192 protein-coding genes and 2 tRNA genes (1 of these 194 cut by a window edge) are annotated in these 197460 nt (G+C 65.9%); 118 read left to right on the top strand and 76 right to left on the bottom strand.

Translation table 11 applies throughout. The annotated features are described in order from the left end of the window. The 16 genes from BLW05_RS16140 to BLW05_RS16065 all read left to right on the top strand — a co-directional run. Positions 1-198 (top strand): arginine deiminase family protein (locus BLW05_RS16140; RefSeq protein ID WP_256330330.1); only part of this gene is annotated, 198 nt, incomplete at its 5' end. Between the two features lie 36 nt (positions 199-234). Continuing rightward, entirely contained in the window at positions 235-1347 is a 1113-nt protein-coding gene (locus BLW05_RS16135) for an efflux RND transporter periplasmic adaptor subunit (RefSeq protein WP_093164101.1), read from the top strand. Beyond that, complete coding sequence (locus BLW05_RS16130) at positions 1344-4424, top strand: efflux RND transporter permease subunit (RefSeq protein WP_093164023.1); 3081 nt, start codon at positions 1344-1346, stop codon at positions 4422-4424. The genes BLW05_RS16135 and BLW05_RS16130 overlap by 4 nt, the downstream gene beginning before the upstream one ends. Positions 4425-4443: 19 nt before the next feature. Continuing rightward, the gene (locus BLW05_RS16125; RefSeq protein WP_143044836.1) at positions 4444-5001 is read left to right on the top strand and encodes a hypothetical protein; all 558 of its coding nucleotides are present in this window, start codon (positions 4444-4446) and stop codon (positions 4999-5001) included. Continuing rightward, complete coding sequence (locus BLW05_RS16120) at positions 4998-5510, top strand: Na+/H+ antiporter subunit E (protein WP_093164020.1); 513 nt, start codon at positions 4998-5000, stop codon at positions 5508-5510. The genes BLW05_RS16125 and BLW05_RS16120 overlap by 4 nt, the downstream gene beginning before the upstream one ends. Beyond that, entirely contained in the window at positions 5503-5793 is a 291-nt protein-coding gene (locus BLW05_RS16115) for a monovalent cation/H+ antiporter complex subunit F (RefSeq protein ID WP_177142669.1), read from the top strand. The genes BLW05_RS16120 and BLW05_RS16115 overlap by 8 nt, the downstream gene beginning before the upstream one ends. Further along, positions 5790-6122 (top strand): cation:proton antiporter, encoded by a 333-nt coding sequence (locus BLW05_RS16110; RefSeq protein WP_218135174.1) that lies wholly within the window; start codon positions 5790-5792, stop codon positions 6120-6122. Before BLW05_RS16115 ends, BLW05_RS16110 begins: the two co-directional genes overlap by 4 nt. Continuing rightward, on the top strand, positions 6119-7060 hold the full coding sequence (locus tag BLW05_RS16105; protein ID WP_093164017.1) for a hydrogenase subunit MbhD domain-containing protein: 942 nt from the start codon (positions 6119-6121) through the stop codon (positions 7058-7060). Before BLW05_RS16110 ends, BLW05_RS16105 begins: the two co-directional genes overlap by 4 nt. Continuing rightward, on the top strand, positions 7057-7383 hold the full coding sequence (locus BLW05_RS16100; RefSeq protein WP_218135173.1) for an NADH-quinone oxidoreductase subunit K: 327 nt from the start codon (positions 7057-7059) through the stop codon (positions 7381-7383). The genes BLW05_RS16105 and BLW05_RS16100 overlap by 4 nt, the downstream gene beginning before the upstream one ends. Before the next feature lie 18 nt (positions 7384-7401). Then, the gene (locus BLW05_RS16095) at positions 7402-8913 is read left to right on the top strand and encodes a complex I subunit 5 family protein (protein WP_093164096.1); all 1512 of its coding nucleotides are present in this window, start codon (positions 7402-7404) and stop codon (positions 8911-8913) included. Next, positions 8910-10562 (top strand): proton-conducting transporter transmembrane domain-containing protein, encoded by a 1653-nt coding sequence (locus BLW05_RS16090; RefSeq protein ID WP_093164016.1) that lies wholly within the window; start codon positions 8910-8912, stop codon positions 10560-10562. The genes BLW05_RS16095 and BLW05_RS16090 overlap by 4 nt, the downstream gene beginning before the upstream one ends. Positions 10563-10573: 11 nt before the next feature. Then, a complete protein-coding gene (locus tag BLW05_RS16085; protein ID WP_093164014.1) occupies positions 10574-12046 on the top strand; it encodes an efflux transporter outer membrane subunit in 1473 nt (490 codons plus the stop codon). Between the two features lie 98 nt (positions 12047-12144). Continuing rightward, complete coding sequence (locus tag BLW05_RS16080; RefSeq protein ID WP_093164013.1) at positions 12145-12765, top strand: hypothetical protein; 621 nt, start codon at positions 12145-12147, stop codon at positions 12763-12765. Positions 12766-12899: 134 nt separating this feature from the next. Continuing rightward, entirely contained in the window at positions 12900-14345 is a 1446-nt protein-coding gene (locus BLW05_RS16075; RefSeq protein ID WP_093164011.1) for an NAD-dependent succinate-semialdehyde dehydrogenase, read from the top strand. 106 nt (positions 14346-14451) lie between these two features. Further along, positions 14452-15342 (top strand): hypothetical protein, encoded by an 891-nt coding sequence (locus BLW05_RS16070; RefSeq protein WP_093164010.1) that lies wholly within the window; start codon positions 14452-14454, stop codon positions 15340-15342. Between the two features lie 96 nt (positions 15343-15438). Beyond that, positions 15439-15774 carry a hypothetical protein gene (locus BLW05_RS16065; RefSeq protein ID WP_093164008.1) on the top strand — a complete coding sequence of 112 codons (336 nt, stop codon included), beginning with the start codon at positions 15439-15441 and terminating at the stop codon, positions 15772-15774. A gap of 11 nt (positions 15775-15785) precedes the next feature. On the opposite strand, the gene BLW05_RS16060 is transcribed toward BLW05_RS16065, so the two are convergent. Then, positions 15786-16172 carry a hypothetical protein gene (locus BLW05_RS16060; RefSeq protein WP_093164007.1) on the bottom strand — a complete coding sequence of 129 codons (387 nt, stop codon included), beginning with the start codon at positions 16170-16172 and terminating at the stop codon, positions 15786-15788. A gap of 389 nt (positions 16173-16561) precedes the next feature. On the opposite strand from BLW05_RS16060, the gene BLW05_RS35405 reads away from it, so the two are divergent. From BLW05_RS35405 to BLW05_RS16045, 3 genes are read left to right on the top strand one after another with little or no spacing between them, the layout of a single operon-like run. Continuing rightward, positions 16562-16927: a hypothetical protein gene (locus tag BLW05_RS35405; protein WP_143044835.1), complete on the top strand. Its 366-nt coding sequence runs from the start codon at positions 16562-16564 to the stop codon at positions 16925-16927. Between the two features lie 49 nt (positions 16928-16976). Beyond that, positions 16977-17606 (top strand): hypothetical protein, encoded by a 630-nt coding sequence (locus tag BLW05_RS16050; RefSeq protein ID WP_093164003.1) that lies wholly within the window; start codon positions 16977-16979, stop codon positions 17604-17606. A gap of 40 nt (positions 17607-17646) precedes the next feature. Then, positions 17647-18201, top strand: a complete 555-nt coding sequence (locus BLW05_RS16045) for a hypothetical protein (protein ID WP_093164001.1) — start codon at positions 17647-17649, stop codon at positions 18199-18201. On the opposite strand, the gene BLW05_RS16040 is transcribed toward BLW05_RS16045, so the two are convergent. The 3 genes from BLW05_RS16040 to BLW05_RS16030 form a co-directional block, all read right to left on the bottom strand. Continuing rightward, positions 18198-19130: a formylglycine-generating enzyme family protein gene (locus BLW05_RS16040; protein WP_256330329.1), complete on the bottom strand. Its 933-nt coding sequence runs from the start codon at positions 19128-19130 to the stop codon at positions 18198-18200. The two genes, BLW05_RS16045 and BLW05_RS16040, sit on opposite strands and share 4 nt — an antisense overlap. Beyond that, positions 19123-19767, bottom strand: coding sequence for a response regulator transcription factor (locus tag BLW05_RS16035; protein WP_218135171.1), 645 nt, complete (start codon positions 19765-19767; stop codon positions 19123-19125). Before BLW05_RS16035 ends, BLW05_RS16040 begins: the two co-directional genes overlap by 8 nt. A gap of 164 nt (positions 19768-19931) precedes the next feature. Then, positions 19932-20888: a LysR family transcriptional regulator gene (locus BLW05_RS16030; RefSeq protein ID WP_093163998.1), complete on the bottom strand. Its 957-nt coding sequence runs from the start codon at positions 20886-20888 to the stop codon at positions 19932-19934. 88 nt (positions 20889-20976) lie between these two features. Here BLW05_RS16030 and BLW05_RS16025 point away from each other — a divergent pair, with 88 nt between their 5' ends. The 9 genes from BLW05_RS16025 to BLW05_RS15985 all read left to right on the top strand — a co-directional run bounded on the left by BLW05_RS16025 (position 20977) and on the right by BLW05_RS15985 (position 33178). Next, positions 20977-22428 carry an aldehyde dehydrogenase family protein gene (locus BLW05_RS16025; RefSeq protein ID WP_093163997.1) on the top strand — a complete coding sequence of 484 codons (1452 nt, stop codon included), beginning with the start codon at positions 20977-20979 and terminating at the stop codon, positions 22426-22428. 61 nt (positions 22429-22489) lie between these two features. Further along, on the top strand, positions 22490-23455 hold the full coding sequence (locus BLW05_RS16020) for an ABC transporter substrate-binding protein (RefSeq protein ID WP_093163995.1): 966 nt from the start codon (positions 22490-22492) through the stop codon (positions 23453-23455). A 164-nt stretch (positions 23456-23619) separates the two neighbouring features. Continuing rightward, positions 23620-24693 (top strand): multiple monosaccharide ABC transporter substrate-binding protein, encoded by a 1074-nt coding sequence (chvE, locus tag BLW05_RS16015; protein ID WP_093163993.1) that lies wholly within the window; start codon positions 23620-23622, stop codon positions 24691-24693. Positions 24694-24779: 86 nt separating this feature from the next. Then, entirely contained in the window at positions 24780-26303 is a 1524-nt protein-coding gene (gene mmsA / locus BLW05_RS16010; protein ID WP_305516680.1) for a multiple monosaccharide ABC transporter ATP-binding protein, read from the top strand. Then, positions 26293-27513, top strand: a complete 1221-nt coding sequence (gene mmsB / locus BLW05_RS16005) for a multiple monosaccharide ABC transporter permease (RefSeq protein ID WP_093163990.1) — start codon at positions 26293-26295, stop codon at positions 27511-27513. Before mmsA ends, mmsB begins: the two co-directional genes overlap by 11 nt. Then, a complete protein-coding gene (locus tag BLW05_RS16000; RefSeq protein ID WP_093163989.1) occupies positions 27510-29027 on the top strand; it encodes a sugar ABC transporter ATP-binding protein in 1518 nt (505 codons plus the stop codon). The genes mmsB and BLW05_RS16000 overlap by 4 nt, the downstream gene beginning before the upstream one ends. A 133-nt stretch (positions 29028-29160) precedes the next feature. After that, positions 29161-30204 carry an ABC transporter permease gene (locus BLW05_RS15995; protein ID WP_093163987.1) on the top strand — a complete coding sequence of 348 codons (1044 nt, stop codon included), beginning with the start codon at positions 29161-29163 and terminating at the stop codon, positions 30202-30204. Positions 30205-30286: 82 nt separating this feature from the next. Beyond that, a complete protein-coding gene (yjfF, locus tag BLW05_RS15990) occupies positions 30287-31312 on the top strand; it encodes a galactofuranose ABC transporter, permease protein YjfF (RefSeq protein WP_093163986.1) in 1026 nt (341 codons plus the stop codon). Between the two features lie 132 nt (positions 31313-31444). Further along, the gene (locus tag BLW05_RS15985) at positions 31445-33178 is read left to right on the top strand and encodes an IlvD/Edd family dehydratase (RefSeq protein ID WP_093163984.1); all 1734 of its coding nucleotides are present in this window, start codon (positions 31445-31447) and stop codon (positions 33176-33178) included. Positions 33179-33301: 123 nt separating this feature from the next. Here BLW05_RS15985 and BLW05_RS15980 read toward each other — a convergent pair whose 3' ends face one another. The 5 genes from BLW05_RS15980 to cphA (BLW05_RS15960) all read right to left on the bottom strand — a co-directional run bounded on the left by BLW05_RS15980 (position 33302) and on the right by cphA (BLW05_RS15960) (position 40690). Further along, positions 33302-34813: a CYTH and CHAD domain-containing protein gene (locus BLW05_RS15980; RefSeq protein ID WP_256330328.1), complete on the bottom strand. Its 1512-nt coding sequence runs from the start codon at positions 34811-34813 to the stop codon at positions 33302-33304. 30 nt (positions 34814-34843) lie between these two features. After that, positions 34844-35095, bottom strand: coding sequence for a hypothetical protein (locus BLW05_RS15975; RefSeq protein ID WP_093163981.1), 252 nt, complete (start codon positions 35093-35095; stop codon positions 34844-34846). A gap of 105 nt (positions 35096-35200) precedes the next feature. Continuing rightward, positions 35201-35665, bottom strand: a complete 465-nt coding sequence (locus BLW05_RS15970; protein ID WP_093163980.1) for a hypothetical protein — start codon at positions 35663-35665, stop codon at positions 35201-35203. A 155-nt stretch (positions 35666-35820) separates the two neighbouring features. Next, a complete protein-coding gene (gene cphA / locus BLW05_RS15965; RefSeq protein WP_093163978.1) occupies positions 35821-38391 on the bottom strand; it encodes a cyanophycin synthetase in 2571 nt (856 codons plus the stop codon). Between the two features lie 4 nt (positions 38392-38395). After that, entirely contained in the window at positions 38396-40690 is a 2295-nt protein-coding gene (cphA, locus tag BLW05_RS15960) for a cyanophycin synthetase (RefSeq protein WP_093163977.1), read from the bottom strand. A 73-nt stretch (positions 40691-40763) separates the two neighbouring features. Here cphA (BLW05_RS15960) and BLW05_RS15955 point away from each other — a divergent pair, with 73 nt between their 5' ends. From BLW05_RS15955 to queC, 3 genes are all read left to right on the top strand, one after another. Further along, on the top strand, positions 40764-43040 hold the full coding sequence (locus BLW05_RS15955; RefSeq protein WP_093163975.1) for a cyanophycin metabolism-associated ABC transporter: 2277 nt from the start codon (positions 40764-40766) through the stop codon (positions 43038-43040). Next, complete coding sequence (locus BLW05_RS15950) at positions 43037-43501, top strand: cyanophycin metabolism-associated DUF1854 family protein (RefSeq protein WP_093163974.1); 465 nt, start codon at positions 43037-43039, stop codon at positions 43499-43501. The genes BLW05_RS15955 and BLW05_RS15950 overlap by 4 nt, the downstream gene beginning before the upstream one ends. A gap of 189 nt (positions 43502-43690) precedes the next feature. Next, positions 43691-44392: a 7-cyano-7-deazaguanine synthase QueC gene (gene queC / locus BLW05_RS15945; protein WP_177142668.1), complete on the top strand. Its 702-nt coding sequence runs from the start codon at positions 43691-43693 to the stop codon at positions 44390-44392. Here queC and BLW05_RS15940 read toward each other — a convergent pair. The 6 genes from BLW05_RS15940 to gspF all read right to left on the bottom strand — a co-directional run bounded on the left by BLW05_RS15940 (position 44371) and on the right by gspF (position 52250). Further along, complete coding sequence (locus BLW05_RS15940) at positions 44371-46137, bottom strand: ABC transporter ATP-binding protein/permease (RefSeq protein WP_093163971.1); 1767 nt, start codon at positions 46135-46137, stop codon at positions 44371-44373. The genes queC and BLW05_RS15940 overlap by 22 nt on opposite strands. Before the next feature lie 93 nt (positions 46138-46230). Further along, entirely contained in the window at positions 46231-47649 is a 1419-nt protein-coding gene (locus tag BLW05_RS15935; RefSeq protein ID WP_093163969.1) for an 8-oxoguanine deaminase, read from the bottom strand. A 1-nt stretch (position 47650) separates the two neighbouring features. Continuing rightward, positions 47651-49066 carry a nucleobase:cation symporter-2 family protein gene (locus BLW05_RS15930; protein ID WP_093163968.1) on the bottom strand — a complete coding sequence of 472 codons (1416 nt, stop codon included), beginning with the start codon at positions 49064-49066 and terminating at the stop codon, positions 47651-47653. 128 nt (positions 49067-49194) lie between these two features. Continuing rightward, positions 49195-50097 (bottom strand): LysR family transcriptional regulator, encoded by a 903-nt coding sequence (locus BLW05_RS15925; RefSeq protein ID WP_093163966.1) that lies wholly within the window; start codon positions 50095-50097, stop codon positions 49195-49197. Positions 50098-50114: 17 nt separating this feature from the next. Next, positions 50115-51014 (bottom strand): 5'-nucleotidase, encoded by a 900-nt coding sequence (locus BLW05_RS15920; protein ID WP_093163965.1) that lies wholly within the window; start codon positions 51012-51014, stop codon positions 50115-50117. 3 nt (positions 51015-51017) lie between these two features. Next, complete coding sequence (gene gspF, locus BLW05_RS15915; protein ID WP_093163963.1) at positions 51018-52250, bottom strand: type II secretion system inner membrane protein GspF; 1233 nt, start codon at positions 52248-52250, stop codon at positions 51018-51020. Between the two features lie 65 nt (positions 52251-52315). Here gspF and BLW05_RS15910 point away from each other — a divergent pair, with 65 nt between their 5' ends. Then, positions 52316-52885, top strand: coding sequence for a hypothetical protein (locus tag BLW05_RS15910; protein ID WP_093164093.1), 570 nt, complete (start codon positions 52316-52318; stop codon positions 52883-52885). A gap of 1 nt (position 52886) precedes the next feature. On the opposite strand, the gene gspE is transcribed toward BLW05_RS15910, so the two are convergent. The 10 genes from gspE to gspG all read right to left on the bottom strand — a co-directional run bounded on the left by gspE (position 52887) and on the right by gspG (position 62323). Then, positions 52887-54308 carry a type II secretion system ATPase GspE gene (gene gspE / locus BLW05_RS15905; protein WP_093163961.1) on the bottom strand — a complete coding sequence of 474 codons (1422 nt, stop codon included), beginning with the start codon at positions 54306-54308 and terminating at the stop codon, positions 52887-52889. A 17-nt stretch (positions 54309-54325) separates the two neighbouring features. Then, on the bottom strand, positions 54326-56605 hold the full coding sequence (gspD, locus tag BLW05_RS15900) for a type II secretion system secretin GspD (protein ID WP_093164092.1): 2280 nt from the start codon (positions 56603-56605) through the stop codon (positions 54326-54328). Positions 56606-56607: 2 nt separating this feature from the next. Then, positions 56608-57411, bottom strand: a complete 804-nt coding sequence (gene gspN / locus BLW05_RS15895; RefSeq protein ID WP_093163959.1) for a type II secretion system protein N — start codon at positions 57409-57411, stop codon at positions 56608-56610. A gap of 2 nt (positions 57412-57413) precedes the next feature. Further along, positions 57414-57968 carry a type II secretion system protein GspM gene (gene gspM / locus BLW05_RS15890; RefSeq protein WP_093163957.1) on the bottom strand — a complete coding sequence of 185 codons (555 nt, stop codon included), beginning with the start codon at positions 57966-57968 and terminating at the stop codon, positions 57414-57416. Next, positions 57965-59173 (bottom strand): type II secretion system protein GspL, encoded by a 1209-nt coding sequence (gene gspL / locus BLW05_RS15885; RefSeq protein WP_093164090.1) that lies wholly within the window; start codon positions 59171-59173, stop codon positions 57965-57967. The genes gspM and gspL overlap by 4 nt, the downstream gene beginning before the upstream one ends. 131 nt (positions 59174-59304) lie before the next feature. After that, positions 59305-60399 (bottom strand): type II secretion system minor pseudopilin GspK, encoded by a 1095-nt coding sequence (gene gspK / locus BLW05_RS15880; protein WP_093163955.1) that lies wholly within the window; start codon positions 60397-60399, stop codon positions 59305-59307. Continuing rightward, a complete protein-coding gene (locus tag BLW05_RS15875) occupies positions 60396-61043 on the bottom strand; it encodes a PulJ/GspJ family protein (RefSeq protein WP_093163953.1) in 648 nt (215 codons plus the stop codon). Before BLW05_RS15875 ends, gspK begins: the two co-directional genes overlap by 4 nt. Further along, positions 61043-61408 carry a type II secretion system minor pseudopilin GspI gene (gene gspI / locus BLW05_RS15870; protein ID WP_093163951.1) on the bottom strand — a complete coding sequence of 122 codons (366 nt, stop codon included), beginning with the start codon at positions 61406-61408 and terminating at the stop codon, positions 61043-61045. The genes BLW05_RS15875 and gspI overlap by 1 nt, the downstream gene beginning before the upstream one ends. After that, on the bottom strand, positions 61405-61908 hold the full coding sequence (locus BLW05_RS15865) for a pilus assembly FimT family protein (RefSeq protein ID WP_093163949.1): 504 nt from the start codon (positions 61906-61908) through the stop codon (positions 61405-61407). Before BLW05_RS15865 ends, gspI begins: the two co-directional genes overlap by 4 nt. Continuing rightward, positions 61883-62323: a type II secretion system major pseudopilin GspG gene (gene gspG, locus BLW05_RS15860; RefSeq protein WP_093163947.1), complete on the bottom strand. Its 441-nt coding sequence runs from the start codon at positions 62321-62323 to the stop codon at positions 61883-61885. Before gspG ends, BLW05_RS15865 begins: the two co-directional genes overlap by 26 nt. A 68-nt stretch (positions 62324-62391) precedes the next feature. On the opposite strand from gspG, the gene BLW05_RS15855 reads away from it, so the two are divergent. After that, positions 62392-63054 (top strand): type II secretion system protein N, encoded by a 663-nt coding sequence (locus BLW05_RS15855; RefSeq protein ID WP_093163945.1) that lies wholly within the window; start codon positions 62392-62394, stop codon positions 63052-63054. A gap of 10 nt (positions 63055-63064) precedes the next feature. On the opposite strand, the gene ilvA is transcribed toward BLW05_RS15855, so the two are convergent. Continuing rightward, positions 63065-64630, bottom strand: a complete 1566-nt coding sequence (gene ilvA / locus BLW05_RS15850; protein ID WP_093163943.1) for a threonine ammonia-lyase, biosynthetic — start codon at positions 64628-64630, stop codon at positions 63065-63067. Between the two features lie 261 nt (positions 64631-64891). Here ilvA and BLW05_RS15845 point away from each other — a divergent pair, with 261 nt between their 5' ends. After that, on the top strand, positions 64892-65341 hold the full coding sequence (locus BLW05_RS15845) for an OsmC family protein (protein ID WP_093163941.1): 450 nt from the start codon (positions 64892-64894) through the stop codon (positions 65339-65341). Between the two features lie 33 nt (positions 65342-65374). On the opposite strand, the gene coq7 is transcribed toward BLW05_RS15845, so the two are convergent. Beyond that, entirely contained in the window at positions 65375-66004 is a 630-nt protein-coding gene (coq7, locus tag BLW05_RS15840; RefSeq protein WP_093163939.1) for a 2-polyprenyl-3-methyl-6-methoxy-1,4-benzoquinone monooxygenase, read from the bottom strand. A 282-nt stretch (positions 66005-66286) separates the two neighbouring features. Here coq7 and BLW05_RS15835 point away from each other — a divergent pair, with 282 nt between their 5' ends. The 7 genes from BLW05_RS15835 to BLW05_RS15805 all read left to right on the top strand — a co-directional run bounded on the left by BLW05_RS15835 (position 66287) and on the right by BLW05_RS15805 (position 74673). After that, positions 66287-67591 (top strand): porin, encoded by a 1305-nt coding sequence (locus BLW05_RS15835; RefSeq protein WP_093163938.1) that lies wholly within the window; start codon positions 66287-66289, stop codon positions 67589-67591. 172 nt (positions 67592-67763) lie between these two features. Beyond that, complete coding sequence (locus BLW05_RS15830) at positions 67764-68744, top strand: ABC transporter permease (protein WP_093163936.1); 981 nt, start codon at positions 67764-67766, stop codon at positions 68742-68744. Further along, positions 68744-69997 carry a M20 aminoacylase family protein gene (locus tag BLW05_RS15825; RefSeq protein WP_093163934.1) on the top strand — a complete coding sequence of 418 codons (1254 nt, stop codon included), beginning with the start codon at positions 68744-68746 and terminating at the stop codon, positions 69995-69997. Before BLW05_RS15830 ends, BLW05_RS15825 begins: the two co-directional genes overlap by 1 nt. Before the next feature lie 28 nt (positions 69998-70025). After that, the gene (locus BLW05_RS15820) at positions 70026-71618 is read left to right on the top strand and encodes an ABC transporter substrate-binding protein (RefSeq protein ID WP_093163932.1); all 1593 of its coding nucleotides are present in this window, start codon (positions 70026-70028) and stop codon (positions 71616-71618) included. 154 nt (positions 71619-71772) lie between these two features. Continuing rightward, positions 71773-72684: an ABC transporter permease gene (locus tag BLW05_RS15815; RefSeq protein WP_093163930.1), complete on the top strand. Its 912-nt coding sequence runs from the start codon at positions 71773-71775 to the stop codon at positions 72682-72684. A gap of 16 nt (positions 72685-72700) precedes the next feature. Next, positions 72701-73684, top strand: a complete 984-nt coding sequence (locus BLW05_RS15810; protein ID WP_093163928.1) for an ABC transporter ATP-binding protein — start codon at positions 72701-72703, stop codon at positions 73682-73684. Continuing rightward, on the top strand, positions 73681-74673 hold the full coding sequence (locus tag BLW05_RS15805; protein WP_093163926.1) for an ABC transporter ATP-binding protein: 993 nt from the start codon (positions 73681-73683) through the stop codon (positions 74671-74673). The genes BLW05_RS15810 and BLW05_RS15805 overlap by 4 nt, the downstream gene beginning before the upstream one ends. Before the next feature lies 1 nt (position 74674). Here the strand turns inward: BLW05_RS15805 and zwf are convergent, their stop codons facing one another. Then, positions 74675-76144: a glucose-6-phosphate dehydrogenase gene (zwf, locus tag BLW05_RS15800; protein ID WP_093163925.1), complete on the bottom strand. Its 1470-nt coding sequence runs from the start codon at positions 76142-76144 to the stop codon at positions 74675-74677. 137 nt (positions 76145-76281) lie between these two features. Here zwf and BLW05_RS15795 point away from each other — a divergent pair, with 137 nt between their 5' ends. The 4 genes from BLW05_RS15795 to BLW05_RS15780 are packed head-to-tail and all read left to right on the top strand — an operon-like array spanning position 76282 to position 81259. Next, positions 76282-77313: an ABC transporter substrate-binding protein gene (locus BLW05_RS15795; protein ID WP_093163923.1), complete on the top strand. Its 1032-nt coding sequence runs from the start codon at positions 76282-76284 to the stop codon at positions 77311-77313. A gap of 10 nt (positions 77314-77323) precedes the next feature. Beyond that, on the top strand, positions 77324-79540 hold the full coding sequence (locus tag BLW05_RS15790) for an ABC transporter permease (protein WP_371126945.1): 2217 nt from the start codon (positions 77324-77326) through the stop codon (positions 79538-79540). Between the two features lie 13 nt (positions 79541-79553). After that, positions 79554-80600: an ABC transporter ATP-binding protein gene (locus tag BLW05_RS15785; protein ID WP_093163920.1), complete on the top strand. Its 1047-nt coding sequence runs from the start codon at positions 79554-79556 to the stop codon at positions 80598-80600. Continuing rightward, positions 80597-81259, top strand: a complete 663-nt coding sequence (locus BLW05_RS15780; protein WP_093163918.1) for an HAD family hydrolase — start codon at positions 80597-80599, stop codon at positions 81257-81259. The genes BLW05_RS15785 and BLW05_RS15780 overlap by 4 nt, the downstream gene beginning before the upstream one ends. On the opposite strand, the gene BLW05_RS15775 is transcribed toward BLW05_RS15780, so the two are convergent. Then, a complete protein-coding gene (locus BLW05_RS15775; RefSeq protein WP_093163916.1) occupies positions 81205-81876 on the bottom strand; it encodes a lipocalin family protein in 672 nt (223 codons plus the stop codon). The two genes, BLW05_RS15780 and BLW05_RS15775, sit on opposite strands and share 55 nt — an antisense overlap. A 114-nt stretch (positions 81877-81990) precedes the next feature. Here BLW05_RS15775 and tal point away from each other — a divergent pair, with 114 nt between their 5' ends. From tal to BLW05_RS15760, 3 genes are all read left to right on the top strand, one after another. Beyond that, positions 81991-82938 carry a transaldolase gene (tal, locus tag BLW05_RS15770; protein WP_093163914.1) on the top strand — a complete coding sequence of 316 codons (948 nt, stop codon included), beginning with the start codon at positions 81991-81993 and terminating at the stop codon, positions 82936-82938. A gap of 2 nt (positions 82939-82940) precedes the next feature. Beyond that, positions 82941-84515, top strand: coding sequence for a glucose-6-phosphate isomerase (pgi, locus tag BLW05_RS15765; protein WP_093164089.1), 1575 nt, complete (start codon positions 82941-82943; stop codon positions 84513-84515). Between the two features lie 81 nt (positions 84516-84596). Further along, complete coding sequence (locus BLW05_RS15760; protein ID WP_093163913.1) at positions 84597-84953, top strand: DUF805 domain-containing protein; 357 nt, start codon at positions 84597-84599, stop codon at positions 84951-84953. Positions 84954-84956: 3 nt separating this feature from the next. On the opposite strand, the gene msrA is transcribed toward BLW05_RS15760, so the two are convergent. The 11 genes from msrA to BLW05_RS15710 form a co-directional block, all read right to left on the bottom strand. Then, positions 84957-85694 carry a peptide-methionine (S)-S-oxide reductase MsrA gene (msrA, locus tag BLW05_RS15755; protein ID WP_093163911.1) on the bottom strand — a complete coding sequence of 246 codons (738 nt, stop codon included), beginning with the start codon at positions 85692-85694 and terminating at the stop codon, positions 84957-84959. Positions 85695-85805: 111 nt separating this feature from the next. Beyond that, complete coding sequence (groL, locus tag BLW05_RS15750) at positions 85806-87455, bottom strand: chaperonin GroEL (protein WP_093163910.1); 1650 nt, start codon at positions 87453-87455, stop codon at positions 85806-85808. 48 nt (positions 87456-87503) lie between these two features. Then, positions 87504-87794 carry a co-chaperone GroES gene (gene groES, locus BLW05_RS15745; RefSeq protein ID WP_093163908.1) on the bottom strand — a complete coding sequence of 97 codons (291 nt, stop codon included), beginning with the start codon at positions 87792-87794 and terminating at the stop codon, positions 87504-87506. A 175-nt stretch (positions 87795-87969) separates the two neighbouring features. Beyond that, complete coding sequence (locus BLW05_RS15740) at positions 87970-88380, bottom strand: FHA domain-containing protein (RefSeq protein WP_093163907.1); 411 nt, start codon at positions 88378-88380, stop codon at positions 87970-87972. 125 nt (positions 88381-88505) lie between these two features. Next, entirely contained in the window at positions 88506-88901 is a 396-nt protein-coding gene (locus tag BLW05_RS15735; RefSeq protein WP_143044834.1) for a hypothetical protein, read from the bottom strand. Between the two features lie 14 nt (positions 88902-88915). Continuing rightward, positions 88916-89080 (bottom strand): hypothetical protein, encoded by a 165-nt coding sequence (locus tag BLW05_RS35950; RefSeq protein WP_177142667.1) that lies wholly within the window; start codon positions 89078-89080, stop codon positions 88916-88918. Positions 89081-89196: 116 nt separating this feature from the next. Further along, positions 89197-89586, bottom strand: coding sequence for a hypothetical protein (locus BLW05_RS15730; protein ID WP_093163904.1), 390 nt, complete (start codon positions 89584-89586; stop codon positions 89197-89199). An 85-nt stretch (positions 89587-89671) separates the two neighbouring features. Further along, the gene (locus BLW05_RS15725; RefSeq protein WP_093163902.1) at positions 89672-90304 is read right to left on the bottom strand and encodes a response regulator; all 633 of its coding nucleotides are present in this window, start codon (positions 90302-90304) and stop codon (positions 89672-89674) included. A 106-nt stretch (positions 90305-90410) separates the two neighbouring features. Further along, positions 90411-92066 (bottom strand): phosphoglucomutase (alpha-D-glucose-1,6-bisphosphate-dependent), encoded by a 1656-nt coding sequence (pgm, locus tag BLW05_RS15720; RefSeq protein WP_093163900.1) that lies wholly within the window; start codon positions 92064-92066, stop codon positions 90411-90413. 22 nt (positions 92067-92088) lie between these two features. After that, positions 92089-93120, bottom strand: coding sequence for a phosphogluconate dehydrogenase (NAD(+)-dependent, decarboxylating) (gnd, locus tag BLW05_RS15715; RefSeq protein WP_093163899.1), 1032 nt, complete (start codon positions 93118-93120; stop codon positions 92089-92091). Between the two features lie 86 nt (positions 93121-93206). Continuing rightward, on the bottom strand, positions 93207-94805 hold the full coding sequence (locus tag BLW05_RS15710; RefSeq protein ID WP_093163898.1) for a phospholipase D family protein: 1599 nt from the start codon (positions 94803-94805) through the stop codon (positions 93207-93209). 182 nt (positions 94806-94987) lie between these two features. On the opposite strand from BLW05_RS15710, the gene BLW05_RS15705 reads away from it, so the two are divergent. After that, a complete protein-coding gene (locus BLW05_RS15705) occupies positions 94988-97099 on the top strand; it encodes a TonB-dependent receptor (protein ID WP_093163897.1) in 2112 nt (703 codons plus the stop codon). A 22-nt stretch (positions 97100-97121) separates the two neighbouring features. After that, positions 97122-97754 (top strand): phosphoribosyltransferase, encoded by a 633-nt coding sequence (locus tag BLW05_RS15700; protein ID WP_093163895.1) that lies wholly within the window; start codon positions 97122-97124, stop codon positions 97752-97754. Between the two features lie 82 nt (positions 97755-97836). On the opposite strand, the gene metK is transcribed toward BLW05_RS15700, so the two are convergent. Further along, entirely contained in the window at positions 97837-99018 is a 1182-nt protein-coding gene (gene metK / locus BLW05_RS15695; RefSeq protein WP_093163893.1) for a methionine adenosyltransferase, read from the bottom strand. A gap of 181 nt (positions 99019-99199) precedes the next feature. On the opposite strand from metK, the gene BLW05_RS15690 reads away from it, so the two are divergent. Then, the gene (locus BLW05_RS15690) at positions 99200-100090 is read left to right on the top strand and encodes a lysophospholipid acyltransferase family protein (RefSeq protein WP_093163892.1); all 891 of its coding nucleotides are present in this window, start codon (positions 99200-99202) and stop codon (positions 100088-100090) included. Beyond that, positions 100087-100971, top strand: a complete 885-nt coding sequence (locus BLW05_RS15685; RefSeq protein WP_093163890.1) for an LpxL/LpxP family acyltransferase — start codon at positions 100087-100089, stop codon at positions 100969-100971. Before BLW05_RS15690 ends, BLW05_RS15685 begins: the two co-directional genes overlap by 4 nt. A gap of 108 nt (positions 100972-101079) precedes the next feature. Here the strand turns inward: BLW05_RS15685 and BLW05_RS15680 are convergent, their stop codons facing one another. After that, positions 101080-101991, bottom strand: coding sequence for an alpha/beta fold hydrolase (locus BLW05_RS15680; RefSeq protein ID WP_093163889.1), 912 nt, complete (start codon positions 101989-101991; stop codon positions 101080-101082). A 72-nt stretch (positions 101992-102063) separates the two neighbouring features. Further along, entirely contained in the window at positions 102064-102801 is a 738-nt protein-coding gene (gene yihA / locus BLW05_RS15675) for a ribosome biogenesis GTP-binding protein YihA/YsxC (protein ID WP_093163887.1), read from the bottom strand. A gap of 70 nt (positions 102802-102871) precedes the next feature. On the opposite strand from yihA, the gene BLW05_RS15670 reads away from it, so the two are divergent. The 5 genes from BLW05_RS15670 (at position 102872) to BLW05_RS15650 (ending at position 108946) form a co-directional block, all read left to right on the top strand. After that, the gene (locus BLW05_RS15670; RefSeq protein WP_093163886.1) at positions 102872-103540 is read left to right on the top strand and encodes a c-type cytochrome; all 669 of its coding nucleotides are present in this window, start codon (positions 102872-102874) and stop codon (positions 103538-103540) included. Positions 103541-103644: 104 nt separating this feature from the next. Continuing rightward, on the top strand, positions 103645-105786 hold the full coding sequence (locus BLW05_RS15665) for a cytochrome c biogenesis protein ResB (protein ID WP_093164087.1): 2142 nt from the start codon (positions 103645-103647) through the stop codon (positions 105784-105786). After that, positions 105783-107180, top strand: a complete 1398-nt coding sequence (gene ccsB, locus BLW05_RS15660) for a c-type cytochrome biogenesis protein CcsB (RefSeq protein ID WP_093163884.1) — start codon at positions 105783-105785, stop codon at positions 107178-107180. The genes BLW05_RS15665 and ccsB overlap by 4 nt, the downstream gene beginning before the upstream one ends. Positions 107181-107286: 106 nt before the next feature. Next, positions 107287-108285: a protein-methionine-sulfoxide reductase catalytic subunit MsrP gene (gene msrP / locus BLW05_RS15655; RefSeq protein ID WP_093163883.1), complete on the top strand. Its 999-nt coding sequence runs from the start codon at positions 107287-107289 to the stop codon at positions 108283-108285. Positions 108286-108298: 13 nt separating this feature from the next. Next, entirely contained in the window at positions 108299-108946 is a 648-nt protein-coding gene (locus BLW05_RS15650) for a protein-methionine-sulfoxide reductase heme-binding subunit MsrQ (RefSeq protein ID WP_093163881.1), read from the top strand. 22 nt (positions 108947-108968) lie between these two features. Here the strand turns inward: BLW05_RS15650 and lysA are convergent, their stop codons facing one another. Both lysA and BLW05_RS15640 read right to left on the bottom strand, forming a co-directional pair. Beyond that, positions 108969-110252, bottom strand: a complete 1284-nt coding sequence (gene lysA, locus BLW05_RS15645; RefSeq protein ID WP_093163880.1) for a diaminopimelate decarboxylase — start codon at positions 110250-110252, stop codon at positions 108969-108971. Then, positions 110249-110491, bottom strand: a complete 243-nt coding sequence (locus BLW05_RS15640; protein ID WP_093163878.1) for an LPS translocon maturation chaperone LptM — start codon at positions 110489-110491, stop codon at positions 110249-110251. The genes lysA and BLW05_RS15640 overlap by 4 nt, the downstream gene beginning before the upstream one ends. Before the next feature lie 15 nt (positions 110492-110506). On the opposite strand from BLW05_RS15640, the gene cyaY reads away from it, so the two are divergent. Further along, positions 110507-110839: an iron donor protein CyaY gene (gene cyaY / locus BLW05_RS15635; protein WP_093163877.1), complete on the top strand. Its 333-nt coding sequence runs from the start codon at positions 110507-110509 to the stop codon at positions 110837-110839. On the opposite strand, the gene BLW05_RS15630 is transcribed toward cyaY, so the two are convergent. Beyond that, on the bottom strand, positions 110840-113242 hold the full coding sequence (locus tag BLW05_RS15630; protein WP_093163875.1) for a penicillin-binding protein 1A: 2403 nt from the start codon (positions 113240-113242) through the stop codon (positions 110840-110842). A 241-nt stretch (positions 113243-113483) separates the two neighbouring features. On the opposite strand from BLW05_RS15630, the gene BLW05_RS15625 reads away from it, so the two are divergent. The 31 genes from BLW05_RS15625 to hisA all read left to right on the top strand — a co-directional run bounded on the left by BLW05_RS15625 (position 113484) and on the right by hisA (position 144339). Further along, complete coding sequence (locus BLW05_RS15625) at positions 113484-114563, top strand: pilus assembly protein PilM (RefSeq protein ID WP_093163874.1); 1080 nt, start codon at positions 113484-113486, stop codon at positions 114561-114563. Beyond that, positions 114560-115168 carry a PilN domain-containing protein gene (locus BLW05_RS15620; protein WP_093163872.1) on the top strand — a complete coding sequence of 203 codons (609 nt, stop codon included), beginning with the start codon at positions 114560-114562 and terminating at the stop codon, positions 115166-115168. The genes BLW05_RS15625 and BLW05_RS15620 overlap by 4 nt, the downstream gene beginning before the upstream one ends. A gap of 8 nt (positions 115169-115176) precedes the next feature. Next, positions 115177-115851 carry a type IV pilus inner membrane component PilO gene (locus BLW05_RS15615; protein ID WP_093163871.1) on the top strand — a complete coding sequence of 225 codons (675 nt, stop codon included), beginning with the start codon at positions 115177-115179 and terminating at the stop codon, positions 115849-115851. Next, positions 115848-116387, top strand: coding sequence for a pilus assembly protein PilP (locus tag BLW05_RS15610; RefSeq protein ID WP_093163869.1), 540 nt, complete (start codon positions 115848-115850; stop codon positions 116385-116387). The genes BLW05_RS15615 and BLW05_RS15610 overlap by 4 nt, the downstream gene beginning before the upstream one ends. Then, positions 116384-118558 carry a type IV pilus secretin PilQ gene (gene pilQ / locus BLW05_RS15605; RefSeq protein ID WP_093163867.1) on the top strand — a complete coding sequence of 725 codons (2175 nt, stop codon included), beginning with the start codon at positions 116384-116386 and terminating at the stop codon, positions 118556-118558. Before BLW05_RS15610 ends, pilQ begins: the two co-directional genes overlap by 4 nt. Positions 118559-118580: 22 nt before the next feature. Next, entirely contained in the window at positions 118581-119126 is a 546-nt protein-coding gene (locus tag BLW05_RS15600) for a shikimate kinase (RefSeq protein WP_093163866.1), read from the top strand. Positions 119127-119161: 35 nt separating this feature from the next. Then, a complete protein-coding gene (aroB, locus tag BLW05_RS15595; RefSeq protein WP_093163864.1) occupies positions 119162-120265 on the top strand; it encodes a 3-dehydroquinate synthase in 1104 nt (367 codons plus the stop codon). A 9-nt stretch (positions 120266-120274) separates the two neighbouring features. After that, complete coding sequence (locus BLW05_RS15590; RefSeq protein WP_093163863.1) at positions 120275-121405, top strand: deoxyguanosinetriphosphate triphosphohydrolase; 1131 nt, start codon at positions 120275-120277, stop codon at positions 121403-121405. Beyond that, on the top strand, positions 121402-122664 hold the full coding sequence (locus BLW05_RS15585) for an MFS transporter (RefSeq protein ID WP_093163861.1): 1263 nt from the start codon (positions 121402-121404) through the stop codon (positions 122662-122664). Before BLW05_RS15590 ends, BLW05_RS15585 begins: the two co-directional genes overlap by 4 nt. After that, positions 122661-123233 carry a DUF1415 domain-containing protein gene (locus BLW05_RS15580; protein WP_093163859.1) on the top strand — a complete coding sequence of 191 codons (573 nt, stop codon included), beginning with the start codon at positions 122661-122663 and terminating at the stop codon, positions 123231-123233. The genes BLW05_RS15585 and BLW05_RS15580 overlap by 4 nt, the downstream gene beginning before the upstream one ends. Beyond that, positions 123230-124099, top strand: a complete 870-nt coding sequence (locus BLW05_RS15575) for a class I SAM-dependent methyltransferase (RefSeq protein WP_093163857.1) — start codon at positions 123230-123232, stop codon at positions 124097-124099. The genes BLW05_RS15580 and BLW05_RS15575 overlap by 4 nt, the downstream gene beginning before the upstream one ends. A gap of 21 nt (positions 124100-124120) precedes the next feature. Further along, positions 124121-124822 (top strand): transposase, encoded by a 702-nt coding sequence (locus tag BLW05_RS15570; RefSeq protein WP_093163855.1) that lies wholly within the window; start codon positions 124121-124123, stop codon positions 124820-124822. A gap of 176 nt (positions 124823-124998) precedes the next feature. Next, entirely contained in the window at positions 124999-129741 is a 4743-nt protein-coding gene (locus BLW05_RS15565; protein ID WP_093163853.1) for a glutamate synthase-related protein, read from the top strand. A 33-nt stretch (positions 129742-129774) separates the two neighbouring features. Beyond that, positions 129775-131253, top strand: coding sequence for a glutamate synthase subunit beta (locus BLW05_RS15560; RefSeq protein WP_093163851.1), 1479 nt, complete (start codon positions 129775-129777; stop codon positions 131251-131253). 108 nt (positions 131254-131361) lie between these two features. Further along, positions 131362-132219, top strand: a complete 858-nt coding sequence (locus BLW05_RS15555) for an ABC transporter ATP-binding protein (RefSeq protein ID WP_093163850.1) — start codon at positions 131362-131364, stop codon at positions 132217-132219. Next, positions 132216-132998, top strand: coding sequence for a lipid asymmetry maintenance ABC transporter permease subunit MlaE (gene mlaE / locus BLW05_RS15550; RefSeq protein ID WP_093163848.1), 783 nt, complete (start codon positions 132216-132218; stop codon positions 132996-132998). Before BLW05_RS15555 ends, mlaE begins: the two co-directional genes overlap by 4 nt. A gap of 26 nt (positions 132999-133024) precedes the next feature. Beyond that, positions 133025-133513, top strand: coding sequence for an outer membrane lipid asymmetry maintenance protein MlaD (gene mlaD, locus BLW05_RS15545; protein ID WP_093163846.1), 489 nt, complete (start codon positions 133025-133027; stop codon positions 133511-133513). Further along, positions 133510-134247, top strand: coding sequence for an MlaA family lipoprotein (locus BLW05_RS15540; RefSeq protein ID WP_093163844.1), 738 nt, complete (start codon positions 133510-133512; stop codon positions 134245-134247). The genes mlaD and BLW05_RS15540 overlap by 4 nt, the downstream gene beginning before the upstream one ends. Before the next feature lie 119 nt (positions 134248-134366). Beyond that, positions 134367-135029: an MlaC/ttg2D family ABC transporter substrate-binding protein gene (locus tag BLW05_RS15535; RefSeq protein WP_093163842.1), complete on the top strand. Its 663-nt coding sequence runs from the start codon at positions 134367-134369 to the stop codon at positions 135027-135029. A gap of 7 nt (positions 135030-135036) precedes the next feature. Next, positions 135037-135309: an STAS domain-containing protein gene (locus tag BLW05_RS15530; protein ID WP_093163840.1), complete on the top strand. Its 273-nt coding sequence runs from the start codon at positions 135037-135039 to the stop codon at positions 135307-135309. A 138-nt stretch (positions 135310-135447) separates the two neighbouring features. Then, on the top strand, positions 135448-136395 hold the full coding sequence (locus BLW05_RS15525) for an ABC transporter ATP-binding protein (protein ID WP_093163838.1): 948 nt from the start codon (positions 135448-135450) through the stop codon (positions 136393-136395). Further along, positions 136395-137159 carry an ABC transporter permease gene (locus BLW05_RS15520; RefSeq protein ID WP_093164086.1) on the top strand — a complete coding sequence of 255 codons (765 nt, stop codon included), beginning with the start codon at positions 136395-136397 and terminating at the stop codon, positions 137157-137159. The genes BLW05_RS15525 and BLW05_RS15520 overlap by 1 nt, the downstream gene beginning before the upstream one ends. Before the next feature lie 24 nt (positions 137160-137183). Further along, positions 137184-137438, top strand: a complete 255-nt coding sequence (locus BLW05_RS15515) for a BolA family protein (RefSeq protein WP_093163836.1) — start codon at positions 137184-137186, stop codon at positions 137436-137438. A gap of 18 nt (positions 137439-137456) precedes the next feature. Next, positions 137457-138743, top strand: coding sequence for a UDP-N-acetylglucosamine 1-carboxyvinyltransferase (gene murA, locus BLW05_RS15510; protein WP_093163834.1), 1287 nt, complete (start codon positions 137457-137459; stop codon positions 138741-138743). Beyond that, positions 138740-139381 carry an ATP phosphoribosyltransferase gene (gene hisG / locus BLW05_RS15505; RefSeq protein ID WP_093163833.1) on the top strand — a complete coding sequence of 214 codons (642 nt, stop codon included), beginning with the start codon at positions 138740-138742 and terminating at the stop codon, positions 139379-139381. Before murA ends, hisG begins: the two co-directional genes overlap by 4 nt. 7 nt (positions 139382-139388) lie before the next feature. Then, positions 139389-140705: a histidinol dehydrogenase gene (gene hisD, locus BLW05_RS15500; RefSeq protein WP_093163831.1), complete on the top strand. Its 1317-nt coding sequence runs from the start codon at positions 139389-139391 to the stop codon at positions 140703-140705. Beyond that, a complete protein-coding gene (locus tag BLW05_RS15495; protein ID WP_093163830.1) occupies positions 140705-141055 on the top strand; it encodes a hypothetical protein in 351 nt (116 codons plus the stop codon). The genes hisD and BLW05_RS15495 overlap by 1 nt, the downstream gene beginning before the upstream one ends. Positions 141056-141060: 5 nt before the next feature. Then, positions 141061-142152 carry a histidinol-phosphate transaminase gene (gene hisC, locus BLW05_RS15490; protein WP_093163828.1) on the top strand — a complete coding sequence of 364 codons (1092 nt, stop codon included), beginning with the start codon at positions 141061-141063 and terminating at the stop codon, positions 142150-142152. After that, entirely contained in the window at positions 142149-142778 is a 630-nt protein-coding gene (hisB, locus tag BLW05_RS15485; protein ID WP_093163827.1) for an imidazoleglycerol-phosphate dehydratase HisB, read from the top strand. The genes hisC and hisB overlap by 4 nt, the downstream gene beginning before the upstream one ends. Before the next feature lie 31 nt (positions 142779-142809). After that, positions 142810-143460: an imidazole glycerol phosphate synthase subunit HisH gene (gene hisH, locus BLW05_RS15480; RefSeq protein WP_093163825.1), complete on the top strand. Its 651-nt coding sequence runs from the start codon at positions 142810-142812 to the stop codon at positions 143458-143460. Positions 143461-143595: 135 nt separating this feature from the next. Beyond that, positions 143596-144339 carry a 1-(5-phosphoribosyl)-5-[(5-phosphoribosylamino)methylideneamino]imidazole-4-carboxamide isomerase gene (gene hisA, locus BLW05_RS15475; RefSeq protein WP_093163823.1) on the top strand — a complete coding sequence of 248 codons (744 nt, stop codon included), beginning with the start codon at positions 143596-143598 and terminating at the stop codon, positions 144337-144339. A 124-nt stretch (positions 144340-144463) separates the two neighbouring features. Here the strand turns inward: hisA and BLW05_RS15470 are convergent, their stop codons facing one another. Beyond that, positions 144464-145402, bottom strand: a complete 939-nt coding sequence (locus tag BLW05_RS15470; RefSeq protein WP_371126942.1) for an amino acid ABC transporter substrate-binding protein — start codon at positions 145400-145402, stop codon at positions 144464-144466. A gap of 8 nt (positions 145403-145410) precedes the next feature. Continuing rightward, complete coding sequence (locus BLW05_RS15465; protein ID WP_093163822.1) at positions 145411-146718, bottom strand: dicarboxylate/amino acid:cation symporter; 1308 nt, start codon at positions 146716-146718, stop codon at positions 145411-145413. A 134-nt stretch (positions 146719-146852) separates the two neighbouring features. Here BLW05_RS15465 and BLW05_RS15460 point away from each other — a divergent pair, with 134 nt between their 5' ends. The 9 genes from BLW05_RS15460 to tatC all read left to right on the top strand — a co-directional run bounded on the left by BLW05_RS15460 (position 146853) and on the right by tatC (position 151708). Beyond that, on the top strand, positions 146853-147695 hold the full coding sequence (locus BLW05_RS15460) for a D-hexose-6-phosphate mutarotase (RefSeq protein WP_093163821.1): 843 nt from the start codon (positions 146853-146855) through the stop codon (positions 147693-147695). A 21-nt stretch (positions 147696-147716) separates the two neighbouring features. Continuing rightward, positions 147717-148496, top strand: coding sequence for an imidazole glycerol phosphate synthase subunit HisF (gene hisF / locus BLW05_RS15455; RefSeq protein ID WP_093163819.1), 780 nt, complete (start codon positions 147717-147719; stop codon positions 148494-148496). 44 nt (positions 148497-148540) lie between these two features. Next, a complete protein-coding gene (hisI, locus tag BLW05_RS15450; RefSeq protein WP_093163818.1) occupies positions 148541-148942 on the top strand; it encodes a phosphoribosyl-AMP cyclohydrolase in 402 nt (133 codons plus the stop codon). Continuing rightward, positions 148939-149328, top strand: coding sequence for a phosphoribosyl-ATP diphosphatase (locus tag BLW05_RS15445; RefSeq protein ID WP_093163816.1), 390 nt, complete (start codon positions 148939-148941; stop codon positions 149326-149328). The genes hisI and BLW05_RS15445 overlap by 4 nt, the downstream gene beginning before the upstream one ends. Before the next feature lie 9 nt (positions 149329-149337). After that, on the top strand, positions 149338-149727 hold the full coding sequence (locus tag BLW05_RS15440; RefSeq protein ID WP_093163815.1) for a DUF4870 family protein: 390 nt from the start codon (positions 149338-149340) through the stop codon (positions 149725-149727). Next, a complete protein-coding gene (locus BLW05_RS15435) occupies positions 149717-150076 on the top strand; it encodes a histidine triad nucleotide-binding protein (RefSeq protein ID WP_093163813.1) in 360 nt (119 codons plus the stop codon). Before BLW05_RS15440 ends, BLW05_RS15435 begins: the two co-directional genes overlap by 11 nt. A 65-nt stretch (positions 150077-150141) precedes the next feature. After that, on the top strand, positions 150142-150381 hold the full coding sequence (gene tatA, locus BLW05_RS15430; RefSeq protein ID WP_093163812.1) for a Sec-independent protein translocase subunit TatA: 240 nt from the start codon (positions 150142-150144) through the stop codon (positions 150379-150381). A 13-nt stretch (positions 150382-150394) separates the two neighbouring features. After that, positions 150395-150853: a Sec-independent protein translocase protein TatB gene (gene tatB / locus BLW05_RS15425; RefSeq protein ID WP_093163810.1), complete on the top strand. Its 459-nt coding sequence runs from the start codon at positions 150395-150397 to the stop codon at positions 150851-150853. A 57-nt stretch (positions 150854-150910) separates the two neighbouring features. Next, positions 150911-151708 carry a twin-arginine translocase subunit TatC gene (tatC, locus tag BLW05_RS15420; RefSeq protein ID WP_093163809.1) on the top strand — a complete coding sequence of 266 codons (798 nt, stop codon included), beginning with the start codon at positions 150911-150913 and terminating at the stop codon, positions 151706-151708. 16 nt (positions 151709-151724) lie between these two features. Here the strand turns inward: tatC and BLW05_RS15415 are convergent, their stop codons facing one another. Then, the gene (locus BLW05_RS15415) at positions 151725-152888 is read right to left on the bottom strand and encodes a S1C family serine protease (protein ID WP_093163807.1); all 1164 of its coding nucleotides are present in this window, start codon (positions 152886-152888) and stop codon (positions 151725-151727) included. Positions 152889-153173: 285 nt separating this feature from the next. Between BLW05_RS15415 and BLW05_RS15410 the strand changes: the two genes are divergently transcribed. The 3 genes from BLW05_RS15410 to pdxA are packed head-to-tail and all read left to right on the top strand — an operon-like array spanning position 153174 to position 156339. Continuing rightward, complete coding sequence (locus BLW05_RS15410) at positions 153174-154526, top strand: MFS transporter (RefSeq protein ID WP_093163806.1); 1353 nt, start codon at positions 153174-153176, stop codon at positions 154524-154526. Continuing rightward, positions 154523-155296 (top strand): Nif3-like dinuclear metal center hexameric protein, encoded by a 774-nt coding sequence (locus BLW05_RS15405; protein ID WP_093163804.1) that lies wholly within the window; start codon positions 154523-154525, stop codon positions 155294-155296. The genes BLW05_RS15410 and BLW05_RS15405 overlap by 4 nt, the downstream gene beginning before the upstream one ends. A gap of 5 nt (positions 155297-155301) precedes the next feature. Continuing rightward, positions 155302-156339, top strand: a complete 1038-nt coding sequence (gene pdxA / locus BLW05_RS15400) for a 4-hydroxythreonine-4-phosphate dehydrogenase PdxA (protein ID WP_093163803.1) — start codon at positions 155302-155304, stop codon at positions 156337-156339. Positions 156340-156360: 21 nt separating this feature from the next. Here the strand turns inward: pdxA and mscL are convergent, their stop codons facing one another. After that, entirely contained in the window at positions 156361-156783 is a 423-nt protein-coding gene (gene mscL, locus BLW05_RS15395; protein WP_093163801.1) for a large conductance mechanosensitive channel protein MscL, read from the bottom strand. Positions 156784-156964: 181 nt separating this feature from the next. Here mscL and petA point away from each other — a divergent pair, with 181 nt between their 5' ends. The 6 genes from petA (at position 156965) to BLW05_RS15365 (ending at position 161175) form a co-directional block, all read left to right on the top strand. Next, a complete protein-coding gene (gene petA / locus BLW05_RS15390) occupies positions 156965-157579 on the top strand; it encodes a ubiquinol-cytochrome c reductase iron-sulfur subunit (protein WP_093163800.1) in 615 nt (204 codons plus the stop codon). Positions 157580-157589: 10 nt separating this feature from the next. Next, positions 157590-158990 carry a cytochrome b gene (locus BLW05_RS15385; RefSeq protein WP_093163798.1) on the top strand — a complete coding sequence of 467 codons (1401 nt, stop codon included), beginning with the start codon at positions 157590-157592 and terminating at the stop codon, positions 158988-158990. 16 nt (positions 158991-159006) lie between these two features. After that, positions 159007-159762: a cytochrome c1 gene (locus BLW05_RS15380; RefSeq protein ID WP_093163797.1), complete on the top strand. Its 756-nt coding sequence runs from the start codon at positions 159007-159009 to the stop codon at positions 159760-159762. A 91-nt stretch (positions 159763-159853) separates the two neighbouring features. Next, the gene (locus tag BLW05_RS15375) at positions 159854-160465 is read left to right on the top strand and encodes a glutathione S-transferase N-terminal domain-containing protein (RefSeq protein ID WP_088955903.1); all 612 of its coding nucleotides are present in this window, start codon (positions 159854-159856) and stop codon (positions 160463-160465) included. A 19-nt stretch (positions 160466-160484) separates the two neighbouring features. Continuing rightward, the gene (locus tag BLW05_RS15370; protein WP_093163795.1) at positions 160485-161060 is read left to right on the top strand and encodes a ClpXP protease specificity-enhancing factor; all 576 of its coding nucleotides are present in this window, start codon (positions 160485-160487) and stop codon (positions 161058-161060) included. Positions 161061-161099: 39 nt separating this feature from the next. Beyond that, positions 161100-161175: transfer RNA gene (locus BLW05_RS15365), tRNA-Thr, on the top strand. A 67-nt stretch (positions 161176-161242) separates the two neighbouring features. On the opposite strand, the gene BLW05_RS15360 is transcribed toward BLW05_RS15365, so the two are convergent. After that, a complete protein-coding gene (locus tag BLW05_RS15360) occupies positions 161243-161548 on the bottom strand; it encodes a DciA family protein (protein WP_093163794.1) in 306 nt (101 codons plus the stop codon). A 175-nt stretch (positions 161549-161723) separates the two neighbouring features. Here BLW05_RS15360 and secA point away from each other — a divergent pair, with 175 nt between their 5' ends. The 4 genes from secA to BLW05_RS15340 all read left to right on the top strand — a co-directional run bounded on the left by secA (position 161724) and on the right by BLW05_RS15340 (position 167138). Next, on the top strand, positions 161724-164501 hold the full coding sequence (secA, locus tag BLW05_RS15355) for a preprotein translocase subunit SecA (RefSeq protein ID WP_093163792.1): 2778 nt from the start codon (positions 161724-161726) through the stop codon (positions 164499-164501). A gap of 22 nt (positions 164502-164523) precedes the next feature. Beyond that, positions 164524-165753, top strand: coding sequence for a bifunctional glutamate N-acetyltransferase/amino-acid acetyltransferase ArgJ (gene argJ / locus BLW05_RS15350; protein WP_093163791.1), 1230 nt, complete (start codon positions 164524-164526; stop codon positions 165751-165753). A gap of 76 nt (positions 165754-165829) precedes the next feature. Next, entirely contained in the window at positions 165830-166699 is an 870-nt protein-coding gene (locus tag BLW05_RS15345; RefSeq protein WP_093163789.1) for an ATP-binding protein, read from the top strand. A gap of 4 nt (positions 166700-166703) precedes the next feature. Then, positions 166704-167138 (top strand): NUDIX domain-containing protein, encoded by a 435-nt coding sequence (locus tag BLW05_RS15340; protein ID WP_093163788.1) that lies wholly within the window; start codon positions 166704-166706, stop codon positions 167136-167138. A 19-nt stretch (positions 167139-167157) separates the two neighbouring features. Here BLW05_RS15340 and BLW05_RS15335 read toward each other — a convergent pair whose 3' ends face one another. The 10 genes from BLW05_RS15335 to BLW05_RS15290 all read right to left on the bottom strand — a co-directional run bounded on the left by BLW05_RS15335 (position 167158) and on the right by BLW05_RS15290 (position 176787). Continuing rightward, positions 167158-167373 (bottom strand): DNA gyrase inhibitor YacG, encoded by a 216-nt coding sequence (locus tag BLW05_RS15335; RefSeq protein WP_093163786.1) that lies wholly within the window; start codon positions 167371-167373, stop codon positions 167158-167160. Positions 167374-167494: 121 nt separating this feature from the next. Further along, complete coding sequence (gene zapD / locus BLW05_RS15330; protein ID WP_093163785.1) at positions 167495-168250, bottom strand: cell division protein ZapD; 756 nt, start codon at positions 168248-168250, stop codon at positions 167495-167497. Positions 168251-168280: 30 nt separating this feature from the next. Continuing rightward, complete coding sequence (locus tag BLW05_RS15325; RefSeq protein ID WP_093163783.1) at positions 168281-169294, bottom strand: hypothetical protein; 1014 nt, start codon at positions 169292-169294, stop codon at positions 168281-168283. Between the two features lies 1 nt (position 169295). Continuing rightward, positions 169296-170789 carry an MBOAT family O-acyltransferase gene (locus tag BLW05_RS15320; protein ID WP_093163782.1) on the bottom strand — a complete coding sequence of 498 codons (1494 nt, stop codon included), beginning with the start codon at positions 170787-170789 and terminating at the stop codon, positions 169296-169298. A 78-nt stretch (positions 170790-170867) separates the two neighbouring features. After that, complete coding sequence (gene coaE / locus BLW05_RS15315) at positions 170868-171470, bottom strand: dephospho-CoA kinase (protein WP_093163780.1); 603 nt, start codon at positions 171468-171470, stop codon at positions 170868-170870. A gap of 13 nt (positions 171471-171483) precedes the next feature. Then, positions 171484-172326 (bottom strand): prepilin peptidase, encoded by an 843-nt coding sequence (locus tag BLW05_RS15310; protein WP_093163779.1) that lies wholly within the window; start codon positions 172324-172326, stop codon positions 171484-171486. Further along, positions 172326-173549, bottom strand: a complete 1224-nt coding sequence (locus tag BLW05_RS15305; protein ID WP_093163777.1) for a type II secretion system F family protein — start codon at positions 173547-173549, stop codon at positions 172326-172328. The genes BLW05_RS15310 and BLW05_RS15305 overlap by 1 nt, the downstream gene beginning before the upstream one ends. Positions 173550-173569: 20 nt before the next feature. Beyond that, positions 173570-175303, bottom strand: a complete 1734-nt coding sequence (gene pilB / locus BLW05_RS15300) for a type IV-A pilus assembly ATPase PilB (RefSeq protein WP_093163776.1) — start codon at positions 175301-175303, stop codon at positions 173570-173572. A 377-nt stretch (positions 175304-175680) separates the two neighbouring features. Continuing rightward, positions 175681-175757: transfer RNA gene (locus BLW05_RS15295), tRNA-Pro, on the bottom strand. 37 nt (positions 175758-175794) lie between these two features. Further along, positions 175795-176787 carry a polyprenyl synthetase family protein gene (locus BLW05_RS15290; RefSeq protein WP_093163774.1) on the bottom strand — a complete coding sequence of 331 codons (993 nt, stop codon included), beginning with the start codon at positions 176785-176787 and terminating at the stop codon, positions 175795-175797. A 187-nt stretch (positions 176788-176974) separates the two neighbouring features. On the opposite strand from BLW05_RS15290, the gene rplU reads away from it, so the two are divergent. The 4 genes from rplU (at position 176975) to proB (ending at position 179885) form a co-directional block, all read left to right on the top strand. After that, positions 176975-177286: a 50S ribosomal protein L21 gene (rplU, locus tag BLW05_RS15285; protein ID WP_093163773.1), complete on the top strand. Its 312-nt coding sequence runs from the start codon at positions 176975-176977 to the stop codon at positions 177284-177286. Between the two features lie 12 nt (positions 177287-177298). Next, positions 177299-177556 carry a 50S ribosomal protein L27 gene (gene rpmA, locus BLW05_RS15280; RefSeq protein ID WP_093163771.1) on the top strand — a complete coding sequence of 86 codons (258 nt, stop codon included), beginning with the start codon at positions 177299-177301 and terminating at the stop codon, positions 177554-177556. 67 nt (positions 177557-177623) lie between these two features. After that, a complete protein-coding gene (cgtA, locus tag BLW05_RS15275) occupies positions 177624-178679 on the top strand; it encodes an Obg family GTPase CgtA (RefSeq protein ID WP_093163770.1) in 1056 nt (351 codons plus the stop codon). A 66-nt stretch (positions 178680-178745) separates the two neighbouring features. Then, on the top strand, positions 178746-179885 hold the full coding sequence (proB, locus tag BLW05_RS15270) for a glutamate 5-kinase (protein WP_093164083.1): 1140 nt from the start codon (positions 178746-178748) through the stop codon (positions 179883-179885). A 4-nt stretch (positions 179886-179889) separates the two neighbouring features. On the opposite strand, the gene BLW05_RS15265 is transcribed toward proB, so the two are convergent. Further along, on the bottom strand, positions 179890-180390 hold the full coding sequence (locus BLW05_RS15265) for a CNP1-like family protein (protein WP_093163768.1): 501 nt from the start codon (positions 180388-180390) through the stop codon (positions 179890-179892). Next, the gene (locus BLW05_RS15260) at positions 180377-181033 is read right to left on the bottom strand and encodes an RNA pyrophosphohydrolase (protein ID WP_093163767.1); all 657 of its coding nucleotides are present in this window, start codon (positions 181031-181033) and stop codon (positions 180377-180379) included. Before BLW05_RS15260 ends, BLW05_RS15265 begins: the two co-directional genes overlap by 14 nt. A 122-nt stretch (positions 181034-181155) precedes the next feature. Between BLW05_RS15260 and BLW05_RS15255 the strand changes: the two genes are divergently transcribed. Together BLW05_RS15255 and BLW05_RS15250 are read left to right on the top strand one after the other, a co-directional pair. Continuing rightward, the gene (locus BLW05_RS15255) at positions 181156-182904 is read left to right on the top strand and encodes a proline--tRNA ligase (protein ID WP_093163765.1); all 1749 of its coding nucleotides are present in this window, start codon (positions 181156-181158) and stop codon (positions 182902-182904) included. A 58-nt stretch (positions 182905-182962) separates the two neighbouring features. Further along, positions 182963-183622, top strand: a complete 660-nt coding sequence (locus tag BLW05_RS15250; RefSeq protein ID WP_256330325.1) for a lytic transglycosylase domain-containing protein — start codon at positions 182963-182965, stop codon at positions 183620-183622. Here BLW05_RS15250 and BLW05_RS15245 read toward each other — a convergent pair. The 7 genes from BLW05_RS15245 to hemA all read right to left on the bottom strand — a co-directional run bounded on the left by BLW05_RS15245 (position 183600) and on the right by hemA (position 190341). After that, positions 183600-184946 carry a polyamine export protein PaeA gene (locus tag BLW05_RS15245; RefSeq protein WP_093163764.1) on the bottom strand — a complete coding sequence of 449 codons (1347 nt, stop codon included), beginning with the start codon at positions 184944-184946 and terminating at the stop codon, positions 183600-183602. The two genes, BLW05_RS15250 and BLW05_RS15245, sit on opposite strands and share 23 nt — an antisense overlap. A 73-nt stretch (positions 184947-185019) precedes the next feature. Then, positions 185020-186012, bottom strand: a complete 993-nt coding sequence (locus BLW05_RS15240; RefSeq protein ID WP_093163762.1) for an AAA family ATPase — start codon at positions 186010-186012, stop codon at positions 185020-185022. 98 nt (positions 186013-186110) lie between these two features. Continuing rightward, positions 186111-186611 (bottom strand): cupin domain-containing protein, encoded by a 501-nt coding sequence (locus tag BLW05_RS15235; RefSeq protein ID WP_093163761.1) that lies wholly within the window; start codon positions 186609-186611, stop codon positions 186111-186113. A 60-nt stretch (positions 186612-186671) separates the two neighbouring features. Then, the gene (grxD, locus tag BLW05_RS15230; RefSeq protein WP_093163759.1) at positions 186672-186995 is read right to left on the bottom strand and encodes a Grx4 family monothiol glutaredoxin; all 324 of its coding nucleotides are present in this window, start codon (positions 186993-186995) and stop codon (positions 186672-186674) included. A 29-nt stretch (positions 186996-187024) separates the two neighbouring features. Continuing rightward, the gene (gene prmC / locus BLW05_RS15225; RefSeq protein ID WP_093163757.1) at positions 187025-187879 is read right to left on the bottom strand and encodes a peptide chain release factor N(5)-glutamine methyltransferase; all 855 of its coding nucleotides are present in this window, start codon (positions 187877-187879) and stop codon (positions 187025-187027) included. Continuing rightward, a complete protein-coding gene (gene prfA, locus BLW05_RS15220; RefSeq protein ID WP_093164080.1) occupies positions 187876-188964 on the bottom strand; it encodes a peptide chain release factor 1 in 1089 nt (362 codons plus the stop codon). Before prfA ends, prmC begins: the two co-directional genes overlap by 4 nt. Before the next feature lie 90 nt (positions 188965-189054). After that, on the bottom strand, positions 189055-190341 hold the full coding sequence (gene hemA / locus BLW05_RS15215) for a glutamyl-tRNA reductase (protein WP_093163756.1): 1287 nt from the start codon (positions 190339-190341) through the stop codon (positions 189055-189057). A gap of 71 nt (positions 190342-190412) precedes the next feature. On the opposite strand from hemA, the gene BLW05_RS15210 reads away from it, so the two are divergent. Continuing rightward, positions 190413-190691: a hypothetical protein gene (locus BLW05_RS15210; protein ID WP_093163754.1), complete on the top strand. Its 279-nt coding sequence runs from the start codon at positions 190413-190415 to the stop codon at positions 190689-190691. A 4-nt stretch (positions 190692-190695) separates the two neighbouring features. Here the strand turns inward: BLW05_RS15210 and BLW05_RS15205 are convergent, their stop codons facing one another. From BLW05_RS15205 to ugpB, 6 genes are all read right to left on the bottom strand, one after another. Then, complete coding sequence (locus BLW05_RS15205; protein ID WP_093163752.1) at positions 190696-193116, bottom strand: DUF3772 domain-containing protein; 2421 nt, start codon at positions 193114-193116, stop codon at positions 190696-190698. 39 nt (positions 193117-193155) lie between these two features. Next, complete coding sequence (gene ugpQ / locus BLW05_RS15200; protein ID WP_093163751.1) at positions 193156-193902, bottom strand: glycerophosphodiester phosphodiesterase; 747 nt, start codon at positions 193900-193902, stop codon at positions 193156-193158. A gap of 124 nt (positions 193903-194026) precedes the next feature. Further along, a complete protein-coding gene (ugpC, locus tag BLW05_RS15195; protein ID WP_093163749.1) occupies positions 194027-195034 on the bottom strand; it encodes a sn-glycerol-3-phosphate ABC transporter ATP-binding protein UgpC in 1008 nt (335 codons plus the stop codon). A 120-nt stretch (positions 195035-195154) separates the two neighbouring features. Then, positions 195155-196006: a sn-glycerol-3-phosphate ABC transporter permease UgpE gene (gene ugpE, locus BLW05_RS15190; protein ID WP_093163747.1), complete on the bottom strand. Its 852-nt coding sequence runs from the start codon at positions 196004-196006 to the stop codon at positions 195155-195157. A gap of 1 nt (position 196007) precedes the next feature. Further along, positions 196008-196889: a sn-glycerol-3-phosphate ABC transporter permease UgpA gene (ugpA, locus tag BLW05_RS15185; RefSeq protein WP_093163745.1), complete on the bottom strand. Its 882-nt coding sequence runs from the start codon at positions 196887-196889 to the stop codon at positions 196008-196010. Between the two features lie 67 nt (positions 196890-196956). After that, positions 196957-197460, bottom strand: partial view of a sn-glycerol-3-phosphate ABC transporter substrate-binding protein UgpB gene (ugpB, locus tag BLW05_RS15180; RefSeq protein WP_093163743.1) — the final stretch only. Its footprint extends 807 nt past the window's final position; the window shows 504 of its 1311 coding nt (coding positions 808-1311); its start codon lies beyond the right edge, outside the window; it ends in the stop codon at positions 196957-196959.

Below are 197460 nucleotides of genomic sequence, written 5' to 3'. Positions count from 1 at the left end.
CAGTGGGACAGCGGCGCGAACCTGGTGTGCGCGTCGCCGGGCGTGGTTTATGCGTATGACCGCAACACGTACACGAACACGCTGCTGCGCAAGCAAGGCATCGAGGTGATCACCATCGTGGGCGCCGAGCTCGGCCGCGGCCGCGGGGGTGGCCATTGCATGACCTGCCCGATCATCCGGGACCCCGTGGACTATTGAGTCGTCAAACCAACCAACGAGAGAGGACGAGTGCCCGTGCCCGAAAAACCTGTCAGCCAGCATCCCGGGGTTCTGCCAAGGGCCACGGTGCTCGTCGCGCTTGCCGCAGTCGTTTCGTTGTCGGCCTGCAGGCGCGCCGAAGAGGCGCCGGCCGCCGAGATCCGGCCCGTGCGCGTGATGAAGATCGAGACGCGCGCCATCGGAGACACGGTCACATTGACCGGCAACGTGCAGGCGCAGACCGAGGTCAACCAGTCCTTCCGCATCGACGGCCGGTTGATCGAGCGCAATGTCGAGATCGGCGATCGCGTGAAGCAGGGCCAGTTGCTGGCCCGGCTCGATCCGCTGAACGAGGAGACGGCGCTGCAATCGGCGCGTGCCCAACTTGCCGCGGCGCAGGCGCAGAACGTCGAGGCCCGCACCAACCACACGCGCCTGCGCGATCTGCTGGCGGAAAACGCGGTGTCGCGTGCCTCCTTCGATCAGGCCGACGCGCTGCTGAAGGTCACGCAGTCGCAAGTCGAGACCGCACAGTCGCAGGTCACGCTGGCGCAGAACCGGGTGAACTACACGCGGCTCTATGCGGACGTGAACGGCGTGGTGACCGCGCGCGGCCCGGAGGCCGGCGAGGTGGTGCAGGCCGGCCGCATGGTGGTGCAGGTGGCGCGCGAAGGCGCGCGCGACGCGGTGTTCGACGTGCCGGCGCAGGTCAAGAACAGCGCGCCGGCCGATGCCGACATCACGGTCGCGCTCACCGACGATCCGAAGACCACCGCGAGAGGCAAGGTGCGCGAGGTGTCGCCGCGTGCCGATCCGGTGACCGGGACCTTCAGCGTGCGGGTGCGGCTCATCGACGCGCCCGCCGCGATGCGGCTGGGCTCCACCGTGACCGGGCGCATGAAGCTCGACAGCACGCCCGCCATCGACATTCCGGCCGCGGCGCTCAACCGCGCGGGCAACAGCGCCTCGGTGTGGGTGGTCGATGCGAAGACCGGCGTCATCGCCGCGCGCCCGATCGAGGTGCGCGCCTTCGACGCTGCGCGCGTGCAGGTCACGTCGGGCCTGTCGCCAGGTGATCTTGTCGTGACGGCGGGCGTGCAGGCGCTGCGCCCCGGCCAGAAGGTCCGCATCCTCGAGGCCGCGCAGTGATCGGGCCGAACCTGTCGGAATGGGCGCTTTCCAAGCGCTCGCTGGTGCTGTTCCTCATGATCCTCTCGGTGATTGCGGGGGCGCTGTCGTTCCTGCGCCTGGGGCGTGCGGAAGATCCGGCTTTCACCTTCCGGACCATGGTCGTCGCGGCCGGCTGGCCCGGCGCGACGGTCGACGAAACGCTGGAGCAGGTCACCGAGCGCCTCGAGCGCACGCTGCAGGAGACGCGCCATCTCGACCGCGTGCGCAGCTACACGGTCGCGGGGCAGACCACGATCTTCGTCGACCTCAAGCAGTCCACGCCGCCGGGCGAAATCCCCGACATCTGGTACCAGGTGCGCAAGAACATCGGTGACATGCGGCAGACGCTGCCGCAGGGCGTGGTCGGTCCGTTCTTCAACGACGACTTCGGCGACACCTTCGGGATCATCTACGCCTTCACCGCCGACGGCTTCAACTTCCGCGAACTGCGCGACTACGTCGAGGCGGCGCGCTCGCGGCTGCTGCAGGTGCCGGACGTCTCGAAGATCGAGGTGCTCGGCGCGCAGGACGAGCAGATCTACATCGAGTTCTCCACCGAGCGTCTCGCGGGTCTGCGGCTGGACTACCCGAGCATCATCAACGCGCTGCGGGCGCAGAACGTGATCCGGCCGGCGGGCACGATCCAGACCGCGCAGGAGCGCGTGTTCATGCGCGTGAGCGGCGCGTTCGATTCCGAGCGCGACATCGAGGCGGTCACGCTGGTGGTGGGCAACCGCATGATCCGGCTCGGCGACATCGCGAGCGTGCGGCGCGGGTTCGTCGATCCGCCGCAGCCGATGTTCCGCGTCAACGGCAAGCCGGCCATTGGCCTGGCGATCGCGATGCGCGATGCGGGCGACATCCTCGCGCTCGGCGCCAACATCAAGAAGGAGATGGCCGACTTCACCGCGAACCTGCCGCACGGCATCGAGCCCACGCTGGTGGCCGACCAGGCGGTGACGGTGGACGTCGCGATCAACGACTTCATGTCCTCGCTGTGGCAGGCGATCATCATCATCCTGGTGTGCAGCTTCGTGAGCCTGGGCGTGCGGCCCGGCATGGTGGTGGCGCTGTCGATCCCGCTCACGCTGGCGATCGTGTTCGCGCTGATGGACATGCTGCACATCGACCTGCACCGCATCTCGCTCGGCGCGCTCATCATCGCGCTCACGCTGCTGGTGGACGACGCGATGACCACGGTCGACGCGATGATCAACCGGCTAGCCGCCGGCGACACCAAGGACCAGGCCGCGACCTTCGCCTACAAGACGCTTGCCGCGCCGATGCTGATCGGCACGCTGGTCACCATCTCCAGCTTCGTTCCGATCGGCTTCGCGCGCAGCTCGGCGGGCGAGTACACCTTCTCGATCTTCAGCGTGGTGGCGTTGGCGCTGCTGGTGTCGTGGCTCGGTGCGGTGATCTTCTCGCCGCTGGTTGGCAAGGCGATCCTGAAGGCGCCGAAGGCGGACGCGCCGGCCGCCAAGCCGAGCAAGGTGACGGCGGTCTACGGCCGCTTTCTCGAAGCTGCGATCCGCGCGAAGTGGATCACCTTCGCGGTCACCATCGCGGCCTTCGTGGCGACGCTGTTCCTGGTGCGCTTCGTGCCGCAGCAGTTCTTCCCGGCCTCCGACCGGCCCGAGCTCACGGTTGACATGACGCTGCGCCAGAACGCATCGATCCACGCGACCGAGGCGCAGGCCCAGCGGCTGGAGCAGTTCCTCAAGAGCGATCCGGACGTGGACCACTTCAGCACCTACGTGGGCCGTGGCGCGATCCGCTTCATCCTCACGCTGAACGTGCAGCTCGCGAATCCGTTCTTCACCCAGTTCGTCATCGTCGCCAAGGACGTCGATGCGCGCGAGCGGCTGCAGCTCAAGCTCGAGAAGGTGCTCGCCGAGCAGTTCCCCGATGTGGTCGCGCGCGTGTCGCCGCTCGAACTCGGCCCGCCGGTCGGATGGCCGCTGCAGTACCGCGTGAGCGGCCCCGATGCGAACGAGGTGCGCAAGTACTCGCTGGACCTGGCCGGCGTGCTCGGTTCGGATTCGCGCGTGCGGCACGTCAACTTCGACTGGATGGAGCCCGCGCGGCAGGTCAAGATCCGCATCAACCAGGAAGAGGCTCGGCAACTCGGCGTGAGCTCCGCCGCGCTCGCGGGCATCCTCAACTCCGCGATCACCGGATCGGTGGTGACGCAGGTGCGCGACGACATCTACCTGATCAACGTGGTCGCCCGCGCCACCGACCAGCAGCGCGTGTCGTTCCAGACTCTGAGTTCGCTGCAGGTGCCCACGCCCACCGGCCGCATGGTGCCGCTGAGCCAGTTCGCCAGCTTCGACGAGGCGCAGGAGTTGCCCCTGATCTGGCGCCGCAACCGGGTGCCGACCCTGACGGTGCGCGCGGACGTGATCCACGGTGTGCTGCCCGACGCCGTGGTGGTGGCGCTGGCCGACCGCATCAAGGAATTCAACGCCAAGCTGCCCAAGGGCTACAAGGTCGAGACCGGCGGGCTGTTCGAGGAAAGTGCGGTGTCGAGCGACTCGGTGTTTGCCGTGGTGCCGCTGATGGTCGTGCTGATGCTGCTGTGCGTGATGCTGCTGCTCGTGAGCTTCAGGCGGCTGGCGATGGTGGTGGTGATGCTGCCGCTGGGGCTGATCGGCGTGGTGTTGTCGCTGCTGATCTTCAACCGGCCGCTGGGCTTCGTCGCGATCCTCGGCATCCTGGCGCTGATCGGGATGATCGCGAAGAACGCGGTGATCCTCGTGGTGCAGATCGAGACCTACCGCGGCGAGGGCCACAGCGTGCTCGACGCGGTGATGATGTCCGGCACCTCGCGGTTGCGGCCGATGATGCTGACTTCGATCTCCACCGTGCTGGGCCTGATCCCGATCGCGCCCACCGTGTTCTGGGGTTCGATGGCCTTCGCGATCATGGGCGGCCTGCTGGTGGCGACGCTGCTGACGCTGGTGCTGCTGCCCACGATGTACGTCGCGGTGTTCGGCAAGGAAGACCAGGTGCCGCCGGTGGACGGCGCGCGGCCGGCGATCGATCCCGCCTGAGCGCATGGGAGGCATCGCCTTGACCACGCACGAGGTTCTCGAACTGCATGTCGCGGAGCTGCGGCAGCTCTTCAACTCGATGGACCCGGCGCCGTTTCGCGAGCGCGATCTCGACCCCGCGGCCGAGGCCTACATCGTGGACTGGGCGCGCGAGATCAAGGGCTCCCGTCCGCTGGCGTTGCGCGTGCACGTCGACAACGGCGCCGCGCGGCCCGAGGACGCGGCGATGCTGCGCGAAGCCGTCGACCAGTACTTCCGGCAGCGCGAGAAGGCGACGCGGCGGCGCCTTTCACAGCTGTTCCGCGTCGGTCGCATCAGCCTGCTCATCGGACTCGTGTTCCTCGGTGCCGCGCTTGCGGTCAGCGAGGCAGCGGGTGTGCTGTTCCACAAGGAGCGCTACGCGAAGCTCGTGCAGGAAAGCCTCGTGATCGGTGGCTGGGTGGCGCTGTGGCGGCCGATGGAAATCTTCCTCTACGACTGGTGGCCGATCCGCAGCGAGGTGCGACTCTACGAGCGCCTCGGCAGCATCGACGTGAGCCTGTTGCCCAGGGTGGCGGAAGGGCGCACCGTCCCATGAGAGCGCCTGCCGCCACCCTCGCTCGCACCGTCCTCAGCCGGGGTGCGCTGTTCTTCGGTCTCTGGCTGGTGCTGCTGCCGAGCCTCAAGCCCGCCGACCTCGCGGTCGGGCTGATCGCGACCGTCGCCGCGACCTGGACCAGCGTGCACTTGATGCCCCCCGAAGTGGGCTACGTGCGCCTGTTGCCGTTGCTGGCCTTCGTGCCGCATTTCCTCTGGCAATCGGTGCTGGCCGGCGTGGACGTGGCGCGCCGCGCAATGCGGCCGCACATGCGGCTCAAGCCAGGTTTCATCGCATCGCCGGTCAAGCTGCCGCCGGGCCTCGCGCGCAACGATTTCGTCTCGATCATGAGCCTCATGCCGGGTTCGGTGCCGGTGGACGAAACGGAGCACTCGGTGATCTTTCACTGCCTGGATACCGACCAGCCGCTGGCGGAGCAGATGGCGAAGGAAGAGCGGCTGCTCACGAATGCGCTGGTCGTGGTGGCGGAGGAGGACTCCCGTGGATGACTTCCTGCTCGGTGCCTGTGCCTTCGTTCTCCTGATGGTCGCGGTCAGTCTCGTCGCGGTGCTGCGCGGTCCGGGCAGCGTGGAGCGCATGATGGCGGCGATGCTCTTCGGAACGGGCGGCATCGCGAGCCTGTTGCTGCTGGGCACGCTGCACGGCATGGAGATCGTCATCAACGTGGTGCTCACCCTCGCGGTGCTGGCGCCCTTCGCGACCATCGCGTTCGTGCGGGCCGGGTCGGTGCTGGTGCGCGACGAGGCCGATGCCGACGGAGGTCCGACATGATGCGCACGATTGCGGACCTCTTCACCATCGCGGCCGTCTGCGCGGGTGCGTTCTTCTTTGTTGCGGGCACGGTAGGGCTGCTTCGATTTCCGGATTCGTACACGCGGCTGCATGCGCTGACCAAGGCCGACAACCTCGGGCTCGGTCTGATCGTGCTCGGGCTTCTGCCGCAGGTCGGCAGCGTGAGCCTCGGGCTCAAGCTGATCGCGATCTGGTTCATCGTGCTGCTCGCTTCTGCCACCGCGTCGCAGATGATCGCGCGCGCGATCCGCGAGAGCGAGCAAAAGGGCAATGCGGCCACTTCGCGACCGGAGGAGGCCCCGCGATGAGCCTGCTGCTGAACGCCTCGCTCGTGCTGCTGTTCATCGGGCTCGCGGGCTGGACCGTCTTTGCGCGCGACACCTTCGCGTCGGTTGCCGGGTTCATCCCCTATGGCCTGCTGTTGACCGTGGTGTGGTTGCGACTGGCCGCGGTGGACGTGGCGATCACCGAGGCCGCGATCGGCGCCGGGCTGACCGGTGCGCTGCTGGTGGGTGCGGCCGCGCGCCTGCGCGCCAGCGAAGCCAGGACGAATCACGCGCGACCCGGCGCACTGATCCGCATGCTCGCCGCCATCACTTCGATCGTGGTTGCGGGCATCATCGCGGCCTGCGTGCTGCTGCTGCCCGAGGCCACGCCGACGCTGGCGCCGGCCGTGATGGAGAACATCCACACCACCGGAGTCGGCAATCCGATCACGGCGGTGCTGCTGTCGTTCCGCGCGATGGACACCCTGCTCGAAGCGATCGTGCTGGCCTTCGGGCTGCTGGGGGTCTGGTCGCTCGCGCCTGATCGCGCCTGGGGCGGCCGTCCGAGCCTGCAGCCGATCGCCGAGCCCAACAGCATCCTTGCCCACTTCGCGCGCATGCTGCCGCCGATCGGCATCGTGATCGGCATCTACATCCTCTGGTACGGCGCGGACGATCCGGGCGGCAAGTTCCAGGGCGCCACGATCCTCGCAGCGATGTGGCTGCTCGCGATGATGGCGGGGCTCGCCGACGTGCCGCGGGTGGGGCGCACCGCGCTTCGCTTCTGGCTTGTCGCCGGGCCGTTGGTGTTCATCGCCGTCGGCTTCGGGGGGGCGGCCATGGCCGACGCATTTCTCGGCTATCCGGAAGGCCGCGCCAAGCTGTGGATCGTCGCGGTCGAGTTTGCGTTGATGCCTTCGCTCGCGCTCACGCTCGGCCTGCTGCTCGCGGGTGCCCCGCACAGGGCTTTGCAGAAATGATCGACGCGACCACGTTGTTCGGGCTCTGCGCGGCGGTGCTGATCGGGCTCGGCCTCTATGGCTTCATCGTCAATCCGCAGCCGCTGCGCAAGATCCTCGCGTTCAACCTGATCGGCAACGGCGTGTTCCTCGTCTGCGCGGTCATTGCAAGGCGGGGCACCGCGGCGGGGCTGGGCGGCGATCCGGTGCCGCAGGCCTTGCTGATCACCGCGATCGTGGTGGCTTTCGCCGCGTCGGCGCTGGCGGTGGCACTCCTGCTGCGCCTGTACGAAGAAACGGGCGATGCTGCATTGACGACCGAGTCGTCCGCGGGAGATCACTAGGTGCCGGTGGCCAATGCGATGAATGCAACCACGCCCGGCGGCCTGCTGCTGGTGTTGTCCGTGCTGCTGCCGTTCGTCGGAACGATGCTGGGCTTCGTGCTCGGCGGGCGACACGCGCAGCGCGTCGCGCTGGTCACGTTGCTGATCGGGCTTTGCATCGCGCTCGGCATCGCCGATGCGGTCGTGGGTTCCGGCCAGCCTGTGGTGTATCTGCTGGGCGGCTGGGTGCCGCCGCTCGGCGTGGCGCTGCGCGCCGATGGTTTGTCGGTCGTGATGATCATCGCGATCGCAGTGGTGATCGGCGTCATCGGCATCTATGCCTGCGGCGACTTCGGCACGCCCGACGGCGTGAAGGAAGCGCGTGCGCCATACACCTTCTGGCTGCTGCTGCTCGCGGTGTGGGGCTCGCTCAACCTGGTGTTCGTGAGCGGCGATGTGTTCACGCTGTATGTCGCGCTCGAGCTGCTCACCTTCGCGGGCGTGCCGCTGGTGAGCCTCGACGGGCGCGGCGAGACGCTGCAGGCGGCGCTGCGCTATCTGCTGTTCGCGCTGCTCGGGTCGATGTTCTACCTGCTCGGCGTCTTCCTGCTGTACGGCGCCTACGGCACGCTCGACATCGCGCTGCTCGCCCAGGGCATTCGTGCCGAGCCGATCACCTGGACCGCCGCGGTGCTGATGACGGTCGGCCTGCTCGCGAAGACCGCGCTCTTCCCGCTGCACCTGTGGCTGCCGCCCGCGCACGCCGGCGCACCGGCTGCCGCGAGCGCGGTGCTGTCGGCGCTGGTCATCAAGGGCGGATGGTTCCTGGTCGTGCGGCTGTGGCTCGATGTGTTTGCCGATGTGGTCACCCTGCCTTCGGCGCAATTGCTCGCGGCGCTCGGTGCCGCGGCGATCCTTGTCGGCAACGTGGTCGCGCTGCGACAGGTGCGGCTGAAGCTCCTGATCGCCTACTCGACGGTGGCGCAGATCGGCTACCTGTTCCTCATGTTCCCGCTGATCGCCGGCCTGGAGGCCGCGCAGATCGACAGCGCGCCGGCGATCAACGGTGGCATGCTGCAGGCCATCTCGCACGCCACCGCGAAGGCCGCGATGTTCATGGCCGCCGGGCTGATCTATTCGACGCTCGGGCACGACCGGGTGGCCGATCTTCGCGGCGCGGGGCGTGCGTTGCCGATGACGCTGGTCGCCTTCGCGCTTGGCGGTGCGTCGCTGATCGGGCTGCCGCCTTCCGGGGGCTTTCTCGCGAAGTGGCTGCTGCTGTCGTCCGCCATCGCGAGCGCGCAGTGGTGGTGGGCGCTCGTGATGCTCGTCGGCGGCCTGCTCACCAGTGCCTACGTCTTCATCGTGGTGGTGCGTGCGATGGAACCGGCCGAAGCCGGGTGGACGCCGAAGAAGGCGGTGCCGCGCTACCAGCAGGTCGCGGTGCTGGTGCTGGCGCTGTGCTCGTTCCTGCTGGGCGTTGCCGCGCTGTGCCCGATCGACGTGGCGATGATCGGCCGGCCGCTGCTCGTGTGGGTGGAGGGACCATGATCGCCGCGACCGCCCTGTTCGCGATCCTGCTCGGCGTGGGGGTGATGGTGCCGCTTGCGCTCGGACTGCCGTTGCTGCTGCTTGTCGCCTGCGCCTCGAAGCGGTTGCGCCGTGGCATGCCGCGCCTTTTCGTGATCGCGCCGGTGCCCGCCTTGCTCGCCGCACTGTTCGACGCCGACGCGGGCAGCTTCGAACTGGGCAACGATCTGTTCTCGCTCAGCTTCTCGCTCGACGCGCCCGGTGCGATGCTGCTGGGCGCGGCCGCGCTCCTGTGGATCCTGTCGGGTGTCTACGCGGCGCGCTTCCTGCGCGACCGGCCCGAGCCCGACGGCTTCATCGTCTGCTGGCTGATGACGCTGACCGGCTGCGTCGGCGTGTTCCTGGCGGCGGACCTGATCGGCTTCTACTTCCTGCTCGCGGTGCTGAGCGTCGGCGCGAGCGGCCTCGTGCTGCAGGGCCAGGGGCCGGACGCGCTGCGTGCCGGCGCGCTGTACCTCGCGCTGGCGCTGCTGGCGGAGGCCTTCCTGCTCGCGGGCCTGATCCTCATGGCAAACGCGACACCCGACGGCAGCCTGCTGATCCGCGATGCGGCGGCGGCATTGCCCGATTCGCCGACGCGCGATCTCACCGTGACCTTGCTGCTCATCGGGCTCGGCATGAAGGCGGGTCTCGTGCCGCTGCATTTCTGGATGCCGCTGGCCTACAGCGCCGCGCCGATTCCTGCGGCGGCGGTGATGAGCGGCGCGGTGGTCAAGGCGAGCGTGATCGCGCTGGTGCGCTTCCTGCCGCTCGATGTCGCGATGCCAGGCTTCGGCCACGCGCTCGCGGTGGTTGGTCTCTTCGGTGCGCTCTACGGCGTGCTGATCGGCATCAGCCAGCTCAACCCGAAGACGGTGCTCGCGTACTCGAGCGTGAGCCAGATGGGGTTCGTGGTTGCGGTGATCGGTATGGGGCTCGCGGCGGGCGACGCCACGACCCCGATGGCTGCCGCGTTCTATGCGACGCATCACCTGCTGGTGAAGGGTTCGCTCTTCCTCGCGGTGGGCGTCGTCGCGCTCACCGGTCGGCGGCACCTGTGGCCGATGCTCATCCCGGCCGCAGTCATCGCTCTCGGGCTCGGTGGGTTGCCGCTGACCGGTGGCTCGCTCGCCAAGTACGCGGCGAAGGACCTGCTCGGCAGCGGGCTCGCGGGCACGGTGGCCGTGGTGTCGTCGATCGCGTCGACGCTGCTGATGATCCACTTCACCCGCCGCCTTGGCGAGAACACCGCGAGCGTTGTCGAGGCGCGCGCGCCCGGCGCGCTCGTCTTCGCCTGGATCGCGATGGCGCTGGCATCGCTGGTCATTCCGTGGCTTCTCTACGTGGACTTCCCGATCGAAGCGCTGCCGAAGGCGATCGCGCCGGCGGCGCTGTGGGATGCGCTCTGGCCGGTGCTGGCCGGCGCGGTGCTGGCCTTCCTGCTCGATCGCCTCCGCAGCCTGCCGCGCATTCCTGCCGGCGATGTCGGCATCGCGCTCGGCGGGCTCAAGGGCGTGGCCCTTGCGGCGGGTGCGGCGCTCGAGCACACCGACACCTTCCTGCGGCGTTGGGCAGTGGCCTGCGTCGTGATGCTCGTGGTCTCGCTGCTTTTCGTCTGGGCCCTTCTCTGATGTCTGATCCGATGTCCCACTCCATACACATCCCGGCGCGAAAGCGCATCTGGACGACCACGGCGGCCGCGCTGGCCGCAGTCGCCGTCGCACTCGGCGGCTGCACCGTCGGCCCCGACTACAAGCGCCCCGAGGTCCAGGCACCGGCCGCATGGCGCATCGACTATCCGACGGCCGCCGATGTGGCGAACACCAAATGGTGGGAGCAGTTCGGCGACCCGGTGCTCAACGACCTCGTCGAAACCGCGCTGCAGGGCAACCTCGATGTGCGCGTGGCCGCGGCGCGGATCGACCAGTTCATCGGCACGCTGGGCACGGTGCGCTCGCAGTTCTATCCGCAGCTCGCGTACAGCGGCGCGGCGAGCCGCAGCCGCGCGAGCCGCGTCGGGCAGCCGCCGGTTCCGGAGCCGGCGGATCCCTACTTCACGCTCTACCAGGCGGCGCTTGGCGCGAGCTGGCAGATCGACCTCTTCGGCCGCGTGCGGCGCCTGAGCGAAGCCGCGCAGTCGCAGGTCTACGCGAGCGAGCAGGCGCAGCGGGGCGTGGTGCTCACGCTGGTGTCGGGCGTTGCGACGAGCTACATCACGCTGCGCGGCCTCGACCGGCAGCGCGAGATCGCGGTGGCGACCGCCGGCAATTTCGGCGAAACGGCGCGCATCTTCGACCTGCGCTTCAAGTCCGGCATCGTCTCCAAGACCGAGGTCACGCAGGTGCGCTCGCAATGGCAGCAGGCGCTGGCGTCGATCCCGGCGATCGAGCAGCAGATCGCCGCGGTGGAAGGGCGCATCTCGATCCTGCTCGGGCGCGACCCGGGGCCGATCCCGCGCGGCAAGACCATCGACCAGCTCGTCGCGCCGCTGATCCCGGCGGACCTGCCGTCGAGCCTGCTCGAACGCCGCCCCGACATCCTGCAGGCCGAACAGAACCTCGTCGCCGCCAATGCCAGCATCGGCGCGGCGCGCGCGCTGTACTACCCGAGCATCTCGCTGACGGGGCTCTACGGTTCCGCCAGCACCGCGGCGGGCAGCTTCCTCACTGGCCCCGCGACCGCCTGGCAGGCCGCCGCGAGCCTGACCGGGCCGATCTTCACCTTCGGTGCGATCGAGGGGCAGGTCCGGTCCGCCGAGGCGCAGAAGGCGCAGGCGGAACTGGTCTACCAGTCGACCATCCTCAATGCCTTCCGCGACACCAACGATGCCCTGATCGGCACCCAGAAGACCATTGAAGGCGTTGCGCTCCAGCGGGAGCGAGTGATCGCTTTGCGCGAATTCGCGCGGCTGTCGCGCCTGAAGTTCGAAAGCGGCCTGATCGGCTACCTCGAAGTGCTGGTGGCCGACACCGAGCTCTTCGCGGCCGAACTCGCGCAGGTGGCGCTCACGACCGACCGCTACACGCAGGTGGTCAATGTCTACCAGGCGATGGGCGGGGGCTGGGTGGATGTGGCGGATGCGATGACGCCCCGGCCGATCGGGTCGATCAAGTAGGCGATCAGGTAGCACTCAAGTTTTCCTGCGGACTGCCGATAGCCCCTGTGCGGCAGGCGCTCGCGGATTCCGGCGAGCCTGCCTCGTGAGGAGCGGGTGTGAGTCTTGGAATCGGGATCACGGGCGCCGGCGTGCATGCGGCGCTGTCGGGCTTCAATGCCATCGAGGTGCTGGCGACCGCAGGGCCGCTGGCGGGGTTGATCGCCGTCGTTCATGTGCGCACGCGTCGGCAACGCCGGCGCATGCTGATGGCCGAGGCGGCGAGCCGCGCGACCCGGACCGTGTTCGTCGACGTGCCCGGCACGGGCGTATCGGGGCCCGATTCCGTCAGCTTCGAACTCACGCCCCAACTGCTCGGCTGGCTTTCCGCGGCCCAGAGCGGCGCGCTGGCGGGCATGGACACACCCGACGCGGTGATGCTCGCGTTCGACGTCGGCGCCACCTGGATCGGGCCCGAGGGCGATGTACGGCCGCGCAGCCAACTCGTCGCGACGCGCGAGCGCTTCTACGTCCGCTGGATGGAGACCCGCTGCCACAGCGCCGAGATATCGCTGCAGGCGATGCTCGACGCGCACCGGAGCCTGGCCGAGGGCGAACCGTTGTATTGCGCGCTGGACGGGCAGTTCCGTTCCGCGCCGCCGCGGCGGCTGCGTGCGCCTTCCATGCCGGTGGCGCCAAAGACCTTCTACTGGGTGCGCGCCGGCGGCAGCGAGCAGTGACCCGCCTCGGGCGGGCCGTTGGCAAACAGCGCTAGGATTCGCGTTGCGCCCGGCGCCGCCACCGGCGGCGCGGCCTTCGCCGCGTTCGATCCGCTCGAACCGGCACACCCCTCTCACGGATTCAAGGACCCAGCATGACTTCAGCCAGTTATCCCGACACGCGCCTGCTCATCGACAACGAATGGTGCGACGCCGTCAGTGGCAAGACTTTGAATGTGATCAACCCCGCGACCGGCAAGCCCATCGGCAAGGTCGCCCACGCGGGCATCGCCGACCTCGACCGTGCGCTGGACGCAGCGCAGCGCGGCTTCCAGGCGTGGCGCCGGGTGCCGGCCAACGAGCGCGCCGCGATCATGCGAAAGGCGGCCGGCCTGGTGCGCGAGCGTGCCGCCGACATCGCCCGCGTCCTCACGCAGGAGCAGGGCAAGCCCTTCGTCGAAGCGCGCGGCGAAGTGCTGGCCGGCGCGGACATCATCGAATGGTTCGCCGACGAAGGCCGCCGCGTCTACGGCCGCATCGTGCCCTCGCGCAACCTGAATGCGCAGCAACTCGTGATCAAGGAGCCGGTCGGTCCGGTCGCCGCCTTCACGCCGTGGAACTTCCCGATCAACCAGATCGTGCGCAAGCTGGGCGCGGCGCTCGCGAGCGGCTGCTCCTTCCTCGTGAAGGCGCCTGAAGAGACGCCCGCGTCGCCGGCCGCGCTGCTGCAGGCCTTCGTCGACGCCGGCGTGCCGAAGGGCACCGTCGGCCTGGTGTTCGGCGATCCGGCCGAGATTTCCAGCTACCTGATCCCGCATCCGATCATCCGCAAGGTGACCTTCACCGGCTCGACGCCGGTCGGCAAGCAACTGGCCGCGATGGCCGGCGCGCACATGAAGCGCGCCACCATGGAACTGGGCGGCCACGCACCGGTGATCGTTGCCGAGGACGCCGACGTCGAACTCGCGGTCAAGGCCTCGGGCGGCGCCAAGTTCCGCAACGCGGGCCAGGTCTGCATCTCGCCGACCCGCTTCCTGGTGCACAACAGCATCCGCGACGCCTTCGCGAAGGCGATGGTGAAGCACGCCGAAAGCCTCAAGGTGGGCGACGGCCTGGCCGAAGGCACCACGCTCGGCCCGTTGGCCAATGCACGCCGCCTGACCGCGATGGCCAAGGTGATCGAGGACGCCCGTGCCACCGGCGCGACCGTCGCGACCGGCGGCGAGCGCGTGGGCACCGAGGGCAACTTCTTCGCGCCGACCGTGCTGACCGACGTGTCGCTGCAATCCGACGTGTTCAACAACGAGCCCTTCGGCCCGATCGCGGCGATCCGCGGCTTCGACAAGCTCGAGGAAGCCATCGCCGAAGCCAACCGCCTGCCCTACGGCCTGGCCGGCTACGCCTACACGCAGTCGATCAAGAACCTGCACCTGTTGTCGCAACAGCTCGAAGTGGGCATGCTCTGGGTCAACCAGCCGGCGACGCCGACACCTGAAATGCCCTTTGGCGGCGTGAAGGACTCGGGCTACGGTTCCGAAGGCGGACCCGAAGCCATGGAGGCCTATCTGGTCACCAAGGCGGTGTCGATCACGGCGGTCTGACCCATTGGGGCGGGGCGGCCCGCGCCGTGCACGGCGCGCGGGTCCGTTCCGCTTCGACAGAAGCAGGCATCCGCCTGCGCGCCGAGGTCCCTGCCGTGCGGAAAGAATGTCTTTCATCATGAAGCACTCGATGTTCCGCCGCCTGGCGCTCTGGCTCTGTCTTCTCTTCCTGCCTGCCGCGGGGTTCGCGCAGGGCATGCTCGGCAGCGCATCGGCGCTGCAAGCCAAGCACGCCGCCGTGCAATCCCAGCTCTCGGACAACCCCTTCGGCCGGCCGCTGGTGCTGGAATCGGCCGAAGCATCCGGGCAGCTGAGCGGCAACATCTTCGCGGTGCTGAACCATCCCTTCAGCGAAGTGAGCGCGTCATTGAGCCAGCCGGCCGTGTGGTGCGATGTGCTCATGCTGCACCTCAACACCAAGTACTGCGCGGTGCGCGGGGAGGGCGATGCCAAGTCGCTGGCCGTCTCCGTGGGGCGGAAGTTCGACCAGCCGCTGTCGGACGCCCAGCGCATCGATTTCGTCTGGAAGCCAGCGACGGTGGCCGCGGACTTCCTGAGCGTGGGCCTCGGGGCCGACAAGGGGCCGCTGTCGACGCGTGACTATCGCATCGAGCTCGAGGCGACGCCGCTGCCGGACGGCAAGAGCTTCATCCACCTGAGCTATTCGTACGGCTACGGCGCCGCCGCGCGGATCGCGATGCAGGGCTACCTCAAGACGATCGGCAGCGACAAGGTCGGCTTCACCGCCAACGGCAAGACCGCTTCCGGGGAACCGGACTACATCGGTGGCGTGCTCGGCGTGGTCGAGCGCAACACCATGCGCTACTACCTCGCGATCGACGCTTTCCTCGATCAACCGACAAAGGCCCAGCTGCCTCAGCGTCTCGCCTTGTGGTTCGACAGCACCGAGCGTTACGCGCGCCAGTTGCACGAGGTCGAGCGCCAGGACTACCTCGCGATGAAGCGGAATGAGTACAAACGAATGAACTCCGAGTAGCGTTCGCGCGCAAACCCGAGGAAACTCCTTGGGAAAACCCCTGTGAAATTTTCACATACACATGTATCCTGATGTGTCTGAAAGGGGGGTAGCCTCTTGGACCTCGATTTCCACCTTCACAAGATCCAGGCGTTGAGCCCCAAGGCCGCCAAGATCGCCCTGCGCACACTGGATCGCGATCCGAGTGTTCCCACCGAATGGGTGACCGCGCTTCGCCCGGCCTTGGTTGATCGCAGCGGGGAGTCGCCATCATTTGGCGGCACTGACTGGATGACCCTTGCCGCAATCGAACGACCCGGCATACGCCGGCTCACCGAGCGCTTCGAAAGCCGCGAACAGCGGCATGCGCGGCTGTGGGTCCTGAGTCTGCGCAGTGCCTCGAAGCGGCACGATCGCGCATCGCCCGACGAAAGCATCTACGGCGGGCTCTGACCCCGCCCTGGCTATCTCGCCGCCGCCTTGCGCGCGCCGCGCGAGGACTTGAGCAGCGCGCTGCGGGTGCTGCGCAGTTCGTCGAGTTGCTTGATCTGTGCCGGGCAGTCGGCCGGTGCGGCGACCAGCACGAAGGGGCTGCGGCGCAGCGTGGCAATGGTCTTTTCGACCTCGGCGGGCGGCCGGTTCTTCGAGACGAGACCGGCGGCGACCGCGGCTTTCGACTGGTTGAAGAACGCCTTCTCGTAGGCCGGTGTGCCGCAACGTGCGGCGACCACGCGGTAGTCCGCTTCCTGTTGTTCGGGAGACAGGGCCGCCGCCGGCTCTGCATTCGTCGCCAATGGCGCCGCCATGGCCACTGCGGTGAGCAGCGACTCGATCTGGAAACGTGTCTTCATACGGGCCTCCCTGCCTCGATATCCTGGTTGCGCGATTCATCCTAATGCGCGCTCGACGCGCTGTGCCATCGACCTTATGAACTATGGCGGCTTGCCTCGTCGTCTGTGGTGCGCGGCATCTCAACCGTTGTTGAAAAGCGTCGCGCACGCGGTGCGATGAGGGCCATTGCCCGAAGGTGCAAGGGGTGCTGCCCGTCGGGCCGATTTGCAGGCCGCGCGGCGAATCGCAAGATGGGTGCAACACCATCCCGATGGACTTCGCGCTGCGGGCGGGCTACAACACGATCCGGCCAGACGACGCATCGATCACGGTTCGCGCGCATGGTCGATGTCAAATCTTCCGAAGCAAAGGGGCGAGGATGCACAGGAGCGAGGGAATCAGATGGCTGGTGGCTGCCGCGGCGGCGCTGGTCACGATGTCGGCGGACGCGCGTCCGATGGACTTCTACAACGGGATCCGCGACCAGCCGATCACGCGCTTCAGCAAGGCCGATGTCGACGTCATGACCAAGACGATCAACAAGGCGCTGGACGGCGAGGATGGCGTCACCACCAAATGGGAAAGCGGATCGAACGCCAGCGGCAGCGTCACGCCCTCGAAGGATCCGAAAGGCCGCCCTGGCTGCAAGCTCGCGCGCGTGGAGAACCGCCACGGCTCGCTGCAGAACGCCGGCGACTACATCTTCTGCAGGAACAAGAGCACCGCCAAGGGCGCACCGCCGTGGCAGGTGGTCGGGCCCTGGTCAGGCAACTGATCCGGCCAACGATCCGAATCCTTCTTACCCATCACCAGGAGCTTCGTTCATGAAAAAGCGCATTGTGGGTCTCATGCTGGCGGTATCCGCCACGGTGGCGGTTCCGGCCTGGTCGCAGGACAAGCCCCAGGCCGCGCCGCCGGACGCGGGCGCGGTCGTCATCGGCCGCGAACCGGGCGAGGCGGTCGCCGGTGGCGTGGTCACCCGCTCGGCGACCATCACCAAGATCGACGCCGCGACGCGCGACATCACCCTCAAGCGGCCCAACGGCACCGAGGTGACGATCCGGGCCGGCGATGAGGTGAAGAACTTCGACCAGCTCAAGGTCGGCGACATCGTGACGCTCAAGCAGGGCGCAGCGCTTCTGATGGAACTGCGCAAGGCGGAAGGCAGTGGCATCCGCCAGCGCACCGACTGGGTCGAGGTGTTCCTCTCGCAGCCCGGGCAGAGCCCCGGCGTGGCGGTGAAGCACACGGTCCGTGCGGTGGTCAATGTCTTCGCCATCGACCGCAAGAAGAAGACGGTGACGCTGCGGGGCGTGCGCGAGATGCGCAAGTTCGAGATCGACGATCCGAAGCTGCTCGATTCGCTCAAGGTCGGCGACCAGGTGGAGGCGACGCTGATCCAGGGCGAGGCGCTGTTCGTCCAGCCGGGCGGCAAGGCGGCCAAGAAGAAGTAGGTCCTGAAGCAGGCACGATCCATCCGACGGGAGTTGCGTCATGAACCTGAGACTGGTCCTGCTGCTTCGGGGGGCGATCAGCCTGCTCTTCGTGGCCTACCTGCTGGTCGTGCCGATGTCCGCCGAAGCGCAGCAGGGGTTGGGACGCAACGGCTACTTCGCGCTCGTCGACGGGCTGATCGGTGCGGCACTCTGGTTCACGGTGTCCAAGTACCCGCCGGGGCGATGGCTCTCCTCGCTGGTGTTCGCGGATGCGGTCCTGCGCGTCGTGATCGGCGTGTTCGGTCTGACCAATCCAGGGATCCAGTCTCGCGTGCTCGGCTCGGTGGCCTATTTCGGCGTGGTCATCGTGTTCTGCATCGTGCTGGGCGCGGCCGGGATCATCTACGCCCTCACCAAGGGCAGGCAGCCCCTGCCGAACGGCCGGCGCAGCGGCGCGCTGCCGCTGTTCATCGTCAGCCTGGCGACGCTGCTCTTCGGACTGGCGCTGATCCTCGGCCTCGCGACCGAAGACAGCCGGCGCTCGCTCATGGTCGCGCTGACCGGGGTGCTGGGGCTGACCTATCTCGTCACCGGCCTGCGATTGAAGCGCTAGCGCACGATGCAGCGGAACCCGAGGTGGCTGGTCGCGGTGTCGATCGGCTGCGCCATGCGTGCGGCGGGCCGGTAGCGATGGCAGTAGTTGGGCGCGCACAGGTGCGAGCCGCCCTTCATCACGCGGCGCGGGATCCGGGTCTGCGGCGTGCGCGGGTCCCAGCTTTCCTCGGGCGGGCCGCCGCGAGGGTTGTCGAGCGTGCAGCAGGCGTATGCGATCTTCCCGTGCTCCTGGTACCAGTCGGTGGTCCATTGCCACACGTTGCCCGCCATGTCGTACAGGCCGAATCCGTTGCGCGGAAACGCACCGACCGGCGAGGTGCCTTCGTAGCCGTCCTGCATCAGGTTCTGCCACGGAAATTCGCCCTGCCAGGTGTTGGCCATCAGCTTGCCGCTCGGCGCGAATTCATCGCCCCAGCAGTACTGCTTGCCCTCGAGGCCGCCGCGCGCGGCGTATTCCCATTCGGCTTCGGTCGGCAGTTCCTTGCCGACCCAGCGCGCATAGGCCTCGGCGTCCTCGAAGCCGACATGCACCACCGGGTGCTTCCACAGGCCCTGCAGCGAGCTGCCCGGCCCGCGCGGATGACGCCAGTCGGCGCCCGGCACGTAGGTCCACCAGTTGTGCGTGTTGCGCATGTCCACCGGCCCGGCAGTCTTGCGGAACACGACCGAGGAAGGCACGAGCATCGAAGGGTCCGCGCCCGGATAGTCCTCCGGGTTCGCCGGCCGCTCGGCGAGCGTGACGTGCCCGGTGGCATCGACGAATCGCTTGAACTCGGCGTTGGTGACGACGTGGGTGTCGATCCAGAAGCCTGGCACCGACACCTTGTGGGCCGGCGCCTCTTCCGCGTAGTGATGGTCCGAGCCCATGAGAAAGGTGCCGGCGGGCACCCAGACCATCCCGGCGCGGCCGGGGCCGCAGTCAGGCACTGGCCGGGACATCCAGCTGGACGACCGCGCGGACCAGGTCGGCCAGCGAGCTCACGCCCATCTTCGACATCACATGCGCGCGATGGGCCTTGACGGTCCGCTCCGCCGCGCCGAGCTCGGCGCTGATCTGCTTGTTGAGCGCACCGCTCACCACCATGTCGAGCACCTGCCGCTCGCGCGGGCTCAGCCGCGCATAGCGGTTCTGGAGATCGGCCAGATGCCGGCGGGTCTTGCGCCGTGCGGCGTCTTCGGCCACCGCCTTGTTGACGACCGACACCAGCGTGTCGCCGTCGACAGGCTTGAAGAGGAAGTCGGCTGCACCGGCCTTCATCGCGCGCAGGGTCTCGTGCACGGTGGCCTCGGCGGTCACGAAGATCACCGGCAGCGGCTCGGGCTGCGTGGCGACCATTTCCTGAAGATCGAGCCCGCTGGGCCCGGGCATGTGGATATCGAGCACCAGGCACCCGGGTGCGCTCCCGATGCCTTCGAGCAGCATCGCGCCCACCGAGCTGTACTCCGCGACATGATGGCCCGCCGCCTGGAGCAGCCGGCGCACCGCGCGCCGAAAGGCCACGTCGTCATCGATGAGCCGGATGACCGGCATTTCCTCCGCTGGGTTCAAGGTCGGATCGCTCATTCCTTTTCTCCAGTTCCGCATGGCAGCTTGTTGTTAAGGCTTCGTTCAGCCATGCCCGGTGCATTGAACACTCGCCATTGGGTGCGTGGCAACCTGCCCTTTGGTGTAGGCCACTGTCAAAAGCTTGAAAAACTAGTCGTTTTGTACTATGCGTGCGATCGGCTTCAGTCCTCCAACCGCTTGCCGTAGGCAGCGAAGCTCTCCGCCTTCAGCGCCTTCATCATGACCTTCGCCGCCGGCGACAGCAGTCGGTCGGTGCGGGTGATGATGCCGAAGGCGTCCATGTGGCAGGGCATCTCCACCGGCAGCAGCGCGACGATGCCGTGCGCCGCGTAGTAGCGCGCCACGTCGGATGCGAGCACCGCCACCATGTCGCTCTGCTGCAGCATGCGCGTGATGAAGAGCAGCGCCGCGGTCTCGATCACGTTGATCGGTGGTGCGAGGCCTTCTTCCTGGAACATCAGGTCGAAGCGGTGCCGCAGCACGCTGCCGGCGGGCGGCACGATCCAGCCGGAGGAGACGAGGTCGCGCAGGCCGAGCCCGCTCATGCTCAATAGCGGATGGCCCGGCCGCACCAGCGCGCAGATCGGTTCTTCGGTGAGCGCCTCGTAGCGCAGGTTCGTCTTGTCGTGCTCGGCAAAGAGCCGCGCGACCAGCAGGTCGAGCTTGCCCTGCTCCAGTCGTTCGAGCAGTACCGGGCTGGTCTCGATCTCGAGTGACACCCGCAAGTTGGGATGCTCACGCTTCACCGAGGCCACCGCCGGCGGCAACAGCACCAGCCCCGGTGCGGTGATCGCGCCGAGCTTGACCTGCCCCGCGCCGCCGGCCTTGAGCGCCATCAGTTCGTCGTGCGCCTGGTTGAGGCTCGCGAGCGCGATGCGCGCGTGGCGGATCATCGTCTCGCCGTACCAGGTCGGCTGCATGCCGCGCGGAAGGCGTTCGAACAGCGACACCTGAAGCACGTCCTCCAGATCCTTCAGCAGCTTCGAGGCCGCGGGCTGGGTCATGTTGAGGACCTGGGCAGCACGATGGATGTTGCCTTCCTCCGCGAGCGCGACCAGCAGCAGAAGCTGCCGGGTCTTGAGCCGCGCACGGATGAACCAGTGCGTGTAGTTGGTCATGGGGTTTACCTGAATGCCGGTTCTGGTATCGATTCCATCCAAATCTTGATTGGAAAGATATCGGGGCGATTCCTAGACTCGCCCCACCTTGAAACGCAACGAGCTCCAGCAACGCACACGGCAGTTCATCAACGGCCGATGGGAAACGGGCGTGACCACCGGGATCAGCCGGAACCCGTCCGACACGCGGGAAGTGGTCGCCGAATATTCGCGGGCCGATCGCAACCAGACCAACCAGGCGATCCGCGCGGCGGCCGATGCCTTTCCGCACTGGAGCCACTCCACGCCACAGCGTCGCGCCGATGTGCTCGACCAGATCGGCAGCGAGATCCTCGCGCGGCGCGAGGATCTCGGCATGCTGCTTGCGCGCGAGGAAGGCAAGACCCTGCCCGAAGCCGTCGGCGAGGCGGCGCGCGCCGGGCACATCTTCAAGTTCTTCGCCGGCGAGGCGCTGCGGGCCGGGGGCGAGATGCTCGCTTCGGTGCGTCCCGATGTGCAGGTCGAGATCACGCGCGAGCCGGTCGGCGTGGTCGGCCTCATCGCGCCGTGGAACTTTCCGCTGGCGATTCCCGCCTGGAAGATCGCGCCCGCGCTCGCCTACGGCAACAGCGTCGTCTTCAAGCCGGCCGAGCTGGTGCCGGCCTGTGGCTGGGCGCTGGCCGAGATCATCAGCCGTTCGGCGCTGCCGGCGGGCACGTTCAATCTCGTGATGGGGAGCGGCCGCGAAGTGGGGCAGGCGATCGTCGACCATCCGCTGGTCGATGCGATCAGCTTCACCGGCTCGGTGCCGACCGGCGAACACATCCTGCAGGCTGCCGCGCGGCGGCGTGCGAAGGTGCAGCTCGAGATGGGCGGCAAGAACCCGCTGGTGGTGCTCGCGGATGCGGACCTCGATCGCGCGGTCGACTGCGCGGTGCAGGGCGCGTATTTCTCGACCGGCCAGCGCTGCACCGCATCGAGCCGCCTGATCGTCGAAGCCTCGGTGCACGACGCCTTCGTGGTGCGGCTGCGCCATCGGCTTGCCGCGCTCAAGGTCGGCCATGCGCTCGAGCGCGGCGTCGACATCGGTCCGGTGGTCGATGCGTCGCAACTCGAACAGAACCTCGCAGCCGTCGCGAACGCCACGGAAGAGGGCGCAGAGCATGTCTGGGGCGGCGAGCGGCTGGCGCGCGCGAGCGACGGCTACTTCATGAGCCCGGCGCTCTTCCTCGCACGGCCCGAGCATCGCGTGGCGCGCGAGGAGATCTTCGGCCCCGTCGCCTGCGTGCTGCAGGCCGATGACTACGAGCATGCGCTCACGCTCGCCAACGACACGCCCTTCGGCCTGTGCGCGGGCATCTGCACCACGTCGCTCTCGCGGGCTTCGCATTTCAAGCGCCATGCCCGCGTCGGCATGACCATGGTCAACCTGCCGACCGCGGGCGTCGACTACCACGTTCCTTTCGGTGGCCGGAAGGCCTCCAGCTACGGCCCGCGCGAGCAGGGCCGCCATGCCGCGGAGTTCTACACCACCGTCAAGACCGGCTACGTGCTGGCCTGATTGATCGAGATAACAACAACACCGAAGACTTCTTTCACCACCACGTCAACCAGGAGACAACATGAAACTGAACCGTCGCACGCTCAACATCGCACTTGCAACCGCGTCGCTGTCTTCGCTGCTGCCTGTCACCGCGCTGGCGCAGAAGAAGATCGTGCTGGGCTTCGCCCAGGTTGGCGCGGAAAGCGAATGGCGCACCGCCAACACCGAGTCGATCAAGTCGGCCGCGAAGGAGTCCGACATCGACCTGAAGTTCTCCGATGCGCAGCAGAAGCAGGAGAACCAGATCAAGGCCATCCGCTCCTACATCGCCCAGAAGGTCGACGTCATCGCCTTCTCGCCGGTCGTCCAATCCGGCTGGGACCCGGTGCTGCAGGAGGCCAAGGCGGCCGGCATTCCGGTGGTGCTGACGGACCGCGCGGTCGACAGCAAGGACACCTCGCTCTACGTGACCTTCATGGGCTCGGACTTCGTCGAGGAAGGCCGAAAGGCCGGCCGCTGGCTGGTCGAGAAGGAAAAGGACAACAAGGGCGAGGTCAATATCGTCGAGTTGCAGGGCACGGTGGGCTCGGCGCCCGCGATCGACCGCAAGAAGGGCTTCGAGGAAATCATCAAGGCCGATCCGAAGTTCAAGATCATCCGCTCGCAGACCGGCGACTTCACGCGCGCGAAGGGCAAGGAAGTGATGGAGGCCTTCCTGAAGGCCGAGGGCAAGAAGATCAATGTGCTCTTTGCGCACAACGACGACATGGCCATCGGCGCGATCCAGGCCATCGAGGAAGCGGGCATGAAACCGGCGCAGGACATCGTGATCATCTCGATCGATGCCGTGAAGGGCGCCTTCGAAGCCATGATGGCCGGCAAGCTCAACGTGTCGGTGGAATGCAGCCCGCTGCTGGGCCCGCAGCTCATGAGCGCGGTGAAGGACATCAAGGCGGGCAAGCCGATTCCGAAGCGCATCCTGACCAAGGAAGGGATCTTCCCGATGGAGGTCGCGAAGGCCGAGTTCCCCAGCCGGAAGTACTGACCCCCAGGCTCGAAGGCCTGGCTTACCCCCAGGCTCGCGCACTTCGTGTCGCTCTCCACCCCCTTTCAGGGGGCGCTCCCAGCGGCCCGGCAGAGCCGGTTCCGCGGGAGCCCACCAACTGCGGCGCGCTGCGCGGCCGCCTTGCATTCTTAGAGGAGACGTTGATGAAAAGAGACTTTTTGAAGGCCTTGTTGGGCGGCGTGGCGGCCGTCGTGGTGATGGGGCTGGCGCCTGCGGCGCAGGCGCAGGACAAGGGGCTGGTCGCGATCTCGATGCCGACGAAGTCGTCGGCGCGGTGGATCGCGGACGGGGGGAACATGGTCAAGTACTTCAACGAGAAGGGGTACAAGACCGACCTGCAATATGCCGAGGACGATATTCCGAACCAGCTCGCGCAGATCGAGAACATGGTGACGAAGGGGCCGAAGGTGCTGGTGATCGCGGCGATCGACGGGACGACGTTGTCCGATGTGCTGCAGAAGGCCGCGGACAAGGGGATCAAGGTCATCGCCTACGACCGGCTGATCCGCGGATCGAAGAACGTCGACTACTACGCGACGTTCGACAACTTCCAGGTCGGGGTGCTGCAGGCGCAGTACATCGAGCAGGCGCTGAAGCTCAAGGAAGGCAAGGGCCCCTACAACATCGAGCTCTTCGGCGGCTCGCCGGATGACAACAACGCGTTCTTCTTCTACAACGGCGCGATGTCGGTGCTCAAGCCCTACATCGACAGCGGCAAACTGGTGGTGCGCAGCAAGCAACTGGGCATGGACAAGGTCTCCACGCTGCGCTGGGATGGCGCGGTGGCGCAGGCGCGCATGGACAACCTGCTGTCGGCCTACTACACGAAGGACCGCGTGGATGCGGTGCTGTCGCCGTACGACGGACTCTCGATCGGCATCATCTCCTCGCTCAAGGGCGTGGGCTACGGCACCGCGCAGCAACCGATGCCGGTGGTGACCGGGCAGGACGCGGAAATCCCTTCGGTCAAGTCGATCCTCAAGAAGGAACAGACTTCCACCGTGTTCAAGGACACGCGCGAACTCGCCAAGGTGACGGTGAACATGGTGGACGCGATGATGGCCGGCAAGGCGCCGGAGGTGAACGACACCAAGACCTACAACAACGGCGTGAAGGTCGTGCCTTCGTACCTGCTCAAGCCGTTGAGCGTGGATGCCACGAACTGGAAGCAGGCGCTGGTCGATACCGGCTACTACAAGGAAAGCCAGATCAAGTAGCAGCCGCCAAGGCGATGCGGGGCCGGACGATCAGCCATCGGCCCCGCAGGCTCGAAGGAGACAGGGTGAACGATGTGATTCTGGAGATGCGCGGCATCACCAAGACCTTTCCGGGGGTCAACGCGCTCGACAACGTCAACCTCGCGGTGCGCGCGGGCGAGATCCATGCGGTGGTCGGCGAGAACGGCGCGGGCAAGTCCACGCTCATGAAGGTGCTGAGCGGCGTGTATCCCTGCGACTCCTACGAGGGCGAGATCCACTTCGAAGGCGAGCTGCGCCGCTTCCGGGACATCGCCGACAGCGAGAAGCTCGGCATCATCATCATCCACCAGGAGCTTGCGCTGGTGCCGCTGCTGTCGATCGCGGAGAACATCTTCCTGGGCAACGAGACCGCGCGCGGCGGCGTGATCGACTGGTTCGAGGCCTATGCGCGCACGCGTGAGCTGCTGGCGAAGGTGGGGCTCAAGGAGCCGCCGACCGCGCTGATCACCAACCTGGGCGTCGGCAAGCAGCAGTTGGTCGAGATCGCGAAGGCGCTATCGAAGAGGGTCAAGCTGCTGATCCTGGACGAGCCCACCGCGAGCCTGAACGAAAGCGACAGCGACGCGCTGCTGAAGCTGCTGCTGGAGCTGAAGGCGCAGGGCATCGCGTCGATCCTCATCTCGCACAAGCTCAACGAGATCGCCAAGGTTGCGGACTCGATCACGGTGCTGCGCGACGGCGCGACGGTCGAGACCATGGACTGCCGCACCGCGCCGATCAGCGAGGACCGCATCATTCGCGGCATGGTCGGGCGCGATATGGCGCACCGTTACCCGGAGCGCACGCCGGACATCGGCGAGGTCATCTTCGAGGTGCGCGACTGGCGCGTGCACCATGCGCTGCATGCGGACCGCGAGCAGATCAAGGGCGTGAACCTCAACGTGCGCCGCGGCGAGATCGTCGGCATCGCGGGCCTGATGGGCGCGGGCCGCACCGAGTTCGCGATGAGCGTGTTCGGGCGCTCCTACGGGCAGCGCATCAGTGGCTCGGTGCACATGCACGGCAAGGAAGTGGACGTGAGCACGATCCGCAAGGCGATCGACCACGGCATCGCCTACGTCACCGAGGACCGCAAGAGCGCGGGGCTGGTGATCGAGGAGGACATCCGCAAGAACGTGAGCCTGGCGAATCTCGCGGCGATCTCGGAGCGCGGCGTGATCGACGATGCGCGCGAGTTCAAGGTCGCGAACGACTACCGGCGTGCGTTGAACATCCGCTGCCCCAGCGTGGACCAGCGTGTGGTGAACCTCTCGGGCGGCAACCAGCAGAAGGTGGTGCTGAGCAAGTGGCTCTTCACGGAGCCCGAGCTGCTGATCCTCGACGAGCCGACGCGCGGCATCGACGTGGGCGCCAAGTACGAGATCTACACCATCATCGACAAGCTCGCGAGCGAGGGGAAGGGCATTCTCATGATCTCGTCGGAACTGCCCGAACTGCTCGGCATGTGCGACCGCATCTACGTGATGAACGAAGGCAAGTTCGTCGCCGAATTTCCTGTGGCCGAGGCATCGCAGGAAAAAATAATGCGAGTGATTGTGGCTTCCGGGAGCAGCGTCCATGCCGCCTGACGTCGAAGCGGTCAAGCCCGCAACACCGATCACCCCGCCGGCGAGCGGCGCCGCCGCCGAGCACGCGGGCTTCATCAAGAACAACCTGCGCGAATACGGCATGCTGATCTCGCTGGTCGCGATCATGGCGCTGTTCCAGGTGCTGACCGACGGCACGCTGATGCGACCGCTGAATCTCACGAACCTGCTGCTGCAGAACAGCTACATCGTGATCATGGCGCTGGGCATGCTGCTGGTGATCGTGGCGGGGCACATCGACCTGTCGGTGGGTTCGGTCTGCGGCTTCATCGGCGCGCTGGCCGCGGTGCTGATGGTGGAATACGGCTGGCATTTCGTGCCGACCTTCATCGTGTGCCTGGTGGCTGGCGGCGTGATCGGCGCGGCGCAGGGCTGGTTCGTGGCCTTCTTCAGGATTCCCTCCTTCATCGTCACGCTGGCGGGCATGCTGGTGTTCAAGGGGCTCACGCTGGCGCTGCTGGCGGGCCAGTCGGTCGGGCCTTTCCCCGAGGCCTTCCAGAAGCTCAGTTCCGGCTTCGTGCCCGACGTGCTGGGCGGCGAGAGCCTGCGCACCACCTCGCTGCTGCTCGGCGTGCTCGCGGCCGGCGCGCTGGTGTTCTTCAAGATGCGTGGCCGCGCACGCCTCGTGGAGCACGGCATGGCGCAGGAGCCCTATGCCTTCTTCCTGCTCAAGAACCTGTTCTTCGCGGGCGCGATCCTGCTGCTGAGCTACCTGCTCGCGACCTACAAGGGCTTGCCCAACGTGCTGATCGTGATGGCGGTGCTGATCGTCGCGTACGACTTCGTCACCAACCGCACCACCATCGGTCGTCGCATCTACGCGCTGGGCGGCAACGAAAAGGCGGCGCGGCTGTCCGGTATCAAGACACAGCGGCTGGCGTTCCTGACCTTCGTGAACATGGGTGTGCTCGCGGCGCTGGCGGGGCTGGTGTTCGCGGCGCGACTGAACACCGCCACACCCAAGGCCGGGCTGGGCTTCGAGCTCGACGTGATCGCCGCCTGCTTCATCGGCGGCGCATCGGCCTCGGGCGGCGTGGGCAAGGTCATGGGCGCGGTGATCGGTGCCTTCATCATGGGTGTGATGAACAACGGCATGTCGATCCTTGGCATCGGCATCGACTACCAGCAGGTCATCAAGGGGCTGGTGCTGCTCGCCGCTGTCTTCATCGACGTCTACAACAAGAACAAATGACGAGCACCACAGCATCCTCCGACGCGCCGGTGCTCCAACTCACCGGCATCGACAAGCAGTTCAGCGGCGTCGCGGCACTGCGCGGGGTCTCGCTGCGGCTGCGCGCGGGCGAGATCCATGCGCTGATGGGGCAGAACGGCGCGGGCAAGTCCACGCTGATCAAGGTGTTGACGGGCGTGTATGCGGCGGATGCCGGCGAGATGACGCTCGCCGGCCAGCCGATCCGTCCGGCTTCGCCGATCGAGGCGCAGAAGATGGGCATCAGCACCGTCTACCAGGAGGTGAACCTCTGTCCGAACCTCTCGGTGGCGGAGAACATCCTCGCGGGCCGCTATCCGCGCCGGGGGCTGCGCATCGACTGGACTGCGGTGAACCGCGAGGCGCGGGCGCTGCTCGCCCGGCTGGACGTGGACATCGACGTGTCGCGGCTGTTGTCGAGCTACTCCGTGGCGGTGCAGCAGATGGTGGCGATCGCGCGTGCGCTGGGGCTGTCGTCCAAGGTGCTGATCCTCGACGAGCCGACATCCAGCCTGGACGACGACGAGGTGCAGAGCCTCTTTGCGGTGCTGCGGCGCCTGCGTGGCGAGGGCATGGCGATCCTCTTCGTCACGCACTTCCTCAACCAGGTCTATGCGGTGTCGGATCGCATCACGGTGCTGCGCAATGGCGCCCTGGTCGGCGAATGGCCGACCAGCGAGCTCGGCCCGCAGGCGCTGATTTCGGCGATGGTCGGGCGCGAGCTCGCGGCGCAGGCGACGGGGCCGGCGCAATTGCCGGTCGTCGACGAAACAGCGGCCACCGTGCTGGAGGCCGAAGGCCTCGGCCAGCACGGCCAGTTGCAACCTGTGGATCTGCGTGTGCGCAAGGGCGAGGTGGTCGGACTCGCGGGGCTGCTCGGCTCGGGCCGCACCGAACTCGCGCGACTGCTCTTCGGCCTCGCGAAGCCCGATCGCGGCACGTTGCGCATCGATGGCGTGGCGGTGGGGCTGGGCAGTCCCGCCGATGCGGTGCGCCACGGTCTCGCGCTGTGCCCCGAGGAGCGCAAGACCGACGGCATCGTGGCCGATCTTTCTTTGCGCGAGAACATTGCGCTCGCGCTGCAGGCGCGCCGCGGCGTGCGAAACACGCTCACGCGCGCCGAGCAGACCGCACTGGCGGAACGCTTCGTCAAGGCACTGGGCATCAAGACCGCGAGCGTCGATACGCCCATCGGCCTGCTGTCGGGCGGCAACCAGCAGAAGGCGCTGCTGGCGCGCTGGCTCGCGACCGAACCGCGCCTCTTGATCCTCGACGAGCCGACGCGCGGCATCGATGTGGCGGCCAAGCAGGAGATCATGGACGAGATCCTGCGCCTGGCGCGCGGTGGCATGGCGGTGATCTTCATCTCGTCGGAGATGAACGAAGTGGTGCGGGTCTCGCATCGCATCGCGGTGCTGCGAGAGCGGCGCAAGGTGGGCGAGCTACCAGCAGGAACGAGTGAAGACGCGGTCTACGACCTGATCGCCGCGGAATAATGACTCACCCCCAGGCTCGCGCACTTCGTGTCGCTCTCCACCCCCGACCGGGGGCAAACCCGGCGGCCCGGCCGCGCCGGTTCCGCGGGGTTCCTGGCAAGGGGTGCAACGCGCAACGCGGTGGAGCATCGAAATGAGCACCATCTTTCGCCACCGGCTCGCATGGCCGGTCATCACGCTCTTGATCCTGCTGGCGATCAATGCGGCGTTCAATCCGAACTTCCTGCGCATCGAGGTGCGCGACGGGCATCTGTACGGCAGCCTGATCGACATCCTCAACCGTGCGTCGCCGCTGGTGCTCGTGTCTCTCGGGATGACGCTGGTCATCGCCACGCGCGGCATCGACATCTCCGTGGGCGCGGTGGTCGCCATTGCTGCGGCATTGGCCGCGTGGATGATCGGCGGCTCGCTGGTCGTCAACAACGGCGCCGCCGCGCAGGTGAGCCGCTTCCCGATGTGGATGGCGATCCTCGCGGCGCTCGGCGTGGCGGCGATCTGCGGGCTGTGGAACGGGCTGCTGGTGGCGCGCGTCGGCATGCAGCCGATCATCGCGACGCTGATCCTCATGGTGGCGGGGCGCGGCATCGCGCAGCTGATCACCGGCGGGCAGATCATCACGATCTACTACAAGCCGTTCTTCTTCATCGGGAGCGGGTATCTGTTCGGGCTGCCGTTCTCGGTCTACATCGCGGCGCTGGTGTTCGCGCTGGTCTATCTTGCGATCACGCACAGTGCGCTGGGACTCTTCGTGCAGTCGGTCGGCATCAACCCGAGCGCGGCGCGCGTGGCAGGCGTGCGGGCGCGGCGCATCATCGCCGGCGCGTACGTGTTCTGCGGCTTCTGCGCGGGGGTCGCCGGGCTGCTGATCAGCTCCAACGTCAAGAGCGCGGACGGCAACAACGCCGGGCAGCTGCTGGAGCTCGATGCGATCCTCGCGGTCACGCTCGGCGGCACTGCGCTGACCGGCGGGCGGTTCAGCCTCGTCGGGAGCGTGATCGGTGCGCTCATCATCCAGACGCTGACCTACGGCATCTATTCGCTGGGCGTGCCGCCGGAGATCAACCTCGTGGTGAAGGCGGCGGTGGTCTTCGTCGTCATGCTGCTGCAGTCGGCCGAGTTCCGCGCGAGCATCCGGCAACTCGTGCAGCGCCCGGCGCGCGGGGAGTGGGTGCGATGAGCGCAGTGCCGGACCGCTCCAAGCAAGCTCGCGCCCCCTCGGGGGGCAGCGAGGACACGAAGTGCCGAGCGTGGGGGAACCCATGAGCGCAGTCGTTCCTGAATCCACCGCAGTGCGCGCGAAGGCCGGCATCGCGCCCGGGACGCGCCCGCGCACGCGCTTCAACCCGAAGTACCTGCCGCTGGCCGCCACCATCTCGCTGTTCGTGCTGATGGGGACGCTGGGCTCGGTGTTCTACGACGGCTTCTTCTCGCTGCAGGTGTTCCTCAACCTGCTGGTCGACAACGCCTTTCTCTGCGTCGTCGCGGTGGGCATGACCTTCGTGATCCTTTCTGGCGGGATCGACCTGTCGGTCGGCTCGGTGATCGCACTCACCACCATGGTGTCCGCCTCGCTGGTCGAGAAGCACGGCTGGAGCCCCGCGATCGTGATTCCGCTCGTGCTGGCGATGGGCACGCTCTTCGGCGCCTTCATGGGGCTGCTCATCGAGCGCTTCCGGCTCCAGCCTTTCATCGTCACGCTGGCGGGCATGTTCCTCGCGCGCGGGCTTTGCTATCTCATCAGCATCGATTCGATCAGCATCACCAACCCGTTCTACTCGGAAATCGCGCAGTGGCGGCTGCCGGTGTGGGGCACTGCATCGATCTCGCTCAGCGGACTGATCGCGCTCGGGGTGGTGGCGATCGCGGTGTTCGTCGCCCACTACACGCCCTTCGGCCGCGCGGTGTACGCGATCGGCGGCAACGAGCAGTCGGCGGTGCTGATGGGGTTGCCGGTGCGCTCGACCATCATCGGCGTCTACACGCTGTCGGGCTTCTGCTCGGCGCTGGGGGGTGTGGTCTTCACCTTCTACATGCTGTCGGGCTACGGCTTGCACGCTGTGGGCCTGGAGCTCGATGCCATCGCGGCCGTGGTGATCGGCGGCACGCTGCTGACGGGCGGCGTCGGCTACGTGGTCGGCACGCTGTTCGGCGTGCTGATGCTCGGGATCATCCAGACGCTCATTTCCTTCGACGGCACGCTGAGTTCATGGTGGACGCGCATCGTGGTCGGCGTGCTGCTGTTCATCTTCTGCCTGCTGCAACGGCTCTTCACCGCGCGGGAATGAAAGCCACCCCCAGCCTCGCCCACTTCGTGTGGCTCTGCACCCCCTCAAGGGGGCGCACCGGTGCGGCCCGGCAAAGCCGGTTCCGCCGGTGCCTGCGAATGGGCCTGTCATCTCATTCATGGAATCCATCGCATGTCCGACAAGAAACTCAGCAAACTTCGCTCCGCCGACTGGTTCGGCCCGGCCGACAAGAACGGCTTCATGTACCGGAGCTGGATGAAGAACCAGGGCATTCCCGATCATGAATTCGACGGCCGGCCGATCATCGGGATCTGCAACACCTGGTCGGAGCTCACGCCGTGCAACGCGCACTTCCGCAAGATCGCCGAGCATGTAAAGCGCGGTATATCAGAAGCGGGCGGCTTTCCGGTGGAGTTTCCGGTGTTCTCCAACGGCGAGTCCAACCTGCGTCCGACAGCGATGCTCACCCGCAATCTCGCGAGCATGGATGTCGAAGAGGCGATTCGCGGCAACCCGATCGATGCGGTGGTGCTGCTCGCCGGTTGCGACAAGACCACGCCCGCGCTGCTGATGGGCGCGGCGAGCTGCGACATTCCCGCGATCGTGGTGTCGGGCGGGCCGATGCTCAACGGCAAGCTGGAAGGGCGCGACATCGGCTCCGGCACCGCGGTGTGGCAACTGCATGAAGCGATGAAGGCCGGCGAGATCGACGTGCATCAGTTCCTCTCGGCGGAGGCGGGCATGTCGCGTTCGGCGGGCACCTGCAACACCATGGGAACCGCGTCGACGATGGCCTGCATGGCCGAAGTGCTCGGCGTGGCGCTGCCGCACAACGCGGCGATTCCGGCGGTCGATGCGCGCCGCTATGTGCTCGCGCAGATGTCGGGCATGCGCGCCGTGGAGATCGCGCGCGAGGGGCTGACGCTGTCGAAGATCCTCACGCGGGAGGCCTTCGAGAACGCGATCCGCACCAATGCGGCGATCGGCGGATCGACGAATGCGGTGATCCACCTCAAGGCGATCGCCGGCCGCATCGGCGTGCCGCTCGAGCTGGAGGACTGGACGCGCATCGGTCGAGGCACGCCGACGCTGGTGGACCTGATGCCCTCGGGCCGCTTCCTGATGGAAGAGTTCTATTACGCCGGCGGCCTGCCGGCAGTGCTGCGCAGGCTCGGCGAGCACGGCCTGCTGCCGCATCCGGATGCGCTGACGGTCAACGGCCGGTCGCTGTGGGACAACGTGCGCGATGCGCCGAGCCACAACGACGAAGTGATCCGCCCCATCGACAGGCCGCTGATCGAGGACGGCGGCATGTGCATCCTGCGCGGCAATCTTTCTCCGCGCGGTGCGGTGCTCAAGCCATCGGCGGCCTCACCCGAGCTGCTCAGGCACCGCGGGCGCGCGGTGGTGTTCGAGGACTTCGAACACTACAAGTCGCGCATCGTCGATGAATCGCTCGACGTCGATGCCAGTTCGGTGCTGGTGATGAAGAACTGCGGGCCCAAGGGCTATCCGGGCATGGCCGAGGTCGGCAACATGGGACTGCCGCCGAAGTTGCTGCGCCAGGGCATCAAGGACATGGTGCGGATTTCCGATGCGCGCATGAGCGGCACCGCCTACGGGACCGTGGTGCTCCATGTCGCACCTGAAGCGGCGGCTGGCGGCCCGCTCGCGGTGGTGCGTGACGGCGACTGGATCGAGCTTGACTGCGAACAGGGTCGGCTGCATCTCGACATCAGCGATGCGGAGCTTGCCGATCGGCTTGCGGCCGTCACACCGCCGCAGGAAAAGGGCAGCGGCTACCAGCGGCTCTACGTCGACCATGTGCTGCAGGCCGACGAAGGCTGCGACTTCGATTTCCTCGTCGGCTGCCGCGGCTCGGCGGTGCCCAAGCATTCGCATTGAAGCTCACCCCCAGGCTCGGGCACTTCGTGGCGCTCTCCACCCCCTCTCCGGGGGCAACCCCGGCGGCCCGGCCAAGCCGGTTCCGCGGGGTTCCTGGCATTTGTGCGTGTGCCGGAGACCGAGCTACTTCCAGAAGGGCTGCGCCTTCGCGATCTCGTCGAGCGCCTTGCGGCATTCGGCGGCGCTGGCGGGCTGGCGCGCGCTCAGCCAGCCGACAGCGAACCACGAGCGTCCGTCGTGTGGCGTGTTGTCGCGGTATGCGGCGATGGCGACCGCGTTGTCGTTGTGCCGCCCGAGTGCGTCCTGCGCCGGTTCGAGCTTCTTGAGGTAGCGCTTCGCAGCGCGCGAGCCGAAGAGCGGCGCAACGAATTCACCGAGGTAGCGCAGGCGCTTGAGCCGCTTGCGCACACGGTGCTGCGCGTGCGGTTCGAGTGCTTCGTAGCGCTGGCCGTCGCGCACGACCTGGCGGTGCAGTTTCGAGAGCTGCTTGCGCAAGGGCTTGCGGGCGGAGGCGGGTGGTGCGGGTGGATTTTCGGCGGTGTCCTCGTCCGCAGCTTCGGCCGGCAAGGTGGCGGCGACGAGTCCGAGCAGCGCGTTCTGGAATTCGGCGTTGCGGACCACGTCGGCGGGCGCGGGCGGCGGTACCTTGTCGGCCCAGTCGATCGGCGGCGCGCCGACCGCCTCCAGACGCGGCTGGACCTCCTGCAGCAGATGATCCCGGTCGCGTTGGCGGCCAAGGGCGCGGAACGCAGTCACCAGTGCGGACTCCCAGGCCGGATCGATCAGCGACGGTGCGAGCGCCCCCATCTCGCGCAGCGCGGTGCGCAGCCGACGGATGCCGACGCGCAACTGATGCACGTGCTCGGGGGCGATGCTGCCCGCGGCGACCTCGCACGCATTGGCGAGGATCTGTGACAGGCAGGTCTTCATGACCGCGCAAAGCACCTGCGCCGCGTCGTCGGTGTCGTCTTCGAGGCTGGGCGGCTCAGCCTTGACCGGGTCGCCGAATCGCGCACCCCTGGCCAGGCGCTCGCCGCGCGCGGACTTCGACACCGTGTCGAGCCAGAGCGCGTAGCGGTTGCGCCAGCGATGGGCGAGCTCGAGCATCGAACGGGGGCTGCCGCTCTTCAGCTCGATCTCGAGCTCGCACAGCGCGTGCGAGCGTTCGCCTGCGCTCACCTCGCCGTGATCGAAGGCGAGCTCGACCAGGGCGTCGCCAGTGCGCATTTCGCGCGTGGTGCGGCGCACGTCGGTGCCGTAGAGCGCGACGAGTTCCACCGTTGCGGGATCGTGTCCGGCCTTGCGGAGCGCATCGTGGACCAGCGCGCCGACGGGTGTGCCTTCGTGGCGCTCGATGCGCGGCACCGGCACTTCGCGCGCGCTGGCGGGCGGCAGCTCGACGTTGTGCTCATGGCGTTCGAGCAGCGTGCCGCCCGGCGCCTTCGCGGTCTGCCACCAGGTGCGGCCTTCCTTGCGCAGGCGCAGCACGATGCGCTGTGCGGCGAGTGCCCCATCGGCCGTGTCGAAGTAGCGGGCGCGCAGACGCGCGACGTGCGAGCGGCCGCGGCCCACAGCCGCTTCGACCGCTGCGCGTTGCTGGGGGTCGATCTGGAACTTGAGTTCGAATTCGGTCACTGGTCGGTCAATGGCCCGCATCAGCCGGCGTCAGTGCTGCAGTTCGCGAACCTGCAGCGAAAGATCGAACAGCTTGGACTTGCTGGCGTAGTACCGGTCGAGCCGCCATTCCTTCAGGATGTCGATGGCCAGCTGGAAGCTCTTGTAGTCGAGGTCGTACAGGTGCACCAGTTCGAAGCTGCTTTCCGCTTCGAGCGCGAGCACGAGCCTCGCCAGGATCTGTGCCGACTCGTTGGTCGGGTCGGTTTCGATGAAGCGACGCGCGACCTTGATGGCATTCATGGGGAACTCTCCTCGATTGAGATAGCCCACGAATATAGCCACCGGGCCCCGCCTCATTGTTACCGTTTTGTGACAGTCGGGGCGCGTAGCTTGTCGATGCGAAACCTATCGTGCCGGAGCAGGCATCGGCATCGGGCTCTGCATCGGCGCGGGCCGCGTCGCGGGCATCGGTACCTCCTGGGGCACAGGTGCCGGCAGGGGTGCGACCGTTGCTGCGGATACGGGCACCGGCGTTTCGGTCGTGCGGATCACGCCGCCGCCCAGCACGCTGCCGGTGAGTGTGGTCTGCCCGGTGCCGAGCACGCGTTGCTCGCAGGCCGCCTGGTCGGCCGGGGGCTGGCGGCCGCAGCGGGCCAGTGCGTTCTGGCGCAGCTGGGCTTCGTCCACCTTGGGGAAGCCCCCCTGGCGCGCAGTCTGGGCCGCCGCACCTCTTTCGCGCAAGCAGGCGGCGCGGTCCTGCATCACGCCGTCACAGGGCAGGGAGCCGGATTGGGCCTGGGCCGAAGACGCCATGGCCAAGCCACCTGCAGCGGCAAGAACGGCAAGACACGAACGAACAGCACTCTTCATGGGTCACTCCTTTTCACTGCGGCACGGCAGGGCCGTACCAGGAGTTCAAAGTGTGTGAGGCGGGCTGGCCCGGGGCCAGCGCCCACCGGCGCGCATTCGTGTCGGACAAGACCGGTTAGCGATCGTGGGCGCTTCTTGCGGATGCGCCCGGACGTTCAGCCCTCGGCGATGCGCTTCGCGAGGTGAGCGAGCGCTTCCTCGACCTGATCGACCAGGATCAGCGAGAGATCACCGGGCTGGAGGCGGGCGAGCGCCGAATCGATCGCGATGAACTCGCCGCGGATCTCGTCGATGAAGCGCGTGCGCTTCGCACCTTCGAGGCCCTGGCGCAGGAGCGCCATCACCTCGCCGTCGGCGCGGCCGCGCTGCGCGGCGTCCTGGTAGAGGATGACGTCGTCGAAGGCCTCGCCGAGGATCGCGGTCTGGTCGCGGATGTCGCAATCGCGGCGGTCGCCCGCGCCGCTGATGACGACCGAGCGCTTCTTCGCCGGCATGGTGTCGACGGCCGCCACCAGTGCGCGCATCGCGTCGGTGTTGTGGCCGTAGTCGGCGATCACGGTCGCGCCGCGATAGTCCATCACATTGAAGCGTCCGGGCACGCCGGCGGCATCGTTCTTGAAGCTCGCGAGGCCGCTGCGGATGGTGTCCCAGTCCAGGCCGACGGCCCACGCGGCGGCGATCGAGGCCATCACGTTGTCGACCTGGAAGCCGATGGTGCCGTTGCGCGTGATCTGCACGTCGCGCAGCGGGATGCGTTCGCGCCACGAGCCTTCGGCCGCAACCACCGCGTCCTGGTCGACGTAGACGGTGCGCTTGCCTTGGGCGCGGTGCGTGGCCATGACCGGGTGCTGGCGGTCGGCGGCGAAGAAGATCACGTTGCCGGGGCAGGTGGTCGCCATCGCGGCCACGTTCGGGTCGGCTGCGTTGAGCACCGCATAGCCGCCGGGCGCGACGTTGCGCACGATCACGCGCTTGAGCACCGCGAGGTCTTCCACCGTCGTGATGTAGTTCAGGCCGAGGTGGTCGCCGCTGCCGATGTTGGTCACGACCGCCACCTGGCAGCGGTCGAAGCCGAGGCCTTCGCGCAGGATGCCGCCGCGGGCGACCTCGAACACGGCCGCATCGACGTCCGGATGGAGCAGCACGTTGCGCGCGCTCTTCGGGCCGCTGCAGTCGCCGCTGTCGGTCTGCCGGCCGTCGACGTAGACGCCGTCGGTGTTGGTCATACCGGTGCGCAGGCCGCTGCTCGCGAGCAGGTGGTTGATGAGGCGCGCGGTGGTGGTCTTGCCGTTGGTGCCGGTCACGGCCACGACCGGAATGCGGCCGTCGTCGCCGGGCGCGTAGAGCGTGTCCATCACCGCTTCGCCGACTGCGCGGCCGCGGCCGAACGAGGGCGAGATGTGCATGCGCAGGCCGGGCGCCGCGTTGACTTCGACCACGCCGCCGTGCTGCTCTTCGAGCGGGCGCAGCACGTTCTCGCACACCATGTCGACGCCGCAGATGTGCAGGCCGACCATCTGCGCCGCATCGACGGCGCGGGCGGCGACCTCGGGGTGCACCGTGTCTGTCACGTCGGTGGCGGTCCCGCCGGTGGAGAGGTTCGCGTTGTTGCGCAGCACCACGCGCTGGCCGAGCGTCGGCACGCTGTCGGGCGTGAGGCCCTGCGCTTCGAGGCGGCCGACGGCGATGTCGTCGAGGCGGATCTTGGTGAGCGAGGTCGCGTGCCCTTCGCCGCGGCGCGGGTCCTGGTTGACGATGTCGACCAGCTCGCGCACCGTCTTCGTGCCGTCGCCGATCACCTGCGGCGGATCGCGCCGTGCGGCGGCCACGAGGCGATCGCCCACCACCAGCAGGCGGAAGTCGAAGCCGGGCAGGAATTTCTCGACCATCACTTCGCCGTAGTGCGCGGCGGATGCGAAGGCGGCATTGAGCTGCTCGCGCGTCGTGATGTTGACCGTGACGCCCTTGCCCTGGTTGCCGTCCTGCGGCTTGACGACCACGGGCATGCCGATTTCCTGCGCGGCGGCCCAGGCGTCCTCGAGGTCCTCGACCGGGCGCCCGAGCGGCACCGGCACGCCGGCGGCATTGAGCAGCTGTTTGGTGAGTTCCTTGTCCTGTGCGATCGATTCGGCCACGCCGCTGGTGCTGTCGACTTCGGCAGCCTGGATGCGGCGCTGCTTCGAGCCCCAGCCGAACTGCACGAGGCTGCCGCTGGTGAGGCGTCGATAGGGAATGCCGCGGGCGACCGCCGCATCCACGATGGAGCCGGTGCTGGGGCCGAGCCGTTCGTCTTCGTCGAGGTCGCGCAGTTCGGTGATTGCCGCTGTCGCATCGAATTCGCCGCCCGGGCGCATCGCCGCTTCGATGAGCTGCAGCGCCAGCTTGAGTGCCAGTCGACCGACCGCTTCCTCGCTGTACTGGAAGGTGACCTGGTAGACGCCTTCGTCGACCGTGCGCGAGGTGTGGCCGAAGTTCACCGCGCAACCGGCCTGCGCCTGCAGCGCCACCGCGGCGTTTTCAAGCACGTGCGCCAGTGCCAGCGGCTGGCCGAGCACGATGGGGTGCAGCTCGCCGATGGTGGGGAAGAGGGCGCGCAGGCGATTCTCGAAATCGGGTAGCCGCTCGACGGCGTTCTCATCGCCTTCGCAGCGCACGACGACCTCGATGCAGGTGTGGCGGCTCCACAGGTTGGGGCCGCGCAGGGCGCGGGTACGGATGACTTCCATGAGCTCAGGCGAGTTGTTGTTCAGGAGACAGCAGCGTTTGCGAAAGCTGCAACGATGCGAGCGCCGCCTGTAGGTCGGCTTCGAAGGCTTCCACGCCGGCACCGATCAGGTTCAACGGAATGCCCATCGCCCAGCCTGCGGCAACGGCCGCGAGCAGGCTTTCGAGGCTGACGCCGGCATGCGTCGCGCGCCAGATCGTCAGGCGCCCGAGGCCGGGCAGGAACGACTCGCTCGCGCCGTTGGCGAGCACCACGCGGTCCTGGCGGATCAGCACGGCCTTGCCGCCGTCGGCCTGGTGCCTGGCGAGTGCTTCCGCCTGCGGGTCGGTCGAATAGAAGATCACGCCGCCGTCGCACAGCGGGGCCAGTCCGGCCACGCGCGGATCGGCCGCGTTGAGTACGGCGGTGCCTTCGGGCAGCACCACGTCGACCTGCGTGCGCAGCACCTTGACCATCTGGTCGCTCTCGATGATGTCGAATTCGGAGAGCGCTTCGTAGCCTTCGAGGTCGGTCACGATGCCGACTTCGCAGCGGTCGTAGGCCAGGCCGTCGCGCAGGATGGTCTCGGCGCCGTTCTCGATCACGACCGCCTGCACCGCGCGATTGACCAGCAGGCGGTGGCCGGCTTCCCAGTTGGCGCTGTTGCGCGCATCGACGCGGCGGCGTTCGAGGAAAAGGCCGTCGCGGCAGGCGAGGCCGGTGTGGCGTCCGCCGAGGCCGATCAGCCATGCGACGAGGCGCGACAGCACCGCGGTGTTGCGCGAGCCGGCGACGCCGACCACCGGGATGCGGCCCGGCGCGTCGTCCGGGAAGAGGTGGTCGCAGATCGCGCGGCCCACCGGGCGCGGCGAGCCGACCGCCGGCTTCAGGTGCATCAGCAGGCCCGGGCCGGCGTTGACTTCGACGATCGCGCCGCCCTGGAGGTGGAGCGGCCTCGCGATGTCCTGCGCCACCAGATCGATCCCGGCGATGTCGAGGCCGACGACGCGCGCGGCCAGCACCGCCGCATGCGCGACTTCAGGGTGGACTTGGTCGGTGCAGTCGATCGACATGTTGCCGTTGCGCTGGATCGTGACGACGCGGCCGGCGGCGGGCACCGAGTCGCCGCCCAGGTCCTGGCGCTTGAGTTCGAGCTGCAGCTTGGCGTCGGTCTCGAGAACGATGACGTCCAGCGGGTATTCCTCTTCCGCGCCGCGACGGGGGTCGCTGTTCAGCTGGCTGTCGATCAGCTCCGCGACGGTGGAGCGGCCGTCGCCGGTCACCGTGATGATCTCGCCGCGCGCAGCCGCGACCACCTGGCCGCCGACCACCAGCAGGCGGTGTTCGGACCCACGGATGAAACGCTCGACCATCACGTCGCTGCCTTCCGGCTCGGCGACTGCGAAGGCGGCCATGACTTCTTCGCGCGTGTTCAATTCGAGCGAGACGCCGCGACCATGGTTGGCATCGGAGGGCTTGACCACCACCGGCAGGCCGATGTCCTCGGCGGCTTCCCAGGCTTCCTCGGCATCGGCGACGACCTGACCTTCGGGCACCGGCACACCGCAGCTCGCGAGCAGCGACTTGGTCAGCTCCTTGTCGCTGGCGATCGATTCGCCGATGGCGCTGGTGTAGTCTGTCTCGGCGGTCCAGATGCGCTGCTGGTTGGCACCGTAGCCGAGCTGCACCAGGTTGCCGTCATTCAGGCGCATGTGAGGGATGCCGCGATCGGTGGCGGCGCCGACGATGCAGGCGGTGCTCGGGCCGAGATAGCAGTCCTCGACCTTGGCCTTGACCGCATCGACCGCTTTCTGCACGTCGGGCGCGCCGAAGGGGTCGTTGTTGATCGCTGCCATCAGCAGCTTGTGGCCTTCGGCCAGCGCGACGCGGGCGACCTGCTCGTCCCGCGCGCGGAAGACCATCCGGTAGACGCCGTGTTCCGAGGTGCTCCGGGTTTGCCCGAAGCCGGTCGGCATGCCGGCGAGGTTCAGCAGTTCGATCACCACGTGCTCGAGCACGTGGCCGGCCCAGGTGCCTTCGGTCAGGCGCTGGATGAAGCCGCCGCGCTCGCCGACGCCGCAGTGGTGCTCGATGAGCGCCGGCAGCAGGCCGGTCAACCGCTCGGTGAACCCCGGGATCGTGTTGGACGGATGCTCCTCCAGCTGGCCCAGATCGAGCCAGACTTCCAGCACGGGTCGGTAGGTCCAGAGGTTCGGGCCGCGCAAATAGTTGATGCGCAGCAGTCGGATGTCGTCGAAACGGGTCATGAAAACGTTCGATGTGCTTTGGCCGAGCACTGCGGCGCCCTCAGGCGCGCCCATGGCGATCGGTCAGAATCGGCGCCCGTTGGGCGCCATGAAGGGTCCGGCATCGGGCCGGAGATATAGAAACACAATGCAACATCACGATCCAGTCGGCACCCCGGGGGGCGAATCTGAGGAGGCTTCAGCGGCGCTGGAAAGCCGGCTCCTACCCGCGGAAAACGTTCTGGCGACGCTGCCGGTTGACCTTGACGAGGAACTGCGCTTCGCATCCGGCCTGCTCGCGCTGACCGATCGGCGCCTGCTCGTGCGCAATCCGGGCGGCGCCTGGTTCGAGTGGGCGCTTCCCGCGGAAGGGCTCGAATTGCAGCTTTCCGACCATGCGGGCATCGGCACGCTGGACCTGCTCGATGACAAGGGCCGTCTGGCCCGGTGGCGGTACACCCTGGCACACCAGGCTGCAGCGCTGAGGGTGCACAAGCTGTTCGAGCAGCATGCCGAGCGTGTCGCGCAAGTGACACTGCCGGGCGCCGACGCGGAGGACGGGGCGGGCGAATCCGAACTCCAGGCGCCGCCCTCGACCTGGGTGCTGCTGCGGCTCGGCCGTTTCGCCAAGCCCTATCGCAAGCAACTGATCACCGGGTTCCTGCTGACGCTGGCCTCGACCGCCGCCACGCTGGTTCCGCCTTACCTGACCATTCCACTGATGGACGACATCCTGATCCCGTTCCAGAACGGGCAGCAGATCGCGGTCCACAAGGTGGTGATGTTCCTCGGCGCGCTGCTGGCCGCGGCGCTGGTCGGCTGGGCGTTGGGGTGGGCGCGCACTTACCTGCTGGCGCTGGTGTCCGAACGCATTGGTGCGGACCTGCGCACCACCACTTACGAACACTTGCTGACGTTGCCCCTGGATTACTTCGGGGGCAAGCGCACCGGCGACCTGATGGCGCGCATCGGCTCGGAGACCGACCGCATCAACGTCTTCCTCTCGCTGCACGCGCTCGATTTCCTCACCGACGTGCTGATGATCACGATGACGGCGGTGATCCTGTTCTCGATCAACCCGTTGCTGGCGATCGTCACGCTGGTGCCGCTGCCCTTCATCGCGTGGATGATCCATGTGGTGCGCGACAAGCTGCGCACGGGCTTCGAGAAGATCGACCGGGTATGGAGCGAGGTCACCAACGTGCTGGCTGACACCATTCCCGGCATCCGCGTGGTGAAGGCCTTCGCGCAGGAACAGCGCGAATCCGACCGCTTCCGCGCCGCCAACACCTACAACCTGCAGGTCAACGACAAGCTCAACAAGACGTGGTCGCTCTTCACGCCGAGCGTGTCATTGCTGACCGAAGTCGGGCTGCTGGTGGTCTGGGCCTTCGGCATCTGGCAGGTGGCGCGCGGCCGCATCACGGTGGGTGTGTTGACAGCGTTCATCGCCTACATCGGCCGCTTCTACACGCGGCTCGATTCGATGAGCCGCATCGTCTCGGTCACGCAGAAGGCAGCGGCCGGCGCCAAGCGGATCTTCGACATCCTCGACCATGTGAGCAACGTGCCCGAGCCGGCGAACCCGGTGCAGGTCGAACGCGTGCAGGGCCGCATCGAGATGAGCGATGTTGGCTTTCGCTACGGCAGCCGCGCGGTGATCCGCGACCTCGACCTCGTGATCGAGCCGGGCGAGATGATCGGCCTCGTCGGCCACAGCGGCTCGGGCAAGAGCACGCTGGTCAACCTGATCTGCCGCTTCTACGACGTGACCGACGGCGCGATCAAGGTCGACGGCACCGACATCCGACGTTTCGCGGTGGCCGACTATCGCCGGCACGTGGGGCTGGTGCTGCAGGAGCCCTTCCTCTTCTTCGGCACCATTGCCCAGAACATCGCCTACGGCAAGCCCGATGCGACGCGCGAGGAGATCGTGGCGGCGGCGCGCGCGGCGCATGCGCACGACTTCATCCTGCGACTGCCGCATGGCTACGACTCGCTGGTCGGCGAGCGCGGCCAGGGGCTGTCGGGCGGCGAGCGGCAGCGCATCAGCATTGCGCGCGCGCTGCTGATCGACCCGCGCATCCTGATCCTCGACGAGGCCACTTCGGCGGTCGACACCGAGACCGAGAAGGAAATCCAGAAGGCGCTCGACAACCTCGTGAAGGGCCGCACCACCATCGCGATCGCGCACCGGCTGTCCACGCTGCGCAAGGCCGATCGCCTCGTCGTGATGGACCGCGGCGAGATCGTCGAAGTGGGCCCGCACGATGCGCTCATGGAAAAGCAGGGCGCCTACTGGCGGCTCTACCAGGCGCAGTTGCGTCAGGCCGATGAAGAAGAAAGCGCCGGCGCGGCGGCCGAACGCAGCGCCGTGGCCGTCGCGCTTGGCGCGCACGCAGCCCATCCGGCGGGGGAAGCATGATCGACTTTCAACTCGAACGCGATGCCTTCGGGCGCCTTGTGCTGACGGATGCCGAGGGTGAGCATCACGCAGGTGTCGTGCCGGTGCGCGCCTTTCCGCTGACGGCACCGGACCGCGGCATTTCGCTGGTGGGCCCGGACGGGCGCGAACTCGTCTGGGTCGACCAGATTGCCGACCTGCCCGTGCCGACGCGCGATCTGCTCGTTCAGGACCTGGTGGCGAGAGACTTCGCCCCGACGCTGCAGAAGCTCCACAAAGTGTCCAGCTTCGGCGTGCCGAGCACATGGAGCGTGAGCACCGATCGCGGCGAAACCAGCTTCGTGCTCAAGGCCGAGGAAGACATCCGTCGGCTGGATCGCGGCGCGCTGCTGATCGCGAGCGCGCACGGGCTGCAGTTCCGCATTCCGGACGTCAAGGCGCTGGACCGTCACTCTCGCAAGCTGCTCGAACGGTTTCTTTGACCTACCCCCAGCCTCGCCCACTTCGTGTGGCTCGGGCACCCCCTTCCAGGGGGCAACCCCGGCGGCCCGGCTGAGCCGGTTCCGCGGGGTTCCCGGCGGAATGCGCCTGTAACCGGACCGAACGGCCTGAAGTAGGCGCCTGCGGCCGATGGTGCCAAACTCGCGCCCTTTCAGGGAACGAAGATCACCATGCACAGCTCCGCACTTGTCCTCTTTTCCGGCGGTCAGGACTCGACCACCTGTCTCGCGGCAGCGCTCGAAAAGTACGAGCGTGTCGAAACAGTGGGCTTCGACTATGGCCAGCGCCATCGCATCGAACTGGATGCGCGCCTCGAGGTACTGGAGCAGCTGCGAGAGCGCTTCCCGCGCTGGGACCCGCGCCTCGGCGAGGACCACATGCTCACGGTCGATGTGCTGGGGCAGATCAGCGCGTCATCGCTCACGCAGGACATCGCCTTCGAGATGCAGGCCAATGGCTTGCCGAACACGTTCGTGCCGGGGCGCAACCTGCTGTTCCTCACGCTCGCCGGCGCGCTGGCGTACCGGCGCGGCATCGACGTGATCGTGACCGGTGTGTGCGAGACCGATTTCTCCGGCTACCCGGATTGCCGCGACGACACCATGAAGGCGATGCAACTGGCGCTGTCGCTGGGCATGGACCGGCGGCTCCTGATCGAAACGCCGCTGATGTGGATCGACAAGGCCGCCACCTGGGAGATGGCGCACCGCATTGGCGGCCCGGCCCTGGTCGATCTCATCGTCGAGGACACGCACACCTGCTACCTCGGCGACCGTGCCCAGCGCCACGGCTGGGGCTACGGCTGCGGCAATTGCCCAGCCTGCGAGCTGCGCGCCCGCGGCTGGGAGCGCTACATCGCCTCGACCCTGTAGCGGGCGGCCGAGCCGTTCGATTCGGGCACCAGCGTCCAGCGCCTGTCGTGGAAGGCGCCGACCGAGGCGCGGTGCGCGATCGACACCATCGCGCCGCCGGCAGCTTTCACGCCGGCCGCGAGACGGTGATAGAGGGTCTCTTCCATCTCGGCGTCGAGTGCGCTCGTGGCCTCGTCGGCGAAGACCCAGGCCGGCTTGCGCAGCAGCACGCGGGCGATCGCCAGGCGCTGTTGTTCGCCGCCGGAGAGCTTCTGGCTCCACGCATCGCTGTCGTCGAGGCGCGCCGCCAGATCGGGCAGCATCGCTTCTTTCAAGGCCTGCACGAGCTGCGCGTCGGTGTAGACACTCGCCGGCTGCGGATACGCAAGTGCATCGCGCAGACGGCCGTTCGGCACATAGGGGCGCTGCGGAATGAACATCGCATTCGCCGGCATCGAGACACGGCCGTTCGCGAACGGCCAGATGCCCGCGAAGGCGCGGAACAGCGTCGACTTGCCGCTGCCCGACGGGCCTTGCAGCAGCACGCTGTCGCCGGGCTGGACTGCGAGCGCCGCGCCCTGGATCAGCGGTACGCCGTCGGGAAGCGTGACGCTGACGTCGGCGGCCTTCAGGCCTTCGCCGCTCGCCGCCGGCGTGCGCTCGAGCGCACTCGTCTCGCTCGCATGTGCCCGCATCGCGGCCTCGAAGCTGGTGAGACGGTCGGCGGTGGCGCGCCAGACGGCGACGCGGTCGTAGTTGTCGACGAACCAGCTCAGCGAATCCTGCACGCGGCCGAATGCGGAGTTGACCTGCATCAGCTGTCCCAGCTGGATCGCGCCGCTGAAGAAGCGCGGCGCCTGCACGATGAACGCGAAGATCACGGACGCCTGCCCGAACGAGGCGGTGAACGCCACGAGGTTCTTCTGCTTCGTGATCAGCTGCAGGTAGTTCTTGAGCACTGAACCGAAGCGCAGCTCGAGTTGTTCATGTTCGACTTGCTCCCCATGGTCGAGCGCGATGGCTTCGCTGTATTCGCGCACCCGCACGAGGTGATGACGGAAGTCGGCTTCGAAGCGCTGCTGCTGGTAGTTGAGGCCGATCAGCGGACGGCCGATGTAGTGGGTGATGATCGTGCCCGCCGCGCAATAGGCAAGGGCGATCCACACCATCGAGCCCGGCACGGTGTAGGTGTTGCCGAAGAGCGAGAGCGTCGTGTCGCCGCTCAGCCCCCACAGGATGCCGATGAAGCTCACCAGCGTGACGACGGCGTTGAGCAGGCCCATGGACAGCGTCATCGTGTAGTCGGTGAAGAGCTGCATGTCTTCCTGGATACGCTGGTCGGGGTTGTCCGGCGACTGGCCGTTGTTCTTGCCGTAGCGCGCGAGTTCCAGGTGATAGAAGGTGTGGTCGGCCATCCAGCGCGAGAGATAACTGCGCGTCATCCATGCTCGCCAGCGCAGTTGCAGCAACTGGGTCAGGTAGAACTTGAGGATCGCGATGGCGATGTACCCGGCGGCGATCCAGCAGAAGAAGATGATCTCGCGCCAGAACACCGCCTGGTCCTTGTTCTGAAGGGCATCGTAGAAGCGTGCGTACCACTGGTTGTTGAGCACCAGCATGTAGACCACGCCGAGATTGAGCGCGACGATCGCCGCGAGAAGCGCGCGGGCGGTCCATTTCTCTTCCGAGCGGAAGTAGGGCGCGGTCAATGCGCCAATGCGGCGCAGGGTGGCAAGGAGGTTCTTGGAGCCGTCAGGAGAATTCATGGCGTGGGCATGGAAGCGCGCCGGAAAGGCGCGTTGCTTTCATGCTACCGCCGAGCAGCGCTCCAGTCTTAAGTAGCGCTGAAAAAGGATGCTTCAGGCGGTGTGTGGATGCCGCGCCCGCTCGTACAGCGTGCGCGCCAGGTCGCGATGCTGCGCCAGAAGCGGCGCGAGCTCGAAGTTCTCGAAACGGCCGTCGCGAATGCGCACGCGCCCATTGATCACGCTCAGCGCGACTGCGCCCGGCTGGCAGAACACCAGGGCCGCGACCGGATCGTGTCCCGCGCCCGCGTGCGCGACGCCGTTCAGGTCGAAGGCCACGATGTCGGCCGACATCCCCGGCGCAAGCGCGCCGATGTCGTCGCGGCCCAGCACGCGCGCGCCGCCGAGCGTCGCGATCTCCAGCGCCTCGCGCGCCGTCATCGCCGACGGCCCGAAGCCGACGCGCTGCAGCAGCATGGCCTGCCGTGCTTCGCCGAGCATGTGCGCGCCGTCGTTCGATGCGCTGCCGTCCACGCCGAGGCCCACCGGCACGCCGGCGCGGCGCATCGCACCGATCGGCGCGATGCCCGAGGCGAGGCGCATGTTGGAGCAGGGGCAGTGCGCGACGCCGGTCCCGGTGCGGCCGAAGAGCGCGATGCCGGCCTCGTCGAGCTTCACGCAGTGCGCATGCCACACGTCATGGCCGACCCAGCCGAGGTCCTCGGCGTATTCGGCCGGCGTCATGCCGAACTTCTCGCGCGAGTAGGCGATGTCGTTGTCGTTCTCGGCCAGATGCGTGTGCAGCGAGACGCCGCGTTCGCGCGCCAGTTCCGCCGACAAGCGCATGAGGTCGCGCGAAACGGAAAAGGGCGAACAAGGGGCCAGCACAATGCGCTGCATCGCGTGCCGCGAAGGGTCGTGCCAACGATCGACGAGCCGTTCGCTGTCGCGGAGGATGGCGTCTTCCGTCTCCACCACCTCGTCGGGCGGCAGGCCGCCGAGGCTGCGGCCCACGCTCATGCTGCCGCGGGCTGCGTGGAAGCGCATGCCCATCGCATCGGCCGCCTCGATCGAGTCGTCGAGCCGCGAGCCATTCGGAAAGAGATAGAGGTGGTCGCTGGTCGTGGTGCAGCCCGACAGCATCAGCTCGGCCATCGCGGTCCGGGTCGAGACGCGGATCATCTCGGGCGTGATGCGCGCCCACAGCAGGTAGAGGTTGGTGAGCCAGCCGAAGAGCTCGGCGTCCTGCGCCTCGGGCACTGCGCGGGTGAGGCTCTGGTACATGTGGTGGTGCGTGTTGACCAGGCCGGGCAGCACCACATGGCCGTGCATGTCGATCGAATCGGCCTGCCCGTCGCGCAGCGCATCCGCGTACGCCGCGGGCAGTTCGGCGGTTGCGCCGGTCCATGCGATGGCGGGGCCTTCGACCACCACCGCACCATCCGCGATTTCGCGGCGTGCGGCGTCCATGGTGACCAGCACCTCGGCGTGCCGGAGGATGAGCGGTCGATGCGCAGGAAGAGCCTGGGTCATGTCATTCGGTTCCGTGGGAAGTGCGTGCGGCGAGCGCGAAGGATTGCGACTGCGCCATCACGCCGTTGTAGAAAAGATTGAGCAGGACGGCCACGAGTGTGCCCAGAACGATGCTGCTGTGCGTGATCGGATGTGTCCAGGCCGGAAAGTGCTGGAAGAAGCCTGGTGAAAGCGTGGGGATCAGGCCCAGGCCGATGGAGATCGCGATGACGTATAGCGCGTGGCGCTCGCGTTCGTAGTCGATGGTGCCGAGGATGCGGATACCGGTGGCCGCGACCATGCCGAACATCACGATGCCGGCGCCGCCGAGCACGAACTGCGGCACCGAGGCGACGACATGCGCGATCTTCGGGAACAGCGCCAGCCCGATCAGCAGCGCGCCGCCCATGGCCGCGACATAGCGCGAGCGCACGCCGGTGACGGTCACCAGGCCGACGTTCTGCGAGAACGATGTGTAGGGGAACGTATTGAACACGCCGCCGATCACCGTGCCCAGGCCGTCGGCGCGCAGGCCGCGCGTCAGTGCGTCGGAGGTGATTCTGCGGCCGGTGATGTTGCCGAGAGCGAGGAACATGCCCGTGGACTCGACCATCGTGATGAGCACCACGATGCACATGGAGACGATTGCCGCCGCCTCGAAGCGCGGCATGCCGAAATGAAAGGGCGTCGTCAGGGCCATCCACGGCGCATCGTCCAGGCCGTCGAAATGCATGCGGCCGAGGGCCAGCGACAGGCCGACGCCGAACACGATGCCCAGCAGGATCGCGATGTTGGCGATCAACCCCTTGCCGAATCGCGTGATCAGGATCACCACGAGCAAGACGGACGCCGCGATCGCCAGATGGGCCGGTTCACCATACGCCGGGTTGCCGATGGAATGGGCCACGCCGTCCACCACGCGCGTCGAGGACGGCTGTCCGCCGGCGGACCAGTTGATGGCCACGCCCATCAGCGAGACCCCGATCAGCGTGATGACAGTCCCCGTGACCAGCGGCGGAAATGCGCCGAGCACCCGCCCCATCAAGGGCGCGACAAGAACGCCGAACAGGCCGGCGGCGATCGTGGCGCCGTAGATGGCCGGAAGCCCGAGCGAGGGGTCGAGGCCGATGGCGATCACCGGGCCGACCGCGGTGAAGGTCACGCCCATCATGACCGGCATGCGGATGCCGAAGCGCCAGAACCCCAGGGCCTGGATGAGCGTCGCGATGCCCGCGGCGAGCAGGTCGGCATTGATCAGGAACGCAATGTCGGCCTTCGAGAGTCCGAGCGCGCCGCCGACGATCAGCGGTACCGCGACGGTCCCTGCGTACATCACGAGCACGTGCTGCAGCCCGAGGGCGCTGCAGCGGCCCCAAGGCAGTTTCTGGTCGACCGGTGTGCTGTCTCCTGCGGCGGTCGTGCGGGCGGTGGCTTGCATCTGGATTCGCCTTTTTCGTTGTGACCTCCGCCGCAGTCTAGGAAAGGAGTCCGTGCACGCGCCATCTCAATATTTGACGCGCCGCGTTCGAAAAAAGTGGACGGTTTCAGGCTCCGTCCGGGGCCCCGTCAAGGCGTCAGCAAGGTGTCGAGGCTGTCGGCGATCTGGTCGGCGAGCCGTTGCGCGGACGGCGCCAGCGGGGTCGAGGCGCGCGTCACGAGGGTGAGCGTCTGGGGGCGCAGGACGGCGTCGCGCAGGGGCACGAAGACCAGCGAGCCGTCGCGGTGGTCCTCGATGATGTCGAGGCGGTTGAGGAAGGTGATGCCATCCCCGGCGATCACCAGCCGGCGCATCAGCGCGGTCGAGGTGCTCTCCAGGATCGGCGAGACGCTGATGGCCGAGCGGCCGAAGGCGCCGTCGAGGATGCCCCGGATCGAAAGCGCCTGCGCGGGCAGGATCAGCGGGTAGCCGATGCATTCGGCCAGCACGGTGGTCGCGTTGGCGGTGAGCGGATGGCCGCGCGGCACCACGGCGCCGATCGGCCAGTCGCTGGTGAACAGGGAGCGCAAGCCCGCCGTGTGGGGCGCGTCGTAGGCCAGCGCGATGTCGCTGTCACCGTCCGCGACGCTGCGCAGCACGGCGGCGATCGGCAGGTCGACCACCCTGAGCTGGATGCCGGGATGCAGCGCGCGAAACCGGCTGATGACCGTCGGCAGGAACGAGCCCGCGAGCCCAGCCGTGGTACTCAGCGTCGCCTCGCCCTGGTGCAGCCCGCGAACGGCCTCGACGCGCCGGCGCACGAGTTCGAATTCGTGCAGCGTGCCGCGCGCATGCGCCAGCACGATCTCTCCGACCGGTGTGAGCCGCAGACGCCCCCGGATGCGTTCGAACAGCGGCGTGCCGAACTGGTCCTCCAGGATGAGGAGCTGCCGGTTGATCGCAGTGGGCGCGACATGCAGCTGCTCGGCCGCCTTGCGGATCGACCCCGCGCGAACGACCTCGACCAGATACCGGATGACCTTGGCGTGCATGGTCCCGGCGGATCGGTTCAGCGCTCGTTGCTGATGCCGCTCGCGACATGGCCGGCGGGCACGTGGCGCGCGGCAGCATCGACATGACCGGTCTGGTCGTCGAAGAAGAAGTCGGGCTCGAACTCGCGCAGGAACTCGCCCTTGGGCAGGCCCGCGAGGAACATCGCCTCATCGACCTTGATGTTCCATTTCATGAGCGTGCGGATGGCGCGCTTGTGTGCTGGTGCGCCGCGCGCGGTGACCAGCGCGGTGCGGATGCGCATGCGCGACGTGCCCGATTGCTGCAGCCGGTGCAGTGCCACGAGAAAGGGCTTGAAGGGACCTTCGGACAGCGGCTCGTCGGCCTTGCTCGATTCATGCTGCTGGAAGGCTGCGAGGCCGTCGCGCTGGTATACGCGCTCGGCCTCGTCGCTGAAGAGCACCGCGTCGCCGTCGAATGCGATGCGCAGTTCGTCGGGGTAGTGGTCGCTGGCGCGCACCGCCTCGACCATCACGTGCGCGGCCGGAAAGCCGGCGGTCAGCGCTTCGCGGACGTCGTGCGGGTTGGCTGACAGGAAGATGTCGGCGTTGAGCGGGCGTAGGTAGCCGAAGGGTGCCCGTCCCTGCGTGAAGACGCCGCGCTGCAACTGCATCTCCGCCGCCGCGCCCGATTGGAAAATCCGCATGCCCGAGACCGGATCGTTGCGCGAGAGGATCACAACCTCCACCCGCTGCACGCCGTCTTCGTTGAAGCGCAGCAGCTTGCGCACCATCGCGTGCGCAATGCCTGGCCGCGCGGGCACGTCCAGCCGTTCGAGTTGCAGGCGCATGTAGCCCTCGTGGTCGCCTGATTCGAAGACGCGGTTCTCTTCTTCGAGATCGAACAGTGCGCGCGAGGAGATCGCGACGACAAATTTGTTGTCCAGAGTGACCGGCATACGCTACTTGACGAACTGGTTCAGCTGGATGATCGGCATGAGCACCGCGAGCACGATCAGCATCACGACGCCGCCCATGGCCACGATCAGGAGCGGTTCGAGGATGGTCGCGAGATGCATGGCACGGCGCTGCACTTCGGCGCCGAGCTGGTTGGCCGCGCGCTGCAGCATCAGTGGCAGCGTGCCGGTCTGTTCCCCGAGCCGGGCGAACATCGAGACGATGCCCGGGAACCGCTTCTTCTGCGCCAGCGCGGAAGCGAGCGGCGCGCCTTCGCGCACCAGCACCAGCGCATCGAGCGCGTCGGCGCGCATGGCGCTGTTGCCCAGCGTTTCGGACGCCGCCTGCAGCGCACGCAGGATGGGCACCCCGGCCGTCGCCAGCATCGCGAGCGTGCTCGCGAAACGCGCCGCGTTGTAGCCGCGAGAGAGCTTGCCGACCAGCGGCAGGTTGAGCCATGCGGCGTCGAACCTCTCGCGCAGCGCGGGACGCGAGAGCGCGACCCTGCCGCCGAGGGCCGCGAGGACGATCACGCCCAGCATCGCCCATCCGTAGTTGCGCACGAAGTCGCTGATCGCGAGCATGGCGACGGTAAGGATCGGCAACGCGCGCTTGGTCCCGGCGAACACGTTCGCCACTTGCGGCACCACGTAGCTCACGAGGAAGACGACGATCACGATCGCGACCATGGTCACGATCGCCGGGTACAGCGCGGCGCCCACCAGCTTCTGCTGCAGCGCCTGCCGCTGCTCCAGGTCGTCCGCGAGTCGTTCGAGCACCAGGCCGAGATTGCCGCTTTGCTCGCCGGCGCCGATCACGGCGGTGTAGATCGGAGAGAACTCGCGCGGATGCTGCGAGAGCGCGCGGCCGAAAGGCGAGCCCGCATTGACTTCGGCGCGCAGCGAGGCGACGAGGTTGCGCTGCGCCTCGTTCTCCGCCTCGTCGGTGAGCGCGGTCAGCGCGCGTTCGAGCGGCAGGCCCGACGACACCAGCCCGGCGAGCTGGCGCGTCCAGACGGCCAGCGTGGTCGAGTTGAAGACCCGGCCGCCGCCGATCACTCGGTTCCAGCCGCCGGCGGCCGGTACGCCGCTTTCGGCGCTGCCGACCACCGTCACCGCGAGCGGAATCAGCGACTGGGCGCGCAGCATGCCGCGGGCGCTGCGGGCGGTGTCAGCTTCGAGTACGCCCTTGCGGGGCTGTCCCTGTTGGTCTATGGCTTCGAAGGAATAGGCAGGCATGGGGGACGGGTTGCAGAATGCGCGAGCCCGCATTGTCGGGGCAATACCCGTCGGAGGAGTTCATCATGCCGATCCGCCATTTCGCCGTCGTTGCAACTCTGCTTGGCACCCTTGCCATTCCCGCCTGGGCGCAGCCCACCTTCAGCGGCTACCTGTGCTGCAACCTGCGCACCGACGGAAGCTGGGCCAGCGACAGCAACTATGCCGAAAGTGGTAAGCGCATCATTCCCGTCGGCACGCCGGTGAAGGTGACGGGTTACGGCCGCTACCGGGTGCACATCGAGGTCAACGGCGGCAAGCAGGACATCGGCAACGACTACAGCCGTGACATCGACCTGGGCGGATTCGCCCAGCGCTGGGTGGTTCAGGAGGACCCGGCCGCCAAGATCGCGAGCTTTCCGCCGAAGATCCAGTCCGCCATCAGGGAGGCGCGCGTGACCAAGGGCATGACGCGCGAACAGGTCGCGATGGCGGTCGGCTGGCCCATCAGCAGCGAGAACCCGAAGCTCGATGCCGAGATCTGGCGCATGTGGATCAGCAGCTTCGCCGAATACCAGGTCGTTTTCGACAAGGCCGGCAAGGTGCGCGAGATCGTGACCGATCCCCAGACCAAGAACCTCGTCGTGGCGGACTGAGTTATTCGCGCGTGACCCGGAGCAGTTCGGCGCGTGAGGTGATGCCGGCCTTGACCAGGCGTTCGCCATCCTCGCGCATCGATCGCAGGCCGCCGCGCTCGGCCGCCACGAAGATCTGGCTTTCGGGTGCGCGGTTGTGGATCAGCGATTGCACCGTGTCGTCCGCCACCAGCAGCTCGAAGATGCCGGTGCGGCCCTGGTAGCCGGTCTGGCCGCAGGCGTCGCATCCGACGGGCACCGCCTCGCCGCCACCGGGACCGGGCGCCGAGCACACCGGGCACAGCTTGCGCACCAGGCGCTGCGCGAGCACGCCGAGCAGCGACGAACTCAGGAGGAAGGGCTCGACGCCCATGTCGGTGAGGCGCGTCACCGCGCTGACGGAATCGTTGGTGTGCAGCGTCGCGAACACGAGGTGGCCGGTGAGCGACGCCTGGATCGCGATCTGCGCGGTCTCGAAATCGCGGATCTCGCCGATCATGATCACGTCCGGGTCCTGGCGCAGGATTGCGCGCAGCGCCTTGGCGAAGGTCAGGTCGATCTTCGCGTTGACCTGCGTCTGGCCGACGCCGGGCAGCTCGTACTCGATCGGGTCTTCCACCGTCATGATGTTGCTGCTGCTCGCATCGAGCTGGCCGAGCGCCGCGTAGAGCGTCGTCGTCTTGCCCGAGCCGGTCGGACCGGTCACGAGGACGATGCCGTGCGGCTGCCCGATCAGGTGCTCGAATCGGGCGCGCGTGTCGCCCTGCATGCCGACCGATTCGAGCGTGAGCTTGTTTTCGGACTTGTCGAGCAGACGCAGCACCGCGCGCTCGCCGTGCGCCGAAGGCAGCGTCGAGACCCGCACATCCACCGCGCGCGTGCCGATGCGCAGGCTGATGCGGCCGTCCTGTGGCAGGCGCTTCTCGGAGATGTCGAGGTCGGCCATGATCTTCAGACGCGAGATCAGCGCCGCGTGCAGCGCGCGGTTGGGCTGCACCACTTCGCGCAGCGTGCCGTCGATGCGGAAGCGCACCGAGGAGGTCCGCTCATAGGGTTCGATGTGGATGTCGCTCGCGCCGTCGCGCGCTGCCTGCGTGAGCAGCGCATTGAGCATGCGGATGATCGGGGCGTCGCCGGCGGATTCGAGCAAGTCCTCGACCGCGGGCAGCTCCTGCATCATGCGCGACAGGTCGGCATCGCTCTGCACTTCGCTCACCACCGCGGCCGCATTGGATTCGCCCTGCGCATAGGCGGCGCTGATGCGCTTGGCGAGCTGGTCGGGCGGAAGGGGCTCGAAAGTCTTCACCTGGAACTTGCGCAGCACCTCGCCGAGCGCGCTGCGTGGCGGCACCGTCGGCATCCAGAGCGTCAGGTGGCCGTCGTCCGTTTCTTCGAGCAGCAGCTGCTGGCTGCGCGCGAAAGCGTAGGGAAGTGGGTAGCGCATCGGACCTTTTGCCCTCGTTACGGCAATTCGCGTGAGCTCGCGGGGTCGGCCGTCGCTGGCAGGGCGCCCCTGAGCGGCGACGGCGCGAGCCGTGTCGACGTCGGTGTGGGCGGCGGAATGAGCACCGTGCCCTCGAACCCGCCGCTGCCACCACCACCGCTGCTGCTGCTCGTCGGGCGAACCGGCACCGGCGGTATGACGCCGGACTCGGGCACGTTGTTCAGCATGACGTTGCCGCCTTCGGGCTGTACTTGCTGCTGGGCGCTCTGAATCATCTGGTAGCGATCGTAGGCCAGGGCGTCGGTGGTGGCGCCGTCTCGAACCACGACGGGGCGCAGGAACATCATCAGGTTGACCTTCTCGCGTGAGCGGGTCTCGTTCTTGAAGAGATTGCCCAGGATCGGGATGTCGCCGGCGAGCGGGACCTTCTCCAGACTGTTGCTGTAGTTGTCCGACAGCAGGCCGCCCAGCATCACGAGGCCGCCGTCTTCGACCAGCACGCTCGATTCGATCGAGCGCTTGTTGGTGGTCGGGCCGTTGAGCGCGTTCTCGGTACCCGCCTGCACCGTCGACGTTTCCTGGAAGACGACCATCTTGATGGTGCCGTTCTCGTTGATCTGTGGGCGCACCCGCAAGGTCAGGCCGACGTCCTTGCGCTCGATGGTCTGGAACGGGTTGACCGAGCCGTTCGAGGCGCCCGTGTTCGTGAACTGGCCGGTGACGAAGGGCACGTTCTGGCCGATCACGATCTTTGCTTCCTCGTTGTCGAGGGTCAGCAGGTTCGGCTTCGAGAGCAGGTTGCCTTCCTTGTTCTGGGCGAGGAAGTTGGCGATCGCGTTGATGATGAAGCCGCTGGAGGTCTGGCGTCCGATGCCGATGTTCATGCCGGTGCCGAGGGTCGTCAGCGCCGACGTGGTGCCGGTCGCGAGCGCCGCGGTCAGCGCCAGGATGTTCGCGCCGGTGAGGCTGGAGTTGGTGCCGATCACGCCGCGGTTGCCGACCGCGGTTTGCCACTGGACGCCGAACTCGGCGGCCCGCGTGGCGCTGACCTCGATGATCAGGGCCTCGATCATGACTTGCGCGCGTCGGCCGTCGAGCTTGTCGATGACGGCGCGCAGCTGGCGGTACTGGGGCTCCGCCGCGGTGATGATCAGCGAGTTCGTCGAGGGGTCGGCCTGGATCTGGCCGCCGGTCGACGGCTGGTTCGCGTTGTTCACCGGCGCAGTCGCCTGCATCGAGGCCCCCGAGGTGCCCTGCGCCGCATTGAGTTGCGCCGCGGGCTGCGTCCCCCCGGTGACCGGGCTCACGGAGCTCGCACCGGCGCTTCGATCGCCTCCCTGCGCGGCGATCGCCGCGCGCAGCGTCGCCGCGAGCTTCACCGCGTCGGCGTTCTTCAGATAGACGACGTACACATTGCCCGCGGCGCCGTTGCCGTTGTCGGTGGGTGCGCGGTCGAGCTTCTCGACCAGCGTGCGGACGAGTTGCGCACGGGCAGGATTGGCGGCGCGCAGGATCAGCGAATTGCTGCGCGGCTCGGCCAGCAGCGTGGTCCGGAACGATGCGTCGGCGGTGCCCGGTGCGCCGGCCGGCGCGCCAGCGGTGCCCGAGCCGCCTTCGACGAGCCGGGTCACGAGCGGCGCCAGGTCCGTCGCGACCGAATGCTTGAGCGGAATCACCTCGATGTCCGATGCATTCGGCAAATCGAGCGAGGCGATGATGCGGGCCAGGCGGCGCATGTTCTCGGCGTAGTCGGTGATGACCAGCGAGTTGTTGCCAGGGTTCACGTTGATCGTGTTGTTCGGCGCGATCAGCGGGCGCAGCACCGGCAGCAGGTTGTTGGCCGACTCGTAGTTGAGCTTGAAGATCTGCGTGACGATCTGGTTGCCGCTCACGCTCGACGTGACGGGCGTGGCCGCGGTCACCGTGGTGCTCTGCAGCTTGGCATCGGCCTCGGGCACGATCTTGTAGAGCCCCTCGGACTGCACGACCGCGAAGCCCTGCAGCCGCAGCGCGGCGGCGAACTGGTTGAACGCTGCCTCGGGCAGGATCGCGCGGTCGGTCTGCAGCGTGACGGTGCCCTTCACGCGCGGATCGACCACCACGTCGCGGCCGGTCACCACCGCCATGGTGCGGGCGACCGATTCGATCTCGGCGTTGGTGAAGTTCAGCGTGATCGGTTCGCCGCGCCGCGGAAGGTCCTGCGCGAATGCCGACGGGATGCACGCTCCCACCAGCATCTGTGCGGCGAGCGCGATGGTGCCGATGCGTGCACCGTACGAAGTCTTGGGCTTCTTCATGATCATCCCAGTGTGATGAGCGAGCGTGCGCCTTCGCGTCGCCCGATGATGTTCAACAGATTCGAGAGTGCGTCTTCGCGGCCTGGCGCGGCGCTGGCCTCGCCGTCGAAGTGCAGTGCGCTGCCATTCCATCGGCCGCTGCCGCTGAGCTGCAGGCCGCTGCCCTCGCGGGTGGTCAGGAGCAGGCTCGGCGACGGGCCGCCCTCGAGGGCCACCCGGTAACTGCCCATGGGCTTCAGGGTCGAGAGACTCGAGGAAATGTCGGTCGCGTCGAGGACCGCGCGGCCTGCGAGTGCGAGTTGAGGGCCGTTCCAGCGCAGGCTGAAGGCCTGCATCGAGACGTCCATGGTGCCGTCGAGCTTGAGCGTGTTCCAGGGGGCGCCAAAGCCGGTCAGCAGTGCGGCAGGCCAGCGCGACTGACCGTCGCGCCATGCGAGTTCGAGCCCTCCGGGACGCGGCCGCGCGCTGAACTCCAGCGGCTTGGCGGCGCAGCACGGCAGGTCGAGTGCTGCAGTGACGCCGTCCCAGCGTGGGCGCAGCGTCCAGCCGAGCGTGCCCGGCAGCGAGATCGCCTCGGCGCCGCCCGCGCCGCTCGAGAACACCAGTCCCGCGGTGCCGGTCCAGACCGTGCCGCGCGCGTTGACCAGCTTCAGGTGACCGTTGCTCCACTGGGACAGCCCGGCCGCCAGCCAGCGTGCCGGCGCGAAGAAGGCGAGCGCGAAGATGACCCCGACCAGCCCGCCGAGTGCCGCCCAGCGCCAGCCGGAGGCGCCGTCGGAGTTTTGGGCGGGGCGTCGTGCGGCCATGGTCAGCGTGCCGGCAGGCTCATGACGAGGGTGCCATCCCAGCGCGAGCCCGAAGGCTCGGCGCCCGCGGAACCCGTGGTGCCCGGCGACTTGCCGCCTTGCTGCGTGTTGCGCGTCAGGTGGACCTCGCGCGGAACCGCCCGGGCATTGCTGCGCACTTGCGTAAACCATTGCGCCAGCGTTTCGGCGGATGCGCCGCGCACCGCGATGGTCGCGCCTTCGCCGACGCCCGCGGATTGCAGCTGCCCCGTGCCGCGCAAGTCCTCGCGCACCGAGGTTTCGAGGCTGCGCATGGCGTCGTCGCGGCTTGCGCGCGGTTGCGATTGCAGGGCCTTGGCCTGCGTCCGCAGGTTCATCATGTTCTGCAGTTGCGCATCGAGCTGCGCATGTTCGGCAGGGGCGGAAGACAGCGTGCGCAGTGCCGGCGCAAGGCCGATCCACCAGAACAGGGCAACCGCCACCAGCGCACCGGCGGCGATGACCAGGCGCTGCTCGCGCGCGCCCAGTTCAGGCCACCAGGCCTGCCAGCGGGCTTCGAGGGTCTGGGTCCACTTCATCGCGTCGCCTCCGCCTGCACGAGCAGGAGATCGCCTTCGCTGCGCGCGCTGTAGCCGCGCGAAGACAGCGCCGAGGTCACGCTGGTCAGTTCGGATGGCTGCAAGCCCAGGCCGCGCAGGCGAAGCTGGCCGCCGCCGAAATCGATGGCCGTCGGCACGCGCCCGCGCGGCAGGCTTGCCGAGAGCGCACCCAGCATGGGTTCGAAATCGCCGGCGGTGACGCCGCCGGTCGCCTGCTGCAGCGCCGCGACTTCGCGCGACATCTGGACCGGGGCATCGACCACGAGCTGCACCGAGGGAAAGGTCTGCGTGAGCACGTTGCGCACCGCAGCGCGCTTGGCTTCGAGCGCGCTGCGCTCCTTCCAGGCCCATGCGTTGAGACCGACGAGCTGCGCCAGCACCAGCACCGCCGCACCCCAGCGCGCCGCGCGCCACCGGCGGCCGCGCCACAGTTCGCGCGAGATCGCCGCGAGCTTCTTGCTCGCACGGGCGCGTCCGGTGGAGGCGAGATCGAATTGCGCGAGGTCCCAGGGCGACTCGCTGGCCTGGAGCCAGCGCTCCGCCGGCTTGACGATCGGCACGCGCTGGCCGAGGACGCTTTCGGCCAGCTCGGAGACCGCGGGTTCGGCCAGCGCGCTGGTGCCGGGCGCAAGCGTGCCCGCTACCGCGAGGCCCGCGCTGTCGAAGGGCAGCGTCGCCACGCCATCAGGACCGGTGATCACGCAGACCGCCGCGTCGGGCTCGCCGACGACGAAGAGCATCGAGGGACCGTCCGCGGGCGCGGGGGCGAATTCGGGAATGATGCGCGTCACGCGGCGGCCGGCCGCTTCCAGGGCCTGGACGGCACTGCGCAGCCAGATCCGGCTGCAGGCCGCCACCCAGACCGGGGCGCCGACGTGCGCGCCGGGCTCCAGCGCGAAATGCAGGGATTCAGGATCGTCGAGGAGGTGGTCCTCGAGCAGGCCGTTGAGCACGGAGCGCAGCCGGGCGCCGCCGCTCATGCTGCCCTGTGGCAGCGTGACCTGGTGCCAGGAAAGCGCCGCGATCGGCACCCCGAGCACGACTTCATCGCCGGGCGGCAACAGCGCTGCGGGCGCAGTCCCCTGGGCATGCAGCTTGCGCCCGTCGCTGGACCAATCCGCCCAGCCGTATTCGGCGGTCGCCGAACCGGATGTGAGAGGAATAGTTACAAGCAGCACGGTTATGGAGGGAGAAAAAGGGTCGTCATTGTAGGTGCGGGACGACAATTGCCGCTACAGATTTGATAGCGTCCCATACAGGAGCTACGGGCGTTGCAAATATTCTTGACCCAATCAACGCCAGGTGGACTCAGCCGTCAGGATTTCGGCGGCAGGACCGTGGCGCCGGCGCCACGCTCCCGCCACACGATGCGGACATCGAGGTTGTCTCTCTGGAGCAGGGTTCGCTCCTCGACCCAGGCGTTGTCGAGCCGCAGGCGGGCCTGTACTTCGAAGTAGCTGGTGGCCACGCTGTACTGGTTGGTGTCGGTGAACTGCGTGGAGCTTTCCTGTACCAGCGCACTGGCATCGGCCGGGCTTCGGAAATAGCTTCGGGCGCGGCGCTCGACCAGCCGCTTGGCGCTGGCCATGTCGAGTTTTGGCGCACTCGCGTAGATTGCCTCGGCGCTGGCGGTGTTGAGGTTGAGCGGCGTTTTCACCGGAAGCACCGTCACGTACGGCTCCAGCGCCGCCGCGGTCGACGACGACAGGCCGAGCCAGACCAGCTGGTAGGTGTGCTGGGGCATCAGCGGCCCGGTGCCCGGGCTGTTGCTCGCGGTCGTGGTGCCAGTCGTGCCGGTCGTTGACGTCGTGGAAGCCGACCCGGTCGAGGTGGTCGAAGTCGTTCCCGTTGTCGTGGTGCTGGCCGTTCCCGTGCTGCTGGTGCTCGTGGCCGCGGCCGGTGGCAATGCGCGCTGCAGGTTGCTGACGAGCACGCTGACCTCGCCGGCCGGCAAATCCAGCAACTGGAAGAGCCTGGTGAACGCGGTGACGGCCGATTCCACCGGCTTGCCGCCGTCGACCAGGTTCAGCACGTTGAGCTTGGATTGCGCGTCGATGATCTGGCCCGAAAGAAAGGCATCCGGCAGCCCCTCGAGCGCGTCGCTGGAAATGTTCTTGTCGGCCGCCAGGAAGCTCGACAGCTTGGCCTCCGCCAGCGGGACGGCCCACGGTTCGGCGAGATGGTCGGCGCCGCCGGAGGCGGAACTGGCGCGCGCGTCTTCGCGCAGGATCAGCCGCGACCAGTCCAGCGCCCCGATCAGGATCCAGCCCGACTGCACGCGCGCGCGCTCGGCGCCTTCGATTTCCGTGGAGCGCCATTGCTGCCAGAGCGCGGCCGCCGCGAAGGTCGCGACCAGCGTCACGGTGAGCATGGCGGTCAACAGGGCCGCGCCGCGCTGGGTTCGCTTCATGACTTGGGCACGGTGACGGAAGGGCGCACCCAGTCGCGCGTGATCGTGCCCGACAGCGGTGCACCCTGGGGAATGCTGATGACCAGCCTGACGCCGTCAGGCAAGGGAGTGCTGGTGCCGAGCGCTTCGGCGCTGACCGCCGGGCTCCAGGTGTCGTTCCGGAAGTAGTAGACGCGCCATTCGGCGAGCGGCAGCAGGTCGACCTGGGCGTCGCCCGCGTCGGTGGAACTGCCCTGCGCCCACGCCGCTGCGCGATCCCATGCCTGCTGCCACTCGGGCTGGGTGGTGAATCCCGGCGATTGCCAGCGGCGCCACCGGGTACCCGTCGCCGGGTCCGTCAGCAGCGTCCAGGCCACGACATGGATGCGCGGCGTGTTGCCATCGGTGCTGCGGCGGGTCATGCGCAGCACGCGGCCATCCCAGTCGATGGCGCTGATCCGCGACAGCGCCACCGTGGCATCGAGGTCGGCGCCCCATTGGGTCAGGGCGGTCTGCAGGGTGAGCACCGCATCCCCGCGCTCGCGGTTCTGTGCCTGTGCGCGGGCCATGCCGTCGAGGCCGCGCCAGCTCATGATCGCGAGCAGCGACATGACCGCGATTGCGACCAGCAGCTCGATGAGCGTGAAGCCGTGCGAGCGACGCATCAGTAGCGCCCCACGACGGTTGAAATGCGCAGCACCGGCGCCTGGTCCACATCCACCACCTGCACGTCCACGCGGCGGAAGTTGGGGTTCAGCGTGGCGGTGGTCGAGACGGTGACGCCGAATGTGGCTTCTGCCTGCACGCAGGTGGAGCCGGCGTCGCCGACCGCGGGCAGCTGCTTGGCGAGGCGGGTCTTGATGAGCTCGTTCTCGGCGCAGATCTGGGCCAGCATCACATCGGACTGGCGCTGTGCATTGCGGGTGAGTGCCATGCTCGCCTGCGTGCCCGCGGCGAGCGCAATCGCGACGATGCCCAGCGCGACCAGCACCTCGATCAGCGTGAAGCCGGCCTGACGCACGCGTTTCATGGCGTCATCACCGTGAACGGCCGCAGGCCATCGGTGCCGACGATCAGGCTGCGGTTGGGCAGCGTCTCGGAGGTCAGCAGCACCTGTTGGGATGGAATGATCGGATCGGGCCCGAGCTGCAGCGCCGGCATCGCCACCCGGCCCGCCGTCATCGGCTGGGCCGCGATGCCTTCGTTGAGCCACATGGTCGGCAGCGTGCCGACGGGCAGGCCGTCGAAGGCGAAGTTGCCGGGCCCTTCGGGCGTCGGCCGCCAGCGCACGACGATGCCGCTCGCACGCGATTGCGCGCGCGCCGATTCGAGCAGGGCTGCGAGCCTTTCCGCTTCGCGATCGAGCGCGGCCTGGGCGGAATCGCGCATCGCGAAGCTCACGCCCGCGGTAGCGACCGCGATGATCGCAATCACGACCAGCAGCTCGAGCAGCGTGAACCCGCGACCTGCGCGGCGTACCCGCTGGAAAGGTCGCCAGCCGCGCCTACTGCCAACTGCCGATGTCGGCATTCTTGCCCTCGCCGCCGGGCTGGCCGTCGGCGCCGAGCGAAAGCACGTCGACCTCGCCCTTGATGCCCGGATTCATGAACTGGTAGGGGTGGCCCCATGGGTCGTTGGGCAGCTTGTCGATATAGGGCTTCCAGTTGGGCGCCGCCGGCCCGGTGGTCGGGCGCGCGACCAGTGCCTGCAGCCCTTGCTCCGCGGTCGGGTAGCGCTGGTTGTCCAGCCGGTAGAGCTTGAGCGCCTGCATCAGGTTGTTGATGTCGGTCTTGGCTGCGGTCACGCGTGCGTCGTCCGCGCGTTCGATGACGTTGGGAACGATCAGTGCAGCGAGCACGCCGATGATGACCAGCACCACCATCAGTTCGATCAGCGTGAAGCCGCGCTGCAGGGTGCGTGAAATGGAGCGGTGGGAGAGGGGCATGGATTTGAATGAGAAACCCGTGGGGGAGGGCGGCGCTCGCCGTGTTCGCTGAATGATAATCCGGCCTTATGTCAGTCCCTTACGCACCTGCCCGATGGCCCGCAGCCACTGCGACAGCCGGTATCTGGGCGCTCGCGGCAGCGAGCGTCGTGTTCTGGGGCCTGAGATTGACGGCGCCCTCCGACGCAGTTGCACCGCCTGCTGTCGTCAAGGCCCCGCTGGAGCCCGATCCGGCGGCCGTGGCGCAGATGCTGGGCGCTGTTTCGAACCAGCCCGTGGCCGCCACACCCGAGGCGGCAAGTCGCTTCGCGCTGCTCGGCGTGGTCGCGGATGCGGACCAGCAGGGCGCAGCGCTCATCGCGGTCGATGGAAAGCCTGCGCGCCCGTTCAAGGTCGGTGCCAAGGTGGTTGACGGATTCGTGCTTCAGTCCGTGACGACGCGCGGGGCCGCGCTCGGCCCAAGCGCTGATGGCAAGGCGGCCTTGACGCTGCAACTGCCGACGCGGCCTTTGGCGATGCCGTCGCCGTCGCGGCCGCTCCAGCCGCCGCTGCAGCCAGCTCTGGCGGCTCCACCTCAGCCCGCCGCGGTGGCGCCGACGCAACCGGCTGTGGCAGCACCGCCGTCACCGGCGGGTGCGCCGCCCGCCATCACGGCCCCACCGCCGTTCCCGCCGAATTTCCCCACGCCAGGCGTCGCGCCGGTGATGGCGCCGCCGGCCGAGCCGAGTTGAGCGCGCCAGCTCAGGCCTGCAGGAACAGTCGGTACGCGGGGTTCTGGGTTTCCTCGACGAAGGGGTAGCCCAGCGTCTGGAGGAATTCGTCGAAGGCCGCGTTGTCGGTCGCAGGAACCTGCAGTCCGACGAGGATGCGCCCGTAATCGGCGCCCTGGTTTCGGTAGTGGAAGAGGCTGATGTTCCAGTTCGGCCGCAGCAGGCTCAGGAACTTCAGCAGGGCGCCGGGTCGCTCCGGGAACACGAACCGCAACAGCCGCTCGTCGTGCGCGAGGCCCGTGCGACCGCCGACGAGGTGACGGATGTGCTCCTTCGCGAGCTCGTCGTGCGTGAGGTCGATGGCGCCAAAGCCGTGCGCCACGAAGGTATCCGCGATCGTCTTCGATTCGCCCCGCGCTGTGGTGGTCAGCCCGACGAAGACGTGCGCTTCCTTCGAGTCGCTGATGCGGTAGTTGAACTCGGTGACGTTGCGCGAAGCGCCCGGCAACTGCCCGACTAGTTCGCAGAAGCGGCGAAAGCTGCCGCGTTCCTCGGGAATGGTGACCGCAAACAGCGCCTCGCGCTCCTCGCCGACCTCCGCGCGCTCCGCGACGAAGCGCAGCCGGTCGAAATTCATGTTGGCGCCGCACAGGATGGCGGCGTAGGTCTCGCCACGCGTGCCGCGCTCCTCGACATATTGCTTGATCGCGGCGACAGCGAGCGCGCCCGCGGGTTCGACGATGCTGCGGGTGTCGATGAAGATGTCCTTGATGGCGGCGCAAACGGCGTCGGTATCGACGGCGATGTATTCATCGACCAGTCCCGATGCCAGCCGGAAGGTCTCCTCGCCGACCAGCTTGACCGCAGTGCCGTCGGAGAAGAGGCCCACGTCGGGAAGCGCCACACGTTCTTTCGCGGCGACCGACTGGATCATGGCGTCCGAATCGTTCATCTGGACGCCGATCACCTTGATCTCCGGCCGCAGCGCCTTGATGTAGCTGGCCACGCCCGCGATGAGGCCGCCACCGCCGATCGCGACGAAGACCGCGTCGAGCGGCCCCTGGTGCTGGCGGAGGATCTCCATGGCGATCGTGCCCTGCCCCGCGATGACGTCCGGATCGTCGAAGGGATGGACGAAGGTCAGGCCATGCGCCTTCTGCTGCTCGAGGGCATAGACGTAGGCGTCCGAGTAGCTGTCGCCATGCAGATGCACCTCGCCGCCGAGTGCGCGCACCGCATCGATCTTCAATTGAGGCGTCGTGACCGGCATCACGACCACCGCGCGGGCGCCGAGCTTTCTGGCGCCCAGCGCCACGCCCTGGGCATGATTGCCCGCCGAGGCGCAGATCACGCCGTTTGCGAGTTGCTCGGGGCTCAGGTGCGCCATCTTGTTGTAGGCGCCGCGCAGCTTGAAGCTGAAGACGGGCTGCTGGTCTTCGCGCTTGAGCAGCACCGTGTTGCCGAGCCTTGCGCTCAGCGCGCGCGCCGGCTCGAGCGCGGATTCGACAGCCACGTCGTAGACGCGCGCGGTGAGGATGCGCTTGAGGTAGTCGGCGGGGGTGAGCGTCTGGGCTGGCGGATTCGGGTTGCTGGACATAGGGCCGCGATCATAGGCCTCTCGTCCGCGGCCGGTTGCGCCAAGAAAAAAGCCCCGGGCCTTGCGGCTCGGGGCTAAATCCACCAATTGGGAGGGTGGAGGAGACAACCGGTGCACACGCCTTCGTGTGCGATGAAATAAAGTATATCGACTGTTTGTTGCATTGCAACAAGCGAGTGACGCTTTTCGAACACAAATTCACGCCGCCGTACGAATTTTCTGTTTTTGCGTGCGGTCGTGGACCCTTTGGAGCCAGTGAAGATGGAATGTACTGTGAGTTGGACCGGAAATGCCGGCGCGCGATCGGCGATGGGCTTCATTGCCGAGACCGGGACCGGCCATGTCCTGATGATGGATGGTGCGCCCGACGCGGCAAAGCCCGAGAACGGTGGTCAGAACCTGGCACCGCGCCCCATGGAGACGCTCCTTGCGGGCACGGGCGGATGCACCGCGTATGACGTCGTGCTGATCCTCAAGCGCGGCCGGCATCAAGTCGAACGCTGCAGCGTCAAGCTCACCAGCGAGCGCGCAGAGAAGGACCCCAAGGTCTTCACCAAGATCCACATGCACTTCACCGTGGCGGGCAAAGGCATTCCGGCCGCCGCGGTGGAGCGCGCCATTGCCTTGAGCCACGACACTTATTGCTCGGCCAGCGTGATGCTGGGAAAGACGGCCGAGATCACGACCAGTTTCGATCTGATCGACTTGTAAAGAGAGGACGTCCCTCGCGAGCCGTCAGACCCGTCAGATGCGGTGGGCGACGGTCGTCATCACCTTGGCCGCTGCGCGCATCAGCATCTTGGCCGGCGGCGGTAGTTCCTTGGCGCCTGCACTCCATGCTTGACTGGCATGGCGCGCTTCATCCAACTTCATCTGGTCGATCACGGCCCGCGATGCCGTATCGCCGGTGGGCAATCGGTCTAGATGGCCGTCGAGATGGGCTTCCACCTGTCGCTCGGTCTCGGCGACGAATCCCAGGCTGAGCGCGTCGCCGAGCCGCCCTGCAACCAGACCGAGGCCGAACGCGCCGATGTACCAGACCGGATTCAGCACGGACGGGCGCGAACCCAACTCGTCCAGTCTCTGCTGCGTCCACGCGAGATGGTCGGTCTCCTCGCGCGCGGCATCGTTGAAATGCATGCGCAGCGCGGGATCCCGGGTCACCGCGGCCTGCGCGGTATAGAGCGCCTGCGCGCAGACTTCTCCCACATGGTTGACGCGCATGAGCGCGCCGGCCTCGCGGCGCTCGGCATCGGTCAATGCGCCGGGCGGCGTGTCCGGCGATGGTGTCGGCCGCGTCGCGTGCGGCGTGGCGAAAAGGGTGCGCAGTGCCGCGTCTGCCACCGACAGGACGGAGTCGAGCGATCGGTTCATCGGGCAATTGGAACCGATCTACAAAAGGACACAAATCGTGCGGGCCAGGTTTTGCATTGCGGTACGCCACGGGTTCGAGATGCTTTGTTGCAGTCGTGCAACGAAACGTCGAGCCCAGCCGACATTTCGGGCGATTTGTTTTGCCCTTGCGAAGCGGCTCTGGTGCAATAGCGTCAACTTCCCAAAAGGAGGTTGGCCCGGGGTCCGGTGGGTGCACAGAAGTGCCAGTCACGGTGAGCCCTTCGCACCGGAGCCCTATGTTTAACCTTGGAGAAACTTGCAATGAAAAAATCTCTAGTCGCCCTGGCTGCTCTGGCTGTTGCCGGCGTTGCTTCGGCCCAGTCGTCCGTGACGCTGTTCGGCGTGGTCGACGCTGCTTTCAGCGGCTACCAGAACAAGTCGGAAAATATCTTCGGCCAAGAAGTCAAGGTTCAGAAGAACCAACTGACGAACTCCGGCTACAACAGCAGCCGTCTTGGCTTCCGTGGCACGGAAGATCTGGGTGGCGGTCTGGCTGCTAGCTTCTGGCTCGAAGCCGGTCTGTCGAACGACGACGGCAACACGGGCGGCAACATCGCGAATTCGGGCTCGACCGTGACCGGTCTCTTCAACCGCCGTTCGACGGTGAGCCTGTCGGGCGCATTCGGTGAAGTCCGCCTCGGCCGTGACTACACCCCGACCTTCTGGAATGACACCGTGTTCGATCCGTTCGGCACCAACGGCGTTGGTACGAACCTGATCTTCACGGCCAACGGCGGCTTCGGTGGTTCCAATTCTCCGACGGGCTTCCAAGCGAACAATATGTATGTTCGCGCCAGCAACTCGGTGGGCTACTTCCTGCCGCCGAACCTGGGTGGCTTCTATGGCCAGGTCATGTACGCGTTCAACGAAGCGACGAAGTACGACAACGCTGCTCTGACGCCTGACGTTGCGAACACCCAGCGCGCTGGTCGTTACGTCGGTGGCCGCTTCGGCTACGCGAACGGCCCGCTGGACGTTGCAGCTGCCTACGGCGAAGCCACGAACTCGGACAACTTCTTCGCTGGCACGACGAGCACGCTTCAGTCCTTCAACCTCGGCGCTTCGTACGACTTCGGCGTCGTGAAGCTGTTCGGCGAGTACTCGCACGCCAAGAACAAGACCGACTACTCGAATCCGCTGGCCATCACCAACGTGTTCCAGTTCACCGATCCGGGTGCCAAGGGTTGGCTCGTTGGCGTGACCGTGCCGGTCGGCCCTGGCCTGATCCGCGCTTCGTACTCGGGCGTGAAGTACAGCGACCTGCCCCTGAGCAACGCCCAGCTGGCGCAAGCCAACCAGATCTTTGGTCTGAAGGATCCGAAGGCTGACAAGTTCGCGCTCGGCTACGTGCACAACCTGTCGAAGCGCACCGCCCTGTACGCAACCGTTGCCTACGTGAACAACAAGGACAACGAGCTGTTCACCAGCACGGGTCTGGCTACTGCCGGCAGCTTCTACGCACCGTCGGGCACCACCGCCAACAATGCGGCTGCCCAAGCTGCGATCGGTACAACGCACCCGACCAGCTCGGTCGGCTACGACCTCGGTATCCGTCACGCTTTCTGATCTGACGCTGGCTTAAGCCAGCTTCAACGGGAAGTTCTTGAAAGCCACTCGACGAAAGTCGAGTGGCTTTTTTCATTTCGGCAGTGGCATGTGCAGCCGCACCACACTGGGGAACTCCTGCATGGGCATACACCTTGCTCCTGCTAGCATCGATGAACACTTCATCTGCTGAATGATCGCTTTCGTACTGCGTCGCCTGATTCAGGCCGTGATCGTCATGGTCGCGGTTGCCTTCATCGCCTTCCTCCTTTTCCAGTACGTCGGTGATCCGGTGGTGTTCCTGCTCGGGCAGGATGCCAAGCCCGAGCAGATCCGCGAGCTGCGCGCTTCGCTGGGGCTCGACCAGCCCTTCTTCGTGCAGTTCTGGCATTTCCTCGTCAACGCATCGCAGGGCGAATTCGGCCTGAGCCTGAGGCAAGGTGCGAAGGTGTCGCGATTGATCGCAGAGCGCTTCCCGGCCACGCTCGAACTTGCGATGGTCGCTGCCGTCCTTGCGCTTGTGATCGGCGTGCCGATGGGTGTCTACGCCGCCTTGCAGCGTGGCAGCTTCATGAGCCAGGTGCTCATGACACTCTCGCTCCTCGGTGTTTCGTTGCCGCCCTTTCTGGTCGGCATCCTGCTGATCCTCGTCTTCGCGGTCTTGCTCGGATGGCTTCCGAGCTTCGGGCGCGGCGAGGTCGTTCGATTCGGCTGGTGGAGCACCGGGTTGTTGCGCGCCGACGGGTGGACGCACATCGTGTTGCCGGCGGCAACGCTCGCGATCTTTCAGCTCACGCTGATCATGCGTCTCGTCCGGTCGGAGATGCTCGAAGTGCTGCGCACCGACTACATCAAGTTCGCTCGCGCACGGGGGCTCTCCGACCGTGCGATCCACTTCGGCCATGCACTGAAGAACACCCTGGTGCCTGTGATGACCATCACGGGGCTCCAGCTCGGGGGGCTCATCGCTTTCTCGATCATCACCGAGTCGGTCTTCCAGTGGCCGGGCATGGGACTGCTGTTCATTCAGGCGGTGACCTTCGCCGACATTCCGGTGATGGCCGCTTATCTCTGCCTCATCGCACTGATCTTCGTCGTCATCAATCTCGTGGTCGATCTGCTCTATTTCGTCGTCGATCCACGCTTGCGTGTCGGCACTGCAGGAGGACACTGATGACTGAACCCCGTTTGCAAGCCTCCGGACGAGCGTTTGCGCACATCGCCCGCTTCTATCCCGAGATCACTGCGTTCCGGCGCGACCTGCATGCACATCCCGAGCTCGGCTTCGAGGAGGTCTACACCGCCGGTCGCGTGACCGAGGCGCTGCGGGCCTGCGGCGTCGACGAGATCCACACGGCCATCGGCAAGACCGGCGTGGTCGGTGTGATCCGCGGACGCTCGACCGAAAGCGGTCGCATGATCGGCCTGCGCGCCGACATGGACGCGCTTCCCATGTGCGAAGACAACGACTTCGCGTGGCGCTCGGCCAAGAACGGCCTGATGCACGGCTGTGGGCACGACGGCCACACCGCGATGCTCGTCGGCGCCGCACGCTACCTGGCAGAGACGCGCAACTTCGACGGCACCGCAGTGCTGATCTTCCAACCCGGCGAGGAGGGCTTCGCCGGCGCGCGCGTGATGATCGAAGACGGCCTGTTCGATCGCTTCCCGGTGGATTCGGTCTACGCGATGCACAACTGGCCCGGGTTGCCGGCCGGCACCGTCGGCATCAACCGCGGCGCGATGATGGCCGCGGCCGATCGCATCACGATCGAGGTCACGGGCAAGGGCGGACATGGTGCGCACGCCTATCTCACCATCGACCCGGTGGTGGTTTCGGCGCACATCATCACCGCGGTGCAGAGCATCGTGTCGCGCAATGTGCGGCCGATCGATGCGGCAGTGATCAGCGTCTGCGCGGTACAGGCCGGCGACCTCAGCGCGATGGCCGTGGTGCCGGGCAAAGCGACCCTGGTGGGTACGGTGCGCACTTTCAGCTCGCGCGTGCAGGAGCAGGTCGAGCGCCGCCTTGCCGAGCTGTGCACCGCGGTCGCTGCGGGCTTTGGCGCGACCGCGCATGTGAAGTTCGAGCGCATCTATCCGGCCACCATCAACACCGCGCCCGAGGCGCAGTTCGCGGGCGATGTCGCCCAGTCGCTGGTCGGTGCCCACAACGTCGAGCGCAACATGGAGCCCAGCATGGGTGCCGAGGATTTTTCGTTCATGCTGCAGAAGAAGAAGGGCGCCTACCTGCGCATCGGCCAGGACGCGAAGGGTGGTGCCTTCCTGCACAACAGCCGCTACGACTTCAACGATGAAATCCTGCCGCTCGGCGCCGCGCTGCATGCGGGTCTGATCGAGCAGGGCATGCCGCTGGCCGCCGAGGCCGGCAGTCCAAGAAGCAAGATGGCCCAGACGGCGTCTTGAACCTTTCCAACCCAGAGGAGTGCTTCTCATGAGTCTGAAGAAAAACGTGGTCGCCGCGGCGATCCTGTCGGTGCTGACGGCCACGAGCCTGGTGGCCGGCGCGCAAACCATTCGCATCGCGAACCAGGGGGACGCACTCTCGCTCGATCCGCACTCGCTCAACGAATCGCTGCAGCTGAGCGTGACGGCGAATGCCTACGAGCCGCTCGTGGGCCGCAACAAGGATCTGAGCCTCGCGCCGCTGCTTGCCACGAGCTGGAAGCAGACCTCGCCGAGCGTGTGGCGCTTCGAGCTGCGCAAGGGCGTGACCTTCCATGACGGCACGCCGTTCACCGCCGACGACGTGGTCTTCAGCTTTGCACGTGCCAAGGGCGACGGCTCCGACATGAAGGCCACGCTCAGCGACATCAAGGAGGTGCGCAAGGTCGGCGACCACGCGATCGAGATCGAAACCAATGGCCCGTTCCCGATCCTCCCCGACGTGATCACGCTGACGATGATCATGAGCAAGAAGTGGTGCGAGGAGAACGGCGCCGCCAAGCCGGTCGACAAGCGCAAGGGCGTCGAGAACACCGCATCCTTCAAGGCCAACGGCACCGGTCCGTTCCGCGTACGTGAACGCCAGCCCGACGTGCGTACCGTGTTCACGCGCAATCCGACCTACTGGGGCAAGATCGAAGGCAATGCGCAGGAGATCGTCTTCACGCCGATCGCCAACCCCGCGACGCGCGTCGCCGCGCTCATCTCCGGTGAAGTCGACGTGATGGAGCCGGTTCCCGTGCAGGACATCGCGCGCATCAATTCGAGCCCGAACGCCCGTGTGATCACCGGCCCCGAACTGCGCACCATCTTCCTGGGCATGGACCAGAAGCGCGACGAGCTGCTCTATTCGAACGTGAAGGGCAAGAACCCCTTCAAGGACAAGCGCGTGCGCCAGGCCTTCTACCAGGCCATCGACATCGCCGGCATCCAGCGCACCGTGATGCGCGGCGCGTCGCGACCGACCGCGTTGATGGTCGGCCCCGGCATCAACGGCTGGAGCGAGGCGCAGGACAAGCGCCTGCCCTACGACATCGACGCGGCCAAGAAGCTGCTGGCCGACGCGGGCTATCCCAACGGCTTCGAAGTGTCGATGAACTGCCCGAACGATCGTTATGTGAACGACGCGCAGATCTGCCAGGGCGTCGCTGCCGGCCTGGCACGGATCGGTGTCAAGATCAACCTCGTGGCCGAGACCAAGGGCAGCTATTTCCCGAAGGTGCTGCGCCGCGACACCAGCTTCTACATGCTCGGCTGGACGCCGACCACCTACGATTCGCACAACGCGCTGAGCTCGCTGATGGCCTGTCCGGACGACAAGGGCACCGGCCAGTTCAACCTCGGCTCGTACTGCAACCCGAAGCTTGACGAGCTGACCCGGAAGATCCAGTCCGAGACCGACAAGGCCAAGCGCGACGAGATGATCAAGGAGGCCTTCAAGATCCACTCGGACGACGTCGGCCACCTGCCGCTGCATCAGCAGTCGCTCGCTTGGGGCGTGAGCAAGAAGGTCGAGCTCACGCAACTCGCCGACAACTTCATGTTCTTCAAGTGGATGAGCATCAAGCCGCAGCAGCCTTGAGCTCACCCCCAGCCTCGCCCACTTCGTGTGGCTCTGACACCCCCTTCCGGGGGCAAGCCCAGCGGCCCGGCCAAGCCGGTTCCGCGGGCTTCCTGGGCTTGGCTGTGCCGATGTCGCGGGTCGCGTGTCGCGCGAAGCGCGGTGGAACACAACGATGAACAAGAGAATTGCCCGCTGGCTCGACAGCGACGTTGGCTACAGTTTCCGCAACTCGCCCGTGGCGATGCTTGCGGCGGTGATCGCCTTCGTCTGCATCTTCTGCGCGGTCTTCGCCAATTGGGTGTCGCCGCACGACCCCTTCAACCTTGCGGTGCTCGAACTGAGCGATGCGCGGCTGCCTCCCGCATGGAGTGCCGAAGGCACGACCAAGTACCTGCTCGGCACCGATGACCAGGGTCGCGACATCCTCTCGGCGCTGATGTATGGCGCGCGGATCTCGCTCGTGGTCGGGCTGGTGTCGGTGCTGCTCTCGCTGCTGGTCGGCGTGGTGCTCGGCCTCGCCGCGGGCTTCTTCGGCGGATGGCTCGATGCCTTCCTGATGCGGCTGTGCGACGTGATGCTGTCCTTTCCGCCGATCCTGATCGCGCTGCTGATCGCCGGCATCGGGCGCGCGCTCTTTCCCGACGCGCACGGCTCGCTCGCCTTCGGTGTTCTCATCATCTCGATCTCGCTCGCGGGCTGGGTGCAGTACGCGCGCACGGTGCGTGGATCCACGCTCGTCGAGCGCCACAAGGAATACGTGCAGGCCGCGCGCGTCACCGGCGTGCCGCCCGTGCGGATCATGTTGCGGCACGTGCTGCCCAACGTGATGGGTCCGGTGCTGGTGCTGGCGACGATTCACGTCGCCACCGCGATCATCACCGAGGCCACCTTGTCCTTCCTCGGTGTCGGCGTGCCGCCGACCTCGCCTTCGCTGGGGACGCTGATCAATACCGGGCGCGACTACCTGTTCTCCGGCGAATGGTGGATCACGGTCTTCCCGGGCCTCATGCTGGTGCTGATTGCCCTGAGCGTGAACCTCTTGGGCGACTGGCTGCGCGACGCGCTCAATCCTCGTCTGCGCTGAGCCTGGAGCCGATCGAATGAGCCTCCTTCAAGTCAGCAACCTCGTGGTCGAGTTCCCGCACCGGCACGGCACGCTGCGTGCGCTCGACGACATCTCCTTCGACATCGCGCCCGGCGAAATCCTCGGGGTGGTCGGAGAATCCGGCGCGGGCAAGTCGCTCACCGGCGCAGCCATCATTGGCCTGCTGGAGCCGCCGGGCCGCGTGGCCGGCGGCGAGATCCGCCTCGAAGGCCACCGCATCGACAACCTCGGCCACGAAGCAATGCGACACATCCGCGGCCGCAAGATCGGGGCGATCTTCCAGGACCCGCTGACCTCGCTCAACCCGCTCTACACGATCGGTCGGCAACTCACCGAGACCATTCGCACGCACCTGCCAGTCAACGAGCAGGAGGCACGGCGGCGCGCGATCGGGTTGCTGGAAGACACCGGCATCCCCGGCGCCGCGCAGCGCATCGACCACTATCCGCACCAGTTCTCCGGCGGCATGCGCCAGCGCGTGGTGATCGCCCTGGCTCTCGCGGCAGAGCCCAAGCTGATCGTGGCCGACGAGCCGACCACCGCGCTGGATGTGTCGATCCAGGCGCAGATCATCCAGTTGCTCAAGGGCATCTGCAAGGAGCGCGGCGCGGCGGTGATGCTGATCACGCACGACATGGGCGTGATCGCCGAAACCTGCGACCGCGTGGCCGTGATGTATGCGGGACGCATCGCGGAGATCGGGCCAGTGCAGGAGGTGATCCACCAGCCGGCGCATCCCTACACCTCGGGCCTGATGGCCTCGATCCCCGACATGACGATGGACCGCGAACGCCTCAACCAGATCGACGGCGCCATGCCGCGGCTCAATGCGATCCCGAGCGGCTGCGCGTTCAATCCGCGCTGCCCGCGCGTCTTCGATCGTTGCCGGATCGATCGCCCGGACCTGATGAACGCGGGCGCCACGCGGGCTGCTTGCTGGTTGCACGAGGCCGCGCCGGCCTACGGAGAAACAGCATGAGTGCATTGGTACAGGCCAACGACCTGGCCAAGAATTTCGACGTATCGCCGCCCTGGCTCAACCGGGTGCTGGAGCGCAAGCCGCGCGTGCTGCTGCGGGCTGTCGACGGCGTGAGTTTCTCGATCGAGCGCGGCAAGACGATGGCGCTGGTCGGCGAATCCGGCTGCGGCAAGAGCACGGTGGCGCGATTGCTCGTGGGCCTCTACGAGCCCTCGCGCGGCGGCATGCATTTCGACGGACAGGACGTGCATGCGGCCTACAAGAGCCCCGGGGGGCGTGTGCTGCGGCGGCGCATCCAGATGATCTTCCAGGACCCCTACGCGAGCCTCAATCCGCGCTGGACCGTCGAAGCGATCATCGGCGAGCCCTTGCGCGAGCACGGCCTCCTCAAGGAAGGCCCGGCGCTGAAGGCGCGTGTGGGCGAGCTGTTGAAGTCCGTGGGCCTGAGCCCGGCCGACATGGTGAAGTACCCGCACCAGTTTTCCGGCGGGCAGCGTCAGCGCATCTCGATCGCCCGTGCGCTGGCGACGCAGCCTGAATTCCTCGTCTGCGACGAGCCGACCTCCGCGCTCGACGTGAGCGTGCAGGCGCAGGTGCTCAACATCATGAAGGACCTGCAGCGGCAGCAGGGGCTGACCTATCTCTTCATCTCGCACAACCTCGCGGTGGTGCGGCACGTGGCGGACCAGGTGGGCGTGATGTATCTCGGGCGGCTGGTCGAGCTGGCCGACAAGCACAAGCTCTTCGAGTCGCCGCAGCACCCGTACACACGCATGCTGCTCGATGCGATTCCGCAGATGAAGCACGTCGGTCGCTCGCGCACGCCGGTGCAGGGCGAGGTGCCGAACCCATTGAATCCGCCGTCGGGTTGCACCTTCCATCCGCGCTGTCCGCTCGCCAACGAGCGCTGCAAGGCGGAACGCCCGCCGCTGCAGTCATTGCGCGGCGTGCAGGTGGCCTGCCACGCGGTCGAAGAGGGTCGGGCCTAGGCTACTGTTCCTCGCCCCAGGCGTAGCCGTCGCGGGCGATCATGGCGCTCGAGGCACTGGGGCCCCAATTGCCCGCTGCATAGGGGCGTGGCGCGCCGTCGGAGTTCCAGCTCTCGATCAGTGGCTCGACCCAGCGCCATGCCTCTTCCTGCTCGTCGCTGCGCACGAAGAGGTTCAGCCGCCCATCGATCACGTCGAGCAGCAGGCGTTCGTACGCCCCGACGCGTTCCGAGCCGAAGCGCTTGTCGAAGTCGAGATCGAGCTGCACCGGGGCGAGCTGCGGCCCCGCATGCCGGTTGCCGTTGCGCTGCCGGTTGTCCTGCGCCTGCGCGAGCATGTGGAGCTCGAGCCCGTCCTTGGGCTGAAGGTTGATGACCAGCTTGTTCACCGCGTTCGTCGGCGCGCGGAAGATCGCGTGCGGCGTCTGCCGGAAGCTGACCTCGATGCGCGCATCGCGCGACGCAAGCCGCTTGCCGGTGCGGATATAGAGCGGCACGCCGGCCCAGCGCCAGTTGGCGATCTCGGTGCGCAGCGCGACGAAGGTTTCGGTGCGGCTGTCGGGATCGACGCCGGGCTCGTCGCGATAGCCCTGCACGCGCTCGCCATAGGCGGTGCCCGCGGTGTACTGCCCGCGGATCGCATGCATTCCGATCGACTCCGCAGTCCACGGCTTGAGCGCGCGCAGCACCTTGAGCTTCTCGTCGCGGATCGCATCGGCGTGAGCGTTGATCGGCGGCTCCATGCCGACTGCGCAGACCAGTTGCAGCGCATGGTTCTGCACCATGTCACGCAGTGCGCCGGTCTGGTCGTAGAAGGCCCCGCGCTTCTCGACGCCGAGGTCTTCCGCGATCGTGATCTGGATGTTGGCGATGTGCTCGCGGCGCCAGATCGGCTCGAACAGCGCATTGCCGAAGCGCATCGCGAACAGGTTCTGAACCGAAGGCTTGCCGAGGTAGTGGTCGATGCGGAACACCTGCTGTTCGGCAAGTACCTTGCGCACCGCGCTGTTGATTGCGCGGTTGGATGCGAGGTCGTGGCCCAGCGGCTTTTCGAGCACCAGGCGCGTCTGCTCGCCGTTGAGGCCGGCGGCCGCGATCTGTTCGACCACCTGCGTGAAGAGCGCAGGCGCGGTCGCAAGGTACATCACGACCACATGGGCGTTGCGCGCTTTCAACACCTCGGCGAGTTTTTGGTAATCCGCCGGTTGCGAAAGATCCATGCGCAGGTAGTAGAGCAGGGACGCAAACTTCTTGAACTCGTCGGGCGAAGGCCGCTTGGCGCCTTCGACTGCGTTGAAACGATCCTGGATCAACTTGCGGTAGGCGTCATCGTCCAACTCGTCGCGCGCGATGCCGATGATGCGGCCGCCTTCGGGCAATGTGCCGTGCCGGAATGCCTGGAACAGCGCCGGCATCAACTTGCGCCATGCGAGGTCGCCGGTGCCGCCAAAAAGTACGAGATCGAAACTCATGGATACATCCCTAGGGTTGCGAAGGCGCGAGCATGAAGCTTGCCAGCGAATGGTACTTGTACCGATCCGGCCATTGATGACTCCGCGATAAGCTGAAGACGGCCCGCGGGGCCATTTTTGTTTTCAACGAGGACCCCATGAAGAACAAGCTCGTGCAAACCTTGCAAATGGCAACTGCAGCGGCATTGATCGGCGCTTCGGCGGGCGCATCGGCGCAGACCGTCAACGTGATCTGCTCGGTGCAGGCCGAGTGGTGCAACATGATCGCGACGGTGTACGCGCGCACCACCGGCGTCAAGCTCAACATGTCGCTCAAGGGCTCGGGCGAAGCGCTCGCGCAGCTCATCGCGGAGAAGGACAACCCGAAGACCGACGTGTGGTTCGGCGGCACCGGCGATCCGCACCTGCAGGCGGCCGAGATGGGCCTCACGCTCGAATACAAGTCGCCCACGCTGCCGCAGCTCTATCCGTGGGCACAGCAGCAGGCGCAGCAGTCGGGCTACAGGACCGTTGGCATCTACTCGGGCCCGCTGGGCTTCGGCTACAACACCGAGCTCATCCAGAAGAAGAAGCTCGCGGTGCCGCGCAGCTGGGCCGATCTGCTCAAGCCCGAATACAAGGGCGACATCCAGGTGGCCAATCCGGCATCGAGTGGCACGGCCTACACCATGATCGCGACGCTCGTTCAGTTGATGGGCGAGGACAAGGCGTTCGAATACCTCAAGGGCCTGCATCGAAACGTGGGCCAGTACACGCGCTCGGGCACCGGGCCGATCAAGGCGGTGGCGCGCGGCGAGACGGCGGTGTCGATCAGCTTCATCCACGACGCGCCGCAGGAGAAGATGCAGGGCTTCCCGGTCGAGACCACGACGCCCTCCGAAGGCACTGGCGCCGAGATCGGCTCGATGAGCATCGTGAAGGGCGCACGCAATCTCGAACAGGCGAAGAAGTTCTATGAATGGGCGCTCACGCCGCAGGCCCAGACTTTCGGTGCGGCGGCAAAGCAGTACCAGCTGCCTTCGAACAAGGCCACGCCGGTCGACCCCAACGTGCCTGACTTCAAGAAGATCAAGATGATCAACTACGACTACGCGAAGTACGGTGCGAGCGCCGAGCGCAAGCGCCTGATCGCGCGCTGGGAAAAGGACGTCAACTCGCTGCCGCGCTAGCGTGTCGTCGATCTCGCAAGGGCGGCGCAGCCCCAATCGATCGATCTGGACCTGCATCGTCGCGGGCCTGGTCGGGTACCTCGCATTGCCGTGGTATGCGATCCAGGACACCGCGTGGTACGAGACGATCCCGCAGGTGTTCGGCGACGGCGAAGCCGCCAATGGCGTGATGCAGGCGGCGTTCCAGGGGCGCAGCTGGCTCTACATCGGGCTCATCGGGCTGGGCTTGTGCCTGTTCGGTGCCTTGCTGCGCGCCGGGCGCGCGCAGGGGCGCCTGCTGTTCATCGGCGGCGCGGTGGGGAGCATCGGCCTCGCGTTGAGCGGCTTTCTGATTGGCGCGAAGGGCTGGTCGCTCGCGATCCTCAACACGCAGCTCGGCGAGCTGCCGGTCAACCAGTTCGGCATGGGCGCGGGCGGGTTCGTGGCGTTCTCCGCGTTGGTGCTGCTCGCGGCGTTCGGGATCGCGCGCCTGGGCTTTTTCAAGGGCGATCTGTTCGTTGCGGGCGCGGTGATCGCGTCCGGTGTGCTGATGGCGGTGTTCATCGCCTACCCGGTGAGCAAGGCGTTGGCCGGGGCCTTTCTCGATGAGGATGGGCGCTGGTCATCCGCTGCATTCCTTGCGCGCATTGCCACGGAGCGGGTCTGGGGGCTGGGCTGCCTCTCGGGCGGGGTTCGCTGCGGCGTGGCATGGAACACGCTGGTGCTCGCACTGCTCACCGCGGCGGGCACGACCTTTCTCGGCACGCTGATGGCGCTGATGGCCGAGCGTGGCAGCCGGCGCTGGCAGGCGCCCTTGCGCGTGCTCGCGCTGCTGCCGATCATCACGCCGCCGTTCGTGGTCGGCCTGGGACTGATCCTGCTGTTCGGCCGTGCGGGCGTGGTCAACCAGGTGCTCGAGAGCGCCTTCGGCATCGAGCCCACGCGCTGGTTCTACGGCATGTCGGGCGTGCTGGTCGCCCAGCTCTTCGCCTTCACGCCGATCGCCTTCATGATCATGCGCGGCGTGGTGCAGGGTGTTGCTCCGAGCCTTGAGGAGGCGGCGCTGATGCTGCGCGCGGACCGTCGCCGCGCCTTCTTCACGATCACGCTGCCGCTCATCAAGCCGGGGCTCGCGAATGCGTTCCTCGTCGGCTTCATCGAAAGCATCGCGGACTTCGGCAACCCGATCGTGGTCGGCGGGCAGTTCTCGGTGCTGTCGACGGACATCTTCTTCGCGATCGTCGGTGCGCAGTACGACCAGGGTCGCGCCGCTTCGCTGGCGTGGGTGCTGACGATCTTCGCGCTTGCGGTGTTCGCGCTCCAGCGCGGGCTGCTCGGCCGGCGCAGCTACACCACGGTGAGCGGCAAGGGCGATGCCGGCATCGCAATGCCGCTGCCGGACGGCGTGCGGCGCGCGATCTACTGCATCGCCTTGCCGTGGATCCTGTTCACGGTGGTGGTCTATCTGTTCGCCTTCGCGGGCGGCTTCGTGCAGACCTGGGGGCGCGACTACACCCTCACGCTCAATCACTTCAGGACGGCGTTCGCGCTCGAATGGGGCCAGTTCGGCGTGGTGTGGGCGGGCACCGCATGGAATTCGCTGATCACGACGGTCAAGCTCGCGGGCATTTCCGCGCCGCTCACCGCGGGGCTCGGCTTGCTGATTGCATGGCTGCTTGCGCGCAACGAGTTCCGGGGGCAGGGCGCCTTCGAGTTCGCGGCGCTGCTGGCCTTCGCGATTCCGGGCACGGTGCTCGGCGTGAGCTACATCCTCGCGTTCAACGTGCCGCCGCTGGAGCTTACCGGCACCGGGCTCATCATCGTGCTGTGCTTCCTGTTCCGGAACCTGCCGGTCGGCGTGCGTGCGGGCACCGCTGCGTTCAAGCAGATCGACCGCTCGCTCGACGAGGCATCGCTGATGCTGCGCGCGTCGACCTCGCAGACGCTGTTCAAGGTCGTGCTGCCGCTCTTGAAGCCCGCGTTGGTGGCGGCGCTGGTCTACAGCTTCGTGCGCGCGATGACGACGGTGAGCGCGGTGATCTTCCTGGTCACGGCCGAGAACGAGCTCGCCACCACCTACATCATCGGCCGCGTCGGTAACGGCGACTACGGCGTCGCGCTCGCGTACTGCACGGTGCTCATGATCCTGATGGCGGTGGCCATCGTGATCGTGCAGCTGCTCGTCGGCGAGAGAAAGCTGGGCCGCCGCAAGGCCGATGCGCCAGCGCTCGTTCCGGTCGCGGCCTGAAACGAGGGAAACCATGAGCAACGGCATCGAATTCCGCAACGTCACCAAGCGCTACGGCAAGAACGCGAACGCGCCGCTCGCGGTCAAGGGCATCAGCTTCGAGGTGCCGGCCGGCACGCTGACCACGATCCTCGGCCCTTCGGGATGCGGAAAGACCACCACGTTGCGGATGATCGCAGGGCTGGAGTCGCCGACCTCGGGAACGATCATCATGGGCGGACGCGACGTCACCGACCTCGGGCCTTCCGAGCGCAACGTGAGCATGATGTTCCAGAGCTACGCGCTGTTCCCGCACATGAACGTGATCGAGAACGTCAGCTATGGCCTGCGGATGAGCGGCGTGCGAAAGGACGAGGCGCGTGCCCGGGCGCGCGATGCGCTGAAGGGCGTCGGGCTGGTCGATTTCGACGAACGGCTGCCGAGCGAGCTCTCCGGCGGGCAGCAGCAGCGCGTGGCGCTGGCGCGTGCGTTGGTGCTGGAGCCCGCGGTGCTGCTGTTCGACGAACCCCTGTCCAACCTCGACGCGCGCCTGCGCCGCGAGATGCGCGAGGAAATCCGCAACCTGCAGCAACGCCTGCAGCTCACGGTGGCCTACGTCACGCATGACCAGAGCGAGGCTCTGGCGGTCAGCGACCAGATCATCGTGATGGACCATGGCGTGATCGCCCAGCGCGGCACGCCCGAGCAGCTCTATGGCAATCCGGAAAGCGAGTTCGTCGCGGGCTTCATGGGCGAGGCGATGGTGTTCCCGGCGCTCGCCCATCCCGACGGGCGGGTGCAGATGGGGCCGCTGACGCTCACGCCGCGCCATGCGGTCGCACCGGGCATCGTCAAGGTCGCGGTGCGGCCGGAAGCCTGGTACATCGGTGCGGCGGTGGGCCTGCCGGCGACGGTGCGCAAGGCGTCCTTTCTCGGCAACTTCTACGAGTATGCTTTCGACACCGCGCTCGGCTCGGTGTTCGTCGTGTCCACCGACCTCGTGCATCCGCTTGCCGCGGGCGCGCAGACCCATCTGTCCCTGACCCATCACGGCGTGTCCATCGTGCCCGTTGCCCTATGAATGTCGTCTTCGACCTCGGTGCCGTTCTTCTGGCCTGGGAGCCGGTGGCGCTGGTGCAGATGCACTTCGAGGCGCACGCGCCCACGGCGGACGCGGCGCACGCACTGGCGACGCAGATGTTCCATCACGAGGACTGGCTCGGCTTCGATCGCGGCACGCACTCGCTCGACGACGCGATCGGCCGGATGGCCCTGCGTCTTTCCCTGCCGAGCGAGCGGCTCAGCGAGGTGCTCGAGCCCATGGGCGAGAGGCTGGAGCCCATCGGAGTCACGATGGACCTGCTTGCGAAGCTGCGTGATCGGCGCGATGCCGGCGAAGACCTGCGCCTCTACTACCTCTCGAACATGCCGGAGCCGTATGCGCGGGTGCTCGAATATCGCCATGCCTTCTTCGCGTGGTTCGATGGCGGCATCTTTTCCGGCGACGTGAAGATGATGAAGCCGCAGCGCGGCATCTACGACCTGCTTGCCCAGCGCTATGGGCTCGAGGCTTCGGAGACCGTCTTCATCGACGATTCCGCCGCCAACGTCGAAGCCGCGCGCCAGCTGGGCTGGAAGGCGATCCACTGCGTGCGACCGAGCCAGCTGCCTGTGCAACTGGCGGCCTATTTGCCGGTCAGCACCACCTTGTCGACATCGAAGCCAAGCGTGCGGGCGTAGTCGAGTTCCGCGTCGAGCGCGGCCGCGTCAAGCACCGGCACGCGCGACAGGACCCACAGGTACCTGCGGTCGGGCGTGCCCACCAGCGCGACCTGGTAGTCGCGATCGAGCTTGAGGATCCAGTAGTCGCCCCATACGGCGGGCAGCCATGCCAGCCAGTCGGGCGCGAATCGCACCTCGAGCCGGCCCGCGCCCGGCTGGCCCGGGACGTTCACCACACGGGCAACGCCGATCGATTCGTCGAGCCGTCCATCGTCGGCGAGGCAACGGTTGCGCACCTGCACGTTGCCATCGTCCAGCAAGGTGTATTCGGCGGTCACCGGACCGGCGCATTGGCGCTCGAACCGGTTGGGCAGGCGCGCCTGCTCGTGCCACAGTCCCGCGTAGCGCCTGAGATCGACCGGCGCGACCACCTGGAGCGGTGCACGCATCAGCGGTGCGCCATCCGCCGGGCCGACGATCGCGCCGTTGCGTGCGCTGCGCGTGGTGGAAAGCGCCAGGAGCGTCAGCGCGCCCCCGACGCAGAAGGCCGTGGCCAGCGTCCCGATCGAGGCACTGACGGCGCGATCATCGAATGCGGCTGCGGGCGGCGGTGCCCGGCGAGTGCGAAGACCCATGGAGATCCTCCTGAGAGACGGTCGGTAGGACAGACAAGATTAGTGACCCGCGGTACGGGCCGGCGTCAGCCGGGGACCACACGAGCTGTAGTTTTGCGGCGGGATAATGGCCTGATGAACCAACTCGATACCCTCCGTCAATGGACCACCGTGGTAGCCGACACCGGTGATTTCCGCCAGCTCGCCCAGTTCAAGCCGCGCGATGCGACGACCAATCCGTCGCTCATCCTGAAAGCGGTGCAGAAGCCGGAGTACCGGCCACTGCTCGACGAAGCGGTCCGCCAGCATGACGGAAAGCCGATCGACGAGGTCATCGACCGCCTGCTGGTGCGCTTCGGCACCGAGATCCTCTCGATCATTCCCGGCCGCGTCTCCACCGAGGTGGATGCCCGGTTGAGCTTCGACACCGAGGCCACCATCGCCCGTGCGGAGCGCATCGTGGCTTTGTACCGCGCCGAGGGCATCGACGTCGAGAAGCGTCTGCTGATCAAGATCGCCTCCACCTGGGAGGGCATCGAGGCGGCGCGCCGGCTCGAGCAGAAGGGCATCCACTGCAACCTGACGCTGCTGTTCTCGTTCGCCCAGGCGGTGGCTTGCGGGGCGGCCGGCGCACAGCTCATCTCGCCCTTCGTCGGCCGCATCTACGACTGGTACAAGAAGTCGGCCGGCAGCAGCTGGAACGAGGCGGAGAACGCCGGCGCCAACGATCCGGGCGTGAACTCCGTTCGCGCGATCTTCGACTACTACAAGAAGCACGGCATCCGGACCGAGGTCATGGGTGCGAGCTTCCGCAACGTGGGCCAGATCGCGGCCCTCGCCGGCTGCGACCTGCTGACCATCAGCCCCGAACTGCTCGCGGAACTCGCCGCCAGCGAATCGCCGCTCGCGCATGCCCTGGATGCGGAAGCCGCAAAGCGTGAGGACATTCCGAAGGTTGTCCTGGACGAGCCGGCATTCCGCTACGCGCTGAACGAGGATGCCATGGCCACCGAGAAGCTCGCAGAAGGCATCCGTGCCTTCGCCGCCGACGCGGTGAAGCTCGAGAAACTCATGGGAGCCTGATGATGCAATGCACCCGCGGGGACAGAACGGCCGCCTGGGCTTCGCTGCGGGCGCACTACGACGCGAGCGGCAAGGATTTCGATTTGCGCCGGGCCTTTGCGGAGGATCCGAAGCGTTTCGGCGCACTGAGCCAGTCGGCGCCCCATGTCTTCGCGGATCTGTCGAAGAACCTGATCGATGCCCGCACCGAGGCGTTGCTCATGGCGCTGGCCCGCGAGACGGGACTGGAAGCGCATCGGGACGCGATGTTCGCGGGCGAGCACATCAACACCACTGAAAACCGCGCGGTGCTCCATACGCTCCTGCGAACGCCGCCGGGCGCCGCGGTGGATGCGAGCCTGGCGTCGGCATTCAACGATGTGCAGGCCACGATGACCGCGATGCTGGCCTTCGCCGAAGAGGTGCGCGCGGACCATACGATCACCGACGTGGTCAACATCGGCATCGGCGGTTCCGACCTCGGACCGCAGATGGCGGTGCTGGCGCTCGAGGCCGATGTCGCGCGAGGCAAGCGCTTCCACTTCGTCTCCAACGTCGACGGCCATGAACTCGATGGGGTGCTGCGCGGCCTGGCGCCGGAGCACACGCTGTTCCTGATCGCCTCAAAGACCTTCACCACCGCCGAGACGATGGCGAATGCGCGTTCGGCCAAGCGCTGGTTCGAACAGTCGGGCAGTGTCGATATCGCGCGCCATTTCGCGGCGCTCACCACCAACGTCGAGGCCGCGCGCGAGTTCGGCATCGAGACCACCTTCGGCTTCTGGGACTGGGTCGGCGGGCGCTATTCGCTGTGGTCTTCGATCGGCTTGCCCATTGCGCTGGCGATCGGTGCGGAAGGGTTCAGGCGGCTGCTGGCCGGCGCCCGTGCAATGGACGAGCACTTCCTCACCGCGCCGCTCGAACAGAACCTGCCGGTGCGCCTGGGCCTGCTCGACGTCTGGTATCGCGACTTCCATCGCTTCACGAGTCGCTGCATCGCGCCGTATCACAGTTCGTTGCGGCGGCTGCCGGCCTACCTGCAGCAGCTCGAAATGGAGAGCAACGGCAAGCAGGTGGACATGGACGGCAAGCCGGTGTCGTTCGGTACGTCGCCGGTCCTTTGGGGCGAGCCGGGCACCAATGGGCAGCATGCCTACTTCCAGATGCTGCACCAGGGCACGGACGTGATTCCGCTGGAGTTCATCGCGGTGCGCGATGCAGCCCATGACCTCGAAGGCCACCATCCCAAGCTGCTGGCGAATGCGCTCGCGCAGGCGCAGGCGCTGATGGTCGGGCAGGTGGATGCCGGCGGGCAGGTGGATGCCGGCGGGCACAGGAACTTCCCGGGCAACCGGCCCAGCAGCTTCTTCGTGTTCGAGAAGCTGACGCCGGAATCGCTGGGGGCCTTCATCGCCCTGTACGAGCACCGCGTGTTCACGAGCGGTTCGGTGTGGGGCATCAACAGCTTCGACCAATGGGGCGTAGAGCTCGGCAAGGTGCTGGCCAGGGACATCGAGCCGAGGCTTGCGTCCGGCAATGCCGAGGGTCTGGACGCGTCCACCGCGGGGCTGCTTCAGAGGTTGCGACCGCATCGTTGACGGTCGTCATCGGTATTCGCAGCACTGCTCGATATGATGGCCGCGGGGTTGTCCCGTGGGAATCATCGAGAGGAGTTGCTCATGAACTTTCAACAGGCCGTCCAGACCTGCTTTCGCAAGTACGTCGACTTTTCCGGCCGCGCCTCGCGGCCCGAGTACTGGTGGTTCGTCCTGGCCTACGTGATCCTGTCCTTCGTCGCCCGCTTCATCAACGACTACCTCTACCTGCTCGTGGTCCTTGCCTTCCTGCTGCCGCTGCTGGCAGCGGGCGCGCGGCGTCTCCATGACGTCGGCAAGTCCGCGTGGCTGCTGCTGATCGGGCTGATCCCTGTCGTCGGCGGCCTGGTGCTCCTCTACTTCACGGTGCAGCCGAGCCAGACCGAGTCCAACGCCTATGGGCCGCCGCCGCCGCCGCAGCCGCAGCCGGCAGGCGTTTGAACGTCACGCGCCGGCACCCACCAGCACCGGCTTCGCGCGATAGCGATCCGCAAACACCCGTTTGAGGTTGTCGACCTTCGGCAGGTCGTTGTACGAGATGTACGGGTGGTCCGGGTGGCGGGTCATGAAGTCCTGGTGATAGGCCTCCGCCGGGTAGAAAGTCTTGAGCGGTTCGACCGTGGTGGCGATCTTCCTGCCGAAGACCTTCGCGCCGTCGAGCTGCACGATGTAGGCCTTTGCGATACGAGCCTGCTCGGGGTTCGTCGGGAAGATCGTCGAGCGGTACTGCATGCCGACGTCCGGCCCTTGCCGGTTCAGCTCGGTCGGATCGTGGGCGACCGAGAAGTAGATCTGCAGGATCCGCCCGTAGCTGATCTGCTTCGGATCGAAGGTGATGCGGACCGACTCCGCATGGCCCGTGTTGCCCATGCCGACCATGTCGTAGTGCGCGGTACCGGCGTCGCCGCCGGCATAGCCCGAGACCGCGCTGGTGACGCCGTCGACGTGCTGGAACACGCCCTGCACGCCCCAGAAACAGCCTCCGGCAAGGATGGCTGTCTCCGATGCCGGTGCATTGGCCGCGACCGGGTCGTCCGCGGGCGGCGGGAGTACGACCGCCTTTTCGCCTGCCAGCGCGGCGCCTGAAGGGCAGAGCGCGAGCGAGACGGCAAGCGCCAGCGCGAGGAGCGCCGGGCGGCGCGAGATGGTGGCCGAGGCGCGGGATTCGATGTGTGTGTTCATCGTCTGTCTCCTGAGCGCCCAGTGTGAGGGCTTTTCGCAATCCGTGCGGACGAAAAAAAACCTCGCGGCTTTCGCTGCGAGGTTTTTCGTTGGCTGGAAGCCGGGCGTGAATTACATGCCCATGCCGCCCATGCCACCCATGCCGCCCATGTCGGGCATGCCGCCGCCGGCAGCTTCTTCCTTCGGTGCGTCGGCGACCATGGCTTCGGTCGTCAGCAGCAGGGCAGACACGGAGGCCGCGTTCTGCAGGGCCGTGCGGGTCACCTTGGTCGGGTCCAGGATGCCGAGCTCGAGCATGTCGCCATAGCTGTCGTTCTGGGCATTGAAGCCGTAGTTGCCCTTGCCGGCCAACACAGCGTTCACGACCACCGAGGCTTCGCCGCCGGCGTTGTTCACGATTTCGCGCAGGGGTGCTTCGATGGCCTTGAGCACCAGCTTGATGCCGGCGTCCTGGTCAGCGTTGTCGCCCTTGAGCTTGTCGCCCACGGCTTGCTTGGCGCGCAGCAGGGCCACGCCACCACCGGCAACCACGCCTTCTTCCACTGCAGCGCGGGTGGCGTGCAGGGCGTCTTCGACGCGCGCCTTCTTTTCCTTCATTTCGACTTCGGTGGCAGCGCCGACCTTGATCACGGCCACGCCGCCAGCCAGCTTGGCCACGCGCTCTTGGAGCTTTTCGCGGTCGTAGTCGGAGGTGGCTTCTTCGATCTGCACGCGCACTTGCTTCACGCGGGCTTCGATGTCGCCAGCAGCGCCCGAACCGTCGATGATGATCGTGTTTTCCTTGCCCACTTCGATGCGCTTGGCCTGGCCGAGGTCGGCCAGCGTCACCTTCTCGAGGGTGAGGCCCACTTCTTCGGCGATGACCTTGCCACCCGTCAGGATGGCGATGTCTTCCAGCATGGCCTTGCGGCGGTCGCCGAAGCCCGGTGCCTTGACGGCCACGACCTTCAGGATGCCGCGGATCGTGTTCACGACCAGCGTCGCCAGGGCTTCGCCTTCGACTTCTTCGGCAATGATCAGCAGCGGACGGCCTGCCTTGGCCACTTGCTCCAGCGTGGGCAGCAGGTCGCGGATGTTGCTGATCTTCTTGTCGAACAGCAGCACGAACGGGTTGTCCAGGATCGCGCTTTGCTTTTCGGGGTTGTTGATGAAGTAGGGCGACAGGTAGCCGCGGTCGAACTGCATGCCTTCGACGACGTCGAGTTCGCTGTCGAGCGACTTGCCGTCTTCCACGGTGATCACGCCTTCCTTGCCGACCTTGTCCATCGCGTCAGCGATGAGCTTGCCGATGGTTTCGTCGCTGTTGGCCGAGATCGAGCCGACTTGCGCGATTTCCTTCGAGGTCGTCGTGGCCTTGGAAGCCTTCTTCAGCTCGGCGACGAGGGCGGTGACCGCCTTGTCGATGCCGCGCTTCAGGTCCATCGGGTTCATGCCGGCGGCGACCAGCTTGAAGCCTTCGCGAACGATGGCTTGTGCCAGCACGGTCGCGGTGGTGGTGCCGTCACCGGCGTTGTCCGAAGTCTTGGAAGCCACTTCCTTCACGAGCTGGGCGCCCATGTTCTGGAGCTTGTCCTTGAGTTCGATTTCCTTGGCGACCGACACGCCGTCCTTGGTCACGGTGGGGGCGCCGAAGGAGCGCTCGAGCACCACGTTGCGGCCCTTGGGACCGAGGGTGACCTTGACTGCGTTGGCGAGGATGTTCACGCCTTCGACCATGCGCGCGCGGGCTTCGCCGCCGAAGACTACGTCTTTTGCTGCCATGTGATTTCTCCGAGATTCAGTTTGTGTGAGGGATGAAGGTGCGAAGGATTACTTCTCGACGACTGCGAACAGGTCGTCTTCCTTCATGACAAGGAGTTCGTCGCCGTCGACCTTGACGGTCTGGCCGCTGTACTTGCCGAAGAGGACGCGGTCGCCGACCTTGACGCTCATCGCCGAGATGTCGCCCTTGTCGTTCTTCTTGCCCGGGCCGACGGCCAGGACTTCGCCTTGATCGGGCTTCTCGGCCGCGTTGTCGGGGATCACGATGCCCGAGGCGGTCTTGGTTTCGCTTTCAATGCGCTTGACGATCACGCGATCGGCCAAAGGACGAAGTTTCATTGCATCTCCTGATAAGAAACGGGGGTTTGTTTCGGCGCAAGCACCAGGCCTGCGCCGCATCGTGGAGAGCGCTGTTGTTAGCACTCAACTCCAACGAGTGCTAATCATAAGGGCGTTTTGTGACGTTTCAAGGCCGGCGCGGCCCGGTCCTCGGTGAGCGCGACGATTTCTTGAATCAGGGTTTACCCGGGGCTGTGATCAGCGGTTCTGGCGCGGTCGGATCGTCTTCCAGTTCCAGATGCAGCAGCAGTCGCGGTTCGGTGGAGACCCGCTCGGCTTCGACATGACTGAATTCCTGGTCGCCCGACACGAAGCGCATTTCGTAGCTGCCGAGCTTGATCGTGTCGTCGTGGACGAGCAGCTGGCTTTCGATGCGGTGGTCGTTGACGAAGGTTCCGTTGCGGCTGCCCAGGTCCCGGATGGTGACGAACGCCGGCTCGACCGTGATGACGGCATGGGCGCGGCTCGCCTGCGGGGAATCGATGACGATGTCGTTCTTGGGCCCGCGGCCGATGGTGTTCTCGTCGGGCCTGAGCGTGATTTGAGTGGTTTCGCCGGAGACCGTCGTCAGCATCAATTGCGGCATGTCGGAATTCTGGATGGAAGTGCGCTAATTCTTTTTTCTCCCTTTTTTTTCTGCCGATGATTTCACAGCCGGGTCGCCAATGCACATGGTCGGCTATGTGGGCCCGGAAATCCGGGCGGCGCGCATCAGCCCGGCGTCCTGTGCCTGGGCCGCTTGAGGTAGGCGTCGCGCACGATCAGCGCCATGGTCTCGACCGGCGTGAAAACGAGCGAGGCGCCCGCGAACACGGCAAAGCAGAAGTCGCCGAACATGAAGATCGGCTGCGGGTCCGGCTGGGTCAGAAACGGGCTGAGCACGATCGCGTGGATGACGAAGAGCACCAGGTTGGTCACGACGGCCGCAACCAGCAGTCGGCTGCGGAACATCGCGGAACAGATCAACGCCTGCACGGTGGCGGCGGCCAGGAGCGCCATTCCCATCGGATACCCTGACGCGTAGCCTTGCAGCCCCATCGCTGCGATGAGGAGCGAGGCGGCGGCAAGCAATGCCGACTTGCGCCGCACCGAGGCCATGGCGGCCACTGGCCGCGGAGATCTCATCGGCGATGCGGCGCGCCGCGGATGGCGTCGGTGGACCGGACCAGCTGAAGCCGCAATTCCTGCGCCAGATCCGAACTGCTCCAGGGATTGGCATGGTTCACCAGCCAGCCGCACATCAGCACCATCCCGAGCACGCCCAGCGTGTAGAGGTCAGTTTCCATGATCCGCATCCCTCACGATTCCGATGCCCGCAGTCTGCTTTGCGCCGGCCGGATTGGAAATCGGCCAATCGACCGGTGTCGCCGCCCGAAGGCCTACAGCTTTCGTCATCGCCCGCTCATGCCTTTGCTGCCCCGCCTTTGCGAAGCGCCTTGGCGCGCTCCTTCTGGACCTCTTTCAGATGCTCGATCTGGGCGGGGCAGTCCGCCTGTGCGCCGATCAGCACCACGGGGTTGCGTCGCAGCGCGGTCACGGTCTTCTCGACTTGCACGGGGTCGCGATGGCGAGTGACGAGGCCGGCGGCCACCGCGGCTTTCGATTGCTTGTAGAAGGATTTCTCGAAAGCGGGGGTTCCGCAGCGGGCGGCGATCACGCGGTAGTCGGCTTCGAGCTGTTCGCTCGACTCTGCGGAGATGCCCGCCGCGCTCGTCGTCTGGGCATGTACGAGCCAGGGCCCGGCGGCAGCTGCCATCGAGAGGCACGAGACGAACAGGAAACGCACATTCATGAGAAACCCCGCATTCGCTGAAAAGCGCCTGCGGGGTGAGAGTGCGATGGGGCCACGGGAGTTGCAGTACCTGGCCGATCGATGCTCAGCTGATCAACTGGTTCTTGAGCGCGTAGTAGGTCAGGTCGCTGTTGGAGGTGAGGTTCATCTTCTCCATCAGCCGGCTGCGATAGGTGCTCACCGTCTTCACCGACAGCGAAAGCGCCTCCGCGATGCTGCCGGCGGTTTCGCCGGTCGCCAGCTTGAGGAAGACCTGGAATTCGCGCTCCGACAGCTGCTCGTGCGGCGCGGTGTCGCTGTTGCGGTCCAGCTGCCGCGCGAGCAGTTCGGCCACTGTCGGCGTGATGTAGCGGCGGCCGAGGGCGATGGTGCGGATCGCCTCCACGATCTCCATCGGATCGCACTCCTTGTTGAGGTAGCCGCTCGCGCCTTGCCGGATGAGGTTCATCGCGTAGTGCTCTTCCGGATAGCCGCTCAGGATCAGGATGCCGGTATCCGGCGCTTTGGCGCGGATCATCGCGATGGCGTCGATGCCGCTCTGGCCCGGCATGGACAGGTCCATGACGAGCACGTCGATTTCGTTGGATCGCACGAGGTCGATCGCTTCGCGCCCCGTGGCGGCTTCCCCGACGACGCGGAGATCGACATGCTGCGAGAAGAAGTCGCGCAGGCCCGTTCGCACGATGGCATGGTCATCCACGATACCGATCTTGATCATTGCTTTCCTCCAGTGGTGGCGCCCTGAGGATGCATCTGATCAGTCGCCCGCACGCGTCTGCCGCGACGCCGATCGCGCGTAGGAAAGTAACGACTCGTCCCGCAGGTCAGGAGGCGGGCGCGATCGCCGCATCGACGATGGCCTGCGCTTCGCCGAGGATGCGTTGCAGGTGGTCGGCGCTGCGGAAGCTTTCGCCGTAGATCTTGTAGATGTTCTCGGTTCCGGAGGGCCGCGCGGCGAACCAGCCGCCTTCGGAAATCACCTTGATCCCGCCGATCGCGCCGCCGTTGCCGGGCGCCTGGCTCAGCACGCCGGTGATCCTGTCGCCGGCGAGTTCGGTGGCCTGCAGCCGGTCGGGCGTGAGCGCGGCCAGCTGCTTCTTCTGCGGGATGGTGGCGGGTGCGTCGATCCGGTCGGAATAGGGGCGGCCGAATTCGGCGGCGAGATCGGCGTAGTGCGCGCCGGGGTCGCCGCCTGTGCGCGCGGTGATCTCGGCCGCGAGCAGCGCCGCCGTGATGCCGTCCTTGTCGGTGGTCCAGGCCGAGCCGTCGCGGCGCAGGAAAGTCGCGCCAGCGCTCTCCTCGCCGACGAAGCCGAGCGAGGCATCCAGCAGGCCATCCACGAACCACTTGAAGCCCACCGGAACTTCATACAGTCGGCGGCCGAGGCGCGCGGCCACGCGGTCGATGAGCGCGGTCGACACGGCCGTCTTTCCGACCGCAGCCTTCGCCGGCCACTGCGGACGGTGCTGGAAGAGATAGTCGATGGCCACCGACAGGTAGTGATTCGGCTGCATCAAGCCGGCGCTGCGGGTCACGATGCCGTGGCGGTCGTGGTCCGTGTCGCAGCCGAAGCCGACATCGAAGCGGTCCTTGATGTCGAGCAGGCCCTGCATCGCGAACGTGGAAGACGGGTCCATGCGGATCTGGCCGTCCCAGTCGAGCGTCATGAAGCCGAAGCGCGGGTCGACGGTCTCGTTGACCACGGTGAGGTCGATCTTGTAGCGGTCGGCGATGGCACCCCAATAGTGCACGCCGGCGCCGCCCATCGGATCGACGCCCATCCGGACCCCGGCGTCGCGGATCGCAGCCAGGTCGATCACGTGTTCGAGGTCGCCGACGTAGGCGTCGAGGTAGCTGTGCCGGTGGGTTGTCGGTGCGCGCAACGCGTCGGCATGCGGCATGCGCTTCACGCCGCCCAGCCGCCGTTCGAGATATCGATTGGCGGCGGACTCCACCCAGCCGGTGATGTCCTGCGCAGCCGGTCCGCCGTTGGGCGGGTTGTACTTGAAGCCGCCGTCGCGCGGCGGATTGTGCGAAGGCGTGACGACGATCCCGTCCGCAAGGCCGGACTGCCGGCCCCGGTTGTACGTGAGGATCGCGTGCGAGAGGGCGGGCGTCGGCGTGAACTCGTCGTTCGCCGCCAGCATGACATCGACGCCGTTCGCCGCCAGCACCTCGAGCGCGCTGTCGCCGGCGGGCCCGGAGAGCGCATGCGTGTCGATCCCGAGAAACAGCGGCCCGTCGATCGCATGCGCCTTGCGCCAGTCGCAGATCGCCTGCGTCATGGCGAGGACATGCCACGCGTTGAACGACAGTTCGAAGGACGTGCCGCGATGGCCCGAGGTGCCGAACGCCACGCGCTGCGACGGCACGGCCGGGTCCGGAATCCCGTCGTGATAGGCCGCGATGAGACGGTCGACGTCGATCAGGGTCTCGGGCGGTGCCGGCTTGCCGGCGAGGGGGTGGATTCGAGAGGCCATGCTGTGCTCCCTGTGTTCGAGATCAGTCTTCCGCCTTCGGTGGCTGCGGCTTCTCCGCGTGCCCGCCGAACTGATGCCGCAGCGCCGACAGCACGCGGTTCGAGAAGTCGGCTTGCCCGCGCGAGCTGAAGCGCGCGAAGACGGCGGCGCTCAGCACCGGCACCGGCACGCCTTCGTCGATCGCGGCCTGGACCGTCCAGCGACCTTCGCCCGAATCGGAGACGCGGCCGTGGAAGCCCTCGAGGCCCGGGTCGGCGATGAGCGCCGCCGCGGTCAGGTCGAGCAGCCACGAGCCGATCACGCTGCCGCGCCGCCACAGCTCGGTGATCTCGGCGAGATTCATGTCGTACTGGTAGAGCTCGGGTTCCCGCAGCGGCGAGGTCTCCGCATCGACGGCGCGCGACACCTTGCCGATGCCGGCGCTGCGCAGGATGTTGAGCCCCTCGGCGTAGGCGGCCATGATCCCGTACTCGATGCCGTTGTGGACCATCTTGACGAAGTGGCCCGCACCGTGCGGACCGCAATGCAGCCAGCCCTGGTCGGCGGTTCCGCTGCCCGGCGTGCGGCCGGGCGTCGGCAGGGCGTCGCCTGCGCCGGGGGCCAGCGTGGCGAAGAGCGGCGAGAGATGCTGCACGGTGTCGCCCTCGCCGCCGATCATCAAGCAGAAGCCTCGTTCGAAACCCGCGATGCCGCCGCTGGTGCCGACATCGACGTAGTGCAGCCCGGCGGCACGCAGCGTCGCGGCGCGCCGGATGTCGTCGCGGTAGTGCGAGTTGCCGCCGTCGATGACGATATCGCCCGCGTCGAGCATCGGCACCAGATCCGAAAGCGCAGTGTCGACCGCCGCGGCGGGCAGCATCAGCCAGATGGCGCGGGGCCGCGCGAGCTTCCGGGCGAATTCCTGCAGCGAGACGGCGCCGGTGGCGCCCTGTGCGGCGAGTCGTTCGATCGCGCTCGCCGCGTTGTCGTGCACGACGCAGTCATGACCGCCGCGCATCAGGCGGCTGGTCATGTTGGCGCCCATGCGTCCGAGTCCGATCATGCCGAGCTGCATCCGGTTGCTCCTGTGATTCGAAGGCGTCGAAGTGGAGGGCGATCATCTGCCCGGCGACGCGAAAAGTCGAGCGCGCCGCGCCTACGCTAGAGCAGATCGGTCGGCACGAACCACGAGAACAGCAGCAGCTTCAGCTGTACCAGCACATTGGCGTCCGGCTCCTGGTCGAGCACGATGTTCTCGCCATCGGTCGTGACCCACTGGATCGAATCGGTGCCCGGCCGCAGGCGGACTTCATAGACGCTTTCGACGTTGTCGATCTGGAAGGCGTCGAGCAGGCGATGCGCGACGTCGTAGCTGTCCAGGCGCACGCCGAGTTCGGTATTGAGATAGGCCGAGCGCGGATCGAAGTTCAGCGAACCGACGAGCGCCCATTCGCGATCGACCAGCGCGAGCTTGGCGTGGAGTGCGCCGCGAGACTCCCGGAAGACCTTGCGCAGGTTCAGGCTGCGCTTCATCTGCTCCGAGCTCACCTCGTAAAGGGACACGCCGAGCTTGAGCATCTCGACGCGGAAGCGGTTGTAGTTGATGTTGACCAGCGGCTCGTCGGTGTCGGCCAGCGAGTTCGTCGCCACCGTGATGCGGATGCCGCGTGCGCGCAGCCGCGCGATGCGTTCCATGCCCTCTTCGCCGGGGATGAAGTAGGGCGAGATGATGTTGATCTCGGACCGGGCCTCCTCGAACATCGCGCGCATGCGCTCGGCCACGGTCGGCGGGCGGTGCTGGCGGGGATCGTCGCCGTCGGTTGCGACCAGTGCCTTGTTGGGCGAATCCGCGATCGCGGTGGCCCGCGTCGGACTCAAGTCCAGCTTGCCTTGGGCGATGGCGGCGCTCACGGGCGGCTCGCCGAACATGTCGGATTCCGGCGTGACGGGCGGCAGCGGCGCCTCTGCAATGGACGTGATCGTGTCGAACTTGGCACGCAGCGCGTCGGGCGGCCTGGTGCTCTGGACGATGTCGTGCAGGGGGTAGACGACTTCGCTGTTCCAGTAGTTGTCGAAGATCGTCTGCAGGTCGGCGACGACCGGGCCGGCCAGCATCACGTCGAGGTCGATGAAGTTGGCGCCGCTCGCGCGCAGGAAATACTCGTCCGCGAGATTCCTGCCGCCCACGACCGCCAGTGCGCCGTCGGCGATGAACAGCTTGTTGTGCATCCGGTGGTTGAGGCGGCGGAAGTCGGCTGCGAAGTTCATCCAGCGCGTCGCGGTGTGCTCCCTGCCGGTCACGAACGGGTTGAACAGGCGGATCTCGACGTTCGGATGGGCCGCCAGGCCCAGCAGCATCGGATCGAGATTGGCGGTGTAGAAGTCGTCGAGCAGCAGCCGCACCCGCACGCCGCGCATGGCGGCATCGCGGAGTTCGCGCGCGATCAGCTTGCCGGTCTTGTCGTTGCCGATCAGGTAGTACTGCAGATCGAGCGACGACCGGGCGCGGCGGATCAGTGCAAGCCGTGCATCGAGCGCAAACGCAGCCTGCGGCAGCACCCGGGCGCCGGACAGGCCGTCAGGGTCGGTTCGGAACCCTGCGGTGAGTCGGCCCAGCTCGGTCGCCGGCGACGGCGGAAGGCCCGGTGCATACGGCGTGATCGTGCGCGGCGGGACGCTGGCGCATGCGGTGAGCAGGCACGCAAAGGCGAACGCGAGGCAGCGAAAGATCGGAAATAGCCGTAGAAAAAAGCGGGGCATGGCTCGCCGGAGGTTTGGCGCGGGGATCGTAGCTGGCCGGCAATAGGTCCACTCATCGCAACCACTTCTCGCTCGGCATTCCGGTCGGTGTCGGCATCTGGTTCGGATGGTGTCGGCGCTCGGCGCATTCCTAGGGTCAGTCCCCCCACCGCGACGCGGCGCGTCCCCGCAGAATCGCGGCGATGAAAAAAACCGTCGTCGCGTCGGCCTGTCTTCTGCTCGCAGCATCGCCCGGGGTCTGGGCGCAGGTCGCGGCGCCCACGCTGACCGAAGTCACCGTCACCACCCCGCGAGGTCCTGCGCCAGCCTTCGATGTGGCCGGATCGGTCGATCGGGTGGAGGGCGACGACATCCGCGACAGCCGACTCGGCGTCAATCTCTCCGAAGGCCTCGGGCCGGTGCCGGGACTGCAGATCCAGAACCGGCAGAACTACGCGCAGGACCTGCAGCTGTCGATCCGCGGCTTCGGTGCGCGTTCGACCTTCGGGGTGCGCGGTGTTCGGCTCTATGTCGACGGCATCCCCGCGACCATGCCGGACGGCCAGGGGCAGACCTCCAATATCGACATCGGCTCGCTCGATCGCGTCGAGGTGATGCGCGGGCCTTTCTCCGCCCTCTATGGCAACTCGTCGGGCGGCGTGGTTCAGTCGTTCACCGAGACCGGCGAGGGGCCGCCGCGGCTCGGCTTCTCGATGGCCGGGGGCAGCTTCGGCACCAGCCGCATCAGCTCGCAGGTGAGCGGATCGTCGGGCGCGGTGGACTACCTGCTGAGCGGCAGCCACTTCTCCACCGATGGCTATCGTGACCACAGCGAGGCGCAGCGCAACATCGTCAACGGCAAGATGGGCTTCTCGCTCGACGATGGCAGCCGGCTCACGCTGATCGCCAACAGCTTGAACATCAACGCGCAGGACCCGCTGGGGCTCACGGCCGACCAGTACGCCCTCAATCCGCGCAGCGCCGCGATCGCGACGCAATTCAACACCCGCAAGACCGTGGACCAGACGCAGGGCGGCCTGCTGTACGAGCGCCGCATCGATTCCGCGAACGCGCTGCGGCTGATGCTCTATACCGGCGAGCGCAAGACGACGCAGTTCCAGGCCATTCCGCCCTCGGCGCAGGTGAGCCCGACGAGCGCCGGCGGCGTGATCGGCCTCGACCGCGACTATGGCGGCGCCGACCTGCGATGGACCTCGCAGATGACGCTGGCCGATCGGCCCTTCGAGGTGGTCGCGGGCCTGGGCTACGACGACCTGCGCGAGCATCGCACCGGCTACGAGAACTACATCGGAAGCGTCGCCAACCCGATCCTCGGCGTGCAGGGCCGCCTTCGCCGCAACGAGATCAACAAGGTCTACAACGTCGACCCCTACGCGCAGGCCAACTGGAAGTTCGCCGACCAGTGGGCGCTCGAAGTCGGTGTGCGCCGCAGCAAGGTCGATTTCGATTCGCAGGACCACTACATCGTCGGTGCGAACCGGAACGACAGCGGGAGCGCCCGCTACGAAAAGACACTGCCGGTGGCATCGCTGCGCTACGAGGCCTCGCGCGATCTCGCGTTCTACACCTCGGTGGGCCGGGGCTTCGAGACGCCGACGCTGAACGAGCTTTCGTATCGGCCCGACGGCCAGGGCGGTCTGAACTTCGCGCTGCAGCCCGCCACCAACGACAGCGTCGAGGTGGGCGCCAAGGCGCGGCTCGCCGGCGGCCTGCTGACCGCCGCGGTGTTCGAAACCCGCACCGACGACGAGATCGTGACCGCCACCAACGTCGGCGGCCGCGCGACTTACCAGAATGCCGGCCGGACCAGGCGCGAAGGCTTCGAGCTGGCCTGGCAGCATGAAACCGAGAACCACTGGCGCACGCAGGTCGCCTACACCTGGCTCGACGCGCGCTACAGCGACCCGTTCTGCGGGACGCTGCCTTGCACCGCGAGCAGCTTCGTGCCGGGCGGCAACCGCATCCCCGGCATCGCGTCGCAGATGCTGTTCGCCTCCTACGGCTGGGTGCCGCCGGAAGGCTGGCGCGCCGGCACCGAACTGCGCGCCGCCTCCAATATCGAAGCCAATGATCGCAACACGGTCAGCGCGCCGGGCTATGGTGTGGTTGCGCTTTTCGCCGGCTACCTGAAGCGCTGGGATCGCTGGGAATTCAATGCCTTTGCGCGCGTCGACAACCTGTTCGACAAGCGCTACATCGGCTCGGTCATCGTCAACGAGGGCAATGCCCGCTACTTCGAGCCGGCGCCGGGGCGTAACTGGACGGTCGGGATGAGTGGGGCCTATCGTTTCTGAATTTCGGCCGCAAGGAGTTCGGATGCAATACAAGGATCGGCGTGATGCTGGCCGCCGGCTCGCCAAGGCGCTCGATGCCTGGCGCGGGCGGTCCGAGGTGCTGGTGCTGGCCTTGCCGCGTGGCGGCGTGCCGGTGGCGTGGGAAGTGGCGCATGCGCTCGGTGCGCCGCTCGATGTGCTCGTGGTGCGCAAGCTGGGCTTTCCGGGCCAGGAGGAGTTCGCGATGGGCGCGATCGCGTCGGGCGGCATTCGCGTGATGAGCGAGATGGAGGGGGGCTGGCCGGTGTCGGACCGACAGATCGAAGCCGTCGTGGCACGCGAACAGGCCGAGCTGGAGCGGCGCGAACGCCGCTATCGCGCGGGCCGTCCGCCGCTCGAGATGGCTGGACGGGTCGTGATCCTTGTCGACGACGGCCTGGCGACCGGCGCGACCATGAGCGCTGCGGTCAAGGCGGCGCGAGCGGCCAGCCCGGCTCGCGTCGTGGTCGCCGTGCCGGTGGCCTCGGCCGAGGCCGTCCAGAGCGTGGGCGCGCTGGCCGACGAGGTGGTCTGCCTCTACACGCCCGAGCACTTTCGCGCGGTGGGCCTGTGGTACGAGGACTTCACGCAGACCCGTGACGAAGAGGTGGAGGAGATGCTGTCCGGCAGCGCCTGAGCCCCCATGAAAAAAGCCTGTGGATGCCGCAGCATCTACAGGCTTCGGGCTTCAGCCTTTGTGAGGCCGAACGCAGATCGCGTCAGAGACCGGCGGCGGCGCGCAGGACGGCAGCCTTGTCCGTGCGCTCCCAGGTGAACTCGGGCTCTTCGCGGCCGAAGTGGCCGTAGGCAGCGGTCTTGCTGTAGATCGGGCGCAGCAGGTCGAGCATCTGGATGATGCCCTTCGGGCGCAGGTCGAAGTGCTCCTGCACCAGCTCGGCGATCTTCTCGTCGGAGATGACGCCCGTGCCTTCGGTGTAGACCGTCACGTTCATCGGGCGGGCCACGCCGATCGCGTAGGCAACCTGGATCTGGCACTGACGCGCGAGGCCCGCGGCGACGATGTTCTTGGCGACGTAGCGCGCCGCGTAGGCGGCCGAGCGGTCGACCTTGCTCGGGTCCTTGCCCGAGAACGCGCCGCCGCCGTGCGGGCAGGCGCCGCCGTAGGTGTCGACGATGATCTTGCGGCCGGTGAGACCGCAATCACCTTGCGGACCGCCAATGACGAAGCGGCCGGTCGGGTTGATCAGGTACTTGGTTTCCTTCAGCCACTCCTTGGGGAGCACCGGCTTGATGATTTCCTCGACGACGGCTTCGACGAACGAGGACTTCATCTTGGTCGGCGTCTCGCTCTGGTCGGGGTGGTGTTGCGTGGAGAGCACCACGGTGTCGATGCTGTGCGGCTTGCCGTCGACGTAGCGCATCGTGACCTGGCTCTTGGCGTCCGGACGCAGGAACGGCAGGCGGCCGTCCTTGCGCAGCTGGGCCTGGCGCTCGACGAGGCGGTGCGCGTAGTAGATCGGCGCGGGCATCAGTTCGGGCGTCTCGTCGCAGGCGTAGCCGAACATCAGGCCCTGGTCGCCGGCGCCGGTGTTCAGGTGGTCGTCGCTCGCGTGGTCCACGCCCTGCGCGATGTCGTTGGACTGCTTGTCGTAGCAGACCATGACCGCGCAGCCCTTGTAGTCGATGCCGTAGTCGGTGTTGTCGTAGCCGATGCGCTTGATGGTGTCGCGCGCGACCTGGATGTAGTCGACGTGCGCGTTGGTGGTGATTTCACCGGCCAGGACGACGAGACCCGTGTTGGTCAGAGTCTCCGCAGCAACGCGCGAGCGGGGGTCCTGGGCAAAGATCGCGTCGAGGATTGCGTCCGAGATCTGGTCGGCCACCTTGTCGGGATGGCCTTCGGAAACCGATTCGGAGGTGAAGAGAAAGTCGTTCGCCATTCGAGAAAACTCCAAAAATAAGTTGGTTGGCGCGTTGCCAGCCTCATGGAGCTTTGGCGAACGCTTTAGCAGTTGGGTTTAACGTCGCCCTGCAAGTAGTTCCATAACTCGGCGACAATTCGTATTCTATTCGAGCCGCGCCCTTTGTTGCGTGCGCGCCATCTTTTCACCCCCTGCTTCGATGATCACTTTGTTTCGATTGCTCGCGCGCGTGCCGCTGCCCTGGATGCATGCGGTCGGCGGCTGCATCGGGTGGCTGGTCTGGTGGATGGCGCCGGACTACCGCAGGCGCTTCAAGCAAAACGCCGAAGCGGCCGGCTTCACGCCGGAGCAGTACCGCCCGGCGATTGCCGCGGCGGGCAAGATGGTGGGGGAGCTTCCGCTCGTCTGGTCGCGGCCCCATGGGCAGAGCCTGCTCCCGCACATCGTGCGATGGGACGGCATCGAGGCCTTCGAGGCCGCGCTCGCGGCACGAAAGGGCGTGATTCTCGTGTCGCCGCACCTGGGCAGCTGGGAGACCTTCGGGCAGGCGGTGGGCGAACGGTTCTTCGAGACCTACGGCCCGATCACGGCGCTCTTCCGCCCCGCGCGCAAGCAGTTCATGGCGGACCTGATCGCCGGCTCGCGCGACCGCCCGGGCCTGCAGACCTTGCCCACGACCGTGGCCGGTGTGCGCGGCCTCATCCGCACGCTGCGCAGCGGCGGCTACACCGGCATCCTGCCGGACCAGGTGCCGCCGCTCGGGCAGGGCGTCTGGGCGCCATTCTTCGGTCGTCCTGCCTACACGATGACCCTGCTGCCCCGGCTTGCTCAGCAGACCGGCGCCCGCGTCTTCCTGGGCGTGTGCGAGCGGCTGCCGCGTGGCGCGGGCTATGCGATCCGTTTCGAGCCCTTCGACGGCACGGCGATGAGCGATCCCAAGGCAACGCCCGAGGCCGCCGCGACCGCGATGAACGAAGGCATCGAGCGACTGATCCGCAGCCTTCCCGGCCAGTACGTCTGGGACTACGCGCGCTACAAGCAGCCGCGCGAAGACATCGTGACGGCCGACCGCCCGAAGGGCGCGGCATGAGGCTGACATCGAGACTCGGCATCGGATTCATGCGGGCGCTGGCCCATGTGCCGCTGCCTCTGGTGCGCGGCTTCGGGGCGGCCATGGGGCACCTGCTGTACGTGCTCGCGAAACCTCGCCGGCGAGTCGTCGATGCCAACCTGGCCGTGTGCTTTCCCGAAAAGTCGGCCGACGAGCGCAAGCGCATCGCGCGCGAGACCTTCGTCTACGCCGCCCAGTCGTTCCTCGACCGGAGCTGGCTCTGGCATGCGCCTGAGCACGTGGTGGCCAGCCGGCTGAAGGTCGTGGGGTCGGCGGGCGAAATCGACGCGCTCGCCAACGGCCACGAGCCGACCATCCTGTTCGCGCCTCACTTCTACGCCCTGGATGCCGCGGCCACGGCGCTGACGATGCACACCCGGCGCCCTTCCACCACCATCTACACGACCCAGCGCGATCCGATGATCGACGCCTGGGTCAGCGAGGGCCGCAGGCGCTTCGGCAACGTGACGACCCTGAATCGCGTCGACGGCATCAAGCCGATCGTCGCGGGGCTTCGCAAGGGCGGCATCCTGTACCTGCTCCCCGACATGGATTTCGGCCGCGACCAGACGGTGTTCGTGCCGTTCTACGGGGTGCAGGCGGCGACCATGCCGTCGCTCTCGCGCTTTGCCCGGCTGGGTCGGGCGCGCGTGGTGCCGGTGCTCTCGCGCTTCACCCGGGGCGGCTACGAGATCGAGCTCCTGCCGGCGTGGACGAACTTCCCGACCGACGACCTGATGGCCGACACCGCCCTCATGAACAAGCGGCTGCAGGGCTACATCGACACCATGCCCTCGCAGTACTACTGGGTGCACCGGCGCTTCAAGACGCGCCCCGAGGGCGCCCCGCCCGTGTATTGAGCTCGCCCCCAGGCTGCGCGCACTTCGTGTCGCGCGCGCCTTACCCCTACCGGGGGGCGACACCGGCGGCCCGGCAAAGCCGGTTCCGCAGTGTCTCTGGTTCTTGGGTTAGCTGGCGCGATCGAGGAAGGCCTTGATCTCGCGGGCGACGAGTCCCGGTTGCTCGTGCACGATCCAGTGGGTCGCGCCCGGAACCTTCCGCACTTCGAGTTGCGGCACATAGTCTTCGAGGCCGTCCAGCAGGCCCGGCAACAACGCTGCGTCATCGAGTGCCCACAGGACCAGGGTGGGCGCGGCGACCGTCAGCCGGTCTTTCGGCAAGGCCGGGATCTGCGCGGTCTGGCCGGGCATCGCCGGCTTCAGCGGCGTGACGCGGTAGAGGTTGCATGCGCCGGTCAGGCCCGCACGCCAGACCTCCCGGTACTGGTCCTTGACCGCCTCGGTCAGCCAGCCGTAGCCGTCGGGCCCAGCCTTCATCCGGTTGAAGAAGGTCCACATGCGCCGGAAGTCGTCTTCGGAGAGCAGCGCTTCGGCATCGGGCCGCGCGAGGAAGTTCATGTAGGCGCTCGCTGCCTGTTGCGCCGGGTTGTTCAGCAGGTCGCGCGCAAAGGTGCCGGGGTGCGGCGAATTGATGATGACGAGTTTCCCGAGTCGACCGGCGTGCTGGTTCGCGTAGCCCCAGCCGAATGCGCCGCCCCAGTCGTGGGCCACGAGCACGTCGATCCGGCCTGGCACGTTCTCGCTCGCTGCGAGTTCGGCGATATCCTGCACCAGCAGGTGCGGGCGGTAGGCCGCCACGTCGGTGGGCGAGCTCGACTTCTCGAATCCGCGCAGGTTGGGCGCGAGGCAGCGGAAGCCGCCGTTCTCGGGCCGCGCGAAGTATTCGAGCAACTCGTCCCAGATGAATGCGGCCTCCGGGAAGCCGTGCAGGAACACCATCAGCGGACGTCCGGGCGTGCCGGTGGCACGACAGCTGAGGGTGATGCCGTTGGGCAGTTCGCGGGCGAAAGTCTCGATCACGGTGTCTCCTTCATGCCTCGTCAGTGGATGTGCTCGTCCATCCGGGGAAAAAGCGAGGGAGACGCCGCGCGCTCAGGGGCCTTCGTCTTCCGCCTGAGGTGTGCTCGCGGGCTCCCCATCCTCCGGATGGCACCAGCGCCACAGCAGCTCGGCCGCCTCGTCGACGCCTTGCTGCTTGAGCGCGGAGAACAGTTTGACCTCACCGCCGCCGGCTTGCAGTCGCACGATCGACAGCACCTTCGCGCCTTCCGAGCGGGTGAGCTTGTCGGCCTTGGTGAGCAGCACGAGGAACTTCAGGCCCTGTTCCACCCGCGGCCGGATCACTTCGAGCAGGATCTCGTCGAGTTCGGTGAGGCCATGCCGCGGATCGCACATCAGCACGACGCCGCGCAGGTTCTCGCGCGTCATCAGGTAGTTGCCCATCACGCGCTGCCAGCGCAGCTTGGCTTCGCGCGGAACCGCCGCGTAGCCGTAGCCGGGCAGGTCGGCGAGCACGGCGTCGTCGACCTTCTGCTTGCCGACGCCGAACAGGTTGATGTGCTGTGTCCGCCCGGGCGTCTTCGAAGCGAAGGCGAGGCGGGTCTGCTGCGTGAGGGTATTGATCGCCGTGGACTTGCCTGCGTTGGAGCGGCCGACGAAGGCGATTTCCGGCAGATCGAGCTGCGGCAGGTGCTCGAGTTGCGGGGCGCTGGTGAGGAAATGGGCGGTGTGCAGCCAGCCACGCGCGATTCGAAAACGTTCGGCCAGCGCCGGGTCGACGGTGGATTTCGTGTGGGAGGGGGGGGCCGGCTTGCGCGGCGGGGTGGTCATTGATGGGCTTTCTTAGCGGGGCGCCATTGTAGAATCGCCGGGTTTTGCGCCATAAATTCGAGCCCCCGATATGAAGTTGTTTGCCAATTTTCTGCTTGCGGCCCTTCTGAGCGCCGTTGTCAACGTCAGCTTTGCGGCCGACGCACCAACCGAAAAGCCGGCCGCAGCCGCGCCCGCGAAGAAGCCCGACCCGGCGAAAGGCGAAGCCCTCTTCACCACGGCGCCTCCCAATGGCGCAGCCTGCGCTTCCTGCCACAACGCAGACGGCAACTCCGCGATCGCGACCAACCCCAAGCTGGCGCAACAACATCCCGAATACATCTTCAAGCAGCTCCAGGACTTCCAGTCCGGCAAGCGCAAGAGCGCCATCATGAAGCCGATGGTCGCCTCGCTGTCCGAGGAAGACATGCGCAACATCGCCTGGTTCGTGGGCTCGAAGAAGGTCAAGACCGGCTTCGCCAAGGAAAAGGACCTCGTCACGCTCGGCGAGAAGATCTTCCGCGGCGGCCTGGCCGATCGCCAGATCCCCGCATGCGCCGGCTGCCACAGCCCTGACGGCGCAGGCATCCCGTCGCAGTACCCGCGCCTGGGTGGCCAGCATGCCGACTACACGGTGCAGCAGCTCACGCTGTTCCGCGACGGGGCCCGCCTGAACTCGCCGCAGATGACCGGCGTGACCGCCAAGCTCAGCGACCGCGAGATCAAGGCCGTGGCCGACTACATCGCCGGGCTGCGATGAATCCCCGCGGTTCGTCGTGAACTAACCGCCGATAACAAACCCAAACAGGCGGGCCGATCCAGCGAGGATGGCCCGCCTTTTTGCTTTTCGAGACTTCGCTCCCCATGTCGGTCTACACCCACGGTCTTCGAGTCCACCACGGTCCCCGCGCGGCCCGTGCGGCGGTGGAGCTGCTCTCGTCAATGCGCTTCGCGATCGCGCTGCTGACCGTCATCTGCATTGCATCGATCATCGGCACCGTGCTCAAGCAGCACGAACCGATGGGCAACTACATCAACCAGTTCGGGCCGTTCTGGGCCGAACTTTTCAGAACCGCGCGGCTCGATTCGATCTACAGCGCCTGGTGGTTCCTGCTGATTCTGGCGTTCCTGGTCATCAGCACCTCGCTGTGCATCGCACGCAATACGCCGCGCATCGTCGCGGACCTGCGCACCTACAAGGAAAACATCCGCGCACAGAGCCTGCGGGCATTCGGCCAGCGGGCCGAAACGGTTCTTGCCGAAACGCCGGACGTTGCGGCCAATCGCATCGGGCAGCTCCTGGTGAGCGGCGGATGGAAGGTCAAGCTGCAGCACCGCGAGGGCGACGGCTGGATGGTCGCGGCGCGGGCGGGCGGTGCGCACAAGCTCGGCTACATCGCGGCGCACAGCGCGATCGTGCTGGTGTGCCTCGGCGGCCTGCTCGATGGCGACCTGATCGTGCGCGCACAAACCTGGTTCAACGGCAAGAGCGTCTACACGGGCGGCGGGCTGATCGCCGACGTGCCGCCCCAGCACCGCCTGTCGCCGAGCAACCCGACCTTCCGCGGCAACATCCTGGTGCCGGAAGGCGCTCAGTCGAGCGTCGCGATCCTCAACCAGTCGGACGGCGTGTTGCTGCAGGAACTGCCGTTCTCGATCGAGCTGAAGAAGTTCATCGTCGACTACTACTCGACCGGCATGCCCAAGCTGTTCGCGAGCGAAGTGGTGCTCCACGACCGCGAAACCGGCGAGGCGATCCCCGAGCGCATCGAGGTCAACCATCCGGCGAGCTACAAGGGCATCGAGATCTACCAGTCGAGCTTCGACGACGGCGGTTCGAGCGTGAAGCTCAAGGCCGTGCCGATGGCCGCCGCCGCCAAGCCCTTCGAGGTCGACGGCGTCATCGGGACCAGCACCGAGATCACCAACGGCACCGACCGGCTCACGCTCGAGTACGCCGCGCTGCGTGTGATCAATGTCGAGAACTTCGGCGAGGGCGCGGCAGGCGCAATGACCAGCGGTGCCGACGTGCGCAAGGTCGATCTTCGCGGCGAACTCGAATCGCGGCTCGGGGCCGCCAACAAGACGAACAGGCCGAAGGTGCTGCGCAACATCGGGCCCAGCATCGGCTACAAGCTGCGCGATGCGGCGGGGCAGGCGCGCGAATTCCAGAACTACATGGTGCCGGTCGACACCGGCGACGGCCAGCCGGTATTCCTGCTCGGTGTGCGCGAGCGGCCGGACGAACCTTTCCGGTACCTCCGCGTTCCTGCCGACGACAAGGGCTCGATGGACGACTTCGTGCGCATGCGCGAGACGCTGGCGGACGGTGCCGCGCGCTCGCGCGCCATCGACCGCTACATCGCGCGCGTGACCGATCCCAAGCGCCCCGAGCTTGCCGAGCAGCTTCGTGTCTCGGCGGGCCGCGCCCTCGCGCTTTTCGCCGGCGCGGAACGTGCCAAGGCCGATGCGGTGAGCACCGGTGGCTGGCAGGCCATCGCCGAATTCATGGAAGCCAACGTGCCGGAGAGCGAGCGTGAGCGCGCCGGCGCCGTGCTGGTGCGCATCCTCAACGACGTGCTCTTCGAAGTGCTCAATGTGAGCCGCGAGAAGGCGGGCCTGGCGGCGCTGCCCGCCGACGAGAAGACGCAGGCCTATCTGACGCAGGCGGTGCTGGCCATCAGCGACGCGCACTTCTATCCGGCCCCGGTGGCGATGATGATGACGGACTTCAAGCAGGTGCAGGCCAGCGTCTTCCAGGTCGCGCGTGCCCCCGGCAAGAACGTCGTCTATTTGGGCTGCCTGTTGCTGATCATCGGCATTTTTGCCATGCTGTACGTTCGCGAGCGCAGGCTCTGGGTGTGGCTGGCCAAGGACGGCGCTTCCGCGGATGGCACCTCCGCCACCATGGCTTTCTCGGTCAACCGCAAGACCATGGACAGCGATCGCGAATTCGAGCACCTCAAGGACAAGCTGCTCGCCCTCAGGAAAGACACCGCGCCATGACCACGACCACCCTTACGCTCAACGACAGCTGGCTCTCGCGGCGCAATGTGTTCGACTGGATCTTTGCCGTGCTGGTGCTGGCCGGCGGCCTCTTCGCGTTCTCGCGCTACGCGGGCGCGATGGACTACTACGAGAAGACCATCCTGATCGCGGCGATGGCCGCCGCCATCTGGATCGGCTGGTTCTGGCGTCCGTTGCGCGTGCTCGGGATCGTGGTGGCCGGTGCTTCGCTGCTGGCGATCGCGTCCTACCAGGGCGATCTGGCGCGGGCCGACTCGGTGTTCTGGCTCAAGTACTTCCTGTCGAGCCAGTCGGCCATCCTCTGGATGAGCGTGCTCTTCTTCATGAGCACGCTGTTCTACTGGATCGGTTTTTTTGTCGCCGGGCCGCCCCAAGACAAAAACGGCCCCCCCGGGGGGCAGCGAGGACACGAAGTGCCGAGCGTGGGGGCGTTCTCCACCGGCAAGCAGGGCGACACCATGGACCTCATCGGCTCGCGCCTCGCGTGGGCCGCGGTGACCATGGCGTTGGTCGGCACGATGGTCCGCTGGTACGAAAGCCATCAGCTCGGTCCGGACATCGGCCACATCCCGGTCAGCAATCTCTATGAGGTGTTCGTCCTCTTCTGCTGGTTGACGGCGGCGTTCTATCTCTACTTCGAATCGCGCTACCGCACCCGTGCCCTGGGCGCGTTCGTGATGCTGGTGGTCAGCGCGGCGGTGGGCTTCCTGCTCTGGTACACGCTGGTGCGCGATGCACACGAGATCCAGCCGCTGGTGCCGGCGCTGCAAAGCTGGTGGATGAAGCTGCACGTGCCGGCCAACTTCATCGGCTACGGGACCTTCTCTCTTTCCGCCATGGTCGCGTTCGCCTACCTGATCAAGGAGCAGGCGAACGAAACGCGCTGGTACAAGCTGACGCCGATCTGGCTGTTCGGCGTCGCGCTGTGCTTCGTGCCGGTGGCGTTCCGCCAGCGGGCGCAGGAAGCCGGCGGAAGCTACTGGGTCGGTTATGCGGCCATCTCGGCGCTGATCGCCGCCGGCATCCTGCTGGGCCGCCGCCGCATCGCGGCACGGTTGCCGTCCAACGAAGTGCTGGACGACGTGATGTACAAGTCCATCACCGTCGGTTTCGCCTTCTTCACCATCGCCACGGTGCTTGGCGCGCTCTGGGCGGCCGATGCATGGGGCGGCTACTGGAGCTGGGACCCCAAGGAAACCTGGGCGCTGATCGTCTGGCTCAACTACGCGGCCTGGCTGCACATGCGTCTGGTGAAGGGCCTGCGCGGGACCGTCGCGGCCTGGTGGGCGCTGGCCGGGCTGGCGGTCACGACCTTTGCCTTCCTCGGCGTCAACATGTTCCTCAGCGGCCTGCACAGCTACGGCACGCTCTAGCGGGGGCGCGGCAAGTCGGCGTGAACTGAATCAGGATCGCGCGTAACCAAATCGAGGCTGGCAACGAATCTATCCTTGCACGGCAGTTTCTGGTGAAAGGCGATCCATGCTGATTCAATCCCGCGACAGCGGCTTCATTCATCCCCATCCGGGCGACATCACGCCGCGTGGCGTGTACGAGGGACGTCGCGACATGCTCAAGTGGCTGGCGACGGGTGTTGCCGGCGCTGCGATGGCCTCATGGGCATCACGCGAGGCGCTTGCGCAGGCGACTGCGCCCGGAAAGCTGCCGCCGCTTTCCGGCGCCAGGTCGGCCGTCCCCGGCGCGCAGACGATGGAAAAGCTGACGGACTACAAGGACGCCACGAGCTACAACAACTACTACGAGTTCGGCACCGACAAGGGCGACCCGGTCAAGAACGCCGGCACGCTCAAGACCCGTCCGTGGACTGTCGAGGTCGAAGGGCTGGTCAACAAGCCCGGCAAGTACGGCATCGAAGACCTGATCAAGCTCAGCGCGCAGGAAGAGCGCATCTACCGGCTGCGCTGCGTGGAGGGCTGGTCCATGGTGATTCCTTGGGTCGGCTATTCGCTGGCCGAGCTGATCAAGCGGGTGGAGCCACAGGGCAGCGCCAAGTACGTCGAGTTCGTCACGCTGGCCGACCCGAAGACCATGCCCTACGTGGGCTCGCGCATCCTCGACTGGCCCTACACCGAAGGCCTGCGGATGGACGAGGCGATGCATCCGCTCACGCTCTTGACTTTCGGCATGTACGGTGAGGTGCTGCCCAACCAGAACGGCGCGCCCGTGCGCGTCGTGGTGCCATGGAAGTACGGCTTCAAGAGCGGCAAGTCGATCGTGAAGATCCGCTTCGTCGAGAAGGAGCCGGGCACAGCATGGAACAAGGCCGCGGCAAACGAGTACGGCTTCTATTCGAACGTGAACCCCAACGTCGACCATCCGCGCTGGAGCCAGGCCACCGAGCGCCGCATCGGCGACGGGGGTGGCCTCTTTGCGAAGCGCACCAAGACGCTGCTGTTCAACGGCTACGAGGCGCAGGTCGGCCAGCTTTACGCGGGCATGGATCTGAAGAAGTACTACTGATCCGGGCCGCGTCGTGAACAAGCTCCTGATGCATCCGGCGGCCAAGCCGGCGGTCTTCGCGCTTTGCCTGCTGCCGTTCGCCTGGTTGTTCTACGCGGCGTTCACCGACGGGCTCGGCGCGAACCCGGCGGAGCACCTCATCCGCTCGACGGGCGACTGGACGCTGCGCTTCATCTGCATCGTGCTGGCCGTGACGCCGCTGCGGGTCATCACCAAGACCAATGCGCTGGCGCGGTTTCGCCGGATGCTGGGGCTCTTTGCCTACTTCTACGTCGTCGTCCATCTGCTGAGCTACAGCTGGTTCGACATGGGCTTCGAGTTGCAGGACATCGCCAAGGACATCGCCAAGCGGCCGTTCATCCTGGTCGGCTTCAGCGGGTTCGTGCTGCTCACGCCGCTGGCTGCGACCTCTTTCAATCGCGCGATCAAGGCGCTTGGCGCGAAGCGCTGGCAGGCGCTGCACCGACTGGTCTACCTGATTGCGGGCCTGGGCCTGCTGCACTTCTTCTGGATGCGGGCGGGCAAGAACAACTTCGGCGAAGTCTTCGTCTACGCCGCGATCATCGGCGTCCTGCTCGCCTGGCGGGTATGGAATTTCGCCAGCAAGAAGAAGCCGGCACGGCCGTTGGGTGTGCAGCCGCAGCCGCAGCCGACCGAGTGACCCGTCCGCTGCGGCGTGTTGCTCAAGCTTCGAATCGCTCTGCGCGCAACTGGTCGTCGAGCGTTTCGCGGCGGCGGATGAGCGTGGCGCGATCGCCACTGACCAGCACTTCGGCCGCGCGACCGCGGGTGTTGTAGTTGCTCGCCATCGCCATGCAGTAGGCGCCTGCCGAGAGCACCGCGAGCAGGTCGCCCTGCGCGACCTGCAGCTTGCGATCGCGTCCGATCCAGTCGCCGCTTTCGCACACCGGTCCGACCACGTCGTAGAGAACGGCCGATCCATCCTGGCGATCCTTCACCGGGACGATCTGATGGAAGGCCTGGTACATCGCCGGACGGGGGAGATCGTTCATCGCCGCATCGACGATGCAGAAGTTCTTCTCTTCGCCCGGCTTGGTGTAGAGCACCTCCGTCACGCAAACGCCCGCATTGCCCACCAGCGAACGGCCGGGTTCGACGATGAGCCGCCGCTGCCCGAAGCCGCGGGCATCGAGGCGCGTCAGCATCTGCTGCCAGAGCGTATCGGCGCCGGGCGGCGTGTCGCCGTTGTAGTCGATGCCGAGACCGCCGCCGAAGTCGAGGTGGTGCAGCCGGATGCCGGTCTTCTCGATGGCCTCGACGAGATCGAGCACGCGCTCCAGCGCCTCGAGGTAAGGCGATACGTCGGTGATCTGCGAGCCGATGTGGCAGTCGATGCCGACGACTTCGAGGCCCTTGAGGGACGCGGCGTGCTGATAGATCGCCACCGCACGGTCATGCGCCACGCCGAACTTGTTGCCCTTCAGTCCTGTCGAGATGTAGGGATGCGTCTTCGGGTCGACGTTCGGATTGATCCGCACGCTGATGGCCGCGCGACGGCCTTCCTCGAGCGCGACCGCATTGAGCACTTCGAGCTCGGCCTCGCTTTCGACGTTGAAACACCCGATGCCGGCGGCGAGGGCCTGCCGCATCTCGGCGCGCGTCTTGCCGACGCCGGAAAAGATCACCTTGGCCGGATCGGCGCCCGCCGCGAGCACGCGGGCGAGTTCGCCGCCCGAGACGATGTCGAAGCCGCAGCCGGCTTCCGCGAAAACGCGCAGCACACCCAGCGAGGAGTTGGCCTTGATCGCATAGCAGACCATCGCATCGCGGCCCTCGAAGCCACGCTGGTACGCCGCGAGTGCGTCGAGCATCCATTGCTTGGAATAGACGAAGAGTGGGGTGCCGTGCTCGCGCGCCAGAGAGGCGAGGGAAACAGCTTCGACCTGCAGGTCGCCGTTCCTGCGTGCGATGTGGGGGTGTCCTGGAAGACGTGGCGGCTGACTCATTTGTTGGCTCCGGTGGATGCCGGAGCATCGTTTTCGTTTTGCGAGGCGGGGGTTTGCGCGGGCTTCGTCGGCGTTTCGGTCGTGGTGCGACCAGGTATCAGGACCTGGGGCAATGTGGCCCGATCCTTTGCAGCGGGGTCGGTCGGCAAATACAGCGGACCCTTTTGACCACAGCCGGACAAACCGACCCCAACGAGCGCGAGGCCAACGGCGCTCACTAGAATTTGGCGAACAGACATGGCGAAATTGTAGTAATGACCGACCCCGAATACATGGACCGCGCCGAGGCCACGCTGGCCGCGATCGAACGCAGCTGCGATCGCATCAACGATGCGACCGATGCCGACATCGACAACCAGCGCGTGGGAGGAATGATCACGATCACCTTCCGCAACGGCAGTCAGCTGATCGTCAACCTCCAGAAGCCGCTGCATGAAATCTGGCTGGCAGCGCGTTCCGGCGGCTACCACTACCGTCTTGACGGGAACGCCTGGATCGACACCAAGACCCGCGAGGAGTTCTTCGGCAACCTGACGCGCGAAGCCACCCTCCAGGCAGGGCAGCCGCTGACTTTCTCCCCGGACTGATCAGTTCCGGAACAGATCGAGGATCTTGCTGCGTTCCTCGGGCGGCGGTGGCGCACCGATCGGCGGCGCCGAGATCGCTTCGGCCGGCGGCGTCGGGCCGGCCTCGACACCCAGGCTCGCGACGCCGCGGCCTGGTGCGTAGTCGTCGTAGTACCACTCGCCGCCGACATTCACCACGCCGGCAGGCGCGGGCACCTCGGCCACCGGAATGCCCTTGATCGCCGTTTCCATGTAGGTGATCCAGATCGGGAGGGCCAAGCCACCGCCTGTTTCCTTGTCGCCGAGCTTGCGCGGCGTGTCGTAGCCGATCCACGCGACCGCGGTCATCGTCGGCTGGAATCCGGCGAACCATGCGTCCAGCGAGTCATTCGTGGTGCCGGTCTTGCCGTAGAGATCGGTGCGCTTGAGCGTCGCCTGCGCCTTGGCTGCCGTGCCGCCGCTGGCCACCGATTGCAGCAGGCTGTCCATGATGAAGGCATTGCGCTGCGGGATCGCGCGCATCGACTCGTTGAGCAGCGGGGGCTGCTTGTCGACCAGCACCTTGTCCTTGTGGTCGGTCACGCGCGTCACGAGGTAGGGATTCACGCGGTAGCCGCCATTGGCGAACACCGAATAGGCGGTCACCATCTGCATCGGCGTGACGGAGCCGGCACCGAGCGCCATCGGGAGATAGGCCGGGTGCTTTTCGCGCTCGAAGCCGAAGTTGGTGATCCAGTCCTGCGCGTAGCGCGTGCCGATCGACTGCAGGATCCGGATCGAGACCATGTTCTTCGACTTCATCAACGCGCGCCGCATCGGCATCGGGCCTTCGAACTGGCCGTCATAGTTCTTCGGTTCCCAGGGCTGGCCGCCGGTGGTGCCGGCGTCGAAGAACAGGGGGGCGTCGTTGATCACCGTGCTGGGCGTGAAGCCCTTCTCGAGCGCCGCGGAGTAGATGAAGGGCTTGAAGCTCGAGCCGGGCTGGCGCCACGCCTGCGTGACGTGATTGAACTTGTTCTTGTCGAAGTCGAAGCCGCCCACCATGGCCTTGACCGCGCCGTCACGCGGATCCGTGGCCACGAATGCACCTTCCACTTCCGGCAGCTGCGTGATCTCCCAACTGCCCTTCGGTGTCTTGACGACACGGATCACCGCGCCCCGACGGATCCTGATGTTGGGCGGCGCTTTATCGGAGAGTCCCGACTGGGCAGGCTTCAAGCCTTCTCCGACGATCTGGACCGCGTCGCCATTGCTGCGGACGGCATTGATCTCCTTGGCATTGGCTTTGAGCACCACCGCCGACATCACATCGCCGTTGTCTGGATGGTCGGCGAGCGCGTCGTCCACGGCTTCGTCGAGATCCTTGGGGTCGTTGGGTAGCTCGACGAACTTCTCGGGGCCGCGATAGATCTGGCGGCGCTCGTAGTCCATGATGCCTTTGCGAAGCGCGCGATAGGCGGCGGCCTGGTCGGCGGCGACGAGCGTGGTGTAGACCTTGAGGCCGCGGGTGTAGGTGCTGTCGCCGTACTGGGCGTACATCAGTTGGCGAACCGTTTCGGCGACGTATTCGGCGTGCAGCCGCGACGGGTCGGCCGCGTCGCGCAGATGGAGGTTTTCCTTCTTGGCTTCTGCCGCTTGCTCTGCCGTGATGAAGCCGGCTTCCTGCATGCGGTCGATCACGTAGAGTTGGCGCGCACGGGCGCGCGAAGGATTGTTGACCGGGTTGTTGGCGCCCGGTGCCTTCGGCAGGCCGGCCAGCATCGCTGCCTGCGCGATTGTGATGTCCTGGAGCGGCTTGCCGAAATACGCTTCGGATGCCGCGGCGAATCCGTACGCCCGATTGCCGAGATAGATCTGGTTCACATAAATCTCGAGGATCTGGTCCTTCGTCAGAAGATGTTCCAGCTTGAAGGTCAGAAGAACTTCATAAACCTTTCGGGTCAGCGTTTTTTCAGAGCTCAGGTAAACATTTCGCGCTACCTGCATCGTGATGGTCGATGCGCCCTGGCTTTTCACGCGATTCAGGTTCGCGAGTCCTGCGCGCAGCATTCCCTTGTAATCAACGCCACCGTGGTCATAGAAGCGCGCGTCTTCTGCGGCCAGCACCGCGTCCTTCATGATCTTGGGAACGGTGGAAATCGGCGTCAGATTTCGCCGTTCTTCACCGAATTCCCCGATCAGTATTCCTTCGGAGGAGAACACGCGAAGCGGGAGTTTCGGCCGATAGTCCGCAAGCTCCGAAATATCGGGAAGATTGGGATAGGCCACGGCGAGCGCGACAGCGATGATGCAGACGACAGCGACCGCGCCGGCGGCGGCGATCCCGAGAGCCCACAGCACGATCCGCATCAACCATGTCAGCCACGTCGGACGTTTGGAAGGAGGGGCCTTTGCAGGCCCTTTGGTTCGGGATGTATCGGGCATTGAGGCTGTCGGAGTCTGTGAGCATTATAAAAACGCGGTCCGTGGGGACGGCCCGTTCGTAGCAGTTAGGACCCAAGTACTCTTATTTGTGACGAAAGTTGCAGAAGGGAACTGTTACGTCGACTTTTGACAACGATTGGCGCTGTAGTCGGGATCGCGCGCTTGGTTGGCATTGGGGCTTGCTGCTAGCATGCAACCACACGCAAATTTTTCCAATCGTTACAAACGGATGGGATTGAACTTGATTGACCTGGGATCGTTATTTCGCCGTCAGCCCGCGCCTTTGCTCGGGCTGGACGTCAGTTCTTCCAGCGTCAAGCTTGTCGAACTCGGCCGCGACGCAAGCGGCAAGCTCGTGCTTGAGCGTTGCGCCATCGAGCCGCTGGAGCGTGGGTGGATCACCGACGGCAATGTCGAGAAGTTCGACGAGGTCGCCGAGGCCGTGCGCCGCGTCGTGCGCAAGAGCGGCACCCGCACCAAGAACGTGGCACTGGCTCTGCCGCCGTCCGCCGTCATCACCAAGAAGATCGTCCTGCCCGGCGGCATGAGCGAGCAGGAACTCGAGATTCAGGTCGAGTCCGAGGCCAACCAGTACATCCCCTTCTCGCTGGACGAGGTCAGCCTCGATTTTTGCGTGATGGGGCAAAGCGCGACCTCCGCTGGCGATGTCGAAGTGCTGATCGCCGCCTCGCGCAAGGAAAAGGTTCAGGATCGCCAGGGCCTCGCCGAGGCGTCCGGGCTGAAGGCCGTGATCCTCGATGTCGAATCCTATGCGTCGCGTCTCGCGACCGCGCGGTTGATCGAGCAGTTGCCTGGGCAGGGACACGATGCCGTCGTGGCCTTGTTCGAAGTCGGCGCATTCACCACCAGCATGCAGGTGCTGAAGAACCAGGAAGTCCTGTACGACCGCGACCAGGCTTTCGGTGGCGCGCAACTCACGCAGCTCATCGTTCGGCAGTACGGCTTCTCCGCCGAAGAGGCCGAAGCCAAGAAGCGCAGCGGCGATCTGCCCGAAGACTACGGTGCCGGAGTGCTCAAGCCGTTCGTTGCGAGCATTGCGCAGGAAATCGCGCGCGCGCTTCAGTTCTTCTTCACGAGCACGCCCCACAACCGCGTCGACTACGTGCTGCTGGCAGGAGGCTCCGCGTCGCTGCCCGGGCTGACCAGCGCGGTCACGCGCCAGACCTCGTTTGCGTGTTCGCTCGTGAATCCGTTCGATGGCATGGAAATCGGCAGCAGCATTCGCGAGAAGAAAGTGCGCCGTGAGGCTCCGTCGTACCTGACGTCCTGCGGCCTCGCGATGCGGAGGTTCCTGCAGTGATCCTCATCAATCTTCTTCCCCATCGCGAGGCGGCGCGCAAGCGCCGCCGCGAGACCTTCTTCGCCACCTTGGGGTTGGCCGCCGTCGTCGGCGTGTTGGTCGCCGGCACTGCCTACCTCTGGTTCCAGGCTCAGATCTCCAACCAGCAGGACAAGAACGGCATCCTGCAGTCGGCAATCACCAAGCTGGATGCGGAGATCAAGGAGATCTCGACCCTGCAGGCGGAAATCGCTGCCCTGCGGGCGCGCCAGCAGGCAGTGGAAGATCTGCAGGGTGACCGCAACATGCCGGTGCACCTGCTGAACGAACTCGTTCGCCAGTTGCCCGACGGTGTCTACCTGACCAGCATGAAGCAGGACAACCAGACGGTCACGCTGCAGGGCATGGCCCAGTCCAACGAGCGGGTGTCCGAGTTGCTGCGCAACCTCGGCAACAACAGCCCGTGGCTGGTGAAGCCCGAGCTGGTCGAGATCACGTCGACCAACATCAACCTGAGTCCCCGCGATCAGCGCCGCGTCGCCAACTTCACGATGCGCATTGGCTTGAAGCGGCCCACTGACGCTCAGAAGCCGGCAGGTGCGGCTGCACCGGCAGCCAAGGGGTAAGCGTCATCATGGCAACCAAACGCTCTTCTCCCAAGATCGACGTCGGAGCCGCGCTGCGGAGCTTCGGCGAGCAGTTCCAAGGCCTCAATCCGAACGATCCTTCGGCTTGGCCGGCCATTCCGCGTTACGCCCTGTGCGTCGCAGTGGCCGCCGCGGTGGTCGTCGCTCTCTGGTTCGTCTGGCTCACCAATTCGAACGACGAACTGGAAGCGGCTCGCGCCAAGGAAGTCACGCTCAGGGCGGACTATCAGAAGAAGGTCGCCCAGGCGGCCAACCTCGAGCTTCTGAAGAAGCAGCGCGAGCAGGTCCAGCAGTACGTCACGCTGCTCGAAAAGCAGCTCCCCAGCAAGGCTGAAATGGATGCGCTGCTGTCGGACATCAACCAGGCCGGCCTCGGCCGCAGCCTGCAGTTCGAGCTGTTCAGGCCCGGGCAGGTTTCCGTGAAGGACTACTACGCCGAGCTCCCGATCGCGGTGCGCGTGACCGGCCGCTACCACGACATGGGTGCGTTCGCCGCGGACGTTGCGAATCTGTCGCGCATCGTGACCTTGAACAATCTCTCCGTGACCCCGGCGAAGGACGGTGCGCTCGTGATGGACGCGACCGCACGGACCTACCGCTATCTGGACGAGCAAGAGCAGAACATGCAAAAGCGCGCAGCAGCCGGGGCGAAGAAGAAATGAGAACGCTCGGATTCCTAGGGCTCTGTGCCGCCGTCGTGGGGCTGAGCGGTTGCTTCGGATCGGATCAGGACGAACTGCGAACCTGGATGACCGAGCAGCGTGCAGCGGTCAAGCCGAATGTGCCGCCCATCTCCGAACCCAAGAAGTTCACGCCGCAGCCGTACACCGAGGCCGGTGCGATCGAGCCGTTCAACATGCAGAAGCTGACGCAGGCACTGCGCCGCGACTCGAACCAGCCCAGCACATCCGGCCTGATCGCTCCCGAGCTGACGCGCCGCAAGGAGGCGCTCGAAGCCTTCCCGCTCGACTCGATGGCGATGGTGGGCAGCCTCAATCGAAACGGACAGCCGGTTGCCCTGATCAGCGTCGACAAGCTGCTCTATCAAGTGAAGGTGGGCAACTACCTGGGACTCAACTACGGGAAGATCACCCGTATCACCGAAACCGAACTCGCCTTGCGTGAAATCGTGCAGGACGCCGCCGGTGAATGGATCGAACGCGTGGCGACGCTGCAGTTGCAAGAGAGGACGAAATGAATCAACAAAAATCGATGCTCGCGCACTGGCTGCGCGCTGCGGGCGCGGCTGTGCTGGCATTCAGCGCCGCGGCCATCGTGCATGCCCAGAACGCCATCGAGTCGGTCACGAGTTCGATGCAATCGGGTTCGGAAGTTGTCCGGATCGACTTCTCTCAGCCGCTCGCCGCGCCGCCCACCGGGTTTGCCATCCAGACGCCAGCGCGTGTCGCACTCGATTTTCCCGGCGTGACGAATGCGATCGGTCGTTCTGCCATCGACGTCAACCAAGGCAACCTGCGCTCGATCAACGTGGTCCAGGCCGGGGAGCGCACGCGCCTCGTGCTGAACCTCAAGCAGGCGACCGCGTACAAGACCGAGATTCAGGGCAAGTCCTTGCTCGTCGCGCTGGAGCCCGTGCCCGGTGTTGCGCTGGCCCAGTCCGCGCAAGGCGCCTTCGCGGAGAACCGCAATCGCGACATGCTGCCGCTGAAGGATGTGGACTTCCGCCTCGGCTCCGACAACACCGGCCGCGTGATCGTCGATCTGGCCAACAACCAGGTGGGCGTCGACATTCGTCAACAGGGCAAGAACCTCGTCGTGGAGTTCACCAAGTCGACCTTGCCGGAAGGCCTGCGCCGCCGGCTTGACGTGGCGGATTTCGGCACGCCGGTTCAGTTGGTGACGACCCAGCAGGTGGGCGATCGCGTGCGCATGACCATCGAGCCCAAGGGCGAGTGGGAGCACAGCGCCTATCAGAGCGAAAACCAGTTCGTCGTCGAAGTCCGTCCGCGCAAGGTCGACCCGACCAAGCTGACCCAGGGCGTGGGCTACAGCGGCGAGAAGCTGTCGCTGAACTTCCAGAACATCGAAGTTCGTTCGCTGCTCCAGGTGATCGCCGACTTCACGAACTTCAACATCGTGACCTCCGATTCGGTCACGGGTGCGTTGACCCTTCGACTGAAGGACGTGCCGTGGGATCAGGCACTGGACATCATCCTCCAGGCCAAGAACCTCGGCATGCGCAAGAACGGCAGCGTTCTCTGGATCGCTCCGAAGGATGAAATCAACGCCAAGGAAAAGCTGCAGTTCGAGGCGGAGAACGCAATCCAGAACCTGGAGCCCCTGCGCACCCAATCCTTCCAGCTCAACTACACGAAGGCTGTCACGATCGCCCAGGGCCTGACCGGTACGGGCTCGGCCAGCGGCGGTGGCGGTGGTTCGGGCACGACGACCCGCATCCTGAGCCCCCGCGGCAGCGTGCTGGCCGAAGCGAGGACCAACCAGCTCTTCGTGTCCGACATTCCGTCGCGCCTTGCCCAGGTGGCCGAGCTGATCCAGAAGCTGGACGTGCCGGTGCGCCAGGTTCTGATCGAAGCCCGGATCGTCGAGGCGTCGGATACCTTCGGCAAGTCGCTCGGCGTGAAGATGGGCGGTGGCGTCATCAACAACAACAACAGCGTGGGTACGTTCCCCTCGGTGACCGGCGGCGGGACGACCGGCAGCACGACGCTGAACGCGGACGGCACGATTTCGTCGACTCGCACCACGACGCTGCCGACGGTGACGTTCCCGTCGTTCACGCAGGGCAACTTCGTCAACCTGCCTTCCACCGGTGTGTCGGGCAACGGCAATTCGCCGGGCACCTTCGCGATCTCGCTCTTCAATTCGGCGTTCTCGCGGATGCTGAACCTCGAAATCTCCGCCCTGGAAGCCGACGGCAAGGGCAAGGTGGTGTCGAGCCCGCGCGTCGTGACGGCTGACCAGACCAAGGCGCTGATCGAACAGGGTACTGAACTGCCGTATCAGGTTGCAACGTCGAGCGGCGCGACCTCGATCGCGTTCCGCAAGGCCAACCTCAAGCTCGAGGTCACGCCCCAGATCACGCCCGAGGGCAACATCATCCTGACGCTGGACGTCAACAAGGACACGGTGGGTCAGGCGACCACCGCCGGCTTCGCGATCAACACGAAGCACGTGCAGACCGAGGTGCTGGTCGAGAACGGCGGTACGGTCGTCATTGGTGGTATCTTCGAGCTCACCGAAACCAACGACGAATCGCGCATACCGGTGCTGGGTGAAGTGCCCTACGTCGGCGCACTGTTCCGTACGCGCAATCGCGTTGCCAACAAGACCGAAATGCTCGTCTTTATCACCCCGAAGATGATTACCGACCGTAACGCCGCGCGTTGACGCGCGGTGTTCGCAGCACCGCGTGGCGGTCGCACTCGTCGGGTTGCCCGGCGCCGGCAAATCTGCAGTGGGCCGGCGCCTCGCGCAACGTCTCGAACTCCCGTTCATCGATAGCGATCACGTGATCGAGGAGCGGATCGGCTGTTCGATCCGGGACTACTTCGAGCGGGAAGGGGAGACGAGCTTTCGCGATCTCGAGCAAGCCGTCATTGCCGAACTTGCCGCGGCGCCGCACGGGATCGTCGCGACCGGCGGAGGCGCCGTTCTGCGGGAGGCCAACCGGACGGCCTTGCGTTCGGGCTTTCATGTGATCTACCTTCGATCGGCGCCGGAAGACCTGTTTCGACGTCTCCGGCACGATGTGAAGCGTCCGCTGCTGCAAGTTGCCGATCCGCTCGGGCGATTGCGCGAGCTGTACGACGCCCGGGATCCGCTGTATCGCGAAACCGCGCACGACGTGGTCGAAACCGGACGTCCAACGGTCGCGATGCTGGTGAACATCATCGTGATGCAGCTCGAGCTGGCGGGAATCGCGTCGCCACCGCCGGGCAGCGATCTTCCCGACTGAAAGAGCGTGTTTCGGCATGCACCTAAACTCGGGGCATGCCATTGTCCGCCCCCCATGAAAGCGTCGAGATCCAGCTCGGCGACCGGAGTTACCCGATCCTGATCGGTAGCGGTCTGCTCGGTGACCCGGGCAGTTTCGCAGCGCTTCCCGCCGCCACCACGGCGCTGATCGTCACCAATACCACCGTCGCACCGCTTTACGCCCAGACCTTGCGGGCGGCGCTGGCGAATCGGTTCCGGGCCGTCCATGTTCTCGAGCTGCCCGACGGCGAGGCGTACAAGGAATGGCAGACGCTGAACCTCGTCTTCGACGCATTGCTCGGCCACGGTTGCGATCGCAAGACAGTGCTTTTTGCGCTGGGCGGCGGTGTCGTCGGGGACATGACGGGCTTTGCCGCCGCGAGCTACATGCGGGGCGTGCCGTTCGTGCAGGTACCGACGACCTTGCTGGCGCAGGTCGATTCGTCCGTTGGCGGCAAGACCGCCATCAACCACCCGCTCGGCAAGAACATGATCGGGGCGTTCTACCAGCCTCGGCTCGTGCTGTGCGATCTCTCGACGCTGGCGACGCTGCCGCCGCGTGAGCTGAGCGCCGGCCTGGCCGAAGTCATCAAGTACGGGCCAATCCATGACATGGCTTTCCTGGACTGGATCGAAGCGAACATCGATGCCATGGTTGCGAGAGATCCGGCCGCGCTGGCCCATGCGGTCAAGCGCAGTTGCGAGATCAAGGCCGAAGTCGTTGGGCAGGACGAACGCGAGACCGGCCTGCGGGCGATTCTCAATTTCGGACATACCTTCGGGCACGCGATCGAATCGGGCCTGGGCTACGGCGAATGGCTCCATGGCGAGGCGGTCGGCTGCGGCATGGTCATGGCTGCGCAGCTGTCGCAGCGCCTCGGCGGCGTGGACGAGGCCTTCGTGCAGCGGCTCACAGCGCTGATCCGGAGGGCAGGCCTGCCGGTCGTGGGGCCCGCGCTCGGCGCCGAGCGCTATCTCGAGCTGATGCGCGTCGACAAGAAGTCCGAAGCCGGCGAGATCCGCTTCGTCGTGATCGACAAGCCGGGCTCAGCCGTCATGCGCGGCGCGCCCGATGCGATGGTGCGCGAGGTGCTCGCGCAGTGCTGCGCGAAGAGCTGAGCGGCGCGGATGAGCCTTGCGCCCTACGCCAGCCATGCGTCGCAATCGCGCGGACGCCGGCATGCCGAAGCGCCGGCCCCCACGCGCGACGCGTTCCAGCGGGACCGCGACCGCATCGTGCATTCGACGGCCTTCCGGCGGCTGGTCTACAAGACGCAGGTGTTCCTCAATCACGAGGGCGATCTTTTCCGGACGCGATTGACGCATTCGCTCGAGGTGGCACAGCTTGGCCGCTCGATCGCGCGGGCGTTGCGGCTCAATGAAGATCTGGTCGAGGCGATCGCTCTTGCGCACGATCTCGGCCATACCCCGTTCGGCCATGCGGGCCAGGATGCGCTCGATGCCTGCATGCAGGATCACGGCGGCTTCGAGCACAACCTCCAGAGCCTTCGCGTGGTGGATGAGCTCGAGCACCGCTACCCCCGGTACGACGGGCTCAATCTGAGCTTCGAGACGCGCGAGGGCATCCTCAAGCACTGCTCCCGCGCGAATGCGGAGCGCCTCGAGGCGGCAGAGCCGGGCCGGGTGGCGCGCCGTTTCCTCGATCGCACGCAGCCCAGCCTGGAGGCGCAGCTGTGCAACCTCGCCGACGAAATCGCCTACAACGCGCACGACATCGACGACGGCGTCAGGTCGGGTCTGATCGATATCGAGCTGCTGGGCGAGCTCGGCCTGTTCGAGCGCTATCGCAGGGAGACCCTGGCCGAGTTTCCGGCGCTTCGCGGCAGGCGGGTGCTCTACGAAGCGATCCGGCGCATGCTCAGCGCGCAGGTGTACGACGTGATCGACGCCACGTCGGCCGCGATCCGGTCCGCTGCGCCCGCCGATGCGGATGCCGCGCGGAAGGCCGGGTCGCTCGTGTTGTTCAGCGACACCATGCGCCGCGAATCGTCCGAGCTCAAGCGCTTCCTGTTCCGCAACCTGTACCGGCATCCTCGGGTCACGGCGACGACCGACCAGGCGAAGGACGTGGTCCGTGAATTGTTCGATGCTTACCTTGCCGATGCGACGCAGATGCCCGAACGCTACGCGGAGGGCACCGACCGGCATCGGGCGGTGGCGGACTATATTGCCGGGATGACCGATCGATTCGCGATCCGTGAATTCGAACGCCTGACCGGACGGCGGTGGATCGAATGAACAACGCCGCTCGCACCGGTGTGCGGGTGCCGGTAGCCGCCCTTGCCGTCGTGGCCGCCGGGGTTGCTGCAGCGTTGCACATCGGGAAGTTGCCGCCTGCGGTGCCGGCGCTGCAGTCGGGACTCGGCGTCGGGCTGGTCGAAGCGGGCTTCCTGCTTTCGCTGATACAGCTTGCCAGCATGAGCCTCGGCATCTTCGTCGGTCTCGCGGCCGACTCGATCGGCCTGCGCCGGAGCATGTTGACGGGGCTCGTGCTCGTTTCCTGCGCCAGCCTGCTGGGCGGCTTCGTCGGCGCATCGATCCACGACAAGGCGCAGGCGCTTCCTCTGCTTCTGGCGCTGCGGGCGCTCGAAGGGTTGGGTTTTCTTCTCGCGGTGATGCCCGGGCCGGGTCTGATCCGCGCCATGGTTCCCCCAAACGCGGAAAAGGCGGCGATGGGCCTGTGGGGTGCGTACATGCCGCTCGGCGTCGCGCTTGCGTTGCTCGTGGGCCCGGTCTTCATCGCCCGGTTCGATTGGCCGGGATGGTGGTGGGCCCTGGGGCTGCTGTCGGCGGCCGCAGCCGTGTGGGTGGCATGCGTGGTGCCGGGCGATCGCCTCGGAAGGCGGCTCGCTGCCGGCGCCGCCGGGTCATGGCCTGCGCGCCTGCGCGAAACCGCGAGCGCCAGTGGCCCGTGGACGCTGGCAATGGCGTTCGCCGTCTATTCGTCGCAATGGATGGCCGTGATCGGATTCCTGCCGGCGATCTATGTCGATGCCGGCGTTCCTGCAGGATGGACGGCCGCGCTGACGGCGCTTGCGGCTGCGATGAACATCGTCGGCAATGTGACCGGCGGCCGGCTGTTGCAGCGCGGCGTGGCGCCGGATCGCCTGCTTCGCTGGGGCTTTGCCGTCATGGCGCTTGGCGGCGTTGCCGCGTTCGCGCAGGTCGGGGCGTCGCAAGGCGCCCTGAGCCTTCCGCCTGCGCTTCGCTACCTGGCCGTCTGCATGTTCTCGCTCGGCGGGGGCGTCATACCGGCGACCTTGTTCCTGCTGGGCGTGCGGCTGGCGCCGGGGCCATCCACCGTGTCCACGACGATCGGCCTGATGGTGCAGGCCTCGTCGTTGGGTCAGTTTGCTGCGCCGCCGTTCGTCGCGTGGATCGCGCATCGCGCGGGCGGCTGGCAATGGACCTGGGTCGTGACGCTGACATGCTCGCTGGCAGGCATCGCATTGGCCGCCCGGCTGTTGCCGGCCTTGCCGCGAAGGGGAACTGCATGAACCAGCCCTTCACCGTCTCCGCCGAGCAGGCCGAGGCCGATACGCGCCGTTGGCTCGAGCGCGCCGTCATCGGGCTCAACCTGTGTCCGTTTGCAAAGGCCGTCCACGTCCGCGGACAAGTTCACTATGAGGTGTACCTTTCGCCTGACGAATCCGGGCTGATCGATGCGCTGGTCGCCGAGGCGAGGGCGCTTCGCGACATCAGTGCCGCCGAGAGGGATACCACGCTCTTGATCGTTCCCAACACCTTGACCGATTTCTTCGACTTCAACGATTTCCTCGCGCGCGCCGAGCGGCGGCTCGCGCGGGAAGGCTTCGACGGCGAACTCCAGCTGGCCAGCTTTCACCCCCGTTTCCAGTTCGCCGGCACGGAAGCCGACGACATCACGAACGCGACCAACCGGGCGCCTTATCCCACGCTGCATCTGCTGCGTGAAGACAGCGTGGACCGTGCCGTCGAGGCCTTTCCGGATGCCGAGGCCATCTTCGGCCGCAACATGGAGACGCTCGAGAACCTTGGGCCTTCGGGTTGGGAAGCGCTTGACGTCGGTCCGGGAGCCGCGCGATGAGCAAGCTCGCCAAGACGGAGAAGGCGGCAAAGGCCGAAGCCGAAGTGCAGAGCGAGTTGCGCCCCGGGCAATCGGTCGAACTTCTCAAGGAGCTGCACATCCTCACGCGCGAAGGGCGGCTCAACCAGGATTCTCGGCGCAAGCTCAAGCAGGTCTACCACCTCTTCCAGTTCATCGAGAAGCTGCTGCAGGAGCTGCCCGGCGGCGGTGCCGAGGCAACGCTGGCCGATCACGGCGCGGGCAAGTCGTATCTCGGATTCATCATCTACGACCTGTTCTTCCGCGCGCGGGGCGCGGGGCATGTCTACGGGATCGAGACGCGCACCGATCTCGTCGACAAGTCGCGGGCATTGGCCGAACGCCTGCACTTCGAGCGCATGTCGTTCCTCAATCTGACCGTGGCCGAATCCGCGGCCGCCGCCGAGCTGCCGGAGCGAATCGATGTGGTGACCGCGCTGCATGCCTGCGACACCGCCACGGACGATGCCATCGCCTTCGGCCTCGCCAAGCGCGCGAGGTTCATGGTGTTGGTGCCCTGTTGTCAGGCCGAAGTTGCCGCCTGCCTGCGCGAGACCAAGGCACTCGCGTTGTCGCGCACGCCGCTGGCCGAGTTGTGGCGGCATCCGCTGCATACGCGCGAGATCGGCAGCCAGCTCACCAATGTGCTGAGGTGCCTCTACCTCGAGGCGAATGGCTACCAGGTCACCGTCACCGAACTCGTGGGCTGGGAACACAGCCTGAAGAACGAACTCATCATTGCCCGCTACACCGGCCAGCGCAAAGCGAGTGCTGCGGCGCGGTTGCGCGAGCTGCTGGCCCAGTTCGGACTCGAGTCGCTGACGGAGACGCGCTTCAGGCTGTCCTGACCGACGGCCGCTTCAAGCCCCATGGCCCGACTGCCCCGCCTCACGCTGGCTGATCAGCCGCATCACATCGTCCAGCGCGGCAATAACCGGCAGACGATCTTCGTGGACAGTGCCGATCACGAAATGATGCTGGGCTTGCTCGGCGAGAACGCGGTGCGACATGGTGTCGCCATCCATGCGTACGTGCAGATGGAGGACCACTTCCACCTGCTGGCGACGCCCTCCACGGTTGAAGCGCTGCCGCAGTGGATTCAGGCGGTCGGGAGGCGCTATGTCCGGTATTTCAACGATCGTCACGGACGCAGCGGAACCTTGTGGGAGGGGCGCTACAAGTCGACCCTGATCCAGCCGGATCGCTACCTGCTGGCCTGCATGGCCTACATGGACCTCAATCCGGTGCGCGCGGGGCTGGTCACGGATGCCCGGGACTATCCGTGGTCGAGCTACGGCCACTACGCTGGACTGCGCCACGACAGGCTGCTGACGCCGCATCCGCTCTACTGGGCGCTCGGCAACACGCCGTTCGCGCGCGAAGCCGCCTACGCTGAGTTGGTGCGTGCGGGGATTTCCGACGCCGATCGGGTGCTGCTCACCGAAGGCGTACTCCGCGGTTGGGCCGTCGGCGACCGCCAGTTCCTCGAATCGTTACAAAAAACTACAGAGCGGCGCGTGCGGAAGGCGCGCCCCGGGCGACCCCGCATCTCCCACGAACCGGGCCGATAACCGGCCGGATCCGTTGCGTCACAAGGAAACAGTGCTACTGTTTTTGATGTGTCCCCATTTAAATGTTGACCAATATGGAAGACATTTAAATGTGATCTGACCCCAATTAAACCGTTTGGCATTATTTGTGCAAAGCAATATGCTCCTTTTCCCTGCGAAAACTGAAGGAGCACGCCATGACGACGGCTGCCGAGATCGAGCATCTCCAACAACACGGTCTTTATTCCGCCGCTGACGAGCACGATGCGTGCGGCGTCGGCTTCGTTGCCCACATCAAGGGCGAAAAGAGCCACGCCATCGTTGGTCAGGCACTCAAGATTCTCGAAAACCTTGACCACCGCGGCGCAGTGGGTGCTGACAAGCTCATGGGCGACGGCGCGGGCATCCTGATCCAGCTGCCCGATCTGCTCTACCGCGAGGAGATGGCGAAACAGGGCGTCACCCTTCCTCCGCCCGGCGAATACGGCGTCGGCATGATCTTCCTGCCCAAGGAGCATGCATCGCGCGAAGCCTGCGAGCAGGAGTTGGAGCGCGCGGTCAAGGTCGAGGGCCAAGTGCTTCTGGGCTGGCGCGACGTGCCGGTCAACCACGAGATGCCGATGTCGCCGACGGTGCGCGCCAAGGAGCCGCTGCTGCGCCAGATCTTCATCGGCCGCGGCAACGACGTGATCGTGCAGGACGCGCTGGAGCGCAAGCTGTACGTGATCCGCAAGACCGCCAGCGCGAACATTCAGCGCCTGAAGCTCAAGCACAGCAAGGAGTACTACGTTCCGAGCATGTCGAGCCGCACGGTGGTCTACAAGGGCCTGCTGCTGGCCGACCAGGTCGGCACCTACTACCTGGATCTGCAGGACAAGCGCTGCGTTTCGGCGCTCGGCCTCGTGCACCAGCGCTTCTCGACCAACACCTTCCCCGAGTGGCCGCTGGCCCACCCGTACCGCTACGTCGCCCACAACGGCGAAATCAACACGGTCAAGGGCAACTACAACTGGATGAAGGCGCGCGAAGGCGTGATGTCTTCGCCGGTGCTGGGCGCCGACCTGCAGAAGCTCTATCCGATCAGCTTCGCCGGCCAGTCCGACACCGCCACCTTCGACAACTGCCTCGAACTGCTCACGATGGCCGGCTACCCGATCAGCCAGGCCGTGATGATGATGATCCCCGAGCCGTGGGAGCAGCACGCCACGATGGATACGCGCCGCCGCGCGTTCTATGAATACCACGCGGCGATGCTGGAGCCGTGGGACGGTCCGGCCTCGATCGTGTTCACCGACGGCCGCCAGATCGGCGCCACGCTCGATCGCAACGGCCTGCGCCCCTCGCGCTATTGCGTGACCGACGACGACCTGGTCATCATGGGTTCCGAATCCGGCGTGCTGCCGGTTCCAGAGCAGAAGATCGTCCGCAAGTGGCGCCTGCAGCCCGGCAAGATGTTCCTGATCGACCTCGAGCAGGGCCGCATGATCGACGACGAGGAGGTCAAGGCCACCCTCGCGAACAGCAAGCCCTACAAGCAGTGGATCGAGAACCTACGCATCAAGCTCGACAGCGTCGAGGCCGAGCCGGTGCAGCCCCTCACCAGCGAAGTCACGCTGCTCGATCGCCAGCAGGCCTTCGGCTACACGCAGGAAGACATCAAGTTCCTGATGAGCCCGATGGCCGCGGCCGGCGAAGAGGGCATCGGATCCATGGGCAACGACAGCCCGCTGGCCGTGCTCTCGAACAAGAACAAGCCGCTCTACAACTACTTCAAGCAGTTGTTCGCGCAGGTGACGAACCCGCCGATCGACCCGATCCGCGAGGCGATCGTGATGTCGCTGGTGTCCTTCATCGGCCCGAAGCCGAACCTGCTGGACATCAACCAGGTCAACCCGCCGATGCGGCTCGAAGTGAGCCAGCCGATCCTCGACTTCGCGGACATGGCGAAGCTGCGCGACATCGGCAAGTACACGCAGGGCAAGTTCAAGAGCTACACGCTCGACATCACCTATCCGCTCGCCTGGGGCGAAGAGGGCGTCGAAGCCAAGCTCGCCTCGCTGTGCGCCGAAGCGGTGGACGCGATCAAGGGCGGCCACAACATCCTGATCGTGAGCGACCGCAAGGTCGGTCCGTCGCAGATCGCAATCCCGGCGCTGCTCGCGCTGTCCGCGGTTCACCAGTACCTCGTGCGTGAAGGCCTGCGCACCACCGCCGGCCTCGTGGTCGAGACGGGTTCCGCGCGCGAAGTGCATCACTTCGGCGTGCTTGCCGGCTACGGCGCCGAAGCGGTGCATCCGTACCTCGCGATGGAAACGCTGGCCGCGATGCATGAGGACCTCTCGGGCGACCTCAGCGCCGAGAAGGCCATCTACAACTACGTCAAGGCGATCGGCAAGGGTCTGTCGAAGATCATGTCGAAGATGGGTGTCAGCACCTACATGAGCTACTGCGGCGCGCAGCTCTTCGAAGCCATCGGCCTGAACACCGAGACGGTCGAGAAGTACTTCACCGGCACCGCGAGCCGCGTCGAGGGCATCGGCGTGTTCGACATCGCCGAGGAAGCCATCCGCATGCACAAGGCGGCTTTCAGCGACGACCCGGTGCTCGCGCACATGCTCGACGCCGGCGGCGAGTACGCCTGGCGCACCCGCGGCGAAGAGCACATGTGGACGCCCGACGCGATCGCCAAGCTGCAGCACAGCACGCGCGCCAACAACTTCAACACCTACAAGGAATACGCGCAGATCATCAACGACCAGAATCGCCGCCATCTCACGCTGCGCGGTCTGTTCGAGTTCAAGTTCGATCCGGCCAAGGCGATCCCGGTGGATGAGGTCGAGTCCGCGAGCGACATCGTCAAGCGCTTCGCGACCGGTGCCATGTCGCTCGGCTCGATCAGCACCGAGGCGCATTCGACGCTGGCGATTGCCATGAACCGCATCGGCGGCAAGAGCAACACCGGCGAAGGCGGCGAAGATCCGGCGCGCTATCGCAATGAGCTCAAGGGCATTCCGATCAAGACGGGCGACACGCTCAAGAGCGTGATCGGCGCCGAGAACGTCGAGGTCGATCTGCCGCTGAAGGACGGCGATTCGCTGCGCTCCAAGATCAAGCAGGTGGCTTCGGGCCGTTTCGGCGTCACCGCCGAATACCTGTCGTCTTCCGACCAGATCCAGATCAAGATGGCGCAGGGCGCGAAGCCCGGCGAAGGCGGCCAGCTGCCGGGCGGCAAGGTGTCGCAGTACATCGGCGCGCTCCGCTACTCGGTGCCGGGCGTGGGCCTGATTTCGCCGCCGCCGCACCACGACATCTATTCGATCGAGGACCTGGCGCAGCTGATCCACGACCTGAAGAACGTCGCGCCGCATGCGAGCGTCAGCGTCAAGCTGGTGAGCGAGGTGGGCGTCGGCACGATTGCCGCCGGCGTCGCCAAGTGCAAGAGCGACCACGTCGTGATCGCCGGCCATGACGGTGGCACGGGCGCGTCGCCCTGGTCGTCGATCAAGCACGCGGGCAGCCCTTGGGAAATCGGCCTGGCCGAAACCCAGCAGACGCTGGTGCTCAACCGCCTGCGCGGCCGCATCCGCGTGCAGGCCGACGGCCAGATGAAGACCGGCCGCGATGTTGCCATCGGCGCGCTGCTCGGCGCGGACGAGTTCGGCTTCGCGACCGCGCCGCTGGTCGTCGAGGGCTGCATCATGATGCGCAAGTGCCACCTGAACACCTGCCCGGTGGGCGTGGCCACGCAGGACCCGGTGCTGCGCAAGAAGTTCTCGGGCAAGCCCGAGCACGTCGTCAACTACTTCTTCTTCGTCGCCGAGGAAGTCCGCCAGATCATGGCGCAGCTCGGCGTGCGCAAGTTCGACGACCTGATCGGCCGTGCCGACCTGCTCGACACCCGCAAGGGCATCGAGCACTGGAAGGCGCGCGGCCTCGATTTCAGCCGCCTGTTCGCGCAACCGAACGTGCCGGCCGACGTGGCGCGCTTCCACGTCGACCAGCAGGATCACGGCCTCGCGAAGAGCCTGGACAACAAGCTCATCGAGCGTTCGCGTCCCGCCATCGAGAAGGGCGAGAAGGTGCAGTTCATCGAGGTCGCCCGCAACGTCAACCGTTCGGTCGGCGCGATGCTGTCGGGGGCACTCACCAAGGTGCATCCGCAGGGTCTGCCGGACGACTCGATCCGCATCCAGCTCGAAGGTACGGGCGGCCAGTCGTTCGGCGCCTTCCTGGCGCGCGGCATCACGCTGTACCTGATCGGCGACGCCAACGACTACACCGGCAAGGGCCTCTCGGGCGGCCGCGTGGTGGTGCGTCCGAGCCTCGACTTCCGCGGAGAAGCCATCCGCAACACCATCGTCGGCAATACCGCGCTGTACGGCGCGACGACGGGCGAGGCCTACTTCTGCGGCGTGGCCGGCGAGCGCTTCGCGGTACGTCTGTCGGGCGCCACGGCAGTGGTCGAAGGCACCGGCGACCATGGTTGCGAATACATGACCGGCGGCACGGTCGCCGTGCTCGGCAAGACTGGCCGCAACTTCGCGGCCGGCATGAGCGGCGGCGTCGCCTTCGTCTACGACGAGGACGGCCAGTTCGCTTCGCGCTGCAACCTCTCGATGGTGTCGCTCGACAAGGTCCTGACCTCGGCCGAGCAGTCCGCCAGCGTGCATCGCAAGGTGTGGCACGACGGCGAGACCGACGAGGCGCGCCTGAAGAAGCTGCTCGAAGAGCACCACCGCTGGACCGGCAGCAAGCGCGCGCGCGAACTGCTGGACAACTGGGCCGTGTCGCGCACCAAGTTCGTGAAGGTGTTCCCCAACGAATACAAGCGCGCTCTGGCCGAGATGCACGACCGCGAGGTCGAGCTCACGAGCAGCGGCAACAACGCACACGCGGGCATGGAACCCCATGCAGCCGCGAAGCCGGTGGCGGCAGTCTGACGCCAACCAGAACGAAGAACAGAGGTAAGCACGATGGGAAAAATCACCGGCTTCATGGAGCATGAACGGATCGAGGAGGGCTACAAGCCCGTCGAGGAACGGGTCAAGCACTACAACGAATTCGTCGTCGGACTGGACGAAGCGCAGGCCAAGGTCCAGGGCGCGCGCTGCATGGACTGCGGCACGCCGTTCTGCAACAGCGGTTGCCCGGTCAACAACGTCATTCCGGACTTCAACGACCTGGTTTATCGCGCCGACTGGCAGAGCGCTTTCGTGGTGCTCGATTCGACCAACAACTTCCCGGAGTTCACCGGCCGCATCTGCCCCGCGCCTTGCGAGGCGGCCTGCGTGCTCAATGTGAACGACGACGCGGTCGGCATCAAGTCGATCGAGCACGCGATCATCGACCGCGCGTGGGACGAGGGCTGGGTGGCTGCTCGCCCCGCGAAGCACAAGACCGGCAAGAAGGTCGCCGTGGTCGGCTCCGGTCCCGCCGGCATGGCGGCGGCCCAGCAACTGGCGCGGGCTGGTCATGACGTGACGCTGTTCGAGAAGAACGACCGCATCGGCGGCCTGCTGCGCTACGGCATCCCCGACTTCAAGATGGAGAAGTCGCACATCGATCGCCGCGTGGAGCAGATGAAGGCCGAGGGCGTCACCTTCCGCACCGGCGTGATGGTCGGCGCGGCCAAAGATCCGCTCGGCAAGGGCTCGAAGGTCACGAACTGGGCCAAGGAAACCGTCACGCCCGAGCAACTCCAGAAGGAATTCGACGCCATCGTGTTGACCGGCGGCGCCGAGCAATCGCGCGACCTGCCGGTACCGGGCCGCGATCTCGACGGCATCCATTTCGCGATGGAGTTCCTGCCGCAGCAGAACAAGATCAACGCCGGCGACAAGGTCAAGGGCCAGATTCGCGCCGATGGCAAGAACGTGATCGTGATCGGGGGTGGCGACACCGGCTCCGATTGCGTGGGCACCAGTAACCGCCACGGCGCGGTCAGCGTGACGCAGTTCGAGCTCATGCCGCAGCCACCCGAGGAGGAAAACCGCCCGCTGACGTGGCCCTACTGGCCCTACAAGCTGCGCACCAGCTCCAGCCACGAAGAAGGCTGCGAACGCGAATTCGCGATCTCGACCAAGGAATTCATCGGCGAGAAGGGCAAGGTCACCGGCCTGAAGACGGTCCGCGTCGAGTGGAAGGACGGCAAGATGGTTGAAGTCCCGGGCAGCGAGCAGGTGCTCAAGGCCGACCTCGTCCTGCTGGCGATGGGCTTCGTCAGCCCCGTGGCAAGCGTGCTGGAGGCGTTCGGCGTCGACAAGGATGCGCGCGGCAACGCCAAGGCCAGCGTCGACTTCATTGGCGGCTACGCGACCAACGTGCCGAAGGTGTTCGCTGCCGGCGACATCCGCCGCGGCCAGTCGTTGGTCGTCTGGGCCATCCGCGAAGGCCGCCAGGCCGCCCGTGCGGTTGATGAATTCCTGATGGGTTTCAGCGACCTGCCACGCTGAAATTTCCGTTGGGGCGGCGCCCTGCGGGAAGTCGACTTGCCATCGTCGGACCTTTCGGTCAGGCGGCAGCTAGGTCCTTCCCGTATCATTGCGTTACCGCGAGCCGGGATGTCGAAAGACGCCCCGGCTTTTTTCATTGCCATGGATCCAACACCAGATACGTCGCTCGTCGAGTTCCGCCACGTCGCCTTCGGCTACGACTCACGCGCGATCCTCAATGACGTCTCCTTCGCCGTTCCCCGTGGCAAGGTCACTGCGCTCATGGGCGCATCCGGCGGCGGCAAGACGACCGTCCTGCGCCTGATCGGCGGGCAGATCCGGGCCCGGCGCGGCGAAGTACTCGTCAATGGGCAGGATGTCGGGAAGCTGAATGCAGCGGGGCTCTACGCCGCGCGGCGTCGCATGGGCATGCTCTTCCAGTTCGGCGCACTCTTCACCGATATGAGCGTGTTCGACAACGTGGCGTTTCCCCTGCGCGAGCACACGAACCTGTCCGAGTCGCTTGTTCGTGACATCGTGCTGATGAAGCTCGACGCCGTCGGCCTGCGCGGTGCGCGCGAGTTGATGCCCAGCGAAGTCTCGGGCGGCATGGCGCGTCGCGTGGCGCTTGCGCGTGCGATCGCGCTGGACCCGGACCTCGTGATGTACGACGAGCCATTCGCGGGCCTCGATCCGATTTCGTTGGGCACCGCAGCGCGCCTGATCCGGCAGCTCAACGACACATTGGGGTTGACCAGCGTCATCGTCTCGCACGACCTCGAGGAAACCTTCCGCATCGCCGATCACGTGATCATCCTTGCCAATGGCGGCATCGCGGCTCAGGGCCGCCCGGACGACGTCCGCCGCAGCGAGGACCCGCTGGTGCACCAGTTCGTCAATGCGCTGCCCGAAGGGCCGGTTCATTTCCACTATCCGGCCATGACGGTCGAGGACGATTTCGGCAACAGCCACGGAGGGCGGGCATGAGCTGGTACCGCCCGTCGGACGTCGGCTTCGCCGTACGCAGCAAGCTCGCGGACCTTGGGGTCGGCGCGCGATTGTTCCTGCGCCTTTTCATCGGTGGCATGCGCAGCTTCCGCCGGTTCGGATTGGTGCGCGACCAGATCCACTTCCTGGGCAACTACTCGCTGGCGATCATCGCGGTGTCGGGCCTCTTCGTGGGCTTCGTGCTCGGGCTTCAGGGCTACTACACGCTGCAACGCTACGGATCGTCGGAGGCGCTCGGTTTGCTGGTGGCATTGAGCCTGGTGCGTGAACTGGGCCCGGTGGTCGCCGCGTTGTTGTTCGCCGGGCGCGCCGGCACGTCGCTCACCGCCGAAATCGGCCTGATGAAGGCCGGCGAGCAACTGAGCGCCATGGAAATGATGGCGGTCGATCCGGTGCAGCGCATCCTCGCGCCGCGTTTCTGGGGCGGCGTCATCACCATGCCGTTGCTCGCCGCCGTCTTCAGCGCAGTCGGCGTGCTGGGCGGCTATGTGGTCGGCGTGTTGATGCTGGGCATCGATCCTGGCGCGTTCTGGGGGCAGATGCAGGGGGGCGTCGATGTCTGGCGCGACGTCGGCAATGGCGTGGTCAAGAGCATCGTCTTCGGCTTCACCGTCACGTTCATTGCGCTGCTGCAGGGTTACGAGTCGCAGCCGACGCCCGAAGGCGTCTCGCGCGCCACGACGCGAACGGTCGTGGTGGCGTCGCTGTCGGTGCTGGGGCTCGATTTCATGCTGACCGCCATGATGTTCAGCATCTAAAAGAAACGATCAGGAGAGTGCAAGAAATGCAACGTTCCAACAAAGACATCTGGGTCGGCCTGTTCGTGCTGATCGGCGCGGCGGCGCTGCTTTTCCTTGCGCTCCAGTCGGCCAACCTGTTGAGCCTGAACTTTCAGAAGACCTACCCGGTCACCGCCCGTTTCGACAACATCGGCGGCCTGAAGCCGCAAACGGCGGTCAAGAGCTCGGGCGTCGTGGTCGGGCGCGTCGAATCGATCGCATTCGACGACAAGAACTTCCAGGCCACTGTAACTTTGGCGCTGCAGAGCCGATATAGCTTTCCGAAGGACAGCTCCCTGAAGATCCTCACCAGTGGCCTGCTCGGCGAGCAGTACATCGGGATCGAAGCGGGCGCGGACGAGAAGAATCTGCAGCCGGGCGACGTCATCACCGCGACCCAGTCGGCCGTCGTCCTCGAAAATCTCATCGGGCAGTTCCTCTATAGCAAGGCCGCCGAAGGAAGCAGTCCGCAGGGCAACGCCAACAAGAAATGAAACCACGAACCCCTTCCGCTTCTCGTTCTGCCATCCCCAGCGCTGCGCGCACGGCCTTGTCCGTCGCGGTGCTGGTGCTGGTGACGGGTTGCGCCACCGGCCCGAACGCCAATCCGGCGGACCCGCTGGAGCCGCTCAATCGCCAGGTCGCGCGATTCAACGACACGGTGGACGATGCGGTGCTGCGCCCGGTGGCCACGGTGTACCAGCGCGTTCTGCCATCGCCCATCCGGACCGGCGTCAACAACTTTTTCGGCAACCTTTCGGACATCTGGAGCTTCGTCAACAGCGTGGCGCAACTGAAGCTGCAGGACAGCGCCCAGACCTTCATGCGGGTGAACATCAACACCTTCTTCGGCCTCGGCGGTCTGCTCGACATCGCGACCGAAGCCGGGATCGACCGTCATTCCGAGGACTTCGGCCAGACGCTGGGTCGTTGGGGTGTACCCAGCGGTCCGTACCTGGTGCTGCCGCTGCTCGGCCCGTCGACGTTGCGCGACACGGTGGCGCTTCCGGTGGATTTCCGGGGCGATGCACTCAGTTATGTGTCGGATGTTTCGGTGCGCAATTCCTTGTTCGCGCTTCGGCTGGTGGATCTGCGGTCCAACCTGCTGCGGGCCAGCCAACTGCTCGATGACGCGGCGCTCGACCGATACACGTTCACGCGCGATGCTTTCCTACAGCGTCGCCGGAGCGAAGTGCACGACGGAAACCTTCCCGACGACGGAAACTGACGCTCGCACGCACGCTTGCATTCGGTTGCAGCGGCTCCTTGGCCGGAGGAACCCGGGCGGGTAGGCTGTCTCCAATCGTTCGTTCAAGCGATTTTGTGATTTGAAACAGGGATTTCTCAATGAACCAGATTCTTCAACGCCGCGCCTTCGGGCGATTCGTGATGGCCGGCCTGCTGCTGGTGAGCGCTGCGGTCGCATCCGTGCGCCCCGCCCTTGCGGCCGACGAAGCACCGGATGCGCTCGTCAAGCGCCTTTCGACCGACGTGCTCGAATCCATCAAGGCCGACAAGTCCATCAAGGCCGGCGACCTCACCAAGATCATGGCGCTGGTCGACGCCAAGGTCATGCCGAACGTGAACTTCCAGCGCATGACCTCTTCCGCTGTGGGTCCTGCCTGGCGCCAGGCCACGCCGGAGCAGCAAAAGCGGCTGGAAGAGGAGTTCAAGACGTTGCTGGTGCGGACCTACTCGGGGGCACTCGAACAGGTCAGCGATCAGACGGTCAGCGTGCGTCCCTTCCGCGGCTCCCCGGACGACAAGGAAGTGCTCGTGCGCACTGAAGTGCGTGGCGGCGGCGACCCGGTGCAACTCGATTACCGCCTCGAAAAGACACCCGGAGAGGCCGGCGGATGGAAGATCTACAACATCAACGTCCTGGGCGTCTGGCTGGTCGATACCTACCGCAGCCAGTTTGCGCAGCAGATCAACGCCAACGGCATCGACGGCCTGATCGCCACCCTCGCTGCGCGCAACAAGTCCAACAGCGCCAACGCCAAGAGCTGAACCGATCATGCTGGTCCTGCCGCCGAAGCTGACCCACGACGAGGCTTCCACCTGCGTGTACATGCTCCAGCGCGGGTTGGCGGGCCAGACGGGCAGCGCCACGGTCGTCGACGCCACCGCGCTGGTTCACTTCGACTCCTCCGCACTGGCGGTGCTGCTCGAATGCCGCCGCGAGTCCGCGGCGCTCGGGCGTGGTTTCGCGGTGAAGGGGCTCCCGCCGCGCCTGCGTGAACTGGCCTCGCTGTACGGCGTGGCCGGTCTTTTGCCGGCCGCGCCATAGGGGCTCGCCCCCAGGCTGCGCGCACTTCGTGTCGCTTCGCCAACCCCCTACCGGGGGCAACACCGGCGGCCCCGGTAGGGGGTTGGCGGCCACACGAAGTGAGCAAGCCTGGGGGCGAGTCTAAAATCCTGGGCTCCCATGCCTGCGATTTCCTTTCAATCGGTCTCGAAGACCTATCCTGCTTCACGCCAGCAACGGGCCCAGGGAAAACCGGGTCTGCGTGCCGTCGACAACGTGAGTTTCGAGATCGAGGAGGGCGAATTCTTCGGTCTTCTGGGCCCGAATGGCGCGGGGAAGACGTCTCTGATCAGCATGCTCGCCGGCCTTTCGCGCCCCAGCGCAGGCGCGATCGCAGTGCACGGCTTCGACGTCCAGCGCGAGTATGCCCAGGCCCGCCGCCAGCTCGGCATCGTGCCGCAAGAACTGGTTTTCGACCCCTTCTTCAACGTGCGCGAGACCTTGCGCATCCAGTCCGGCTACTTCGGCATCAGCAAGAACGACGACTGGATCGACGAGCTCCTGCACAGCCTCGGCCTCGCTGACAAGGCGACCGCCAACATGCGCCAGCTCTCCGGCGGCATGAAGCGCCGCGTGCTCGTCGCGCAGGCGCTGGTGCACAAGCCGCCGGTGATCGTGCTCGACGAACCGACCGCCGGCGTCGACGTCGAGTTGAGGCAGACCCTGTGGCAGTTCGTGGCCAAACTCAACAAACAGGGAAGCACCGTGCTGCTCACCACCCACTATCTCGAGGAAGCGGAGGCGCTGTGCCACCGCATCGCGATGCTGAAGCTGGGCCGCGTGATCGCCCTCGACCGCACGAGCGAGCTCCTTCGCTCCGCCGCGAGCAACGTCCTTCGCTTCAAGACCGACGGCATGCTGCCCTGGTCGATCGCCCAGCATGCGCGCGTCACGGGCCGCATCGTCCAGCTCCCGGCGCAGAACGCGCACGAGGTCGAGCAACTGCTGGCGGCCATCCGCGAAGCGGGGCTGGACGTCGAGGATGTGGAAATGCGCAAGGCCGATCTGGAAGACGTCTTCATCGACCTGATGGCCGGCGAGCAGACGCCGCTGGAGGTGTCCAGATGATGGTCAACGCGCTGGGCTGGCGCGCCTTGCTCTACAAGGAGATCCTGCGCTTCTGGAAAGTCGGCCTCCAGACCGTCGGCGCGCCGATCCTCACCGCCTTGCTCTACCTGATGGTCTTCGGCCATGTGCTCGAGGACCACGTCAAGGTCTACGGCACCGTGAGCTACACCGCCTTTCTCGTGCCGGGCCTCGTGATGATGAGCGTGCTGCAGAACGCTTTCGCCAACAGCTCGTCCTCCATCATCCAAAGCAAGATCATGGGCAGCCTGGTGTTCGTGCTGCTCACGCCGCTGTCGCACTGGGGCTGGTTCCTGGCCTATGTCGGCTCGTCGGTCGTGCGCGGACTGGCGGTCGGGCTCGGCGTGTTCGTGGTGACCTCGCTCTTCGCGATGCCGGGCTTCGTCGCGCCGTGGTGGATCATCGTCTTCGCCTTCCTGGGCGCCGCGATCCTCGGCACGCTGGGGCTGATCGCGGGGCTCTGGGCCGAGAAGTTCGACCAGATGGCGGTGTTCCAGAACTTCCTGATCATGCCGATGACCTTCCTCTCGGGCGTGTTCTATTCGATCGGGTCGCTCCCATCGTTCTGGCAGGCGGTGAGCCACCTCAACCCGTTCTTCTACATGATCGACGGCTTCCGCTTCGGCTTCTTCGGCGTGAGCGACGTGTCGCCGTGGACGAGCCTGGCGATCGTCGGCGGCGCCTGGCTCGTCGTCAGTGCGATCGCAGTGCATCTGCTTCGCATCGGCTACAAGATTCGCGGATGACGCTGCCTCTCTCCAACTGACAACATGACTGCCGAAGAACTTCAATCGATCATCGAGGCGGGCCTCGCCTGCGACCACATCACGCTCGAAGGCGACGGCCGCCACTGGTACGCGACCATCGTGTCGCCCCGGTTCGAGGGCAAGCGCGCCATCCAGCGACATCAGCTTGTCTACGCGACCCTGGGTGCCAAAATGCACACCGACGAGGTGCATGCACTCTCGATGAAAACCTACACGCCCGCCGAGTGGGCGAAGCAGACTTCCTCGCCTTCCCTCTAGACCTCCGCTGGATTCTTCATGGACAAACTTCTGATTCGCGGCGGGCGTGCGCTTCGCGGCGAGGTACGCATTTCCGGCGCCAAGAACGCCGCCCTGCCCGAACTGTGTGCGGCGCTGCTGACCGATCAGCCGGTCACGCTCCACAACGTGCCCCGGCTGAAAGACGTCGAGACCATGCTCAAGCTGGTCCACAACATGGGCGTGGCCGCCGATCGCGACGACAACGGGACAGTGCGTATCAACGCGCGCTCGCTCGAAGTACCCGAGGCGCCGTACGAGCTCGTCAAGACCATGCGCGCGTCGGTGCTCGCGCTCGGCCCGCTGATTGCCCGCTTCGGGCGCGCCAAGGTGTCGCTGCCCGGTGGCTGCGCGATCGGATCGCGCCCTGTGGACCAGCACATCAAGGGCCTGCAGGCGATGGGCGCCGAGATCGTGGTCGAACACGGCTACATGATCGCGAGCATCGGCGGCGGCCGGAAGCGGCTGCACGGTGCGCGCATCACGACCGACATGGTGACCGTCACCGGCACCGAGAATTTCCTGATGGCCGCCGCACTGGCCGAGGGCGAGACGGTGCTCGAGAACGCTGCGCAGGAGCCCGAGATCACCGACCTGGCCGAAATGCTGATTGCGATGGGCGCGAAGATCGAAGGCCACGGCACCAGTCGCATCCGGATCCAGGGCGTGGAAAAGCTCGGCGGGTGCACGCACCAGGTGGTGGCGGACCGCATCGAGGCGGGAACGTTCCTTTGCGCGGTGGCGGCCACCGGCGGCGATGTCGTGCTGAAGCACGGCCGCACCGATCATCTCGATGCAGTGATCGAGAAGCTGCGCGCAGCCGGTGCCGACATCACCGGCACCGACGACGGCATCCGGGTGCGCAGCCAGGGACGCCTCAAGGCCCAGAGCTTCCGCACGACCGAATACCCGGGCTTCCCGACCGACATGCAGGCCCAGTTCATGGCGCTCAACGTGATCGCCGAAGGCACGTCGACGGTGACCGAGACGATCTTCGAGAACCGCTTCATGCACGTTGACGAGATGTTGCGTCTGGGTGCGCGCATCCAGACCGACGGCAAGGTGGCGGTGATCGAGGGCGTCTCCCAACTGTCGGGAGCGACCGTGATGGCGACCGATCTGCGCGCATCGGCCAGTCTCGTGATCGCCGGTCTGGTGGCCGACGGCGAGACGCTGGTCGATCGCATCTATCACCTGGATCGCGGCTACGACCGCATGGAATCCAAGCTGCGCGGCATCGGCGCCGACATCGAGCGCGTGGCCGGCCCGGCCGAGGTGCAGCCATGATCACGCTCGCGCTCTCGAAGGGCCGGATCTTCGAGGAGACCATGCCGCTGCTGGCCGCCGCGGGCATCGAGGTGACCGAGGACCCGGACAAGTCGCGCAAGCTCATCCTGGCGACGACTCGCCCGGATGTTCGCGTGGTGCTGGTTCGTGCGTCGGACGTGCCGACCTACGTGCAATACGGCGGCGCGGACCTCGGCGTGACCGGGCTGGACGTGCTGCTCGAACACGGCAACCAGGGCCTGTACCAGCCGCTGGACCTGCGCATTGCCGCCTGCCGACTGAGCGTGGCAGTGCGGGCCGACTACGACTATGTCTCGGCCGTGAAGCAAGGCTCGCGTATCAAGGTCGCCACCAAGTACGTCGGGCTCGCCCGCGACTTCTTCGCCAGCAAGGGCGTGCACGTCGACCTGATCAAGCTCTACGGCAGCATGGAACTGGCGCCGTTGACCGGACTCGCCGACGCCATCGTCGACCTGGTCTCGACCGGCAATACCCTCAAGGCCAACCACCTTGTCGAGGTCGAGCGGATCATGGACATCAGCGCGCGGCTGGTGGTCAACCAGGCGGCGCTCAAGCTCAAGCGCGAAGCGATCCGGCGCATCGTCGATGCGTTCGAGTCGGCCATTCCTTCCTCGTGACATTGCAATGAATCTGAAAGCCACCCCTCTGCGTCTATCGACCGCGTCGGCCACTTTCGAGGCCGAGTTCAAGGCGCGCCTGCATTGGTCCGCCGAGGCGGATGCGGCCATCGAGCAGGTGGTGGCCGACATCCTCGCGGACGTGCAGCGGCGCGGCGACGACGCGGTGCTCGAATACACGCGCCGGTTCGATCGGCTCGAGGCCGCCGGCATGGATTCGCTGGAACTCACGGCCGCCGAACTGCGCAGCGCCTTCGAATCGCTGCCGGCCGAGCAACGCGATGCACTCGAAGCGGCCGCAAGCCGGGTGCGCAGCTATCACGAGGCCCAGAAGAAGGCCAGCGGCGAAAGCTGGAGCTATCGCGACGCGGACGGGACCCTGCTTGGCCAGAAGGTCACGCCGCTGGACCGCGTTGGCATCTATGTGCCCGGCGGCAAGGCCGCCTATCCGTCCAGCGTGTTGATGAACGCCATCCCGGCGCATGTCGCGGGCGTGGGCGAGATCATCATGGTGGTGCCGACGCCCGGTGGCGAAAAGAACCCGCTCGTCCTGGCCGCGGCGCACGTGGCCGGCGTGAGCCGCGCCTTCACGATCGGCGGCGCGCAGGCTGTGGCTGCGCTGGCCTACGGCACGGCCTCCGTCCCGGCGGTCGACAAGATCACCGGCCCCGGCAATGCCTACGTGGCGGCCGCGAAGCGCCGGGTGTTCGGCACCGTCGGCATCGACATGATCGCGGGGCCGAGCGAAATCCTGGTGCTGGCCGACGGCACCACGCCGCCCGACTGGGTTGCCATGGACCTCTTCAGCCAGGCCGAGCACGACGAACTTGCACAGAGCATCCTGCTGTGCCCCGACGCGGGCTACATCGAGCGCGTGCAGCAGGAGATCGATCGGCTCCTGCCGTCCATGCCCCGCGCGGAAATCATCGCGGCCTCGCTGAACGGGCGCGGCGCTCTGATCCAGACGCGCAGCATGGAAGAGGCCTGCGAGATCAGCAATCGGATCGCTCCCGAACACCTGGAAGTCAGCAGTCGCGAGCCGCACCGCTGGGAGCCCTTGCTCAAGCACGCGGGTGCGATTTTCCTGGGCGCTTTCACCAGCGAAAGCCTCGGCGACTACTGCGCGGGCCCCAATCACGTGCTGCCCACGAGCGGCACGGCGCGCTTCAGCTCGCCGCTGGGCGTCTATGACTTCCAGAAGCGCTCGAGCCTCATCGAAGTCAGCGAAACCGGCGCCCAGGCGCTGGGGCGCGTGGCCGTGACGCTGGCGGAAGGCGAGGGCCTCACTGCACACGCCGAAGCGGCGCGTATGCGGATCAAGTGATGCTCACCCCCAGGCTGCTCTTGTTTGCCGTATTGGCATTGGCTGGCGGCGCGCAGGCGATGTCGATCCGCGAACTGCGTACGCTCGAAGCCAACGAGAAGGACGGCAAGGCCTACGCCAACTACTACCTGGTGGGCGTCATGGAAGGCATGCGAGAAGCCAGCGACGCCGACCAGCGCGCGGGACTCAAGCCGCATTTCTGCGTCAACGGGCGGAAGTTCGAGCCGGCGATGGCGCGCTCGCTCTACCAGACCGAATTGACGCGCAACGCCGACAACTACGAGGCCGACATGCCGGTCCAACTCGTGCTCGCCGCCGCCTTGCGCAACAGCTACCGCTGCTCGCCCTGAACCGAATGACATCCACCCCCCAGACGAACCGCGCACTCGGCCGCATCCGCGCCGACGTGCAATCGATGCACGCCTATGCCGTCCAGGATGCGCGCGGCATGCTCAAGCTCGACGCCATGGAGAACCCGCACGGCCTGCCGCCGGCGTTGCAGGCCGCGCTCGGCCAACGCCTGGGGGCGCTTGCGCTCAATCGCTATCCGGGTCCGCGCGGCGCCGATCTGCAGCGCGCGCTGGCCGACCACGCCGCCATGCCGGAAGGCTTCTCGTTGATGCTCGGCAACGGCTCGGACGAGTTGATCTCGCTCCTGGCCATGGCCTGCGATCTGCCCGGTGCGGCCATCCTCGCGCCGGTTCCCGGCTTCGTGATGTACGCGATGAGCGCGCAGTTGCAGGGCCTGCGCTTCGTCGGCGTGCCGCTGACCGCCGACTTCGAGCTCGACGAGCGCGGGATGCTGGAAGCCATCGCGCGCGAAAAGCCCGCCATCGTCTACCTGGCCTATCCGAACAACCCGACGGCCAACCTCTGGGACGACACGGCCATCGAGCGGATCGTCGAGGCGCAGGGCGAGCAGGGCGGCCTGGTCGTCATCGACGAGGCCTACCAGCCGTTTGCCGGCAAGAGCTACATCGACCGCGTGACCCGCCACAACCACGTGCTGCTGATGAGAACGCTGAGCAAGTTCGGCCTTGCCGGCGTCCGCCTCGGCTACCTGATGGGGCCGACCGAACTGGTCTCGGAGATCGACAAGGTCCGCCCGCCCTACAACATCAGCGTGCTGAACTGCGAGTGCGCGCTGTTCGCGCTGGAGCACGCCGACGTTTTCGCCGAGCAGGCGGCCGACATCCGCAGCCAGCGCGCCCGCATCTTCGAGGCCTTGGCACGGCTGCCTGCCGTGAAGAGCTGGCCGAGCGAGGCGAACATGATCCTGATCCGCGTGCCCGATGCCACCAGGACTTTCGAGGGCATGAAGGCCGCCGGGGTACTGGTCAAGAACGTTTCTAAAATGCACCCATTGCTCGCGAACTGCCTGCGGCTGACCGTCGGAACCGCCGACGAGAACGCGCGGATGCTCGCGGCGCTGGAATCCTCACTATGAACACCCCCACGGCCCCCGAAGCAGTCATCGCCGCCGGTGCGCGCACGGCAACCGTCACCCGCAACACGGCCGAGACGAAGATCACGGTCCACGTCAACCTCGACGGCACCGGCAAGGCGAACCTGTCGACCGGCATCGGCTTCTTCGACCACATGCTCGACCAGATCGCCCGCCACGGCTTGATCGATCTGGACATCGACTGCAAGGGCGACCTGCACATCGACGGCCACCACACGGTGGAAGACGTCGGCATCACGCTCGGGCAGGCGGTCGCGAAGGCGGTCGGCGACAAGAAGGGCATCCGCCGCTACGGGCACGCCTACGTACCTCTGGACGAAGCGCTCAGCCGCGTGGTGATCGACTTTTCGGGCCGCCCCGGCCTTGTGATGGACGTGCCCTTCACGAGCGGGATGATCGGCACCTTCGACACGCAGCTCACTTCGGAGTTTTTCCACGGGTTCGTCAATCACGCATTCGTCACGCTGCACATCGACAACCTGAAGGGCGTCAATGCGCATCACCAGTGCGAGACGGTGTTCAAGGCCTTCGCCCGGGCGCTGCGTGCGGCGCTGGAGCTCGATCCGCGTTCTGCGGGCGTCATCCCTTCCACCAAGGGGTCGCTCTGAACCGCATCCATTGCAGCGCGGAGACTCATCCATGACGAAGAACACTGTCGCCGTGATCGACTACGGCATGGGCAACCTGCGGTCGGTGTCGCAGGCGGTCCAGCATGCGGCCGATCAGGTCGGGGTGGAGGTGTTCGTCACCTCCGATCCTGAGGTGGTTCGTCGCGCCACCCGCGTCGTGCTGCCGGGGCAGGGCGCCATGCCCGATTGCATGCGCGAGCTGCGCGATTCAGGTTTGCTGGAGTCCGTGCTCGAGGCGGCGGCGAGCAAGCCGCTGTTCGGCGTGTGCGTCGGCATGCAGATGCTGCTGTCGCGCAGCGAAGAGGGGCCGACCGATGGTCTCGGGCTCATCCCGGGCGAGGTGCGCAAGTTCGAACTCGAGGGTCGCAGGCAGCCCGACGGCAGCCGCTACAAGGTCCCGCAGATGGGATGGAACCAGGTCGTTCAGACCGGGCCGCATCCTGTGTGGGCCGGCGTGCCGGACCAGAGCTACTTCTATTTCGTGCACAGTTTCTACGCGAAGCCGGCCGACCGTGCGCACAGCGTCGGTGAGGCGGATTACGGCGACCGCTTTACCGCCGCCGTCGCACGCGATAATATTTTTGCCACCCAGTTCCACCCCGAAAAGAGCGCAGACCATGGGTTGCAGCTCTATCGAAACTTCCTCCACTGGAATCCTTGAAGCTCTAGACGCATCGACCGACCGGCCCGGGCCGCGGATGCGCGCGCCGGATTCTGGGTACGATTCCGCCTTTCATTTCCTCACCCCGCTTCGATTTCCCGCGAATTCATCGTTCGTTCCAAGCACTCCTGCACCATGCTTCTCATTCCTGCGATCGACCTCAAAGATGGCCACTGCGTTCGCCTCAAGCAGGGCGACATGGACCAGTCGACCACGTTCAGCGAAGACCCCGCCGCGATGGCGCGCAAGTGGCTGGAGGCCGGAGCGAGGCGGCTGCACCTGGTCGACCTGAACGGGGCTTTTGCTGGCAAGCCGCAGAATCATGCGGCGATCAAGGCGATCCTGCGGGAAGTCGGCGAGGACATCCCCGTGCAGCTGGGCGGCGGCATTCGTGACTTGGACACCATCGAGCGCTACATCGACGACGGCCTGCGCTACGTGATCATCGGCACCGCGGCGGTCAAGAATCCCGGCTTTCTCAAGGATGCGTGCAGCGCCTTCGGCGGCCACATCATCGTCGGCCTGGATGCCAAGGACGGCAAGGTGGCGACGGACGGCTGGAGCAAGCTGACCGGTCACGAAGTGGCCGACCTCGGCAAGAAGTTCGAGGACTACGGCGTCGAGTCGATCATCTACACCGACATCGGCCGCGACGGCATGCTCTCGGGCATCAACATCGAAGCCACGGTGCGTCTGGCGCAGGCGCTGACGATCCCGGTCATCGCCTCGGGCGGGCTGTCTAACATGGCCGACATCGAGAAGCTCTGCGCCATCGAGGATGAGGGCGTCGAAGGCGTGATCTGCGGCCGCGCGATCTACTCCGGCGACCTGGACTTCGCCGCCGCGCAGGCCCGCGCCGACGAGCTGGCGGAACAATAAGCTCACCCCCAGGCTTCGCGCACTTCGTGTCGCTTCGCCAACCCCCTCTCCGGGGGCACACCCAGCGGCCCGGCGGAGCCGGTTCCGCGGTGTTCCTGAATGGGTTTCGCTTTGATTGCCGGTCCTATTCCGTTCGGACCGCCATCGTCTGGATGATGGTCTCGAGCTGAGGGCTCATCGGCAGGTTCAGCGCGGTGCCCGAAGGCAGCTTGCGCAGGAACCAGCGCTTGTACTGCCGCTCGATCTCGCCGTCTTCGGCGAGATCGTGGAAGGTGTCGTTCACGACCCGCGTCATCTGCGGATCGTCCTTCCGATACATCACGCCGTACGGGTCGTACGAAAGAAATTCGCCGACGACCTCGTAGTTGCTCTCGCCGTCGCTGCCGCCCCGGTCCTGCGCAATCAGGCCGTAGAGCAGGACGTCATCGGTCGCGAACGCCTCGGCTTTGCCGGACTTCACCAGCGCGAACGATTCGGCGTGGTCGCGCGAAACCAGCAAGTTCATATTGATCTTGAAGCGGGCAGCGATGTCGCGCATCGTCTTTTCGTTGGTCGTGCCGCTGGTCACTGCGACGGCGCGGCCGCCCAGGTCCCGGAACGACTTGATCGGCGAATCCTTGCGCACCAGCAGCTTGGTGCCGGAGACGAAGATCGTCGGCGAGAACGCCACGCGCTTCTGCCGTTCGAGGTTGTTGGTGGTCGAGCCGCACTCGAGGTCCACCCGCCCGCTGGCCACTGCGTCGATGCGCGATTCGGCGGTCACCGGCACCCATTTCGTCGCGAGCGTCTTGTGCACCGCATCGCTCATGGCCTCGACCAGCGCCTTGCACAATTCGATCGAGTAGCCGATCGGCTCGTTGCGCGGCGACAGGAACGAGAAGGGAATCGACGATTCGCGGTAGCCGATGGTCACGGCGCCCGCGTCGCGCACCTTCGCCAGGGTGCCGCTGAGCGCTGCGGGTGTTGTCGGCGTCGGCTCGGTCTGTGCCGAGGCCTGCAGCGCGACGCCCGCAAGGCCCATCCACAGGGCCCCGATGGCCGTCAGCGTGCGCACGAGCGTCATGATCGGCCTCAGGCGTGCATCGGATTGGCGAGGGTGGCGGCGCTCTCCTTGTCCATGGAGCGCGCGTTGGCGTCGGCCTCGCTCTCGGACAGCAGCTCGCCCTCCCACTTGGCGACCACCGCGGTGGCGATCGAATTGCCCACCGCGTTGGTGGCCGAACGGCCCATGTCCAGGAAGGTGTCCACGCCGAGGATCAGGAGCAGCCCGGCCTCGGGGATGTTGAACTGGTTCAGCGTTGCCGCAATCACCACCAGCGACGCGCGCGGCACGCCGGCCATGCCTTTGGAAGTCAGCATCAGGATCAGCAGCATCGTGAACTGGGTGGCGATCGACAGGTGGATGTCGTAGGCCTGCGCGATGAAGAGCACTGCGAAGGTGCAGTACATCATCGAGCCGTCCAGGTTGAATGAATAACCCATCGGCATCACGAAGCTCGAGATCTTGCGCTTGACGCCGAAGCGGTCGAGCGCCACCAGGATCTTCGGGTACGCCGCTTCCGAGCTTGCGGTGGCGAATGACAGCAGGAAAGGTTCGCGGATGTACTGCAGCAGCTTCACGATCCGAGGGCCGAGGAACACGAACCCGGCAAAAGCCAGCAGGCCCCATAGCATGAAAAGGCTTAGATAGAAGCCACCCATGAACACCGCGAACTTGATCAGGATGTCCAGGCCGTTGACCGCCACCGTCGCAGCCATGGCGGCCAGCACCGCGAGCGGCGCGAGCTTCATCACGTAGCCGGTGATCTTGAGCATGGCGTGGGACAGCTCGTCGATCGAGGCGACCAGCGTCTTGCCCTTTTCGCCGAGCGAGGCGAGGGCGACGCCAAAGAACATCGAGAACACCACGATCTGCAGGATCTCGTTGTTGGCGAGCGCCTCCACGAAGGATCTCGGCACCATGTGGGCGACGAAATCCTTCAGCGTGAACTTGGAGGTCGCGAGATTCGCCGAGGCGCCGATGTCGGGCAGCGGCAGCCCCAGGTTGTGCCCCGGCTGCAGCAGGTTGGCCATGACCAGCCCCAACACCAGCGAGACCAGCGACGCGGTGATGAACCACGCCAGCGCCTTGCCGAAGACCCGTCCCACCGATGCGGCATCGCCCATGTGCGCGATGCCCACGACCAAGGTGGAGAAGACCAGCGGGCCGATCAGCATCTTGATGAGCCGCAGGAACACGTCCGAGACGATCGAGATGTAGCCCGCGATTTCCGCCGCTGTGCGCTTGTTGGGGAAATTCACGAAGACCATGTAGCCCACGATGATCCCGATCACCATTGCGATCAGGATCCAGGCGGCGGGCGGCAGCTTTCTTCTCATGGGTACTCCTCGTGATGGGGACCGGCGAGTCGCTCCTGGCCGACGACCCGCATTCGCGGAGCGTCTGCTGATGAGATTTCAAGCGAAAACAGCGCCGGCCGCAATCCCGACGCAGCCAAATCTAGAATCGGGTCATGTCTGTCCAAACGTCGACCTTTCGAGGCCAACCCGTGGTGCGCTTCTCGCTGCCCGGCGGCGACAGTTGCATGGTGGCTCTGCACGGCGCGCATGTCCTGTCGTGGATGACGGCCGACGGCGTGGAGCGGCTCTACCTCAGCCCAGATGCGCGCTTCGATGGCCAGAGCGCCATTCGCGGCGGCGTGCCGATCTGCTGGCCGCAATTCAACATGCGCGGTTCCTTGCCCAAGCACGGCTTTGTGCGCAATGTCGCCTGGCAGGCGGAATCCGTCGAGGTGAACGGCAGACTGGCTACCGCCACCCTTGCTTTGCACGACGATGCCGTGATGCGCGCGATCTGGCCGCACTCGTTCAGAGCGCGCCTAGTCGTCACCCTGGCGCCGCATGCCTTGCGGATCGCGCTGACGATCGGCAACACCGGCAGCGGGCCCTGGTCGTTCGCCGCGGCATTGCACTCGTATCTTCGCGTCGACGACGTCACGGCAGCGGCCCTCGAGGGCCTCCAGGGTGCCAACCGCTGGGACGCCGTGCGTGACGACCGGCATGTAGAAGTCGCCCAGGCGCTTCGTTTCGGCAGCGAATTCGATAGCGTCTACGCGTCACCCGCGCGGCCGCTGCGGCTCGTGCAGCCATCCGGCACGCTTGAAATTTCCCAGAGCGCGAGCTGCACCGAAACCGTGGTGTGGAACCCGGGTCCGGTGCTGAGCGCGAAGCTCGACGACCTGCCGGACGACGGTTGGCGCCACATGCTCTGCGTCGAGGCCGCGCGCATCGACGAGTCCGTCCTGCTGGCGCCCGGTGCGCAGTGGCAGGGCTGGCAGCAGCTCACCGTCTCCTGAATCCTTGCTCCTGAATTTCCCATGCTTGCCAAACGCATCATCCCCTGCCTCGACGTCACCGGCGGCCGCGTCGTCAAGGGCGTCAATTTCGTCGAGTTGCGGGATGCCGGCGACCCGGTCGAAATCGCTGCCCGCTACAACGCGCAGGGCGCCGACGAGCTCACCTTCCTCGACATCACGGCGACCAGCGACGACCGGGACCTGATCCTGCCCATCATCGAGGCTGTCGCCTCGCAGGTGTTCATCCCGCTGACCGTTGGCGGTGGCGTCCGGACGGTCGCGGACGTGCGCCGGTTGTTGAATGCCGGCGCGGACAAGACCAGCTTCAACTCGGCCGCAATCGCCAATCCGCAGGTCATCGAGGACGCCTCGCAGAAATACGGCGCGCAGTGCATCGTGGTGGCCATCGACGCCAAGCGCCGTAGCGCCGAGGACGCGGCCACGCGCGGGCCGGGCTGGGACGTCTACAGCCATGGCGGCCGGAAGAACACCGGCCTCGATGCGGTGCAGTGGGCGGTCGAAATGACCCGCCGCGGCGCCGGCGAGATCCTGCTGACCAGCATGGACCGCGACGGCACGAAGAGCGGCTTCGACCTCGAACTCACCCGGGCGGTCAGTGACGCGGTGAGCGTTCCCGTGATCGCCTCCGGCGGCGTTGGCAGCCTGGCGCACCTGGCGGACGGCATCCAGATCGGCGGCGCCGATGCGGTGCTGGCGGCCAGCATCTTCCACTACGGCGAATTCACCGTCGGCGAGGCCAAGGCGCAGATGGCCGCGCGCGGCATTCCCGTACGGCAGTAACCGATCGCCGGCGGTATGACATCTATTCCGCCGACAATAGCCCGATGGACTGGTTGAACGAAGTGAAATGGGACGCGAACGGCCTCGTGCCGGTCATCGCGCAGGAACGTGGCAGCAACGACGTGCTGATGTTCGCCTGGATGAACCGCGAGGCGCTGGCCAAGACGGCCGAGACCGGCCGCGCGGTGTATTTCAGCCGCTCGCGCGCGAAGCTCTGGTTCAAGGGCGAGGAATCGGGCCACGTCCAGACCGTGCACGAAATCCGTCTCGACTGCGACAACGATGTCGTGCTGCTCAAGGTCACGCAACTCGGCCATGAGCCGGGCATCGCCTGCCACACCGGCCGTCACAGCTGCTTCTTCAGCAAATACGAGAATGGCCGCTGGGTCGTGACAGAACCGGTCCTGAAAGACCCCGCATCGATCTACACACCCACCCCAAGATGAGCACCGACACCTCAGGGCGGAATGCCGAGGACGCGCTGGCGCGTCTCGCCGCCGTCATCGAAAGCCGCCTGCCCGCACGCGGCGGCGACCCCGAAAAAAGCTATGTGGCCCGGCTGCTGCACCGCGGCCCGGATGCGTTCCTGAAGAAGATCGGCGAGGAAGCGACCGAGGTCGTGATGGCCGCGAAAGACGCCGACCACGGCGGCGACCGCGCGAAGCTGGTGAACGAAGTCGCTGATTTGTGGTTCCACAGCATGATCGCCCTTGCGCATTACGGCTTCGCACCGAGCGACGTTGTGGCCGAGCTCGAACGCCGCGAGGGCACCAGCGGCATCGAGGAAAAGGCTCTGCGCAAGGCGCAGGCGCGCGAGGCTTCGAACGACTGAGAGGACGCCATGCCCAACGACATCGTCACCGTGGACCCTGATGACTCGCTCAAGACCTGGGGCTGGGTCAGCTACATCCTGCATCTGGTGGTGGCCGTGGGCGCCGTGCTACCGGGCGCGCAGGCCTCCATCGGGCTCTTGCTGATCGCGCTCATCGTCGATTTGGTCAAGCGCGACGATGCCGCAGGCACCTGGCAGGCGTCGCATTTCAGCTGGCGCATCCGCTCCGTGCTCTGGGCCGGCTTGCTGTACGTGCTGACTTCCTGGCTGTGGCTGCTCCTTTTCGTGCCGGGCTGGGCGGCATGGGCACTGATTTCCCTCTGGTTCCTCTATCGCATCGTCAAGGGGATGGTGCGAATGAATGCGGGCCGATCCATGGAGCCGTCGAATGTCCTCTGACCCCAACTGCATCTTCTGCAAGATCGTCGAAGGGAAGATTCCTTCCCGCAAGGTCTACGAGGATGAGGAGCTTTTTGCCTTCCACGACATCGCGCCTTGGGCGCCGGTGCACTTCATGATCGTGCCCAAGCATCATGTTCCCTCGATGGCCCAGGTGACCTCGGACGATGCCCGGCTGCTTGGGAAGATCATGACGCTGGCGCCGAAACTCGCGATCGAGCAGGGCTGCAGGCCGTATCCGGAGGGCGGTTTTCGCATCGTGGTCAATACCGGGGCGGAAGGCGGCCAGGAAGTCCATCACCTGCATGTCCACGTCATGGGCGGTCCGCGTCCATGGCTCAGAGGCTGATATCCGTCCCGTCGAGCGGCAATTGCGCGCCGACTAAAATTGTTCACATTCTTCAGGAGTAATCCATGGGCTCTCTTTCCATCTGGCACTGGTTGATCGTGCTGCTGGTCGTCGTGATGATTTTCGGCACCAAGAAGCTTCGCAACATCGGGTCCGACCTTGGCGGTGCCGTCAAGGGATTCAAGGACGGCATGAAGGACGGTTCGGCCCCCGAAACGCCGGCGGCCCCGAACGCGCAGCAAGTCGCCAACAACGCGGCGGCCGACAAGTCCACGATCGACGTCGAAGCGCGTCAGAAGTCCTGATCGACGTCTGTCCGTGATCGATCTCGGCATCTCCAAGCTTGCGCTGATCGGCGCGATTGCGCTGATCGTGCTCGGACCGGAAAAGCTCCCGCGCGTGGCGCGCACCGTTGGCACCTTGCTCGGCAAGGCGCAGCGTTACGTGAACGATGTCAAGGCCGAGGTCAATCGTTCGATGGACCTCGACGAGCTTCGCAAGATGAAGGACACGGTCCAGGATGCCGCCCGCGAGGTCGAGCACAGCATCCAGTCCGGGGCCAGCGAACTCGAAAAGCAGTTCGCCGACGTCGGCCAGTCGTCCTCCGAAGGGCTCGATGCGTCGCCGGTCTACCCCCAGTACAAGCATCCGCGCAAGAACTGGCGCCTGAAGCAGGGCGCCACGCCGCAGTGGTACAAGTCTCGCAACGGCGTGCGTACCAAGGCGCTTTCCGGCGCGGCGCGCGTGGCGCGCTACCGCCCCCACAAGATCAACTAGCTCCGGCGTCGATCAGGTCGCGCCCCGCGCGCCCCGAATTCCCGACCGCGCCCCCACATGGCCGACTCCACAGACAAGAACAAAGAAGACGAACTGGCTGGCACCGAGCAGCCCTTCGTCCAACACCTGATGGAGCTGCGGGATCGCCTGCTCTATTGCATCTATGGTCTTGCGGTCGCTGGCGTCCTGCTCGCGATCTGGCCGGGGCCCAGCGGGCTGATCGACCTGATCGCGGTGCCGATCCGTGCCCACATGCCGCACGACGCGAAGCTGATCGCGATCGGCGTGTTCTCGCCGTTCTTCGTGCCGCTGAAGGTGCTGTTGATGACGGCAGTGTTGCTGGCCCTGCCATGGCTCATGTACCAGTGCTGGATGTTCGTGGCGCCTGGTCTCTACAGCCACGAAAAGCGCTTTGCGCTTCCGCTGATCATCTTCGGCAGCCTGCTGGCCTATGCGGGTATCGCCTTCGTGCAGTTCTTCGTGCTGGACAAGATGTTCGGCTTCATCCAGAAATTCACGCCCGCGGCGGTGGCGGCGACGCCAGATATTGCGTCCTACGTGGAGGCGATTCTTTCGCTCTACATCGCCTTCGGCGTCGCGTTCCAGGTGCCGATCGTGGTGATGCTGCTGGTGCGCTTCGAAATGGTCACGGTCGAGAAGCTGCGCTCTTTCCGCGGCTATTTCATCGTCGTCGCGTTCGTCGTTGCGGCGGTGCTCACGCCGCCGGACGTCGTGTCGCAGCTGGCGCTGGCCATCCCGATGTGCCTGCTGTACGAGGTGGGCATCATCGGAGCGCGCTACTTCAACAAGTACAGCAAGGCGCCAGAGGAGAGCGCCGATTCCGCCCAGTCCTGAGCGGATTGCCGGATCGTTATTCGGTCTGGTCCGGCGCGCGGCGGATCGGCGACTTCGGCCGTGAACCCGGCGTCACGTCCAGCTCCAGCTTGTCCCCGCCGCGCTGCAGCGCGAAGCGGGTTGCATTGCCCGGCCTGAGGCCGGCGACGGCTGTCAGCAGCTCCTGAACATTGCCGACGTTCCTGTCGCCCACGCCGGTGATGACGTCGCCGGGCCGCACGCCGGCCTTGGCCGCCGGGCCGTTCTGCAGCACGCCGGTGATGATCACGCCCGAATTGGCCTTCACGCCGAAGGTCTCCGCCAATTCCGGCGAAAGATCGTTCGGCTCCACCCCGATCCAGCCGCGAGTGACGCGCCCGGACTTCACGATGTCCTCGAGCACCTGCTTGGCCGTCGAAACCGGAATGGCGAATCCGATCCCCATGCTGCCGCCAGAGCGGGAATAGATCGCGGTGTTGATGCCCTCGAGATTCCCGTTCACGTCGATCAGCGCGCCGCCCGAATTGCCGGGGTTGATCGCCGCGTCGGTCTGGATGAAGTTCTCGAAGGTGTTGATGCCGAGCTTGTTGCGCCCGAGTGCCGACACGATGCCGCTCGTGACGGTTTGGCCGACGCCGAACGGGTTGCCGATGGCGAGCACCTGATCGCCAACCTGCAGCGCATCGGAGTTGCCCAGGACGACCACCGGGAGCTTGTCGAGCTCGATCTTGAGGACGGCCAGGTCGGTCTCGGGGTCGGTTCCGATCACTTTTCCGCGCGCGTGCCGCCCGTCGTTGAGCGTGACGTCGATCTCGTCCGCGCCCTCCACGACATGGTTGTTGGTGAGGATGTATCCCTCGGCGCTCACGATGACCCCGCTGCCCAGTCCGACCTGGGGCTGGTCCGCACCCTGGTCGCCGAAGAAGAAGCGGAACCAGGGGTCGTTGCTCCGCGGATTGAGCTGCGCGGCCTTGCTGGTGTTGATGCTCACCACGGCGGGGGACGCCTTCTTCGCCGCGGCGCTCAGGCTGCCGGGCGCGGCAGTCTGGGGGTTCACGGGCGGGGCTTCGACCACTGAAACGACGCCGCCAAGCGAACGCGCACGCTTGTCGAGCCACTCGGGTTTGAGCGTTGCGACCACGAAATAGGCCGCGAGAAGGACGGTGACGGCCTGTGAAAACAGCAACCAGGTGCGTTTCATGAAAAAGCAGAAAAAACGGTGATGGCGAGCGCCGTTCATGCGGCGCCAAAACGTCGATTGTCCATCAGTCGTCCAGGCGGCCTTGCTGGCGCGGTCGGCGGGTTCATCCCCACGAAAGGCAGGAAATAAGGGAAAACCCTAAAATGGAGGCGCTTGCAGCTGGGCTCCTTACAGGGACATTTCCGGCGCGGCGCGCGCAAGACCCTGCAGCGAGAAGCCGCATACGCAAGAGCCCTGGCCTCGGTCCGCCGAGGGCCGATTTCTCCGGTTTCTCTTCGTTTGCCCATGACTGCACAAGCCTATGCCAGTGGCGCCTCGGCGTCTTCCGCTGCCGCCCCCACACGCACGCTCGGTGCCCGCGACTACAAGACGCTGGCGCTGTCGGCGCTCGGCGGCACGCTCGAGTTCTACGACTTCGTCATCTACGTCTTCTTCGCCACGGTGCTGGGGGCGCTGTTCTTTCCCGCCGATATGCCGGACTGGCTGCGCCAGCTTCAGACCTTCGGCATCTTCGCGGCCGGCTACCTGGCTCGTCCGCTGGGCGGCATCGTGATCGCGCATTTCGGCGACAAGTTCGGCCGAAAGCGCATGTTCTCGCTCTCGATCTTCCTGATGGCGGCGCCGACGCTCGTCATCGGCCTGCTGCCGACCTACGCCAGCATCGGCGTGGCCGCGCCGCTGCTGCTGCTTGCGATGCGTGTGCTGCAAGGCGCTGCGATCGGCGGCGAAATGCCCGGCGCCTGGGTCTTCGTGGCCGAGCATGTGCCGGCGCGCCGCTACGGCTTCGGCGTCGGCACGCTGACCTCGGGCATCACGGGCGGGATCCTGCTGGGCTCGCTGGTCGCGGTGGCAATCAACAGGCACTACTCGACGGCCGAGGTTGCCGAGTTCGCCTGGCGGATCCCGTTCATCCTCGGTGGGGTCTTCGGGCTGGTGTCGGTCTATCTGCGGCGCTTCCTTCACGAGACGCCGGTGTTCCGGGAACTCGCGGATCGACGCAACGTCGCGCGCGAACTTCCCCTCAAGACCGTGCTGCGCGAGCATCGCGGCGCGAGCGTGTTCGTGGCATTGCTGACATGGGTGCTCTCGGCCGCTATCGTGGTGGTGGTTCTGTACACGCCCACCTACCTGCAGAAGGTTCATCACGTGCCCGCGACGCTCGCGCTCGAGGCGAACGCAGTGGCCACGCTGATGCTCACGCTCGGCTGCATCCTGGTCGGCTGGGCAACGGATCGGATCGGCACGCGCGCGGTCATGTTGATCGGCTGGGGCGGCCTTTTCGTCACGACCTACTTGTTCTACACGAGCCTCCCCGGCGCCCCGGCTTCGCTCGTGTGGCACTACGGGCTGGTGGGCTTCTTCGTCGGCACCATCGCGACGGTGCCGATTGCCGGTGTCCGGGCTTTCCCGGCGGCGGTGCGCTTCACGGGGCTTTCGTTCGCCTACAACATGTCGTATGCCATCTTCGGCGGTCTCACGCCGGTGATCCTCACGCTGTGGCTGGAGAAGGACCCGATGGCGCCAGCGCACTACGTCGGCCTTCTGGCGGTGCTCGGCTTCGTGCTCGGCCTGTTGCCCCTCGCGGCGCGCGGCCATGCCATGCGGGGCGCGCCGGCCGGGTCCACAATGGCGCAATGAGTACGACCCGCCACGAACTCCTTCACGCATTCGATCTGCTGCTGGCTCCCGAACGATTCAAGGACTACGGACCCAACGGCCTGCAGGTCGAAGGCCGTACCACGGTCCGCAAGATTGTTTCCGGCGTGACCGCGAGCCGCGCGTTGATCGAAGCCGCGATCCATGCCGAAGCCGATGCGATCTTCGTGCACCACGGGCTGTTCTGGCGCGGCCAGGATGGCCGTGTGACCGGGTGGATGCGGCAGCGCCTGGGCTTGCTGCTCGGCGATGACGTCAACCTGTTCGCCTACCACCTGCCGCTGGATGCGCATCCCGAGCTCGGCAACAACGCGCAGCTCGGTGACAAGCTGGGGCTTGCTGCACACGCCGGCTCGACCGGCCGCTTCGGCGAGCAGGAACTCGGCTTTCTCGGCGCGCGGGCCAACGGCGAGTCCTTTGCCAGCGCGAAGTCATTGGCCATGCATGTGGAGAAGGCGCTCGGCAAGTCGGTCACGCTCGTCGAGGGCGCCGCCCGGCCGATCAGAAACATCGCATGGTGCACCGGCGGTGCGCAGGGCTACTTCGAGGCCGCGATCGCCGCTGGCGCGGAGGCCTTCATCACGGGCGAGATTTCCGAACCACAGGCTCACTACGCGCGCGAGATGGGTGTCGCATTTCTCGCCTGCGGACACCATGCGACCGAGCGCTACGGCGCGCCGGCGGTGGCGGGCCATGTGGCGCAGCAGCTGGGTCTCGCGCACGAATTCATCGACATCGACAACCCCGCCTGAGCACCGTGTCGCATCCCATTGCCGTCACGTTGGGTGACCCTGCGGGCATCGGTCCCGAGATCATCGTCAAGGCGTTCCGCGATGCGGGCGACCATATGCGCGGATGCTTCGTTGCCGGCGATGTCGGTCTCGTTCGGCGCGCTGCGCGATGGCTTGCGGCGCCCGGTTCTCTCGCACTGCCCGTTGTCGAGATTGAATCGCTTGCGGATGTGGCTGGCGTTCCGCCGAACTGTGTGCCGGTCATGCAAGTGGTGGTGGCGGCGGATGCGTCCATTCCGCCCGGCGAGATCAGTGCCTCCGCGGGACGGATCGCCGGCGATTGCGTCGTCTGGGCTGCCCGCGCCGCGCTGCGCGGTGACATCGCGGCCATGGTGACCGCGCCCTTGCACAAGGAAGCACTGGCCGCGGCTGGCTTCAGCTTCCCCGGTCATACCGAACTGCTCCAGGCCGAGGCCGCTGTGCACCTCGGCCGGCCGGTTTCCGACGTGCCGGTGCGGATGATGCTCGCCAACGATGAATTGCGGACCGTGCTCGTGAGCATCCATGTCTCGCTGCGCCAGGCCATCGAGGCGGTGACGTTCGACGGTGTTCTGGAGACGCTGCGGATCACGCACCGCTCATTGACCGCCGTCCTCGGCAAGCCGCCACGGATCGGTGTCGCGGGTCTCAACCCGCATGCGGGAGAGGGCGGCCTCTTCGGCACCGAGGAGCGGGACATCATCGCGCCAGCGATCGCGGCGGTGCGCGAGGAAGGCATCGATGCGAATGGTCCGCACGCGCCGGATACCGTCTTCATGCGCGCACGCAACGGCGAGTTCGATGTGGTGGTCGCGATGTATCACGACCAGGGCCTGATCCCGGTCAAGTACCTTGGCGTGGAGAAGGGCGTCAATGTGACGCTTGGACTGCCGCTCGTGCGCACCAGCCCCGATCATGGGACGGCGTTCGACATCGCGGGGACCGGACGCGCCGATGCATCGAGCCTGATCGAGGCGATTCGCATGGCGCGCTCGCTTTCGTGCGAGGCGGCGAAATCCGGCTGAACTCCGTCGTCGGAGCGGCCTTCAGCGCTGCTTGAGGCTGTCGCGGATCTCGCGCAGCAACACGGTGTCTTCCGGTGTTGCCGGCGGCGGTGCTTCTTGCGTTTTGCGCAGCTTGTTGATTTGCTTGACCATCAGGAAAATGATGAAGGCAAGAATCACGAAGTTGACCGCGACGGTGATGAAATTGCCATAAGCCAGCACCGGTATGTTGGCCTTCTTCAGTTCCACCAGGGTATCGGCCACATTTGCCGGCTTGGGCCCGAGCAGAATATAGAGATTCGAGAAATCGAGCCTGCCGAACACCAGGCCGACGATCGGCATGATGACATCGCCCACCAAGGATTCGACGATCTTGCCGAAGGCACCACCGATGATCACGCCGACCGCGAGGTCGATCACGTTGCCCTTGACGGCGAATTCACGAAACTCCTTGAGAAAGCTCATGTCGGGTACCTCGTGTCCGGAATTGCGAAAGGCTGGTCAGTATAGAGGCGTGTTTGATGGGGATTAATACGAACGCAATGTGTCGCTTATGCGCGTCTCTTTGCATTGAATTCGCGATTTACGCTCCGCTACAATCGTCGGTTGACCCCAAGACCTTAGCGAAGAACATTGAGGATCCCCCATGAGTGATAGCGCAGCCGGCCACGCCCGGGTTGACACTAGCAAGCGGACGTGGTTGATCGCATCGGGTTGTGCAGGAGCGGTGGGCGGAGTGGCTGTCGCCGTGCCGTTCGTCAGCACTTTCCAGCCATCCGAAAGAGCCAAGGCTGCCGGAGCTCCGGTAGAGGTTGACATCGGTGGCCTGCAACCCGGCGAGAAGATGACGGTCGAATGGCGCGGCAAGCCCGTTTGGATCCTCAAGCGCACGCCCGAGCAGCTCGCCGAACTGTCCAAGCTCGATCCGCTGCTCGCCGATCCGCAGTCCAAGCGCAATCCGGACGAATTCACTCCTCCTTACGCGCGCAACGAGCATCGCTCGATCAAGCCCGAGATCCTCGTCGTTGTCGGAATCTGCACGCACCTCGGATGCTCTCCGACCGACAAGTTCCAGGCCGGCCCCCAGCCTTCGCTGCCCGACAACTGGCAAGGTGGCTTCCTCTGCCCGTGCCATGGTTCGACCTTCGATCTTGCGGCACGGGTCTTCAAGAACAAGCCGGCGCCGGACAATCTGCCAGTCCCTCCCCACATGTACCTCTCCGACTCTCGCCTCCTGATCGGCGAAGACAAGAAGGCTTGAGGAGAACGACATGGCTGAATTCAACGAAATCTCCCCCAACGCGCCGGCGAACGAGAAGCTCCTCAACTGGGTCGACAACCGCTTCCCGCTGACCAAGCTCTGGAACGATCAGTGGGGCAAGTACTACGCGCCCAAGAACTTCAACTTCTGGTACATCTTCGGCTCGCTCGCAATGCTGGTTCTCGTGATCCAGATCGTGACCGGCATCTTCCTGGTGATGCACTACAAGCCCGACGCCGCGCTCGCCTTCGCGTCGGTCGAGTACATCATGCGCGACGTGCCATGGGGCTGGCTGATCCGGTACATGCACTCCACGGGTGCCTCGGCGTTCTTCATCGTGGTGTACCTGCACATGTTCCGCGGCCTCATCTACGGCAGCTACCGCAAGCCGCGCGAACTCATCTGGATCTTCGGCTGCGCCATCTTCCTCTGCCTGATGGCCGAGGCGTTCATGGGCTATCTGCTGCCGTGGGGCCAGATGAGCTACTGGGGCGCGCAGGTGATCGTCAACCTGTTCTCGGCCATTCCGTTCATCGGTCCGGACCTCGCGATCCTGATCCGCGGCGACTACGTGGTGAGCGATGCGACCCTCAACCGCTTCTTCAGTTTCCACGTCATCGCGGTTCCGCTGGTGCTGCTGGGCCTGGTGGTTGCGCACTTGATCGCGCTGCACGAAGTGGGCTCGAACAACCCCGATGGCATCGAGATCAAGGCCAAGCGCGGACCCGATGGTCATCCGCTGGATGGCATCCCGTCGCACCCGTACTACACGGTGCATGACATCTTCGGCACGGTGGTGTTCCTCACGATCTTCTCGGCAGTGATCTTCTTTGCGCCCGAGGCCGGTGGTTACTTCCTCGAGTACAACAACTTCATTCCCGCCGATTCGCTGAAGACGCCGAACCACATTGCGCCGGTGTGGTACTTCACGCCGTTCTATTCGATGCTTCGCGCCATCACGAGCGAGATGATGTACGCGCTCATCGCGTGCGTTGTCGCAGGCGCGGCGTTCGGCGTGTGGAAGACGCGCATCCCTTCGATCTTCAAGGGCCTGATCGTCGTGGTGGCTTTGGGTGTCGCCGCGATGATGCTGTCGATCGATGCCAAGTTCTGGGGCGTGCTCGTCATGGGCGGCGCCGTCATCATCCTGTTCTTCCTGCCGTGGCTGGACCACAGCCCCGTGAAGTCGATCCGCTACCGTCCGGGCTGGCACAAGTACATGTACGGCGTCTTCGTGATCAACTTCGTCGTGCTCGCCTACCTTGGCGTGCAGCCGCCGTCGCCTGTCGGCGAGCGCGTGTCGCAAGTTGGTACGTTGTTCTATTTCGGCTTCTTCCTGCTGATGCCGTGGTGGAGCCGTCTGGGCGAATTCAAGCCGGTCCCTGAGCGCGTGACCTTCGCGGCCCACTGACCGGGAGAGCACAAGAATGAAGAAACTGATCCTCACGTTGATTGCGGCGCTTGGTTTCGTGGCGGGCGCGCATGCCGCGGAAGAAGGCATCCCCTGGGACAAGGCGCCGAACCGCACGACCGACCTGGCGGCGCTGCAAAACGGCGCGAAGCTCTTCGTCAACTACTGCCTCAACTGCCATTCGGCGGCGTTCATGCGCTACAACCGATTGCAGGACCTCGGCATCACCGAGCAGCAGATCAAGGACAATCTGCTGTTCGCGACGGACAAGGTCGGTGAAACCATGAAGGCCAACATCGATCCGCGCCAGGCGAAGGAGTGGTTCGGCGGCATTCCGCCCGATCTGACGCTGGTCGCCCGGTCTCGCGCCGGCCATGGCGGCACCGGCGCGGACTACCTCTACACGTACCTGCGCACCTTCTATCGTGACGAGACCAAGGCCACGGGCTGGAACAACCTGGCATTCCCGAGCGTCGCCATGCCGCATGTGCTGTGGGAACTGCAGGGCGAGCGCCGGCCGATTTTCGACAAGGTCGAATCGCACGGCCACGAAGTCGAAGTGTTCAAGGGCTGGGAGCAGATCACGCCCGGAACCATGACGCCGGTCCAATACGACCAGGCCGTGGGCGACCTCGTCAGCTACATGCAATGGATGGCCGAGCCGGCGCAGAACACGCGCGTTCGCGTGGGCGTCTGGGTCCTGCTGTTCCTTGTCATGGCAGTGGTTTTTGTTTGGCGCTTGAATGCCGCGTACTGGAAAGACGTCAAGTAACGCCATGCCGATCGGGCGCCCTGTGCGCCTGGTCCCGCAGAGTGGGTTGCGTACGCGACCCACTCTTTTTGATTTTTAGGAGCCTTTCGCCATGATGGTCTTGTATTCGGGAACGACCTGCCCTTTTTCTCACCGCTGCCGTTTCGTCCTGTTCGAAAAGGGCATGGATTTCGAGATTCGCGATGTCGATCTCTACAACAAGCCGGAAGACATCAGCGTGATGAATCCGTACGGGCAGGTGCCGATCCTCGTGGAGCGCGACCTGATCCTGTACGAGTCGAACATCATCAACGAGTACATCGACGAGCGCTTCCCGCATCCGCAACTGATGCCGGGCGACCCGGTCGACCGCGCGCGCGTGCGCCTGTTCCTGCTCAACTTCGAGAAGGAACTCTTCGTGCACGTTTCCACGCTCGAGAACCGCAGCTCCAAGGGCAATGAAAAGGCCCTCGAGAAGGCCCGTTCGCACATCCGCGACCGCCTCACGCAGCTGGCACCCGTGTTCCTCAAGAACAAGTACATGCTGGGCGACAATTTCTCGATGCTCGACGTCGCGATTGCCCCGCTGCTGTGGCGCCTGGACTACTACGGGATCGACCTCAGCAAGAACGCGGCGCCGCTTTTGAAGTACGCTGAGCGAATCTTTTCCCGTCCGGCCTACATCGAAGCACTGACCCCCTCCGAAAAGGTCATGCGGAAGTGAAACGCTGGCGCAGCCGGTCATGATCAACGCGCTCGAATCGTCCTCGACACGCCCGTATCTCATTCGGGCACTGTACGAATGGTGCACGGACAACGGCTTCACGCCGTACGTCGCGGTGCAGGTCGACGACACGGTCCAGGTCCCGCGCGAGTACGTCAAGAACGGCGAAATCGTGCTGAACATCAGCTTCGATGCGACGAGCTCGCTGAATCTCGGCAACGAGTTCATCGAATTCAAGGCGCGTTTCGCGGGCACCGCCCGGGAAATCATCGTGCCGGTCAGCCGCGTGATCGCGATCTATGCGCGCGAGAACGGGCAGGGGATGGCGTTCCCCGCGCCGGTGCAGGTCCAGTCGCCTGAGGGAATTCCGGGAGCCGCGCCGCCGGTTCCCCCGCCTGCGTCCACTTCGCCGCGCGCGCCGTTGCGCGATGCCACACGAGGTTCGGAAGGTGATCCTGGTCGGGTCGTCCATCTCGTCACCGGCGAGGGTGCCGAGGAGCCTGTAGAGGCCGGCTCTGCGCCGACTCATCCGGAGGACCCGCCGCGGCCGCCAGCCGGAGGGGGCTCCCGCCCTTCGCTGAAGCGGATCAAGTGAGATTGGCGCAAGCCGCCGATCGTTAGAATCCCATACTTCGCCGCTTTAGCTCAGTTGGTAGAGCAACCGCCTTGTAAGCGGTAGGTCGTCAGTTCGATTCCGACAAGCGGCACCATCCAGAAGCCCCGCGGCAGCATTGCCGTCCGGGGCTTTTTCATTGCCGGCCGGCGGCATGCGCCGCGTCAGCTTCGCGCCTGGACCTTGATGCGGATCGTTGCGACATGCCATCCGCGTGCCTTCAGCCGCGACTGGAACGCAGGGGCCAGTTGGCGCAGCTTGGCCGCCGCCGCGTTACCGGTCACGAGCACGCACCAGACGTCGTCCTCCGCGGGGCCGGCCTTGACGCTCGGGCGCAATTCCGGGGGGATCAGATCCTGGATGGCCGCGAGTCTTTCGGCAGCGTCACGTGCCCGCGCCGTCAGGCTCGCGAGGGTTGGCGACTCTTCCGTAGCCTGGAATACGGAGACGGCATTGAAGCGGCGATTCATGGGAATGGTCTGCAATCAGGGGATCAAACAAGAGGGCTAAAATGCGCGGTTTGCCGGCATTCCCGCCAGCCAATTGGCTTGTTTTGCGGCAAAGCGCGCCCAAGTTCCTTCTCGTCTATCTTAGGGATTTCGGTCGAAGCACCCGCATTCGGCGAGTGTGCTTCGATCTCCATTCATGGCCACCAACTTCCTGACTCAAATTTTCGGCAGTCGCAACGATCGACTTCTGAAGCAGTATCGCAAGACGGTCGAACGCATCAACTCGCTGGAGCCGACGTTCGAGAAGCTGGACGAAGCCGCGCTCCGTGCCAAAACCCAGGAATTCAAGGACCGCATCGCCAACGGCGAATCGCTCGATTCGGTGCTTCCGGAGGCCTTTGCAACAGTGCGTGAGGCTTCGAAGCGGGTGATGAAGATGCGTCACTTCGACGTCCAGCTCCTGGGCGGGATGGCGCTGCACTACGGCAAGATTTCCGAAATGCGCACGGGCGAGGGCAAGACGCTGACTGCGACGCTGCCGGTGTACCTCAACGCGCTCACCGGCAAGGGTGTGCACGTGGTGACCGTCAACGATTACCTTGCCAGTCGCGACGCCACATGGATGGGACGGCTCTACAACTACCTGGGGCTGTCGGTGGGCATCAACCTGCCCCAGATGCCGCGCGAAGAAAAGCAGCAGGCCTACGGTAGCGACATCACGTACGGCACCAACAACGAATACGGCTTCGACTATCTCCGCGACAACATGGTGTACGAACCCGCCGACCGGGTTCAGCGCGGACTGAATTACGCCATCGTCGACGAAGTGGACTCGATCCTGATCGACGAAGCCCGCACCCCGCTGATCATCAGCGGGCAGGCCGAGGACCACACTGACCTCTACCTGGCCATCAACAAGGTTGTGCCGCTGCTCGTGCGTCAGGAAGGCGAAGCCGATGCACGTACCGGCGAAGGCGTTACGAAGCCCGGCGACTTCACGGTCGACGAGAAGACCCATCAGGTGTTCCTGACCGAGGATGGCCATGAAAAGGCCGAGCAGGTCCTGTCCGAATTCAAGCTGTTGCCAGAGGGCGCGTCGCTCTACGATCCGGCCAACATCACGCTCATGCACCACCTGAACGCGGCGCTGCGTGCAAGGCACCTCTACCACCGCGACCAGCACTACGTCGTCCAGCAGGGCGAAGTGATCATCGTGGATGAGTTCACCGGCCGCCTCATGACCGGACGGCGCTGGAGCGACGGTCTGCACCAGGCGGTTGAAGCCAAGGAAGGCGTCGAGATCCAGTCCGAGAATCAGACGCTTGCCTCGATCACTTTCCAGAACTACTTCCGGCTGTACGCCAAGCTTGCCGGCATGACCGGCACAGCCGACACCGAGGCCTATGAGTTCCAGGAGATCTACGGCCTGGAGACCGTGATCATTCCGCCGAACCGGCCGAGCAAGCGCGATGACCAGCTCGACCGCGTCTACAAGACCACGCGCGAGAAATACGAAGCAGCCATCCAGGACATCCGCGAATGCAATGAGCGGGGGCAGCCTGTGCTGGTCGGAACCTCGTCGATCGAGAACTCCGAGATCATCTCCAGCCTGCTCCAGAAGGCCGGCCTGGAGCACCAGGTGCTGAACGCCAAGCAGCATGCGCGCGAAGCCGAGATCGTGGCCCAGGCGGGTCGCGCCAAGATGATCACGATTGCGACCAACATGGCGGGTCGGGGTACCGACATCGTGTTGGGCGGCAACGTGGAAAAAGCCATCGAGGCCGTCGAAGCCGACGAGACGGCCGATCCCTCGGCCAAGGCAGCTGAAGTCGCGCGACTGCGTGCCCAGTGGGACAAGGACCACGAGTTCATCAAGTCCGTCGGCGGCCTGCGCATCATTGCCACCGAGCGCCACGAGTCGCGCCGTATCGACAACCAGCTTCGTGGCCGTTCCGGCCGGCAGGGCGATCCCGGCTCGTCGCGTTTCTATCTGAGCCTGGACGACCCCTTGATGCGCATCTTCGCGGGCGATCGCGTGAAGGCCATCATGGACCGGCTCAAGATGCCCGATGGCGAGGCCATCGAGGCGGGCATCGTCACGCGCAGCATCGAGAGCGCGCAGCGAAAGGTCGAAGCGCGCAACTTCGACATCCGCAAGCAGCTGCTCGAGTACGACGACGTCTCGAACGACCAGCGCAAGGTCATCTACCAGCAGCGCAACGACATCCTCGACGCGGGCGACCTGACCGCGCAGATCGAAGCGCTGCGCGAAGGCTGCTTCATCGACCTGGTACGTCAGTACGTACCGGCCGAGTCCGTCGAGGAGCAGTGGGACCTGGCCGGGCTCGAGAAGGTGCTCGCGGAAGACTGGCAGATCGACCTGCCGCTTCGCAAGGAGGTCGAGGCCGCCAGCGCGGTGGGCGACGACGACGTCGTGGAGAAGGTCGTGGCTGCTTCCAACGAGGCATTCAACGCCAAGGTTGCGTTGATTGGCCAGGAGAACTTCACACAGTTCGAGCGCATGGTCCTGCTGCAGAGCATCGACACGCACTGGCGGGAACACCTGGCTTCGCTGGACTATCTGCGCCAGGGCATCCATCTGCGCGGCTACGCACAGAAGCAGCCCAAGCAGGAATACAAGCGCGAAGCCTTCGAACTGTTCGGCCAGCTGCTCGATTCGGTCAAGAACGAGGTGACCCGTCAGCTGATGACGGTTCGCGTGCAGTCCAGCGAGCAGCTCGAGCAGGCCGCCGAGGCCATGGAAAGCCGTGGCGAGAACCTGTCGAACATCACGTACAGCGCACCCACCGAGACCGGCGACGTGGAAGTCCGCGTGGACGAAGAAAGCTTGCGCCGCCAGGCCGCGGGTGGCTTGAGCGCCGGCGCGGCGGCCTTCGCGCGCGTGGGTCGCAATGATCCTTGCCCGTGCGGCAGCGGCAAGAAGTTCAAGCAGTGCCACGGCAAGCTCACTTGATATTCATCAGCAGGACATCGCCATGCCCGTGAATCTTTCCGCTCCCGATCCCGCCGCGCTGCATGCGGTGCCGGGTGTTCGTATCGGCGTCGCCGAAGCCGGCGTGCGCAAGGTCAACCGCAAGGACCTTACCGTCGTGCTGATCGACGAGGGCGCCGCGGTGGGTGGCGTGTTCACGCAGAACCGCTTCTGCGCCGCGCCGGTCCAGGTCTGCCGCGATCACTTGGCCCGGGATCTCGGTATTCGCGCGCTGTTGATCAACACCGGCAATGCGAACGCAGGAACCGGCGAAGACGGCTTGGCTCGCACACGGGCAACCTGCATCGCGCTGGCGCGCCAGTTGAATCTGGCGCCCGAGCAGATCCTGCCGTTCTCCACCGGCGTGATCATGGAGCCGCTGCCGATCGATCGGATCGAAGCCGGCTTGCCGGCGGCGCTCGCCGACGCATCGGCCACCCACTGGGCGCGGGCAGCAGAGGGCATCATGACCACGGACACCGTGCCCAAGGCTTTCAGCCAGCAGGTGCAGATCGACGGCGCGACGGTCACGATCACCGGCATCAGCAAGGGCGCCGGCATGATCCGTCCGAACATGGCCACCATGCTCGGTTTCATGGCGACGGATGCCAAGATTGATCCGGCGCTGATTCAGCCGCTTTCCAAGGCGCTGGCCGACGCATCGTTCAACCGCGTCACGATCGACGGCGATACGTCCACCAATGACTCCTTCGTTGTCATTGCCACGCAGAAGGCGGCGCACCAGACGATCACTTCGCTCGACTCCGCATCGGGGCAGGCGCTGCTGCAAGCCATGCAGAACGTGGCGCGCCAACTGGCGCAGGCGATCGTGCGCGACGGTGAAGGCGCGACCAAGTTCATCACTGTGCGCGTCGAAGGCGGTCGCGACGAAGCCGAGTGCCGGCAGGTCGCCTATGCCGTCGCACACTCGCCCCTGGTGAAGACCGCGTTCTACGCGAGCGACCCGAATCTGGGTCGCATCCTGGCAGCCGTTGGGTATGCCGGGATCGCGGACCTCGATCAGACCGCCATCGACCTGTACCTGGACGACGTGCACGTGGCGGTGAAGGGTGGACGGAACCCGTCCTATCGCGAAGAAGACGGACAGCGCGTGATGAAGCAGAGCGAGATCACCGTCCGCATCGCGCTCGGCCGTGGCACCGCGGTGGACACGGTCTGGACCTGCGACCTGAGCCACGACTACGTGTCGATCAATGCCGACTACAGATCATGAGGCCCCCACGCTCGCTTTGCTCGCTGCGCCCTGAGGGGGCGCTCAGCGCCCTTCGGGCGGCCGGGCGGTCGCTGTCATGAATGAAAAGTTCGAACGTCTGATCGAGCGCGCTGAACAACTGATCGGCCGGATCGAATCGATTCTTCCGCAACCGCTGGCGGCGCCGGCGGACTGGAATGCTTCCATCGCGTGGCGCTATCGCCGCCGCAGTTCGGGCCATGGAACGCTGGAGCCGATCCGGCATGTGGCGTCGATGCCGCTGGATGCGTTGAAGGAGATCGACGTCCAGAAGGAGAAGATCGAGCGCAACACCCGCCAGTTCGTGGAAGGCAAGCCGGCGAACAACGTCCTTTTGACCGGCGCGCGCGGCACCGGCAAGTCGTCGTTGATCCGGGCCTGTCTCCAAGCCTACGCGCCGCAGGGACTGCGCCTGATCGAGGTCGACAAGGCCGAGCTGACCGACCTGCCGGATATCGTCGAAGTGGTTTCCAACCGACCCGAGAAGTTCATCGTGTTCAGCGATGACCTGAGCTTCGACGAGGGAGAGCCCGGGTACAAGGCGCTCAAGTCCATTCTCGACGGCTCCGTGGCCGCGGCGACGCCGAATGTGCTGATCTACGCGACCAGCAACCGACGGCATCTGCTGCCCGAGTACATGAAGGACAACCTCAGCTACACCCACACCGAGGATGGAGAGGTGCATCCGGGCGAGGTGATCGAGGAGAAGATTTCCCTGTCCGAGCGTTTCGGCCTTTGGGTGAGCTTCTACCCGTTCACGCAGAACGAATACCTGACGATCGTCGCGCAGTGGCTGTCGTCCTTTGGCGTGGACGCCAAGGCGATCGAGGCGGCCCGACCCGAATCGCTGGTGTGGGCGCTCGAGCGCGGATCGCGCAGCGGGCGCGTGGCCTACCAGTTTGCCCGTGACTTCGCGGGGCGCAGCTGAGGCCATGAACGCGCCTCGAAAGCACACGGAGGTCGCCGTCGGCATCCTCATTCGCGGGGACGACGCGCTCCTGCTCTCGACCCGGCCGGAAGGCAAGCCTTACGCGGGCTACTGGGAGTTCCCGGGCGGGAAGATCGAAGCCGGCGAGACCGTCGAGCAGGCACTGCGGCGCGAACTGCACGAGGAACTCGGCATCACCATCGCCGGCGCCGACGTGTGGAAGGTGACCGAGCACGACTATCCCCATGCGCTGGTTCGCTTGCACTGGTGCAAAGTGAACGACTGGTCCGGCGATTTCGAGATGCGCGAGGGGCAATCGATGTGCTGGCAGCAACTGCCGCTCGATGTGTCTCCGGTGCTACCGGGTGCGCTCCCGGTGCTGGCGTGGCTGGCCGAAGAGCGCGGGTTGCCGGACGCGGTCGTCATGCCGGCGGCGTAACGGGCACCTCACTCGAAGCCTACTGCCGCTTTGGATCGCCGAACGGGTCATCGTCCGGCGGTGACTCTGCAGGTACCCTGAACTCCTCGCTCGCCCACGCGCCCAGGTCGATTCCCTTGCATCGGGCGCTGCAGAAAGGCCGGTAAGGGTTGCGTGCGGCGTAGAGGCTGTCTTTTCCGCACGCCGGGCACTTGACGATGCGTTCGCCGACCGGTGAGGACGAAGCGGTGCTCATTGGGTAACTTCCGTGCTTCGCACTGCAGTGCGAGCCGCCTTCGGAACGGCCGGGCGAGGGCTCATTGGAGTACCTTCGCGCAGCAGCGCTTCGGTATTCGCCTTCGGGGCGGCCGGGCGGCTCATGCGCAGAGCGTCAGTTCGAACGGGGTGTCTTCGGCGCTTTGGTGCAGGCGGTCGTCGGCTTCCTGCCGCATCAGTCGCACCGACACCATCAGACGATTGCCGCTGATTTCAGGGATGAGCCCGAGCTTGGGGTCGATCCGCAGGCGCAGCAACTGGAAGCTCCGGCCTTGCGGAAGCGCCTGCTGAAATTGCCCTTTCGATGCAATGACCTTGTACGGGACATCCGCATCGCGCAGAAGCTTGAGCAGCAGATAGATCGATTCAGCCAACGGGGCGAGCGTCGACGACCAGCGTTCAAGGTCGGCGCGGCGATCGTTGGCGCGGCCGTTCTGCCACGCGAAGTAGGCCGGCAGGTCGAATTCACAGGTGCCGCCGGGAATGCCCGCGCGGCTGCGAATGCTCATCAGCCATTCGTTCTCGGTGAGTGCCTGGCCGGCCTTGCCCGGCACCGTGTTCAACGTGTTGAAATTGCTTTCGAGCTTGCCGACGACCTGATCGAGCACCGTCTCGGCGATCGCGGGGTTGCCGCGATAGCTGTTGAACACGTTCTTGTGCTTGTCGAGGTCCCTCAGCACGTCGGCCTTGAGGTCGGCGCGGGCCGCCACATCCATGATCTCGAAAATCGTGACGAGCGCATAGTGATGCAGCAGAGCCGAATCTGCCGGCACCAACTCTCCAAGGCGGCGGAACAAGTGCTCCAGCCGAAGGTAGGTCCGGATGCGCTCGTTGAATGGGTACTCGTAAAGGATCACGCGTGACGGCTTCCTGTGATGATCATAGCCTCAAGAAGACTTCGCAGGAGGCTCCGGAATGATCTTGCGGACGGCACCGAGCATGACCTCTCCAAGCGCCAGTTGCCCAAATAGCGATGTGTGGGTGTCATTCGGGAAGTAGAAATCGCGGATCTTGGTCTTCTGTTCCTTGGCAAAGGTGAAGAGGTCTGGCCCCAGCCCGGCTTTGGCAAAGGCAGTCACAAAATCTTTCGAGTGATCCGGTGTGAGGTACGTCGTCGTCTTGTTGGGGATCACCATCCACATGATGGACCGGGTGCGGTGCGCCTCGGAAAATGCGCGCATCTGTTCGACATGCTGGACCGTCAGTTCGCCGTTGTCGTCATCGTCCTTGAAGAACAGGGCCTTGTCGCACAAGCGGTTGCTGAACAGCGAGCAGCCATCGGGCACTGGACGGACCCAGCTCTGATTGAGGGGCAAGGTCGGCCCTTCGGCCTCCTTCGCGGCGCGCGTATTGCGGTAGGTGACGTAGCCCGACGTCAGCTTGGCCTTCCAGTTGAGAGCAAACCCAGGCACCTTTTCGACCGGTTCGAAGAAGGGCTCGATCCGGGTGCCGGGGACATTGCCCATCGCCTTGCACTTCTGCGTATTGGCCAGGCGGTCTGCGAGAAGACGTTCGACGCTCTCGATGATGACCAGCTTGCCCTTGAATCCTGCGCGGTCGAGCCAATCGTCGAAATCGTCGCAGAGCGACTCGTGAAATTCGCTCCAGAAGACCGTCGCGAAGCGATATCCATGCTGCTTCAGCACGGATTGCCAACGCGCCGTGGCGGAGAAGCTGTCGCCAATCACGAGGACGTCGGCTTCGTTGATCGGCGATGCGCGCAGGTAGGCCCTGTCGACTTGCGGCTGGTCCTTTTGCCATCCGAACTCGTGATCGGAGACCATTCCGATCCGCGACAGATCGCCGTAGGGAATGGGCGTGTTCAACGTGATGATCAGCATGGCAACGATCACGGCGAAGCCAGCCGTGAATACTTGCAGCCAGAGTTTTGCGGGCGACATATCAGAACTGGAAATAGAGGAACGGGCTGTAGGAGCCCAGCCTCGAGACGCAGAGTCCGAGCAGGAGGACGGTAATCAGCGCCATGAACGCGGTGAAGGCGAGCGACGCGCGCGGCCGGGCGGCCAGCGACTGCGCCTGCGGGACCCAGCGTTGCAGCGTGATCGTGGGCGGCAACGCGAGACAGATGAACAGCCCGACGATCATCGTCTGGAAGAACTCGGGTTTGCGGCTGGGTACCGGTCCGAATTCCGTGAACGCCTCCAGCGCCGTGCCATGGAAGCCCAGCATGCCCTTGTAGATCTCCATTGCCGCGTGCATGCTGTCCGCGCGGAAGACCACCCAGGCAATCATCACGCACAGGAAAGTGAGGAACCAGCCGAGGACCTTGGCCAGGCGGCCGGGCTTCGAATCGCGGCGAATCTTGCTGTTCCAGAGATGGTTGATCACGAGGTACATGCCGTGCAGGCCACCCCAGATCACGAAGGTCCATGCGGCGCCGTGCCACAGGCCGCCCAGGAGCATCGTGATGAACAGGTTCAGGTAGCGGCGCGCCGGCCCCTTGCGGTTGCCTCCCAGGGGGATGTAGAGATAGTCCCGGAGAAAGGTCGACAGGGAGATGTGCCAGCGGCGCCAGAACTCGATGATGTTGGTCGACTTGTAGGGCGAGTTGAAGTTGAGCGGCAGTTTCACGCCCAGGCACAACGACAGGCCGACGGCCATGTCCGAATAGCCCGAGAAATCGAAATAGATCTGCAGGGTGTAGGCGAGCACGCCGAGCCATGCCGTGTAGAGCATGGGCGCCGTGCCGTTGTGCACGCCGTTGAACATGAGGTCGGCGTACTCGCCCACCTTGTCGCCGATGAGGAGCTTCTTGGCGAGGCCAAAGACGAAGATCGCCAGGCCGAGCGCGATCTTGTTGGTGTCCGCGCGGTACGTCGCCGGATTGGCGAACTGCGGCATCATCTGCGCGTGATGCAGCACCGGGCCTGCGATCAGGTGGGGGAAGTACGTGACGAACAGCACGTAGTGAATGAAGCTGCGTTCGTGGACCTTGTCCTGCCAGCAGTCCACCAGGAACGCGATTTGCGTGAACGTGTAGAAGGAAATGCCGATCGGAAGCGCGATGTGCAGCATCGCCACGGGGGTGAATCCCGCTGCGGCGATCCCCTCGTTCACATTGGCGAGGAAGAAGTTCGCGTACTTGAAAGTCGCGAGCACCGCCAGGTTCACCGTCAGCGCGAACACGAGCATGCGCTTTCGGCCCGCATCGGTGCGTCCGGGGCCGCGTGTCAGGCGCAGGCCGGCCCAGTAGTTGAAGCAGATCGATCCCAGCAGCAGCGGCAGGGCTTCGACGCTCCACCAGCCGTAGAAGAACAGCGAAGCCAGCGCGAGGAAGCCGGCTGCTGCGCGCACATTTCGCTTTCCGATGAGGAAGAACCCGAAGAGGACGATCGGGAAAAAGCAAAAGATGAACGCGTAAGAGTTGAAGAGCATCTTGGGGAAGCGTTGCCGCGGGGCTCGCTGGCACGCCGCTTTCTTGTTCTCCGGCGCTGAAGGCCGGCCAACCGGGGATTATCGCGCGCTGGCGACCGTCCACCGCTCCCAGAGACCCTCGACGTGGGCGGAGAGTTCCGCGAGACCGAGCCCTTCGTTGTAGATCACTGCGTCCGCTGCGGCCCTGCGAAGCGAGCGATGCGCCTGCTGCGAGATGACGGCACGGACCGCATCGGGCGCCCAACCGGAGCGGGCGACCACGCGCTCGAGTTGTATCTGCTCGCTCGCATCGATCACGAGGACGCGATCGACGATCGCGCGCCAGCGCTTCGATTCCACCAGCAACGGCACATCGAAGACGACGGGCTGGCCGGGCTCGGCGGAGGCGGCCTGATGCTCGCACTCGGCGCCGATCAGGGGATGGAGGATCCCTTCGAGCCGCTTTTTCGCTCGGACGTCGGAAAACACGAGTTCCCGCATCCGTGCCCGGTCCATGCCACCTTCGGGCGTCAGGATCGAGGGCCCGAATTCCGAGACGAGTGCGGGCACGGCGGCGCCACCCGGCTCGGCGATGGATCGTGCAATCGCATCGGTATCCACCAGCTTCGCGCCGCGCGCGACCAGCATGGCAGCCACTGTGCTCTTGCCGCTTCCGATGCCGCCGGTCAAACCGATGCGCATCGCGCGCGCTCCCTCAAAGGCCGATCACGCGAAGGATCGCGTCGGGGCCGAAAAGCATCGCAGTGAAGCCAGCGCCCGCCAGGAACGGGCCGAAGGGGACATAGCCACCTTCACGCAGTCCACTGTTGAACTTGAGCGCGAGTCCGATGATGACGCCGATCACCGACGCCATCAGGATGATCGGCACCAGGGCCTGCCAGCCGAACCATGCGCCAAACGCTGCGAAGAGCTTGAAGTCGCCATAGCCCATGCCTTCCTTCCCGGTGGTCAGCTTGAACAGCCAGTAGACCGCCCACAGCGAGGCATAGCCCGCGATGGCGCCCCAGACGGCGTTCGTCAGGCTGACACCTGTGAAGCCAGCCATGGAAGCCAGAAGTCCGGCCCACAACAAGGGGAGTGTGATGTCGTCGGGGAGAAGCGTCGTGTCCCAGTCGATCAGCGCCAACGCCAGAAGCGCCGCTGCGAACCCGCACCAGGCGAGGCTTCCGAACTGGCCGGGCATGTGCCACACGCTCCACGCGAACAGTGCGGCCGTGACCAGTTCGACCACTGGGTAGCGCAAGCTGATCGGCGCCCTGCATGAAGAGCATTTGCCGCGCAGGACGAGATAGCTGAGGACCGGGATGTTCTCGTACCAACGGATGGCATGGCCGCATTGCTGGCACCGCGATTGCGGCACCATGAGATTGAACCGTTCCGCTGCCGGCGCTTCGCCGCCGTTCAAGCTGGCGCACTCCGCGGCCCATTGCTGCTCGAGCATCTTGGGCAGGCGATAGATCACGACGTTGAGAAAGCTGCCGATCAGCAGCCCGAGGACGCCCGCCAGCGCCGCGTCCACGCCCTGGGAGACGAGCATCAGACGACCTGGCCGAGCTTGAAGATGGGCAGGTACATCGACACCACGATGCCACCGATGATGACGCCGAGGAACACGATGATGATCGGCTCCATCAGGCTCGAGAGGCCCGCGACCATGTCGTCGACTTCCTGTTCGTAGAAGTCGGCGGCCTTGCCCAGCATGTGGTCGATGGAACCGGATTCCTCGCCGATGGCGGTCATCTGCAGAACCATTGACGGAAACAGATTGGCATTGGTCATCGCGGTGGTCAGGCTCGTACCGGTCGATACCTCCTGCTGAATCTTGGTCGTTGCCTCCGCATACACCGAGTTGCCGGATGCACCACCCACCGAGTCCAGCGCTTCGACAAGCGGCACGCCGGCCGCGAACATGGTCGCGAGCGTACGGGTCCAGCGCGCAACGCAGGACTTGTCGATGAGCTCGCCGAAGATCGGCAGGCGAAGCAGGAGGCGGTCCATGACCTGCTGCACGCGTTCGTTGCGCTTCCAGGCCTGGAGGAAGAAATAGACCCCGCCACCAATCACGCCGAAGATCAGCCACCAGTAGGAAACGAAGAACTCGCTGATGCCCATCACGATCAGCGTGGGCGCAGGCAGATCCGCGCCGAAGGAGGTGAACACCTGCTTGAAGGCGGGAATCACGAAGATCATGATGATCGCAACCACCACGAAGGCCACCACGATCACGGAGGTGGGATACATCAGCGCCGACTTGATCTTCGACTTGATGGCCTCGGTCTTCTCCATATAGGTGGCAAGGCGATCCAGCAGGTCTTCCAGAATACCGGCGGCCTCGCCTGCTTCCACGAGGTTGCAGTAGAGGTTGTCGAAGTACTTCGGGAATTTGCGGAACGCGGCCGACAGCGACGTGCCGGTTTCGACGTCGCTGCGAATGTCGTTGAGCAGCTTCGCGACACTGGGGTTGGCATTGCCGCGGCCCACGATGTCGAAGGCCTGGAGCAACGGCACGCCGGCCTTCATCATGGTCGCCAGTTGCCGCGTGAAGATGGCAATGTCCTTCGGCTTGATCGCTTTGCCCGCACGCATCCGCCGCTTCTTGATCTTCGTCGTGAGGATGCCCTGGCGCCGCAGCGCAGCCTGAACCTGGTTCTCGCCGGCCGCGCGAAGCTCGCCGCGCACGATCTTGCCGTTGCGGTCCTTTCCTTCCCACTCGAAGATGTATTCCTTGTGCGTTCGGTTTGATGCTGCTGCCGTTGCCATGGGTTCTCCGCGATTGAACGCTATTCGTTGGTGACTGCGAGCACTTCCTCAAGTGACGTCAGTCCCTGCATCACCTTCTTCAATCCTGACTGACGCAGCGAGCGTACGCCTTCGGCTTCGGCCTGCCTCGAAATGTCGAGCGCCGACCCGTCCCGAAGAATGATCGTCTGGATCTCTTCGCTGATCGGCATCACCTGGTAGATGCCGACCCGCCCCTTGTAGCCACCGTTGCAGGCTGAGCAGCCGACAGGGTGATAGGGCTTCCACGTGCCATCGAGCTCGTGCTCCTTGAAGCCTGCGTCGAGCAGGGCCTGCTTGGGAATATCCGAAGGCGCCTTGCACACGGTGCACAGGCGGCGGGCAAGACGCTGAGCAGTGATCAGGATCACGCTCGATGCGATGTTGAAGGGCGCGATGCCCATGTTTCGCATCCGCGTCAGCGTCGTCGGCGCGTCATTGGTGTGAAGCGTCGACAGCACCAAGTGACCTGTCTGTGCGGCCTTGATCGCGATGTCGGCGGTTTCCAGGTCGCGGATTTCGCCGACCATGATGATGTCCGGATCCTGCCGCAGGAATGCGCGAAGCGCGGCCGCAAAAGTGAGCCCGGCCTTTTCGTTGACGTTGACCTGGTTGACGCCGGGCAAGTTGATTTCGGACGGATCTTCCGCCGTCGCGATGTTCACGCCGGCCTTGTTGAGCAGGTTCAGGCAGGTGTAGAGCGACACCGTCTTGCCCGAGCCGGTCGGTCCGGTCACCAGAACCATCCCGTAGGGGCGGTTGATGGCGTTGAGCAGGCGTTCCTTCTCATCCGCGTCATAGCCGAGAGCGTCGATGCCGAGCCGCGCGCTGCTCGGGTCGAGAATACGGATCACGATCTTCTCGCCGAAAAGCGTGGGAAGCGTGCTCACGCGGAAATCGATCACGCGCTCCGGACCGATCTTGAGCTTCATCCGCCCGTCCTGCGGGACGCGCTTTTCGGAGATGTCGAGCCGCGAGATCACCTTGATGCGCGAAGCGAGCTTGTCCTTGATGACCGTCGGCGGACTTGCAATCTCGCGCAGTTCTCCGTCGATGCGAAAGCGCACGCGGTAGTTGTGTTCGTATGGCTCGAAGTGAATGTCCGACGCGCGCATGCTGAATGCGTCGAGCAGCATCTTGTGCAGAAAACGAACGACCGGCGCATCTTCGACTTCAGCGACCGCCTGTTCGGCTGTGTCGCTGGCGGTGTCCGCCGAAACATCATCGAACTCGAATTCGGCGCCGATGATGTTGTCGATGGTCTCGGAGGCGGTGACGGCAGCCGCCTCGATCATGCGTGACAGCTTGTCGTATTCGGCAATGACCCAGTCCACACCCATTTGCGAGGCGAACTTGATCTTTTCCGCTGCCTGCTGGTCCGACGGGTCCGCGGTCGCGACGATGAGCCGGTTGTTGCGCTTGCTGAGGACGACCACGCGATAGGCCTGGCACAGCTTGGCGTCCAGGAGATCCTTGGGCAGGCGCTGCGGATCGATCGCGTCGAGATCGAGAAGCGGAGCGCCAAAGGCGCTCGACAGAGTGTGCGCCAAGTCGGCCGCCGAGACGGCGCCGGTGCCGGTCAACTCCGCAATGAAGCTGGTCCGTCCACTAATCGACTTTTGATAGATGTCCTCCGCGACTTTTGCGGGGAGCTTTCCAGCCGAGACCAAGGCACGCGCAAGTCCCGGCAGAGCGACTGGCGAGCTTTCTTTGATCAGGGGTTCGGCAGCGGCCATTCAACGAATGTAAAAAACGTGAGAATTTGCTTCACGATCATCGCTGATCGCCTTCGCACTGTAAACCGCCGGGCCGTCTTCGCTAGCGAAGCATTTGGCGTTTGCGGCACAAAAAGGCGGGTCGGGTTGAGCGGGGACTAATACCTCCGGCTTGCAAATCCCGAATGGGTCATGGCGACGATCGGGCCCGCTTTGCCACTCCGACAGAGGGGAGAGCCATCTTAGCAGCAGTCCTGCGGGCTGCAGGCCTGAGCTGATTTCGTTACAACAGCGAAGATGTTGTCGACGCCCAACAGCTGTGATGCCAGAGCATCGTGTTGTTTGTCGAAGGCTGCTCACCGCGCTCCGGTGAACTTGAATGCAATGACCAGAAGATCTGGTCGGGGTGAGAGGATTCGAACCTCCGGCCTCTACGTCCCGAACGTAGCGCTCTACCAGGCTAAGCTACACCCCGATGGTTGCAAGAAAAGAGAGTCGTCCTTCGTGGTGACTTAGGCGCGTCGCTCAAGCAACTGAGCCGCTAATTGTAGCAAACCTGAAGAGTAAGAATTCTCCGGGAAGCCGGAAAGTGCATCGATCGCACGTTGCGCCTCTGCCGCCGCGGCAGTTCTCGTGGCCTCCAGCGCGCCGGTTTCCCTGACGATCGCGACGATCTGTGGCAGTTGCGTGGTGTCGCCTGCTTCGATGGCGGCGCGAATGAGGTCGCGCTGCTCCGGCGTTCCGCGTTGCATGGCGAGGATGAGCGGCAGTGTCGTCTTTCCCTCGCGCAGATCATCGCCCACGTTCTTGCCGGTTTCGCTGGCGTCGCCGGCGTAGTCGAGCACGTCGTCGATGACCTGGAATGCGGTACCCAGCGCTTGGCCGTAGGTTGCGCACGCCTCCTCGACATTCACGGGGGCCTTGGCGAGCACGGCGGCTAGTCGGGTGCTTGCTTCGAACAGCTTCGCAGTTTTGGAGCGAATGACCCGCAGATAGGCCTCCTCGTCGAGTGAGGCATCGTGCATGTTCATCAGTTGGAGGACTTCGCCTTCGGCGATGACATTGGTCGCTTCCGCAAGAATTTCCATGACCCGCATGTCATGTGCATCCAGCATCATCTGGAATGCGCGCGAGTACAGAAAGTCGCCGACCAGCACGCTCGCGGGATTTCCGAAGGACTCGTTGGCGGTCGGTCGTCCGCGACGAAGCGTGGATTCGTCGACCACGTCGTCGTGCAGCAGGGTTGCGGTATGAATGAACTCGACAACCGCCGCAAGGTTGAAGCGCTGGTCCTCCTGATAACCCAGAGCGCCCGCCATCAGCAAAAGCAGGGCTGGGCGCAGTCGCTTGCCGCCGGCGGAGATGATGTACTTCGAGACCTCGCTCACGAGCGGAACGCCGGTATCGAGGCGCCGCGCGATCACGCGGTCGACCCCGGCCATGTCTTCGGCGATCAGGCGCAGGACGCCGGCGGCGGGGGAGGTGTCTGGGGCAGAAACTGACAAGGCGAGGGCGCTTGCGCGCTGCGTGGAAGTGCGACGATGGCGCTGGGCCGGAAGCGAAGGATTATAGGGAGGGATGATGCCGTGAGGGATCTGGGTGGCCACGGCTGATGCTTGGTTCTCGCTGGCGTGCTAGAATCTCGGGCTCTGCGGAATTCGCCGTAGAGCCATCTTTTCCCAAGAGGTCCACATGTACGCGGTCATAAAAACCGGCGGCAAGCAGTATCGCGTTGCTTCCGGCGAGAAAATCAAAGTAGAACAGATTGCTGCGGACGTAGGCCAGGAAATCGTGATCGACCAAGTGCTTGCAGTCGGCGACGGCAGCGCAATCAAGGTCGGTACGCCCCTGGTGTCCGGTGCAACGGTTACGGCAACGGTGTTGTCGCACGGCAAACACGACAAGGTTCGCATCTTCAAGATGCGCCGTCGTAAGCACTATCAGAAACGTCAAGGCCATCGCCAGCAGTTCACCGAGCTGCAAATTGGCGCGATCGCCGGCTAAGGAGCTGATTCCATGGCACAGAAAAAAGGCGGCGGCTCTACGCGAAACGGGCGCGATTCGAAGCCCAAGATGCTCGGCGTGAAGGCCTTCGGCGGCGAACTGATCAGCGCAGGCTCGATCATCGTGCGCCAGCGCGGCACCCAGTTCCACCCCGGTGTGAACGTCGGCGTCGGCAAGGATCACACGTTGTTTGCCCTGGTCGACGGCCACGTGTCGTTCGGCACCAAGGGTGCACTCAACAAGCAGACGGTCAACGTGACTCCGGCCTGAGCCGATCACTTCGATCTTTCGAAGCCCCGCTTTGCCGGGGCTTCTTCATTTGTAAACTGGACATCTCATGAAGTTCGTGGACGAAGCCTTCATCGACATTGCCGCTGGTGATGGTGGCAATGGCTGTGTGTCGTTCCGCCATGAGAAATACAAGGAGTTCGGCGGCCCGAACGGTGGCGACGGCGGTCGAGGTGGCCACGTATTCGCGGTAGCGGATCCGAATCTCAACACGCTGGTCGATTTCCGCTATTCGCGCCGCCACGAAGCCAAGCGCGGCCAGCATGGCATGGGGTCGGACATGTTCGGCGCCGCGGGCGACGACATCACCCTCAAGATGCCGGTCGGAACCATCATTTCCGATGCCGAGACCGGTGAGGTGCTGTACGAGCTCCTGAACCCGGGCGAGGTGATCACCATCGCCAAGGGCGGCGACGGTGGATTCGGGAACATGCGCTTCAAGAGTGCGATCAACCGCGCTCCGCGTCAGAAGACGCCCGGCTGGCCCGGCGAGAAGAAGAATCTCAAGCTGGAACTGAAGGTCCTGGCCGACGTCGGCCTGCTGGGCATGCCGAATGCCGGCAAGTCGACGTTCATCAGCGCCGTTTCGAATGCGCGGCCGCGTGTGGCCGACTATCCCTTCACGACCCTTCACCCCAATCTCGGCGTCGTGCGAGTCGGGCCCGAGCAGAGTTTCGTCGTGGCCGACCTGCCCGGCCTGATCGAGGGCGCCTCCGAAGGTGCCGGGCTCGGCCATCAATTCCTGCGCCATCTGCAGCGCACGCGCCTGTTGCTGCACGTCGTCGATCTGGCGCCGTTCGACGAGGGCGTCGATCCGGTCGCGCAGGCGAAGGCGATCGTCGGCGAACTCAAGAAGTACGATCCGACGCTGTACGAAAAGCCGCGCTGGCTGGTCCTGAACAAGCTGGACATGATTCCGGTCGACGAGCGTGCTGCGCGCGTGAAGGATTTCGTCAAGCGCCTTCGGTTCAAGGGGCCGGTTTTCGAGATCTCCGCGCTGACGCGAGAGGGTTGTGAGCCACTCGTCCAGGCGGTCTACCAGCAGGTCAAGGCTCAGCAGGCGGCCGAGCAGCCGCCTACAGAAGTCGACCCGCGGTTTTCGTGAGTTTGTAATTCCCCTGGCCGCCTGCGCGGCGGCCGGTTCAACAGCATCAAGATGGCCATCGCTTCCGTGACTTCGAGTTCTGGTTCGGCTGCACTTCGTGACGCCCGTCGCATCGTCGTGAAGGTGGGCTCGAGCCTTGTCACCAATGAGGGCCGCGGCCTGGACGAAAACGCCATCGGCGAATGGTGCCGCCAGCTGGCGACATTGGTGCGCGACGGTCGCGAAGTGGTCATGGTGTCGAGCGGCGCGATCGCCGAAGGGATGAAGCGGCTCGGCTGGCGTGCTCGCCCGCATGAAGTCCACGAACTTCAGGCCGCCGCCGCCGTCGGGCAGATGGGCCTGGCGCAGATCTATGAAACCAAGCTGCGCGAGAACGGCCTCGGGAGTGCTCAGGTCCTGCTCACCCACGCGGACCTGGCCGACCGCGAGCGCTATCTGAACGCGCGCAGCACCCTTGTCACGCTGCTGGCGCTGGGCGTGGTGCCGGTCATCAATGAAAACGACACTGTCGTCAACGACGAGATCAAGTTTGGCGACAACGACACGCTTGGCGCGCTGGTTGCCAACCTCGTCGAGGCCGATGCATTGGTCATCCTGACGGATCAGAAGGGCCTGTTCACCGCCGACCCTCGCAAAGACCCGGATGCACAGTTCGTGCATGAAGCCAACGCCGGCGATCCTGCGCTGGAGGTCATGGCCGGCGGCGCAGGCAGCAGCATCGGGCGAGGCGGCATGCTCACCAAGATCCTTGCGGCCAAGCGCGCGGCGGGTTCCGGCGCCTCGACGGTGATCGCCTGGGGGCGCGAGCCCGACGCGCTTCTGCGGCTGACGCAGGGGGAATCCATCGGTACGCTCCTGCTCGCACAGACGGCCAAGCACCAGGCGCGCAAGCGTTGGATGGCCGATCACCTGCAGCTGCGCGGCGCCGTCTCGGTGGATGCCGGTGCAGCCGCCAAGGTCCGCGGGGAAGGCAAGAGCCTGCTGCCGATCGGCATGACCGGCGTGGACGGGGAATTCTCTCGCGGCGATGTGATCGCGATCCGCGACGAGCAAGGCCTCGAAGTGGCGCGGGGACTGGCCAACTATTCGAGCGCCGAGGCGCGCCTGCTGTGCCGCAAGCCGTCTTCGGAGTTCGAGCGTCTTCTCGGCTACGTTGCCGAGGCCGAAATGGTCCATCGGGACAACATGGTCCTGATGGGCCGCTGATCGCCTACTCGACTTCGCGGATCGGCGCCTTCAGGAACCGAACCATTTCCGAGACCGACGTACGCGGTGCATGGCCGCGGCACAGTCCCTGGTAGGCCAGGGCTTGTGTATAGCGCGAGGTCCGGTCGTTGATCCGCTTCCATTCGGGATTCTGAACGGCTTCCCACGTCCCGTTGCTCGTGAAGCGTGCGTAGGTCTTGTATTCGTCGGTGGCGCAGTGCACACCTTCGTAGAAGGCGTTGAATCCGCCCCCTTCCTTGTTCGTGGCGACGACCACGTAGCGCACGACGCCATCGCCGGTCACCTTGATGGTGTTCGGGTCGACGCCGAACTTCAGGCTCGAATAGCGCGGCATCTCGAGGTCGACCAACTTGTCCTGGCTGAACGCGGGCGCAGGAGGCGCTTCCGACTCCTTCCAGTCGGAATCGCCGAACAGCTGGGCATTCGCGAGTGCCGAAGCGGCGAGAAGACAGGCAAGTACGGCGCCCCGGCTAGCGCGGGGCATGCAACGGGTCGCTGGTCGAGGGAGGCTCATTCGCAAGATTGGCATTCGGATTGGGATCGAAGCTCGCGCCAGGCGGGAGTTCGAAAGTCGGTTCATGGCCCGGTCCCGGCGGGTGCCGCTCGAATTCGCGGGCGCGCACGTTGCTGCGCAGGAAGCGGTTGCGGAAATCCTGCCGGGGCAGGTAGCGGGCAAGTTCGGTCAGCGCCATTTCATAGACGCCGCGCTTGAATTCGACGACCACATCGAGCGGCACCCAGTAGTCGTGCCAGCGCCATGCGTCGAATTCCGGATGATCGGTGGCACGCAGGTTCAAGTCCCAGTCGTGCCCGATCAATTGCAGTAGATACCAGATCTGCTTTTGGCCTTTGTAGTGGCCGCGTGCGTCACGGCGGATGAACCGATCCGGCACCTCGTAGCGCAACCAGTCACGGGTACGGGCCACGATCCGCACGTGCTCCGGGTGGAGGCCTACTTCCTCATGCAGTTCCCGGAACATGGCCTGCTCGGGACTCTCGCCGCGGTCGATGCCGCCTTGCGGAAACTGCCAGGAATGCGTACGAATTCGCTTGCCCCAGAAAACCTGGTTTCTCTGGTTGAGCAGGATGATGCCGACGTTGGGCCTGAAGCCGTCCCGGTCGAGCATAATCAAACCCCAATTTTTTGAACTGAGTCGATTATGCCTGCCGAGTTGCGCAGGGCAAGCGGCCAGTCCCCGGGGCCCTGAGCCCTTTCTGTTGCCCCCAACCTCTAGACTTTGCGCGCCCGATGAAAGCTTCCCAGTTCTTTATCTCCACCCTCAAGGAAGCGCCGGCAGATGCCGAAGTCGTCAGCCACCGCCTCATGATGCGGGCCGGCATGATCAAGAAGCTGGGCACCGGTATTTACACCTACATGCCGATGGGCCTGCGCGTGATCCGCAAGGTCGAGGCGATCGTGCGCGAGGAAATGAACCGTGCGGGCGCGGTCGAGTTGACCATGCCGGTGGTTCAGCCCTCCGAATTCTGGGAAGAGAGCGGCCGCTTCCAGGCCTACGGTCCGGAACTCCTGCGCATCAAGGACCGGCACGATCGTTCGTTCGTGATCCAGCCGACCAGCGAAGAGGTCGTCACCGACATCGCCCGGCAGGAAATCCGCAGCTACAAGCAGCTGCCGAAGAACTTCTACCAGATCCAGACCAAGTTCCGCGATGAACGCCGCCCGCGCTTCGGCCTGATGCGCGGCCGCGAATTCATCATGAAGGACGCCTACAGCTTCGACCGGGATCTGGACAGTGCCAAGGCCAGTTACAAGGTGATGGCCGATGCCTACCGGAAGATCTTCGACCGCTTCGGCCTGCGCTACCGGGCAGTGGCTGCCGACAGCGGCGCGATCGGCGGCGACGTGAGCCAGGAATTCCAGGTCATCGCTGCGACCGGCGAGGATGCGATCGTCTACTGCCCGGACAGCGACTACGCCGCCAACATGGAAAAGGCCGAGGCGCTCGCGCCGGCCGGTCCCCGTCCTGCGCCAGCCAAGCCGATGACCAAGACGCCGACGCCGGGCAAGGCCACCTGCGAGGATGTTGCCGAACTCCTCGGGGTGCCGCTGTCGACCACCGTGAAGTCGCTCGTTCTCGCGACCGACATCCTGAACGAAGCCGGCGAGATCAAGGGCGCCGAAGTCTGGCTGCTGCTGGTTCGTGGCGACCATGACATGAACGAGATCAAGGTCGGCAAGGTGCCGGGGCTGGACAAGGGCTTCCGTTTCGCGACCGCCTCCGAGATCGAGGATCACTTCGGATGCAAGCCGGGCTACCTGGGGCCGCTGAACCTCAAGCAGCCGGTCAGGGTCGTCGTCGACCGCGAAGTGGCCGTCATGGCGGACTGGATCTGTGGCGCCAACGAGGTCGACTTCCACATCACCGGCGTCAACTGGGGCCGCGACCTGCCGGAGCCGGATGCCGTGGCTGATCTTCGCAATGTGGTCGCCGGTGATCCGTCTCCTGATGGAAAGGGCGTGCTGGCCATCGAGCGCGGCATTGAAGTCGGCCATGTGTTCGTGCTCGGCACCAAGTACAGCAAGCCGATGAACGCGACCTTTCTCGACGAAGCGGGCAAGCCCCAGTTCCTCGAGATGGGCTGCTACGGCATCGGCATCACGCGGCTGCCGGCTGCCGCGATCGAACAGAACAACGACGAGCGCGGGATCATCTGGCCCGACGCGATCGCGCCGTTCACCGTGGTGGTCTGTCCGATCGGCATGGACCGCAGCGCCGAGGTCAAGACCGCTGCCGAAGCGCTCTATGGGCAGCTCATGGCGGCTGGCGTCGACGTGCTGCTCGACGACCGCGGCGAGCGGCCGGGCGCCATGTTCGCCGACTGGGAACTGATCGGCGTACCGCATCGCGTGGTGATTTCCGATCGCGGGCTGAAAGAAGGCCAGTTCGAATACCAGCATCGCCGCGACACCGCCGCGACCAAGGTGTCGGCTGCCGGTATCGCGGAATTCATCACCGGCAAACTGGCCGCCGCATGAGCGCCGCCCGGCCGCCCGAAGGCGCTCGCACCGCAGTGCGAAGCACGAAGGTTGCCCAATGAGCCCCGTGGCGCCGATGGATGCGCCCGGACTTTCGCGACGCCTGTGCCTGGGCGGCGCTGCGGCCGGGGTGTTGACCCTGGCATTCCCGATGCCGGCACTGGCCGGTGCGCAGATCGAGGAGCCCCTGATCGATTCGGTGCGGACCGCGTTGGGCGCCGCGATCCGGAACACCGCGCCACCGGTTCCCGAGTTCAAGGACACCGAGTCGCGCCTGGCCTATCTGCGCTGGCTCGGCGAGATGAGTGAGCGGCTCAAGAAGAAGCTGCCCGACTGGCCCACCCGCAAGGAATTCCTGCAGACCGTCTGGTACGAGTCGCGCCGCGCCGGCCTCGATGTGAGCCTCGTGCTCGGCCTGGTCCAGGTCGAGAGCAATTTCCGCAAGTTCGCAGTCTCCAGTGCCGGTGCCCGCGGCTACATGCAGGTGATGCCCTTCTGGACGCGCTCGATAGGCGATGGCAATCCGTCCACGCTCTTCCACATGCAGACCAATCTGCGCTTCGGCTGCGTCATCCTGCGCCACTACCTCGACCGCGAGAGCGGGGATCTGTTCATGACACTCGGGCGCTACAACGGCAGCCGGGGCAAGTCGCCTTATCCGAGCGCCGTCTTCGCGAACCAGCGCCTGTGGGCCTTCAAGGATTCGCGACCCGACTGAGGCCGGCCTCGGAAACCAAGTCGGCCGTCGCCGTGGGCTTGCCGCGTGTCACCATCACCTGGTCGATGCGGAAGCTGTCCACGTCCATCACCTCGAAGGTGTAGCCCGCCCAGGTCACGCTGTCGGTCCGCTTGGGCACGCGGCGCAGCATCACCATCAGGAAGCCGGCCAGGGTTTCGTATTCGTCGCGATGCGGCAGCTCTTCGAGCTCGAGTGCGCGTTCCACGTCCTGGATGGGCGTGACGCCGTCGATCAGCCACGAGTTCTCGTCGCGTTTCACGATCTGCTGTTCTTCGTCCTGCACGCCGACGAGGTCGCCCATCACGGTACTCATGACGTCGTTGAGCGTGATGACGCCGACCACGAGGCTGTACTCGTTGACGACGATTGCGAAGTCCTCGTGAGCCTGCTGGAACTGTTCGAGCACCTCGGTCAGCGAAAGCCGGTCGGGGATGACCAGCGCCTTGTGCAGCGGCAGCCCATGATCGAAGGACAGCGGCTGTCCGCTCAGCACGCGCTGGAACATGTCCTTGGCATCCACGTAGCCGAGCACGTGGTCGATGTCGCCTTCGCACACCGGATAGGCGGAAAAGGGCTCGGCCACGATGCGGGCGCGCAGCACGGACTCGGGGTCGTCCCGGAGGAACCAGGCGATGCGGTCGCGCGAGGTCATCACGCTGCTGACGAGGCGGGTGTCGAGCTCGAACACGTTGGCGATCACCTGCTGCTCCCGCTCGGCGAGTACGCCCGCACGCGCGCCAGCCTCGGTCATCGCCAGGATGTCGGCCGAGGTGATCTTTTCGTCCCGCTCGGCTGGCATCCTGAGCAGCTTGAAAAGCAGGTCCGTGCTGACGGTGAAGAGCCAGACCAGCGGCTTGAAGGCGGTGATCAGCACCTGCATCGGGCCGACCATGCGAACTGCGAGGTGCTCGGGATTGCTCATGCCCAGTCGCTTCGGAAAGAGGTCGGCGAAGACGAGGAAGATCGCGATGATGGTGATGAATGAGGCCAGGAAGGCTGCGGTCTGCGATGCCTTGGGGCTGAGCCACAGATCGAACAGGTCCTGGAAATACGGGCTCAGCGAGCCTTCGCCGACGACGCCGCCGAGGATCGCGACCGCGTTGAGGCCGATCTGGACCACCGTGAAGTAGTGGCCGGGTTGTTCCTGAATGCGCATAACCCGTTCGGCTCGGAGATCGCCCTCGTCCGCCATTTGGCGCAGGCGCAGGCGGCGCGAAGCCGCCAGGGAGATCTCGGCAAGAGAGAAGAAGGCGCTCGTCGCGATCAGCGCGACGATGACCAGCAGGCTTTGGGTCAGGGTCATAGGTCGGTCATCGAAGACCGACATGGTGCCACGAGCGGGGAGTGCTCAGCCGCGAATCCGACGCATCGCGAAGCTACTGCACGAATCCCATGCGGCCGCGCTGCACGCCGCCACGCGGAAGATCCTCCACGCGAACCTCTTCGCGGCCGGCGAGCCGGGCATTGCCGAAGCCGGTCATCAGCGCGCGGCGCATCTCGCGCGGGGCGAGCGTCGCGAGCTGGTCCAGCACGTCGCTCGTAGGCTCGGGCGACAGCAGGCGGCCCCAGTCATGGTCGGTGCGGATCGATGCGTAGAGCTGGCACGCGATCTGCCGCGAGGCCTCGGGCGAGGGTGCCTCGATCTCGAACACGTTCATGCGGTTCAGGATCGGCTCGGGGATGCCGCGCTCGTCGTTCGCGGTCGTGATCCAGATGACCTGGCTGGCGTCGATCGGCACTTCGGCGAATTCATCGACGAAGGCGTGCGCGGTGTCGTGCTCCAGCAGGTTGTAGAGCGCACCGAGCGGGTCGTACTGGCTGTCCGCGCCGGCCTTGTCGATTTCGTCGATGACCATCACCGGATTCGCATACTGCCCATCCACCAGCGCTTCGAACACCTTGCCGGGCTTCGCGCCCTTCCATTGCGACGAGGCGCCGGAGAGCAGCCAGCCGGCCGTCATCGAGTTCATCGGCACCAGCGACATGCCCGTTCCGAGCAACTCGGCGAGCTTTCGCGCAAAGTGGGTCTTGCCGATGCCCGGCGGACCCAGCAGCAGCATGGGGGTGACTTCGAGGCCGTCGCGGCTGTCCTGCGAGAGCGCGACATGGCGCCGCACGTCGTCGAGCACCTCGGTGAAGTTGGGAAGTTGGGCGTAGAGGCCGGACATCTCCGGCACGCCGCTGGGCTTGACCTGGAAGCGGTCGGGGCCGCGCTCCAGCATGCGTTCGTAGGTGGTGCGCAGGTGTTCGTGATCGTGGTCCGGCAGCTTGGCGAGCCTGCGCTCGACATCCTGCGTCTGGAAAACGCTGCGCAGGCTGGCGACCGGCAACTGGAACGACGACGCTGGCACGAGGCTACGGGAATCCATGGACACCTCCGTTTCGGACACTCGAACACAGCATAAGCCGTGCCCAACATCCGCGGGTGTCTATGTTTTCTCGGATTTGCGCAATCGTCGCGAGGCGGTCAAATACCGCCTTGCGGGTGCGTGGGATCGACCCACAGCACCGATTCGGGTTTCTCGACAGGCTCGATATCGAGGTTGATCGCGACCGCCTCGCCGTCGCTGCGGCACAGCACGCATTCGAGGGCCTCGGTCTCGCTGGCGTTGATTTCCTGGTGCGGCACGTAGGGCGGCACGTAGATGAAATCGCCGGGACCGGCTTCCGCCGTGTATTCGAGGTGCTCGCCCCATCGCATGCGGGCACGGCCCCGAACGACGTAGATCACCGATTCGAGATGACCGTGATGGTGCGCGCCGGTCTTGGCATTCGCGTGGATGGTGACGGTTCCGGCCCAGAGCTTCTGCGCACCGACGCGCGCGAAGTTGATCGCCGCCGCACGGTTCATACCCGGCGTCTGGGCGGTGTGGGTGTCGAGCTGGTTGCCGGGGACGACACGCACGCCGTCATGTTTCCAGGCGCCCTCGTGATGCGCGTGCCCATGATCGGCGGGGTCGTGGCTCACGGAGTACCTTCGCGCAGCAGCGCTTCGGGCTTCGCCTTCGGAGCGGCCGTGCGGCTCATGTCAGACGTTGGCGTTGAGCATCTGCTGCAGTTCGCCTGACTCGTACATCTCCATCATGATGTCCGAGCCGCCGACGAACTCGCCCTTGACGTAGAGCTGTGGAATCGTCGGCCAGTTGCTGTACTCCTTGATGCCCTGGCGGATGGCATCGTCTTCCAGCACGTTGACGGTCTTCAGTACCTTGGTGTCCACGCCGACGGCCTTGAGGATCTGGATCGCGCGACCGGAAAAGCCGCACATCGGAAAGCTGGCGTTGCCCTTCATGAAGAGCACAAGGTCGTTGGTCTTGACGAGATCGTCGATGCGTTGCTGGGCGTCGGACATGGGGCACTCCTGAAATTGGGCTGGGCGGATTATTTCACCGCACGCCAGATCGCGCCGGAACATCTTGCGATGCCGGCGAGGTCGTCGCGGCTTTGGGATTCTGAAAAGCCGCGCTCCCGGAGCAGTTGCCTGACTGCTTCGCTTTGGTCGTAGCCGTGTTCGAGCAGCAGCCATCCACCCTCCGCCAAGTGCGCCGGGGCGGCATCGACGATGCGGCGGATGTCATCGAGCCCGTCGTCGCCGGAGACGAGGGCAGCCTGGGGCTCATGCTGCAGCGCCGCAAGATGAATGTCGTCGCGGGCGACGTAGGGCGGGTTCGAGACGATCAGGTCGTAGCCTGTCCCGGCGCCGTCGAGCCAGTCCGCTTGCTCGAAGCGCACCGGCAGGCCGAGGCGCTCGGCATTCGCGCGTGCGACCGCCAGTGCATCGGCACTGGCATCGACGGCGGTGACTCTTGCGTCGCGCCGTGCGTGCTGGATGGCCAATGCGATGGCGCCGCTGCCCGTACCGAGATCGATCACGGACGGCGCGTCGCGCCCTTGGAGGCATTGAAGTGCCCATTCGACCAGCGTCTCGGTATCGGGGCGCGGCACCAGCACGCGGGCGTCCACCCGCAGGCTGAGCCCGTGAAACTCCTTCTCCCCGATCAGATAGGCCACCGGCTCGCCGGTCTTGCGGCGGGCGCAAAGCCTGGCGTACTCGGGCCAGATCGCGTCGCCCTGCGGGTCGGTGTCGTGCGCCAGCAGCCAGGCGCGATCGGTCGATGGTCGTCCGAGCACGTGCAGCAGCAGAAGCTGCGCATCGAGCCGGTCGATGCCCATGGCCGCCGCTGCCGCCAGCATGGCGGCCGGCGTCGCGGAAGAGAGCGGGTCGGTGGAGGTCACGCCGGCAGACTGGCTTCGAGTTCTGCAAGCTGCTCGGCCTCGCGGGCGGCCTTCAGCGCATCGAGCACTTCCCCGAGATCGCCTTCCATGATGGTCAGCAGCTTGTAGAGCGTGAGATTGATCCGGTGGTCGGTGAGCCGGCCCTGGGGGAAGTTGTAGGTGCGGATGCGGTCGCTGCGGTCGCCGCTGCCGACGAGCCCCTTGCGCAGCGCGGCGTCCTTGGCGGCGCGTTCGCTGCGTTCCTTTTCCTGGATGCGCGCGGAGAGCACCTGCAGCGCCTTCGCCTTGTTGCGATGCTGGCTGCGGTCGTCCTGGCACTCGGCCACGATGCCTGTCGGAATGTGCGTGATGCGCACCGCCGAGTCGGTCTTGTTGATGTGCTGCCCGCCGGCGCCGCTCGCGCGGAAGGTGTCGATGCGCAGGTCGGCCGGATTGATCTGCACCGCCTGCGCTTCGTCGGGTTCCGCCAGCACGGCGACGGTGCATGCGCTGGTGTGGATGCGGCCCTGCGTTTCGGTTGCGGGCACGCGCTGCACGCGGTGGCCGCCCGATTCGAAGCGCAGCCGGCCAAAGACGTCATTGCCGACGATGCGGACCACCACTTCCTTGTAGCCGCCGAGCTCGCTCTCGCTTTCGCTCACGATCTCGCAGCGCCAGCCGGCGCGGTCGGCGTAGCGGGTGTACATGCGCAGCAGGTCGCCCGCGAAGAGCGCGGATTCGTCGCCGCCGGTGCCCGCCCGGATTTCAAGGAAGGCATTGCGCGCGTCGTCCGGATCCTTGGGCAGCAGCAGGCGCTGGAGCTCGTCCTCGAGCTGCACCAGCTCCGCTTCGGCGCTCGTGATTTCCTCCTGCGCCATCTCGGCCATGTCGGGGTCTTCGAGCATCTCGCGCGCGGCGGCCAGATCGGCTTCGCGCTGCTTGTAGCGGCCGTAGCGGCCGGCGATCTGCGTCACCTCCGCATGCTCGCGAGAGATGGTGCGGTACTGCGCCATGTCGGACATGATGTCTTCGCGCGAAAGCAGGAAGTCGAGTTCGCCGAGACGTTGCGCATAGCGCTCGAGCTGGTGACGCAAGAAGGATTTCACGGGAGATCGGGGCGGATGGCGGGAGGGGTTGACCGCAGGCGGTGCGGCAACGGCGAGGTTGGCGCGCGGCGCCGGAAGCAACGGGCGTCGCTAACGCTCTTTGTTGCGCAGGTCGTTGCGCAGAAAGAGGCGGGAGATCGTCTGCGCCGTATGTTCGCGGGCGGCGGAATCGCCGGCGTGCAATTCGGCCATCGCGCCGTGGAGCATCTTCTGCGTGAGCGCGCGCGACAGCGCCTCCAGCACCACGTCGACGCTCTCGCCCTTGGCGAGCAGCTTGCGCGCGCGCGCCAGTTCGATCGCTCGCCATTCGTCGGTCTGTGCGTTGAGCTGGCGGATCAGCGGCACGGTGCCACGCTGGTCGAGCCAGTGCATGAAGCTCTGCACGCCCGCATCGATGATGACCTCGGCCTGCGCCACGGCAGCCTGCCGGTTGGCCTGGCCTTGCTGCACGACCTGCGCGAGGTCGTCCACGGTGTAGAGATAGATGTCTTCGAGCGCCTTCACTTCGGGCTCGATGTCGCGCGGGACGGCCAGGTCGACCATGAACATCGGCCGGTGCCGGCGCACCTTGAGCGCGCGCTCGACGGCGCCGAGGCCGATCAGCGGCAGGGTGCTCGCGGTGCAGCTCACGACGATGTCGAATTCGGCGAGGCGGGCCGGCAGGTCGGCCAGGCGCATCGCTTCGCCCCCGAAGCGCGACGCCAGCTTTTCGCCGCGCTCCAGCGTGCGGTTGGCGATCACGATGGACTTGGGCTGCCTGGCCGCGAAGTGCGTCACGGCGAGGTCGATCATCTCGCCCGCGCCGACGAACAGCACCCGCGTGCGCTGAAGATCCTCGAACAGCTGGCCGGCGAGCCGGACCGCGGCAGCGGCCATGCTGATGGAGTGGGCGCCGATCTCGGTCGCGGTGCGGACTTCCTTCGCCACCGCGAAGGAGCGCTGGAAGAGCTGGTTCAGCGTGCTGCCGAGCGCTCCGGCGGTTTCGGCGGCGCGCACCGCGTCCTTCATCTGGCCGAGGATCTGCGCCTCGCCGAGCACCATCGAATCCAGCCCGCTCGCGACGCGGAAGGCGTGGCGCGCCGCCTGGTCGTCATGCAAGGTGTAGGCGTGCGAACGGAGCAAGGCTGGCGAAACGCCACCGCTGTGGGCCAGCCAGTCGACGGTGTGATCGAGCGCGAGATGTTCGGCCGCGCAATAGATCTCGGTGCGGTTGCAGGTCGAGATGATGGCGGCTTCGACGTCGGGGTGCCGGCCGGAGCCGAACGAGTGGCGCAGGCTCTGCAGCGTGGGCGCGATCTGGTCGATGGCGAACGCAAAACGACCGCGCAGATCGAGCGGCGCGGTCGTGTGGTTCAAGCCCAAGGCCCAGACTGACATAACCCGGATTATAAAATCCGCCGCCCGCAGACGCTCCGGCATTCAAAAATGGCCGTCGCAGGGCGACCCGAATGGACCCGCTGGACTTCATCAACCACCTCCTCAACTTCATGGCGCCGGCTTTCGCCGTCGGTTTTCTGTGCGAGTTGCTCGGGCGCGTCGGCCAGCGGCCGGCCGGCAAGCGGATTGCCTGGTGGGTGCAGGGCGCGATCAATTTCGGCGTCGGAGTGGCCGTGCTTTCGGCGGGCCTCATCGTCTTCGGCCAGGATGGCCGGATGGCGACCTATGCCGCGCTGGTGGTCGCGTGCGGTACCAGCCAATGGGTCGTTTCCGGCGGCTGGCGGCGCTAGAGAGCTACGCGGTGGTGCCGGGGAGGATGCCCGGCGGCGGTGGCGCCACGGTCGGCGGCGCCACCGGGGCGCCGGTGGGTGACGGAATCCCCGGATAGGCTGCCATCGGCAGATCGGCGTCGCGCAGGCCGTCGAGGATCGAGAACAGCACGTCGCTGCGGACCGAACCGGCGACTCGCGGGCTCTGCACATAGGCCACCGCCTGGAAGATCAGGAACCCGACCTCGATCCCTTCCAGCGTGACGCTCGGGGCCGGCGTCGACAGCACGCCGGGATGGTTGCCGAATGCCGCCAGGATCACCTCCCTGGCCCGCGAAGCATTGGTGGTCAGCGGCATGGGCAGCCGGATCAGTACGCGGCCCTCGGCGTTCGACAACGTCATGTTGCGCACGGTCTTGGTGATGAACTCCGAATTCGGCACGATCATCGTCGAGCGGTCGCCCAGCTGGATCTCGGTGGCGCGCACGTTGATCCGGCGGATGTCGCCCTCGGCATTGCCCAGCACCACCCAGTCCCCGACCTTGACCGGCCGTTCCGCCAGCAGGATCAGCCCCGAGATGAAGTTCTGCACGATCGCCTGCAGGCCGAAGCCGATACCGACGGACAACGCGCTCGCCACCCAGGCGATGCGCTCGATGCCGATGCCCAGAGCGGAGAGCGCGAACGCGATCACCGTGATGCCGCCCACGTAGCCGAGCAGGGTGGTGATCGAGCTCTGCATGCCTGGCTCGAGCGCCGTGGTCGGCAGGAAGCTCCGGTCCAGCCAGTTTTTCAGGACGCGCAAGGCGATGAAGCCCGCGAGGAGCACCGTCACCGCGCTGAAGATCGCGCCCGGTACCAGCTCGATTTCGCCGACTTTCACGCCGGTGCCGAACTTGCCGCTGCGCTGAAGGACCTCGCCCGGGCCCGTACCCAGGGGCTGCGCAACCGCAATGAGCATGTAGAAGAAGAGCGCGACGCGACTCAGGCCCGACAGCGCGACCGCCGCCTGATCGAGCGTCCGCGGCGCGAGCCCGAAGCTCGCCTGCAGCCGCTGCCCGAAGCTGCTGCGCGATGACACCACCGCCATGAACAGGTCGTCCGCGAACTTGAATAGCACGTAGAAGGCCGCCAGCACGATGCACAGCCAGTTCAGCTGCAGCGCCAGGAAGCTCGCCATCGCGACGTAACCGACGGCCACCAGCACCCAGATCACGACCAGGATCAGCGCGACAAGGCCCAGCACGATGCCCACCCAGAGCGGGCGCTCCGCCTCTTCCTCGGGCGCAGCGGTCGCGGCCGCTGCCTCCTGCGGCGCCGCCTGCGAGGCGCGCAGCCGCACGAGCATGGCGCCGATCATGCCGGTGAGCGCCAGTGCCACGACGACATGTGCCGCGACCACCGCCGCGAAACTGGCTTCCACCACGGCATTCACTTGCGTCGGCAACCAGACCAGCGCCGCGACTAGGGCCATCAGCCAGGGAAAGGGCGCCAGCCGCGCCGCCATCGCGTCGGGAATCGGTGGCAGCCGCCAAGAAGGCTGGCCGTTGGACAGCAGCGCTCGCCCGAGACCGACCACGAAGGCGATGAAGATGCTCGACTGCACCATGGCATCACCGAGCTTTCGCGTCTGATCGCCCCATATCCCGTGCAGTTCGAAGGTCGTGTACACACCCCGCACGGCCAGGAAGACCAGGAGGACGTTGGCCGCGACGATGGCGATCACGAGCAGCGAGCGTCTCAATCGACCCGCCGGAAGGACGCGCGCCGCAAGCTGGGTGAGTGCGCGTTCCGCAAGCCAGTTGCCGGGCAGGGCGATCAGCACGGCGAGGATCAGGCTGAACACCACCGCAGTGATGTGCTCGGGCTGCGTCGCCGTGTCCACGCTGGCCTTGAGTTCAGAGCCGAGCGTCTGGAGCCGGTCGACGTCGCCGGACCACGCCTCGGCGAGATCGCCCCAGAACTCCCGTCCCAGCGGCGTGGGCGCTCGCTCGGTGAGTTGGGCTTCAAAGGTGGCCCGGCGCTTGGCGAGCAGATCGGTCGCGCGCTGCCGGGCGTCGACCGCCACGAGCCGGGCAAGCCGGATATCGGCGTCGACCGCGTTGCGTTCCTTCGTGAGCGTGGCGCGTCGCCCGGTGATGTCGGGTGTCTCTGCCGCGGCGCCGCCAGCGGGCACGGGTCCGAGCTCTCCGAGCCGCGCGTTCAGGTCGTTGAGTTCGGTGGTGCGCGAGGCGATGAACTTCTCGGTCGCGGCGGTGATGCTGTTGAGCTGCGCGATCAGGGCGCTCACATCCTCCGAGCTCTCGACCGTCTTCGGCATCTTCTCGAGCTCGGCGCGCAGCGCCGCCATCGTGGGCCCGGCCTGCTGGGAGTCGGCCTGTGCGAACGAAACGCAGCAAAACATGGCGGCCAGCAGCAGGGCCGCGAGTCGTGGGAACCAGCTCATGACTTCATCATAGAAGGCATCCGCCGGCCGCCGAAAGGGCTAGCCGGCCGGGCTGAACCGGTCGACCCGGTCCGTGATGATGCCGTCCGTCCCCAGCGCGGTGAGCCGCTCGGCCGCCCGTTCGTCGTTGACGGTGTAGCTCAGGGCGCGCAGGCCGGCAGCGTGCACCTTGGTGACGGTTGCGGCATCCCACAGCGCGTAGTTGCAGACGATCGCCTTGCATCCGAGTTGAAGCGCTGTGTCGAGCCAGCCGTCCCACAGGGTGTCGAGCAGCAGGCCGCGCGGCAACTCGGGCCGCGTCGCCATCGCGCCGCGCAGCGAGTCGGGCTCGAAGGAGGTGAGCAGCGGCGGCGGGAGCGTCCGGTCGGACCACCACTGCGCCGCGTGGCGCGCGACGACCTCGCCGGTCTTGTATTCGAGGCCGGGCGTCGGCTTGATCTCGATGTTGAGGGCGTGGCGGTTGGCCAGGCAGAAGCGGATGAGGGCCTCGAGGGTGGCGAGCGGTTCGCCGGCGTAGCGGCGCGAATGCCAGCCGCCGGCATCGAGTTGCGACAGCGCGGACCACGGCTGGTCGCCGGCAACGCCTCGTCCGTTGCTGGTGCGATCGAGCGTGGCGTCGTGCAGCAGGAAGGGCACGCCGTCGGCGCTCAGCTTGGCATCGCACTCGAACATGCGAAAGCCGTGCTCTGCACCGAGCCGGAAGGCCGCCAGCGTGTTCTCCGGCGCCAGCTTCCCGGCGCCGCGATGCGCAACCCAGCGGGGATAAGGCCAATCAGTCAGCGGCATATGAAAACCGTCGCAGAAAAGGCCAGGGCACCCGCGGAACCGGCTCCGCCGGGCCGCCGGGTGCGGCCCCCTCCCGCCGCAGGCGAGAGAGGGGGGCGCCGCGAAGCGGCTTGGGGGGTGCGTGTCATTTCATCCGCTTTCCGGAGCCGGCGTCGAACCAGTGCAGCTTGTCGGGCCGGGCCGCGATCCGCATCGTGTCGCCGGGTACCGGTGCGGGCTGGCCTTCGTCGGCACGCATGATCAGTTGCTCGTCGCCGACGCGGCCGTAGATCAGCCGCTCGGCGCCGAGGAGTTCGACATGCTCGATCTGCACCGACCAGCCGTTCGGATCGAGGATCAGGTGCTCGGGGCGGATGCCCAGGATCGTGCCCGGCCGCACGCCGGGCGCATGCTTGAGCAGGTTCATCGGCGGCGAGCCGATGAAGCTGGCCACGAAGGTGGTTGCCGGGCGCGAATACACCTCCTCCGGCGTCGCGAACTGGTCCATCACGCCGCCGTTCATCACGATGATGCGCTGAGCCAGCGTCATCGCCTCCACCTGATCGTGCGTCACGAAGAGCGAGGTGATGCCCAACTCGCGGTGCAGCTTCTGGATTTCGAGGCGGGTCTGCGCGCGCAGCTTGGCGTCGAGGTTCGACAGTGGCTCGTCGAACAGGAAGACCTTCGGCTGACGCACGATCGCGCGGCCCATCGCGACGCGCTGTCGTTGGCCGCCCGAGAGCTGGCGCGGCTTGCGCTCGAGCAGGTGGCCGAGTTCGAGGATCTTTGCGGCCTTGTCCACGCGAACCTTGATTTCGGCAGATGGCACCTTGGCGATCTTCAGGCCATAGGCCATGTTGTCGAACACCGACATGTGCGGATAGAGCGCGTAGTTCTGGAACACCATCGCGATGTCCCGCTCCGCCGGCTCGAGGTTGTTCACCACGCGGTCGCCGATGAGGATGTCGCCCGCGCTGATCTCTTCCAGCCCCGCGACCATGCGCAGCAGCGTGGACTTGCCGCACCCGGAGGGCCCGACGATGACGATGAATTCGTGGTCCGCGATCTCGGCGCTGACCCCGTGGATGACCTGGTTCGCCTTGGGCCCGTGGCCGTAGCGCTTGATGACGTTGCGAAGCGAGAGAGAAGCCATGATGTTTTTCTATTCAGAGCCGAAGCCAGGGATACCGCGGAACCGGCTTCGCCGGGCCGCCGGTATCGCCCCCGGAAGGGGGTCGGCGGCTACGCGAAGCGAGCAAGCCTGGGGGTGAACTCATTTTTCGGTGTCGACCAATCCCTTGACGAACCACTTTTGCATGAGAACGACCACCAACGCGGGTGGCAGCATGGCGAGCAGCGCGGTCGCCATCACGATGTTCCATTCGTTCTGCCCGTCGCCGCCGGCGATCATCCGCTTGATGCCGATCACGATCGGGTACATGTCCTCGGTGGTCGTCGCGAGCAGCGGCCAGAGGTACTGGTTCCAGCCGTAGATGAACTGGATCACGAAGAGCGCGGCGATGGAGGTCTTCGACAGCGGAACCAGCACATCCCAGAAGAAGCGCATCGGGCCGGCGCCGTCCATGCGGGCGGCTTCGATCAATTCGTCGGGCACCGTGAGGAAGAACTGCCGGAACAGGAAGGTCGCCGTCGCCGAAGCGATCAGCGGAATCGTCAGGCCCGCGTAGCTGTTGAGCATGCCCAGGTCGGACACCACCTGGTACGTCGGGCCGATGCGCACCTCGACCGGCAGCATCAGCGTGATGAAGATCGCCCAGAAGCACAGGCCCTTGAGCGGGAAGCGAAAGTACACCACCGCGAAGGCCGAGAGCAGCGAGATCGCGATCTTGCCGAAGGTGATGACCAGCGCGGTCACGAGGCTCACCCACATCATGCGGGCGACCGGTGCCACCGAACCGGCACCGACGCTGCGGCCGAAAAGCGCGGACTTGTAGCTTTCCCACATGTGGCTGCCCGGCAGGAGCGGCATGGGCCTCTGGACGATTTCCTGCGCCGTGTGGGTCGACGCGACGAAGGCCAGGTAGATCGGAAAGGCGACGATGAGCACGCCGAAGATCGCGACCACGTGCGCGAGGATGCCGAGAGTAGGTTTGCGCTCAACCATGTCAGTAGTTCACTTTCTTCTCGACGTAGCGGAACTGCAGCACCGTGAGCACGACGACGATGGCCATCAGCACCACCGATTGCGCAGCCGAACTGCCCAGGTCCATGGCTTTGAAACCGTCGTGATAGACCTTGTAGACGAGGATGCGGGTCGCCGTGCCTGGACCGCCCTGGGTCGCCGTATCGACAATCGCGAAGGTGTCGAAGAAGGCATAGACGACGTTGATCACCAGCAGGAAGAAGGTGGTCGGCGACAGCAGCGGGAACTGCACCGTCCAGAAGCGCCGCCACGGCCGCGCTCCGTCGATGGCGGCCGCTTCGATCAGCGACTTCGGGATCGATTGCAGTCCCGCGAGGAAGAACAGGAAGTTGTAGGAGATCTGCTTCCAGACGGCGGCCATCACGATCAGCGTCATGGCGTGAGTCCCGTTGAGCAGGTGGTTCCAGTCGAAGCCGAGCTTGCCCAGCCCGTACGCGACGACGCCCAGCGACGGCGAGAACATGAAGACCCACAACACCGCGGCCACGGCGGGCGCGACGGCATAGGGCAGGATCAGCAGGGTCTTGTAGATCATCGCGCCGCGCACGATGCGATCGACGAAGACCGCCAGCAGCAGCGACAGCGCGATGCCGATGCCCGCCACCAGGATCGAGAACAGCGCCGTCGTCTCGAAGGACTCGATGTACCCCGGGTCGTTGAACAACTCCCGGAAGTTCTGCAAGCCCACCCATTCGGTCGAGGTGCCGAACGCGTCCTGCATCTGCATCGACTGGGTGAGCGCCTGGCTGGCCGGCCAGAAAAAGAACACGCCGATGACGATCAGCTGTGGCGCGAGCAGCGCCCAAGGCAGCCAGCCCGAGCGGAAGACAACGCGTTTTTCCATGAATCCCTCAAAAAGAAACCCCGCCGGATTCTTGCGCTCCGGCGGGGCTGCGAGTCTACCGTCCGGTTCAGCTCTTGTTGGCTTTCTGGAAGCGCTCGAGCTGCTCGTTGCCACGCGTCACGATGGCGTCCAGTGCCTCCTTGGCGGTCTTCTTGCCGCTCCAGACCTGTTCGAGTTCCTCGTCCTCGATCGCGCGGATCTGGACGTAGTTGCCCAGGCGGATGCCGCGGCTCTTGTCGGTCACCTTGCGGATCATCTGCGTCACCGCGACGTCCGTGCCGGGGTTCTGCTTGTAGAAGCCCGATTGGTCGGTGAGCTGGTAGGCCGCGGTCGTGATGGGCAGGTAGCCCGTGCGCTTGTGGCTCGCGGATTGCACTTCAGGCGTCGAGATGAACTTGAAGAACTCGGCAACGCCCTTGTATTCCGCCGGCTTCTTGCCCGACATGACCCAGAGGCTGGCGCCGCCGATCACGGTGTTCTGCGGCGCGCCCGGCACGTCGGGGTAGTAGGGCAGGGGTGCCAGGCCGTAGGCGAACTTGGCGTTCTTCGCCACGTTGCCGTAGAAGCCCGA

The sequence above is a fragment of the Variovorax sp. YR216 genome (genome assembly GCF_900107745.1).
Classification (GTDB): domain Bacteria; phylum Pseudomonadota; class Gammaproteobacteria; order Burkholderiales; family Burkholderiaceae_C; genus Variovorax.
This window is presented reverse-complemented; position numbering and strand designations above follow the sequence as displayed.

Excerpts from the sequence above, each read along its gene's own strand:
- BLW05_RS15730 (WP_093163904.1), bottom strand. The coding sequence starts at position 89,586 with ATGAATGTGCGTTTCCTGTTCGTCTCGTGCCTCTCGATGGCAGCTGCC.
- mmsB (WP_093163990.1), top strand. The coding sequence starts at position 26,293 with ATGCCGCCTGACGTCGAAGCGGTCAAGCCCGCAACACCGATCACCCCG.
- gspG (WP_093163947.1), bottom strand. The coding sequence starts at position 62,323 with ATGCCCCTCTCCCACCGCTCCATTTCACGCACCCTGCAGCGCGGCTTC.
- cphA (WP_093163978.1), bottom strand. The coding sequence starts at position 38,391 with ATGGAAGTCATCCGTACCCGCGCCCTGCGCGGCCCCAACCTGTGGAGC.
- hisH (WP_093163825.1), top strand. The coding sequence starts at position 142,810 with ATGACGAAGAACACTGTCGCCGTGATCGACTACGGCATGGGCAACCTG.
- argJ (WP_093163791.1), top strand. The coding sequence starts at position 164,524 with ATGCCCGTGAATCTTTCCGCTCCCGATCCCGCCGCGCTGCATGCGGTG.
- aroB (WP_093163864.1), top strand. The coding sequence starts at position 119,162 with ATGCCATTGTCCGCCCCCCATGAAAGCGTCGAGATCCAGCTCGGCGAC.
- BLW05_RS15445 (WP_093163816.1), top strand. The coding sequence starts at position 148,939 with ATGAGCACCGACACCTCAGGGCGGAATGCCGAGGACGCGCTGGCGCGT.
- murA (WP_093163834.1), top strand. The coding sequence starts at position 137,457 with ATGGACAAACTTCTGATTCGCGGCGGGCGTGCGCTTCGCGGCGAGGTA.
- BLW05_RS15845 (WP_093163941.1), top strand. The coding sequence starts at position 64,892 with ATGGAATGTACTGTGAGTTGGACCGGAAATGCCGGCGCGCGATCGGCG.
- gspD (WP_093164092.1), bottom strand. The coding sequence starts at position 56,605 with ATGAAGAAGCCCAAGACTTCGTACGGTGCACGCATCGGCACCATCGCG.
- BLW05_RS15440 (WP_093163815.1), top strand. The coding sequence starts at position 149,338 with ATGCCCAACGACATCGTCACCGTGGACCCTGATGACTCGCTCAAGACC.
- BLW05_RS15705 (WP_093163897.1), top strand. The coding sequence starts at position 94,988 with ATGAAAAAAACCGTCGTCGCGTCGGCCTGTCTTCTGCTCGCAGCATCG.
- BLW05_RS15265 (WP_093163768.1), bottom strand. The coding sequence starts at position 180,390 with ATGCCCCGCGCTAGCCGGGGCGCCGTACTTGCCTGTCTTCTCGCCGCT.
- BLW05_RS16000 (WP_093163989.1), top strand. The coding sequence starts at position 27,510 with ATGACGAGCACCACAGCATCCTCCGACGCGCCGGTGCTCCAACTCACC.
- tatC (WP_093163809.1), top strand. The coding sequence starts at position 150,911 with ATGGCCGACTCCACAGACAAGAACAAAGAAGACGAACTGGCTGGCACC.
- BLW05_RS15930 (WP_093163968.1), bottom strand. The coding sequence starts at position 49,066 with ATGCAAGCCACCGCCCGCACGACCGCCGCAGGAGACAGCACACCGGTC.
- BLW05_RS15530 (WP_093163840.1), top strand. The coding sequence starts at position 135,037 with ATGCTGGTCCTGCCGCCGAAGCTGACCCACGACGAGGCTTCCACCTGC.
- BLW05_RS15875 (WP_093163953.1), bottom strand. The coding sequence starts at position 61,043 with ATGCGTCGCTCGCACGGCTTCACGCTCATCGAGCTGCTGGTCGCAATC.
- BLW05_RS15565 (WP_093163853.1), top strand. The coding sequence starts at position 124,999 with ATGACGACGGCTGCCGAGATCGAGCATCTCCAACAACACGGTCTTTAT.
- BLW05_RS15585 (WP_093163861.1), top strand. The coding sequence starts at position 121,402 with ATGAACAACGCCGCTCGCACCGGTGTGCGGGTGCCGGTAGCCGCCCTT.
- BLW05_RS15710 (WP_093163898.1), bottom strand. The coding sequence starts at position 94,805 with ATGCCCCGCTTTTTTCTACGGCTATTTCCGATCTTTCGCTGCCTCGCG.
- BLW05_RS15940 (WP_093163971.1), bottom strand. The coding sequence starts at position 46,137 with ATGAATTCTCCTGACGGCTCCAAGAACCTCCTTGCCACCCTGCGCCGC.
- mlaE (WP_093163848.1), top strand. The coding sequence starts at position 132,216 with ATGAGCTGGTACCGCCCGTCGGACGTCGGCTTCGCCGTACGCAGCAAG.
- queC (WP_177142668.1), top strand. The coding sequence starts at position 43,691 with ATGCACAGCTCCGCACTTGTCCTCTTTTCCGGCGGTCAGGACTCGACC.
- gspK (WP_093163955.1), bottom strand. The coding sequence starts at position 60,399 with ATGAAGCGAACCCAGCGCGGCGCGGCCCTGTTGACCGCCATGCTCACC.
- BLW05_RS15385 (WP_093163798.1), top strand. The coding sequence starts at position 157,590 with ATGGCTGAATTCAACGAAATCTCCCCCAACGCGCCGGCGAACGAGAAG.
- BLW05_RS15830 (WP_093163936.1), top strand. The coding sequence starts at position 67,764 with ATGATCGCTTTCGTACTGCGTCGCCTGATTCAGGCCGTGATCGTCATG.
- BLW05_RS15520 (WP_093164086.1), top strand. The coding sequence starts at position 136,395 with ATGGTCAACGCGCTGGGCTGGCGCGCCTTGCTCTACAAGGAGATCCTG.
- BLW05_RS15320 (WP_093163782.1), bottom strand. The coding sequence starts at position 170,789 with ATGCTCTTCAACTCTTACGCGTTCATCTTTTGCTTTTTCCCGATCGTC.
- BLW05_RS16030 (WP_093163998.1), bottom strand. The coding sequence starts at position 20,888 with ATGACCAACTACACGCACTGGTTCATCCGTGCGCGGCTCAAGACCCGG.
- BLW05_RS15985 (WP_093163984.1), top strand. The coding sequence starts at position 31,445 with ATGTCCGACAAGAAACTCAGCAAACTTCGCTCCGCCGACTGGTTCGGC.
- mscL (WP_093163801.1), bottom strand. The coding sequence starts at position 156,783 with ATGAGCTTTCTCAAGGAGTTTCGTGAATTCGCCGTCAAGGGCAACGTG.
- BLW05_RS15820 (WP_093163932.1), top strand. The coding sequence starts at position 70,026 with ATGAGTCTGAAGAAAAACGTGGTCGCCGCGGCGATCCTGTCGGTGCTG.
- BLW05_RS15975 (WP_093163981.1), bottom strand. The coding sequence starts at position 35,095 with ATGAATGCCATCAAGGTCGCGCGTCGCTTCATCGAAACCGACCCGACC.
- BLW05_RS15240 (WP_093163762.1), bottom strand. The coding sequence starts at position 186,012 with ATGGATTCCCGTAGCCTCGTGCCAGCGTCGTCGTTCCAGTTGCCGGTC.
- BLW05_RS15335 (WP_093163786.1), bottom strand. The coding sequence starts at position 167,373 with ATGAGCACCGCTTCGTCCTCACCGGTCGGCGAACGCATCGTCAAGTGC.
- hisB (WP_093163827.1), top strand. The coding sequence starts at position 142,149 with ATGAACACCCCCACGGCCCCCGAAGCAGTCATCGCCGCCGGTGCGCGC.
- BLW05_RS15325 (WP_093163783.1), bottom strand. The coding sequence starts at position 169,294 with ATGTCGCCCGCAAAACTCTGGCTGCAAGTATTCACGGCTGGCTTCGCC.
- BLW05_RS15375 (WP_088955903.1), top strand. The coding sequence starts at position 159,854 with ATGATGGTCTTGTATTCGGGAACGACCTGCCCTTTTTCTCACCGCTGC.
- BLW05_RS15615 (WP_093163871.1), top strand. The coding sequence starts at position 115,177 with ATGGCAACCAAACGCTCTTCTCCCAAGATCGACGTCGGAGCCGCGCTG.
- cyaY (WP_093163877.1), top strand. The coding sequence starts at position 110,507 with ATGACCGACCCCGAATACATGGACCGCGCCGAGGCCACGCTGGCCGCG.
- BLW05_RS15460 (WP_093163821.1), top strand. The coding sequence starts at position 146,853 with ATGTCTGTCCAAACGTCGACCTTTCGAGGCCAACCCGTGGTGCGCTTC.
- BLW05_RS15805 (WP_093163926.1), top strand. The coding sequence starts at position 73,681 with ATGAGTGCATTGGTACAGGCCAACGACCTGGCCAAGAATTTCGACGTA.
- secA (WP_093163792.1), top strand. The coding sequence starts at position 161,724 with ATGGCCACCAACTTCCTGACTCAAATTTTCGGCAGTCGCAACGATCGA.
- BLW05_RS15925 (WP_093163966.1), bottom strand. The coding sequence starts at position 50,097 with ATGCACGCCAAGGTCATCCGGTATCTGGTCGAGGTCGTTCGCGCGGGG.
- gspM (WP_093163957.1), bottom strand. The coding sequence starts at position 57,968 with ATGAAGTGGACCCAGACCCTCGAAGCCCGCTGGCAGGCCTGGTGGCCT.
- BLW05_RS16045 (WP_093164001.1), top strand. The coding sequence starts at position 17,647 with ATGAACCTGAGACTGGTCCTGCTGCTTCGGGGGGCGATCAGCCTGCTC.
- BLW05_RS15580 (WP_093163859.1), top strand. The coding sequence starts at position 122,661 with ATGAACCAGCCCTTCACCGTCTCCGCCGAGCAGGCCGAGGCCGATACG.
- BLW05_RS16100 (WP_218135173.1), top strand. The coding sequence starts at position 7,057 with ATGATCGACGCGACCACGTTGTTCGGGCTCTGCGCGGCGGTGCTGATC.
- ugpC (WP_093163749.1), bottom strand. The coding sequence starts at position 195,034 with ATGGCTTCTCTCTCGCTTCGCAACGTCATCAAGCGCTACGGCCACGGG.
- BLW05_RS16105 (WP_093164017.1), top strand. The coding sequence starts at position 6,119 with ATGAGCCTGCTGCTGAACGCCTCGCTCGTGCTGCTGTTCATCGGGCTC.
- groES (WP_093163908.1), bottom strand. The coding sequence starts at position 87,794 with ATGAAACTTCGTCCTTTGGCCGATCGCGTGATCGTCAAGCGCATTGAA.
- hemA (WP_093163756.1), bottom strand. The coding sequence starts at position 190,341 with ATGTCAGTCTGGGCCTTGGGCTTGAACCACACGACCGCGCCGCTCGAT.
- ccsB (WP_093163884.1), top strand. The coding sequence starts at position 105,783 with ATGACCACGACCACCCTTACGCTCAACGACAGCTGGCTCTCGCGGCGC.
- yjfF (WP_093163986.1), top strand. The coding sequence starts at position 30,287 with ATGAGCGCAGTCGTTCCTGAATCCACCGCAGTGCGCGCGAAGGCCGGC.
- tal (WP_093163914.1), top strand. The coding sequence starts at position 81,991 with ATGAACCAACTCGATACCCTCCGTCAATGGACCACCGTGGTAGCCGAC.
- ilvA (WP_093163943.1), bottom strand. The coding sequence starts at position 64,630 with ATGTCCAGCAACCCGAATCCGCCAGCCCAGACGCTCACCCCCGCCGAC.
- rplU (WP_093163773.1), top strand. The coding sequence starts at position 176,975 with ATGTACGCGGTCATAAAAACCGGCGGCAAGCAGTATCGCGTTGCTTCC.
- metK (WP_093163893.1), bottom strand. The coding sequence starts at position 99,018 with ATGGCGAACGACTTTCTCTTCACCTCCGAATCGGTTTCCGAAGGCCAT.
- BLW05_RS15415 (WP_093163807.1), bottom strand. The coding sequence starts at position 152,888 with ATGAAACGCACCTGGTTGCTGTTTTCACAGGCCGTCACCGTCCTTCTC.
- BLW05_RS15725 (WP_093163902.1), bottom strand. The coding sequence starts at position 90,304 with ATGATCAAGATCGGTATCGTGGATGACCATGCCATCGTGCGAACGGGC.
- BLW05_RS15775 (WP_093163916.1), bottom strand. The coding sequence starts at position 81,876 with ATGGGTCTTCGCACTCGCCGGGCACCGCCGCCCGCAGCCGCATTCGAT.
- pilB (WP_093163776.1), bottom strand. The coding sequence starts at position 175,303 with ATGGCCGCTGCCGAACCCCTGATCAAAGAAAGCTCGCCAGTCGCTCTG.
- BLW05_RS15310 (WP_093163779.1), bottom strand. The coding sequence starts at position 172,326 with ATGCTCGTCTCCCAGGGCGTGGACGCGGCGCTGGCGGGCGTCCTCGGG.
- BLW05_RS16050 (WP_093164003.1), top strand. The coding sequence starts at position 16,977 with ATGAAAAAGCGCATTGTGGGTCTCATGCTGGCGGTATCCGCCACGGTG.
- BLW05_RS16120 (WP_093164020.1), top strand. The coding sequence starts at position 4,998 with ATGAGAGCGCCTGCCGCCACCCTCGCTCGCACCGTCCTCAGCCGGGGT.
- BLW05_RS15525 (WP_093163838.1), top strand. The coding sequence starts at position 135,448 with ATGCCTGCGATTTCCTTTCAATCGGTCTCGAAGACCTATCCTGCTTCA.
- BLW05_RS15835 (WP_093163938.1), top strand. The coding sequence starts at position 66,287 with ATGAAAAAATCTCTAGTCGCCCTGGCTGCTCTGGCTGTTGCCGGCGTT.
- hisG (WP_093163833.1), top strand. The coding sequence starts at position 138,740 with ATGATCACGCTCGCGCTCTCGAAGGGCCGGATCTTCGAGGAGACCATG.
- BLW05_RS15590 (WP_093163863.1), top strand. The coding sequence starts at position 120,275 with ATGAGCCTTGCGCCCTACGCCAGCCATGCGTCGCAATCGCGCGGACGC.
- ugpQ (WP_093163751.1), bottom strand. The coding sequence starts at position 193,902 with ATGCCGCTGACTGATTGGCCTTATCCCCGCTGGGTTGCGCATCGCGGC.
- BLW05_RS15435 (WP_093163813.1), top strand. The coding sequence starts at position 149,717 with ATGTCCTCTGACCCCAACTGCATCTTCTGCAAGATCGTCGAAGGGAAG.
- BLW05_RS15955 (WP_093163975.1), top strand. The coding sequence starts at position 40,764 with ATGCAACATCACGATCCAGTCGGCACCCCGGGGGGCGAATCTGAGGAG.
- BLW05_RS15825 (WP_093163934.1), top strand. The coding sequence starts at position 68,744 with ATGACTGAACCCCGTTTGCAAGCCTCCGGACGAGCGTTTGCGCACATC.
- BLW05_RS16060 (WP_093164007.1), bottom strand. The coding sequence starts at position 16,172 with ATGAAGACACGTTTCCAGATCGAGTCGCTGCTCACCGCAGTGGCCATG.
- BLW05_RS15540 (WP_093163844.1), top strand. The coding sequence starts at position 133,510 with ATGAAACCACGAACCCCTTCCGCTTCTCGTTCTGCCATCCCCAGCGCT.
- BLW05_RS16075 (WP_093164011.1), top strand. The coding sequence starts at position 12,900 with ATGACTTCAGCCAGTTATCCCGACACGCGCCTGCTCATCGACAACGAA.
- BLW05_RS15670 (WP_093163886.1), top strand. The coding sequence starts at position 102,872 with ATGAAGTTGTTTGCCAATTTTCTGCTTGCGGCCCTTCTGAGCGCCGTT.
- BLW05_RS16110 (WP_218135174.1), top strand. The coding sequence starts at position 5,790 with ATGATGCGCACGATTGCGGACCTCTTCACCATCGCGGCCGTCTGCGCG.
- gspI (WP_093163951.1), bottom strand. The coding sequence starts at position 61,408 with ATGAAACGCGTGCGTCAGGCCGGCTTCACGCTGATCGAGGTGCTGGTC.
- yihA (WP_093163887.1), bottom strand. The coding sequence starts at position 102,801 with ATGACCACCCCGCCGCGCAAGCCGGCCCCCCCCTCCCACACGAAATCC.
- BLW05_RS15515 (WP_093163836.1), top strand. The coding sequence starts at position 137,184 with ATGACTGCCGAAGAACTTCAATCGATCATCGAGGCGGGCCTCGCCTGC.
- coq7 (WP_093163939.1), bottom strand. The coding sequence starts at position 66,004 with ATGAACCGATCGCTCGACTCCGTCCTGTCGGTGGCAGACGCGGCACTG.
- BLW05_RS16070 (WP_093164010.1), top strand. The coding sequence starts at position 14,452 with ATGTCTTTCATCATGAAGCACTCGATGTTCCGCCGCCTGGCGCTCTGG.
- BLW05_RS15250 (WP_256330325.1), top strand. The coding sequence starts at position 182,963 with ATGAGCCCCGTGGCGCCGATGGATGCGCCCGGACTTTCGCGACGCCTG.
- BLW05_RS15560 (WP_093163851.1), top strand. The coding sequence starts at position 129,775 with ATGGGAAAAATCACCGGCTTCATGGAGCATGAACGGATCGAGGAGGGC.
- ugpA (WP_093163745.1), bottom strand. The coding sequence starts at position 196,889 with ATGGAAAAACGCGTTGTCTTCCGCTCGGGCTGGCTGCCTTGGGCGCTG.
- BLW05_RS15470 (WP_371126942.1), bottom strand. The coding sequence starts at position 145,402 with ATGACGCTCGTGCGCACGCTGACGGCCATCGGGGCCCTGTGGATGGGC.
- BLW05_RS15370 (WP_093163795.1), top strand. The coding sequence starts at position 160,485 with ATGATCAACGCGCTCGAATCGTCCTCGACACGCCCGTATCTCATTCGG.
- BLW05_RS15360 (WP_093163794.1), bottom strand. The coding sequence starts at position 161,548 with ATGAATCGCCGCTTCAATGCCGTCTCCGTATTCCAGGCTACGGAAGAG.
- msrP (WP_093163883.1), top strand. The coding sequence starts at position 107,287 with ATGCTGATTCAATCCCGCGACAGCGGCTTCATTCATCCCCATCCGGGC.
- BLW05_RS15575 (WP_093163857.1), top strand. The coding sequence starts at position 123,230 with ATGAGCAAGCTCGCCAAGACGGAGAAGGCGGCAAAGGCCGAAGCCGAA.
- petA (WP_093163800.1), top strand. The coding sequence starts at position 156,965 with ATGAGTGATAGCGCAGCCGGCCACGCCCGGGTTGACACTAGCAAGCGG.
- BLW05_RS15760 (WP_093163913.1), top strand. The coding sequence starts at position 84,597 with ATGAACTTTCAACAGGCCGTCCAGACCTGCTTTCGCAAGTACGTCGAC.
- BLW05_RS15210 (WP_093163754.1), top strand. The coding sequence starts at position 190,413 with ATGGACCCGCTGGACTTCATCAACCACCTCCTCAACTTCATGGCGCCG.
- hisA (WP_093163823.1), top strand. The coding sequence starts at position 143,596 with ATGCTTCTCATTCCTGCGATCGACCTCAAAGATGGCCACTGCGTTCGC.
- mmsA (WP_305516680.1), top strand. The coding sequence starts at position 24,780 with ATGCGCGGCATCACCAAGACCTTTCCGGGGGTCAACGCGCTCGACAAC.
- BLW05_RS15260 (WP_093163767.1), bottom strand. The coding sequence starts at position 181,033 with ATGCTCGACCGGGACGGCTTCAGGCCCAACGTCGGCATCATCCTGCTC.
- BLW05_RS15690 (WP_093163892.1), top strand. The coding sequence starts at position 99,200 with ATGATCACTTTGTTTCGATTGCTCGCGCGCGTGCCGCTGCCCTGGATG.
- BLW05_RS15245 (WP_093163764.1), bottom strand. The coding sequence starts at position 184,946 with ATGACCCTGACCCAAAGCCTGCTGGTCATCGTCGCGCTGATCGCGACG.
- BLW05_RS15970 (WP_093163980.1), bottom strand. The coding sequence starts at position 35,665 with ATGAAGAGTGCTGTTCGTTCGTGTCTTGCCGTTCTTGCCGCTGCAGGT.
- pilQ (WP_093163867.1), top strand. The coding sequence starts at position 116,384 with ATGAATCAACAAAAATCGATGCTCGCGCACTGGCTGCGCGCTGCGGGC.
- BLW05_RS15685 (WP_093163890.1), top strand. The coding sequence starts at position 100,087 with ATGAGGCTGACATCGAGACTCGGCATCGGATTCATGCGGGCGCTGGCC.
- zwf (WP_093163925.1), bottom strand. The coding sequence starts at position 76,144 with ATGAGTTTCGATCTCGTACTTTTTGGCGGCACCGGCGACCTCGCATGG.
- hisF (WP_093163819.1), top strand. The coding sequence starts at position 147,717 with ATGCTTGCCAAACGCATCATCCCCTGCCTCGACGTCACCGGCGGCCGC.
- rpmA (WP_093163771.1), top strand. The coding sequence starts at position 177,299 with ATGGCACAGAAAAAAGGCGGCGGCTCTACGCGAAACGGGCGCGATTCG.
- hisD (WP_093163831.1), top strand. The coding sequence starts at position 139,389 with ATGAATCTGAAAGCCACCCCTCTGCGTCTATCGACCGCGTCGGCCACT.
- BLW05_RS15810 (WP_093163928.1), top strand. The coding sequence starts at position 72,701 with ATGAGCCTCCTTCAAGTCAGCAACCTCGTGGTCGAGTTCCCGCACCGG.
- BLW05_RS15920 (WP_093163965.1), bottom strand. The coding sequence starts at position 51,014 with ATGCCGGTCACTCTGGACAACAAATTTGTCGTCGCGATCTCCTCGCGC.
- chvE (WP_093163993.1), top strand. The coding sequence starts at position 23,620 with ATGAAAAGAGACTTTTTGAAGGCCTTGTTGGGCGGCGTGGCGGCCGTC.
- BLW05_RS15555 (WP_093163850.1), top strand. The coding sequence starts at position 131,362 with ATGTCGAAAGACGCCCCGGCTTTTTTCATTGCCATGGATCCAACACCA.
- BLW05_RS15780 (WP_093163918.1), top strand. The coding sequence starts at position 80,597 with ATGAATGTCGTCTTCGACCTCGGTGCCGTTCTTCTGGCCTGGGAGCCG.
- msrA (WP_093163911.1), bottom strand. The coding sequence starts at position 85,694 with ATGAACACACACATCGAATCCCGCGCCTCGGCCACCATCTCGCGCCGC.
- pgi (WP_093164089.1), top strand. The coding sequence starts at position 82,941 with ATGCAATGCACCCGCGGGGACAGAACGGCCGCCTGGGCTTCGCTGCGG.
- coaE (WP_093163780.1), bottom strand. The coding sequence starts at position 171,470 with ATGCGCATCGGTTTGACCGGCGGCATCGGAAGCGGCAAGAGCACAGTG.
- gspF (WP_093163963.1), bottom strand. The coding sequence starts at position 52,250 with ATGCCTGCCTATTCCTTCGAAGCCATAGACCAACAGGGACAGCCCCGC.
- gspE (WP_093163961.1), bottom strand. The coding sequence starts at position 54,308 with ATGCGCTACCCACTTCCCTACGCTTTCGCGCGCAGCCAGCAGCTGCTG.
- BLW05_RS15535 (WP_093163842.1), top strand. The coding sequence starts at position 134,367 with ATGAACCAGATTCTTCAACGCCGCGCCTTCGGGCGATTCGTGATGGCC.
- mlaD (WP_093163846.1), top strand. The coding sequence starts at position 133,025 with ATGCAACGTTCCAACAAAGACATCTGGGTCGGCCTGTTCGTGCTGATC.
- gnd (WP_093163899.1), bottom strand. The coding sequence starts at position 93,120 with ATGCAGCTCGGCATGATCGGACTCGGACGCATGGGCGCCAACATGACC.
- BLW05_RS15610 (WP_093163869.1), top strand. The coding sequence starts at position 115,848 with ATGAGAACGCTCGGATTCCTAGGGCTCTGTGCCGCCGTCGTGGGGCTG.
- ugpE (WP_093163747.1), bottom strand. The coding sequence starts at position 196,006 with ATGGTTGAGCGCAAACCTACTCTCGGCATCCTCGCGCACGTGGTCGCG.
- BLW05_RS16035 (WP_218135171.1), bottom strand. The coding sequence starts at position 19,767 with ATGAGCGATCCGACCTTGAACCCAGCGGAGGAAATGCCGGTCATCCGG.
- BLW05_RS15795 (WP_093163923.1), top strand. The coding sequence starts at position 76,282 with ATGAAGAACAAGCTCGTGCAAACCTTGCAAATGGCAACTGCAGCGGCA.
- BLW05_RS15255 (WP_093163765.1), top strand. The coding sequence starts at position 181,156 with ATGAAAGCTTCCCAGTTCTTTATCTCCACCCTCAAGGAAGCGCCGGCA.
- hisI (WP_093163818.1), top strand. The coding sequence starts at position 148,541 with ATGGACTGGTTGAACGAAGTGAAATGGGACGCGAACGGCCTCGTGCCG.
- BLW05_RS15345 (WP_093163789.1), top strand. The coding sequence starts at position 165,830 with ATGAATGAAAAGTTCGAACGTCTGATCGAGCGCGCTGAACAACTGATC.
- BLW05_RS15305 (WP_093163777.1), bottom strand. The coding sequence starts at position 173,549 with ATGGCAACGGCAGCAGCATCAAACCGAACGCACAAGGAATACATCTTC.
- hisC (WP_093163828.1), top strand. The coding sequence starts at position 141,061 with ATGACATCCACCCCCCAGACGAACCGCGCACTCGGCCGCATCCGCGCC.
- BLW05_RS15935 (WP_093163969.1), bottom strand. The coding sequence starts at position 47,649 with ATGACCCAGGCTCTTCCTGCGCATCGACCGCTCATCCTCCGGCACGCC.
- BLW05_RS15865 (WP_093163949.1), bottom strand. The coding sequence starts at position 61,908 with ATGCCGACATCGGCAGTTGGCAGTAGGCGCGGCTGGCGACCTTTCCAG.
- BLW05_RS16090 (WP_093164016.1), top strand. The coding sequence starts at position 8,910 with ATGATCGCCGCGACCGCCCTGTTCGCGATCCTGCTCGGCGTGGGGGTG.
- BLW05_RS15740 (WP_093163907.1), bottom strand. The coding sequence starts at position 88,380 with ATGCCGCAATTGATGCTGACGACGGTCTCCGGCGAAACCACTCAAATC.
- BLW05_RS15950 (WP_093163974.1), top strand. The coding sequence starts at position 43,037 with ATGATCGACTTTCAACTCGAACGCGATGCCTTCGGGCGCCTTGTGCTG.
- BLW05_RS15410 (WP_093163806.1), top strand. The coding sequence starts at position 153,174 with ATGACTGCACAAGCCTATGCCAGTGGCGCCTCGGCGTCTTCCGCTGCC.
- BLW05_RS15700 (WP_093163895.1), top strand. The coding sequence starts at position 97,122 with ATGCAATACAAGGATCGGCGTGATGCTGGCCGCCGGCTCGCCAAGGCG.
- BLW05_RS15640 (WP_093163878.1), bottom strand. The coding sequence starts at position 110,491 with ATGTCTGTTCGCCAAATTCTAGTGAGCGCCGTTGGCCTCGCGCTCGTT.
- BLW05_RS15855 (WP_093163945.1), top strand. The coding sequence starts at position 62,392 with ATGTCAGTCCCTTACGCACCTGCCCGATGGCCCGCAGCCACTGCGACA.
- BLW05_RS15910 (WP_093164093.1), top strand. The coding sequence starts at position 52,316 with ATGCCGATCCGCCATTTCGCCGTCGTTGCAACTCTGCTTGGCACCCTT.
- BLW05_RS16085 (WP_093164014.1), top strand. The coding sequence starts at position 10,574 with ATGTCCCACTCCATACACATCCCGGCGCGAAAGCGCATCTGGACGACC.
- BLW05_RS15340 (WP_093163788.1), top strand. The coding sequence starts at position 166,704 with ATGAACGCGCCTCGAAAGCACACGGAGGTCGCCGTCGGCATCCTCATT.
- groL (WP_093163910.1), bottom strand. The coding sequence starts at position 87,455 with ATGGCAGCAAAAGACGTAGTCTTCGGCGGCGAAGCCCGCGCGCGCATG.
- BLW05_RS15380 (WP_093163797.1), top strand. The coding sequence starts at position 159,007 with ATGAAGAAACTGATCCTCACGTTGATTGCGGCGCTTGGTTTCGTGGCG.
- BLW05_RS15570 (WP_093163855.1), top strand. The coding sequence starts at position 124,121 with ATGGCCCGACTGCCCCGCCTCACGCTGGCTGATCAGCCGCATCACATC.
- grxD (WP_093163759.1), bottom strand. The coding sequence starts at position 186,995 with ATGTCCGACGCCCAGCAACGCATCGACGATCTCGTCAAGACCAACGAC.
- BLW05_RS15405 (WP_093163804.1), top strand. The coding sequence starts at position 154,523 with ATGAGTACGACCCGCCACGAACTCCTTCACGCATTCGATCTGCTGCTG.
- BLW05_RS16095 (WP_093164096.1), top strand. The coding sequence starts at position 7,402 with ATGAATGCAACCACGCCCGGCGGCCTGCTGCTGGTGTTGTCCGTGCTG.
- lysA (WP_093163880.1), bottom strand. The coding sequence starts at position 110,252 with ATGAGTCAGCCGCCACGTCTTCCAGGACACCCCCACATCGCACGCAGG.
- BLW05_RS15665 (WP_093164087.1), top strand. The coding sequence starts at position 103,645 with ATGTCGGTCTACACCCACGGTCTTCGAGTCCACCACGGTCCCCGCGCG.
- pgm (WP_093163900.1), bottom strand. The coding sequence starts at position 92,066 with ATGGCCTCTCGAATCCACCCCCTCGCCGGCAAGCCGGCACCGCCCGAG.
- cgtA (WP_093163770.1), top strand. The coding sequence starts at position 177,624 with ATGAAGTTCGTGGACGAAGCCTTCATCGACATTGCCGCTGGTGATGGT.
- BLW05_RS15785 (WP_093163920.1), top strand. The coding sequence starts at position 79,554 with ATGAGCAACGGCATCGAATTCCGCAACGTCACCAAGCGCTACGGCAAG.
- BLW05_RS15995 (WP_093163987.1), top strand. The coding sequence starts at position 29,161 with ATGAGCACCATCTTTCGCCACCGGCTCGCATGGCCGGTCATCACGCTC.
- cphA (WP_093163977.1), bottom strand. The coding sequence starts at position 40,690 with ATGGGCGCGCCTGAGGGCGCCGCAGTGCTCGGCCAAAGCACATCGAAC.
- BLW05_RS15465 (WP_093163822.1), bottom strand. The coding sequence starts at position 146,718 with ATGAGAAGAAAGCTGCCGCCCGCCGCCTGGATCCTGATCGCAATGGTG.
- BLW05_RS15815 (WP_093163930.1), top strand. The coding sequence starts at position 71,773 with ATGAACAAGAGAATTGCCCGCTGGCTCGACAGCGACGTTGGCTACAGT.
- gspN (WP_093163959.1), bottom strand. The coding sequence starts at position 57,411 with ATGGCCGCACGACGCCCCGCCCAAAACTCCGACGGCGCCTCCGGCTGG.
- tatA (WP_093163812.1), top strand. The coding sequence starts at position 150,142 with ATGGGCTCTCTTTCCATCTGGCACTGGTTGATCGTGCTGCTGGTCGTC.
- BLW05_RS35950 (WP_177142667.1), bottom strand. The coding sequence starts at position 89,080 with ATGGAAACTGACCTCTACACGCTGGGCGTGCTCGGGATGGTGCTGATG.
- BLW05_RS15495 (WP_093163830.1), top strand. The coding sequence starts at position 140,705 with ATGCTCACCCCCAGGCTGCTCTTGTTTGCCGTATTGGCATTGGCTGGC.
- BLW05_RS16020 (WP_093163995.1), top strand. The coding sequence starts at position 22,490 with ATGAAACTGAACCGTCGCACGCTCAACATCGCACTTGCAACCGCGTCG.
- BLW05_RS15630 (WP_093163875.1), bottom strand. The coding sequence starts at position 113,242 with ATGCCCGATACATCCCGAACCAAAGGGCCTGCAAAGGCCCCTCCTTCC.
- BLW05_RS15205 (WP_093163752.1), bottom strand. The coding sequence starts at position 193,116 with ATGAGCTGGTTCCCACGACTCGCGGCCCTGCTGCTGGCCGCCATGTTT.